A 172,560-nucleotide genomic window follows, 5' to 3' on the forward strand; every position below is an offset into this window, starting at 1 on the left:
CCATGAACTTGCCGACGCGGTAGTACACGTCGCCATTGCCCGGGGCGTAGGCGTAACCCTTGTCGATCAGGGTCTGGATCATCGCGTGCATGCCAGGAATGTGATCCGTGGCGCGCGGCTCCATGTCCGGCTTCTTGATGTTCAGGCGCGCTTCGTCTTCGTGCATCGCCGCGATCATGCGCTCGGTCAACGCTTCGAACGACTCGCCGTTCTCGTTGGCCCGGTTGATGATCTTGTCGTCGATGTCGGTGATGTTGCGCACGTAGGTCAGGTCATAACCGCTGAACCGCAACCAGCGGGTCACCAGGTCGAACGCGACCATGCTGCGGCCGTGGCCCAGGTGGCAGTAGTCGTACACGGTCATCCCGCAGACGTACATGCGCACCTTGTTGCCATCCAGCGGCTTGAAGACTTCTTTGCTCTTGGTGAGCGTGTTGTAGATCGTAAGCACGGTGTTTCCTTAAGACTTGATCACTGGCCCCACGAATCGCGCAGGGTCACGGTACGGTTGAATACCGGCTGGCCTGGTTTCGAGTCCTTGATATCCGCGACGAAGTAGCCTTCGCGCTCGAACTGGAAACGGTCTTCCGGCTGTGCATTGCCCAGCGAAGGCTCGGCACGACAACCGGTCAGCACTTGCAGTGAGTCAGGGTTGATGTTGTCCAGGAAACTCGCGCTGTCTTCGGCCTTCTCCGGGTTCGGAGAACGGAACAGGCGATCGTACAGACGCACTTCGCACTCGATGCTGGCAGCGGCCGGCACCCAGTGGATCACGCCCTTGACCTTGCGGCCTTCAGGGTTCTTGCCCAGGGTGTCCGGATCGTACGAGCAACGCAGCTCGACGATGTTGCCGTCGGCGTCCTTGATCGCTTCGTCGGCACGGATCACGTAGCTGCCGCGCAGACGCACTTCGCCGTTCGGCTCCAGGCGCTTGTAGCCTTTTGGCGGCTCTTCCATGAAGTCATCGCGGTCGATGTAGATTTCACGGGCGAATGGCAACTTGCGCACGCCGAGTTCTTCTTTCTGCGGATGACGCGGCAGTTCGAGGTTGTCGACCTGGTCTTCCGGGTAGTTGGTGATCACGACTTTCAACGGACGCAGCACGCACATGGCGCGCGGGGCGTTCGCGTCGAGGTCCTGACGGATGCTGAATTCGAGCATGCCGAAGTCGACCACGCCGTCGGAACGGTTGGTGCCGATCATGTCGCAGAAGTTGCGGATCGACGCCGGGGTGTAGCCACGGCGGCGGAAGCCCGACAGCGTCGACATGCGCGGATCGTCCCAGCCGTTGACGTGTTTCTCGTCAACCAGTTGCTTGAGCTTGCGCTTGCTGGTGATGGTGTAGTTGAGGTTCAGACGGCTGAACTCGTACTGACGCGGGTGCGCCGGTACTGGCAGTGCGTCGAGGAACCACTCGTACAGCGGACGATGGCTTTCGAACTCCAGGGTGCAGATCGAGTGGGTGATGCCTTCGATGGCGTCCGACTGACCGTGGGTGAAGTCGTAGTTCGGGTAGATGCACCACTTGTCACCGGTCTGATGGTGATGGGCGTGGCGGATGCGGTACATGATCGGGTCGCGCAGGTTCATGTTCGGCGAGGCCATGTCGATCTTGGCGCGCAATACGCGGGCACCGTCCGGGAACTCGCCGGCGCGCATGCGGGCGAACCAGTCCAGGTTCTCTTCCACCGAACGGTCGCGGAACGGGCTGTTCTTGCCAGGCTCGGTCAGGCTGCCACGGTATTCCTTGGCTTGCTCAGGGGTCAGGTCGTCGACGTAGGCCTTGCCGGCCTTGATCAGCTCGACGGCCCAGTCGTGCAACTGGTCGAAATATTGCGAGGCATAGCGCACTTCGCCGGACCATTCGAAGCCCAGCCATTTGACGTCGCTTTCGATCGCGTCGATGTATTCCTGGTCTTCCTTGGCCGGGTTGGTGTCGTCGAAACGCAGGTGAGTGACGCCGCCGAACTCCTGGGCCAGGCCGAAGTTCACACAGATCGACTTGGCGTGGCCGATGTGCAGGTAGCCGTTGGGCTCAGGCGGGAAACGGGTGACGATCTGCGTGTGCTTACCCGAGTCCAGGTCCGCCTGGATGATCGGGCGCAGGAAATTGACCGGCGTAACGGGGCCGGTCTTGGAATTCGAGGTAGGGTCGACAGTGGGCTTGCTCATAGGATCCTTGAACGTACAGTGCGCGGCCGGGACACGGGCCTGACAAAACAAAGCCGCTATCATAGCCGATGCTGTCAAGCCCCTGACAGAGCAGGGCTTAAAAGGAATGCATTTAATCACCGGGTTTTGAAAAACAGCCTCGAAATTCGCGCCTGTCACGCTAAACTGCGCACCTTGGCCCTCACGGGCTGAACCGGCAAGGGGCGAAATGCTCCAATGCCCACGAATTCCTTATAAAGAGTAGCGATCATGACTCAAGTAAAACTGACCACCAACTTCGGTGACATCGTCATCGAACTGAACGCTGAAAAAGCCCCGATCACCGCGGCAAACTTCATCGAATACGTGAAAAAGGGTCACTACGAGAACGTCGTGTTTCACCGCGTCATCAAAGGCTTCATGATCCAGGGCGGCGGTTTCGAGCCAGGCATGAAAGAAAAGAAAGACAAGAGCCCGAGCATCCAGAACGAAGCCGACAACGGCCTGAAGAACGAGAAATACACCCTGGCCATGGCTCGCACCATGGATCCGCATTCGGCCTCGGCTCAGTTCTTCATCAACGCCACCGACAACAGCTTCCTCAACCACACCTCCAAGACCGCTCAGGGCTGGGGTTATGCCGTGTTCGGTAAAGTGGTTTCGGGCACCGACGTTGTCGACAAGATCGAAGGCGTTTCCACCACGTCCAAGGCAGGCCACCAGGACGTACCAGCAGACGACGTGATCATCGAGAAAGCCGAGATCATCGAAGCGTGATACTGCTGATTTCAGACTTGCATCTGGAAGAGGAGCGCCCGGACATCACCCGGGCGTTTCTGGATTTGCTCGCCGGACGCGCCCGCTCGGCGAGTGCGTTGTACATTCTGGGCGACTTTTTCGAGGCGTGGATTGGCGACGACGCCATGACCCCCTTCCAGCGTTCCATCTGCCAGGCCCTGCGCGAACTCAGCGACAGCGGCACGGCCATTTTTCTGATGCACGGCAATCGCGACTTCATGCTCGGCAAGGCCTTCTGCAAGCAGGCCGGCTGCACGCTGTTGAAGGACCCGAGTGTCGTGCAGTTTTACGGCGAACCGGTGCTGCTGATGCATGGCGACAGCCTGTGCACCCGCGACGAAGCCTATATGAAGCTGCGCCGTTACCTGCGCAACCCGATCAGTCTGTTCATCCTGCGCAACCTGCCCTTGCGCACCCGCCACAAACTGGCGCGCAAGTTGCGCAGCGAAAGCCGGGCGCAGACGCGGATGAAGGCCAATGACATCGTCGATGTCACGCCGGAGGAAATTCCGCGGATCATGCAGGAATACGGGGTGAAAACCCTGATTCACGGGCACACCCATCGCCCGGCGATCCACAAGTTGCAGATCGGCGATCAGGCGGCGAAGCGGATTGTGCTGGGGGATTGGGATCGTCAGGGTTGGGCGTTGCAGGTGGATGAGAATGGGTTTGCGCTGGCGCCGTTTGACTTCTTACCACCTCTGGCATTGTCTAACGGCTGAGATCCACCCCTCACCCCAGCCCTCTCCCCAAGGGGGCGAGGGGGAAAGGGAGCCGATCTTCATGCTGTTCAAAACCTGAGTTTGACTCGAGCTCGCAAGCCAGACTCTTCAAGCCCTGAGTTCAACTCGACATCTCAGGTCGATGTACCTCGCACATCCACCTCGGTCAGTCCCCTCTCCCTCCGGGAGAGGGTTAGGGTGAGGGAAAGCTCTTGATCTTAGTGCCCGGAAGCCGCAGGCCCTGCCTTCGCAGCAAACGGCGGTTTCGCCAGCCAAACAATCAGAATCAACCCCATAAACCCCCACCCCAACAACGTGAAGTAATCCACGGTGGAAAGCATATACGCCTGACTGGTCAACACATGATCCAGCTGCGCATACGCCGGATTGCTCGCCCCGCCCAACTGATTCAACGCCTCACGGGTCGCCGGCTCATAAGTGCTGATGCTCTCGCTCATATAGGCATGATGCTGATCCGCCCGGCGAATCCAGATCCACGTAGTCAACGACGCCGCAAAACTGCCGCCCAGTGTCCGCAGGAACGTCGCCAGACCCGCGCCATCGGCAATCTGGCTCGGCGGCAAGTCCGACATCAGAATGCTCAAGGTCGGCATGAAGAACAGCGCCACACCAATCCCCATGAACAACTGCACCAGGGCGATGTGCTGGAAGTCCACCTCGTTGGTGAACTCGGCACGCATGAAGCAGCTCAGGCCGATCGCCAGGAACGCCAGCCCGGCCAGCAGACGCAGGTCAAACTTGTGCGCGTACTTGCCGACAAACGGTGACAGCAGCACCGGCAGAATGCCGATCGGTGCCACCGCCAGACCGGCCCAGGTCGCGGTGTAGCCCATCTGGGTCTGCAACCACTGCGGCAGGATCAGGTTGATGCCGAAGAATCCGGCGTAACCCAACACCAGCACCAGCGTACCGATGCGGAAGTTGCGGTGGGCGAACAGCCGCAGGTTGACCACTGGATGTTGATCGGTCATTTCCCAGATCACGAATACAGCCAGCGCAATCACCGAAATTGCCGCGCCAATGATGATGAAGTTCGACTCGAACCAGTCCAGGTCATTGCCCTTGTCGAGGATCACCTGCAACGCGCCCACGCCGATGATCAGCGTGATCAGCCCGACGTAATCCATCGGCTGATGGCTGGTGACCACCGGGCGCTTGGCCAGCTGCTGGCGCACCACCATTACCGCGAAGATCCCGATCGGCACGTTGATGAAGAAGATCCACGGCCAGCTGTAACTGTCGGTGATCCAGCCGCCGAGGATCGGCCCGGCAATCGGCGCCACCACCGTGACCATCGCCAGCAACGCCAGGGCCATGCCTCGCCTCGCCGGCGGATAGACCGCAATCAACAGCGTCTGGGTCATCGGGTACAACGGCCCGGCCACCAGGCCTTGCAGCACGCGGAAGCCGATCAGTTCCGGCATCGACGTGGAAATACCGCAGAGGAACGAGGCCAGCACGAACAGGATGGTCGCCCACAGAAACAGCTTCACCTCGCCGAAGCGACGGCTCAGCCAGCCGGTGAGCGGCAGCGCAATGGCGTTGCTCACGGCGAACGAGGTGATGACCCAGGTGCCCTGCTCCGAACTCACGCCGAGGTTGCCGGAAATGGTCGGCAGCGCCACGTTGGCGATGGTGGTGTCGAGTACCTGCATGAAGGTCGCCAGCGACAGGCCGATGGTGCTGAGCAACAGGCTGGGCGGCGTAAAAGAGGCGTTATTGCTCATCGCGAATCCTTTGGAACTCGGCGGGTGCCGCGCTTGTTACAGACGCAGTCACCTTTGTGGGAGCGAGCTTGCTCGCGATGGCGGTCTGTCAGATAAATTAATGCTGAATGACACACCGCTTTCGCGAGCAAGCTCGCTCCCACAGAGGAAGGGAATCAGCGTTGCGCGGTCTTGCTGACCGCCGCGCTGTTGTCGTGGATCAACTGGGTGATCATCGCGTCGGCTTCGGCCAGTTGGCGGTCGTAGACGTTGGTGCTGAACGAGGCCTTTTGCGGCGGCTGCTGGGCCAGTACCGGGCCGCTCTGATCGTGCAGATTGACCTCGACATTGGTCGACAGACCGACGCGCAGCGGGTGTTTGGCCAGCTCCTCGGCGTTGACGTGAATCCGTACCGGCACACGTTGCACGATCTTGATCCAGTTACCGGTGGCGTTCTGCGCCGGCAACAGGGCGAACGCGCTGCCGGTGCCCGCGCCGAGGCTGTCGATGGTGCCGCTGAACTTCACGTCGCTGCCGTAGATGTCCGACTCGATCTCCACCGGTTGGCCGATGCGCATGTCACGCAGCTGGGTTTCCTTGAAGTTGGCGTCGATCCACAGCTGATCCAGGGGAATCACCGCCATCAGCGCAGTGCCCGGCTGCACACGCTGGCCAAGTTGCACGGTGCGCTTGGCGACATAACCAGTGACCGGCGCAATCAAGGTGCTGCGAGCGTTGGTCAGGTAGGCCTGACGCAGTTGCGCCGCGGCGGCCATCACGTCCGGGTGCGACGAGACCACGGTGTCATCGACCAGCGCGCTGGTGGTCTTCAGTTGCTGTTTGGCGTTGGCCAGGGCGTTCTGTGCCGAGGTCAGGTCATCGCGGGCGTGGGACAGTTCTTCCTGGGAAATCGCCCCGCCGGCCGCGAGATTTTTCCGGCGGTTGAAGTTGTCCTGGGCTTTCTGCACTTCGGCCTGTTGCGCGTTGACCTGGGCCTTCATGCCGTCAACGTTGCTGTACAAGCCGCGCACCTGACGTACGGTGCGGGCCAGATTGGCCTTGGCACTTTGCAGGCCGACTTCGGCGTCGTTCGGGTCGAAGTTGATCAGCACCTGGCCTTCATGCACCAGATCGCCGTCGTCGGCGCCGATGCTGACCACGGTGCCGGTCACCAGCGGGGTGATTTCCACCACGTTGCCGTTGACGTAGGCGTCGTCGGTGCTTTCGCTCCAGCGCCCGATGAATTCGTGATACGCCCAGACACCGGCACCGGCGAGGGCAACCACAACGGCCAGCACCAGCAGCATCACCTTGCGTTTGCGCGGGTTGCCAGTGTCCTGGGAGTTGTCTTGAGCTTGTGTGTTTTCGGCAGTGGCCATGACAAGTACCTTGAATTAGTTGTGCGGCGTGGCTGGGGTGGCGTTGGCTGCGGTCAGGGTTTGCCCCTGGAAGCCGCCGCCCAGCGCTTGCATCAGTTGAATCGACAGGTCGATCTGCTCGGCATTCAGGTTGGCCAGCTGACGCTGGGCCTGCAGCAATTGCTGCTCGATGCTGAGCACGTCCAGGTAGTTGCCTATGCCGGAACCGTAACGCTGGACGACGGTGTTGTAAGAGTCCTGGGCAATCTCGGTCGCGTGCTGCTGGGCGCCGATCTGCCGGCCGATGTCGCGCAACTGGTTGATCGTGTCGCTGACATCGCCCAGGGCTTTCACCAGGCTTTTGTTGTACTGCGCCACGGCGAGGTCGTAATCGGCGTCGCGGGCATCGAGGTTGGCGCGCAGGCGTCCGCCATCGAAGATCGGCACCGAAATCGTCGGGGCAATGTTGAAGAAGCGACTGGCGGAACCGAACATCGCGTCCCCCAACAAGGATTCGGCACCGGCGGAAGCCGACAGGTTCAAGTTGGGATAGAAGCGGGTCTTGGCCGAGTCGATGTCCTTGCTCGCTGCCTCGACACGCCAGCGCGCGGCGACCAGATCCGGGCGACGGCCCAGCAGTTCCGCCGGCAGCACCGATGGCAATGCCACGGCGCTGGCTTGCAGGACTTTCGGCCGAGCGATTTCGTTGCCGCGATCCGGGCCTTTGCCGAGCAGTACGGCCAGGGCGTTTTTTGCGCTGTTCAGGCGTTTTTCGGCGTCGATCAGGCTGGCTTCGGAGCTGGCTTCCAGGCTTTGGGTCTGCTGGAACTGGTACTGGCTGTCGATCCCCGAGCTCAACCGGCGCTGGCTCAAGTCGAGCATCTGTTTGGTGCGTTTGAGGTCTTCGTTGGCCAGGTCATAAACGATGTGCGCCTGACCCAGATCGCTGTAGGCCCGGGCCACGTCGGCAGCCAGGGTCAGTTGCGCGGCCTGACGGTCGACTTCGGCGGCACGGGCCTGACCGAGTGCGGATTCCCAGGCGTCACGCTGACCGCCCCACAGGTCGAAGTTGTAATTGAAGCCGGCGCTGATGTTGCGCACGGTGGCGTAGGCATCGCCCTGCCCTCGCGGGTCCTGATCCTTGGCCAGACGCGAACGGCTGATACCGGCGCTGGCGTCGAGGGTCGGATAACGCTCGGCATCGGCGGCGTACGCGGCGGCGCTGGCCTGATGGGCGCGGGCGTCGGCGATCTGCATGTCCGGGCTGTCTTTCAGGGCTTCGCGGATCAGACCGTCGAGCTGTGGATCGCCGAGGCTGGTCCACCAGTCGCTCTTCGGCCAGGCGGCCTGGGACAGGGTGACGCCGTTGAGCGATTGCCCGGTCTGCAGGGTTTTCGCGTCGAGGCTGGCGCCCTGGGTATCGAGGCCACTGTAGTTGGCGCAACCGGCGAGGATCATCGCCGACAGCACCAATGTCAGGCTGCTGCGCAAGGTTTTACCGCTCATTGTGTTCACCTAACCGCTGGATGGTGATCGGGTCACCGGCTGCCAGCAAAATTTTCTTGAGGATGTATTCCAGGGTTTTCAACTCGTCCGGGGTCACGGCGCCGGCCAGTTCATTCATGGCATCGGCGCCGATGTGCGGCAGGCGATCGGCCAGTTGCTGGCCCTGCTCGGTGAGCTTGAGTTGCACCTGACGGCGATCGCCTTCGCTGCGTTGGCGAACCAGGAAACCTTTCTGCTCCAGACGGTCGAGCATGCGAGTCATCGAACCGCTGTCCAGCGACAGGTGCCGGCACAGCTCGGCCGGGGTGTCGACGCCGAACTGGGCCATGATGATCAACACCTTGAACTGCGCGGCGGTGATGCCGTGGGGTTCCATGTGGGTGTCGATGATCTTGTCCTTGAGCAAGGCGGCACGGCCGAGCAACAGGCCGAGATGGCAATGCTTGAATTCGTCTGGGGTGAAATGCTTCATGTGCTCACCTAATAACTGCCTAGGCAGTGAATGTATGTCGAGATGTTACTGCCTAGGCAGCGAATGTCAACGTAATAGTTAGGTTGCTTTGTAATTAGTTGACCACTGGACTCGGTTTTTCGGGGACCCAGGCGAATGCCTTCACGAGCAAGCTCGCTCCCACAGGGATCTCATGTCTGCACGAATCAATGTGGGAGCGAGCTTGCTCGCGAAGGCAGCGACTCGGTGTAGAGCCGTTCAGGATTTGTCGGAGGGGTGATTCATCGGTGGCGGTTGAAGGGGATGGACTTCACGCCCACGCAACGCAGTTGCCACATACCCGCAGGCACGCCTGGCTCCCGCGTAAATACCGTGCCAGCCCGGCGGTGCCGGCTCGATGGCGGCATGCAACGCCCGCGCATAATCAAGCACCAGGCCCGGCGTCCAGGCCATGGCCTCAGCGCGCTTGCGCACTTGGGCCGCGACCCAGAATTCAGGACTGATGATGACCCGGGCAAAATCCAGCATGCTCGAATGCCCGCGGTTCATCGCACCCTCAAGGGCAGCTTCCAGGCTGTGCGCAACGGCACTCGAACAATTGCGACTGGTGAGGTTGTAGGTGGTGTTCTGCCGATAATCCGCCCAGAACGCCTGAAGCCGCGCGGCGTCGTAGTGCACGAAACTGACCTGAACCGACGACGGGCACCAGTCGGCAACCTCGCTCGCGTAGTCCAGCAGAAACCGTCCGGCCACATCGTTGTTCGGCGTGGCCCGCAGCAAACGCACGAAATCCCCCGCCGAGCGATCGATATCGTCCAGCGGGTAATGGCTGATGTAAATGTCCGGCCCACATTCCATTGCCGCGTGGCCGGCAGATATGACGCCGTTGATATCGACCGCCGCGATATAACGATTGAGCAACCGATTGCGCACCAGGGTGTCTTCAACGGTACCGCTGGGTGTCCAGACATGGATCACCATTGCGCCGTTGTCGGCAGGCGCATGAACCGGAGGAGGCGTCACCGGCGACGGTCTGTTCTTGAACCGCAATGCCTGCTGCAACAAGGCACAGCCCGAAAGAAAGATGCTCATGCCAATGCAGAACGGCACCGTCCCCTTATAGAGGCTCGGATACGGTTCGAGGATGAACACGCCAAAGCCGATCTCGAACAGCGCCACCAGCAGTGACATTCGCCAACCGACAAAGCGCACCACCACCGCAGCCGCCAGTCGAAAACCGCCATCGAGCAGAAAAGCCGCACCGAACAGCACCGCGAGAATCACACCGGCAGCATGCTGTCGGTCGACGATCAGCAGCCCCAGCAGCAGAAACGCCAGACCGCGAGCCTTGCGCAAAGCCGCCGCCGTGCCGGTTTTCGGGGCCGGCACCAGCAAAATGATCAGGGCTTCGAGCAACAGCAAATAGCCGAACACATGCAGCGGAAAATACAGCACGCCGTCCAGCGCATCGATGAAGATGGCCACACCGGCCGCGCCCCAGACAACGCCGGTCAATGCCAGAGCTGACCAGCGCCGACGGACAAAATCGTGACCGAGCAAGACCATACTCAAACGAACCATAGGCGCCCCCCAGGGCGTTTCGGGCAGCCGCAAACGGCGCCCTTCAAGCTGCGATCAGTCTAATACATCCAGAAAAAGCCGGATCGTGGTGACACGATCCGGCCAGGGGGAACACGGGCTAGAAATCCCGCTTGTAGAAGATGTCCAGCGAACTGGCCACGCCGCTGGCGGCTTCGAGGTAGACCTTTTTGCTCAGCTTGTAACGCAGGGCGATGGTGTTGGCCGGCTCGAACACGCCGACGCCGTAACGCAGGCTGAGTTTCTCGGAGATGTTACCGCTGGCCACCACGCTGGTGGTGTTGCCGCTGCCCTGGGTGTCGAGCTGGAAGTCCTGAATGCCCAAGTCACTGGCCAGACTGCTGGTGACCCCGGAACTGCCCATCAGACCCAGACCGAGCGCCGCTTGCGCGAGCATGTTGTTGTCCTCGCCAGTGGTGCTCAGCGGACGTCCCAGCACCAGATAGGACAGCGCCTGTTCCTGGCTCATCGCCGGTTCCGAGAAGATCTGCGTAGTCGGCTGCTCGGCGCTGCCGCTCAGGCGGATACCAGCGATCACATCATCGGTCTGGCGAATCGCTTCGATGTCCAGATACGGCTGATCGATCGGCCCGGCAAACAGCAGACGCGCGCGACGCACCGTCAGGCGCTGACCGTAGGCGCGGTATTTGCCGTCGTTGAGCCACAGCTCGCCACGGGTGTCCATGTTGTCACCGATGTGCACGTGGCCTTGCAGGTTGGCGGTCAGGCCGAATCCGGCGAAGCTCAGTTTGTCCTCACCGACCACCACGTCGATGTCCATTTTCATCGCCAGCGGCGGTTTGCCCTCTTCGGTCTGCGCGCCGACGATGATCGTGTCATCGGAGACTTTCACCGTCGATGGCGGCAGTTCGCGCACGGTGATTTCGCCTTTCGGTACCAGCACCTTGCCGGCAATCGCCAGCTCATCGCCGGCCATGGAAATCTTCAGGTCCGGCGCCACTTCCAGTTTGGCGTAGGGCTCGACCGTCACCGGCAATTGCGTGCCCTTGAGCGCCAGATCCACCACCAGCGCCTGACCCCAGGCGATGTTGCCGTTCAGACTGCCCTGCCCGCTCTTGCCGCTTTTCCAGCCGCCGTTCAATTGCACGGCTTCACCGGCGATCACCGCTTGCAGTTGCAACGCTTGCAGCTCGATCGGCAACTCCGGCCCGGACACTTCGCCGTCGCTGAGCTGCACGGTGCCGTTGACCAGCGGCGCGAGCAGCCCGCCGGAAATCGTGCCGCTGCCGTTCAGGCGCCCGGTGAGTTTCTCGACCATCGGCACAAACGGCCGCGCCACCGACAGATCCAGCCCGCTGAGGCGGAATGAACCGCTGAGCGGCTTGTTCTTCGGCAGCGGATTGATCTGCGCCTGCACCATCAACTCGCCGAGCTTGCCGCCGACGAAGTTGAGATCAGTGTCGATGCGTTTCGGCGTGAGTTTGCTGGTGAGCTTGAGGGTCTGGTAAGGGAAGTCGACCCACTGATCCTTTTCCTTCATGCGCAGGGTGCCGCCGCTGGCATCGACATTGATCTGGCCGTTCGGGCCGCTGGCCGGAAGGTCCAGTTGCAGGTCGGCGTTGAGCTTGCCCTGCCAGGCGAAATCCTTCGGCAGCCACTGCGCCAGGCTTTCGATCGGGAATTGCTTGAGGTGATAACGCAACTTCGGCTCCGGCATCAGGCGCTGATCTTCACCGCACAGGCTGGCATTGCCGGACATCCAGCAATGGGCGCCAAAGTTGATCTTGCCGTCGGCCAGACGCTCGAGTTTCGCCGGGTTTTGCAGTTTCCAGTCCTGCCCCCCGGCCTGAATGTCACCGCTGGCCAGACGCCCGCGCCAGTTGCCTTTGTCCAGATTGCCGTCCAGGCCCAGCGCCAGTTTCAGCTTCGGCCCGAGCAGGTCGAGATTGAGTTTCTGGTTTTTGATATCGCCCTGGGCGCTGGCGGTCAGGGTGCCCAGCGACGTGTCGCCGGCCTGGATGCCGCTGCCCTTGAGGTCGATTTTCGCCCGTTGCGCGCTGTCGAGGTTGGCATCGAGGTTGAGGCTTTGCAGGCGATTGTCCTGGAACGCCAGTTGCGAACCTTGCAGGCCGAGCTTGCCTTGAGGCGCCTTGAGCGTGCCGGCGACATCGACCCGACCGTTGATCTGCCCGCGCAATTGCGGCCAGAGCTGGGCCAGTCGAGCCAGTTTGATGTCGATCTGCCCGGTGAGCTTCTGTTGCAGACTGCCCTTGCCGTTGATGCTGTTGTCGCCGAGGCGGATTTGCAGGGCATTCAGATTCCACTGCTCGCCCGCGCCGTCAGCCTTGGCTTGCAGCACCGCCGGTTGACCGCGTAGTTTGCCTTTCAGATCGAGGTCGGCATTCAGGCTCAGGCGCTCGTTTTTCATTTCGCCTTTGCTCTTCAACGGACCGGCCAGGGTGCCCGGCAATTCCGCGACCCAATACGCCGGGTTGAGCGCCGACAATTCCAGCGCGGTGTCCCAGGCAATGCCATCGGCGAACTGCACGTTCACATGGCCCTCGGCCTTGCCCTGCCCGGCTTCGAGTTTCACTTGTGGCAGAAAGATCTGCTTGAGATTGCCACTGAACGGACTGCTCAGGGTGAACGCCCCCGCCGGCCCATCTGCGGCGGCGGCGAAGTTACCGAGGTACTGACCGTCGGTGTAGGAGACTTCGCCCGTGAAGGTACGCAACGTGACCTGCGGCTCGTCGATCTCCGGATAGAGCCGGTGCCACGGAAAATCCAGCCAGTTGATGTTGGCCTGGGCGCTGAGGCCTTTGCTCCAGTCGACATTGCCGGTCAGCTTGAGGCTTTGCTTGTCGTTGGCCGTCAGGTCGAGGCTGGCAATCTGCGCACCTTTCGCGTCGACCTTGCCCTTGAGCAACAGCGCCACCGGGCCTTTATCGGCAGGCAACGTGGCGTTGCCGAGGAGTTGGTAACCGTTTTTCAGATCGCCTTCGCCGGTCAATACCAACTGATTGAATTGCAAGGTGTCCGGCAGATCGGCGCTCGGCTTGAAAGCCTCCGAGGTAATCCGCACCTTGGCCGGCAGGTTTTCCACCAGCGGTTGCAGTTCGCCGCTCAACTGGCCGTTGAGGTAACCACGGCTGTCGGCGTGCAGGTTGAGGGTTTTCAGCAGATCGCCGTCGATTTTCAGCGCCAGCGTCCACGGCTCGGGAGCCGGCGACGGCAAGGTCAGATCACCGGTGATGTTCAGCGGCCAGTTGCCAGTCGGTTGCAACAGGCCGGACAGGTTCAGGCTCAACTCGTCACGTTGCAGTTTCACGCTGTCGATCTGCATGCCGTTGGCGGTCCAGTGCGCCGCCAGTTGCAGGCCTTTCAACTCTTCGCTGCCGTTGAACAACAGGCTGCCAACCTGCACGTCGCCCAGCTCGATGGCCACGGGCAATTGCAGATCAGGAAGCTTGATCGGACCGCTTTCAGTGACTTCTTCGCTCGGCGGAAATTGCAGGCTGACGGTATCGGCCTTCAGTTGTTGGATGCACAGGGTCATGCGCGTCAGGCACAGCGGCGACCATTCGAAGATCGGCTTGCTCAGCTCGACGCGGCTGCTGTCCTGCTGCCACAACAGGTGATCGGCGCTCCATTGCCCGCCGAGGCGACCCTGGAAATTGTCGACGCTCAAACCCGGCACCAGACCCAGCACCCAACGGCTGCCGGCCTGCGTTCCGAGCACAGCGGTAATGCTCAATACAATCAGCAGCACCAGCGACAACAACGCCAGCGCCGATATTTTCAAACCACGCTTCACAGCTCAGGCCCCATGGAAAAGTGCAGCCGGATGCCGCCATCGTCGTCCAGCGCGTGGGCCAGGTCGAGGCGAATCGGCCCCACCGGCGAAACCCAGCGCACACCGATACCGACCCCGGTCTTGAGGTTCGGCAGTTCGAGTTTATTGAAGGAGTTGCCCTGATCGACGAAGGTCGCCACGCGCCACTTTTCGGCAATCGAATATTGGTACTCGACGCTGCCGGCCACCATGTAGCGCCCGCCGATGCGGTCGCCCTCGGAGTTCTCCGGGGACAGGCTCTGATAGTCGTAACCGCGCACGCTCTGATCGCCACCGGCGAAGAAGCGCAGCGACGGCGGTACCGATTTGTAGCCGTTGGTGGCGCTGCCGCCGACCTGCACCCGACCGAGCAGACGGTGCTTGTCGAACACGGTGGTCAGGCCTTTGACCAGCGCCGTGCCGTAGACCAGGTTGTTGTCGGAACCGAGACCTTCTTTCGCCACTTTGCTTTCGAAGGTCAGGCGATAGCCATTGTGCGGATCGATGCGGTTGTCACTCTTGAGATAGGAATAGCTGACGCCGGGCATCAGCAAGGTGCTCAGACCGGAGTCGTCGCCGAGCTGGTATTCCTCGCGCTGCCATTTCAGCGAGATCACCCGCTGCCAGCCGCTCGGCAATTTGCTGTGCCATTCCGGGCCGAAGGTCAGCAGCTTGCTCAAGGTGTCGGAACCGTCGATGTCCTCGTATTGATAACCGCCGGCCCAGCGCAGCTTGTCGGTCAGCGGCGGGTCCAGCGGGATGTCGTAGAACAGGCCGACGTTTTGCCGTGGCGCCGACAGTTCGGCCTCCCAGCCATAACTGTCGCCCTGCGGGTTGACCCAGTGGCGGGTCCAGTTGGCCTTGATTCGCGGGCCGACGTCGGTGGAATAACCGAGACCCAGACCCATGGTGCGCGGCTTGCGGGTGTCGAGTTTGACGTCCACCGGGATCACGTCGTTTTTCGCGGCGGTCGGCGCGGCGTCGACTCGCACGCCCTCGAAATAGCCGCTCGATTGCAGGTCGCGGTTGAGTTCGGCGATCAGCTCGGAGTCATAAGGCTCGCCAGCCTTGAACGGCACCATGCGTTGCAGCAGGTCTTCGTCGAACGGTGTGTCGCCTTCAAAGCTGACTTTGCCCAGCGCATAACGCGGGCCGCTTTCGTAGATCAGTTCGACATCGGCGACCCCGGCGCGGGGATCGACCATCAATTTCTGGCTGGTGAAACGGCCGCTGAAGAAGCCATAGCGCGAGGCCTGATTCTGGATCAGCCGCTTGGCGTCTTCGTAACGCCCATGGTTGAGTACCGCGCCGGGCTTGAGCACGTCACTTTTCGGGACTCGAAAGGATTTGAGGGAGGCCGCCGGGCCGTCGATGCGCACGGTCACATTGCGCAGGCGGATCGGCTCGCCGGGATCGATGTTCAGCACCAGACGCGGTTTTTCACCGCCCTTGACGTCACTTTCGATCTGCGGCTGGTAATAACCCAAGGCCTGGGCGGCCTTGCGCGCCTGTTCTTCGGCGCCGCGACTGAAGCGCTGCAAGGCTTCTTCGTCACGATCGCCGAGGCTGCCGATATAGCCTTCTATATTGGCTTTCAGTTCATCGTTGGACGGTTTGATCCGCACATCCAATTCACTTTGCGCCAGCGCCGCGCAGCTGGTTAACAGCATGAGCACGCCACTGGTAAATCTTCCTGGAAACTTCATAGGCGCGGATGCTATCACGGGCTTGGGAGCGTGATAGAACAGGAAATTTCCCAAAAAGTTCGATGGTCATCCCGTTGCTGTTTGTAACACCTGCGGGTTGGCGTGGAAAAACACGTGCTCGCGCACCGGGCCGACGGCCACTTCGCCGATCTCCTCGTAACCCTGACGCTTGTAGAACTCCAGATACCGCGGGTTGCCGGTGTCGAGGATCACGCCTTGGGAGCTTTCGTCCACCGCGCACCAGTTGTGCACCGCTTGCAGCAGTTGTTCGCCGAAATGCTTGCCCTGAAATTGCGGATGCACGCCGAGCAGCGGCAGCATGTGCACCGAGTCGGTCGGCACGCAGGCTTCAACGGCGGCGTGATATTCCAGATAACGCCGGGTGCAGCGGAAACCGGTGCTCAGCACCATGCGCAAACGCCAGGCCCAACTCTCGGTAACGCCCAGACGCCGTTGTGGCGGCGCGATCAGGGCGATGCCGATCAAGCGGTCGTTGACCAACAGGCCGATGGCCGGCAGATCCAGCAAAAAATGCTGTTTGACCAGTTCCCGCACCGTGGCGCGGACCCGCTGCTCGTAACCCGGACGCTCGGCTTCGAACAGGTAGGCGAAGGTCGGCTCGTGGCGGTAAGCCTGATAAAGAAGGGATCGCGCTTCCCGGGAATAGCCGCGGTCGAGCATATGAATGTCGGCGATGGCGGTTTGGGTTTCAGGCATGACGGTTATTCTCCCTGGACGGGACTCAACAGGCCCCGTTCTTGTTATACGAGCCTTGGGCTGAAGGGATCGTTCCCACACCCGAAAGACATTAGCAGCGCATATGGACTACCGCCACGCTGGCCCAGATCCTACATGTCAGCTAGCATCGCCCTTTTGCCAGGACTGCCGACCATGAAGATCGTTTCCTTCAACATCAACGGACTGCGGGCCCGCCCGCATCAGCTGGCGGCGCTGATCGAAAAGCATCAGCCGGACGTCATCGGCCTGCAGGAAACCAAGGTCCACGACGACCAGTTCCCGCTGGAAGAAGTGCGGGCCCTGGGTTATCACGTGTATTTCCACGGCCAGAAAGGCCATTACGGTGTCGCCCTGCTCTCGCGCCAGGAGCCGATTGCCGTGCACAAAGGCTTCGCCACCGATGAAGAAGACGCGCAGCGGCGCTTTATCTGGGGCACTTTCGCCGACGCCAACGGCGTTCCGGTGACGATCATGAACGGCTATTTCCCACAGGGCGAAAGCCGCGACCATCCGACCAAATTCCCGGCCAAGCAGCGTTTCTACAGCGATCTGCAAGCCCTGCTGGAAAGCCAGTTCCACAACGAGCAGCCGCTGGTGGTGATGGGCGACGTCAACATCTCCCCGGAAGACAGCGACATCGGCATCGGCCCGGACAACATGAAGCGCTGGTTGAAAACCGGCAAATGCAGCTTCCTGCCGGAAGAGCGCGAGTGGATGGCCCGCCTGAAAAACTGGGGCCTGACCGACAGCTACCGTCACCTGAACCCGGACGTGACCGACATGTTCAGCTGGTTCGACTACCGCAGCCGTGGGTTTGAAGACGAGCCGAAGCGTGGTCTGCGGATCGACGTGATTCTGGCGTCCCATGGCTTGCTGCCACGGGTGAAAGCCGCCGGTGTCGACTATGAACTGCGCGGGATGGAAAAGCCTTCGGACCATGCGCCGATCTGGCTTGAGTTGAGCTGATACCGCAATCTCCGCAAATCGCTGTGGGAGTTCGCTCCCACAGTTTGAGCACTGTCATCTTTCAGAAACCTCACTGACTTAATCTCCCCGGCAATCCCCTTGGCTGCAATCGGTGCCGGCATGACCCTGCGTGTTCTGTTCGTCTTTCTCCTGAGCGCCTGGCTGCAGGTTGCGGTTGCGGCGTTGCCCATTCCCGAGAACGGCCCGGTATTGCGCATCCAGGGTTCCAACACCATCGGCGCGGCGCTCGGTCCGGCACTAGTGGAAGGCCTGTTGCAAGATCAGGGGCTGTTGAAAGTCCATAGCGAAACCCCGGACACCGCCAATGAACAGCGGGTCGTCGGCCTGACGGCCCAGGGCCAAAGAGTCGTCGTGGAGATCGCCGCCCACGGTTCGAGCACCGGTTTCACTGCACTCAAGAACGCCAGCGCTGATCTGGCCGCCTCCTCGCGCCCGATCAAGGACAGCGAACTGCTGAACCTGCAAGCCCGGGGCGATCTGAAGAGCCCCGACGCCGAGCAAGTCATCGCCATTGATGGCCTGGCGATCATCCTTCACCCCGACAATCCGCTGAATCAATTGAACACCGAACAACTGGCATGCATCTTCAGCGGCGAGGCGAAGACGTGGGAAGAACTCGGTGGCAAGGGTGGGACGATTCATTTGTATGCGCGGGATGATCAGTCCGGCACTTACGACACGTTCAAGGAACTTGTCCTCAGTCGTCGTGGGAAAGCCCTGAACAGTTCGGCGAAACGTTTCGAGTCCAGTGAGCAATTGTCCGATGCCGTGAGCGCCGATCCACAAGGCATTGGCTTTATCGGCCTGCCCTATGTGCGTCAGGCCAAAGCCGTGGCGATTGTCGACGGGCAATCCCAGGCAATGCTGCCGCTCGCCAGCCTGATCGCCACCGAAGACTATCCGTTGTCGCGGCGGCTGTTCTTCTATCTGCCGCCTGACAGCAACAATCCTTGGGCCAAAGCGCTGGTGGAGTTTGCGCAAAGCCGTCGGGGTCAGGCGATTGTCGCGGCCAACGGTTTTATCGCCCAGACCGTGCAGGCCATCGCCGTCACGCCGAATGCACTGATGCCCGAGGGTTATCAATCCCTCAGCCGTCACGCCCAGCGTCTGACGGTGAACTTCCGCTTTGAAGAAGGCAGCGCCAGCCTCGACAACAAGGCCCGCCAGGATCTGGCCCGGGTGTTCGACTATATAAAGCACCACGACAAGACCGACCGCGCGGTAACACTGGTGGGATTCGGCGACGCCAAGGACGACCCGGCCAGGGCGGATTTGCTGTCGAAGCTGCGAGCGATGGCGGTACGCCGGGAGCTGGTGAAGAACGGCGTGGTGTTGCGCGAGGTGCGCGGGTTTGGCGCGCTGATGCCGGTGGCGACCAACAGCGGGGATGAGGGCCGGATCAAGAATCGGCGGGTTGAGGTTTGGGTTTACTGAATCAGGTGTTGATGCGTTGCAGGCACTGATGCCATCGCGGGCAAGCCCGCTCCCACAGGGATCTTCGGTGAACACAAATGGTGTGAACACCAGCAGACTTGTGGGAGCTGGCTTGCCAGCGATGAACGATAACGCGCTTTTGGATCAGCGCTCGCTACGCAGCATTTCCTTCGGCACGTACTTGCCGATCTCGAACTTGCCGATCGCCGCGCGGTGCACTTCGTCCGGGCCGTCGGCCAGGCGCAGGGTGCGTTGCATGGCGTACATGTAGGCCAGCGGGAAATCATTCGAGACCCCTGCCCCGCCATGGATCTGGATCGCCCGGTCGATCACTCGCAACGCAACGTTCGGTGCCACAACCTTGATCTGCGCGATTTCACTCTTGGCGACCTTGTTACCCACGGTGTCCATCATGTACGCCGCTTTCAGGGTCAGCAGGCGCGCCATGTCGATCTCCATCCGCGAGTCGGCAATCTTGTCGACGTTACCGCCCAGGCGCGCCAGCGGTTTGCCGAACGCAGTACGGCTCACTGAGCGTTTGCACATCAGTTCCAGTGCACGCTCGGCCATGCCGATCGAACGCATGCAGTGGTGAATCCGGCCCGGGCCGAGGCGACCTTGAGCGATTTCGAAGCCGCGTCCTTCACCGAGCAGGACGTTTTCGTACGGCACCCGTACGTTGTCGAACAGCACTTCGGCGTGGCCGTGGGGGGCATCGTCGTAACCGAACACCGGCAGCGGACGGACGATCTTCACGCCGGGGGTGTCGACCGGCACCAGAATCATCGAGTGCTGGGCGTGGCGCGGGGCGTCGGGGTTGCTCAGGCCCATGAAGATCAGGATCTTGCAGCGCGGATCGCAGGCGCCGGAGGTCCACCATTTCTTGCCGTTGATGACCCACTCGTCGCCATCGCGCACGGCGCGGGCGGCCATGTTGGTGGCGTCTGAAGAGGCAACGTCCGGCTCGGTCATGGCGAATGCCGAGCGGATCTCGCCACGCAGCAGCGGTTCGAGCCAGCGTTGTTTCTGTTCTTCGTTGGCGTAACGCACCAGCACTTCCATGTTGCCGGTGTCCGGCGCCGAGCAGTTGAACGGCTCGGGGCCGAGCAGCGAACGACCCATGATTTCCGCCAATGGCGCGTATTCGAGGTTGGTCAGGCCGGCGCCGAGCTCCGACTCAGGCAGAAACAAATTCCACAGCCCTTCAGCTTTCGCTTTGGCCTTGAGCTCTTCCATGATTGCGGTCGGCTGCCAGCGGTCGCCCTCGGCAACCTGCCGTTCAAACACGGCTTCGGCCGGGTAAACGTAAGTGTCCATGAACGCGGTCACGCGCTCACGCAGTTCCTGAACCTTGGGCGAATAAGCGAAATCCATGAGCAATTACCTTTTTTCGGCAGGTTGTTTAAGTCATGCAATCGATGCTAGAACAGCGCTGATAATTTACCTAGCCTATTCTCGGCGTGTATAAACATTCATCACCGATATATGATTGGTTGATTTTCCGGGCAGCCCTGACCTGTACCCTCCACCTATAACAAGAGAGCCGCGTAATGAATCTGAGCAAGGTCGACCTCAACCTTTTCATCGTCTTCGACGCGATCTACACCGAAGCCAACCTGACCCGCGCCGGGCAGATTGTCGGCATCACCCAGCCAGCGGTGTCCAACGCCTTGGCGCGGTTGCGCGAAACCTTCAACGACCCGCTCTTCGTACGCACGGCCCAGGGCATGGTGCCGACGCCCATGGCGCAGAACATCATCGGCCCGGTGCGTAACGCGCTGTCGCTGCTGCGGGTGTCGGTTCAGGAAAGCCGGATTTTCAACCCCTCGCAAGCGGTCAAGACCTACCGCATCAGCATGACCGACCTGACCGAAGCGGTGATTTTGCCGCCGCTGTTCCAGCGCCTGCGTCGCCTGGCGCCGACAGTGATCATCGAGAGCTTTCTGTCCAAACGCCGGGAAACCACCAAGGAACTGGCTGCCGGGCGCCTCGACTTTGCCGTGGATGCGCCGCTCAACACCGACCCGCAGGTGCGCCACGTCAAGCTGATGGAAGACCGTTACGTCTGCGCGATGCGCAAGGGCCATCCGCTGGCGACCAAGGAAAAATTCACCCTCGACGATTACCTGTCGCTGACCCACATTCATATTTCCAGCCGTCGCAGTGGCCTGGGCCATGTCGATCTGGCGCTGGGCAAGATGGGCATCCAGCGCAAGATCGCCCTGCGTTCGCAGCACTATCTGATGGCGTCCCAGGTGTTGCAGCAGACCGATATGGTGATGACCGTGCCGGAGCGTTTTGCCCGTCGCCATGACCTGCATGCGTTCAATCTGCCGGTCAACGATGTGCCACCCGTGGAAACCCATTTGTACTGGCACGAAAGCACCGATCAGGACCCGGCCAACCGCTGGATGCGCGAGCAGATGATCGAGTTGTGCCAGCAAGTGACAGCGCACGAGAAGAAGCTCGACAAGCTGCAGGCGCCCGCTACTTGACGTAAACGTCAACCTGCCATTAGCTTAGCGCCAAGACCTTATTTCGAGCGCTTTCATGAGCAGCCAGACCTACAGCATTTCCGACCTCGCCCGCGAGCTGGACATCACCACGCGGGCGATCCGCTTCTATGAAGAACAAGGCCTGCTCAGCCCCGAGCGCCGAGGCCAGGAACGCATCTATTCGCCGCGCGACAAGGTCAGCCTGAAGCTGATCCTGCGGGGCAAGCGCATCGGTTTTTCCCTGGCCGAGTGCCGCGAACTGATCGAGCTCTACGACCCCTCCAGCGGTAACACCAAACAACTCAACAGCATGCTGGCGAAAATCAGCGAGCGCCGGGAACAGCTTGAACAGCAATTGCTGGACATCGAACAGATGAAACTGGAACTCGACACCGCCGAAGAACGTTGCGTGCAGGCGCTGGAGCAGACGCTCAAGAGTCAGCAAGTCGCGCAGTAGCCTCCCGACAATTACAACAGGTCAACGCCATGTCCCTCCCCTCCCAAGTACGCCTGATCGAAGTCGGCCCGCGTGACGGCCTGCAGAACGAAGCCCAGCCCATCAGCGTTGCCGACAAGGTGCAACTGGTCGACGCGTTGAGCGCTGCCGGCCTCGGCTACATAGAAGTCGGCAGTTTCGTTTCGCCCAAGTGGGTGCCACAAATGGCCGGTTCCGCCGACGTGTTCGCGCAGATCCAGCGCAAGCCCGGCGTGACCTATGGCGCACTGGCGCCGAACTTGCGCGGTTTCGAAGATGCGCTGGCGGCCGGGGTCAAGGAAGTCGCGGTGTTTGCCGCTGCGTCCGAAGCGTTTTCGCAACGCAACATCAACTGCTCGATCAGCGAAAGCCTGGCGCGGTTCGCGCCGATCATGGAATCCGCGAAACAGCACGGCGTTACCGTGCGCGGTTACGTGTCCTGCGTGCTCGGCTGCCCTTATGAAGACGAGGTCGCCCCGGAACAAGTCGCCATGGTCGCCCGCGAGTTGTACGCGATGGGCTGCTACGAAGTGTCGCTGGGTGACACCATCGGCACCGGCACCGCGGGCGCTACCCGCCGCCTGTTCGAAGTGGTCTCGAAACAGGTACCGCGAGAAAAACTCGCCGGCCACTTCCACGACACCTACGGCCAGGCCATGGCCAATATCTACGCCAGCCTGCTGGAAGGCATCGCGGTGTTCGACAGCTCGATCGCCGGCCTCGGCGGCTGCCCGTACGCCAAGGGCGCCAGCGGTAACGTCGCCACCGAAGACGTGGTGTACCTGCTCAACGGTCTGGGCATCGAGACCGGCATCGACCTCGACGCCTTGATTGCCGCCGGCCAGCAGATCAGTGCCGTGCTGGGTCGCCCGACCGGTTCGCGCGTGGCCAAGGCTCGTAGCGCACAGTGAGGGGATGGTGTTACCGCCGAGCGCGAAACGTGGGCACAAGCGAGTAACACGGAAACAAATTGTCTGGTTTTGCCTGAAGGAAAAATCCTTCAAAAATCTCAAACCCTTGATTTACAAGGGTTTTTAAAAGTTGGCACGGCTTCTGCTATCTCTATGGCATAACAAGAATAAAAAGCAGCAAACCAATAAAAATAAGACGTACCGACTCTGACATAACAAAAACAACACGGCAGAGACGCAGCTAACAGATTTTTTTGGAGAAGGTGTGCTTTTCAGGGTATTCCTCGGAATGACCCGCAACCGGGCAGAGAACAATAAAACTACCTTCAGGTAGCTCCCGAATCGGTTGGATCGCTAGACGAGAAAGCAGATCAGCGCTCAAAAAAATACGTTTGCTCTTGACCCCGGATGGGGGTCGCCAAAAACAGCGGTAAAGGGCCACGGTTGCCAAAAACAACAACAGACCGACCCTCAATAATAAAAAAGAGCACGCGACGACAAAATTAAAGGGGAGCTTCGGCTCCCCTTTGTGCTGTCTGGCGTTCTGAAATTGTCCGCGACTGATCTCCTCCCCATCTCGATCTTCCTGAAAGCGCTCACTCGGAAAGATCTCAGCGAGGCAATTGATCTTGTGCCTCAACATCCAGCCCCCCACGTACGAGTAATCCCAACAAAAACACGGCGAGCTCTCGGCTTTCGCTGTGTGTAAACATGACGTCGCATGCGCGTTTAAATTACACGAACCGTTACGCCATAAGGGCTACAACACCTTGCGTCGTTGCCTACGCGTACGCCAGAATCCGCCGGCTTACGCGGCTATGGGGTGGGCTATATCGTTTCCCTGTCACTGAAAAACAGTGATCGGGTTTGGTAGCCCGTCTGTAATAGCTGTATGGCAACACCGTATGCAGGCCCTTTTTGGGGCTTTGTTTTATGGTGGTCATGCGTGGGGCTCATTCGTGAGCGCCGGGTTCCTATTGCAGCCGGTCTACCAACCCGCGTATGGCCGCCACCCATCGTTTGGTAGCGTGGGTGATGGCTCCTTGAGTTCTGCGATAGGAGTTACACGTATGTTCAAAGCCACACCCAACCCGCCAGAAACCGATTCAATCCCCTACGACGCCGCACTCGAAGCCGAAAACATAAAAACGGCAACCGAGCGGGCGATCAATCATTACCTCGATCCCGGGGCGCAGAAGACGTCCAAGCCATCGCGCAAGCCCGGAAAGATCTATCTGGTCAATCCAACCATGGATGACGAAACGCTGCTGGTCGAAGCGTGCGAAACGCTGTCGTCGGCCAGTGACATGGCACGGGACATTGGCGACACCGTCGACCCGTCGCAGCGCAAGGCGATGCAGATACTGCAGCAGGTCATCATGCTGAGTGAGCTGCTGGTCAATCGTGTGCTGGATAACCATCACGTCGCGCGGTAGTTGCCGCCTCGGTGAGGGGCTTGTCCCCTCGCTGCCTGGCAGCCGTCTATAACAATCCTCAAGCGACTCTTTTCCGGAGTTCCAGCTGATGTCCAAGACCGTCATTCCACCGTTAGAAGATCCGGTGTCCCCCTACGAATTTCCCGACTCAAGAAAACTCCACGATGCGGCCGAACGCGCCCTCGACTATTACCTGACACCCGCAACCCAGATCATGGCCACGCCCTACACCCCAAACGACATGTTCATGGTCAACCCGCAAACCGACACGGAATCCTTGCTGGCCAACGCCTGCGAATCCCTCGCGTCAGCCACGGTCATGCTCGGTGATTTTGCCGGCCTGCTGGAAGGGCCGAATCGCAAGACTCTTTTGGGCATTGCACAAGTGGTGATGTTGGGTGAGTTGGCGGTGAATCAGGCGTTGGAAAATGTAGAAGTAAAGCAATAAGCGCCGCTTTCGAAGCCAGGGTCCGCGCCCTGGCTTCGAAGGCTCTGATCGATATAGAAAGTTGAAACTGTGGGAGCCAAGCCCCCACAGTTTGATTCTGTCAGCCCTCGTTACCGCGCAACTCCTCGATACTGATCTCGCGCATCCGGAATTTCTGGATCTTGCCGGTCACCGTCATCGGAAACTCCTCGACGAACTTGAAGTAACGCGGCGTCTTGAAGTGGGCGATGCGCTCCTTGCACCACGCTTGCAGTTCTTGTTCGGTGGCGCTGTGGCCGGGATGGAATTTGATCCAGGCGACGATTTCCTCGCCGTAACGCGAGCAGGGAATGCCGATCACCTGCACGTCCGCCACCGCGGGGTGGGTGAAGAAGAACTCTTCCAGTTCACGCGGGTAAATGTTTTCGCCGCCACGAATGATCATGTCCTTGTTACGGCCGGCGATGCACACGTAACCCTCTTCGTTCATGCTCGCCAGGTCGCCGGTGTGCATCCAGCCTGCTGCGTCGATGGCTTCGGCGGTGGCATTGGGGTTGTTCCAGTAGCCGAGCATCACGCTGTAGCCACGGGTGCACAGTTCACCGATGGTGCCGCGTGGCACCGGATTGCCGGCCTCGTCGATGATTTTGCTTTCGAGTTGCGGCTGGGTGCGGCCGACGGTGGTGACGCGCAGTTCCAGTTCGTCGGATGGGCCGGTTTGCAGCGAGACCGGGCTGGTTTCGGTCATGCCGTAGGCGATCTGCACTTCACTCATGTGCATTTCGTTGATGACCCGGCGCATCACTTCGATCGGGCAAGTCGCGCCGGCCATGATCCCGGTGCGCAGGGTCGACAGGTCGAATTCGGCACGTTGTGGCTGATCGAGCATGGCGATGAACATGGTCGGCACGCCGTACAGTGCGGTGGCCTTTTCTTCGGCGACGGTGCTCAGGGTCAGCAGTGGATCGAAGGCATCGTTGGGATAAATCATGGTGCTGCCGTGGGTGATGCAGCCGAGGTTGCCCATGACCATGCCGAAGCAGTGATACAGCGGCACCGGAATCACCAGCCGATCAGCAGCGGTCAGCCCGAGGCTTTCGCCGACCATGTAACCGTTGTTGAGGATGTTGTAGTGACTGAGGGTCGCGCCCTTGGGGAAACCGGTGGTGCCGGAGGTGTACTGGATGTTGACCGGCTGATCGAAGTGCAGGCTGTCGCTGCGTTCACGCAATTGTTCTGGAGAGACACTGGCGGCCAGATCTGCCAGTTGCGACCATGGGAGGAAACCCGAAGGCGGCTGGGGATCAAGGCTGATCAACCCGCGCAACTCCGGCAGGCGCTCGCTGCGCAGTTCGCCGATGGATTGCTCGGCCAGTTCCGGCAGCAAGCCTTGCAGCATGCCGTGATAGTTCGAAGATTTGAAGGCACCGGCGCAGACCAGCCATTGGCAGCCGGATTGCTTGAGTACGTATTCGAGTTCAGAGCTGCGGTAGGCCGGGTTGATGTTGACCAGAATCACACCGATTTTCGCGGTGGCGAACTGAGCGATGCACCACTGCGCGCAGTTCGGCGCCCAGATGCCGAGCCGGTCACCGGCCTGCAAACCCAACGCCAGCAACGCTCTGGCATGCACGTCCACCGCGTCGGCCAGTTGCCGCCAGGTGTAACGCAGCTGCTGATGGCGCACCACCAGCGCCTCGCCGTCCGGGTACTGCGCGACGGTCTCGTCGAACTTCTGCCCGATGGTCATCGCCAGCAAGGCTTTGTCCTGGGAACCACGGGTGTAGCTGCGCTGCGGGTTTGCACTGGGTTGATCCATGACGACCCCTATTGTCTTTATTAGTGGGTGTTGGAACGGAGCTACAGCAGCTCCGACCATTCAGAACTGGCTCTACTCTCGCTCAAGTTGACGTTAACGTAAAGGGTGATTGACAGCCATTCGTCACAGGCTTACGTTAACGTAAAGGTGAGAACTGAAACGCCCTTCTCCCCACCCTACAAAAAAGCCAAAAGGTGACCCATGAGCTACCCATCCCTGAACTTTGCCCTCGGCGAAACCATCGACATGCTGCGCGATCAGGTTCAGTCCTTTGTTGCCAAAGAAGTCGCCCCGCGCGCCGCGCAGATCGACAGCGACAACCTGTTCCCGGCCGATCTGTGGCGCAAGTTCGGTGACATGGGCCTGCTCGGCATCACCGTGCCGGAAGAGTACGGCGGCGCTGGCCTCGGTTACCTGGCGCACGTGGTGGCGATGGAAGAAATCAGCCGTGGCTCGGCTTCTGTGGCGTTGTCCTACGGCGCCCACTCCAATCTCTGCGTCAACCAGATCAACCGCAACGGCAACCACGAACAGAAATCCAAATACCTGCCGAAGCTGATCAGCGGCGAACACGTCGGCGCTCTGGCGATGAGCGAGCCGAACGCCGGCTCCGACGTGGTCTCGATGAAACTGCGCGCCGATAAACGCGGCGACCGTTTCGTCCTCAATGGCAGCAAGACCTGGATCACCAACGGCCCCGACGCCAACACCTACGTGATCTACGCCAAGACCGACCTGGAAAAAGGCCCGCACGGCATCACCGCGTTCATCGTCGAGCGTGACTGGAAAGGCTTTAGCCGCAGCAACAAGTTCGACAAGCTCGGCATGCGCGGCTCCAACACCTGCGAACTGTTCTTCGATGACGTCGAAGTGCCGGAAGAAAACATCCTCGGCGTGCTCAACGGCGGCGTGAAAGTGCTGATGAGTGGCCTCGATTACGAGCGCGTCGTGCTGTCCGGTGGCCCGACCGGGATCATGCAATCGTGCATGGACCTGATCGTTCCGTACATCCATGACCGCAAGCAGTTCGGCCAGAGCATCGGCGAATTCCAGCTGATCCAGGGCAAAGTCGCCGACATGTACACCCAGCTCAACGCCAGCCGCGCCTACCTCTACGCCGTGGCCCAGGCCTGTGAGCGCAACGAAACCACGCGCAAGGACGCCGCCGGCGTGATCCTTTACACCGCAGAACGCGCCACGCAAATGGCCCTGGACGCGATCCAGATTCTCGGCGGCAACGGTTACATCAACGAATTCCCCGCCGGCCGTCTGCTCCGTGACGCCAAGCTGTACGAAATCGGCGCCGGCACCAGTGAGATCCGTCGCATGCTGATCGGTCGCGAACTGTTCAACGAAACCCGCTAAACGGAGCTGTCCATGGCTATCCTGCATACCCAGCTCAACCCCCGTTCAGCGGAGTTCGCCGCCAACAGCGCGGCGATGCTCACACAGGTCGACGCCCTGCACACCCTGCTCGCCCAAGTGGCACAGGGCGGTGGCGCGAAAGCTCAGGAACGTCACACCTCGCGCGGCAAACTGCTGCCGCGTGAGCGGATCAACCGCTTGCTCGATCCGGGCTCGCCGTTTCTGGAAATCAGCCAGTTGGCCGCCCACGCCGTGTATGGCGAAGACGTGCCGGCCGCCGGCGTGATTGCCGGGATCGGTCGCGTGGAAGGCGTCGAGTGCATGATCGTCGCCAACGACGCGACCGTGAAAGGTGGCTCGTACTATCCGCTGACCGTGAAGAAACACCTGCGCGCCCAGACCATCGCCCAGCAAAACCGTCTGCCGTGCATTTATCTGGTGGACTCGGGCGGCGCCAACCTGCCGCGTCAGGACGAAGTGTTCCCGGATCGCGAGCACTTCGGGCGGATCTTCTTCAACCAGGCCAACATGAGCGCCATGGGCATTCCGCAGATTGCCGTGGTCATGGGCTCCTGCACCGCCGGCGGCGCTTATGTGCCGGCGATGGCGGACGAAGCGATCATGGTGCGCAATCAGGCGACGATTTTCCTCGCCGGCCCGCCATTGGTGAAAGCCGCGACCGGTGAAGTGGTCAGCGCCGAAGACCTCGGCGGGGCCGATGTGCACTGCAAGATTTCCGGGGTCGCCGACCATTACGCCGAAAGCGATGAGCACGCCCTCGCCCTCGCCCGCCGCAGCGTCGCCAACCTCAACTGGCGCAAGCTCGGCGAAGTGCAACAGCGCGCGCCGATTGCGCCGCTGTACGCCAGCGACGAGTTGTACGGTGTGGTGTCGGCGGATGCCAAACAGCCGTTCGACGTGCGTGAAGTGATTGCGCGGCTGGTCGACGGTTCGGTGTTCGATGAGTTCAAAGCCTTGTTCGGTACGACGCTGGTGTGCGGTTTCGCCCATCTGCACGGCTACCCGATCGCGATCCTCGCCAACAATGGCATCCTGTTCGCCGAAGCCGCGCAAAAAGGCGCGCACTTCATTGAACTGGCTTGCCAGCGCGGCATTCCGTTGTTGTTCCTGCAGAACATCACAGGCTTCATGGTCGGTCAGAAATACGAGGCCGGCGGCATCGCCAAGCACGGCGCAAAACTGGTGACCGCCGTGGCGTGCGCCAAGGTGCCGAAATTCACCGTGATCATCGGCGGCAGCTTCGGTGCCGGTAACTACGGCATGTGCGGGCGGGCCTACGATCCGCGTTTCCTGTGGATGTGGCCGAACGCGCGAATCGGCGTGATGGGCGCCGAACAAGCGGCCGGCGTACTGGTTCAGGTCAAGCGCGAGCAGGCCGAACGCAGCGGCCAGGCGTTCAGCGCCGAGCAGGAAAGCGAGATCAAGCAACCGATTCTCGACCAGTATGAAGAACAGGGTCACCCCTACTATTCCAGCGCACGGCTGTGGGACGACGGCGTCATCGACCCGGCGCAGACCCGCGATGTGCTGGCCCTGGCCTTGTCCGCGTCGTTGAACGCGCCTATCGAACCGAGCCGCTTCGGCGTGTTCCGGATGTGATCGGGAGAACCTCATGAGCGACTTCAACACCCTCGAATTGCAGAGCGACCCACGGGGTTTCGCGACCCTGTGGCTGAGCCGCGAAGAAAAGAACAACGCGTTCAACGCCGAGATGATCCGCGAACTGATCCTGGCCTTGGACAAGGTCGCCAGCGACGCCACCCTGCGTTTCCTGCTGGTGCGCGGGCGCGGCAAGCACTTCAGCGCCGGCGCGGATCTGGCCTGGATGCAGCAATCGGCCGAACTCGATTACCACACCAACCTCGACGACGCCCGGGAACTGGCGGAGCTGATGTACAACCTCGCCAAACTGAAAATCCCGACCGTGGCCGTGGTGCAAGGCGCGGCGTTCGGTGGCGCGCTGGGTCTGATCAGTTGCTGCGACATGGCGATTGGCGCGGACGACGCGCAGTTCTGTCTGTCGGAAGTACGCATTGGCCTGGCACCGGCGGTGATCAGCCCGTTCGTGGTGCAAGCCATCGGCGAGCGCGCGGCGCGGCGTTATGCGCTGACGGCCGAGCGTTTCGGCGGGCAGCGGGCGCGGGAAATCGGATTGTTGTCCGAGAGCTATCCGGCGACCGAGCTTGAGCAGAAAGTCGAACAATGGATCGACAACCTGCTGCTCAACAGCCCCGCCGCCATGCGCGCCAGCAAGGATCTGCTGCGTGAAGTCGGCAACGGCGCATTGACCCCGGCCCTGCGCCGCTACACCGAAAACGCCATCGCCCGCATCCGTGTCAGCCCGGAAGGCCAGGAAGGTCTGCGGGCCTTTCTGCAGAAACGTCCACCGAGCTGGCAAGCCGCAACCACCACCAAGGAGCCGCGTTGATGAGCGCACCTGTTCTCACCACCCTGCTGGTGGCCAACCGTGGCGAAATCGCTTGTCGGGTCATGCGTACTGCCAAGGCGCTGGGCATGACCACCGTCGCCGTGCACAGCGCCACCGACCGCGAAGCGCGGCACAGCCGCGAAGCGGACATCCGTGTTGATCTGGGCGGCAGCAAAGCGGCCGACAGTTATCTGCAAATCGACAAATTGATCGCAGCGGCCAAGGCCAGCGGCGCTCAGGCGATTCATCCGGGGTATGGCTTTCTTTCGGAGAACGCTGGTTTTGCCCGCGCCATTGAAGCGGCGGGCCTGATTTTCCTCGGCCCGCCCGCCTCGGCCATCGACGCGATGGGCAGCAAATCTGCCGCCAAGGCCCTGATGGAAACTGCCGGCGTGCCACTCGTACCGGGTTATCACGGTGAGGCCCAGGACCTGGACACCTTCCGCGATGCTTGCGAGCGCATCGGTTATCCGGTGCTGCTCAAAGCCACGGCCGGCGGTGGTGGTAAAGGTATGAAAGTTGTCGAGGACGTCAGCCAGTTGGCTGAAGCGTTGGCCTCCGCCCAGCGTGAAGCGCAGTCGTCGTTCGGCGATTCGCGGATGCTGGTGGAGAAATACCTGCTGAAGCCACGTCACGTGGAAATCCAGGTGTTTGCCGATCAACATGGCAATTGCCTGTACCTGAACGAGCGCGACTGCTCGATTCAGCGTCGACACCAGAAGGTCGTTGAAGAGGCACCGGCACCGGGGCTGAGTCCGGAGCTGCGCCGTGCGATGGGCGAAGCCGCTGTGCGTTCGGCGCAGGCCATCGGATATGTCGGTGCCGGCACGGTGGAGTTTTTGCTGGACGCGCGCGGCGAGTTTTTCTTCATGGAGATGAACACGCGGCTGCAGGTCGAGCACCCGGTCACCGAGGCCATTACCGGCCTTGATCTGGTGGCCTGGCAGATTCGCGTCGCCCGGGGGGAAGCGCTGCCGATCACTCAGGATCAGGTGCCGCTGAACGGGCATGCGATTGAGGTTCGGTTGTATGCGGAAGATCCTTCGAATGACTTCCTGCCGGCGACCGGGCGCCTCGATCTGTATCGCGAATCCGCCGCAGGGCCGGGGCGCCGTGTGGACAGCGGCGTTGAGGAAGGCGATGAGATTTCGCCTTTCTATGACCCGATGCTCGGCAAGCTGATTGCCTGGGGCGAGGATCGTGAGCAGGCGCGTTTGCGGTTGCTGAGCATGCTCGATGAGTTTGCGATTGGCGGGTTGAAGACCAACATCAACTTCCTGCGACGGATCATTGGCCATCCGGCGTTTGCGGCGGCGGAGCTGGATACCGGGTTCATTCCGCGCTATCAGGAGCAACTGTTGCCAGCGCCTGCTGCGCTAAGTGAGGAGTTCTGGGAGGCGGCGGCGCAGGCTTTTGCGCAGAGTCTGCCGGGGATCGCTCGGGAAGATGATCCGGCCTCGCCTTGGGCGCTTCACAGCGGTTTGCGTGCCGGGTTGCCTCGTGAAATTACTCTGCATTTGAGTTGCGAGGGGCAGGATCGGGCGTTGACGCTCGGTGCTGGCGGCAATGCAAAACTGTTCGGCGAACAACTGGTGGTCGAGCACGATGGGCTGCGCCGACAGCTGCGGGCGATTCGTCGTGGAGAGGTCCTGTTTCTGCAATGGGACGGCGAGCTGCGACGCGTTGAAACCTACGACCCGATCAGCGCTGTCGAAGCCAGTCACAGCCATCAGGGCGGTCTGACTGCGCCGATGAACGGCAGCATCGTGCGAGTGCTGGTGGAGGCCGGGCAATCGGTTGAGGCCGGCGCGCAATTGGTGGTGCTGGAAGCGATGAAGATGGAGCACAGCATCCGCGCGCCCCACGCCGGCGTGATCAAGGCGCTGTATTGCCAGGAAGGCGAAATGGTCAGCGAAGGCAGTGCACTGGTCGAACTGGAAGAAGCGTGAAAGGTGGATCGATCCTACGCCTGGCGAGGATCGATCTGACTAGTATTTGGCCGATGCCTGAACCACGACACCGATGATTCGGCACTCGTCGGTCAACAAGGCTTTCGGCCAGGTCGGATTGAGCGGCACCAGGTAACGCTGGCCGCCCTCTTCGATCAGTTTGCGGAAAATTGCCTCGTCGCTGTCCGGCCACTGGGCGATCACCAGTTTGCCGGGCTCGGCTTCCAGCGCAGGATCCACCAGGATCATCATCCCTTCGCCGATGCTTTGCCCGGTGGGCGCGGTCATCGCATTCCCCATCACGGTGAGCCAGAACGCAGGGCCACGGGCGTGGTAATCCGTCAGCTCGAAACGCCGCTTGTCCTTGGCACTCGAATACGCAGGCTGGCTCTCGCGGGCCTCGACCGGCACATTCCACTCGCTGACCGGATAGCGAAAGTAAGGGTTGTACTTCTGCGCCAGAGGCATTTCGTCATCCGCATCGATCTGCGGTTCACGAATCACTACCGCGACCTCGAGATACTCCATGCCCAGCGCCTTCAGCACACGGTTCATCTGCGTGATGCCGGGCTCGCGGCGCTTGTTCAGCCAATGGCCGATACCGCCCTGAGACATGCCGACGCGCTCGCCGAGTTCGACTTGAGTGACGTTGAGCTCACTCATTTTGGCCTTGACCAACTCAATCCATTTATCCATGTGCGGCACCATACGTGGACGCCTGCGGCCGGCAAAACACATATTGTAGTATTTAAATTCTGGTCACAAATACTGATAGTACTATGCTTGAGTCACGGATTTGAATCGACCAAGGAGTGACCTTTCACCATGAATATCACCAGTAAAGACTTGCCCGATCTGCAAATGGACACCACCTTCACGTCCCCGCAAGGGTGCGCCGCTGCGCAGCGGGCGTTGGACTATTACTTGAAACCAGCTGTGTCGGAACCGGAAGTGGATGAGCGCTTTTTCGGTGTGAACAGCAATCTGAGTGGCGAAGAATCCCTGGTCCACGCCTCTGATCTGCTGCGATGTGCAGCGGCAACGGCGTTCAAGGCGGCGGACGGCTTGCAGGGCGTGAGTCGGGATCTGGCGTTTTCGGTCGTGCACATGGTGGACATGGCGCGGGCGATGGTTGATCACTCGCTCGATGGCGCGGTTCGCTGAAGACGGGAGTTCGGAGGGACGGGAAAGAATTTTCCAATCGCGCAGATAAAAACATTTGACTTGCAAATGATAATGATTATTATTGCAAGCAGCTGGTCGCGAGATCAGTCGATGGACCAGAGACCTTAGGTCGGTCTTCTGGACTATCTCCTCATCAGGCTAATCACGGTTTTTGACCCGGCTTTTTGCCGGGTCTTTTTTTTGCCAGTTTTCTGGCTTGTGGCTTCAGGCTAATGAAGTCTTTGGGTGCCGCAAATTCGATGGCGCGGATAATATCAAAAGAATATTGCTTGGCAAGCGGACCCCGGCCACATTGGGGCAAAGTAATGCCAATTAGCACTTGAGAATCAATCGCACAGCCACTAAGCTGCATCCGCGTCATGGAGGACGCCCCCCGCCGCAACCCGCAATTCCCCTCGGTTTCACCCCTGTCTTGCGTGTAAAGTAGCCGCCATAAAAATCATATTCAGGAACCGATTATGACCGTGGCCAAATCTTCGTTCGACATCAGCGCCAACTTCGACAGCGGCAACATCCAAGTCATCGACATCAGCAATCCGCTCAGCCCGGTTCTGGCCATTCGGCCAGATACCCGCAGCGCCCATTTCCAGTGGTTCCACTTCAAGGCCAGCGGCCTGCATGTTCATCAGGAACACTGGTTTCGCCTGGTCAACGCCAGCCAGTCCTCCTACAACAAGGCCTGGACCGGTTATCAGGCGGTCGCTTCCTACGACCACGTCAACTGGTTCCGCATTCCGACCCAATTCGAAGGCGACAGCCTGCGCTTCTGCCTCGAGGCCGAGCAGACCCACGCCTGGTTCGCCTATTTCGAACCTTACAGCCGTGGCCGTCATGACTGGCTGATCGAGCAAGCGCTGACCAAGGCCGGCACCGAACTGCTGGCCACCGGCAAAAGCGTCGAAGGCCGCGACATCCAGCTGCTACGCAAAGGCACTGGCGCCGAAGGACGACGCAAGATCTGGATCATCGCCCAGCAGCATCCCGGCGAGCACATGGCCGAATGGTTCATGGAAGGCGTGATCGAGCGCCTGGAACATCATGACGATCCGGTGCTGAATAAACTGCTGGCCAGCGCCGACCTGTACCTGGTGCCGAACATGAACCCGGACGGCGCTTTCCACGGTCACCTGCGCACCAACGCCATGGGCCAGGACCTGAACCGCGCCTGGCAGAACGCCAGTCAGGAAGTCAGCCCGGAAGTACTTTTCGTACAGCAGCAGATGGAAAAGTACGGCGTCGATCTGTTCCTTGACGTACACGGCGACGAAGAAATTCCCCACGTGTTCACCGCCGGTTGCGAAGGCAATCCGGGCTACACCCCGCGACTGGAAAAACTCGAAGAGCAATTCCGCAGCCACCTGAAACACACCACCAAAGACTTCCAGACCAAGTACGGCTACACCCGCGACGAACCGGGTCAGGCCAACATGACCCTGGCCTGCAACAGCGTTGGCCAGAAGTTCGACTGCCTGGCGCTGACCCTGGAAATGCCGTTCAAGGATCACGATGACGCGCCGAACCCGCTCACCGGCTGGTCAGGCAAGCGCTCCAAGCAACTGGGCAAGGACGTGCTGACCACCATCGCGGACATGGTCGACACCCTGCGCTAATCCCCTCGGATTTTCGCTTCACGAAAGATCGCAGCCTGTCTGCGATCTTTTTTTTGCGCAGACTTTTACCCAATCAGGTTGCAAATCAAAACCGGATTACTTACCGTCAATAAAGTTTCAATTTGAAACCTGAAAGGATCCGGGACATGAACCCTGCAACACTCGATAAAGGTGTCGTGCTGCTTTTCGCCATCGCTTGCGGCCTCGCGGTGGGCAACGTGTATTACGCCCAGCCGCTGCTGGATGCGATGGCGGACGCCTTCGGCCTGTCGCCGGGCAGTATCGGGATCGTCATGACGCTGACCCAGGTCGGCTACGGCCTCGGGCTGCTATTGCTCGTGCCCCTCGGCGACTTGCTCAACCGCCGACGGCTGATCGTCACGCAAACTCTACTGTCCGCCGCAGCCTTGCTGATGATCGCCTTGGCCTCGAACAGCGCCTGGCTGCTGATCGGCGTCACCCTGACCGGCCTGCTTGCCGTGGTCACCCAGGTGCTGGTCGCCTACGCCGCTACCCTGGCCGTCCCGGCGCAACGCGGAAAGGTGGTCGGCGTGATCACCAGCGGCATCGTCGTCGGCATTTTGCTCGCGCGCACGGTGGCGGGCGGCATGGCCGATCTGGCCGGCTGGCGCTCGATCTATCTGCTGTCGGCGGGATTGACGCTGGTGATGGCCGCGCTGCTGTTTCGGGTGTTGCCCAAAGATGAAGAAGCACGGCCGACCACACGTTACGTGGCACTGATCGCCTCAGTGTTCAGCCTGTTTCGTGAGGAACCGGTGCTGCGCCAACGAGCAATTCTCGCCCTGCTCACCTTCGCCAGCGCCATGGTGCTGTGGACGCCGATGGTGTTGCCGCTGGCCGCCCCACCGCTGTCGCTTTCCCACAGTGAAATCGGATTGTTCGGACTCGCCGGCGCGGCAGGCGCACTGGCCGCAGCCAGAGCCGGGCATCTGGCGGATCGGGGATTGGGGCAATGGGTCAGCGGCCTGTCTCTGCTGCTGATGCTGGGCTCGTGGCTGCCAATCGCACTCACCCAGTCTTCGTTATGGGCACTGCTGCTTGGCGTCATCACCCTGGATCTGGGCTTGCAGGCCGTGCACGTCACCAGCCAGAGCATGATCTACAGCGTCCGCCCAGAGGCGCAGAGCCGACTGACCGCCGGCTACATGCTGTTTTACTCAATAGGCAGCGCCTTGGGCTCAATCGCCTCAACGGCCATGTACGCCTGGGCGGGATGGCCGGGCGTGTGCTGGCTGGGTGCCGCAATCAACATGGTCGCGTTGCTGTACTGGTGGCGAACGCTGGCCACACCGAAACGTGGCGAGGCTGCTTGCGCCCTCGCCACGTCGGACTGACACAACATCAACCGCGATTGCGTCCCCGCAGCATGCTGTCGAGCACCTCGTCGCGGCGCACCCAGCCATGGAACAGTGCGGCCGCCAGGTGCAGCAGCACCGTCAGGAACAACAGATACGCCAGATACCCATGAGCCTTGCGCAGCAACGCAAACACCTGCGCATCCGCCGGCACGATCGACGGCAATTGCAGCGACGTGCCAAGCATCACCGGATCCCCCGCCGCGCTGATCATTGCCCAACCCAGCAGCGGCAACACCAGCATCAGCGCATACAACAACAGATGAGAGGCCTTGGCCGCCATCACCTGCCAACCCGGCAGATCCGCCGGCAGCGGCGGCTGACGGGTGCCCAGTCGCACCAGAATGCGCACGATCACCAGCAACAGAATCGCGATGCCCAATGGTTTGTGCAGATTGATCAGCCATTCATGCCGCGCCGACACCGAGGTCACCATGCCGGCGCCGATGAACAACATCACGATGATCATCAACGCCATCAGCCAGTGCAGCAAGCGCGCCAGCGGATTGAAATGAGTCGGTTGCGTGCTCATGGGCGAGCCTCCTTTTTGCCGGTTGGCAGTTGGCTGACTTCGCTGGTGCGACGCAGGTAGGAATCGGCGTAACCGGCCGAACGCGCGGCCAGCAACGGATCGTCGGAACCCTGAATGCCGGCCGGCAGCACCAGCGGATCGTAGTTGATGTCACGGCACTCGCCGCTGAGCTGCGGCTGGGTCTTTTCCAGCACCAGGGTGCCGGCGTTCAACATCTTGCGGCCGGCGGGCCAGGTCTTGCTCGCATCGTTCACCGGATCGTCGGCGTTGGCCAAGGTGATGTTCAACTGAAAGCGCAGCGGCCCTTCGGCCAGGCGCTGCACCAGGTCTTTTTCAAGGAAGTCGCTACCTTCAGGCGCGGTAGCACCGGCGGCGTCCTGGGCCAGCGGCGTCATGCTCCAGCGCACCGCCTGCTTCTTGCCGCTGGCATCCACCAGATAGAACGCGTTGACGCTGTTGTAGGTTTCCGTCGCGTAACTCGCCGAAGGTTTAGCGGTTTTTATCCAGGTCAGAAACGGCACGGCCTCCGGGTGTGCGGCAAAAAATGCCGGCACCTTGGTCGGATCCGGTTTACCGGTGGCGGGATCCGGCGATTGCGCCTGCTGCAACTGATAGAACGCCTCGGGTGTGCCGACCGGGAACACCGGCATGCTGTTCATCCCGGTGCGCCATTGCTGGCCGTTGGCCTGAGTGAAACGCAGCGCCAGACTGCGGATCGGTACGGCGCTGTCCGGCGCATACGGACTGCCAGCCGGCAACGCAAAGCGCCCGACCACCGGGGTGCGCGGCTCGTTGAACACTTGCGCGACAGAATACGAGCGAGCCTCGCCGCTGCTCTCGAAATGTCCGATCACGCAAACACCCTTGGCGTGATTTCGGCGAAAGCCGGGATGCACGCCGTTGTTCTTTTCCAGCACATCGACCAACGCTTTCGGCGTCAGGCGTTGTGGGTCAAATGAACCATGAACGTAGGCAAACGCCCCGGCCAGGGCTGCGACCACCACGGCGATTCCGCCAAGACGCAACACCAGGCTCGCGGCACTCAGTGGCGGGCGTTGAGGCCCGCCGGGCGGTGAGCTGCGATCAACCATGAAAGACTCCAGGGCCATCGGCCATAGGGAAAGGTGCTATGAGACGCACGCCTCGTAGGATTATTCCCTCTGAACTGTAGTTTCTTTCATGGAGTGGCGTCGTAGTCCAATCGATACCAGCTAAATCTGATCGAAACGCGGCTCGCGTTTTTCCAGAAACGCCTGCATGCCCTCCTTCTGTCCAGGTGTCGCGAACAGGCCGTGAAACGAGCGTCGTTCAAACAGAATGCCTTCGCGCAATCCTGACTCGGACGCCCGGTCCACCGCTTCCCGGGCAGCCCGTGTCGCCGTGCGGGGAAATCCACCGATACGCTGTGCAATGTCCATGGCCTGCTTCAACAAGTGATCGACGTCTGTCACCCGCGACACCAACCCGGCCTGCTCGGCCTCACGGGCGGACAGTGTGCGACCGGTCAGTATCATGTCCATGGCTTTGGCGCGGCCAATCAACCGGGTCAGGCGTTGCGTACCACCCATGCCCGGCATCACCCCCAGAGTGATTTCCGGCAATGCGAACTTCGCGGACTCGGATGCCACGATCACGTCGCACATCATTGCCAATTCGCATCCCCCTCCGAATGCGAAGCCCGCCACCGCCGCGACTTTCGGCGTGCGCAGAGCGGCAAACGCATCCCAGCCGGCGAAATGGTCTTCCTCGATCATCTCCAGGCAGGACTTTTCGTACATCTCCTTGATGTCGGCTCCGGCAGCGAAATAACCCCGGGTACCGGTGATGAGGAAACATCCGACACCCGGATCACTGTCCAGCGGCTGCAAGGTCTCCAGCATTTCGCGCATCAGTGAACTATCGAGCGCATTTCGTGCGTGCGGGCGGTTGAGGCGGATCAGTACTACGGGGCCGTGTCGTTCAATCAATAGGTTCATCGCAATCTCTTTGAATAGTGGGGTGAGTGGAAAAAAGCCGACGCGCCGTCAGGAATCCCAGATCGCGCCGTAGGCCGGAATACCCCGGGATTCCATTTCCTCGACCACTCGCTCGGTCAGCTTCTGATTGGAAATACAGATCACCGCCTCCGCACCGTGGGTTCGAACGGCGGCATATGCCAGCGCCACCAGATCCGGTTTGCCCAACCGGTCGGTGTCCCAGATATGGGCGTCGGGTTGTGCCTGCAGGATTTCCTCCACCAGCGCATCACCGTAGGTCTCGCGCGGGCTGCGGGTGGACCAGATCAGGTGAATCGGCACTTGCCGCGCCAGCAGATGCGGTAGCACCGGACCAATGCCACTGCCGGTGGCGACGTACACCACCGACTTGAACAGGGTCTCGATATGGGCGACGCCAGCCGTGGTGATGCCCTTGACCCAGACATGGCTCGGCGGCTGCTCGATCAATTCACCGGTCCAGTCGCCGGCCCGGGAAATGATCAGACGGAAACCGTGTTCGTCCGGTGCAGGAATATTGGCAAACGAGTGCCACTCCCACAGCGGATGGCGACTGATTGCGGTGGAAGATCCAGCGAACGGCGTGTGGTGATTGAACCGGGCGATCACCGCATGCGACGACGGTTTGACCAGCGTCACCGGCACCTTGCGCAGGCGCAACCAGGGCAAGGCAATACTGAATGTCAGGATCGGCAGCATCCAGAACGAAACGGACGTCAACAGGACCTGCGCCAGATCTGCCGAAGGATTTCGGTCCCGGGCAAACACCAGCGTCATGGCCCAGAACAGCAGCAGTGCAGCCCAACCGGCGAATCGATGTGTGCGTTCGAAAGCGTTGTGAAACCGTGAGCGAATCCCCGGCAACGCCATGATCGCCATCAGCAGCAACAATCCCAGAAGCGCGGCGCTGATGGCCAGCAGCGTCAGCGAAATCCCGCCTGCCCCCTCAGTTCGTTGCCAGATCATCGAGCCGAGCAGCGCAACGAACCAGACAATCGCGGCCATCGCCCCGCCACTGTGCAAACCGCCGAAGTGATAGACCTTGGCCAGCGAGCGACGAATCGCCAGCGGCCAACACGTGGGAGCACGCGTCGCCAGCCAGAACAACAGATTGATCAGGTATTGCTGACGAATCAGAATCGCCATCGACAGGTTCGCCAACACCAGCTGCGACAACACCTCCAACGCGATTCCCGAAGCCGACCACCACTGCCCGACGGTGATCCCGTAGACCAGCGTCCCGAGGTTCGCCAGTAACACCAGCGCAACCAGGCGGTTGTAATGTGAAAACAGCGGCAGCGTTCCCAGGCGCCGCCAGAGCGGACGTCGAGGTGGCAGGGCAAAAGCGTCGTCGATCTGACTCATTGCACCGCCTCCTGCAGGGTGGCAGCGAGCTGCGCCTGATGCGCCTGTGCCCGCTCAAGCAACAAGCGTTTGTCGACCTTGCCCCTTGAAGTCAGCGGGATGTCATCCACCGGCAGAATCATCGAAGGCACGCAGTAATAGGCCAGACGCTCCTCGCAACGGCGTCGCGCCACATCAGTGTCCGTGGATGCAGGGAAGACAAAAGCCACCAGATGACGGTTATCGAACTTCAAAGTCACCGCGCGCTCGCAGCCCGGTGCGGACTCCAGCGCGGCTGACACCGAGTCCAGCTCAACGCGAAAGCCCCGGACTTTCACCTGATCGTCCACCCGGCCCAGGTGTTCCAGTTCGCCGTCAGCGGTCCAGCGCCCCAGATCACGGGTGCGAAACATCATGCGACCCTGTCCCAGAAACGGATCGAGACGGTAGCGCTCGGCGGTCAGCGCAGGATTGCCCAGATACCCGGCCGTCACACAATCGCCACCGGCCCACATTTCACCCTGCTCCCCCGGCGCGCACAGTTGGCCCGTTTCATCCAGCACATACACGGTGTTGTTGGGCGTTGGCTTGCCGATCGTCAACGGGCCCGTGCCTCGGTAATGCTGCATCGTGTTGACGATGGTGGTTTCTGTGGGGCCGCAAGCATTGTAGAAATCGCAAAACGACGCCCAGCGATCAGCCAGGGGCTGCGGGCAAGGTTCGCCGGCCAGGGCCACCACCTTCACCTGACTGCATCGCGCAGGATCCAGCGTGGCGAGAATCGATGGGGTCGCGATCAGCACGTCACACTGTTCGGCGGTTTCGGCAATGTCCTTGCCCCGGATCAGCAGCGTCGCGCCGTGGGCCAGGCACCCGAGGATTTCCCAGGCGGCCATGTCAAAGGCGATATTGAGGATCTGCCCGACTTTCATGCCCGGCCCCATGCCGAGATTGCCGGGGCCGGTCAGCAGAATGTTGCAGACATTGCGCTGGGTCACCCTGACACCGTTGGGCTGACCGGTCGTGCCGGACGTAAACAACACAAAACACAAGGCATCCGGTAACGAAATGTCCTCCCCCACATTGACGTCATCGGCGGCCGAGCCCGGTGAGTCGATGAACGTATCCAGATGAATGCAATGTTGTCCGGCCGTCAGCGGAATCCCGTGGGCCAGTGTTGAAAGCGTCAACACCACCTGCGTCGAAGCAACCGACATGATGTGGCTCAACTGCGTGGCCGGGGTAATACCGACATGCTGGGGAATATAGGCGGCCCCCACCTTCAGGGTCGCGAGCATGCCCACCAGCATCGGGATCGAACGTTCGACAAACAGCGCCACGTGATCACCCGGCGCTACGCCATGGCTTGACAACAATCTGGCCAACCGGTTGGCCTGACGGTTCAACTCGCCGTACGTGAAGCTCTGCCCCTGAAAGCGTGCGGCCACATGCTGTGGGTGTGTCGCCGCCCGCGCTTCGAACGCACGGTGAATCAACGAAAACTCAGGCTCGGCCACCTGCCCGCAGCCGAATGTCCGCCAGGTGTCATAACTTTCGCTCGGTGTGGCTGGGTTATTCATTACGATTGCATGCATCTCAAACATCCCTTTTGCTCAAACCATCGTTTTTCAGCTGCTTCGGCCACCGATTGCCTGCTGGCGACATCGGTGGCTGCTTGCGCTTGTCGGACGGGTTGAGCCGGGAGATTTGAATCCATTACATGCACTACAGAACGCGGCGAACCTTCCTACGTCGCCAGTAATGAAATCTTTCAACTCCTGGAATGGAATAAGCTGTGTCGAGAGGCGTCTTCCTACCACTACCGCGCTTCTGGCCCAGAGCATGTCCCTGTCATGAATACTCTCGACGAGCAATTACGCGATCTGATTCCCAGATTGCGCCGCTTCGCGCTTTCGCTGACGCGCAACAGCAGCAGCGCCGACGACCTGGTACAGGCCAGCCTCGAGCGGGCACTGTCGGCTTGGGGCGAGAAGCGCGCCGACGGCGATCTGCGCGCCTGGCTGTTTTCGATCCTGTACCGGCAGTTTCTCGATGCGCATCGGCGCTCGCGGCGTTATGCGCGGATGCTCGAATTCTTCACCGGCCGCGACGACGCCGAGCCCTCGGTGGAACGTACCGTGATTGCCCAATCGACCTTGCAGGCCTTCGACCGACTGCCCACCGAACAGCGCGCGCTGCTGCTGATGGTGTCGGTGGAAGGCCTGACTTATAAGGAGGTCGCCGAGATTCTCGACGTCCCCACCGGCACCGTGATGTCGCGCCTGTCCCGCGCTCGCCAGGCCCTGCGCCAGCTCAGCGACGGGGAAATCAGCAGCCCTTCCTTGCGGATACTCAAATGATCAGTCTGCCCCCCAACGAACGTGACCTGCACGCCTACGTCGACCACCAGCTCAGCGAGGCCGACCGGCATGTGCTGGAAACCTGGCTCGCCAGCCATCCGGACGAAGCGGCGCAGGTTCGCGCCTGGCAACAGGACGCCCAGCACCTGCGCGCCGCCCTCGGCGGTGCCTTGCAACAACCGGCCAATCCGGACCTTGATCCGTCGCTGATTCGCCAGCGGCTCAAACGCCAATCACGCCGCCAGTGGGCCAGCGCGGCGGTGCTGCTGATTGCTGTCAGCCTCGGCGGTGTCGGTGGCTGGAAAGCCCGGGACATGACCGTGTTTCATCCCCCGGCACCGATGACCGACGCCTTGCAGGCGTACCGCTTGATCGCCCAGCAAGGGCTTCTGCCGGCGGACTACAAGGTCGATGGCGACGGCGACATCCAGCGCTGGCTCGACCGTTATTTCACTCAGGCCAATCGCCTGCCGGACCTGACGTCGGCCGGGTTTGCACCGGTCAGCGGCCGTCTGCTGAGCACCGATGAAGGCCCGGCGGCGATGGTGATGTATGAAGACCAGAGCGGGCACAAGGTCAGTTTCTACGTGCGTCCACCGGGGCCGAAAAATACCTTCCTGCCCCGGGGCAGCCGCCAGGACGGGGATCTGCAGGCCGAGTACTGGTCCGGCAAGGGCTACAACTATGCGATGGTCAGCCCGACCGATACCCCGGCGGCGAAAATGCTCAAGCAATCCGTGAGTTTCTAGCCGCTTCAGAACCCCACATCCAGCACCACATTGTCCAGGTAGGTTCCAGCGGGCGGTGTGGTCTGGTCGGTGTAGATTTTCGCGTTGTAATTGAAGATCTGACTGCCGGTGCCCAGCCCGTTACCGGGATTGACCTCGGCATCGCTGCTGGCCCGGCGGGCCGCGCCGACGCTGCCCCAACGGGTGGTACCGGCGCTCTTGAAAATGTCGTAGGCCAGGTAGTTGCTGCCGGAAATCATCCGCCGCCGTCCGCCGACGCTCAGCGCATTCTGCCCGTCGTTCAGCCCCACGGTGTAGGCACTGCCTTTGGTGCAGGCGAGGTTGATGGTCTGCCCGGTCACCGGGGTGAACGCACTGACCACCGGCGCGCTACCGAAGGCAATGTTCGGCGCGGTAATAGTGCAGTCGTTGGACACCGTCAGGTTGACCGTCAGTGTCGTGGTGCCGCTGTTGATGTCGCGTCCCAGGCAAAGCCCGCCGACACCGATGCCCGAACAATAATTCCAGTTCCAGAAAATGCTCAGTGTCTCGGTATATACCCCGGCGGCCACATTGCTGCCGATGGTAGTACCGAAATAGAGCGGAACGGTTTTCGGCACAGTACCGCCGAGCAAACCGAGGGCGTCGATGATGCCGTTGCGGGCGAAGTCATAGGCAGTGCCGCGCGTCAGCGGGTAACTGGTGCTGTTGTTGGCGTAGATCGTGTAACCGATCACGTCGCCGGTGGGCCCGAGCAAACCGCTTTGGGTCGAGGTGACGGTGGCCCAGAAATGGTCATTGTTGGTCAACAGCGACAGCAGCGAACCGGTGCAACTCAAGCCTCCGTTCAGGGTGGAACTGGGTTGCGAGGTGGTGCGCACGGCGATCGAACTGATGTTCCCGAACCCGGCCGGCGTGGTGGTGACCACCGAACACAGCGCGTGCGCCAGCCCCGGCAGCAGCAACAGCAACCACAGAACAAGCCGCGCCCGGTTCATTGGCACACCAGCGGGCCGATCAGCGGCACTTCATCCTGCTGCAGATCGACGCTGAATTGCGCCTGGCAGGTCTTGCCGTCCGCGAGAGTCACCCGCAGCGAATTCTGCGCCTGAAGATTTTCCAGATAGACCAGCCCGTCCCAACCGACCACCGTCCGCGTGCCGCTCTGTTCGTGCAGCACGCCACTGCCCAGCGGCAATTCCTTCTGCTGCGCATCCACCAGCACGATGCTCGCGGCGATCACCCGGCTCAGCGGAAACTCCAGCAGATAGCCACTGCCCCGGCGTACGGCGACACGCTGTTCGACATTCGGGCTGCGCACGTTGGCCGGCAGGTTCAGCGGATCGATTTCGTACTTGCCGCGGTAATAGGCGCTGCTCCACGGCACCAGCAGGTGGCCGTTACGGTCGGTCTGGCCGACCTGCTGGTTTTCGTAACGCACCGGAATGTCCGCGTAGCCGTCGGTGCTGACCACCACGAACGCATCGTCGATACGGTTGGCGGCGAACACTTGATCGTCCATCCACACCAGCGACCCGCTGGCATCGGCCCAACGGGTTTCGGCGTCGGACGTACCGTAAACGCCAGCCTGCAATTGCACCGATTGCAGACGCCAGGTCACGTCAGCCTGGCGGTAATCCGCGCCGTCGCCCTTGGCGTAGCCGAGATTGAAGCCCACCCCGCCCTCGGACGGCACGGCGCGACTGTAGTTGACCCGTTGCTGCGTCTGCCCGGTCTTGCTGCGTTCGCTGCTGATGGCCAGGCTGCCGCGCAGGTCGAACGGAATCACCAGTTGCGCCTGCACCGCCCAGTTGCTGTCGCCGATTTCGCGGTTGGCCGACAGGTAGAAACTGCTGTTGCGCCACAGCGGTTTGCTCCAGCTCAGGTTGAGCAACCGTGTGCGGGTTTCGTCTGCCGCGCGAATGTCGAAATACCCGACGCCGAGACTGCCCCAGCGTTCAAGGTTGAGGCTCAGGGTCGCCTGCTCACTGCGCTTGCTGAGTGTGGTGTAAGGGCTGTCGACCACGGTCAGGTCGGCATAGCGATCGCGGCGTTGCAGACGCTGATAGGAAAAGCTGTAGCGCTGGCCGCTGTATTGATAACCGAGGCTCAGTTGCTGACCGCCGTCGCCGTCGAAACGGCTCTGGCTGATCGCGCTGTTGAGCACCCCGAAATTGCCCAGCCGCAAGTTGCCCCCCAGCCCGCCGAGGGTCAGGGAATCCGCCGCTTCGGCATGACTTTCCAGAGTAAAAGTGTCGCTGACGCCATAGCGCAGACTGCCCGAGGTGACGCCCGGCCCATAGCTGAAATCCTTCAGGCCGTAATCCCGGCGTAGCGTACCGGCAGACACCGAAAAATCGCTCAGGCCTTTTTGCAACAGGCTGCTGGTGACATAGAACGGCACAGTGGTCGACACCTGCCGGCCCAGTGCATCGGTGGTCACCACCACCGCCTCACCCGCGCCGTTGATAAACGGAATATTGGTCAGGGTGTAAGGCCCCGGTTGCAGGTCGGTGCTGCTGGACTTGTAGCCGTTGATGAACAGATCCACCGAGGACGGCACCGCCGCTTCCCCGGCGAACTGCGGCAGCGGGTAGGTCACCAGATCCGGACGCACTGCAAAATCCCGCGAGAACTGCACACCGCCCAACCGCACCGAACTGCTCCAGGGCAAGGCGCCGCTGACCACGTCCCCGGCCTCGTAGGTCAGCATCCGCTCGTCATCGGAGTAGCGCCAGGTGGTGTCGTAACGCAGATAGCCGTTGTCCAGCGTGCTGACCGCATCCCCCGACAACGTGCGGCGATATTGCCCGGTGTTCGACAACGTGCCCCAACTGTCGAACACCCGTACCTCGTTCCACGCCGCCAGATAGGTGCCAGCGTCGTCGGTGTCATTGAGGTACAGGTCATAGTTGAACAACGCGCCGAAACTGCTCAGCGCCGGGGTGCGTGGATAGACTTCACGGTTGCCGATGAACTGCTCCGGCAGCCAGTCCGGCGGCACGTCGAGCAGCAAGCGCTGGCTGACGCTGTCGTAATCGCTGTGCAGGCCTGGCAGGCCGTCGAGATCGACTTCGGCACCGGCCTCTTCCGGCAGCTTCATGCCGGTGTCGCGCAATACGCTGGCCGGCAGGAACAGGTGACCGCCGCGCTGCTCCACCGCCACCACCCGACCGGTATTCATCTGGTTGACCACCAGTTCCAGAAACAACTGTGCATCGCTGACGGCCTCCATGCCGCTGGGAGGCGGCGGCAGTTCACCGGCCCCGGATGGATGAATGAACATCAGGCACCACGCGCCGGTCATGAACCACAACGGACGCTGAATACGGCGAGCCCATCCCGGACTCATTAGCGTGTTACGTCCGTCAATGGACTGATTCCTCCTGAAACCGCTGGCGCCGAAACCCGAAAGCTTCGACATGACTCGCTACGGCTATCGCGCCGGCGGAATGCTCTGCACCTTTGCTGCGCCGTTGATCCGCCCAGCCAATTCTCCCGCCACCGGTCCCGGTGCCGGCCAGCGCATCACCGCGCCGGGCAATACGTAGCCGAGCAATCCCTCGGCCAGCGGTTTGCTTTGACCGCCCTGTGTGACGGCCACATCGGTCAGCCGCGCATGCACCGCGCCCTGATTGCGCACCTCCACATACGGACGCCCCTCCACCGCCACCGTGCGCCAGCTCAGTTGCGGCAGGCCGATACCTTTGGGGTCACGCTGACGGGCGCTGTCTTCCTTGCTCCACAAACCCGCGCCATAGGCGAACAACGGCACCGAGTAGCGCATCTGGAAGCGGATCGCCGCAGCGGTCTTGCCGTCTTCGGCAACGGGGGGCTGGGCCGAGGGGATTTCATCGATGATGATCCGGTACGCCAGCTCCTGGCCTGGCGGCACGTCCTTGGTGCGGGTCAGGCGCACCAGTTGCTTCTGACCCGGCTCGATCTTCGCCACCGGCGGGCTGCCGATCACTTCGCGCTGATTGCGGTATTGCTCTTCGAAACCGCTCTGGCTCCAGCCGAACACGCGGATCTGCAGGTTGGCGGTTTCCGTGCCGCGATTTTCCAGCCACAACGCACTGGCCTGCTGATCGGCCTCCAGCACCGGATCGATCGGCCAGATCAGCACCGAACTGGCGGCCTGGGCCTTGAGCGTCCCGAACATGACCAGCGCCAGCACGGCGCAACACACGGACGAATAGCGTGACGTGAAAAACCCCATAAACCTGCTCCTTGTCATTTCACATCACCACGACAGCTGCACCTGCAACACATCGCTGTATGTCCCCCCGGGCTGATTGCCCGGCAATTGCACCTGACCGTAGATCGGCAGACTGATGTTGTTCGCGTCGCTGTAGGCCACTGCCACACTCTGGCCGATGCCCAGGCTCTGGCTGTACGCCGCATCGCGAAACAGCGCATACGCCACCTTCGCGCTGCCTCCGCTGATCTGCATGCGTCGCCCGCCGCTGTTGTACTGGCCGCCATCGACCGTCATGTTCAGCGCCACCCCCGGCGTGCATTGCAGCGTGACGCCGCCGGTCAACGCGACCTGCACCGTGCCGGTGGCCAGCGCCGAACGCGAACCGAAATTCAGCCCGCCATAGTTCGATACGCCCCCCACCACCAGACAACCCGGCGTCACCGTGGCACTGACCTGAAAGCTCTGGCTGGTCACCGCCGCCAGCGGCAGCGGCAAACTGCCCGCACACAGCAGGAGCAACGCCGCACAGCCATGCCGGCCCATGGCACTAGAACGTCAGTTCAACGGAAATCGTGTCGGTGTAAGTGCCCGCCGGCAGTCCGGCCTTGCCCACCGCCTGACCGTAGATGTTCACGGTCTGCGCCACACCGGTACTGGCGGCGAGGTTGATCACCCCGTCGATGGCCAGCAATTGCGAGTGCCCGGCGTCGGTGTACAGGTCATACGGCACGTAGTTGGCCACCCCGTCGTACAGCGCGCGGGTACCGCCCGGCGAGAGACCGTCATGGGCGCCGGCCCGGACCTTGACCGTCGGCGTGGTGCCGGCCGAGCACAGGATCGACAGCGCCCCGCCGCCACCGCCCAGCACCTGCCCGGTGGCCGTGGTGAACAGGCTGTTGGCGGTGCCGAAGTTCAACGCACCGAAGTTCAGCCCGGTAGAGCCGCCGGAACCGTTGACCTGGCAACTGCTGATCAGGATCAGGCTGGAGGTGATCTGGCCGGTGACCGTGGTGGCGGCATTGACGCTGGAAGCGAGCGTCAGGCCGAGCAACGACAAACCTATCCTTGATGCAATCGTACGCATGGTGTCCGTCCTCTACGGGGTTACCAGTCGAGCGTCACCGTCAGGGTGTCGGTATAGACACCAGCCGGTACCGCACGGGTGTTCGCCACCACCGAGCCAAATACCGGGATGGGTATCTGTGCGCCGCTGGTGACAGCGAAATTGTGTTGTTGACCGATGCTGTAGCTCTGGCTGCCGGAGGCATCGAGAAACAGCTGATAAGGGAGCGTCTGGCGCCCGTTGCTCAAGCGCCGTGTGGTGCCGTCGCCATGGGCGCCGCCGTCGATGGTCACGGTGAACCCGGTGACCGAAGGGTTGCAGGCGACATTCAGCTGGCCACTGCCCGCTTCGCTGAGGCTGGCCTTGATCGGTGCGTTCCAGGTCGGGCCCTGCTGGCCGAAATCGAGAGAGCCCAGCCCGTCCACCGGGCTGGCGGGACTGGTTGCGTTAGTCACTTCGCAGCCGGCAATCAGCGTCAGCCGCGCAAGGATCTGCCCACTGACCGCCGCCGACGCGACCTCGGTGAACAACAGCAATGTGGCTGTGGCGATTACCCGCCCGTGTCTGCCCATCATTGAGCCCCTACTCCTTCAGGATCACTCGACCACTGCGTTCGTCATTGAACGCCCTTCCCTGCGCCACCCGGCTCCACCGAATGGCTGAAAAAACTCCGCGATCACCAGGTGACCGTCACCTTCACCAGATCCGAATACCGGCTGACCCGTGGAACTTCGGCCATCCGCTCGATCCGCCCGTATAAAGGCAAGTCCACCGTGCCGCTGTCCGGCACCCGGCCGCTGACCGGTACATCGACCACCAGCGGCACCCGCCGCGCAGCGTCCTGATACAGGCGATAAGGAATCGGCTTGCTGCCGGCCTCCCCCGCCATATAACGCACCTCGCCGACGCCACCGTGCAGGCCGCCATCGACGCGCAACTGGTACGGGGTGTCCGGGTTGCATTCCAGACGCGGCAGGCGCGAATTCGTGAGCGCCGCACCGAGTGGCCCGTCCCGGTCGCCGAGCCGCGCCGTGGTGCCGAAATCGAGCACGCCCAGCTGCTCGATACCGGCCTCGCGTTGCTGGCCGATCAACTGGCAACCGCGCTGCACATCGACCCGCACCTCGACCTGAAGGTCGGCGGCGTGGACCGGTATCGCGAGTCCGCCCAGCAATGCCCAGACCATCCCTGCATTCACCGCCCGTTCCTTGATGTCGACAGCGTCTCTGTCGTTACAGTGTTTCAGGTTAGCAACGGACGCCGATTGCGCCAGTCGATTGGATCCAGTCACCGGACGGGATTTGTTTCGAAAGGTTGGCAACACGTCGATTTAAAGTGTTGAAAAATCCTGTACACGCCGCAGATTGCACTTCGGAAAAACGATAAAGCACAGTGGAAGCAAAACTACCCGTCTGGTTAAACTACCCCGCCGCGCTCGGGGGGAGCCGGCCCGATGATGACGGAGTGATTGCAGTGCCCGCCCGACCGCCCGACCGTTCGCGTCTGACTCAGCGCTGGTCAGCCTTGCGCCATTTCTTCGGCAAACGCTCCGTTACAAACGCGGGCCAGTGCGCCGCCAGCGCGCAATCGGTTCGCGACTATTTCCGGCAAAAGGCCCATGGCCAGGGCTACACCCTCAGCCACAGCCAGCAGCGGGTCATCGACTGCATGGCCCATCAGGCCGGCCTGTTGTTCGGCACCCCTGCGCAAACCCCGCCCAGCCTGTATCTGCACGGTGCGGTCGGGCGCGGCAAGAGCTGGTTGCTGGACGGATTCTTCCAGGCGTTGCCGATCCAGCAAAAGCGCCGCCTGCATTTCCACGGGTTCTTCGCCCAGCTGCATCAGGGCATGTTCGAGCACCGCGACCGCGACGACGCCCTCGCCGTTACTCTCGATGCGCTGCTGATGGACTGTCGGGTGCTGTGTTTCGATGAATTTCACGTGCATGACATCGGCGATGCAATGCTCATCACCCGCCTGTTCAAGGCGTTGTTCAAGCGCGGAATCCTGCTGCTGGTGACCTCCAATTACCCGCCCGAGGGCTTGCTGCCCAACCCGCTGTACCACGCGCGGTTCAAACCGGTGATCGACCTGATCAATGCGCGCATGCAGGTGATGGAAGTCGGCGGCCCGCACGATTACCGCAGCCAGGCGCGCCGGCATGCGCATCAAGTGTTCACTCAGGGCCATTACGTCTGGCCGGCCAGCCCGGCGCAGCGCCTGGCCTTGAACCTGCCGCCCCTCGACGCCGCGCCGTTGCCTCTGACGGTCGGCAGCCGGCATTTGCAGGCGCGGCTGTGCGAAGACCGGCGCGTCGGTTTCACCTTCAGCGACCTCTGCGAACAGCCCACGGCGGTGATGGATTATCTGGAACTGTGCCGGCGCTTCGACCACTGGATCATCGATGAACTACCGGAACTGGGCGAATGTTCGATCGCCGCCCAGCAACGCTTCATCAACCTGATCGACGTGCTCTACGACCAGGACAAACACCTGACCCTGCTCGGCCAACTCCCGTTGCACGAAAGCCTCGGCGGCCAGGCGATCGATCTGGCCCGCACCCGCAGCCGGCTCGGGCAATTGCGCGAAGTGCACGAACCGGGCTGATTTGCCGTTATCATGCGGCCCATTTCCGGCGCCCTGCGCCTTCTCGATAGCGACCCTTTTCATGCACACCCTTGCACAACTGCGCGCCGGCGAACTGTCGGGCATCTCCCGGCTGGATCTGGCCGAAGACCTGACTGAATTTCCGCCGGAGATTTTCAACCTGGCCGACACGCTGGAAGTGCTCAACCTCAGCGGCAATGCCTTGAGCAGCCTGCCGGACGACTTGCACCGTCTGACGCGCCTGCGCGTGCTGTTCTGCTCCGACAATCAGTTCACACAATTGCCGGCATGCCTGGGCGAGTGTCAGGCCCTGACGATGATCGGTTTCAAGGCCAACCGGATCACTGATGTGCCCGGCGCGGCGCTGCCGCCGCAGTTGCGCTGGCTGATCCTGACCGACAACGCCATCGAAACCCTGCCGACGGAACTGGGCGAGCGCCCGTTGCTGCAAAAACTCATGCTCGCCGGCAATCGCCTGCGCACCCTGCCGCCGTCACTGAGCCAGTGCCATCGGCTGGAGCTGATCCGCATCGCCGCCAACCAGTTGGCCGAATTGCCGCAATGGTTGCTGGCCCTGCCGAGCCTGACCTGGCTGGCCTACGCCGGCAATCCGCTGGAAACCGAAGCCGATGCCGCCGCCCTCAACAAAGCGCCCCTGATCGACTGGTCGGCGCTGCAGCTGGAGCAACGGCTGGGCGAAGGTGCCTCCGGGGTCATTTACCGGGCGCAGTGGCAACACGCGAATCAGCCGGCCACGCCAGTGGCGGTCAAGCTGTACAAAGGTGAAATGACCAGCGACGGTTCGCCGCTGCATGAAATGAACGCGTGCATCACCGCCGGTTTGCACCCGAACCTGATCCGCGTCGAAGGCCGCATCGACCAGCATCCCGATGGCCAGCAAGGCCTGGTGATGCAGTTGATCGATCCGAGCTACCGCAACCTGGCCGGGCTGCCGAGTCTGGCGTCCTGTTCACGGGATGTGTATGCCGACGATTGCCGTTTCAGTGCCGACGTTGCCCTGCGCATTGCCCGGGGCATCGCCTCGGTCGCCGGGCATCTGCACCGTCACGGCATCACCCATGGCGATCTCTACGGACACAACATTCTGTTGAACGATCAGGGCGACTGTCTGCTGGGGGATTTTGGTGCGGCGTCGTTCCATGCCATGGCGGACACGCCTGAAACCCGCGCGCTGCAACGCCTCGAAGTGCGGGCGTTCGGGATCTTGCTGGGGGAACTGCTGGCGCGCATCGACTCGGGGTTGAGCGATGAACAGCGTCAGGTGCTGGAAGCCCTGGAACAGCGCTGCTGTCAGCCGGATGTGCTGGCGCGGCCGGGGTTCGGCGAAATCAGTCTGGCGTTGCAACACGCCTGAAAAAAAATCGCAGCCCGAGGGCTGCGATTTTCTGGTGTATCAGCCGGCCAGACCGACGAACATGTCCTGCACGTCGTCATGGTTGTCCAGGCCTTCGAGGAACGCCTCGACTTCAGCCATCTGCTCGTCGCTCAGGCCGCTGACCGGGTTCTTCGGCTGGTAGCCCAGTTTGGCCGACAGCACGGTGAAGCCTTGTTCCGGCAGGGCTTTCTGCACCGAGTCCAGGTCAGTCGGGTCGGTCAGGAACAGGGTCGCGCCCTCTTCGCCCGGCTCGAAATCCTGGGCACCGGCTTCGATCGCGGCCATTTCCGGATCGGCGTCCGGGGTGTCCGGCGACGCTTCGATCATGCCGACATGGTTGAAGTCCCAGGCAACGGAACCGGATGCACCCAGTTGGCCCTTGCGGAACGCCACGCGGATTTCCGCCACGGTGCGGTTGATGTTGTCGGTGACACACTCGACGATCAGCGGCACCTGATGCGGCGCGAAGCCTTCGTAGGTCACGCGATGGTACTGAACGGTTTCGCCCAGCAGGCCAGCACCCTTCTTGATGGCGCGGTCCAGGGTTTCCTTGGGCATCGAGGCTTTCTTGGCCTGTTCGACCACCAGACGCAGGTGTGCGTTGGTGGCGGTATCGGCACCGTTACGCGCAGCAATGGTGATTTCCTTCACCAGTTTGCCGAAGATCTTGCCCTTGGCGTTGGCTGCCGCTTCTTTGTGTTTAACCTTCCACTGTGCGCCCATTACTCACTCTCTTGATCTGTGGCGCCGAGACATCTATTGGCCGACGCATGGCGCCAAGTTTATACGGCCTAAAGTCGGCAATCGACCAAAAATTCCGATGCGCATCGACATCTTCTACGCGCCTTGTAGGGCGATTCTGAAAAACCGGTTTGCCACGTCCATTCAACGTCGCGTTTTCGTACCCTCTGTGGCCCGTATTGCCTGAACAGAGCCCGCCCGAATGCTCAATGACAAGGAAAGTCCGTTTTCGTTGACCCTGGCCGAGGGCGGGATAAGCCTGCCGGTCCTGCGCTTCAGCGGTCATGAAGCGCTGAATCAGCCCTTTCGGTTCGAAATCGAAGTCATGGGCCTGGCGCCCGCCTGGTCACCCGGCACACTGCTGCATCAGGCGGCATTTCTGCACCTGGATGACGACCACGGGATTCACGGCATCATTCAAAGCGCCAGTTGCGAACACCGCGCAACGCACCGGATCGCCTATCAACTGGTGCTGATGCCGCATCTGCACGCGCTGGAGCAACATCCCGTACGCCGGGTCTTCACGCAACTGAACGTGCCGGCCATCCTTGAGCAACTGCTCGGCGAACATCACCTCGCTGCTCATAGCTACCGAATCGAGATGACCGTCGGCCATTACCCTACGCGTCCATTCTGCATTCAGTACGAGGAAACCGACCTGGCCTTTTTGCAACGGCTTTGTGAAGAGGAAGGCATCCACTATCACTTCGAGCATCAGCCGGACAGCCATGTGCTGGTGTTCGCAGATGACAGCCTGAGCCTGCCGCAGCAACCGACGGCGATTGCTTTCAACACGCAGATCGATGCGCCGGCAACCGGCCTCAGCAGCCTGTTCCAGCGCCATGAGGCGGTGCTGCCTCAGATTCCTGCCGGCGTGCGTGAGCGAGGGCAATCGATTACGGGCCAGGAGGCCGCCAATCACACGCTGGGCGGTGCCGTCGCCCCACCGGGATTTCTGCCGACTGCACAACGTCACTCGGCCCAACGCAGTCGTCGCCTGCTGGAACGCCAACGCTGCCGGTCACGCTCGATCCACGGCCGCAGCGATTGCCCGCGACTGCTCAGCGGGCGCCTGTTGCAAGTCATGGAGCACCCGGTGAGCGCCTTCAACGAGCAGTGGCTGCTCACCGACTTGCGTCATCAGGGCCAGCAACCTTCGATACTCGATCCGGTCCCCACGGTTCGCCGCTATCACAACGACTTCACGGCGCTGCCCTGGTCGACCCCGTTTCGCCCGCCGCCGAAACAACCGCGTCCGGGCATTCCGGGGTATCAGCCGGCACAAGTACTCGGCGTGCCGGGGCAACCGGCACAGGTGGACGATCAGGGGCGGATCGCCGTGCGGTTATGGCCAGACCAAATTAGTGCAAACGCAAGCGAAGGACTGTGGTTGCCGGTGGTCATGCCCCACGTCGGCGGTGGCCTGCCTCGGGAAAATCTGCCCTGCGCGGGTAGCGAGGTCTGGGTGAGTTTTCTCGACAGCGATCCCGACCGGCCGATCCTCTGCCTCGACGCCTGCCACCCGCGAACGTCGCAGCCCACAGAAACCGAGCCCGACGACGACCTCCTGCTCGACTGGCTGCTCAACCGCTCCGCCCCACCGCGCTGACGATCAACCTTTGTCGGCCTTGCCCGCCGCTGCCGCGAATTTCGCCAGACGCACGTCAAGGTGCCGGGGCCGCCGACCGTGATCCTCGGCGCGCTCCTTGCGGCGAATGGCGTTGCGCACCATCAGCGAGCCGAGGTAGCGGATCGGCTCCGGCGGAAAGTAACCCAGCGGCCCGTTGACCAGTGGCGAACGCGTCCACGGGTTGTCGAGGCCCTGCACCAGAGAGGCGAGAATCTGCCCGCCCATGTGGCACGGCCCGACGCCGCTGCCGGAATAACCGAAACCGTAGAACACGTTGCCGCTGGCGCTCATCTGGCCGAAGAACGGCAGGCCGGTGACCGAGCGATCCGAGGGGCCGTTCCAGGTTGCATCGACTTTCACATCGGCGAACGCCGGGAAGAAGTCATCGAGGCTGCGCTTGAGCAATCCGGTATAGGGCGATGGCTGGTCGAACACCGGCAGCATCCGCCCGCCGTAAGCGAAGGTGTTGCCGCCCTTGCCGAGCATGATCCGGCCGTCCGGAGTGTTGTGGTAGTAGTGCACGAAAATCCGCGAATCGAGCACGGTGACGCCGCTGGTCAAGCCGATTTCCTGCAACAGATCCGGACGCGGTTCGGTGATCAGCATGTCGCTGGAGACGATTGCCACGCTGCGCTCGAACTGCGGGAACGCGCGGGCCATCCACGCGTTCATCGCCAGCACCACGCGGTCGGCGGTCACACAGCCGTTCGCCGTGTGAAGGCGCGCCGGACGGCCCTCTTCCAGCCCGGTCATCGCCGTGCCTTCATGAATCCGCACGCCCAGCTGCAATGCCACGCGGCGCAAGCCACGCACCAGTTTGCCTGGCTGCACGCTGGCGGCGGCCGGCGAGAACCAGCCCTCCAGGTGTTTTTCCGAACCGGCCATGCGCTGTACATCGGCGACCGGCCGCTGAGTAAACGAGTTGATGCCGTTGCGCTCGAGCGCCGCAATCACCGCGTCGGTGGAGCCGCATTGCGCACGGTTGGTGGCGGTGTAAAGCGTGCCATCGAGCCGGTAATCGGCATCCACGCCGTATTGCTCGCAGAACTCGCCGATGGCGTGGATGCTGCGCTCCGATTCCTTGACCAGTCGCACCGCTTCCTCGACGCCGAACAGCCGCTCCAGGGTGAAATACTTCGCCGACCACGACAGCGCACAGCCGCCGTTGCGCCCACTGGCGCCGGCGCCGCAGATGTCAGCCTCGATCAGCAGCACATCGAGTTCGGAGTTCTGCTGCTTGAGCATGATCGCCGTCCACAACCCGGTGTAACCGCCGCCGACGATGCACACGTCGGTGCGCACATCGCCTTGCAGCGGCGGGCAAGGTTCGGACGTGTCGAGCTGCAAAGCCTGCTCCAGCCAAAACGGTCTCATGAAAATTCTCCAGTCAGTCGGCCACGGCACAGCCTGCCGCGAGTGCCGCAGCAGGCCGCGAGGCAGGGTTTATTCAGTTACGCAGGGGTTTGATGGTCAGGGCGCGATTGGGCACGTAGGCGCGCGGTTCCATGACGCCGACCGGGCGGCTATTCCAGTGCGGAATCAGCACCAGGGCCGAGAACAGCGCGCAACCGGCGAACACGATGAACACGGTCACCGAATCGAAGTAACCCGGCAGCAACCCACCGAGCACCGCACCCACCGAGCCGCAGCCGTTGACGAATCCCGCCGCCGTGGCGCCAGCCTTGGCCTTGCCGAAATCGATCGCGGCCGCGCCGCTGATCATCGAGTCCGGGCCGTACAGGGTCAGGCCCATCACGAACAACAATGCGACTACCAGCATCACGCTGCCGGTGTGCAAGGCGCCCATGAACAGCGCGAGGGTCACGGTCAGCGCCAGCAGACTCAACACGCAGGCCGGCATGCGTCGGGCGCCGAACAGTTTGTCCGAGGCCATACCAATCATGATCGGGCCCAGCAGCCCGGCCAGTTCAAACGCGGTGGGAATGATCGCCGCGCCGACCTTGCCGACCGAGGGCATCTGTTCGAACACGATCACCGGGCCCCACAGCAGAATCGCGTAACGCGCCGGTTTCAGCAGGAAATACGCGAGACCCAACACTAACACCGTACGGTTGCGCAGGATTTCCTTGAGTGGCTCCCAGACGCTGAGTTTGCTGTTGGCTTCGGCCTCTTCGGCGCTGATGACCGGCTCCGGCTCCACGGCGGGCAGGCCAACGTCTTCCGGCTTGTCGCGCTGAAAGATAAAGAACAACACCGCCACCACCGCGACCACCGCCGCGCTGGAAATGAACGCCGCGTGCCACGAGCCGATCAGCGTGTAGGCCCACCAGCCGGCGAACGGCGACGCCACCAGACCGCCGAATGCATAACAGGAACTCCACAACCCGAGCACTCGCCCGCGCTGTTCGGAGGGGAAGAAACTGCCGAGGTTCTTGCAAAGCCCCGACCAGCCGGTGGACTGCGCCAGCCCCTGAATCAGCATGCAGGTGGCGAAGATCGGCAAGGTCGCGAAACTGCCCATCACCAGCGCTGCCGCAGCGGAAATCAGCAAACCGCCAAGTACCACAACCCGTGGGCCGAAGCGGTCGGCGAGCATGCCCCAGGTGAACTGGCCGATGGCGTAAGCCGCCAGGTAAATTGCGTCGAGGTTGGCCATGGCCATTTTGTCGAGGGTGAAACTGGGGTCTTCGGCGATGCCCAGTTTGGCCACCGAAAAGGCTTTGCGGGTGAAATAGAATGCGGCGTAAGCGAGCCAGGTGACAGCGAAGATCTGCATGCGCCAACGCGCAATGGTGCCGATGTGCTTGTTCATTGTGGTTCTGACCTCAGGGTGTGAGTGTGCCGGCAGAATCGATGAGTAAACGCCTGTGTTTTTTATTGTTGAGCACTGCGATATCACCCCGTCCCTTCGGCGATACCGGTCAGATGAGTCCTGGTGTTGCACGCACAGGCTCATGGCCAGCGTCGCTGCCCGACCGGGCAGTCAGCGTTGGCGTGAGCCGATCAAAGCAATTACTGTTTAATAAATAAAATCGATTTATCGTATTTCACACATAAGCTCAGCTTGTTACTGGAGTCAGAACATGTCGGTTTCCCACGCCCAGCTCAAAGCCTTTCACGCCGTGGCCGTGCACGGAAGCTTCACCAAGGCCGCCGAGCGGCTTTATCTGACGCAACCGGCGATTTCCGACCAGGTGCGCAAGCTGGAAGAACGCTTCGGTGTGTTGCTGTTTCATCGCAACAAGCGCTCGGTGCGCCTGACGGATCTCGGCGAGCGCTTGCTGGCAATCACCCAGCGTCTGTTTGTAGTCGAAGCCGAAGCCCAGGAGTTGTTGCAGGAATCCCAGGCCTTGCAGACCGGCAGCCTGATTCTCGCGGTGGACGCGCCGGTGCATGTGCTGCCGCAGATCGCCCGGTTTTGTGAGCGCTATCCGGGGATCAGCGTGAAGATCGAAACCGGTAACACCGATGAATCGCTGTTTCGACTGTTCAACTATCAGGCTGATCTGGCGTTGCTCGGGCGTGATGTCAGTGATGAACGTTTGTTGTGCGTACCGCTGCGCAACGACCCGATGGTGGCGTTTGTCTCGCGTCATCATCCGTGGGCCGAGCGTGAATCGATCTGCCTGGAAGATCTGGACGACACGCCGCTGGTGCTGCGTGAACACGGCTCGGTGACCCGCCAGACTCTTGAAGAGGAAATGGCCCGCGCCGGTTTCCGCATCCGCCCGGCGATTCAGGTCGAAGGCCGGGAAGCGGCGCGGGAGGCAGTGGTGGTGGGGATTGGCGTGGGGGTGGTGTCGGCGGCGGAGTTTGGTGCGGACTCACGGGTTTGCGCGCTGCCGATCACCGATTGCACCCGGCGCTTGACCGAAACGCTGGTGTGCCTGCGCGAGCAGAGCTCGCGGCGGGTGGTGGCGACGTTTCTCGAGATGGTGCGCGAGAGTCTTGTTCAGACCGGCGCCAATCCGAAAAACGCCTGAATCAACCGCAACTCCCGCCGCCGCTCCACGCAGCCGATCATGTGCCGGTTCACCAGCCCTTCTCCCGCAATGGGAATCGCGACGACACGGGGGTCATGACTGACCTCCACCGACGACACCACCCCTACCCCCAGTTCAGCCGCCACCGCCTCCGTCACCGCCTCGCGACTGTCCAGTTCCAGCAAAACCCGTGGGCTGACCGAAGCCTGCGCACAGGCCTGATCAAACGTGCGCCGGGTAATCGAACTCGGCTCGCGCAACACCATGATCACCTGATCCAGCTCCTTGAGCCTGACCTCGCCAGAACGTGTCGCCCAAGGATGCCCCGCCGGCACCAGCGCGCAGATCCGCGATTCACTCAACGCTTGAAGATGCAGCCCTTTGCGCGGCTCCACCTCGGTCAGCACCGCCACGTCAGCATGCTCGGACAACAACGCCGCCAACGTTTCCTGAGCATTGCCCAACCGCAGATTCACCGTGATCCCCGGATAGCGTGCCCGCAGGCTGGCGAGCATCGGCATGACCATGTGCGGACCGTCCGCCGCCACCTCAAGTCGCCCGGTGAGCAGCTGCCGATTGGCTTCGAGCAGCGCCTGGGCCTCTTCCGCCATACCGAACATCGCCCGGGTGATCGCCGCCAGTTTGATGCCCTCTTCCGTCAGCTCGACCCGGCGCGCCGTCCGTCGCAACAGCGTGATCTGGTAATGCTCCTCCAGCGCCTTGATGTGCCCGGTGACCGCCGGCTGGCTGATGAACAAGCGTGCGGCGGCACGGGTGAAGCTGCCTTCCCGGGCCACGGCGTCGAAGGCGCGGAGCTGGAACAGATTCATGAATAACCCTCACTGATGGCTGGCATAACAACAAACAATTTGATTGATGATCCGCCGAATTGCAACGTATGCCCCGTAGCTTCATCCCACAGCGCTATCGCGAGGACACACGAATGAGTACTGCCGCACCCATCCTGCTCACTCCCGGCCCGTTGACCACCTCGGCCCGCACCCGCCAGGCGATGATGGTCGACTGGGGTTCATGGGATGACCGCTTCAACCAATTGACAGCCAGCCTGTGCGAGCAACTGCTGGCGATCCTCAACGGCGCCGACAGCCATCACTGCATACCTTTGCAGGGCAGCGGCACCTTCGCCGTCGAAGCCGCGATCGGCACCCTCGTCCCTCGCGAAGGCAAGGTGCTGGTGCTGATCAACGGCGCCTACGGCAAGCGTCTGGCGAAAATCTGCGAAGTGCTCGGCCGCTCGTTCAGCACCTTTGAAACCGCTGAAGACGAACCGACCACCGCCGCCGACGTCGACCGCCTGCTGCGCGCCGACAGTGACATTACCCACGTCGCGCTGATCCACTGCGAAACCAGCACCGGCATCCTCAACCCGCTGCCGGAAATTGCCCAGATCGTCGAGCAACACGGCAAACGCCTGATCATCGATGCCATGAGTTCCTTCGGCGCCTTGCCAGTGGATGCGCAAAAAGTCCCGTTCGACGCGCTGATCGCCGCCTCCGGCAAATGCCTGGAAGGCGTGCCGGGCATGGGCTTCGTGTTTGCCCGCAAGGAATCCCTGGCCGCAGCCGCCGGCAACTCCCATTCGCTGGCGATGGACCTGTTCGACCAGCACAGCTACATGAAAAAGACCGGCCAGTGGCGCTTCACCCCGCCGACCCACGTAGTCGCGGCGCTGCACGAAGCGCTGCTGCAATACAACGAAGAAGGTGGCCTGCCGGCACGGCATGCGCGCTACGCCGCCAACTGCCAGGCGCTGATGGAAGAGATGGGCAAACTCGGCTTGCGCAGTTTCCTGCCTGCTGCGATTCAGGCGCCGATCATCGCGACCTTCCACGCACCGAAAGATCCGCGCTACCAGTTCAAGGACTTCTACGAACGGGTCAAGGCCAAGGGTTACATCCTCTACCCCGGCAAGCTGACCCAGGTCGAAACCTTCCGCGTCGGCTGCATCGGCCACGTCACCCCGGCGCAGATGCGCGAAGCCGTCGCGGCGGTGGGTGAAGTGCTGCGCGAGATGGAAGTGCTCGACATCTGATTCACCCGGCCCGTTCCCTTATTTGAATTGCATTGCCCACACAGGATTCTGACCAACATGAACTACAACAACCCAACCCAGCTGCAAGCCGCCATCCTCGACTGGGCCGGCACCGTCGTCGACTTCGGTTCTTTCGCGCCGACCCAGATCTTCGTCGAAGCCTTCGCCGAGTTCGACGTCCAGGTTTCCATCGAAGAAGCCCGTGGCCCGATGGGCATGGGCAAGTGGGATCACATCCGCACCCTGTGCGATCAGCCGCAGGTTGCCGAGCGTTATCGCAAGGCGTTCGGCCGCACCCCGACCGACGATGACGTGACCGCGATCTACAACCGTTTCATGCCGCTGCAGATCGAAAAAATCGCCGAGCATTCGGCGCTGATTCCCGGCGCGCTGGAGACCATCGCCAACCTGCGTCAGCAAGGCATCAAGATCGGTTCCTGCTCGGGTTATCCGAAGCAAGTGATGGACAAGGTCGTGGCACTGGCCGCCACCAACGGCTACATCGCCGACCACGTCGTGGCCACCGACGAAGTGCCGAATGGCCGCCCATGGCCTGCCCAGGCTCTGGCCAACGTGATTGCCCTGGGCATCGACGATGTTGCCGCCTGCGTGAAGATCGACGACACCGTACCGGGGATTCTCGAAGGTCGTCGCGCCGGGATGTGGACCGTGGCGCTGATCTGTTCCGGCAACGCGTTGGGCCTGGATTACGAAGGCTTTCTTGCACTGGGCAGCGACGCGCTGGCCAGCGAGCGCAAGCGCATTCACGCGCTGTTCGAAGGTTCGCGCCCGCACTACATGATCGACACCATCAGCGATCTGCCGGAAGTGATCGCCGACATCAACAAGCGCCTGGCCAACGGCGAGATGCCGCAAAGCAGCTGATTGCGTCCATCGCGGCAAACAAAAACGCCAGTGTCTGCCCGACACTGGCGTTTTTTAATGGGTGTTTTCAGCTAAATCGCTGACTCAGCTCAGTGAAAGCTTTTTTAGCCTCGGGCAAACGCGCCAAAGGGGATTACAGTTAAGGCATGCCGTCGCAGAACGGCACGCTTGAGCCCTGAACCGTGAGGAACGCCGTATGCCGTGGACAAATTCCGAATCCCGTTACAGCACCGTGTCGATCCTGTTGCACTGGCTGATGCTGGTGCTGTTGGTGCTGGTGTACGCCAGCATGGAATTGCGCGGTCTGTTTCCCAAGGGCAGTGGCGGTCGCACGCTGATCCGCGAAGTGCATTACATGCTCGGGCTGACCGTGTTCGTGCTGGTCTGGTTTCGCCTGTTCGCCCGCAGCCTGGGCCCGGCGCCGAAAATCTTCCCGGCCTCGCCACAGTGGCAAACCACCCTCGCACGCTTGATGCACTGGGCCTTGTACCTGTTCATGATCAGCATGCCGATCCTCGGTTGGCTGATTACCAGCGCCGAAGGTCATCAGGTGATGTTCTACGGTTTCGACCTGCCGTTGCTGGTGAGTGAAGACAAGGTGTTCGCCAAAGACGTCGAGCACTGGCATGTGCTGATCAGCACCATCGGCTACTGGCTGATCGGCCTGCATGCGCTGGCGGGCATCTATCACCATTACGTGGTGCGCGATAACACGCTGCTGCGGATGATGCCCAAGCGCGGCCAGGGTTAACCGTCGAAGCCGCGCCGGCCCTGCAAGCCGCCGGTGTGGACGAAGATCAAGCGCAAACCCCGGGCAAAGCGGCCCGCCTCGATCTGTTGTTTGAGCGCCAGCAAGGCTTTGCCGGTGTACAGCGGTTCGAGGGGAATGCCGCTGGCCTGTTCGGTTTGCGCGATGAATTCAAGCAACGCCGGATCGACCTTGGCGAAACCGCCACGGCTGGCGTCGATCAGCTCGTAGCGCTCGGCCTCACCGACAATTGCCTCGACATTGGCCGCGACGCCGTGATCGTCGGGCACGGCCATTGCGCCGTACACCGCATGTTGTCCAGCCTCGGCCAACACCAATCCCGCGAGCGTGGTTCCCGTGCCGCAGGCCAGCCACCAACCGTGGTAGTCGTCCCAGCCAAGCTTGCCGAGTTGTTCACTGACCTGATCCTTCAGCGCCGCGCAACCCTGCGCCCCCGGCCAACCACCGCCCCCTTCGGGCACCGGATGCAGCGTCGGATATTGCGCCAGCCACGGCTGCCAGAACCCCGGCTCGTGCCGCGCCCGATAACCGCCAAACCCGAGCCAGTGCAGCTGCATGCCGAAATTCTGCAGATCCCTGACCGTCGGCGTGTCCTGCGGATGCCCGCGCAACAGCCCGACCGTTGCGAATCCCAGGCGTTTGCCCGCAGCCGCCAGCGCATGCAGATGATTGGAGTGCGCACCGCCCAGGCTGATGATGCCTTCGGCGCCCGCACGGTCGGCGGCCTTGAGATGTTCGACGAGTTTGAACCACTTGTTGCCGCTGATCAGCGGATCGATCCGGTCGAGACGCAGGACCGCCACTTCAATTCCGGCGGCAGTGAGCCAGTCCAGATCAAGCGGTTCGAGGGGGGCTGGGGCCAGCCAGTCGGTGGGAGGCAGAAACATGAAGGCCGGCTCTGTGCAAAGAGCCGGCATTCTAGGGTGGATCAGAGCTCGGCGGCCAGACGCGAACCCTGATTGATCGCACGTTTGGCATCCAGCTCCGCCGCCACATCGGCGCCGCCGATCAGGTGCACGTTCTGCCCGGCTTCGACCAGACCGTCGTGCAGCTCGCGCAGCGGATCCTGGCCGGCGCAGATGACGATATTGTCCACCGGCAGCACTTGCGGCTCGCCGGTTTCGCCGATGCGGATGTGCAGGCCTTCGTCGTCGATCTTCAGGTATTCGACGCTGTTGAGCATCTGCACCTGCTTGTTCTTCAGACCGGTGCGGTGAATCCAGCCGGTGGTCTTGCCCAGACCGTCGCCGACCTTGGATTTCTTGCGTTGCAGCAGGAACACGTCACGGGCTGGTGCGTGCGGCGCAGCCTTGATCCCGGCCACGCCACCACGGGCTTCCAGATTCGTGTCGATGCCCCACTCTTTCCAGAACGCGGCGCGATCCTGACTGGTGGCCACGCCTTCATGGACGAGGAATTCCGAGACGTCGAAACCGATACCGCCGGCGCCGATCACCGCCACACGTTTGCCGACCGGTTTGCGCTCGAGCAGCACATCCAGGTAGCTCAGCACTTTGGCGTTCTCGACACCCGGAATCGCCGGAAGACGCGGCGCAATGCCGGTCGCCAGAATGACTTCGTCGTAACCGCCCTCGACCAGTTTTGCCACGTCGACGCGGGTGTTCAGGCACACCTCGACGTTGGTGGTCTGCAACTTGCGTTTGAAGTAGCGCAGGGTTTCGTAGAACTCTTCCTTGCCCGGCACACGTTTGGCGACGTTGAACTGGCCACCGATTTCACTGGCCGAATCGAACAGCGTCACCTGATGCCCGCGCTCGGCGGCCACGGTGGCAGCGGACAGACCGGCAGGACCGGCACCGACCACGGCGATTTTCTTGATCTGCTTGACCGGCAGGTAGTTGAGTTCGGTTTCGTGGCAGGCACGCGGGTTGACCAGGCAACTGGTGAGCTTGCCGCCGAAGGTGTGATCAAGGCAGGCCTGGTTGCAACCGATGCAGGTGTTGATTTCGTCGGCGCGGCCTTCGGCGGCCTTGTTGACGAAGTCCGGGTCGGCGAGGAACGGGCGCGCCATCGAGACCATGTCGGCATCGCCTTCGGCCAGGATCTGCTCGGCGACTTCCGGGGTGTTGATGCGGTTGGTGGTGATCAGCGGAATATTTACCGAACCACGCAGCTTGGCCGTGACCTTGCTGAACGCCGCACGCGGCACTTTGGTGGCGATGGTCGGGATCCGCGCTTCGTGCCAGCCGATGCCGGTGTTGATGATGGTCGCGCCGGCCTGCTCGATGGCTTTGGCCAGGGTGACGATTTCTTCCCAGGTGCTGCCGCCTTCCACCAGATCGAGCATCGACAAGCGGAAGATGATGATGAAGTTCGGGCCGACCGCTTCACGTACGCGGCGAACGATTTCCACCGGCAGGCGCATGCGGTTTTCGTAGCTGCCGCCCCAACGGTCGGTGCGATGGTTGGTGTGAGCCGCGAGGAACTGGTTAATGAAATAACCTTCCGAACCCATGATTTCAACGCCGTCGTACTCGGCAGTCTGGGCCAGTACCGAGCAGGTGACGAAATCGCTGATCTGCTTCTCGATACCTTCCTCGTCCAGCTCTTTGGGCTTGAACGGGTTGATCGGCGCCTGAATGGCGCTCGGCGCGACCTGTTTCGGGCTGTAGGCATAACGGCCGGCGTGGAGGATCTGCATGCAGATCTTGCCGCCCGCATCATGCACGGCGCGCGTCACGATGCGGTGCTTGAGCGCTTCTTCCTCGGTGGTCAGCTTGGCCGCGCCGGAATACACGCCGCCCTCGTCGTTCGGACCGATACCGCCGGTGACCATCAGGCCGACGCCGCCACGGGCACGCTCGGCGAAGTACGCCGCCATGCGTTCGAAACCACCCGGCTTCTCTTCAAGGCCGGTGTGCATCGAGCCCATCAGGGTGCGGTTGCGCAGCGTGGTGAATCCCAGGTCCAGCGGGGCCAACAGGTGCGGGTATTGAGTGGCGGTCATCGTTAACTCCACAGCAGCGATCACGGAAAATGCGGGAGCTCTGCGTCCCCCGTCAGTCATGTTCGACAGATTAGGAGTCGCATCGCTGTCACTCAATGACCGTAACTGACAAGTTATTGATCCAAATGCGCAGCGCCCCTTGGCAAGCCGGGGCTGGCGCCCTACCCTGTCCGCACACCCTGTACCCGGCTGTTGTTGGATTTCATGCGCAAACTTCTGTACCTGACCTTTTCCATGGCGCTCATCGCCGCGCTCACCTTCTACGCCATGTGGGCGGCTGACCGCCCGGCCGGTCATTACCTGTCGGACCTGCGGATCAAACTCGCGGTCGATCAGGGCACGCCCGCCGATCGCGGCAACCTGCTGGGCATCCAGCCCGAGCTGTTCCCCACCGACTACCAAAGCCCCGAACGCCTGCACCGCAAGCTCGCCGCCTATTTGCAGCAGGCGCAGGATCAGGGGCTGTTGAATGATAAAACCGTGGTCATCCTGCCGGAACATGTCGGCACCTGGCTGATGATCAGCGGCGAGAAAGACGAGCTGTACCAGGCCGCCACCCTCGCCGAAGCGATGAACTGGCTGGCGGCGAGCAACCCGGTGCAATTTGCTCGCGCCTGGCTCACCGCCAAGGGCAGCAGCCGTCTGGATGACGCACACCTGCGCATGAAGTCCCGGGACATGGCCAAGGACTATCAGACGCTGTTTGGCGGCCTGGCCAAGGAATTCCACATCACCCTCGTGGCCGGCTCGATCGTGCTGCCTGAACCGAACATCACCGATGGCCGGCTCAAGGTCGGCAGTGGCGCGCTGTACAACAGCACCGTAGTGTTTGGCCGCGATGGCGCCCCGCTCGGCCAGCCGCAGCGGCAGATGCGCCCGATCTTCGATCAGGACGAAGCATCCGGCACCCGCGAAGCTTCCCGGATCAATACGGTCGACACTCCGGCCGGACGCCTCGGCGTGTTGATCGGCAGCGACAGTTGGTATCCGGACAACTACCGCAAACTCGACGAACAAGGCGCACAACTGATCGCGGTGCCTGCGTTTGTCGTCGGTCATGGCGTTTGGGATCAACCGTGGAAGGGTTACAAGGGCTTGAGCGTGCCGGACTCGGTCAGCCTGAAACCGGGAGCCGTCAGTGAAGGCCAGGCCTGGCACCAACTGACCCTGACCGCGCAACCGTCGGCCAGCAAGGCGCTGGCCGGCATGAGTGTGTTCCTGCGCGGGCAGTTCTGGGACAAACCGAGTTCCGGGCAAAGTTTCCTCAGCAGCAACGGCCAGCAATTCGCCGACAGCGAAGCCCGTGGCGCGCGCCTGCTGAACCTCTGGTTGTAACCCATGAAACCGCAGCCGATGCGTCTCGGGGATCTGTCGGTGGGCTTCGTCCACAGCCTGGCCGATGCCATGCGCAGCCATGACGTCGATCCGCTGCCATTGCTCGAACAGTACGGCCTGGATGCCGCACGACTGGCCGAAGCCGGGGCGCGCCTGTCGATCCCGCGCTACATGCGCCTGGGGCATGGTGCGATCCAGCTGACCGGCGATCCGGCACTGGGGTTGCGCATGGGCCGGCTCAGTCGCCTGAGTCAGGCCGGGCTGGCCGGTGTGACCGCCGCGCAGGCGCCGACCGTGCGCGAAGCGGCTCGCTGCCTGACTCGCTTCGAACCCTTGTACGGCTCCAATTATCGCGGCCAGTCGAGTTTCCACGAAGACGCCAGCGGTGCGTGGCTGCGCTTCTACTCGATCAGCCCGTACAACGCCTACAACCGCTTTGTGGTGGATTCGATCATCGCCGGCTGGCTGCATCAGTTGTCCAGCGTCAGCCCCGAACCCTTGCGCGCCGAACGGATCGAGATCGAGTTCGACATCCCGGATTATCGCGACGCTTATGCGGTGCTCGGTGAATGCCCGATCCAGTTCGGCGCCGAACACAATCAACTGCGTCTGAGCCTCACCAGCCTGGCCCAACGCAACCCGGAGCATTGCCCCAGCACCTGGAAACATTTGCTCGGTTTGTGTGAACGGGAACTGGAGCAATTGACCCGCACTCGCAGCCTGCGTGAACGCATCACACAATTGCTCGGGCCGTTGCTCAATGGTGGCCGGGAACCGGACCTGGAAGAAGTGGCGGCACGCCTGAAGCTGCCGACCTGGACGTTACGGCGAAAGCTGGCCGAGGAAGGCACGCAGTTTCGCGCAATCCTCAATGACACTCGCCGTGATCTGGCGATGACCTACATCCGCGACACCGAACTGGCATTCGGTGAAATTGCCTACCTGCTGGGCTTTGCCTCGGCCGAAGCTTTCCAGCGCGCCTTCAAGCGTTGGAACGGCCAGACACCGGGCGAATTTCGCCGCAGTCACCGCAAGACAGGCTGACGCCTCACAGCTCGGTGGCGTCTTCCGCAGGCTCTGGTGAATCCAGCTCAAAGGCCTGGAATTCGAGCAGTTCTTCTTGATAGTCATCCATTGCGTAATCCCCCTGACGCTTGCTTGAAATGGCCTGGAACAAATGACCAGTGCCTTGAGCATAAAGTGCCCGTGTGAAGGAAAAATGAAACGCGTCCTTCATGAAATAAACGTAGCAGGCGGTCAGGAATTTATCGCGGGAAATTTTTCGACGGGGCTTGCAGGAAGAAGCTCAAGGGAGACAACAAAACGCCACGCGTCCGACAGGAGTCGGCGGCGTGGCGTGAAGTTTACTGCCCGGAGGCAGGCATGGCCGGGATCGGCTCGGAGGGCGGCGGGATGTCCGTCGGGTTGGCCGGCGGCGTGATGGTTTCCGTCGCGGGCGCAGGCTCGGCAACCGGTGCCGGGGTGATCGGCGCGGCTTCGGCCGGCGGTGCTACCGGCTCGGAACTGGCCGGGGTCGCTTCTGCAGGCGCTGGTACCGCAGCGGGCTCGGCGGCCGGCGCTGGGGCCGGGGTCGGTTCAGCTGCAGGGGTGGGAGCCAGCGGAGCCGGCGTCGCCTTGGCTTCCGGCACACCCAGATCGGTCTTCGGTTTTTCGGTGATGTGCGCGGCTTTCTTCGCATCGGCCGGCAGGAACAGCTCGACCAGCGTGAAGAAACGCTCGTAGAACTTCTGCGACGACACGGTTTCGCTGGCGACCTTGACCATCGAATCGTCAGACGAGCCAATCGGCATCGACACCGAGCCCAACACGCCAACCCCGAGGCTGGCCGAGTTGTTGGTCTTCTTCAGCGCGTAGCGATCCTGCAGGGCGTTGGCGAATACGGTGGCGTGATGGCCGGCGCTGCCATCATCGGCGCACACCACGTTGAAGCTGATTTCCAGGTGGGTTTCGCCGGTCTGCTGGAAGCTCTTGTGCCCGCTGACCAGTTTCGGGTCATTGCTGGTGATGATGTAGCCCTGGCTGAGCAACGCTCGGCGGGCCGCTTCGCAACTGGCGGTGTCGGTCACCGGATAATTGCGCGAAAAGGTGCCGGAGTCGTCGAAATTCTCATGCTCGTAGATGGGCTTGTCCTTGGAGCAGCCGGCAGCGGCGGTCAGCAACAACGCCAACCCGATGAAACGCACGGGAATAGAATTCAACATTAAACATCCTGAGGGGAAAACGGTCCGGGGCGTATTGTGCAACAGATCGCTGCCCCGCGGCGTATGGATTAGTGTCTTAAAACAGTTACAACTCTACCGGTCATGGGCGACAGGAAAAAGTCGCGCCGATAAATGATCGATGAACACGCGCAATTTGGCGGTTGCGTGCCGGCTTGATGGCCACAAGACCCAGAACTGCCCGACGTGCTCCAGATGCTCATCGAGCAAGCGCTGCAGGCGACCCTGTTGCTGCGCTTCATGGATCATGAAGTCCGGCAGACAGGCGATGCCCATGCCCGCCAGCGCTGCATGCCGCACGGCTTCGATCGACGTACTCACCAGGCGTGTCGGCAAGGTCGGCTCGGGCGCGCCCTCCTCGCGTTTGAGCGGCCAGGACTCCAGTTTGCCGGTGGCGTGAAACGTATGGCGCAGGCAGGCGTGCTCCGCCAGATAGGACGGGGTCAGCGGAACGCCGCGCTCGCGCAAGTAGGCGGGACTGGCCACCAACACCATGTGAAACTCGCCCAACGGTCGTGCCATCAGTCGCGAGTCTCGCGGTTTACCCGTCCGGATCACCGCGTCGAAACCTTCTTCAACCACATCCACCATGCGATCGGTCAGGTCCAGATCCAGTTCGATCTGCGGGTACAGCGCCATGAACTCGTTCATGACCGGCATCACCAGGTCATGCACTTGCGGCAGGCTGACCCGCAACTTGCCGTGAGGCGCCGCTGCGGCATCGCACAGTTCAAATTCCGCCGCTTCGACCTCCGCGAGGATCTTGCGGCAACGTTCAAGAAACAGCGCGCCCTCGCTGGTCAGCGTGATGCTGCGAGTGGTGCGGTGAAACAACCGCACATTGAGCCGTGCCTCCAGGCGGGCGATGCTTTTGCCGACCGCCGACGAAGACACACCCTGCAAGCGGCCGGCCTCGGTAAAACTGCGGGTTTCCGCCACCTGCACGAACACCGAAATACTGCCCAGGCTGTCCATTCATCCCTCCCTGATTCACGACATTCTTGTCCGAGATGTTCGGAACCCTAACCTGTTTTTCCCGAATGTGCAGCGCCCTACCCTATGGCCTTCGTCTCCTTCGGCAAAATGGAAACCCGCCCATGAACGATGCGCCACTCACTTCCCCCACGCTCGCCGGCACCGTCGAACCCGCAGAGCGATTACCGCTGAGCGCACTGCTCGCACTGGCCACCGCCGGATTCATTACCGTGCTGACCGAGGCAATGCCCGCCGGCCTGCTGCCGCAGATGAGCGCGGGGCTTGATGTCTCTCAGGCATTGATCGGGCAACTGGTGACGCTGTACGCGATCGGTTCGATGCTGGCGGCCATTCCGCTCACCATTGCCACCCGAGGCTGGCGTCGACGCCCGCTGCTGCTGGCGGCCATTGGTGGGTTTGCCATTGCCAACAGCATCACTGCGCTGTCGGAGCTGTACTGGCTGACCCTGATTGCACGCTTGATCGCAGGCGTGTTCGCCGGGCTGCTCTGGGCTCTGCTGGCGGGGTACGCGAGCCGGATGGTCGCACCTCATTTGCAGGGCCGGGCCATTACGGTGGCCATGCTTGGGGCGCCCCTTGCGCTGTCGCTGGGCATTCCGGCAGGGACGCTGCTGGGCACGGCAGTCGGCTGGCGCCTGAGCTTCGCGATCATGACAGGGCTGACGTTGCTGCTGGTGATCTGGGTGCGTTGGCAAGTACCGGACTTTGCCGGTGAACGTGCCGGAAAACGCCTGCCACTGCGTCAGGTGTTTACCTTGCCGGGCGTGCGATCCGTGTTGTTTGTGACCTTGTCCTACGTCGTCGCGCACAACCTTCTGTACACCTACATCGCGCCATTTCTGGAGCCATCGGGACTTGGCGCAGAAATCGACCGGGTGTTGCTGGTATTCGGCCTGGCGTCGGTACTGAGCCTGTGGATTGTCGGCAGCCTGATTGATCGCTGGCTGCGTCAGTTGGCGCTGGTCAGTGCCACGCTGTTCCTGCTATCGGCGATTGCTCTCGGCCTGTGGCGCGAATCGCCGGGCGTGGTCTACACCGCCACCGCCGTCTGGGGTCTGGCGTTCGGCGCGATGCCCTCGCTGTTGCAGACGGCCCTGGCGAAAACCGCCAGGGAGGCTGCCGATACCGCGCAATCGATGCTGGTGACCCTGTGGAATGTCGGCATTGCCGGCGGTGGACTTGCAGGAGGCCTGCTGCTGAACAACCTGGGCGTCGGAAGTTATCCGTGGATTGTCGCGGGTCTGTTGTTGCTGACTCTATATGCGACCATCAATGCCCGGAGCCATGGTTTCCCGAACGCCGGATAACGTGCATAAAAAAGCCCCGGATTTTCATCCGGGGCTCGGGTCTTGCGGCTCAGCCAGGCATCAGAAACGCTTAATGTCGGCTTCGGCTTCCAGCTGCTTGCGGTACGCCGCGAAGTCTTGCTGGCCCACACGCGATGCGAGGAAGCGACGATATTGCGCTTTCTCTTCATCGGTTGGAGCCGCCGCTTCGTTCACGCCGTTCAAGCGCACGATGGTCAGGCTGCCGTCCGCCAGCGTCACGCTGGTGAAGGTCGGCTTGTCCTTCGCGGCCGGTTTCGGCATGCGGAACAACGCTTGCAGCACTGCCGGATCAACGCCTTCCTGAGCGCGGTTCGCCGCTTCAGTGACTTTCCAGCTCTGACCGTCCACCGCCTTGTCCAGCGGGGTCTTGCCATCACGCAGGCTGACGATCAGTTGCTCCGCCTTGGTCTTGGCAGCAGCGCTGGCGTGCTCTTTGGTCAACTGGGCGCGAATGGCGGTGGCCACACTTTCCAGCGGCAATTGAGCAGGCTTCAGATGCTCCTTGGCGCGCAGCACGATCACGGTTTCCGGATCCAGCTCGATGGCGGTGCTGTTGGCACCCTCTTCCAGCACTTCGGTGCTGAACGCGGCAGTCACTACAGCACGGTTGGCTGCAACGCCTTCGCCACCTTCACGGCCGAACGGCTTGGAGGTGTGCACGGTCAGTTTCAGATCCTGCGCTGGCTGTGCCAGGTCGGAGGCTTCGAACGAAGAGTCTTCCAGTTGCTTGGTCGCTTCGACGAAACGCTGCTCGACTTGCTGGGTTTTCAGCTCGCGGGTCAGCTTGTCCTTCAGGCTGGCCAGAGTCGGCACTTCAGGTGCCTCGACACCCAGCAGCTTGATCAGGTGGAAACCGAAGTCGGTGCGAACCGGCTCGGACACCTGATCCTTGTTCAGCGAGTACAGGGCTTTCTCGAAGGCTGGATCGTAAACGCCAGGACCGGCATAACCCAGGTCACCACCGTTGTTGGCCGAGCCCGGATCCTGCGAGAACTCCTTGGCCAGCGCTTCGAATTTCTCGCCCTTGGCCAGACGCGCCTGGACTTCTTCGATCTTCGCCTTGGCCTGAGCTTCGGTGGTCTTGTCGTTGACTTCGATCAGAATGTGCGCCGCACGACGCTGTTCCGACAGGTTGGCGATCTCTTTCTGATACGCCGCCTGCAGGTCTTCGTCCTTGACGGCGACCTGATCGAAGAACGAAGCCTTCTTCAACTCCAGGTAATCGATGACCACTTGATCCGGAGTCATGAATTCCTTGGCGTGCTCGTCGTAGTAAGCCTTGACCTCGTCATCGGTCAGCTTCACGGCCGAAGGGTCAGCCTTGATGTTCAGGGTGGCGAAATCGCGGGTCTGTTTTTCCAGACGGGCGAAGGCCAGCACCTGAGCGTCGGTCACGAAACCGCTGCCCGCCACACCGGCGCGCAGTTGGCCGATCAGCATTTCCTGAGCCAGCATCTGGCGGAACTGCATGCGGCTGTAGCCCAGTTGACGGATCACCTGATCGAAACGGTCGGAGCTGAACTTGCCGTCGACCTGGAATTCAGGCGTCTGCAGGATCACTTGGTCCAGGGCCGCTTCGGAGAAAGCGAATTTCGACTGTTCTGCGCCTTGCAGCAGCAGCTTGCGATCGATCAGACCCTTGAGGGCCGATTCGCGCAGCATTTTTTCGTCCAGCAAGGAAGCGTCGAAATCCTTGCCCAGTTGTTGCATCAGCTGACGGCGTTGCATATCCACCGCCTGGCTCAGCTCGTTCTGGCTGATTTCTTCACCGTTGACCTTGGCCGCCTCATTCTTGTGAGTCGTGGCCTGGAAAATGGCGTCGAAACCGGTCAGAGCCATCAGTGCAACGATGACTCCGATAATGGTCTTGGCAATCCAGCCTTGTGAATTGTCCCTGATATTCTGCAGCATGCGTCCCCCAGAAACGGTTGAACTTCAAAATTAGGCAACCGTGGAGCGTGGGTAGAATCCGGATAGAAGAAAGGCGCATCCGAGGATGCGCCTTCTCGTAACTGGCGGAGCGGACAGGGCTCGAACCCTCGATCCCGGTGTGACAGGCAGCTATTCCAACCGCCTGCTCTACCGCTCCGCTGCCAAGTCAGGCATGACCCCGACCCGGATGGGTAAAAACCTGAATCAAACTTAGTTGACGGCTTCTTTCAGGGCTTTACCGGCTTTGAAACCTGGCTTTTTGGCTGCCGCGATTTCCAGAGTCTTGCCGGTCTGTGGGTTACGACCGATACGAGCTGGACGATCAGTTACGGAGAAAGTACCGAAACCAACCAGAACAACGGAGTCGCCAGCCTTGAGAGCGCCAGTGACGGATTCGATTACAGCGTCCAGCGCACGGCCAGCAGCAGCTTTCGGGATATCAGCGGATGCAGCGATAGCATCAATCAGTTCCGACTTGTTCACTCTAAGTCCCCTTATATCTATTTGAGTATGATTCTAAGTTTTTTGGTGAAAGCAAAAACGAGTGCTGAATGGCCTACAGACACTTAAGAGCCGCTTTATAACAAGGGCTCTAAAAAGCTGTCAAGGAAGCCCCCCAGGCAAAAGCGTATTAATGCGTGCTAATTCTTTCCTTAGAGTCAGACTCACGTTTTTCGTCCTTGGCAACTATCTCCGGAGCCACATCCGGCAAGGGCTCCGGCGCGTATTGCAGCGCAATTTGCAGGACCTCGTCAATCCATTTAACCGGTTTGATCTGCAGATCCTGCTTGATATTGTCAGGAATCTCCTTCAGATCGCGCACGTTCTCTTCCGGAATAATCACTGTCTTGATTCCGCCACGGTGAGCGGCCAGCAGTTTTTCCTTCAGACCGCCAATGGCAAGGACTTGACCACGCAGGGTGATCTCGCCGGTCATGGCGACATCGGCACGCACAGGAATACCCGTCAAAGCCGACACCAGCGCAGTACACATGCCTACACCGGCGCTCGGGCCGTCTTTCGGCGTAGCGCCTTCCGGCATGTGGATGTGCGTGTCGCGCTTCTCGTGGAAGTCCAGGGGAATGCCCAGGCTCTTGGCACGGCTGCGCACCACGGTCAGGGCCGCAGTGATCGATTCGACCATTACGTCACCCAGCGAACCGGTCTTGATCAGTTGACCTTTACCCGGCACCACAGCGGCTTCGATGGTCAGCAGTTCGCCGCCCACCTGAGTCCAGGCCAGGCCGGTCACTTGACCGATCTGATCCTGCTGCTCGGCCAGACCGTAGCGGAACTTGCGTACGCCGAGGAAATGCTCCAGCAGATCAGCTGTCACTTTTACCGAGAAGCGTTTTTCCAGCGCGTGCTCTTTGACCGCCTTGCGGCAGACCTTGGCAATCTGCCGCTCGAGGCCACGCACACCGGCTTCGCGAGTGTAGTAACGGATGATGTCGCGGATCGCTTCTTCGTCGAATTCCAGCTCGCCCTTCTTCAGGCCGTTGGCTGCAATCTGCTTCGGCGACAGGTACTTGACCGCGATGTTGATCTTCTCGTCTTCGGTGTAGCCTGGCAGACGAATGACTTCCATCCGGTCCAGCAGCGCCGGCGGAATGTTCATCGAGTTCGAGGTGCACAGGAACATCACGTCCGAGAGGTCGTAATCGACTTCCAGATAGTGGTCGTTGAAGTTGTGGTTCTGCTCAGGATCGAGCACTTCCAGCAACGCCGACGCCGGGTCGCCACGCATGTCGCTGCCCATTTTGTCGATTTCATCGAGCAGGAACAGCGGGTTGCGCACACCCACTTTTGTCATCTTTTGAATCAATCTTCCTGGCATCGAACCGATGTAAGTCCGACGGTGACCACGGATTTCCGCTTCATCACGCACGCCACCGAGGGCCATGCGCACAAATTTGCGGTTGGTGGCATGAGCGATCGACTCGGCCAGCGAGGTTTTACCCACGCCCGGAGGACCGACCAGGCACAACACCGGGCCACGGATTTTTTTTACGCGTTTCTGCACGGCGAGGTATTCAAGGATGCGTTCCTTGACCTCTTCGAGGCCGTAGTGATCGGCGTCGAGAATGTCTTCGGCACGGGCCAGGTCCAGACGCACTTTGCTCTGAGCCTTCCACGGCACCTGAACCAGCCAGTCGATGTACGAGCGCACCACGGTGGCTTCGGCGGACATCGGCGACATCTGTTTGAGCTTGTTCAGCTCGGCAGTGGCCTTGGCCAGGGCATCTTTAGGCAGACCGGCAGCGTCGATACGCTTTTTCAGGTCTTCGATTTCGTTGTGGCCTTCGTCGCTGTCGCCGAGTTCTTTCTGAATGGCCTTCATCTGCTCATTCAGGTAGTACTCGCGCTGACTGCGCTCCATTTGCTTTTTGACGCGGCCACGAATGCGTTTTTCGACTTGCAGCAGGTCGATCTCGGCGTCCAGCAAGGCCAGAACGTGCTCGACCCGGGCCGACAAATCGATAATTTCGAGGATTTCCTGCTTCTGCTCGATCTTCAGCGCCATGTGCGCGGCCATGGTGTCTACCAGGCGGCCAGGCTCGTCGATGCTGTTGAGCGACGACAGGACTTCAGCCGGGACTTTCTTGCCCAGCTGCACATATTGTTCGAACTGCGACAGCAGGCTGCGCACGAACACTTCGGATTCGCGCTCGGCGGCGTCGACTTCGTCGATCAGCGACACTTCGGCACGGCAGTGGCCATCGACTTCGCTGAAGCGCTCGACAGCGCCACGCTGCTCGCCCTCGACCAGAACCTTGACGGTGCCGTCCGGCAGTTTCAGCAGTTGCAGAACAGTGGCGATGGTACCTACGCGATAGAGAGCTTCTTCACCGGGATCATCGTCAGCCGGGTTTCTCTGGGCCAGCAGCAGGATCTGCTTGTCGCCCGTCATCGCGGCCTCGAGGGCTTCGATGGATTTCTCGCGCCCCACGAACAGCGGGATAACCATGTGCGGATACACAACGACATCACGCAATGGCAGGAGAGGCAATTCGATGGTGGTCTTCATGATTTCGCCTCTACGGCGGCCATATGGCCGTAATCAGATGGAATTAAGCTTGAAACCAAGATGGGGGCTGACTTGAAAAAAAACAAGCGCAAAGCGGATGTAAAAAACGACATAAAAAAAAAGAGGCCCGAAGGCCCCTTCTTTGTTCCGGCAGACCGGGCGCTTACGCGTCCGGTGCAGCCTTGGCAGCCGGCTCACTGTTTTCGTAGATATACAGTGGCTTGGACTTGCCTTCGATCACGCTTTCATCGATCACGACTTTGCTCACCTCTGACTGCGAGGGGATTTCGTACATCGTGTCGAGCAGCACACCTTCGAGAATCGAACGCAGGCCACGGGCACCGGTTTTACGTTCCAGGGCACGCTTGGCGACCGATTTCAGCGCGTCGGAACGGAATTCCAGATCCACGCCTTCCATCTCGAACAGCTTGGCATACTGTTTGGTCAGGGCATTTTTCGGCTCGGTGAGAATCTGCATCAGCGCAGCCTCATCCAGCTCGTCCAGCGTCGCAAGAACCGGCAGACGACCGACGAATTCCGGGATCAGACCGAACTTGACCAGATCGTCAGGCTCGACTTCACGCAGGGATTCACCGACTTTCTTGCCTTCTTCCTTGCTGCGCACTTCTGCGTTGAAACCGATGCCACCCTTGGTGGAACGGTTCTGAATGACCTTCTCCAGACCGGAGAATGCGCCACCGCAGATGAACAGGATGTTACGGGTATCAACCTGAAGGAATTCCTGCTGCGGATGCTTGCGACCACCTTGCGGCGGAACGGAAGCGACCGTGCCTTCGATCAGCTTGAGCAAGGCCTGCTGCACGCCTTCACCGGAAACGTCCCGGGTAATCGACGGGTTGTCGGACTTGCGCGAAATCTTGTCGATTTCGTCGATGTAGACAATGCCCATCTGGGCTTTCTCTACGTCGTAATCGCACTTCTGCAGCAGCTTCTGAATGATGTTCTCGACGTCTTCACCCACATAACCCGCCTCGGTGAGGGTGGTTGCGTCGGCGATGGTGAACGGAACGTTCAGCAAGCGGGCCAGGGTTTCGGCCAGCAGGGTTTTACCGGAGCCTGTCGGGCCGATCAGCAGGATGTTGCTCTTGCCGAGTTCGACGTCGTCAGCCTTTTTGTCACGCTGGTTCAGACGCTTGTAGTGGTTGTACACCGCTACTGCCAGAACCTTTTTGGCACGTTCCTGACCAATTACATACTGATCAAGGATGCCGCTGATTTCTTTAGGCGAAGGCAATTTATGCGCGCTGCTTTCGGCCTGTGCTTCCTGCACCTCCTCGCGGATGATGTCATTGCACAGGTCGACGCACTCGTCGCAGATAAAGACCGAGGGGCCGGCAATCAATTTGCGCACTTCATGCTGGCTTTTGCCACAGAAGGAGCAATAGAGCAGCTTGCCGTTGTCCTCGCCGTTGCGGGTGTCAGTCATTCGTTCGATCCAAATCCGATAGGCTTGCAACACAAGATGAAGGCTATTGCGGGCTTTTTCAAGCCCGCCGCTGATCAGACGCGCCGACCAAGCCTATTTTGAGCTGCTTATTTTTAAGCTGGGCGCTGGTTGATCACTTCGTCGATCAGACCGTATTCCTTCGCAGCTTCTGCACTCATGAAGTTGTCGCGGTTGGTGTCGCGCTCGATTTCTTCAAGCGTACGGCCGCTGTGCTTGGCCATCAGCGTGTTCAGACGCTCGCGGATGAAGAGGATTTCCTTGGCATGGATTTCGATGTCCGATGCCTGGCCCTGGAAACCGCCCAGTGGCTGGTGAATCATCACGCGCGAGTTCGGCAGGCAGAAACGCTTGCCAGGTGCACCGGCGGTCAGCAGGAATGCGCCCATGCTGCACGCCTGACCGATACAGGTAGTCGATACGTTTGGCTTGATGAACTGCATGGTGTCGTAGATCGACATGCCCGCTGTCACCGAACCGCCCGGGGAGTTGATGTAAAGATGGATGTCCTTGTCCGGGTTTTCCGCTTCAAGGAACAGCAATTGCGCGCAAATCAGGTTGGCCATGTAGTCCTCTACAGGACCCACCAGAAAAATTACTCGTTCCTTGAGAAGACGCGAGTAGATGTCATAGGCGCGCTCGCCACGAGCAGATTGCTCGACAACCATCGGGACCAGGCCGCCAGCGGCCTGGATATCAGAGTTCTGCTGAATATAGGAATTACGGAACATGCTCTGCAGTCACTCCCAAATAGTCATGTCTTGAATACGCATAAGCCAGCTCGAAGGCTGGCTTATGGTGTGTGCTTCTAACGCAAAAACAATCAGTCGGCTTTTGGAGCTTCTACCGGCTTGACCGCTTCTTCGTAAGAGACCGATTTGTCGGTCACGCTAGCTTTCTGCAGAACAGTATCCACAACTTGTTCTTCCAGCACAACCGAACGAACTTCGTTCAGTTGCTGCTCGTTCTTGTAGTACCAGGACACGACCTGCTCAGGCTCTTGGTAAGCCGAAGCCATTTCCTGAATCATTTCGCGAACGCGGGCTTCGTCTGGCTTCAGGTCGAACTGCTTGACCACTTCAGCCACGATCAGACCCAGTACAACGCGACGCTTGGCTTGTTCTTCGAACAGCTCGGCCGGCAGTTGGTCTGGCTTGATGTTGCCGCCGAACTGCTGAACAGCCTGCACGCGCAGACGGTCAACTTCGTTGGACAGCAGAGCCTTAGGCACTTCGATCGGGTTGGTGGCCAGCAGACCATCCATTACCTGATTCTTGACCTTGGATTTGATCGCCTGACGCAGTTCACGCTCCATGTTCTTGCGAACTTCGGTGCGGAAACCGTCGATGCCGCTTTCCTTGATGCCGAATTGAGCGAAGAACTCTTCGTTCAGCTCAGGCAGTTTTGGCTCGGAAACGGTGTTTACAGTCACGGTGAACTCGGCGGTTTTGCCAGCCAGGTCCAGGTTCTGATAGTCCTCTGGGAAGGTCAGGTTCAGAACGCGCTCTTCGCCGGCTTTAGCGCCGACCAGGCCTTCTTCGAAGCCAGGAATCATGCGGCCGGAACCCAGCACCAGCTGAGTGCCCTTGGCGGAACCGCCAGCGAATACTTCGCCGTCAACCTTGCCAACGAAATCGATGTTCAGCTGGTCTTCGTTCTGGGCAGCGCGATCGGCCACTTCGAAACGGGTGTTCTGCTTGCGCAGGATGTCCAGCATCTTGTCCAGATCGGCGTCAGCCACGTCAGCGCTCAGACGCTCGACGGTGATGCCTTCGAAGCCGGCAACGGTGAACTCAGGGAACACTTCGAATACGGCTACGTATTCCAGGTCTTTGCCAGCTTCGAGCGATTTTGGCTCGATCGATGGCGAACCGGCCGGGTTCAGCTTTTGCTCAACCACAGCTTCGTAGAAGGAGGACTGGATCACGTCGCCGATCGCTTCCTGGCGCGCATCAGCACCGAAACGGCGCTTGATTTCGCTCATCGGCACTTTGCCTGGACGGAAGCCAGCAATCTTGGCCTTTTGGGCAGTCTGCTGCAGACGCTTGTTGACCTGAGTCTCGATGCGCTCAGCCGGCACGGTGATGCTCATGCGGCGCTCAAGAGCAGTAGTATTTTCAACAGAAACTTGCATGGATATTCCTCGTTGCACAGACGTTAGCCGGCCGTTTCCGACCCAAGAATCAAGGGCAAGCATTCTAGTAGGTCAAACTCAAGAAGTCACCCTACTGAAAACGGGTAAAAAAACAGCAGGCCATTTGAAGGCGGGGACAAACGGTTGCGCCTCGCCCTGTTAGCAAATACAGCCAATTCAAGCCAGGGCTCTGCGCCAACCTCTTCTATATATAGAGGCGGTTGAATCATCTCCCTGACAGCCGACCTCGCAAGCAAGGCCGGCGGGCAGCGCAGCATCATCGAGCAACATTGATACGACGAAGCACCCTGCCCTGCGACCCGAAACCTGCAGCCGCCAAAATCCGAAACCGTAAAACAAAAAAGGCGCCAGACTGTTAAATCTGGCGCCTTTCGGAATATGGGGTGGACGATGGGGATCGAACCCACGACAACGGGAGTCACAATCCCGTGCTCTACCAACTGAGCTACGCCCACCATATTGCGTGCCAAAGAAGCCAAACAACTTCTTTGTAGAACTTCACCCGGCCAACGGCATGAATGAAGCTTTGATTGGTGCGGATGAAGAGACTCGAACTCTTACGCCTCGCGGCGCTGGAACCTAAATCCAGTGTGTCTACCAATTCCACCACATCCGCAGATGAAGCTTTTTAAAGCAAAGGCGCCAGACTGTTACATCTGGCGCCTTTCGAAATATGGGGTGGACGATGGGGATCGAACCCACGACAACGGGAGTCACAATCCCGTGCTCTACCAACTGAGCTACGCCCACCATATCGCGTTACTTGTGCCAAAGCTGCCTAATGGCGCACCCGGCAGGACTCGAACCTGCGACCATCCGCTTAGAAGGCGGATGCTCTATCCAGCTGAGCTACGGGCGCCTTGTTAGCTGTACCCTTGGAGGACTACAAACTAAGTGCTTTCCAGTCTCGCAAAACGTTGATTTCGCTCGACCTTCTTAACCAGTGCTAGGCTGTGCCCGACAAGTGCGACGAATAGTATAGAGCGACCTGCAGGTCGTCAAATCCTTTTTAAAAAAAATTCATTTAATTAAAGGGCTTAGGGGAATTTGCTGACCAAGCGCCTTTGCCCTCACCGTCTGACATGCGAGAATGCGTTCTCTTTTTTTCCCCTCTCGATGGTTAATCACGCGCAATGACTGCACAACTAATCGACGGCAAATCAATCGCCGCCAGCCTGCGCCAGCAGATCGCCCAACGGGTAGCCGAACGTCGCGAGCAAGGCTTGCGCACTCCCGGCCTCGCGGTGATCCTGGTCGGCAGCGATCCTGCCTCTCAGGTTTATGTCTCGCACAAGCGTAAAGACTGTGAAGAGGTCGGCTTCCTCTCTCAAGCCTACGACCTGCCTTCCGAAACCACTCAGGAAGCACTGACCGATCTGATCGATCGACTGAACGACGACCCGGCAATCGACGGCGTTCTGCTTCAACTTCCTCTGCCAGAGCACCTGGACGCCTCGAAACTGCTGGAGCGCATCCGCCCGGACAAGGACGTCGACGGTTTCCATCCTTATAACGTCGGCCGTCTGGCCCAGCGCATTCCGCTGCTGCGCCCGTGCACCCCGAAGGGCATCATGACCCTGCTGGAAAGCACTGGTGCCGATCTGTACGGGATGGACGCAGTGGTTGTCGGCGCGTCCAACATCGTCGGTCGCCCGATGGCAATGGAACTGTTGCTGGCCGGTTGCACCGTAACCGTCACCCACCGCTTCACCAAGGATTTGGCCGGCCACGTCGGCCGCGCCGATCTGGTGGTCGTGGCCGCCGGCAAGCCGGGCCTGGTCAAGGGTGAGTGGATCAAGGAAGGCGCGATCGTGATCGACGTCGGCATCAACCGTCAGGACGACGGCAAACTGGTCGGTGACGTTGTGTACGAAACCGCCCTGCCCCGCGCCGGCTGGATCACTCCGGTACCGGGCGGCGTCGGTCCGATGACCCGCGCCTGCCTGCTGGAAAACACCCTCTACGCGGCAGAAACCCTGCACGCCTGAGTCGCGTTTTCCGCACTCCGAGAACCCCGCCTTGTGCGGGGTTTTTCATGCCCTCGAAAAAACCTTTACCGTTCGCCGGAAACCCCTATTTTTACAGGGCTTTTCACGACTTTTTCATGCCCGTCAAACAACCATCGACAGTTCTTCAGCCATACTCCTAAAATGCGTCGTTTTTACGACACAGGCCGTTACAAAATACGGCATTTCCAACCTTCATGAGTTCGCCCGCGTGAATATTCGTCTGTCCATCCTGAGCCTGGTTTTTGCATTTTCAGGCACGCTCCTCACGCCAACGGTCAACGCCGCCGAAACTACCGCTGCCCCTCGAGACGCTTCGCAATTGAAGATCGCGTCCGGCAGCGCCCTGCTGATGGATCTGCAGACCAACAAAGTCATTTATTCCAGCAACCCGGACGTGGTGGTGCCCATCGCTTCCGTGAGCAAATTGATGACCGGTTTGGTAGTGGTCGAAGCGCACCAGAACATGGACGAATGGATTGACGTCGACATCAGCCGCACACCCGAAATGAAAGGCGTGTTTTCACGCGTCAAACTGCGAAGTGAACTGCCTCGCCGAGAGATGCTGCTGATTGCCCTGATGTCCTCGGAAAACCGCGCCGCCGCCAGCCTGGCTCACCACTACCCGGGCGGTTACGCGGCATTCATCGCCGCGATGAACGCCAAGGCCAAGGCGCTGGGCATGACCAGCACGCATTTTGTGGAACCCACCGGCCTGTCGGAGCGCAACGTTTCCACCGCCCGCGACCTGAGCAAGTTGCTGGTGGCCGCGCACAAACAGCCGCTGCTCATCGAGCTGACCACCACCAAGGAAAAGACCGTCTCGTTCCGCAAACCCAATTACACCCTGGGTTTCCGTAACACCGACCATCTGGTCAACAAGGCCGACTGGGATATCCGCATCACCAAGACCGGCTTCACCAACCCGGCCGGCCACTGCCTGGTGCTGGTGACCCGCATGGCCAACCGCCCGGTCGCTCTGGTGATTCTCGACGCGTTCGGTAAATACACTCACTTTGCCGATGCCAGCCGCATCCGCAGCTGGGTGGAAACCGGCAAGAGCGCCAACGTCCCGGCCGTGGCTCAGCAATACAAGGCCGACAAGAACCTCAAGAGTCGCCAAAGCGGCGTGATCGAAGCCTCCAAGTAATCCGTCACCCATGAAAAAGCCCCGAATCGTCGGGGCTTTTTCATTTATGGGCTCAGTCGTTGGGCAACGGCATCTTGTCGTCATCGGGAATGCCGTCACCGGCGCTCGGGTCGCGCGAATGCTCTGGCGTGACCACCGCCGGACGCGCCAGTGGATCGCGCATGGGGCTGTCCGGATCCAGGACCGGATCAACTTCCGGCTCAGGCGTTGTGGGCACACTGTCAGGCTTGTGGTCGTCGAAACTCGAATCGGTACTCATACGCACCTCGCTTCAAGGCTTGAGATCAGCCAAGGGATCGTAAGGCTTGGCCGGACGCTTGGGATCATCGCCCGGACGCACATCCTTCGGCGCCTTCGCCGGGCCGACGGGATCGACTTGTGGATCGTCCAGATCCGGCGAGTCCGGATCGAAACCCAGGTCATCGCCACTGCCATGCTCGGACGAATGCGGCCCGCTGGGTGAAGGTGGAATTGCCATGTTCGCCTCCTGAACCGGCCGGAAAATACCGGACGCTACAGTTCAGAAACGCGCGATCCACGAGGGTGCCCGACAAGCGACGAACGGAACCTCAGTGCGCCGCCAGCGCCTTCCTCGCCTGCGCCGCTTCCCGCTCCTGCCCGGCCTGGGCCAATGCATCGGCAGCCTTGAGCCAGCGCTGTTGATCGACCGCTGCCGGAATTTGCGTCGGTTTCTGGATCAACACTGCCCATCCACCAGACTTTTCCAGGGCCGACTCGAACGAGCTGAAGCTCATCAATTCACGGCGATTCATCCCCGCGCGCAGCAGCACCTTCTGCTTCAAGCGATCGTAGCCGGAAAGGATCGCGTAGCGTGGCTCCGCCCAAAACGCCGAACCTTCGCTGAAACGCACCATCACCGGATACCCCGCCGCCACTTGGGTCAGCAGCGCTGGCAGGTTGCTGTCCAGCGGATACACGACCATCCCATACTCACGCGCAAGGCTCTGCAGATTCTGCTGCAACTTGTCCTCGGCGCCCGGCAAGTGCAGCGGTTTTTCCAGCAAACCCGGGGTGATCACGATGCCCTGCTGCGACAGCAGGCTGGCCAGCACTTGCGGCCCGCTTTGATAGGCCTCACCCCGATAGAAGGTGCCGCTGAGCTCGACCCGCTCCGGCAGGCGCTTGACCTCCGGCGCCACACTGCCCGCACACCCCACCAATGCTGTCACGCAACCGGCCACCAGCAGCGCCGCGCGAATCCGGGAAAATAGCTGCACCATCGTCACTCTCTTGATCAGTTACCGGTCATCGTGTTCCGGCTTGGTCGAGGATCATAGGACGGCGCCACGCTGCGGTATAGCCCAAAGCGGCAGATGCATCGGCTGCATAGAGCGAACTGATTGGTCACCACCGACCTTTGGTCAATAGCCTGAAACACGCCAGCGACTAGACTGTCACTCAGACAAGAGCCAAAGAGCGAGCGCCCGACGCAGGGCAAAGAGGAGGCACAGATGAGCCTGACCATGACCATCGTAATGCTGATTGCCGGCTGGCTGGCCGTTGCCGCCGCCATGCTGTGGGGCGTGTTGCGGATTTCCCGTCGCCATCACCACCCGGTACAACCTGCACCGACCCGGAAGATCGAGAAACACGACGCCCGTCACGCCACCGCGCACTGACTTTCCGTAACCGACACAAACAAAAAGGCCGCCTGGACTCTCGCAAGTTCAGGCGGCCTTTGGTTTTCCAGCGATTACGCTTCGGCAGTCAGTTTCTTCTGCTTGGCGCGGCGCGACATCATGTTCAGCACTTCAATCGAAGCCGAGAACGCCATGGCGGCATACACATAACCTTTCGGTACGTGGGCGCCGAAGCCTTCGGCGATCAGCGTCATGCCGATCATGATCAGGAAGCCCAGAGCCAGCATCACCACCGTCGGGTTGTCGTTGATGAACTTGGCCAGCGGATCAGCCGCAAACAGCATCACCAATACCGAGACAACAACCGCAATCACCATGATCGGCAAGTGTTCGGTCATGCCGACAGCGGTAATGATGCTGTCGATCGAGAACACCATGTCCAGCATCAGGATCTGCCCGATGGCGGCGGCGAAGCCCAGGGTCACCTTAGACGTCGCGGTCTTCGGATCTTCCGGTGCCGGGTCCATGCTGTGATGGATCTCCGTGGTGGCTTTCCACAACAGGAACAGGCCGCCGGCGATCAGGATCATGTCCTTCCAGGAGAACGCGTGGCCGAGGATCTCGATGACCGGCGCGGTCAGCTGAACGATGAACGCGATGGTGCTCAACAGGGCCAGACGCATGATCAGCGCCATGCCGATCCCCAGACGACGGGCCTTCTGCCGGTACTGCTCGGGCAGTTTGTTGGTCAGGATCGAGATAAAGATCAGGTTATCGATGCCAAGCACGATCTCCATCACCACCAGTGTGGCCAAGGCAATCCAGGCGGTCGGGCTGGCGGCGAGTTCTAACAGATATTCCATGGGTCAGTCCTGACTCTGTGTAAGACGGTTTAGATTTCCTGGGAGGACGATTCGGATTTTTCTTCGTCGTCTTTCGGTTCTTTCTTGCTGATCAGATTGCCGGTGGCATCGCTAAGCGCCTCTTCGGCAGCTTTATGCGTGTCGTCGATGGCTTGTTTGGCCGCTTCGGCCGCCTGCCCCATCAGTTGCTGGGCGCTCTTTTCGGCCTGGTCGCAACCGGCCAGTACCAGTAAAGACGCGAACAGCAACGCTGTAGTTTTTAGTTTCATGATGCTTCCCTCGATAGAACAGACAGCGCCGTACAGACCGGCCGTCGATGGCTGGGCATTCTAGGGAGACAAACACTTCAGGAAAATTCGTATTTTTAGCGGCTATACTTCGATTTATACGAACTGTATTTGACGGACCGAACCCCATGCTCAATTACCGACAACTGCATTACTTCTGGGTGGTGGCCAAGACCGGCAGCATCGTGCGCGCCTGCGAGCAACTGAACCTGACGCCGCAAACCATCAGCGGGCAGATTTCCCTGCTCGAACAGACCTACGGCATCGAGTTGTTTCAACGGGTCGGCCGACAATTAGAGCTCACCGAGGCCGGGCGCCAGGCCCTGCCCTACGCCGAGCAAATGTTCCAGCTCGGCGGCGAACTGGAGCTGATGCTGCGCGCCCAGCCCAACGAACAGCAGATCCTGTTCCGGGTCGGCGTGGCGGATGTGGTGCCCAAATCCATCGTCTATCGCCTGATCGCGCCGACCATGGAATTGAGCGAGCCACTGCGCATCACCTGCCGCGAGGACAAACTCGAACGCCTGCTGGCGGATCTGGCGATTCAGCGCCTGGACCTGGTGATCTCCGACAGCCCGATGCCGTCGCACCTGGACATCAAGGGCTACAGCCAGAAACTCGGGGAATGCGGGATCAGCTTCTTTGGCACCGCCGAACTCGCGGCGCAATACGGTCAGGATTTTCCGCGCAGCCTGCACGGTGCGCCGCTGTTGATCCCCGGCGCGGAAACCGTGGTGCGCAGCCGTTTACAGCGCTGGTTCGCCGAGCAGCAGATTCAGCCGAGGATTGTCGGGGAGTTCGATGACAGCGCCTTGATGCAGGCGTTCGGCCAGTCCGGCAGCGGGATTTTCATCGGCCCGAGCGTGATTGCCGATGAGGTGAAGCGCCAGTACGGCGTCGAGTTGATCGGCCAGACCGATGCGGTGAGCGAGTCGTTCTACGCGATCTCGGTGGAGCGCAAGGTCAAGCACCCCGGCATCAAAGCGATTACCGAAGGTGCCCGACGCGAGCTGTTTACAGCGTTTTAAGCCGGCGCGCAGACGTCGCGCGGCTTGAGCACCATCAGCACCATGGCGAGGAAAATCGACAGCAGAATGAACCCGGCAGCGGCAAAGCCCACAAAGCCCAGGCCAGCGCTGTCGATCACTCGACCGCCAATGATTGCGCCCAGACCAATTCCGAGGTTGGCCCCGGCAATGTTCAACGACGCGGCAAAGGCCGGCGCCTCAGGTGCGGCTTTCATCAAGCGCACATGGCTGACCAGAAACAGCGCCGCCTGCGTCACGCCCCAGATACCCATCGCCGCCGCCAGACCCAGCGACGAATTGATGTTCGGCACCAGCGCCACCATCCCCGGGATCATGAACGCGCAGAACATCACCGAGGCCATCAGCGGATGGCGATCCACCGCACGACCGCCCAGCGAGTTACCGATCAGACCAACCGCGCCAAAGCCCATCAGGCACCAGCCGACCACGGTGCCATTGAAGCCCGCCAGACGTTCAAGGATGTCCGCCAGATAGGTGTAGGCGGTGAACATGCCGCTGAACACCAGGATCGACAGCAGCACATGGCCGAGCATCAGCGGACTGCGCAGGATCTTGAACTGCGAAGCGAAACTGACCTGATGCTGGTGCAGGCTGGTTTTCGGCAGATAGACAAACAGCAGCAGCGCCTTGGCGAACGCGATCACCGCCAGAATGGCGAACGCACTGCGCCAGCCGAACGCATCGGAAATCAGCGTGCCGACCGGAATGCCGAACACGGTGGCGCAGACGATGCCGAAGCCGATCTTGGCGATCGCGCGACCGGCGAAGTCCGGGCCGACGATATCCACCGCCGTTTCACTGGCCAGCGCCCAGAACACCGGCAGCCCCAGCGCCGGGATCAACCGGGCAATCGCCATGACCCAGATGTTCGGCGCCAATGCCGCCACGGTATTGGCCAGACCGAACATGATCAGGATGGTGATGAACAGTTTGCGGCGCTCGAAGCGGGCGAAATACGCGGTCAAGAAAGGACCGAACATCGCCACGGTGAAAGCGAATAGAGTCACCAGCAGCCCGGCCTGCGGGATGGTGACGGCCAGGTCGCGGGCAATCGCCGGCAGCAGGCCGACGATGACGAACTCCGTGGTCAGCACCGTGAACCCGGCGGCAGACAACAGAAGGATGGGCAACAGCATGAGGAACTCCAGCAAAACGACGGCACCAGCGCTGACCCGAGGGCCCGCCGGCAGAACTTGAAAATAAGGATGCGCAATATTAACAGAGTGTTTCCCGAGTGACTTGCACAAACCTGTCTAAGTTGCAGAGGGATCCGGTGGCAGATCGTCACAGGTCTGAAGGATCCGGACGACGCTGTGATAAAGTCCGCGCCCTGCAAAACGTACACCCTGTTCAGCCACCCGTTTAACGGTGTGACTGTCGCGTCAGTCCTTTCGGTTCGTGTCTGTGGCCTGCCCCCGATTCATCGCCCGGATCACGCAACCTTGCACCCTATAAAAAAACCAGAGATGCCGTTATGACCGCTTCATCCCCTTCTCTATTGCAACGTCTTAAAAGCCTCAGCCTGGTCACCCAGATCCTGATCGGCCTGATTGCCGGCATCGCCCTCGCGCTGTTCGCGCCGGAAGCGGCCAAAGGCACGGCCTTCATCGGCAAGGTGTTCGTCTCGGCGCTGAAAGCCGTGGCGCCGATCCTGGTGTTCGTGCTGGTCATGGCCTCGATCGCCAACCACAAGCACGGCCAGGAAACCCACATCCGGCCGATCCTGTTCCTTTACCTGCTGGGCACCTTCGCCGCTGCCGTGGTCGCGGTGATTGCCAGCATGATGTTCCCGTCGCATCTGGTGCTGTCCACCGACAACATCGCAGTAAGCGCGCCGGGCGGCATCAGTGAAGTGCTGCAAAGCCTGTTGCTGAGCGTGGTCGACAACCCGGTGAGCGCGCTGATGAACGCCAACTTCATCGGCATTCTGGCCTGGGCCATCGGCATGGGCGTGGCGATCCGGCACGCCGGCGACACCACCCGCGAAGTGGTCAGTGACCTGTCCAACGGCGTGACCCTGATCGTGCGCGTAGTGATCCGCTTCGCCCCACTGGGGATTTTCGGTCTGGTGGCCTCGACCCTGGCCACCTCCGGTTTCGGCGCACTGGTCGGTTATGCGCACCTGCTGGCGGTATTGCTGGGCTGCATGCTGTTCGTGGCGCTGGTGATGAACCCGTTGATCGTGTTCTGGAAGCTGCGCCGCAACCCGTATCCGCTGACGCTGAAATGCCTGCGTGAAAGCGGCATCACCGCGTTCTTCACCCGCAGCTCGGCGGCGAACATTCCGGTCAACCTGGAATTGAGCAAGCGTCTGGGCCTGCATGAAGACACCTACTCGGTATCGATTCCGCTCGGCGCCACCATCAACATGGCCGGCGCGTCGATCACCATCACCGTGCTGACCCTCGCGGCCGTGCACACCCTGGGCATCGCCGTGGACATCCCGACCGCGATCCTGCTCAGCGTCGTCGCCGCGATCTGCGCCTGCGGTGCGTCGGGCGTGGCCGGTGGCTCGCTGCTGCTGATTCCGCTGGCGTGCAGCCTGTTCGGCATCCCGAGCGAAATCGCCATGCAGGTGGTGGCGGTCGGTTTCATCATCGGTGTGTTGCAGGACTCGGCCGAGACGGCGCTGAACTCCTCCACCGACGTGCTGTTCACCGCCGCCGCGTGCCTGGGCGAAGAACAGAAAGCCCAGCGTCCGGCGTAAAAACCCGGCGCAACAAAAAGCCCGCCAAGGCGTAAACCTTGGCGGGCTTTTTGTTGCAGAACGTTTTAGAACGCGCCCATGTAATCGCGCTTGCCCACTTCCACACCGTTGTGACGCAGCAGTGCGTAGGTGGTGGTGACGTGGAAGAAGAACTGCGGCAGACCGTAGCTCAGCAAGTAAGCCTGGCCACTGAAGCGCTTCTCTTTCGGGGTGCCCGGACGAGTCACGATCTCGATGCCTTCCTTGCCATTGATCTGCTCTGGCTTGATCTCGCCGATGAAGGCCAGAACCTTGGCGATCAGCGCTTGCAGCTCGGCGAAGGTGGTTTCGGTGTCGTCATATTTAGGGATTTCGATTTCGGCCAGACGCGAGGAAACGCCTTTGGCGAAGTCCACGGCGATCTGCACCTGACGCACCAGCGGGAACATGTCCGGGTACAGACGCGCTTGCAGGAAGGCGTTCGGGTCGATGTTTTTCTCGGTGGCGTGGGCTTCAGCCTTTTTCAGCACATCACTCACGGCGTTGAGCATTTGTTGGAAAACCGGGACGGATGCAGCGTACAGGGAAATGGTCATGGCAGTCTCACGTGGTGGCTGGGTGAATCGTGGGGGCGATTATAGCCATGCTCGCATGGCGGCGCGGCTTGTCTTTTATCCAGCAAGGATTAGGCTAGGCGCCTTCGACTGCAGAGGGAACGCGCGATGACCACAGAATTTGAAACCAGCTCCGACGAACCACGGCTCAACGCCACGGAAATCCGCATTCTGGGCTCGTTGATCGAGAAACAGGCCACCAGCCCGGAAACCTACCCGTTGACCCTCAACGCACTGGTGCTGGCCTGCAACCAGAAAACCAGCCGTGAACCGGTGATGAACCTGACCCAGGGCCAGGTCGGCCAGAGCCTGCGCGCCCTTGAAAGCCGCGGATTCGCCAAACTGGTGATGGGCAGTCGCGCCGACCGCTGGGAGCACAAGGTCGACAAGGCGCTGGAGCTGGTGCCGGCGCAATTGATCCTGACCGGGTTGATGTTCCTGCGCGGCCCGCAGACCGTCAACGAACTGCTGACCCGCAGCGGTCGCATGCATGAGTTCGAAGACGCCGAGCAAGTGGTGCATCAGCTGGAACGCCTGATCGCCCGCGAGCTGGCGGTGTTGATTCCACGCCAGGCCGGCCAGCGCGAAGATCGTTATACCCACGCGCTGGGCGATCCGGCGGACATCGAGGCGATTATCGCGGCGCGGCAGAACCCGAGTGATCGCGGAGCTGCCAGCGGTGTGTCAGTGGAGCGTATCGAAGAGCTGGAAGCGCGGATTGCAGCGCTGGAAGAGCGTCTGGCCCGCCTCGAAGAATAAACGCACCGGGGCGGCGTTATTCGCCGTCCCAGTAATCCACCCCGTCCGCCTGCCGCGCCACCGCGACAAATCCCGAGGCATTGCCGTCGGCATCGACGTTGAAGTTGTCCATCACCGCGTATTTGTTCGAATCCGGGTACTCGCAGATTTCCGGTTGCTGCTGGGTGCTGACCGCCAGATAGCGCAGCTCTTGAGAGCTGGTGTTGATGATTTGATGCGCCGCCTCAGGGCCGCCCGGCGGGCAGGCGATCACGTCACCGGCGCGGATCGGGAAACGTTCGGCACCGAGGCGCACTTCCCCTTCCCCGGCCACCACGTAGAACATTTCCTCATTGACCCGATGACTGTGAAACGGACTGCCACGCATGCCCGGCGGCAGCGCATACAGGCGATATCCGAGCTTTTGCGCGCCCAGTTGCTGGCCGACCCGGGCGAAGCGTTGCTGATAACGCCCGGCAGTTTCGCCCTCGGGGGCCAATGATTCGGGAAGCGGTTCGAGTTCGACGTCATTCAGGTTGAGAATGGGCGCATGCATGCAAACCTCGGCTTTTGTGATGGGCAAGTCTGTGCTTGCTGATGCGGCAGTATAGGCAACGGCAAATCCGGGCAGATATGCCGTTGCTCAGGCTCCATCAGCTACGGGCAAACGCCACCGCTGCATCGAACTGTTCGACCGTCGGCCGCACGCCGGTGTACAGCACGAACTGCTCCAGCGCCTGGATCGCGATCACTTCCAGCCCGGTGATCACCTTTTTGCCCTCGTCACGACCGCGCACGATCAGCGGGGTTTCCGAGGGGATCGCCACCACATCGAACACAGTGTCGGCAGACTTGATCACATCCACCTCAAACGACAGTTGACCCGCTTCCGGGCCGCCGTCCATGCCCACTGGGGTCACGTTGATCAGCATCTGCGGGCGCTCATCGCCCAGTTCTGCCTGCCAGCGATAACCCAAAGAATCCGCCAGCGCACGCCCGGCGCGCTCATTGCGGGCCACGATCAAACCGTTTTTGTAACCGCCATCGCGCAAGGCACTGGCCACAGCCTTGGCCATGCCGCCGCTGCCGCGCAGGGCGAACGTCGTGTGCTTCGGCACCGCGTGGGTCTCCAGCAACTGGGCGATAGCAATGTAATCGGTGTTGTAGGCCTTGAGATGGCCGTTGGTGTTGACGATGGTGTTGATCGACTGGATCGCCGCCGCCGAAGCATCCAGTTCATCGACGAGTGCAATGCTCGCTTCCTTGAACGGCATCGACACCCCGCAACCGCGAATCCCCAGCGCGCGGATCCCGCCGACCGCACCAGGCAAATCCTGACTGCTGAACGCCTTGTAGTAGAAATTCAGGCCCAGTTGTTCATACAAATGGTTATGAAAACGCAGACCGAAATTCCCGGGACGCCCAGACAGGGACATGCACAATTGGGTGTCTTTGTTGGGGTTCATCTGCATGGGAGGCTCCTTCGAATGCACTTTCGGATGGACGGGATTAGCCAGGCCATCGGGTTCTGAACGATCATAAGGCGGTCTGTTCCGGGCATCACAGCCGATGCCGGAAATCCGGTAAACAAACCGGTACAGACCTTACACAAAATTTACCTAGCGGCCGTGCTGTTTTTCAAAATGTTGCTGTCTTAGAAGTATCCCCGCGCCATCCCGGGCCTGTTGCAGGTTCGGACGCCGGGTCGAAGAACCGAGGAATTATCATGATTCGTAAACTCCCCATCGTGGCCTTGTTGATTGGTGCATTCGCGATCACGGGTCAGGCAGAAGCCCACGGCGGTGGCTGGCAGGGCCCGGCGGTATTTGGTGCGATCGTCGGCTCGGCCATCATCGGCTCGGCGCTCATCAACCAGGATCGGCCGGTGTACGTCCAACAGCCTGTTTACGCTCAACCGGCACCGGTCTACGTGCAGCAACCGCCGCCACCGGTCTACTACCAGCCGGCCCCGGTTTATGTGCAGCAACCGGTCTACGTCCAACCGGCCCCGGTCTATTACGGCCCGCCGCGCGGTTATTACGGCCGACCACACTACTACGGTGGCCCGCGCTGGTAACCGGCAAACAGAGCCCCGCTTGATAGCGGGGCTTTTTATTGCGCGCAGATTATTGCCCGCAGAAAAGCCAACCGTCCGTCGGCGAAGGTCTGAAAAAATCTCGCCAAGGTCGCTGTGGGGACAGTTTGAACCGTTAAAGTCGGCATGATGGACTCGACCGTCGGGGGCAAAACACAAACGGTCATCTATTTGTCATGACGGAACCGCACTCTGAATCCGTCCGCATACAACAGGTTGATAACAACAAGGACGACTTGAATGCCTACACAGAATCCGCACCGCATCGTCGGTTTATGCACCTCGAGCAAGGTCTACAACGCCCTGACCGAACTCAAGCACCTGGAAGGCCACCGCACGGCGAAGTTTCTCTCGCTGCTGGCGGAAAACCTGGTGCGCAAGGGCTTTCTCAATGAACACGAGATCGTGCACATGCTCGATCAAGTGGTGGATTGAGCCAGCCCTCACTGGCGTCAATGACCACTATCGAAAGCATTGATTGTCCCTGAAACGGCCAATTCCCTAAGGTAGCTCCATAGATTGATGGAGGTACTTCTCATGGCTCAGGTTCAAATCATGTCCGTTATCGGTAGCGCCGTTCCCGCATCGCTCAGAGAGCTGGGACTGCTCGCCTGCTGGTATCTGGTGCGCGACGGCGAGCCGGTCAGCGGCCCGCTCACGTCCTTGCCCGCCGCCCAGGCACTGTCGCAACAACTGCTCAATGGCCCGTTCAAGGCTTAAGGCAACTGCACTTTTGGTCTGGTTTCGATGAACAGCGCCCAACTCGACATGAACAATGCAGCGATCAGCGGCCCGATCACGAAACCATTGAGGCCGAACACCGCCATTCCGCCCAAAGTCGAAATCAGGATCATGTAGTCCGGCATCCGGGTGTCCTTGCCCACCAGGATCGGGCGCAGCAGATTATCCACCAGACCGATCACAAATATCCCGAACAGCGCCAGCACCACGCCCTGCCAGATCATCCCGCCGAGCAGGAAGTAAAAGGCCACTGGCGCCCAGACGATCCCCGCACCCACTGCCGGCAACAGCGACAGAAATGCCATCAGCACCGCCCAGAGCAACGCACTGGGAATGTCGAGAAACCAGAATATCGCCCCGCCCAAAGCTCCTTGAGTGATCGCGACTACGAGATTGCCCTTTACCGTCGCGCGCACCACCCGATTGAATTTCAGTTGCAAACGACGTTTGTGATGTTCCTCCAGCGGTATCGCCGTGCGCACCTTGCGCGCCAGTTCAGCACCATCGCGCAGAAAGAAAAACAACAGATACAGCATGATGAAGAAACTCACCACGAACTCGAAAGTGCCCTGGCCGAAACTGAATGCCTGAGTTGCCAGCACCTGACTGCCCTGCATCGAGGCCTTGACGATCTTCTCGCGCAGCGCATTGAGCTCACCCATGCCGAAGCGGTCGAGCAAGTGCTGAAAGTATGGCGGCAGGCTGTGTTTGAACTGCGCCAGATAGGCGCCGATATCGAGCTTGCCACTTTCGATATTGTCGTAAAGCGTCGCCCCTTCCTGCACCAGCAGCACGCTGATGACGATCACCGGCAGGATTGCGATCACCAGACACACGCTCAACGTACACAGTGACGTCAGGTTGCGTTGCCAGCCGAATTTCAATTGCAACTGACGTTGCATCGGCGCGAACAGGATGCCAAGGATCACCGCCCAGAACACCGCGCCGTAGAACGGCAGCAGGATCCAGATAAAGGCGATCGTCACCAGAAACAGCAGCACGGTGAGGGATTTGAATTGCAGACTCTTTTGGTTCATGTCCGGTCCAGGTCAGTCAGGCGCCACCCGCGCCCGTCCCGTTTAGTCAGCCAGCGTCAGCGCGAGTGCCCTGTTTCTTCATGGAGCATAGATCCAGATCAATAAACCCTCGGCGCAACTGCTCTACCCTGCCGCGCTTTTGCGACCGACGCCGCCATGACGACCTCCTTCACCCCCGAACTGCTCGCCCCCGCCGGCACCCTGAAAAACATGCGTTACGCCTTCGCCTACGGGGCCGATGCGGTGTATGCCGGCCAGCCGCGCTACAGCCTGCGGGTGCGCAACAACGAGTTCGATCACGCCACCCTGGCGCTCGGCATTCGGGAAGCCCAGGCCCAGGGCAAGCGCTTCTACGTGGTGGTCAACATCGCGCCGCACAACGCCAAGCTGAAAACCTTCCTCAAGGACCTGGCGCCGGTGATCGACATGGCGCCGGACGCGCTGATCATGTCCGACCCCGGCCTGATCATGCTCGTACGCCGCCACTTCCCACAGATGCCGATCCACCTTTCAGTACAGGCCAACACGGTGAACTGGGCGAGCGTCGAATTCTGGCAACAGCAGGGGCTGAGCCGGATCATCCTGTCCCGTGAATTGTCGCTGGAAGAGATCGGCGAAATCCGCGAGCAGGTGCCGGGCATTGAGCTGGAAGTGTTCGTCCACGGCGCACTGTGCATGGCCTACTCCGGCCGCTGCCTGCTCTCGGGTTACATGAACAAGCGCGATGCCAATCAGGGCACCTGCACCAACGCCTGCCGCTGGAAATACTCGGCGCAGGAAGCGACCGAAAACCAGCTCGGCGAGATCGTGCAGACCTTCGAACCGCAACCGACCCTCGGTATCGGCGCCCCCACCGATCAGGTATTCCTGTTGCAGGAAGCCAATCGTCCCGGCGAACTGATGCCGGCCTTCGAAGACGAACACGGCACCTACATCATGAACGCCAAGGACCTGCGCGCGGTGCAGCACGTCGAACGCCTGACCCGCATGGGCGTGCACTCACTGAAGATCGAAGGCCGGACCAAATCGCACTTCTATTGCGCGCGCACCACCCAGGTCTATCGCCGGGCCATCGACGATGCAGTCGCCGGTCGCGAATTCGACCGCAGCCTGATGACCGATCTGGAATCCCTCGCCCAGCGCGGCTACACCGAAGGCTTCCTCCGTCGCCACGTGCATGACGAATATCAGAACTACCAGAACGGCAGCTCGGTGTCGGAGCGTCAGCAGTTTGTGGGTGAACTGACCGGCGAACGTCGGGATCGACTCGCCGAGGTCAAGGTAAAGAACCGCTTTGCGCTGGGCGATCACCTGGAACTGATGACGCCCAAGGGCAACTTCCATTTTGATCTGCATGAATTGCAGAACTTCAAGGGCGAAGCCATCGACGTGGCGCCGGGGGACGGGCACACGGTTTATCTGCCGATTCCGGATGCGGTGGATTTGCGCTTTGGCTTGTTGATGCGCGACGTGAGCGGAGCCTGATCCGGCTCAGACAAACTCCTCGCGCAACATCGCCACAAACGCCTCACGCGCCGGGTGCACCCCGGCGTTTTCATGCCAGTAGAACAAGTTGTCGATGGCCGTCAGCTCCGGGAATTCGTAACCCGCACACCCCGCGCCTTTCGCGTATTGCTCGAACACGCCCTTGGGCACCAGGGCCACGCCGGCGCCGGCACTCACGCAACCGACAATCGCCCCGTAACTGGCCAGGCTGACAATCGGCAGTGCCAGCCCCTGACGCAACAACCAGTGCTCCAGCGCGGCGCGATACGGACAGCCTTGCGGCCACATGAACACGGTTTTGTCCTGCAAATCGTCGAGGTCGCGCACCGGCCCGAACGAGGTCGATGCGATCAGCAGCAATTCTTCGCGATACATCGGCGTGCGTTTGAGCTGCGAGCGCTCGACGTCCACCGCAACGATGGCGCCGTCCAGACGATGGCTCACCGTATCGTCCAGCAATTGGCCCCAGGTGCCGGTGGTCAGTTCCAGCGCCACGTTCGGATAGCGCTTGTGAAACTTCGCCAGCAGGCGCGGCAGGCGCCCGGTCGCCGAAGATTCAATAGCGCCGATGCGCAGCGGCCCGGACGGTTCGGCGGCAGGATCGACCGCGCGTTTGGCTTCAGCTGTCAGCGCCAGAATCTTCTCCGCGTAAGCCAGAAAGGTCTGCCCCGCCGGACTGATCCGCAGCCCGCGCCCTTCGCGCAGAAACAGCGCCACCCCCAGCTCCGCTTCCAGGGATTTGATCCGCGCCGTGATATTCGACGGCACGCAAAACAGCTTTTCAGCGGCTTTGGCGATGCTGCCGACCTCGGCCACGGTCTTGAACATACGGATCTGCGCCAGCTCCATAATCATCACTCTGAGTGAACGGTTGGTGCAGTATAAGTCAGTTGTGGCGAATGATTGGTCGCCCGGATACTCGGCGCATCAACCCTCCTGGTGCCTCGCTCATGCCGTCCACTTCACCTTTGAAAATCCTGTTGGCAATGGCCTTCGTCGTCGGCTGCTGGGCCTATTCGCCCACCGGTATCCACATCGGCCTGCAAGCCTACGATCCCGGTCATCTGGCGCTGCTGCGGTTTCTGCTGGCTTCGTTGTTCATGGCAGTGATTGCGGGTTTCAAGGGTATTCACCTGCCGCGTCTGCAGGATTTGCCGCTGTTGTTTGCCTTGGGCTTCTTCGCCGTCAGCCTGCATCACGTCGTGCTGAACATCGGTCAGCAAAGCGTCAGTGCCGGCGCGTCGAGTGTGCTGGCGCAATCGACGCCGCTGTTCAGCACGCTGCTGGCGCGGTTTCTGTTTAAGGATCGGGTGAGCGTCTGGCGCTGGGGTTGCGTGCTGACGGGATTCGTCGGCGTGGTGATTGTGGTGAGTGGCGATCGCGGCCTCGGCAGCATCGACGCCCACGGTTTGCTGATCCTGCTGGCGGCGGTGTCGTGGAGCGTTTACTTCGCCCTGCAAAAACACCACGCCCGGCGCTACGACGGGCTGACGCTGGTTTGTTACACGGTGTGGTCCGGCACACTGTTGCTGTTGATCTACTTGCCGGGCCTGGCCGACAGCGTGGCCAGTGCGCCGCTGCGGGTGCAATGGGCGGTGCTGGGTCTGGGCGTGTTTCCCAGCGCCCTCGCCTATCTGGCGTGGGCGTTCGTGCTCAAGCATGTGGACTTGAGCCGGGCGACGATGACGCTGTACCTGATTCCGCCGACCGCAATGGGCATTGCTTCCGTGGGATTGGGCGAACGACCGACGCTGTTGGTGCTGGCGGGTTCGGCGGTGGTGTTGATCAGTGTGCTGGCGTTGAATCTGGAGCGGCCCGCGGCGGTGCGAGCCATTGAGACTTGAGTGGCGACACCGTTATGCGCCGCCCGCCGAAAACCGGTCACGACTGTTGGTCAGGTGCAGCCACATCGCTGCACGCGCGGCATCCGGGTCCTGACGCTTGATCGCGTTGAGGATCGCCTCATGCTCCAGATTCGCCAGTTGCCCGAGCTTGCTCAAATCCACCGCCCCGCGCTCGGCCGCGTTGACCCGGGTGCGCGGGATCATCGCGCTGCCCAGGTGCTGCATGATTTCGGTGAAGCAGACATTGCCGGTGGCTTCGGCAATCAGCAGGTGGAAGCGCCGGTCGGCCTCGACGCAACTGTCGTTGTTGGCCAATAGACGCTGATAGTCGTCCAGCGCCTGACGCATCTGCACCAGTTGTTGCTCGGTTCGGCGCTGCGCCGCCAGTGCCACCGCTTGCGTCTCCAGGCCCATGCGCAATTCGAGAATGCTGCGCACGCCCAGCGCGGTGTCGACATTCAGTCGCAATCCCTGCTCCGGCGCGCGCTCGATCACGAAGGTGCCGATGCCGTGCCGCGTCTCCACCAGCCCCGACGCCTGCAATTTGGAAATCGCCTCACGCACCACGGTGCGACTGACCCCGTGTTCCTGAACGATCGAGTTTTCCGACGGCAGCTTGTCACCGGGCAGCATCTGGCCGAGCAGGATGCTCTGGGTGAGTTTTTCCACCAGGTCATGGGCCAGGTTGTGTGCGCGTTTACGGGCGGGAGCGTCGAGGTCTTCTTGCATGGTCGGTTCCGGTGATCGGGGCAAACCGATCGTAGCACTGGAGGCGATGACTTGTATGAGCTCCTATGAATTCCGGGGCTCAACTTGTATGACAACACTCGATTTTAGCTAGAAAAACTCTCACTGCGCCGAGCAACCACCCCGCGCCCCTTGGCATAAAATGCTCTGCCATATCTGGAGCACCCCTTACCAAAGCCAATAAACACGGGACCAAAAACCTGAAAAAGCATAAAAAACGCTTCCCGTAGACAAATTTGATTGAGCACTCCCGCTTGTAGGACAAAAAAATCTAGTTGTATGATGTCTATCAACAACGCAACACCAGACACACCCCGCATAAAAATAACGAGTGGGAGAAAACCAAGTGAAATCATCCATTGCCGGGATGAACGAGGGCGCCGATTCCGTGCTGTCCTCCGCCATTGCCAAAGTCAAACGCCACGTCCTGCCGCTGTTCGTCATCATGTTCATCGTCAATTACATTGACCGGGTGAACATCGGCTTCGTCCGCACCCACATGGAACACGACCTCGGCATCGGTGCCGCGGCCTACGGTTTCGGTGCCGGGCTGTTCTTCATCGGTTACGCGCTGTTCGAAGTCCCCTCCAACATGTTGCTGCAAAAGGTCGGCGCGCGAATCTGGCTGACCCGCATCATGTTCACCTGGGGCCTAGTGGCCGCCGGCATGGCGTTCATCCAGAACGAAACCCACTTCTACATCCTGCGTTTTCTGCTCGGCGTGGCCGAGGCCGGATTCTTTCCCGGGGTGATCTACTACTTCACCCGCTGGTTGCCGGGGGCCGAGCGCGGCAAGGCGATTGCGATTTTCTTGAGCGGTTCGGCCGTGGCCTCGCTGATTTCCGGCCCGTTGTCCGGCCTGCTGCTGCAGATTGAAGGTCTGGGCCTGCACGGCTGGCAGTGGATGTATTTCATTGAAGGGATGTTCTCGGTCTGCCTGTGCGTATTCGTCTGGTTCTGGCTCGACGCCAAACCCCATGATGCCAAGTGGCTGACCCGCGCCGAGCAGGACGCGCTGGTCAAAGCCATCGACGATGAACAGAAGGCCCGCGAAGCCGCGACCCCGATCCGGCCGTCGCTGGGCAAACTGCTCAAGGATCGCCAGATCATCCTGTTCTGCCTGATCTACTTCTTCATTCAATTGACCATCTACGCGGCGACGTTCTGGCTGCCGAGCATCATCAAGAAGATGGGCGAGATGAGCGACTTCCAGGTCGGCCTGTTCAACTCGATTCCGTGGTTGCTGTCGATTATCGGCATGTACGCATTCGCCTCGTTCTCGGCGAAGTGGAAAAACCAGCAGGCATGGGTCGCCACTGCATTGCTGATCGCCGCCGCGGGGATGTTCATGTCCACCACCGGCGGGCCGATCTTCGCTTTCGTTGCGATCTGCTTTGCCGCACTGGGTTTCAAATCCGCCTCGTCACTGTTCTGGCCGATTCCGCAGGCCTATCTCGACGCACGGATCGCCGCTGCCGTCATCGCGCTGATCAACTCGGTGGGCAACCTCGGCGGCTTCGTCGCCCCGACCACCTTCGGCCTGCTGGAACAACACACCGGTTCGATCCAGGGCGGCCTCTATGGTCTGGCCGCGACCTCGATCATCGCCGCGATCATCGTGTTCGCCGCCCGCATGACACCCAAATCCGCACCTGAAGTCGCCGTGGCCGATGCCGCGCCGAAACACGCCTGAATCTGTTTGAAAGGACAACGCCAAATGACCGCACACGATATTGCCAAAGCCCCGATCATCACCGAGATGCAAGTCATCCCGGTGGCCGGCCACGACGGCATGCTGCTCAACCTGAGCGGCGCCCACGGGCCGTTTTTCACCCGCAACATCGTCATCCTCAAGGACAACGCCGGCCACACCGGCGTCGGTGAAGTGCCCGGCGGCGAACGCATCCGCCAGACGTTGGAGGACGCCCGCAGCCTGGTGGTCGGCAGCCCCATCGGTACTTATCAGAAGATCCTCAACCAGGTCCGCCAGACCTTCGCCGACCGCGATGCCGGTGGCCGTGGCCTGCAAACCTTCGACCTGCGCATCACCATTCACGCGGTCACCGGGCTCGAAGCCGCCCTGCTCGACCTGCTTGGCCAGCACCTCGACGTGCCGGTGGCCGCTTTGCTCGGCGAAGGCCAGCAGCGCGACGAAGTGAAGATGCTCGGTTATCTGTTCTACGTAGGCGATCGCCGGGAAACCGACCTCGCCTATCGCAGCGAACCGGATGCCGACAATGACTGGTTCCGCGTGCGTCACGAGAAAGCCATGACCGCCGACGCCGTGGTGCGTCTGGCCGAGGCTGCCCACGCGCGCTATGGCTTCAAGGACTTCAAGCTCAAGGGCGGCGTACTCAGCGGCGATGCCGAAATCGAAGCGGTGACCGCACTGGCCGAGCGCTTCCCCGATGCGCGAATTACCCTCGATCCGAACGGCGCATGGTCACTGAAAGAAGCGATCCGTTTGTGCCGCGACCAGCATCAGGTGCTGGCTTATGCCGAAGACCCGTGCGGTGCGGAAAATGGCTATTCGGGCCGTGAAGTGATGGCTGAATTCCGTCGCGCCACCGGGCTGAAAACCGCCACCAACATGATCGCCACCGACTGGCGCGAGATGGGCCACGCGATTCAGTTGCAATCGGTGGACATCCCGCTGGCCGACCCGCACTTCTGGACCATGCAGGGTTCGGTGCGCGTGGCGCAGATGTGCCATGAATGGGGCCTGACCTGGGGCTCGCACTCCAACAACCACTTCGACATATCCCTGGCGATGTTCACCCACGTCGCGGCCGCCGCGCCGGGCGACATCACCGCCATCGACACCCACTGGATCTGGCAGGACGGCCAGCGCCTGACCAAGGCGCCGCTACAGATCGTCGACGGCTGCGTGCAGGTGCCGAAGAAACCGGGGCTGGGCGTGGAACTGGATATGGACCAGGTGGCCAAGGCCCACGAACGCTATAAAGGCATGGGGCTCGGCGCGCGGGATGACAGCGTGGCGATGCAGTTTCTGATTCCGGGCTGGACGTTCGATAACAAGAAGCCGTGCCTGGTGCGCTAAGCCTGCGCAGCCTCCAGCAACCAGTGTCTGAACGCCACCATCGCCGACGTCTCAGGCCGTGACTGCAAGCGCGTCAGCCAATAGCTGCCGGTGGTGATTTCGATGGCAAAAGGTTGGCGGATCAGATCCGCCGCCAGTTGCCGGGCAAACATCAACGGCGGCGCCAACGCTACCCCGCCGCCCTGCAACGCCGCCTCCATCATCGCCAGCGACGAGTCGAACACGATGCTCTGGGGCGGCGCGGCATGGGTCGCCAGACCGGCCGCGTGAAACCATTCCGGCCACTCATCGGTGCGATAGGAACGCAGCAAACGCTGCTGCAAAAGATCCCCCGGCGCGTGCAGTTGCCGGGCGATTTCCGGCACGCAAAGCACCGACAGCGGCGCCTCCAGCAAACGGGTCGCCTCGATACCGTGCCACGCTCCGGCGCCAAACCGGATCGCGTAATCCAGCCCTTCGGCGGCCACGTCCACCCGATTGTTGTTGGTCGACAGCCGCAAATCTATGAGCGGATGTTTCGCCTGAAAGTCCGCCAGCCTCGGCAACAACCAGCCCACCGCGAAGGTGCCCACCGCGCCGACCGTGAGCATTTCCCGATATTGCCCGCCCGCCAGACGCTCGAGCATCTGCGCGATATGATCGAACGACGTGGTCAGCACCGGCAGCAGGGTTTCGCCCTCGCCGGTCAGCATCAGCCCACGGGGCAGGCGTTTGAACAGGATCACGCCGAGTTGCGCTTCCAGGCTTTTGACCTGATGGCTGACGGCCGCCTGGGTTACGCACAACTCCACGGCCGCACGGGTGAAGCTCAGGTGGCGCGCAGAAGCTTCAAAGGCGCGTAATGCATTCAAAGGCAATTGAGGTCGAATCATGCCAGGTCCCAAATTTTTCTAATGGCTCGTCCGAGTTTTCATCGTTTGTCGAAAGACGCCGGACTGCCTAGATTTGGCGGCGCCGATCAGCCGGCCCGACGGAAAACGCTCGCAGTGTAGCGGGATAACACCATCAACACTCATGGAGAGTGGTTCACGCATGTCTTCGATCAACCTGAACAAACTCAAGTCCTACAGCGCTTTCGGACTTTTCTTCAGCGCCGCCACCTGCCTGGCCGCCCCGCAAACCGACGATCAGTTGCAGGCGCTGGTCAAGGCCGCCGTGACCCCGGTCATGCAGCAACAGGACATCGCGGGTCTGGCCGTGGCCGTGACCGTCGATGGCAAGGCGCATTACTTTAACTACGGTGTCGCCGACAAAAGCACCGGGCAAGCGGTGAGTGAAGACACCCTGTTCGAAATCGGCTCGGTGAGCAAAACCTACACCGCAACCCTTGCCGCCTACGCCCAGGCCAGCGGCAAACTGGAATTCTCCGACAAGGCCAGCCAGCACTGGCCCGAATTGAAAGGCAGCGCCTTCGACCACATCAGCCTGCTGCAACTGGGCACCTACAGCGCGGGCGGCCTTCCGTTGCAATTCCCCGATGCCGCGGATTCTTCCGACAAGATGCTCGGCTATTACCAACAGTGGAAACCGACGTATCCGGCCGGCAGCCATCGCCTCTACTCCAACCCCAGCATCGGCCTGTTCGGTTACCTGGCCGCAAAAAGCCTCGGTCAGCCGTTCAATCAGGTGATGACCGAAACCCTGCTGCCGAAACTCGGGCTCAAGCACACCTTCCTGTCGGTCCCGGCGTCTGGACAAAAGCTCTACGCCCAGGGCTATGACAAGAACAACAAACCGGTTCGAGCCAGCCCCGGCGCCCTCGACTCCGAAGCCTACGGCGTGAAGACCAGCGCCGCCGACCTGCTGCAATACGTACAGGCGAACCTCGACACCGCCAGACTCGAAGTACCGCTGCAAAAAGCCATCGCCCTCACCCACACCGGCTACTACACCGTCGGCGACATGACCCAGGGCCTGGGCTGGGAACGCTACACCTACCCGATCAGCCTCGACCGCCTACTGGACGGAAACTCGACGCCAATGGCCATGGAACCGCACAAGGTCAAATGGCTGAATCCGCCACAGCCTGAGCCGGCGAACGTGCTGCTGAACAAGACCGGCTCCACAGCAGGCTACGGCGCGTATGTCGCGTTCGTGCCATCGAAGAAAGTCGGGATCGTGATTCTGGCGAACCGCAATTACCCGAATGGAGAACGGGTGAAGATTGCGCATAGGATTCTGGGTGAATTGACCCGGTAATCACGCCATAAAAAACGGGCGACCTGAGAAGGTCGCCCGTTTTTGTTTGGGGGTTTGAAAACTACGCCTGTAGCTTCCAGCCCAGTACATCCATCAGGTCGCAGCTGTCGCGCAGAGGGATTGCCAGCACCCGGGCGAAGTCCTGCAGCAGCAAGGCGTCGTGGCCGATGCCATCGCTCAATGAAAGCGTTTCCAACAACTGCGTCACGCTGCGCAAGCGGTAGGCGGCGGTGCCGTGGAGTACGTCTACCGGGGCTTCGCGGTCGATCAGGAGACAGGGAATCGGGCAATCGATGCCGGTGATGGGGATGTAGCGGGGTTTGGAATTAGCGATTTGTTCGCGGGAATCTGAATTCGTGGGAGTTTCTGGCCTGCTTGGATCTGCTTTTTTCATGTGTGAAGACCTCTGACGTTAAGGGAGAAAACTGCCGAACTCCCTTCCACGAGAGGGTGGCAGCTTTGCGCAGGTGTGGAAGTCCGGGGTCAGAGAAACCCGGTGCACTTGAAAGTGCTCCTGCGCATAGCTGCCATAAACGACGATGTTGGCATAAAAAATACCAACATGTGGTCACAGGCGCACATACGCTCCCTGTTATCCCCGGACTTCCACATCCGACCGCTGATTTTGCAGCGGCCTAATGAGATTATCGGCGTACGACTCAAGCCACCAGTTCATCAACGCCGCCGCGTTTTGAAGGAAATGTCTGGCGGAATTGAAGGGAGTTGCGCAGCTCATTCTGGTGGGAATATACGGCAACTATTTTCATGGGTGACCGGGTGAAGTGGAGTATCTACACTCCAGCGAATCAATCCGTCGCCGGGGGTGACATAATGCGCGCCTTTAAACCGACAGACCCTATAAGGGCGTTGTAATGGAAATCCACAGACTCATGCTAAAAAATGTCGGTCGTTTTTCAGACCTCGACATTCCCATTGCTCCTACAGCCGACCACTTCACAAATGTGACAGTCATCGTAGGAAACAACGGTGCCGGAAAGACTACTCTTTTGAAGTCATTGGCCACGTCGCTGAGTTGGCTAGTCGCAAGGATTCGCACCGAGAAGGGTCTAGGCAGCCCCATTGCGAATGAAGTCATACAGAACAGAGCCCCTGCCGCAGTCATCACAATTGCGATGACAGATATTTCTCATGACGCCCCCCCTGAGGATTTAGGTTTTGTCTGGAGCATCGCCCGTTCGACTCGGGGACGAAAGTCGGGTGTTCATAGCGACTTAGCGGAAGTGAGTTTGCTAGCGGACCATTACCGCTCACGAATGACCTCCGATGAAAAAGCATCTCTACCACTGATTGCCTACTACCCGGTTGAGCGTTCAGTTCTCGAAATTCCGTTAAAAATTCGTACCAGGCACACCTTCGATCAACTCGATGGCTACGACAATGCTCTGAATCGAGGTGTCGACTTCCGTCGTTTCTTCGAGTGGTTTCGCCAGCGCGAAGACAGTGAAAACGAATCAGGTGTGTCAGATAACGCGCTGGCCGAAATCTCAGAAAAATTCGGCCCAGACAGCGACGTTTGGAAAACCCTATCAAACCTGAAAGCTTCCTCCCGCGACCGCCAGCTTACAGCCGTCCGCTCCGCCATCGCCGCGTTCATGCCCGGCTTCACCAACCTGCGTGTGCAACGTAAACCTCGCCTGCACATGGCCATCGACAAGGACGGCGTCACCCTCAACGTCGCCCAACTCTCTCAAGGCGAGAAGTCGATGATGGCGCTCGTCGGTGACATAGCACGCCGCTTGGCAATGATGAACCAGTCCTTGGACAACCCACTCCACGGTGACGGCATTGTGCTGATCGACGAAGTGGATCTGCACCTGCACCCGAAATGGCAACGCAGTCTGATCCGCCAACTGAGCGAAACCTTCCCCAACTGCCAGTTCGTGCTGACCACCCATTCGCCATTGGTCATCAGTGACGCCAAGGATGTGCTGGTTTACGTGCTCAATGACGGCGAACTCCACGAACACAACGGCCTGTACGGTCTCGATGCCAATCAGGTGCTGCTGGAAGTCATGGATACGGACATCCGCAACAGCGACGTACAAAAGCGCCTGAACAGGCTGATGGAGCGTTTGCAGAATGGAGATCTGGAAGCGGCAAAAAAACTTTATGCCGAGCTAACAGACGAGCTTTCAGAAGGACATCTAGAACTGGCGAAGGCTGCGCTATTGCTGCGCAAGTTGGAGTTGCGCCGTGCGTAAGATCATCAAAGGAAATGAGCCGGAACAACTGACCAAGTGGATGCGAGCCAACAACAAACTGCGTTACGGGAGCTTACCGCCAGAAGAGCGACAATCGGTCAGAGCAGCCTGCATAAAAGAACAGTTCGGGCTTTGCGCCTATTGCTGTCAATCCATCTCGCCTAAAGCCGCTCATAACGAGCATGTTGAATCTCAGGACCGAGCCCCTGCTCGCACATTGGATTTCACCAACATCGTTGCCAGTTGCGAGAGTCGGACAAACTGCGGTCATCGTCGGAAAACGAAGCGTCTCGACCTCACACCGTTTATGGATGAGTGTGAAACCGAACTCAAGTTTTACCTTAACGGTCTGGTGGAAGGTACAACAGCCCGAGCTAAAGCATCCATAGAGGCGTTGAATCTCGGTCACAGTGAGGAAAGCAATCGCGGGCTGATCGGCAGACGAAGAGCTATGGTTGAAATCTTGATTTATGACGCGAGACTCAAACCGGATGAGCTAATGCAGATTGAGGACAAGGAACTATTGGAGATGCTTGCCGAGGAGTTGGAGTCGCCCGTTGCAGGAAACCTTCAAGCCTTCTCTCCCGTTTTGGTCAACGTAATTCGACAGCTCCTGCCCTAGCTGCCCTAGCTACTCCAGCTCTCCCAGGCAATAAAAATGGCAAACGGTTAAATCCGTTCGCCATTTTTTGTTCAGATCACCCGAACCACATCATCAATCATCCGGCATTTCCGGCGGCTTGGCCGGTTTGGTCGGCTTCGCCGGTTTTGTCCCTTTCGCGCCCTTGGCCGGCGCCGGTTCTGCAGCAGCCGGAGCGGTGACCACGGTAGAAGTAGTTTCTTTCTCGGCGGCAGGCAGCGCATCAATGGTGTCGAAAATCTTCTTCAAATCGACCGCCGCCGCTTCATCCCCCGAAGCCGTCAGTTTGGTCTCCCCATCCTTGCCCACCAGAAAGACTTTCGGATACGCCCCGGCGCCCAGCTTCAGCGAGCGCAGCAGCGCCATGGTTTGCTGCTGCTCGAGGCTTTTGCCGTCGACCTGACCGCTCATGCTCAGGATGGTGTAGACCTTGATCTTGCGGTCGGCGATGCCTTGTTTGTTGGCCGGGTCGTCCAGCGCTTTTTTCAGGCTGACCCAATAAGAATCGACCGTACTGGAAGCGATCACGATCACCGGGCGGTTGATGCCCTTGTCGACGTCCAGAGGGGAATCGCCGTCGGCGGCGAACAGGGGGCCGGCAATCGCCAGCAAGAGTGTCAGGGTCAGTGACCTGATGAGCATGCGCATCTCCTTTTGATATCCACGCTCTAATGATTGCGCATCGCGGCGATTGTTCCGGGGGCTGCCCGGCAAAAGTGTTTCGCCTTGCCCAAAGCTTAGGTCAGCACCGATTTTGCGCAACCGATTGGGCGCGATCCTCTCGCGCATTTGATTACCTTTTATGACCGCATTAGGGTGGCTGTTCAACCTGTGAAATGGAGTTCAACGCACATGCACATCGACTACCTCTGCCATCACCCGCAACTGATCGAGGAACTGGCCGAACTCAACTTCAAGGAATGGGGACAGTACAAACCCGAAGATACCCTCGCCAGCCGCACCGAACGCATGCGCGCCGCCTGCGGTAAAGGCGCGATCCCTAGCGTGGTGGTGGCGATCGAAGACGGAAAACTGCTCGGCGGTGCGTTGCTGATCGACAGCGACATGGACAGTCGCCCGCAACTGACGCCATGGCTGGCCGGGGTTTACGTGAAAGCCGAACAGCGTGGCCGCGGGATCGCCTCGCAACTGGTCAACCGCATCGTCGAGGAAGCCGCCGCACTGGGCGTGCCGCAGTTGTACCTGTACACCGATGCCGCGCAGTCGCTGTATGCGCGGCTGGGTTGGGAGGTGCTGGAGGAAACGGAGTACGACGGATTGCCGGTGACGGTGATGAAAATAGCGCTTGATCAGAACGCCAGCTTGTAACCGATCAACACCAGCATCGTCGCCAGGCATGGGCGCAGCAGTTCATCGGAGACGCGACCGGTCAGGTGGCTGCCGAGCCAGATGCCCGGCAGCGAGCCGATCAACAGAAAGCCCAGCACGCCCCAGTCCATGTTGCCCATGCTCGCGTGGCCGAGGCCGGCGACCAGGGTCAGCGGAACAGCGTGGGCGATTTCGGTGCCGACCAGGCGGCGGGTCGGCAGCAGCGGGTAGAGGATGAACAGCGCGACGGTGCCGAGGGCGCCAGCGCCGATGGACGTCAGGGCGACCATGGTGCCGAGGATCAGACCGGTGATCACGGTCATGACATTCAGGCGCGCGCCGCTCGGGTTGTAGTTGCCGCCGGCGCGTTTGTGGGCGAATTCCAGCAGGCGCTTCTTGAACAGAATCGCCAGCGCCGTGGCGAACAGCACGAAGCCCAGCGCTTGCTTGATGATGGCGTTCATCGCATCCGGCGCGGTGTGCAGGGTGCTGAGGAACCACAGGGTCATCGCCACCGCCGGGACACTGCCCAGGGTCAGCCAGCCAGTGATGGCCCAGTCGATGTTCTTGTTCTTCCTGTGGACCAGCACGCCGCTGGATTTGGTGATGGCCGCGTACAGCAGATCCGTGCCCACCGCCGTGGCCGGATTGATGCCGAACCACAGCAGGATCGGCGTCATCAACGAACCGCCGCCGACACCGGTCATGCCGACGATGAACCCCACGACCAGCCCGGCAATCACCAGGCCGAAATTTGCCAATTCCATTAAGACGTCCAGACAAACCACAGGAAAAATCCGGCCCGCAGGATAACCAGTTTTCTTATAACGCCCTATATCGATAGGATCTATCGTTATGCCATTTCTTCAGCATCAGTGCTGTCGTCGGCCCGGTTTGAAACTGTGAGTGCTGTTCAGCCAGACCGTCGCCAGCGCGATCAGCGACAGGATCAGCAACGCCCACGGAAACGACATTGCCCCTGCTCGATCCAGTAGCAAACCGCCAAATAGGCCGCCGCCGGCAATCGCCACGTTCCAGGAAGTGGTGAGCATCGCCTGCACCACATCCACATGTTCTCCGGCGGAGTCTGCTGCGGCGGTGAGCAGCAACGTCGCCGAGCCGCCGAACGACAGGCCCCACACCGCCATGCACGCATAAATCAGCCAGGGCGACGGCGCGACCAGTGCCAGCACCAGTGCGGTCACGGCAAACACTGCGAGGCTGATCAGCGCCAGCCCACGCAACCAGCGATCCACCAGCAGACCGATGATCCAGATCCCCAGCAGCGAGCACAGACCGAAGACCAGCAGTACCAGATCAACCCGCTCGCCAAGACCGGCCTGCATCAGAAACGGCGCGATGTAGGTGTAGAGAATGTTGTGCCCAAGCATCCAGGTCAGCACCACGAACAGCACCGGGCGCACCCCGGGCAAGCGCAGCGACTGCATCAACGGCAAACGTTCGGCGCGAGCCTGGCCGGGGCGATCCGGCACGGCAATGACGATCCACGCCGCCAACACCAACGCCAGTGCCGACATGATCCCGAACGAGGCGCGCCAGCCGATCACATTGCCCAGCCAGGTGCCGGCCGGCGTGCCCAGCGACAACGCCACCGGGGTGCCGAGCATGGCAATCGCCAGCGCCCGACCCTGCTGATGCACCGGCACGATCCCGCGCGCGTAACCGGCCATGATCCCCCACGAAAGTCCCGCCGCCATCCCCGCGAGGAAGCGCGACGCCAGGGTTAGTCCGTAATGGCTGGAGAACGTGGTGATAGTGTTGAACAGCAGAAACCCGCCGACCGTCATCAGCAGCACCCGCTTGCGCCCCCAGCCGCGGGTAGCGACCGTCAGCGGAATCGCCGCGACAATCGAGCCCAGCGCATACAGCGTCACCAGTTGCCCGGCCAGCACTTCGCTGACGTTGAGGCCGGCGCCGATCTGCGGCAACAAGCCCGCCGGCAGGGTTTCAGTGAGGATGGCGATGAAGCCGGTCATGGCAAACGCCAGCAACGCGGCGTAAGGCAGTTTGTCGGTGCGGGTGGCATGTTCCAGGCGGGTGAATTCGGCGCTTGCGGGGTCGGTCATGACAGGTGCAGCTCCCTTTGAGTCAAATCGGACGACAGATTGTATACAAACACAGTCGTCCGCCACTCTACCCGACTTGCCTCACTGCACTGGCAAAAAATTCAAAAACAGCAGGCTCTGGGCGTAATTCAGCCCGATGCGCCGGTAGCGCTCGTCGAGCATCTGGGTCAACAGATCCAGACGCGCCACGACTTTGCCGAACTCCGTGGCGAAACTCAGGTTGCTGCCCTCCTCGGAAATTTCGTTGGAAAACAGCAGCGGCTGGCCTTCCTTGTTCTGCCGTTGGGCGAGGATCCACGTGGCTTTCTCGATGTTGCGCGCGGCGTTGTTGACGAAGGTCGGGTTGATCGCATCGGTCATGTAGAACTCGGTGCGGTTGCCGTGGGCGGTGACCAGCATGCTGCCGATCGCATAGATAAATGCGCCGACCCGGTCGCCGAGGAACTCCGGGCTCATGGCATAGCTCAGCGCTGCGAGGTCTTTTTTGCCACCGAGGGTCGGCAGCGGCTGTTGCTGTTCGATGGCCAGCCGCACTTGTTTGACCGCGGTCTTGACGTCGAGGAACCCGGATTTGCGCAGCTCTTCAGGGTTGCGCAAATACAGCTTACCCATCAGCAGATAGAGGCTGTCGAGGTTGTCGCGCATTGCCAGCGTGGCCATACGATCGACGCTGGTCTGGAGAAATTCCTGAGGCCTGCCCTCGCGCATCTGGGTGATGAAATTGTTGCCGTCCTGATGGCTGCAACCGCCGAGCAACAGCGTCGACAAAAAGGCCGGCAGCAGGCACGGGCGATGAATGAATGCAGCGATGGGGTGCAAAACTCTCAGCATGAATTCTTGGACGGACACGTTCCTGTGCGGCGGAAGTCACCGCACCCTGGCCATGGATAGAGCCGGGGATTTCGCAAAAGTGCAGTGCCGGCATGGATTCCCGACCTTCGGCGCTAACTGCTTAAGCAATTAAGTCCGACTTTATTTTTGCATTAATCGTTTCATCCGCTATAAATCTTCACTCAACCATTAATTAGCATGACTATTAAGAGATTTTCAAAACAACAACAAAAAGGAAGGTCAACCCATGCTTCAATCCCGACACTCACTCTGCGGCCTCGGACTGTCCCTGATGATCGCCACCCTCTCCGCCCAGGCCGCCGGCCTGACCAGCGAACACAAAGCCTTCGGCAAAACCAATGACGGCACACCCGTCGAACAATACATCCTGCGCAACAGCCACGGCATGCAGGCCACGGTCATCACCTACGGCGCGACCTTGCAGGCGCTGCAAGTGCCGGACAAACACGGCAAGCTCGACGACATCGTCCTCGGTTTCGACGATGTGCAGGGTTACCAGAAAGGCACCGCATACTTCGGCGCGACCATCGGCCGCTTCGGCAATCGCCTGGCCGATGGTGCATTCGAACTCGACGGCAAGCGCTATCAAGTGCCGCAGAACGACAAGACCAACGCCTTGCATGGCGGCACTCAGGGCTTCGACAAAAAGGTCTGGAAGGCGAAGGAAACCAAGGACAAGGATTCGGTCGGCGTGACCCTGACCTACCTGTCGGCGGATGGTGAAATGGGTTTCCCCGGCAACCTCACCACCGAGGTGACCTACCGCCTCACCGACAGCAACGAGCTGCGCATCGACTACAAGGCCAGCACCGACAAACCCACGGTGCTCAACCTGACCAACCACAGCTACTTCAACCTCGCCGGTGCCGGTAATGGCGACATCCTCAAGCAAGTCGCCACCCTGCACGCCAGTCACTACACCCCGGTCACCTCCAAACTGATCCCGACCGGCGATCTGGCCCCTGTGGCCGGTACGCCGATGGACTTCACCAAACCGACCGCCATCGGCCAGCACATCAAGGCCGACCATCCGCAATTGAAATTCGCCGAAGAAAAACACGGCGGCTTCGATTTCAACTGGGCGCTGGACACCAAAGGTGATGCGAGCAAACTCGCCGCCGAAGTCAGCGACCCGCAATCCGGTCGCCACTTGCAACTGTTCACCAACGAGCCGGGCGTGCAGTTCTACACCAGCAACTTCCTCGACGGCACGGTCAAGGGCAAGGGTGGCAAGGTCTATCCGCACTGGGGCGCGTTCACCCTGGAAACCCAGCACTACCCGAACTCGCCGAACCAGCCGACCTTCCCGAGCACCCGGCTGGATCCGGGACAGACCTACACCCAGAGCGTGGTGTTGAAGTTCTCCGCCAAGTAAGCACCTGACCTCCTTTCTGGAACCGGACGGAACCCGTGGGCTATCCTGCTGCCCACCCAAGGTATCGACTGTTTCAGAAAGGAGGTTTGAATGCGTACCCTCGAATTGGCTGGCGTGCAGGTTCCGGTGATCGGCCAGGGCACCTGGCGCATGGGCGAAGACCGCTCGGCGCACAACCGTGAAGTCGCCGCCCTGCGCAGCGGCATCGAACTGGGCATGACCCTGATCGACACCGCCGAAATGTACGCCGAGGGCGGTGCCGAAAGCGTGGTCGGCGAAGCCATTGCCGGCCTGCGCGATCAAGTGTTCCTGGTGAGCAAGGTCTACCCGCACAACGCCAGCCGCAAAGGCATTCCCCAGGCCTGCGAGCGCAGCCTGCGCCGGCTCGACACCGATTACATCGACCTCTATCTGCTGCATTGGCGCGGCCAGTATCCGCTGGAAGAAACCGTCGAAGCCTTCGAGCGTCTGCGCGAGGACGGCAAGATCGGCCGCTGGGGCGTGTCGAACTTCGACGTCGATGATCTCGAAGAACTGTCTTCATCGGCCTGCGCGACCAATCAGGTGCTGTACAACCTGGAGGAACGGGGCATCGAATTCGACCTGCTGCCGTGGTGCCAGCAACAGCGCATGCCATTGATGGCGTACTGCCCGATCGGCCAGGGCGGCGCGATGCTTGCCGAGCCGGTGCTGAAACAGATTGCCGCTCGTCACGGCGTGACCCCGGCACAGGTTTCGCTGGCGTGGATTCTGCGTCAGGATGGGGTGATTGCGATTCCCAAGGCCGTGCGCCCGGAACACGTGCAGCTCAATGCACAAGCCGCGCAGCTGCAACTTGATGCCGGGGATCTGGCGGCGCTGGACCAGGCGTTTCAAGCGCCACAACGCAAGCAGCGGCTGGCCATGGTCTGAGCCACCGCCGACTGACAGAGGGCTTCGCCATGAGAAGCACTGATCAGGACGATCCATTCAACCTGCAACGCTTCGTGCTCGCCCAGGATCCGGTGTTCGAACGGGTCCAGCGCGAGCTCGGCGAGGGCCACAAGCGTAGCCACTGGATGTGGTTTGTGTTCCCGCAGTTCGCCGGGCTCGGGGGCAGCGAGATGTCGCGGCGCTTCGCAATCAGCTCGGCCGGTGAGGCCAAGGCCTATCTGACCCATGAGTTGCTCGGCGCCCGGCTGCGCACCTGCGCGCAGCTTGTACTGAATGTGCAGCAACGTTCGATTGCCGAGATTTTCGGCCATCCGGACGACCTGAAATTCCACTCATCGATGACCCTGTTCGCCCAGTTCGCTGACGACGAAAGCCTCTGGCATCAGGCGCTGGAGCGTTACTTCCACGGCATTCAGGACGAATGGACCCTGCAACTGCTGGACTCAAAACAGGCCCAACTGCCCCCCGATCAGGGTTGAGAAATCGTCGTCGACAAACGGCAGGATCGCATCCGCCACCGGTTGCAGCTGGCGGGTGATGTAGTGGTCGTAGTCGATGGCCGCGCGGCGCACTTCCAGCGGCTCGGGGCCGGCCAGGGTGATGACGTAGCTGATCCAGCCGCCATTCTGATACTGGCGCGGGCGACCGTGTTGCGCGTTGTAATCGTCTGCCAGCCGTGCGGCGCGCACGTGGGGCGGCACGTTGCGTTCGTAGTCGTCGAGGGTGCGGCGCAGGCGCTTGCGGTAGACCAGGCGCTCGTCGAACTCGCCGGCCAACGTCTTGCGCACGTACTCGCGCACGTAATCCTGATACGGCTTGCGCTGGAAGATCCTCTCGTACAGTTCCTGCTGGAATTGCCGGGCCAGCAGCGACCAGTCGGTGCGTACAGTTTCCAGGCCTTTGTAGACCATTTCTTCGCTGCCGTCGGCGCGGGTCACCAGGCCGGCGTAGCGCTTTTTGCTGCCCTCTTCCGCGCCGCGAATGGTTGGCATCAGGAAGCGTTTGTAGTGGGTTTCGAACTGCAATTCGAGGGCGCTTTCCAGCCCGTATTGCTCACGCACATGTTCGCGCCACCAGTCGTTGACGTGCGCAACCAGCGCCCGGCCGATGGTCGCTGCCTCTTCCTGACCATGCGGACGACGCAGCCAGACGAACGTCGAATCGGTGTCGCCATAGATCACCGCATGCCCCTGAGCCTCGATCAACTGCCGGGTGCGCAACATGATTTCGTGGCCGCGCAGGGTGATCGATGAGGCCAGCCGCGTATCGAAAAACCGGCAACCGCTGGAACCGAGCACGCCGTAGAAGGCGTTCATGATGATCTTCAGCGCCTGGGACAGCGGCGCGTTGTGTTCGCGCTTGGCGGTTTCGCGCCCCTCGGCGACCCGGGCGACGATGGACGGCAGGCAATGCCGGGTGCGAGAGAAACGAGCGCCGCGAAAACCCGGGACCGAATCGCTGTCGTCGGGATGCTGCAAGCCTTCGATCAACCCCACCGGGTCGATCAGGAAGGTGCGGATGATCGACGGATAAAGGCTCTTGTAGTCGAGCACCAGCACCGATTCGTACAGCCCCGGTTGCGAGTCCATGACAAACCCGCCGGGGCTGGCCTGCGGTGGATTGGTGCCAAGGTTCGGCGCCACAAAACCCTGACGGTGCATCAACGGCATGTACAAATGAGTGAACGCCGCCACCGAGCCGCCGCTGCGATCCGCCGGCAGGCCGGTGACGCTGGCGCGCTCCAGCAAAAACTTCAGCAGCTCGGTCTTGGCGAAGATCCGTGTGACCAGTTCGCAGTCCTTGAGGTTGTATTTGGCCAGCGCCGGTTTGTCCTCGGCGAACATCCGGTTGATCTCGTCCATGCGCTGGTACGGGTTGTCGATCGACTTGCCCTCGCCGAGCAAGGTCTGGGCAACGTTTTCCAGGCTGAACGACGGGAAGCTCCAGGTCGCCGAACGCAGGGATTCGATGCCATCGATGATCAGCCTTCCTGCCGCTGCCGCGAAGTAATGAGTGCGGCTGCCGTGTTCGCGCCACTGCATTTCCTCGCCGCCGCGCCCGAGTTTGAGCGGCACGCCGAGGCGCCGGGCGTGTTCGTGAAGAATGCGCAGGTCGAACTGCACGAGGTTCCAGCCGATGATCGCGTCGGGGTCGTGGCGGGCGAACCACTCGTTGAGTTTCTTGAGGATCAGGGTCCGCGATTCGCAGTACTCGAGGTCGAAGTCGACAATGCTGTGATCGCCGTTCGGCGCGCCGAGCATGTACACCTGCCGTTCGCAACAGCCTTCCAGCGCGATGGAATACAGCTCGCCCTGCTCGGTGGTTTCGATGTCCAGCGAGACCAGCCGCAGTTGCGGACGATAGTCGGGCGCAGGCTTGAGGTGGGCGTCGATCAGCATACCCTCGGCATCGGGCGTGCCGCTGAACCACACCGGCGCGGTGATGAAACGCTCCATCAAATAGCGCTCGGGCGGTCGCACATCGGCTTCGAAGACATCGACACTGTGGCGGTTGAGCGCGGTTTCCAGGCGCATCAACTGACCGTGCTGCTGGCAATACAGACCGAGCACCGGGCGATGCTCGAAATCCTGCAAGGCCAGGGGGCGCAGTTCGACGTTCTTTTCGTCCGCCAACACGCGCTCGGCCTGCTCGCGCTGCGCCGCCGGGATGAACGCCACCGACGGCTGATGCGGCAGGCGCACACGGCGCGGCCCGGCGTCGGTCGCCAGCCAGAACTCGACTTCGGTGCCGGCTGGGGTGTCGCGCCAATGCCGGGTCAGGACGAAGCCCTGCTGTAAATCCACCACTGCGACCTCAAGAATTGATTCAGACGGGCATTCTACGCGGCATTGCCGAAACCGGTGACAAAGGCCTCGCCATGAAAAACCCCGTCAAATGACGTTTTTTGCGTGTTATCTGCCGTTTTGCGGCCTTGCTCTGTGCGCCTGCGTCTACGATGCTTGGAGAACAACGACAACACCTGAGTAACCACCATGAAAACCGTCGCCCAGCTGCTCAAGCTCAAAGATCAGAAAAATCAGGAAGTGCACCAGATCAAACCCGATCACATGGTGCTCGAAGCGCTGATGAAAATGGCCGAGAAGAACGTCGGCGCCTTGCTCGTGGTGGAAGACGACAAAGTGGTGGGCATCATCAGCGAGCGCGATTACGCGCGCAAACTGGTGCTGCATGGGCGCTCTTCGGTGGGCACGCCGGTGCGCGACATCATGGTGGCGAACGTGATCACGGTGGACACCCACCAGACCGTCGACACCTGCCTTGGCATCATGTCCGACAAACGCCTGCGTCACTTGCCCGTGGTGGAGGACGGCAAACTGATCGGCCTGCTGTCGATCGGCGACCTGGTCAAGGAAGCGATTGCCGAACAGGCCGAGCTGATCAAACAGCTGGAGCAGTACATTCGCGGGGAGTAATCAGCCGGGCCAATGCCGCGCAAAGACCGGCGCCAGCACCGGGTGTCGGTCGATGCGTTGCAGCCACGCATGGAAACCGGGTCGGGCCTGACGCAGGTGTTCGCGGGCACCGGCCCAGCGCGTGACCACCGCTGCCAGCACATCCAGCGCCCCCGGTGTTTCATCGTCCAGGTACAGCTCCGCGGAGAACTGGTCGGCAAACACCTCCCAGGTCCAGTGCAGTCGTTCCCGCGCACCCGCCATCAGATTCTGCCGCGAGGCCTCGTCCGGCATCACCAGCCAGCGCTCGGGGTAATCGATGACGCCGATGGCCGCGTAGCAATTGCTGACGATGTACACCAGCCCGCGAATCGCCTGATCCCGGTCAGCGCCCTTGGCAGGCAACAGACCGGATTGCGCAAAGCTCAGCCCCAGATGAATCAGGATCGCCGCACTTTCGGTGATTGCACTGCCGTCCGGCAGTTGCAGGGTCGGGATCTGTTTGAGCGGATTGAGCCGCGCCAGCTCCTGCGCCGCCTCCGCGCTGGCCTCGATATCGATGAAGCGGTAAGCCACCTGGCACAGCTCGAGCGCCGCCTCGATGGCCGCCGCCCCTGAATTGCGATGTCCGTAGAGCTGATACATATCCCCTCCTCCACTGCGAAAGGCATCCTGCCTGGCCCTATTTATAGCTGTTGTATCGAATTTGGCACGGATTGCGCATTCATCGGCAGCTTGCGAATCCCTGATCTCGCAAAACAGCGCTGGCGGTGCCCATCCCGCACCAAGAGCAATCAGCGAACGCTATCCGCGTTCTTGTAAGGTGCGATACCGAACCAAAAGTTCGCGTATCCGAGCTGGCAACAAGGAGTTCACCGCGTGAATCTTCACCTGCTGCGCCACACTCTTCTCTCCGTGCCCCTGTACCTGCGCCGTGTTCGTCCTGCGAACAGTCCGTGCATTCCCTTTATTACCTGAACGCCTGCACTATTTATTTTTTAAATAGCACGCAAGAAGTCATTGCGTGCGCACTGCATTAATGAATGCAACAACACATTGTTCGACAATAACTTCCAGACAGCACACCGCTACAACTTTTGCTGTTCGGCGCTATTGTCCGAAGCGCACCAAAACTGCACTTTCAGCCATTACACCGAACAAGCGGAACAACCGACTTTACTTGGACAAGAACAAGGAACAGCGCCTGTGACCCGCTAAAACACTGACCCGCACCAAATCAGTCCGCCACGCACCATCACGCATCCTGGCCGACACGAGAAAAGCCGCTCTATCTCGCTGAACAGCGCGATACCGAGCCAGGGCTGTCTCGCCCTTGAAAAAGCCCTGCAAACAGGGCCGTCGGGAGTTTATGCGCCCATGAAAGCCGGTGTACCTGATGAAACTTATATAAATGCGACATACGTATCATCCGTGAAATAACCGCTACACATTTGTTTACTGTTTGGCACAGCGGTTGCTATTGCATCAACCATGAGGGCAAGAACGATATTCGCCACTCAATTGCGCACTCACTTATAAAAGAACAGCCACGGACCGGATCAATGAACCATCGAAGTCGGCATTACTGAAGCAACAAGCTGCACAAGCCCTGTTCAATAGATAGTTCAACTATCGGCTTCTGCACACCCGTATGAAAGTTGCGACCACTCACTCGAACAACGCTGTGTTGTTCGAACGGCACCTTATTGCCCTTCATCCACCCGAGGGAGCTTTAATGAACGATGCGGTAAAGCACAGAACGCCGCCGGGGCCAGTACCGAACGCAGCGCTTGCGTCGGTGGCGGGTCGGCCCGTCTACAAGGCCAACACTTCTCAGCCCGGCGGCCTGAACAAACAGCAGATGATGTTGCTGGTGGCAGTGTCGGCGCTGATACACGGCGGCGCCTGGTGGTTTTTCCAGCAGGCGCGGGCCGAGCCGCTGCCCACGCCACCGGAAATTCCGGAAATGACCGTCGAGCTGACCAGCCCGACACCGCCGGCCCCGCCGACACCGGAGCCGCCGCCCCCACCACCGCCACCGCCCGAACCGGAACAACCGGTGGAAGACGAGGACGCGGTCAAGCCGCCGCCCAAACCGGTGGAAAAACCCAAGCCGATCGAAAAACCGAAACCGGTCGAGAAACCCAAACCGGTGAAAAAGGCCGAGCCGCCGAAAGCGCCGCCCGCCCCTGCGCAACCAGCCGCGCCTGCCGCCCCGGCCACCCCGAGCGCGCCACCGGCACCGGCGGCGGCACCGGGCCCGGTGAAAGAGTCGGCGGCGATTTCCGGCCTCTCCAGCCTCGGCAACCCGCCGCCGGAATACCCGTCGCTGGCCCTGCGGCGCAACTGGGAAGGCAGCGTGGTGCTGCGGATTCAGGTGCTGGCCAACGGTCGCGCAGGGTCGGTGACGGTGACCAAATCCAGCGGCAAGCCGCAACTGGATGACGCGGCGGTAGCGGCGGTAAAGGCCTGGAAGTTCATTCCGGCCAAACGCGGCGACACACCGATCGACGGCTTCGCCACCCAGACCATCGATTTCAAATTGCCGCAATGACGGCGCGACAACCGAACTCACAACCGATTAACGCAAGCGAGGTGTAGCCATGAACGATTCTTTGTCTTCGATGATTGTCCCCGGCGTGCTCTGGGGGCTGGTGCTGTTTTCCGTGGTCAGTTGGGCGATTCTGCTGGTCAAGTCGGCGCAATACCTGCGCCAGAAAACCCAGAACCGGCAGTTCAGCAAAGCCTTCTGGGGCGCGCCGGACCTGCTCACCGCCGCCGAACACGCCAGCCAGTATCCGGGCTCGCTGGCGCGGATCGCCAGCAGCGGTTTCGAAGCCTTGCTGGTGGAAGATTCCCCGCGCACCACCCAGCAACTGGCGCACACCATCAACCGTTCCGACCGACTGGAGCGCAACCTGCGCCAGCAGATCCAGAAGGAACGCCGCTCGCTGGAAAACGGCCAGGCGATCCTCGCCAGCATCGGCAGCACCGCGCCGTTCATTGGCCTGTTCGGCACCGTGTGGGGAATCATGGAAGCCCTGCAAAGCATCGGCGCCAGCGGTTCGGCCAGCCTGGAAACCGTCGCCGGCCCCATTGGCCACGCGCTGATCGCCACAGGCGTGGGCATTGCCGTCGCGGTGCCGGCGGTGCTGATTTACAACTTCTTCCTGCGACGCCTGAAGCTGGCCTCGGCGGACATGGATGACTTCGCCCACGACTTCGACGCCCTCGCCTCGCGCAGCGCGTTTTCCATCAGCCGCCAGGCCATCGCCAAATCCACGGCCGCCGTGCGGGAGGCCAGCTGATGTCCTTTTCCACTCAAGACAGCGATGAAGTGCTCAGCGAAATGAACGTCACGCCGCTGGTGGACGTGATGCTCGTGCTGCTGGTGGTGTTCATCGTCACCGCGCCGCTGATGACCAACGCGATCAAGGTCAACCTGCCGAAAACCGACGCCGTCGCCCCCGCCGAAAAGAAGGATCCGGTGGTGGTCAGCGTCGATCAGGACGGCAAGTTCTTCCTGGCCAAGACCGAGCTGGCGCCGGAATCACTGGAAGCCAGCCTCAAGGAGGTCAAGGCCAAGGACGCCGAAGTGCGCGTACAGCTGCAGGCCGACTCCGCCGTGAATTACGGCCAGGTCGCCAAAGCCATGGCGTCCATCGAGCGCTCGGGCATCACCAAAATATCGGTGATGACCACCCGCTGACGGCGGTGCCGGGCGCGCAGTGAGGGACGCGCCCGACACCGTTCGTTGAATCCCGTCGCAATCGGCCGACCGAAAAAACGCAGCGCGTCTTCGGAGGGGATCGGCTTGCTTGAAGAAAGTGGTTTTCGCGGCGCGGCACCACCGTGCTCCGTGCAAAGAGGGCTCACAAGGCCATTTCGATAAACGTCTAACAAAGTCGGAAACAACCATGCTGATGAACACTCCACGCTTCACGCTCAAACCCTTGGTGGCAACGATTTCCCGCCATCGTTTCGTTCCGTTGTACCTGGTGGCCATGGGGATGGGCGCCGGAGTTCAGGCTGCCGAGGACGACAACAGCGTCCCGGCCGCCGCTGCGGTGGTCGCGCCCACCACGCAACTGCAACGGGTCGAAGTAACCGGTTCGGCGATCCGTCGGGTCGACGCGGAGACGGCGGTACCGATCACCGTGCTCAAGGCCGAAGAGCTGCGCAAACAGGGCGTGACCACCACCGCCGAACTGGTGCAGCGCATCACCGGCAGCCAGTCGATCAACAACAGCGCAGGCTCGGTCGGCGCGGCCACCGGCGGCGCCTCGTTCGCCGACATGCGCGGCATCGGCGCGAACAAGACGCTGGTGCTGCTCAACGGTCGCCGGCTGGCCAACAACGCCCTGTCGGGCACCAACTCGGCCGGCGGCGCGGTGGATCTGAACATGATCCCGTTTGCCGCGATCGAGCGCGTGGAGGTGCTGCGCGACGGCGCCTCGGCCCTGTACGGCACCGACGCCATCGGCGGCGTGATCAACTTCATCACCAAAAAATCCATGACCGACGGTCAGCTCACCCTCGGCGGCGAAACCCCGACCCACAGTGGCGGCGGTGCGACCAAGGACATGAGCGCCAGTTGGGGCTACGGCGACCTGGAGCAGGACCGTTTCAACGTGCTCGGCGTGTTCAACTACAACAAGCAGCAGAACCTCGACGCCAACGACCGCTCCTTCGCCCGCGACTACGTGCCCGGCCGTGGCCTGGACCAGACTTCCGGCACCGCGTTCCCCGGCAACTACAGCCAGAACGGCAACGCCACCAACCCGCTGGCCAACAGCAACTGCAACGGCCCCAACCTGGTGGCCCGTGACGGTCTCTGCCGCTTCAGCACCCGCGAGTACATCGACCTGGTGCCGCAGACCGAGAAGACGTCGTTCTTCGGCAAGACCACCGGCAAACTGGCCGACGATCACAACGTCAACCTTGAATACTTCTGGTCGCGCAACAACAACGCCACCGCTGTCGGCCCGGCGCCATTGACCGGCCTGAGCCTGGATTCGTCCTCGCCCTACTACCCCGGCAACGGCATCACCCCGGCGCCCACCGGTTTCGCCCTCGACCCGACGCAACCGGTGGACGTCAACTGGCGCGAAACCGCCGCCGGCCCGCGCGAATCGAAAGACCAGAACACCAGCCAGCGCTTTTTGCTGAGCTTCGACGGTCTGGTCGGCGGCTGGGATTACAACGTCGGCGCCTCGTATAACCAGAACAAGATCGTCTCCAGCGTCACCAGCGGCTACGTCAGCGATCAGGCGATGATCGACGGCCTGGCCAGCGGCCTGCTCAACCCGTTCGGGCCGCAGAGCAGCGCCGGTCAGCAGTACATCGATCAGGCGATGTACCACGGCGCCTACTCCACGGCGGTCGGTCGGGTCGCCGGTTTCGACGGACGGATCAGCCGCGAAATCGGTGACTGGTTCGGTGCCGGCCCGTCGGGTCTGGCGCTGGGCGGCGAGTACCGCAAAGAGAAATTCCACCAGGACTTCGAAGCCTTTGCCGGCGACATCCAGAGCCTGGGCATCGACCCGGCCGGCAGCGTCGAGGGCGACCGCAGCGTGAAAGCCGCCTACGCGGAAATCAACGTGCCGGTGCTCGACAGCCTGGAATTGTCCGCCGCCGTGCGTCACGACAAATACAGCGACTTCGGCAGCACCACCAACCCGAAATACTCGTTCCGCTATCAGCCGCTCAAGGAGCTGGTGGTGCGCGGCGCCTACAGCGAAGGCTTCCGCGCGCCGTCGCTGTATGAGTTGTATTCGCCGCGCAGCATCACCTACACCCAGGGCTACTACAACGACCCGGTGCTGTGTACCGGCGGCGTGGTGCAACCGGGCGGCAACGGCGGGCGCGATTGCGGTCAGCAGTTCCTCAACCAGATCGGCGGCAACGAAGACCTGGCCCCGGAGAAGGCGCGCAACGTGACGCTGGGCTTCGTCTATCAGCCAGTCAGCAATCTGTCCGTGGGCCTGGATTTCTGGTGGATTCACATCTCCAACCAGATCCAGCCGTTCCCGGAATCCACCGTGTTCGATCAGGCCGGCAGTTACCCTGACCGCTTCGTGCGCAACGCCGACGGCACGCTCAACTACATCGTCACCGGCAACGCCAACCTCGGCATCGTCGAAACCAACGGCGTCGATGTGTCGCTGGACTATCGCTTCCCGAACACGCCGTACGGTCAATTCGGTCTGGGCCTGCAAGGCACTTATGTCGACGAGTACGACTTCCAGAGCACCATCAAGGGCCCGTTCACCGACAAGGTCGGCGACTTCAAGGGCGACGGGGTGATTGCCCGCTGGAAACACAACCTGACCGGTTCCTGGACCTTCGGCGCCGCCCGCGCGGCGCTGACCAACCGCTTCACCACCGGCTACAACGACTACGACCGCGAGACCAACGCGCGGGTCGCGTCTTACTCGGTGTGGGACCTGTCGGCCGGTTACACCTTCGACAAGGTGCTGGACGTGGATGCCGGGGTGAAGAACCTGTTCGACCGCGATCCGCCGTTCTCCAACCAGGCCTACAACTTCCAGAGCGGTTATGACCCGCGCTACACCGATCCACTGGGCCGCACGCTGTTTGCGCGCATGACGTACCACTTCTGAGTCCCGGTCGGGGCCGCGCAAGACTCCGGCCGGCCCCTTCCCCTTGCGAATTCGCATCCCGCAGCGGCTAGCCGCCGCTTCGGGTTTTTCCGGCTCAGAGGAACGACTTCATGACATTCATGCGCAACATGGCCGGCCTGCTGCTCGGCAGCGCGCTGCTGTGCAACGCGGCAGCTGCGCTGGCCGGCGGCAGCTACGCGATGACGGTGTACGGCGAGGCGCCGAAATACCCTGCCGGTTTCCGGCACTTCGACTTCGTCAATCCCGATGCCCCCAAGGGCGGCTCGCTCAGCCGCGCTTCGATGGAGATCGGTCAGTACAACTACATCACTCCGTATGCCGATCAGGGCATTTCCGTTGTGCAGGTCAACGACTGGGTGTATTCGCCGCTGGCGTTCCGCTCGCTGGACGAGCCCTACACCGTCTACGGTCTGGTGGCGCAATCCATGGAGCGCGATCCCGGCGGCCTGTGGGTGCGTTTCAAGCTGAATCCCGAGGCGCGTTTCGCCGATGGCACACCGATCACCGCCGAAGACGTGCGCTACACCTTCGAGCTGTTGATGACCAAGGGCAGCCTGAGTTATCGCCAGCAATACGCCGACGTGCAGGACGTGCTGATCGAAGGTCCGCGACAGATTCGATTCACCTTCAAGAACAACCTCAACCGCACCCTGGCGCTGGATCTGGCGTCGCTGCGACCGGTGCCCGAGCACTGGTGGAAAACCCGCGACTTCGCCAACGGCGGCGGTTTCGAACCACCATTGGGCAGTGGCCCATACCGTGTCAGCAAGGTCGACGCCGGGCGCAGCATCGGTTTCCAGCGCGATCCGGATTGGTGGGGCAAAGACCTGCCGGTCAGTCGCGGGATGTACAACTTCGACAGCCTGACCGTGAATTTCTACGGCGACACCGACGTCGCCCGGCAACTGCTGCAGGCCGGCGCGTTCGACTACAACCGCGAATTTTCCTCGTCCGGCTACGTGGTCGGCTACGACAGCCCGGCCCTGCGCGACGGTCGCCTGCAACAGGCGATTCTCGCCCCGGACAAACCGACCAGCGCCCAGGGGTTTGTGTTCAACCTGCAGAACCCGTTGTTCAAGGATCGCCGCGTGCGTCAGGCGCTGAGCCTGCTGTGGGATTTCGAGTGGACCAACAAGCAGATGATGCGCGGCTTCTACGTGCGCCAGAACAGCTACTGGCCGAAGAGTGAAATGGCCGCCACCGCCCTGCCCGACGCTGGCGAACTGGCGATCCTCGAACCGCTGCGCGGACAGATTCCGGACGAGGTTTTCAGCCGGGTCTATCAGGCGCCGAAAACCGATGGCAGCGGCTACATCCGCGACAAGCAGTTGCAGGCCCTGAAGCTGTTGGCCGAGGCCGGATGGACGCCGAAAAACAATCGGCTGGTGAACGACGCCGGCGAGCCATTCGAATTCACCTTCCTCGACGGTCAGGGTGGCTTCGACCGCATGCTGCTGCCGTACAAACGCACCCTGGCGCAGATCGGCATCTCCCTGAATCTGCGACGCATCGATTCGGCGCAGTACGTCAACCGGCTCAACGCCCGGGACTACGACATGATCGTCACCAGTTTCCCCCGCAGCGGCGATCCGATCGTCTCGCCGGGCCGCGAGTTGTACAGCCTGTATGCCTCACAGAGCGCCACACAAGTCGGCAGCTCCAATTCGATGGTGCTGGCCGACCCGGCCGTGGACCGGCTGATCGACGGCCTGGTCCAGGCCAATACCCGCGACGCCATGGTGCGTTACGCCCGCGCCCTCGATCGGGTGCTGCAATGGGGTGACTACATGATTCCCAACTACTACTCCAAAGGCACGCCGACGGTGTATCAGAACCGCTTCGGCAGGCCGCCGGTGCAGCCGATTTACAGCGAAGGCCTCGACACCTGGTGGGAGGTCTCGGCCAAGCCGCTGACCAATCAGCAGATGAGTGCCCTGCACCAGCTCGCGGGGGGCCAGTGACATGTGGCGTTATCTGAGTCGACGTCTGTTGCTGATCATCCCGACGCTGCTGTGCATTCTGGTGGTCAACTTCGTCATCGTGCAGGCCGCGCCCGGTGGCCCGGTGGAACAGGCCATCGCCCGCCTGCAAGGCTTCGGCGGGCACAGCATGGGCGGCGCCAGCGAAGTGACTGCGATCGGCGGTGCCGGGCGCAGCAGCCGTGGCCTGGACCCGGCGCTGATCGAAGAGATCAAGCACCACTACGGCTTCGACAAGCCGATGCACGAACGCCTGTGGTTGATGCTCAAGAACTACGCGCAACTGGACTTGGGCAGCAGTTTCTTTCGCGGTGCGAAGGTGACGGATCTGATCGTGCAGAAGCTGCCGGTGTCGCTGTCACTCGGCCTGTGGGCGACCTTGATCACCTACCTGATTTCGATCCCGCTGGGGATTCGCAAGGCGATCAAAAACGGCAGCGCATTCGATGTCTGGAGCAGCACGGCGATCATCGTCGGCTACGCGATGCCGGCGTTTCTGTTCGCGATCCTGTTGATCGTGGTGTTCGCCGGAGGCAGCTACGTCAACTGGTTTCCGGTGCAAGGTCTGGTCTCGGACAACTTCGACAGCCTGAGCCTGTGGGGCAAGGTCGGCGACTACCTCTGGCACCTGGTGTTGCCGGTGACGGCGCTGGTGATCGGCGGTTTTGCGACGCTGACGATCCTGACCAAAAACAGCTTCCTCAACGAGATCAGCCGCCAGTACGTGATCACCGCCCGCGCCAAGGGCCTGACCGAAAGACGCGTGCTCTACGGGCATGTGTTTCGCAACGCGATGCTGCTGGTGGTGGCCGGTGTGCCGTCGGTATTGATCGAAGTGTTTTTCGCCGGCTCCCTGCTGATCGAAACCATCTTCAACCTCGACGGCCTCGGGCGCATGAGCTACGAAGCGGCGGTGTCGCGGGACTATCCGGTGGTGTTCGGCACGCTGTTCCTGTTCACCCTGTTCGGCCTGTTGATCAAGCTGATTGGCGACCTCTGCTACACCCTGCTCGACCCGCGCATCGACTTCTCGGCGAGGACTGCCTGATGTTCACACTCTCCCCTCTGGGCCGGCGGCGCATCGCGCTATTCAAGGCCAACCGTCGCGGGCGCTGGTCGCTGTGGCTGTTCATCGGCCTGTGCCTGATCTGCCTCGGCGGCGAACTGATCGCCAACGACAAGCCGCTGGTGATCCGCTACCACGACGCCTTCTACTTCCCGATCCTCAGCGATTATCAGGAAACCGATTTCGGCGGCGAACTGCCGTTCCAGCCGGATTACGCCAGCAGCTACGTGCACAAACTGATCGAGGATCAGGGCGGCTGGATGCTGTTCCCGCCGATCCCGTTCAGCTACGACACGGTCAATTACGACCTCACCGAACCGGCGCCGAGTCCGCCGTCCTCCAGCAACTGGCTGGGCACCGACGATCAGGCGCGGGACGTGTTGGCGCGGGTGATTTTCGGCACGCGGATTTCGATTCTGTTCGCGCTGATCCTCACCGCCGTCAGTGCGCTGGTCGGCATCGTGGCCGGGGCGTTGCAGGGTTATTACGGCGGCTGGGTCGACTTGCTCGGACAACGGGTGCTGGAGATCTGGTCAGGGCTGCCGGTGCTGTACCTGCTGATCATTTTGTCGGGGTTCGTCTCGCCGAGTTTCTGGTGGCTGCTGGGGATCATGGCGCTGTTTTCCTGGCTGGCACTGGTGGACGTGGTGCGCGCCGAGTTCCTGCGCGGGCGCAGCCTGGAATACGTCAAGGCCGCGCGAGCGCTGGGCCTGACGGACAGCGAACTGATGCGCCGGCACATTCTGCCCAACGCCATGACCTCCACCCTCACCTACCTGCCGTTCATTCTGACCGGCGCCATCGCCACCCTCACCGCGCTGGATTTTCTCGGCTTCGGCATGCCCGCCGGCACCGCGTCGCTGGGTGAACTGATCGGCCAGGCCAAGCGCAATCTGCAAGCGCCATGGCTGGGGCTGACGGCGTTTTTTGCCCTGGCGCTGATTCTGTCCTTGCTGGTGTTCATCGGCGAAGCCTGCCGTGACGCGTTCGATCCGCGATCCTGATCCCCGGAGCTGAAATGACCGACAACCTGATTGAAATCCGCGACCTGCGCGTCGCCTTCGCCGGGCACGAAGTGGTGCACGGCGTGAACCTCGACATCCGCCGTGGCGAGTGCCTGGCACTGGTCGGCGAATCCGGCTCGGGCAAGTCGGTGACGGCGCATTCGATCCTGCGTTTGCTGCCGGCCAAAACCGTCAGCAGCACGGGCAGCATCCGCTACAACGGCGTGGACTTGCTGCACGCCAGCGAACAGCAGCTGCGCGGCTTGCGCGGCAATCGCATCGCGATGATTTTCCAGGAACCGATGACTTCGCTGAACCCGTTGCACACGGTGGAAAAACAAATCAGCGAAGTGCTGGAGATCCACAAGGGACTCAAGGGCCGCGCCGCACGCCAGCGCACGCTGGAGCTGCTGGAACTGGTGGGCATTCGCGAACCGACGCAGCGATTAAAGGCCTATCCGCACCAGCTCTCCGGCGGCCAGCGGCAACGGGTGATGATCGCCATGGCGCTGGCCAACGAACCGGAACTGCTGATTGCCGATGAGCCGACCACGGCGTTGGACGTGACCGTGCAGCAGAAGATTCTCGAGCTGCTGATCGAGTTGCAGCAACGCCTAGGCATGTCGCTGCTGCTGATCAGTCACGACCTCAATCTGGTGCGGCGCATCGCCCAACGGGTGTGCGTGATGCGCCACGGGGAAATCGTCGAACAGGCCGACTGCGAAACGCTGTTCCGCACGCCGCAGCATCCCTACAGCCGCCTGCTGATCGAGGCGGAACCGTCGGGCGCACCGGTGCCGAGCCGCTACGATCACAACCTGCTGGAGGTGGACGATCTGAAAGTCTGGTTCCCGCTGCCCAAGGCGCTGTTCAGCCGCACCCAGGAATACATCAAGGCCGTGGACGGCGTGAGTTTCCGTCTGCAACGTGGCAAGACCCTGGGCATCGTCGGCGAGTCCGGCTCGGGCAAGTCGACGCTGGGCCAGGCGATTCTGCGGCTGGTGGAATCCGAGGGCGACATTCGTTTCGGCAACAAGCAACTGAGTCTGCTCAATCAGCGCTTGATGCGCCCGTTGCGCCGGCAGATTCAGGTGGTGTTCCAGGACCCGTTCGGCAGCCTCAGCCCTCGGATGTCGGTGCAGCAGATCATCGCCGAAGGCCTGCTGACCCACGGCATCGGCACGGCCGAGGAACGCGAAGCGGCGGTGATCCGCGTACTGGAGGAAGTCGGCCTCGATCCGCAGAGCCGCCATCGCTATCCCCATGAGTTCTCCGGCGGCCAGCGCCAGCGCATTTCCATCGCCCGGGCGCTGGTGCTGGAACCGGCGCTGATTCTGCTCGACGAACCGACCTCGGCGCTGGATCGCACGGTGCAGAAACAGGTGGTGGAATTGTTGAGGCAATTGCAGATCCGCCATGGGCTGACGTACCTGTTCATCAGCCATGACCTGGCGGTGGTGCATGCGCTGGCGCACGACTTGATGGTGATCAAGGACGGCAAGGTGGTGGAACAGGGAGCGTCGCGCCAGATTTTTGCGGCGCCGCAGCATGCCTATACCCAGGAACTCCTGAAAGCCTCCGGCCTGGCCTTGGCAAAAACCGGGGGTGAACGGGTTACAGCAATCTGACAATTGCTGAAGAACCCTGTGGGAGCGGGCTTGCCCGCGATGGCGTCGTGTCAGTCGACACTTGCTCGCCTGATACACCGCTATCGCGGGCAAGCCCGCTCCCACAGGGGTTGCGATGTTTTCAAAATTATTTTCCGGCCACTGCATCCAAACGCCTCCGTCACGGGTAGTCCCTGTAACAGCCCTCTTTCGGCTGTCAGCGGTTTACCCTTTTCGGAGAAACACTGATGAACATCACCCAACTGATTGGCCTCACCGGTTTGCTCGCCGTCGCCTCGACGAGTTTTGCCCAAAGCAGTTATCCCGACGCGATCAAGGTGCCGGACGGCCACAAGATCGCGATGGAAACCACCGGGGTCGGCGAGATCACTTACGAATGCCGGGACAAGGCCAACGTCGCCGGCCAGACCGAGTGGGTGTTCGTCGGCCCGAAAGCGGTGCTCAACGATCGCAGCGGCAAACAGGTCGGCACCTACTTCGGCCCGCCCGCCACCTGGCAGGCGCAGGACGGTTCGAAAGTCACCGGCACGCAACTGGCCGTAGCGCCTTCGAGCCCGGGCAACCTGCCCTATCAACTGGTCAAGGCCAACCCCGCCGAGGGCAAAGGCGCCATGAGCGGCGTGAGCTACATCCAGCGTGTCGCGCTCAAGGGCGGCGTGGCGCCGGGCAGCGAATGCACGGCGGCGAACAAGGGTAAACAGGAAGTGGTGAAGTACCAGGCCGACTACATTTTCTGGGCGGCGAACTGAGCCTGACTGGACGTTTGCCGGATGCTTGCTAGATTGCAGGACATGCCATTACCCGAAACCGCGTTCGATTACGAAGCCCGCCTCGCCGCCTGTGCCCGCGGCGAGCGCGGGGCCCTGCGCGAATTGTATGTGCAGGAGAGCCCGCGGCTGCTCGGTGTGGCCCGGCGTCTGGTGCGTGATACGGCGCTGGCCGAAGACATCGTTCACGATGCATTTATCAAGATCTGGGCCGGCGCGGCGGGTTTCGATCCGGCGCGCGGTTCGGCCCGGGGCTGGATGTTCAGCGTGACCCGGCATCTGGCGCTGAATGTGTTGCGCAATCACGACCGGGAAACCCCGCTCAATGACAGCAACGAATCACCCGCGAGTGATGACGGGTTCGATGCGCTGGCGCAATCGACCCGCATCCATCGCTGCCTGCATCAACTGGAACCGCAACGCCGCCGCTGCATCCTTCACGCCTACGTCGACGGTTACAGCCACGCGCAGATCGCCCAACGCCTCGACACGCCGCTGGGCACCGTCAAAGCCTGGATCAAGCGCAGCCTCAATGCGTTGCGGGAGTGCATGGGATGACCACCGAATCGGCGCAGGAACGCGATGAACTGGCCAGTGAATACGTGCTCGGCACCCTCTCGGCCGAAGCGCGCGCCGAAGTGCAGCGGCGCTTGCCCAACGAGCCCGAGCTGCAAGCGGCGGTGGATGTCTGGGAGCGGCGTCTGCTGGAATTGACCGACCTCGCCCCGGCGCATCAGCCTTCGTCGCAGCTGTGGCAACGCATCGAACGCAGTGTCGGGCAACTCACCCATAAGATGGCGCCCGAGATTTCATGGTGGAACCGCCTGTCGCTGTGGCGCGGTTTGAGCGCTGCCGGGCTGGCCGCGACCTTGTTGCTGGGCTCGATCCTGCTAACTCAAACCACACCGAAACCGAGTTTTCTGGTGGTGCTGGTCGCCCCGCAGGACAAGGCGCCGGGCTGGGTGATCCAGGCCAGCAATCCACGGGAGATTCAGTTGATTCCGCTGGGCGTGGTCGAGGTGCCGACCGACAAGGCGCTGGAGTTCTGGACCAAGGCCGACGGCTGGCAGGGGCCGGTGTCGCTGGGGCTGGTCAAACCGGGCCAGGCGCTATCGATCCCGCTGGACAAGCTGCCGCCGCTGCAACCGAACCAGTTGTTCGAGCTGACGCTGGAAGGCGCCAACGGCTCGCCGATCGGCAAACCCACCGGGCCGATCCAGGCAATTGGCCGCGCGGTGAAGGTGTTGTGACAAACCATCATCGGCGTCGATGTTCACCGAAGGTGGTTCGGACCGCCTGATCGGACGTCGCGTTGCCTGAATGAATGGCTTGATCGCAACAACCCAGAAAAAACCCGGCTCCGTCAGCCGGGTTTTTTTATACCTTTTTGATCGTCCTCAGCCCTTGGCCATGCAGCGCCGATAGCGCTCATCGACCCGTTTGGCAAACCACGCCGTGGTCAGTTTGCGGGTGATCTTCGGGCTCTGCAGCACGATGCCCGGCAACACCGCACGGGGCAGTGACTTGCCTTCCGCACGCTCCGCCAGCTCGAAGACCCGTTGATACAGTTTGGTCTCCTCGAAAGCCAGGCTATCGCCCTTCTCCAGTTGATCGCGGATCACCGGATTGCGCATGCCCAGGGATTTGCCGAGGGTGCGCACCGCCAGTTCGGTACTGCCCGGCATGATCGCGCCCGGGCGGATCAAGTCGCCATCCAGCGCCAGCGGAATGCCCGACGCCCGGCTGACCGCGTTCTGAAACGCCGCATTGCGACTGGCGTACCAGCCAGCATTGAAATCAGCAAAGCGGTACAGCGGCTCGCGGTAACTCACCGGATAACCCAGCAAATGGGCGATGCCGAAATACATGCCGCCGCGACGGCTGAACACCTCGCGGCGAATCGTCCCGTCCACCGGGTACGGATAGTCCTTGGCGTGCTGCTCGGCGAATTCGATGCTGACCTGCATCGGCCCGCCGGTGTGCACCGGGTTGAAACCGCTGAACAGCGTGCGGCCCATCGGCACCGAGCCGATGAAGTCGTCGAAAATCGCGCTCAATTCCTTTTCGCTGCGGGCGGCGCTCAAGCGTTCGCTGTAGGTCTTGCCGTTCGGCGAGCGCAACTGCAAGGCACCGCTGACCAACAGGCTCGGGATGTGCACCTTGGCGGCGCGGCGGTCGATTTCGTCACGGGCGATCTTGCCCAGGCCGGGCACCGGCGGATCGACCTGGAAAGTGGATTCCTGCTCGGCGACGGCCAGCACCGAACACAGGTTTTGCGTGGTCGGGCTGATGCCCTGGGCGGCGAACGCGGCGTAGATGTCAGTGGCCCAGCCCTGGCGGTCGGCGGTTTTGGCCGGCAGCAGGCGCACGATCTGCGCCTTGACCTCGGCGGGCGGGCGCGGCGCCGGTTCTTCGCTGCGTTGACCGGCGCAACCGGCCAGCACCAACAGCGCGGCGAGGCTGATGAATAATCGAGGGGTGTGCATAACGCTTCATCCAGTCCGTTGAGCCGGGTTAACCCTACGCTCAATCGCAGGGTGCAGGATAGGACTGCGGGGCGGCGGCGCTGTTCCATCATCCCGTTTGGCAGGCCGACTGGCCGCCCTCACCGTCTGATCCATACTTGCTGCTGCACACTCAGTGGCAAGCCTGGGGTCAGGACACGCGAGGAGGACAGACCATGAACCGCAGTGATGTTCTGATCATCGGCGCAGGCCCCACCGGACTGGTGCTGGCCCTGTGGCTGAGCAAACTGGGCGTGCGCGTGCGCATCATCGACAAGGCTTCCGCGCCGGGCACCACGTCGCGGGCGCTGGCGGTGCAGGCGCGCACCCTTGAGCTTTACCGGCAACTGGATCTGGCCGATGCGGTGGTGCGCAACGGTCACCGGGTGGCGGCGGCGAATTTCTGGGTCAAGGGCAAACCCGTGGCGCAGTTGCCGCTGAACCGCATCGGCGAAGGCCTGACACCCTATGCCTTTCTGGAAATGTACCCGCAGGACGAACACGAGCGGCTGTTGATCGACCGCCTCGAAGACTACGACGTGACCGTCGAGCGCAACACCACGCTGGAGAGTTTCACCGAAAACGGCGACGGCCTCACCGCGCATTTACGCCTGCCGGATGGCGAGCAGGAAATCTGTCAGGCCTGTTATCTGGCCGGGTGCGACGGCGCCCGCTCGGTCGTGCGCAAAACCCTCGACACCGGTTTTCCCGGCGGCACTTATCAGCAGATTTTCTACGTCGCGGATGTGCAGGCCAGCGGCCCGGCGCTCAACGGTGAATTGCATCTGGACCTGGATGAAGCGGACTTTCTCGCGGTGTTCCCGCTGGCCGGCGAAGGCCGTGCGCGGTTGATCGGCACCGTGCGCGATGAGCGTGCGGATCGCGCCGAAACCCTGGAATTCTCGGATGTCAGCAATCGCGCCATCGAACATCTGAACGTGCACATCGAGGACGTCAACTGGTTCTCCACCTACCGCGTGCATCACCGGGTGGCGGATCACTTTCGCAAGGGCCGGGCATTTCTGCTCGGCGATGCGGCGCACGTGCACAGCCCCGCCGGCGGTCAGGGCATGAACACCGGCATCGGCGATGCGATCAATCTGGCATGGAAACTCGCGGCAGTACTCGGCGGCGCTGCCACGCCCAAACTGCTCGACAGCTATGAAACCGAACGCATCGCCTTCGCCCGGCGACTGGTGTCAACCACTGACAAAGTCTTCAGCTTCGTCACCGCCGAAGGCCGCATGGCCGATCTGTTGCGCACGCGGCTGGCGCCGTTCCTGATTCCGAAAATGGCCTCATTCGAGACCAGCCGCGAATTCCTGTTTCGCACCGTCTCGCAAATCACCGTCAACTATCGGGGCATGGCATTAAGTGAAGGCGTGGCCGGGCACGTGCACGGCGGTGACCGCTTGCCGTGGGCCCATGATGGCGAGGGGGACAATTACGAGCCGTTGCGCCATCCGTGCTGGCAGGTGCATGTGTACGGCGACACCAGCGACGAGATGATCGCTTGGTGCAATGAACATCACTTGCCGCTGCACGTGTTCGACTGGCGTCCGGCGTTTGAAACGGCAGGGCTGGGGCGCAATGGCTTTTACCTGCTGCGCCCCGATACTTACGTGGCGATTGCCGACAACAGCGCGGATCCGAAGGTGATCGAGCGGTACTTCCGTGACCACGGGATCCGGCCGTTTTTCAATTGCCCCTGACGGATCAGATCCCGGCCAAGGCCAGGTCCATCGCGAAGTAGGTGAAGATCAGATCCGCGCCCGCGCGTTTGATCGCACCAAGGCTTTCGCGCACCACGCGATCTTCGTCGATGGCCCCGGCCTGGGCGCCGAACTTGATCATCGCGTACTCGCCGCTGACCTGATACGCCGCCAACGGCAGGGTCGAGGCTTCGCGGATGTCGCGGATGATGTCCAGGTACGCGCCGGCCGGTTTGACCATCAGCGCGTCGGCGCCTTCCTGCTCGTCGAGCAAGGATTCGCGCAGGGCTTCGCGGCGGTTCATCGGGTTCATCTGATAGCTTTTGCGGTCGCCTTTCAACGCGCTGCCACCGGCCTCGCGGAACGGGCCGTAAAGCGCCGAGGCGAATTTGGTCGAGTAGGCCATGATCGGAATCTGCGTGAAGCCGGCATCGTCCAGTGCCCGGCGAATAGCCCGCACCTGGCCGTCCATCGCCGCCGACGGCGCGATCACGTCGGCACCGGCACGCGCTGCCGCTACCGCCTGTTTGCCGAGGTTGATCAGGGTCTGGTCGTTGTCGACTTCATGGTTGTGCATCACGCCGCAATGGCCGTGGTCGGTGTACTCGCAGAAGCAGGTGTCGGACATCACGATCATTTCCGGCACAGCGTCCTTGGCGATCCGCGACATGCGCGACACCAGCCCGTTCTCACGCCAGGTGTCGCTGCCGTTGGCATCCAGGTGATGGGACACGCCGAAGGTCATCACCGACTTGATCCCGGCCCGGGCGTAACGCTCGATCTCACCGGCCAGTTTGCGCTCGGGAATACGCATCACGCCGGGCATGCTCTTGATCGGTACGAAGTCGTCGATCTCTTCTTCGACGAAGATCGGCAGCACCAGATCGTTGAGGGAAAACTCGGTTTCCTGGAACAGGCTGCGCAGGCTCGCATTGCGGCGCAGACGGCGTGGACGTGCTTCGGGGAACTGACTGGACATGGGGCCTTTCCTGAAAACAGCGGATGAGACGAAAGTCGTAGGGGGCGAAGCTTATGCCTTGCGGGGGACGGGGTACAAACCTGGATCAATCAACAGTGCATTACCGGGCACGCAATAATCTGCGCACCCGGCTGCCACAGGATCAGGAAGGAATGGTCAGGCCGCGCACAACGGCCGGCCGCGCCAGGAAGCGCTCCAGCACCCGGGTGACGTTCGGGAAGTTGTTGATGCCGACCAGATCGCCCGCCTCGTAGAAGCCGATCAGGTTGCGCACCCACGGGAACGTGGCGATGTCGGCGATGGTGTAGCGCTCGCCCATGATCCAGTCGCGCCCTTCCAGGCGGGTGTTCAGGACGCTGAGCAGGCGGCGGCTTTCGTCGACGTAGCGGTCACGGGGACGCTTGTCTTCGTAGTCCTTGCCGGCGAATTTGTTAAAGAAACCGAGCTGGCCGAACATCGGGCCGATACCGCCCATCTGGAACATCAGCCACTGGATGGTTTCGTAGCGCAGCGCGCCTTCCTGGGCCAGCAACTGGCCGCTCTTGTCGGCGAGGTAGATCAGGATCGCGCCGGATTCGAACAACGGCAGCGGTTTGTCCTCGGGACCGTGGGGGTCGAGGATCGCCGGGATCTTGTTGTTCGGGTTCAACGACAGGAACGCCGGGGACATTTGGTCATTGGTGTCGAAGCCCACGCGGTGCGGCTCGTACGGCAGGCCGATCTCTTCAAGCATGATCGAGACCTTGACGCCGTTGGGGGTCGGCAGGGAATAGAGCTGAATCCAGTCAGGGTACTGCGCCGGCCATTTCTGGGTGATCGGGAACGCGGACAGATCAGTCATGTGTAGCATCCAGTCACAAAATGAAAGGCCTGAGCATAATCCACGATCAGCGCTCTGGCTCGGGTTCTTTACGCCTCCCCCCGCAGGCTTACTTAAATCCGCAACATCCTGTGGTTAACCTTCCCTCCAACCGCACAGGCTGAACGGTAAAGTGCGGCGCACTCAAGCGGATCGAACCAAACGGGCCTCAGGGGGCTCCAAGCAAGCCATTGATGACAGGGAAAACACCCGGCGCGCCTGCACCGGGGCAGAGGTTTGTCAGCCTTAACCGAACAGACTGAAGAATCCTTATCTCATGACGAACTTGATGAAAGTCGCCAAACGCTTCAAGCATCGCGCGTACGTGGCCCTGCCCACCCTGCTGGCGGTCAGTGCGCTGTTCCTGTCGCTGGAATCCAGCGAAAGCCGTGCGCAGCCAGTGGACGGCACCCAGACCCTGGTGTTCCTGCGCCACGCGGAGAAACCGGCCGGCGGTCTCGGCCAGCTCAACTGCCAGGGCCTGAACCGGGCTATCGACCTGTCGACCCTGCTGCCGGAAAAATTCGGCAAGGCCGACTATGTGTTCGCCGCCAACCCGACGCGCAATGTCGAGGAAGGCGAACTGGACAACTCCTACAGCTACATCCGCCCGCTGATGACCATCAGCCCCGCCGCGATCAAGCTCGGCCTGCCGGTGAACATCGAGTTTTCGGCCAATGACACCAGCGATCTGGCCCGGGAGCTGATCGAAGACAAGTACCACAACTCGACCATCTACACCGCGTGGTCCCACGGCTATCTGCCGGAACTGATCAACAAGGTCGCGGGCAAGGCGGTCGGCGAGAAGCAGAAGATCACCGAGGATTGGGAATCAAGCGATTACGACTCGCTGTATGTGCTGACCCTGACCTGGCACAACGGCAAGGCCAGCCTGCAGAGCCACAGCTACAAACAGGGGCTGGATAACGGGCAGGAAAGCTGTCCGACCTGAGTTTGCCCGGGGCCCGCTCGGGCCCCGTCAGGCCTTGGGTTTGTCGCGTTGACGCAAGTACTCGATAACCGCCTGCCGCTCCCCCGCAAACTCGATCCGCCCGCCCTTCTTCTCGCGCTGAAACACATACATCGGGTCGTAATACTCGCGCAGCAAACCCTCGATCCACGCACGGTGCAAATCCACCGCCCCGCTGCGACCCTGCTCCGCCAGCGCTTCCTCCATCAACACCCGCATCCGCCGATAGCGCTCGCCACCCAGACGCTTGTGCACATTGTCGAGGCTATCCAGCAACCGCTCGGAAAACCGCCCGAAACCTTCCTCCCCATGCACCGCCTGAAACTCGGCGGACAAATCCACCACGTAATCGCGCAGGATCCGCTCGACGCGCTGGTCGAAACGATCTTCCAGCCAGACCATCGGGTACTGTTGCATACCCTGATACAGCGACAGCGGCAGCGCGCAGCTGCCCACCACCCGGCTCTCATCCTCCAGCACAAACTGATCGATGCCGGCGGCACGTTTTTTCAGGAAGTCGATGGCCAGCCGGTTCTCGAAATCGATGTTCGACGGCTGACCGGTAGCGCGCTTGCCGAAACTGGAGCCCCGGTGGTTGGCATGGCCTTCCAGATCCACGCTATTGCGCAGTTGCACCAGCACCTCGGTCTTGCCGGTGCCGGTCATGCCGCCCAGCAACACGAAATCACAGTCGGCCTGGGCTGATTCGAGGGTATCAATCAGAAAACCCCGCAGCGCCTTGTAGCCACCGCCGATACGCGGATAGTCAATGCCGGCTTCTGTCTTGAGCCACTGCTGGACGATCTGCGAACGCAGGCCGCCACGAAAGCAATACACAAACCCCTCGGGATGCGCCCGGGCAAACGCCGCCCAGGCCTGGAGCCGTTCGGCCTTCACTGCGCCGGACACCAATTGATGACCCAACTCAAGGGCGGCCTGCTGACCGTGATGCTTGTAGCAAGTACCAACGCGCTGCCGCTCGATGTCGTTCATCAGCGGCAGATTGAGCGCACCGGGAAACGCGCCCTTGTGAAATTCGACCGGCGCACGGGCGTCCATCAGCGGCCGGTCGTTGAGGAAGATATCGCGATAGTCGGTGAAGTCGACGGCCATCAATTCACCTCGACGGCGGTACTCTTTCGCTCCAGCAGTTCGCCGATGGGTTCCAGTGTCAGGCCAAGTTCGGCAGCGACGGCGAGGAATTCGGCATTGCCTTCAGGCGTCACGGCCACCAGCAGCCCGCCGCTGGTCTGCGGGTCGCACAGCACTCGCTTGTGCAATTCCTGCACCCGCCCGACGCGGCTCGAATAACTGTCGAAATTACGCAGGGTGCCGCCCGGCACGCAGCCCTGGTCGAGGTAATACTCGACGCTCGCCAGACGCGGTACCCGGTCGTAAAAAATCCGCGCCGTCAGGTGACTGCCGTCGGCCATCTCCACCAGATGCCCGAGCAGGCCGAACCCGGTGACGTCGGTCATGGCGGTGACCCCGGCCAGTTTGCCGAAACGGCTGCCGGGCTTGTTCAGCGTACACATCCAGTCCCGGGCCACGCCGATGTCGTCGGGGCGCAGCTTGCCCTTCTTCTCGGCGGTGGTGAGGATGCCGATGCCCAACGGTTTGGTCAGGTACAGCAGGCAACCGGCGGTGGCGGTGTCGTTGCGTTTCATGAAGCGTTTTTCCACCAGCCCGGTGACGGCCAGACCGAAGATCGGTTCCGGCGCATCGATCGAATGCCCGCCGGCCAGCGCAATCCCCGCCGCATCGCACACCGCGCGCCCGCCGCGAATCACGTCTCGCGCGACTTCCGGCGCCAGCACATTGACCGGCCAGCCGAGGATCGCAATCGCCATCAACGGATCGCCGCCCATGGCGTAGATGTCGCTGATCGCATTAGTGGCGGCGATCCGGCCGAAGTCGAACGGATCGTCGACGATCGGCATGAAGAAATCCGTGGTCGAGACCACCCCGCGCTCGGCATCGATTTCATACACCGCCGCATCATCGCGCGACGCGTTGCCGACCCACAGTTTCGGATCAAGGTTCTGCGCCCCGCTGCCGGCCAGAATCACTTCCAGCACCTTGGGCGAAATCTTGCAGCCACAACCGGCGCCGTGGCTGTATTGGGTCAGACGGATGGGCTCAGTCATGGGGCAGTCTCCGGGAGGCAGTGGGAGGGATTTTAGCAGAGGGGTCGGCGGGCAAAAAAAAGCCGCCCTTGCGGGCGGCTGAAGTGCTTCGCTCCTGAATCAGAACCCAAGGCTGAAGCTGATGGTCATCGCATGGTCGTTGCTCTCGTTCGACAGCTGCCCCGAATAGCCGATGCCGAGTTTGCCGGTCGGGCTGATCTGGAAGTCCACGCCTGCTTCGACCACCGCGCTGTCCTTGGCAATCGGCACGCCCTGGGTGTTGAACGAGGCGCCGCCGTCGATGAAGGTCAGGTCGGCGTCGGGCTTGGTGTCGCCGAACGCATGCCGCCAGCCGAGGGCCGCGCGCGGGGTGAACTGCCCGCCGTTGGCCAGGGTGATGACCTTGCCGGCGCGCACGCCCAGGGTCGAGAAGGTGATGTCCTGATCGGACTCGGCGCGCAGGCGCCCCACTCCGCCTTTCTCCTTGGCCTTGTCGCTGTCGTAGTTGACGTACGCCAGGCCGGCGAACGGTTCCAGGGCAATCCCGGTCGCTTCGATGGCATAGCCGACTTCACCGAACACCTGCGCGCTGCGCGCGTCGTAATTGGCCTTCAACCGATCGTTGTAGGCACCGACGCTGACGTCGCGCTTGGTCTCGATGTCGTGCCAGCTGTAGGCCGCGCCGAGGCGCACTGCCAAGGCATCGAATTGCGAGTTGAGGTACGCCGCCAGGTGGTAGCTCTCGACCGTGGCATCCGAGCGACGATCGTGAGCATCCAGATCGCTGCGGGTGTAGCCGGCGGCCATGCCGACGCGCCATTGGTCATCGATCTGCTTGTCGGTGCCGAGCATGAAACCGCTCAGGTTGCGATCCAGTTTCGCGCTGTTGCTGTCGCCATCCGACTCGCCCCAGGCGCCAAGTGCGCGGGCCCAGCCGACCATTTCGCCGTGGCAACCGTTGCTGCTCAGCTGGTTGTCGCTCGGGGCCAGGGCGCGGCGTGGATCGTCCGGTGCGCTGCACGATGGCTGACGCATACGGTCGTTGACCGCGTCCCGCACGTAGCGCGAATCCTCGAGGATCGCACTGGCGGTGCTGGCATGGATTTCCCCCGACAGGCTGTCGAAGGCGTTACGTGCGCCCGCCACGCTGAGGTTGATGATTTCAGCCTGCAACGCACTGCCCGCCGCGCCGTTACGCATCAACGCCGAAGCGGTGTTGCGCTGGTTGCGAGTGGCGGCGACGTCGACGAACGAGTTGCCGTTGCGGCTGACCACCAGGTTCACCGCGTTCGGGTCGTACACCAGCGCCGTGTCGAGGAACGCATATTGCGGCAGATCGGCGGCGCTGAAGGTGCCGGTCACTCCGCCACCGGCAGTGATCAGCGAGTACACGGTGTTGCCGGTGAACGGCGCCAGGCTGTTGACCTGCAGGCCACCACTCAAAGTCGCGGTACCACCGACGGCCAGCGGAGTAGCAGTCGGCGAGCTGACGGTCAGGGCCAGCACACCGTCAGCGGCGTTGGTCAGGTTGCCGGCGACACTCAAGGTGCCGTCCTCGCCACCGGAGGCCACCACGCCATGGTTGACCACCGAACCGACGCTGCCATTACCGCTCAGGCCCGCGCCATTGGCCACGGTGACCTGCCCGGCGAGGGAGGCCCGCGCCGCGCGGCTGCCGACTTGCAGCACGCCCTGATCCACCGCCACGGTGCCGCTGAAGGGTTGTTCACCGGTCAGCAGCAAGCGCGCGGCACCGCGTTTGGCCAGAGCGCCGACACCACTGAGGCGTCCGTTGAACTGGCCGTTGGCGTTCTGCTGGAACACCAACGAGGCGTTGTTGAGGATGTTGCCCTGCAGGCTGGTGGTATTACCGATCAGCGTACCGCCGCTGACCGTGGTCCCGCCGCTGTAGGTGTTGGCGCCGCTGAGGACCAGAGTGCCGGAATCCAGTTTCTCGATACCGCCACTGCCCACCAGCGGTGCGGAGACTTCCGCGCTGCCACCGGCATTCACCCGCACTGACGCGAGGCTGCCGCCCGGGCCGTTGACCGGTGTCAGCGTACCGCCAGCGCCTGGAACCAGGCTGTAACCGCTGGAGAGGAACTGCAATCCGGTGAAGTTCTGATTGCCTTGCACGGTGACCGTCCCGCTCTGCCCGCCGAACACGGCGAACTGACCGTTCGACGCCAGCGCCTGAGTACCGCTCGGGTCGGTCCAGTTGGTGCCTGGGCCCCACACGCCACTGCCGCCACCGATGCTGCCATCCGGGTTGGTGGTGCCGCCGTTCCAGAACTGCACTTCACCCGGGGTGTTTTGCACCAGCAGGTTGACCTGATTGGCCAGCGCGGTCTGCAGGGTCAGGTTGGCCGCCGACACCGGCAGGCTGCCGTAGACCAGACCGTTGTCGGTCAGGCTGCCGCCGTAGCTGAACAGTTGATAGACCCCGGTGCCGAAGCCGCCGGCGTTGCTGATGTTCAGCGTGCCGTCGAGGGTCAGGTTGCCGGCGACGTTGACCACGGTTGTGGAACTGGTGGCCGAGCCGAGGGTGAAGTCCAGGTTGGTGCCCGAAGACAACGCCAGCGAACCGACCGACAGCGGCGTTGCAGTGCCGCCGCCCGTCAGCGTCGCACCGTTGGCCAGTTGCACGGCGCCTGCGAACACGCCGCTGCCGCCAATTTTCGCCCCGCTGGCGACGTTGACGTTGGCACTGTTGAGCACACCGTTGACGTTCAGCGAACCGGCCTGCACCGCGGTGTTGCCGGTGAAGGTGTTGTTGCCGGTCAGCAGCAAGGCGCCGGTGCCGGTTTTGTTCAGCGTGCCGGCGCCCGTCAGATTACCGGTGTAGCTGCCGTCGCTGTTCTGCTCGAAGGTCAGCGTCGCGTTGTTGGCGATGGCGCCTTGCAGGCTGCTGGTGTCGCCACGGGTGCTGCCGCCGTTCAGCGTGGTGCCGCCGCTGTAGGTGTTGGCACCGCTGAGGACGAGATCGCCACTGCCGTTTTTCACCAGACTGCCGCTGCCGGTGATTGCACCGATCAGCGTGGTGTTCTGGTTGCCGGCCAGGGTCAATTCCGCACCCAGGTTGATGGCATTGGCCAGTTGCAGCGCAGAGGTACTGTCGAGGGTGCCATTGCCCAGCACGCTGAGGGCGCCGCTGCTGATCGCGCTGTTGTTGCCCAGGATCAGCGAGCCACCCGAGAGCTGGGTACCGCCGCTGTAAGTGTTGCTGCCGTTGAGGGTCAGGCTCGATGCGCCGGTCTTGATCAGACTGCCGCTGCCGCTGACCACACCGCCGAGGGTCAATGCGTTGGAACCGGCGACGGTGAGTCCGCCGTTGAGCACCACGGCGTTGCCCAGGCTGACCGCTGCGTTGCTGTCCAGCGCCGTGCCGTTGGCGGCGGTCAACACGCCGGTGCCGAGGGCCGCGTTGTCGCCGACCACGATCTTGCCGCCGTTGAGCGCGGTGCCGCCGGTGTAGCCGTTGGCGGCGTTGAGCACCAAGGTGCCGGTGTCGTATTTGCCCAGTGTGCCGGCGCCGTTGAGTGCTACGCCCACGGTGGCGGTGACGTTCGGGTCGACCCGCACGGTGGCATTGCCCAGCGACCCGTTGACCAGATTCAACGAACCGGCCGTGCCGTTCTGCAGGCTGTAGCCATCGGTGACGAACTGCATGCCGGTAATGGTTTGCGCGCCGTTGACGGTCACAGTGCCCGCCGTGCCCTGGAATACCGCGAAGCTGTTGGTCCAGGCCTGATTGGTGGTGCCGTTGACGTCGGTCCAGTTGGTGGTGCCGGTGCCCCAGGTGCCGCTGCCGCCATCCACCGAACCGTTGGCGACAAGCTGGTTGCCGTCCCAGAACTGCACGGTGACGCCCGGCGCGGTGACCAGCAGGTTGATCTGGTTGGCCAGCGCGGTTTGCAGGGTCAGGTCGCCCGGGGTGACGCTGCCCGGTACGGTGCCGATCAGCATGCCGTTGTCGGTCAGCCCGCCGGTGTAGTTGATCAAGCGATACACGCCGCTGCCGAAGCCGCCGATGTCGCTGACGTTGAGGGTGCCGTCGAGGGTCAGGTTGCCACCAACGTTGACCAGCGGGTTACCGCCACCGGAGACCGGTGTACCGAGGCCGACATCGAAGTTGGAGTTGGCGTTGAACACCAGCGAGTTCACCGACAGCGTGCTGCCAGTGGCGCCGGCCAGATGACCGCCGTCCGCCACGGTCACCGCCCCGCCGAGCGAGCCGCCGCCGGTCAGGGTGCCACCGCTGTTGACCAGCACACTGGCGCTGTCCAGCGAGCCGCTGACGTTCAAGGTACCGGCGTTGACCGTGGTGTTACCGGTCAGGCTATTGAGGCCGGTCAGGGTCAGCGTGCCGGTGCCGAGTTTGCTCAACTCGCCGGTGCCGGTGAGCACGCCGTCGAAAATGCTGCTGGCGTTGTTGCCGCCGATGCTCAGCGTGTTGCCGCCGCCGATCAGTGCGGTGCCGCTGCCGGTCAGGCTGGCGAGGCTGCCGGAGCCGCCGAGATTGAGGGTCGCCGCAGCGCCGAGATTGACCCCGGCGTTGCTGCCCAGTGCCGAGTTGCCCAGGGTGGTCAGGCTGCCGGACTGCACATCGAAAGTGCCGCTGAAGGTGTTGTTGCCGGACAGCGTCAGGTCGGCCAGACCGTTCTTGGTCAGGGTGCCCGCCCCGGCGATCACGCCGCCGAGCGTCAGGTTGTTGGTGCCGGCCACGCTCAGGTTGGCATTGACGTTGACGTTGTTGGCCAGCACCAGCGGCGCCGTGGTGTCGAGGGTCGACGCGCCCGCCACGGTCACCGCGCCGGAGCCCAGGCCCGCCGAGGTGCCGAGGGTCACGGTGCCGGCGTTCAGCGTGGTGCCGCCGCTGTAGGTGTTGATGCCGTTGAGGGTCAGGTTGGAGGCGCCGTTCTTGATCAGACCGCCGGTGCCGCTGACCACGCCGCTGAGCGCTACGTCGCTGTTGCCGGTGTTGGTCAGATTGGCGTTGAGCACCACGTTGTTGCCCAGCGACACCGAGGTGTTGCTGTCCAGCGCCGAAGCGCCAGCGACGGTCAGGTTGCCCAGACCAAGGGCGCCGTTGCTGCCGGCGGTCAGGGTGCCGGCATTGAGGGTGATGCCGCCGAGGAAGTTGTTGGCACCGCTGAGGATCAGGTTGGCCGCGCCGTTCTTGGTCAGGCTGCCGGCGCCGTTGATGGCGCCGCTGAGTGTGAGATCGTTGCTGCCGACGATGGCGAGGTTGCCCGCGAGGTTGATCGCATTGCCCGCAGCGAAAGCGCCGTTGGTATCGAGGGTGGTGCCGTTCGCGGCATTCAGGGTGGCCGAGCCCAGCGCGCTGTTCGACGCCAGAATCAACCCGCCCGCGTTCAGTGCCACCGGCCCGAGAAAGGCGTTGTTGCCGCCGAGTGTCAGGCTGGCCGAACCGTTCTTGATCAAGCCGCCGGTGCCGGAAATGACACCGTTGAGGGTCAGCGCATTGCTGCCGAGCAGCGTCAGGTTGCCGTTGAGCGTGGCGGCATTGGCCAGGGTCACGGCGGTATTGCTGTCGAGTTGCGTACCGGCATTGGCGATCAACGCGCCAGTACCCAGCGCGGTGTTGCTGCCGACGACCAATGTGCCGCCGTCCAGTTGCGTGCCGCCGGTGTAGCTGTTGGCGCCGTTGAGTACCAGAGTGCCCGCGTCGAGTTTATTGAGGATGCCGCTACCGTCGATGTTCACACCGACCGTGGCGGTCACGCCCGGATCGACCCGCATCGCCGTGGTGCCGCCGGTACCGTTGACGGCGGTCAGCAGACCCGACGTGCCGTTGACCACGTTGTAGCCATCGGTGAGGAACTGCATCCCGGTGAACAGTTGCGTGCCGTTGACCGACACCGTGCCCGCCGTGCCCTGGAACACCGCGAAGTCGCCGGCCCAGGTCTGGTTCAGCGTGCCGTTGGAATTGGTCCAGTTGGTGCCGCCGGCAGTCCATGTGCCCGTGCCGCCATCCACCGTGCCGTTCGGGATGGTCTGGCTGCCGTCCCAGAAACGCAGGTTGGTGTTCGGCGCCGACACGATCAGGTTGACCTGATTACCCAAGGTCTGCACGAGGATGTCGCCGAGGCCATAACCCACCGGCACACCGGCCACGGTCAGGCCGTTGTCGGTCAGCGCGCCGATGTAGTTGAACAGGCGATAGACACCGACACCAAAGCCGCCGGCATCGGTGACGTTGAGGTTGCCGTCGAGGGTCAGGTTGCCGCCAATGTTCATCAGCGAGGAGGTCGATGGCGTGGCGAGGCTCGCGTCGACATTGCTGTTGGCGGTGAGGATCAGCGACGAGGTCGACAAGGTATTGCCCGAGGACAACGCCAGATGACCGCCGCTGTTGACGGTGATGAAGCCAAGCGCCGAACCGGTACCCGTGAGCGTCGCACCGTTGTTGACGTTGAGCTGGGAGCTGGCCAGGGAACCTGTGAGGTTCAGCGTACCGCCGTTGACGTTGGTATTGCCGGTGATACCGTTGATGCCGGTGAGGTTCAGTGTGCCGGTACCGACTTTGGTCAGGGTGCCGCTGCCACCGAGGTCGCCGTCGAAGGTGCTGGTGCTGCTCACGCCGCCCACGGTCAGGGTGTTGCCGCCGGCGACCTGCACGCTGCCGCTGCCGCTCAGCCCGTTGAGGCTGTTGCTGCTGTTGAGAAAGAGATTGGCACCGGCGCTGATATTGGCGCCGGAAGTATTGCCCAGCGCCCCGCTGCTCACGGTGGTGACGCTGCCGGAGGCGATGTTCAGCGCGCCGGTGAAGGTGTTGTTGCCGCTGAGCGTCAGGTCACCAAAGCCGTCCTTGGTCAGGCTGCCGGCGCCATCGATCACGCCGCTGAGGTTCAGGGTGTTATTGCCGGCCAGCGTCAGGCCGGCGTTGAGAGTGATGTTGTTGCCGACGCTCATGCCGGTGCTGGTGTCCAGCGTCGAAGCGCCGCCGACGGTCAGGCCGCCACTGCCCAACGCAGCGGCCGAGCCCAGTGTCAGCGTACCCGCGTTGAGCGTGCTGCCGCCGCTGAAGGTGTTGGTGCCGTTGACGGTCAGGTTGGCCGCGCCGTTCTTGATCAACTGGCCTGCGCCGCTGATCACACCGCCGAGGGTCAGATCCTGGGTACCGCCGACGCTCAGCGCCGCATTCAGCACGACCGCGTTCGCGAGGCTGACCAGCGGTGAACTGCTGTCGAGGGTTGCCGCACCGCCGACGGTCAACGCACCGGTGCCGAGCGCCGAACTGTTGCCGGCGGTCACTGTGCCGGCGTTCAGTGTGGTGCCGCCGGCGTAGGTATTGGTGCCATTGAGGTTCAGGTTGGCCGCGCCGTTTTTCACCAGGCTACCGGCACCGGCGACGGTCCCGGTGAGGGTCAGATCGGAGCTGCCACCGAAGTTCATCGCACCGGCGAGGTTGACCTGATTACCCAGAGTGACGGCGGTGTTGGTGTCCAGCGTGGTGCCCGCCGCTGCGTTCAATGCGCCGCTGCCGATCGCGGTATTGCTGCCGACAATCAGCTTGCCGACGTTCAGCGCGGTGTTGCCGAAGAAGGTGTTGGCACCGTTGAGGATCAGATCGGCCGGGCCGCTTTTGGTCAGGCCACCGACCCCGGAGACCACGCCCGCGAGGGTCAGCGCGTTGCTGCCGCCGATGGTCACGTTGCCGCCGAGGTTGACGTTGTTGGCCAGGCTGGTCGCGGTGCTGGCGTCCAGCGTGGTGTTGTTGCCGGCGTTGAGGATGCCGGTGCCGAGGGCGGTGTTGGAGCCGACGATCAGTGTCCCGGCGTTCAGCGACGTAGAGCCGGTGTAGGTGTTGTTGCCGGTCAGGGTCAGGGTCGACGAGCCGGTCTTGATCAGGTTGCTGCCGCCGCTGATCACGCCGCCGAGGGTCAGCGGATTGGCGCCGCCGGCGGTGAGGTTGGAGTTGAGGGCAATCGCGTTGTTGAGCGTCACGTTGGCGCTGCTGTTGAGCGTCGCGCCCGCCCCGCCCACCGTCAGTGTGCCGGTGCCGAGTGCCGCGCCGTTGCCGACGGTCAGGCTGCCGGCGTTGAGCGCGGTGCCGCCAGTGAAGGTGTTGGCGCCGTTGAGGGTGAGGTTGGCCGTGCCGTTCTTGATCAGTTGACTGGCGCCGCTGAGCACGCCGCCGAGGATCATGCCGTTGCTGCCGCCGATGGACAGGTTGCCGTTGAGCGCGACGTTGTTGTTGAGGATGACCGAGGTGTTGCTGTCGAGGGTCGCGGCGCTGGCGACAGTCAGAGCGCCGCTGCCCAGCGCGGCGGCGTTGCCGACGGTCAGGGTGCCGGCGTTGAGGGTGGTGCCGCCGCTGAAGGTGTTGGCGCCGTTGAGAATCAGGTTGGCCGCGCCGTTCTTGGTCAGCCCGCCGCTGCCGCTGACTACGCCGCCGAGGGTCAGGTTGGCGTTGCCGGCGATGTTCAGGTTGCCGCCGAGGGCAACGGCGTTGCTCAGCGCCACGGTGGTGCTGGCGTCGAGGGTGGTGCCCGCTGCTGTGGTCAGTGCGCCGGTACCGAGCGCGGTGTTGGAGCCGACGATCAGCGTCCCGCTGTTCAGCGCGGTGCCGCCGGAGAAGGTGTTGTTGCCACTGAGGGTCAGGTTCGCGGTGCCGCCCTTGAGCAGGTTGCCGGCGCCGCTGATGACGCCGCTCAGGCCCAGCGCCTGAGTGCCGCCGATGGTCAGCCCGCCTGCCAGCGCCACCGCGTTGGCCAGGGTCACGGCGGTGGTCGCATCCAGCGTGGTGCCGGCCGCTGCGTTCAAGGCGCCCGTGCCGAGGGCGGTGTTGCTGCCGACGAGCAAAGTGCCGCCGTTGAGCGCGGTGGTGCCGCTGTTGGTGTTGTTGCCGGTCAGGGTCAGGCTGGCGCTGCCGCTTTTGGTGATCGCGCCGGTGCCGGACACGATGCCGGCCAGGGTCAGGGCATTGCTGCCGAGCACGTTCAACGCACCGGTGATACCGACGTTGTTGGCCAGCGTCACGTTGCCGGTGCTGTCGAGGCTGGTGCCGTTGCTGGTGTTGAGCACCCCGGTGCCCAAGGCGTTGTTGTTGCCGACGCGCAAGGTGCCGGCGCTGAGGCTGGTGATCCCGGTGTAGGTGTTGATGCCGTTGAGGGTCAGGCTGCCGCTGCCGGTTTTGGTCAGGTTGGCGGCGCCGCTGATCACTCCGCCCAGGGTCAGCGCACCCGTGCCGGTCGCGGTCAGGGTGCTGTTGAGCGTGATCGCGTTGGCCAGCGAAATCGGCGACGTTGCCGAAATGCTCGAAGAGCCGCCAACGGTGATGCCGCCGGTGCTGAACGCCTGGTTGTTGCCCACCAGCACCACACCGCCGTTGAGCACGGTGTTGCCGGTGTAGGTGTTGATGCCGTCCAGATTGATCTGGCCGCTGCCGATCTTTGTCAGACCGCCAGTGCCGGAGATCACGCCGCTCAGGGTCAGGCCGTTGATGCCCTGCAGGGTCAGGCCGCCGGCGCCCAGATTGATCTGGTTGGCCAGCGTCAAACCGGCATTGCTGGCCTGAAGTATCCCGCCATTGGACGTCAGCACGCCGCTGCCGAACGCCGCGTTGTTGTTGAACTGCGCGACACCGCCATTGAGGGTGGTCGCACCGCTGACCAGTGGTCCCTGCACGGTCCAGGTGCCGCTGTTGAGGGTCAGGTTGTTGAAGTTGACGTAGACCAGGCTGGACGCCGTGCCGGTCCCGGTGGTGCCGCCGCCGAGGCCGATCGGGTTTTGCAGGATCAGCGTGTTGGTACCGGCCGCACCGCCATCGATCGTCCCGGTGGGGGCGAAGGTCAGGTTGACGCCGATCAGGCCACCGAGGCCGACGGAGACTTGCGCACCGTCGCCGACGTTAACGCTGGAACCGGTGATCGCGTAGAAGGTGTTGGTGCTGCCCGCCCCCATCGACACGCCGCCCGTGATGTTACCGGCGTTGGTGAAGGTGTTGCCCGCCACCGATGTTTCGAACGCGACCCGGCCGTTGATCGTACCGGTGGCGCTGTTGGTCATGTTGACTTGCGAACCGCCATACACCCCGACCACTGGCGTATCGGCCAGGGTGATCCCGCCGACCGACAGCCCGGTCGAGGTAATCGTGCCGTCGTTGGTGATGGTCGTGGTGCCCGACACCGAGTTGTTCACGGCAATCCCCAGCCCGTCGATGCTGGTCAGGGTGAGGCCGAGCAACATGCCGGTGCCGCGAATGAGCCCGGTGGTGTTGTTGACGATGCTCACGGTGCTGGTCGCGCCGGTGCCGATGAACGCGCCGCCACTGAGGATCGACACCAGCCCGAGCAAGGCCGGGTCAAGGGTGCCGGAGTTGTTCAGGTTGATGTTGGCCCCGGTCAGGTTGATGACCTTGCCACCCAGCGTCGCGTTCATCTGCGCGCCGTTGGTGACGTTGACCGTCAGGCCGCTCGTGGCACTGCTGTAGTCATTGAGAAACAGCGGCAGGGTCGGCACGCCCGAACAGGTAATCGTGGAGCCCGCCGCCGAGCAGGTGGCGAACGCCTGCTCGCTGACGCCACCGAACAGCAGTCCGGCGACACTCAGATGCACAGCAAGGGACAGTGGGGAAAAACGCGAAACGAGGGCGACACCAAACCTTGCTTCCACGGGTTACTCCTTGCGTGGCCAATTTCGTCCTTGAAGGCGTGCAACTGCGGCAACATCCAACACGCTTATCAAGCGTATGACGGTCATCAGATAAACCGTCCCATTCCAGACACACGCTAGTTGATGCCCCGCAATGGGACACCGGTTAAATAGTGTTAATACTTTTGTGCGATAAGGCCCTGCGTCGATACTTCCGGCCGTTCTGAACAGGCTGTTGAGGCCTTTTTCGGGCCCTTTTGAGAGGAGTTGACCGAGTCGCCAGGTAAACCCGCGAATCAATCGATTTTTCAGCCACTTGAGAAACTGGTACGGCTTGTGCAAACGTTTGCTAGTCGCTGTTGACTGCCTTTTCGTTACAAAACCGTACAGGCCCCATGATTCCGGGCCTTGATCCGCAAAAAGGACTTTGAATGCACGTTTCCTCCTGCCACCGTCGTCGCGGTGTGCGCACCTTTGCTGTTTCCCTGCTACTGGCCGGCGTTACCGGAGTTCTCAGTCAGACCACATTGGCGCAGCCTGCCCTGCCCGAAGAGTCCGCCCAGGGCGAAGCCCTCAGTCCCGAAGCCAGCCCGCCGAAAAAAGGCGCGTACCTGTCGGACTGGTACAACCAGGACCTGATGCTGATCGGCAGCAAGGACATCAGCTTCGGCCCGCAACCGGCCGACGACATCTACCTGGAATACGAGTACTTCGGGCGCAAGGGTCCGTTCGAGCTGTACGGCTACATCGACATTCCGAAGATCTTCAACATCGGCAACAGCCATGACAAAGGCGTGTGGGATCACGGCTCGCCGGTGTTCATGGAGCACGAGCCGCGCATCTCCATCGACTACCTCGCCGGGCGCAGCCTGGCCATCGGGCCGTTCAAGGAATGGTACGTGGCGTTCGACTGGATCTACGACCACGGCAGCCGCAAAGAGAACCGCGCCAACACGCTGTACAGCGGTTTCGGCACCGACATCGACACCCATTCGCGGATCAATCTGTCGGCCAACCTGTACGGGCGCTACCAGTGGGAAAACTACGGCGCCAGCAACGAATATTCGTGGGACGGCTACCGCGCGCAGCTCAAGTACATCGTGCCGATCGACAAATTCAGCAACGGTGCCTCGCTGACCTACATCGGCTTCACCAACTTCGATTTCGGCTCGGACATCCACAAGGACAACCCGGCGCGCACCGCCAATGCCACGGTGGCGACCAACGTGTTGCTGTACTCGTTCACCCACTTGCGCTTCACCCTGGTCGGCCGTTATTTCCACAACGGCGGCAACTGGGAGGACGGCAGCGAGCTGAATTTCGGCGACGGTAATTTCCGTGCACGTTCCAATGGCTGGGGGTATTACGCGGGGGTCGGGTATCAGTTCTAAAGCGCAAGGGCTCGCAGCCATAGGTTGCGAGCCCTTGTCGTTTTGCATCAAGGAATCAGGATGACCTTGTCACCGCTGCCCTGATTCACATCGGCATACCGCGCCAGCCCTTCGGCCAACGGCGCTTCCACCAGCCCTTGCGGCAGTGGCAGCAGGTCTTCGTCGAAGAACCGGCCGAACTGTTCCAGCATCGCCGCGCAGGCCTCAACGCCATACAGCAACGAGTTGATGCCGACCACCGAACCGCCCTTGCGATACAGGGCCAGCGCCGGCAACTGCACATGCCCATCGACTGGCGCAGCGATGATCGCGATCCGCCCGAAAGTTGCCAGCGCCGCCACCGAGGCCGGCAGCCAGAAACCGGTGGTGTCGAAAATCACGTCGGCACCGCCGCGATACACCGCGTTGACCTGCGCACCGAGATCCTCGGGTTTATCCAGCTGGATCGTCTGATAACCCTGCGCCTGCAAATCCTTGACCTGCTCCGGCCGCCGCGCCGCCGCCAGCAACTGCGCGCCACGCACCTTGGCCAGCGCCAGTGCCGCCGTCGCCACCGCCCCGCCGCCGATCACCAGCAAACGGGTTTCGGCACTCACCAGACTGCGCTCCAGCGCATCCCACGCTGTGGTGTAAGGCACGCCGAGGCTGGCGGCCTGGGTGAAACTCAAATGCGAAGGTTTATGCGCCACGCCATTGGCCGGCAGTTTGACGAACTGCGCATGGGAGCCATCAGCGAAGAAACCCAGCTCACGCCCGGTGCCCCAGACCTCCTGACCGATCAACGCCTGCGGCCCCTCGACCACGACACCGGCAAAGTCCCGACCGGGAATACGCGGCAGCGTGGTGTAGGGGAAACGCCCGAGCACGTTCTTCACGTCGCTGGGATTGAGGCCCGCAGCCCTGATCTGCACCAACACCTCGTCAGCGCCCGGCACCGGCGTCGGCACCTCGACGAAGCACAGGGACGACAGGTCGCCGGTTTTATCGAATTGCAGTGCTTTCATGAGTTCATCCACCGAATGAAAAAAGGAAATTCAGGACAGCCAGCCACTGACCAGTTGCCGGCCCATCGGCCACAACTGCTCGCCCGCCAGCATGCCCAACAGGCCCACCAGCGCGATGGTCGGCGGCGCCGGAGACCGGACATCCAGCGCGCCATACAGCAGGCCGACACCCAGACCGACGCCCAGTGAAATCAGGTAATTCATGGGATCACTCCGCCACAAAACAGGAATGGGCAAAGTCTAGGGAAAGGCTGCGACCGGCATCGGCCAAGGACTTCTGAATTTCGGCCAAATCAGCCGGCAAGCGGCCCGCCATCGAACTGCGAAGGCGCAACCCCCAGCTCCCGACGGAACATGTCGCTGAAACTGCTCGGCGAATAACCCAGCTCACGGGCAATCGCGCTGACCGGCACGCCCTGGATCAACTCCGCCACCGCCGTCGCCAACTGCACCTGCCGCCGCCACTCGGCAAAGCCCATGCCCAGCCCTTCCTTGAACAACCGCGCGAGCGTTCTCACGCTGGCCCCGGCGTTTTCGGCGTGTTGCTCGAAAGGAATATCCAGCGACGGCGCGGCCATCACCGCCTGACACAGACTCATCAACCGCCGGTCGGCATCGTCCGGCAGCGGGATCTTCAACTGCGAACGCCTTGCACGTTTCAGCTCCAGCAGCGCCAGCCCGACCAGCGCCTCGTAATACTCGGCATCACCGCTGTCGCCCTGCGCCACCAGCCCGACAATCAACTCACGCAGCAGACCACCGACCTCGATCACCTGCACCGTCTGATCCAGCGTCGCCGCCAGCGCCGGGCGCAGGTAGATATTGCGCATCTGCAAATCCGACACCACCCGAATCCCGTGCGGCACCCCCGGCGGCAACCACACCGCCCGCTGCGGCGGCACCACCAGCGCCTCGTGCGGGGTCTCGACCCACATCACCCCGCTCATCGCATACAGCAACTGCCCCCAGACATGCTCGTGCGGCTCGATGAACAACCCACGCGGATAGGTGCGCGCCAGCGGCTGCACCGGCACATCGGTATCACTCAGATCGGGGGGCGCAGCGAGGGCCATGGCGAACATTCATCGGGGTTGGCGAAAGCGCCATGGTAACCAGTCCGACCGGAACCTCGCCATTGATAGATACCGTCGGACAATCCGAGTGAATTTTCCCGGAGCGCAGCGATCCTTCTATTACCACAGGGAGGAAGATGGGCTTTATGAACAACGCAAAACTGTACGTCATCGATTACACCCTTCACGGCGCGCCAAAGTCGTTCATTATCCGCTCGGACAAAATGGACAACACCGAGGCGTGGCACTGGGCAAGCTGCGACGCAGGGGTCGGCCGCATCCCGCGTTTCGGCCGGGAGAAAGTGCAAAAGACCAGCAAGCCGATGGCAGAAAAATTCGGCGTGGAAAACGTCACATGGCGACCGGCCAGCTAAGCTTGCGCGCAGGCGGGGACTATTTCGGGGGGAACAACATGACAACCATCAACAGCCCGGCGCACCTGGACTACGGCCTGGACACCCTCTTGGGCCGCATCACCAAAAGCGTCGACTGCCCGGTTGGCCTGGAACCCGTCGAAAACGACCCCTACCGCTTCGCCCTGCGCGTCCCGGCCCCCTTGCCGGAAGACCTTGAACAGGCCAAAACCATCGTCGTCAACGTCGAAGGCCGCCGCCTGCAAGGCAACGTCCGCCACACCGAACGCCTGGACGACGACAGCCTGAAACTGGAAGTGGAGCCCGACTAGGCTCCACTTTTTCAATACCCGAGATTACTTGGGATGCGCACACTGACACCCCTTGCCCGAACACTCCTCACCACTCTTGTGATGATGCGCACAGGCCTCACAGCAATAATGCTTACCGTGCGCCACATAAGAATGCTCACCCTCCTTGATCGTGCAACGACATCCCGGACAATCGCATTTTCTATCTGCCATGGAACAGACTCCTTCAGTGGTGGTTGTCTGAGGCCGAAAGAACAAGCCGTGCTACCAGTGTAGAAGGTGAAAAGCACCCAACAACCCAGCAACCAAACCACTCAACCCTCACCCTCAACCATCCCCCCCACCACTCACCACAATGAGCGTTAGCTCGAGTAAAGCTTTTGATCTCAAGGCCCGTCGGCAGGCTGAGTGGAGGGATTGATCCGGGGGTGGGAGCGCAGCGACCGTGCGGCGCAGCCGCATGCATCGAGAGGAGGTGCAGCGAAGCAAACCGTAGGCGATGCCCCCGGATCAATCCCGGAGCGAAGGAACCCGAGCCACAGCGAGGGCCGTACGTCAGGGCCCAAGACCTTTGGTTACTTTGGGGCGTTTGCCAAAGTGACTCGCTGTAAAAGCGAAACCGCCAGCGGCCACCCCCGAAGAAACGGATATTCACCCAAAACCCCAAGAGCATGGTCGGCCCGAAGGCCGCCAAGTTCAAACGGCCTGGCGCACGCTGCTGCGATACATGAATACCAGCGCCAGCCCCAAACAAACCATCGCCAGAATCCGCGCCCCGGACAATTCGATTGCGGGGTTGCCCAGCCAGCCAAAATTGTCGATCAGCATCCCCATCCCAAGTTGCCCGACAATCACTGCCACCGTCGCCACGGCCGTACCGACGCGCGGTACCGCGCCAACCATGACCATCATGTAAACCACGCCAAACAAAGCACCGCTGAGCTGCCACTTCGGCACCTCCAGCAAACTCACCGCCTGAGCAGGCTCAAAAAACAAAATCAACAACCCCGTAGAAACAGCGCCGACGACAAACGTCAACAAACTACTGCGCAACACCCCAACGGTCTCCCCCAACCGCCCATTGATCGCCGCCTGCACACTCAACACCGCACCCGCCAACACCACCACCGCCAACAAAATAACCAGACTCATCACTCACCCCCGCGCAATCAAAACCAAAGCCGCCACAATCAACCCCAACGCCAGCCACCGCTCAGCATTGACCTTCTTGCGCGTAGCCCCAAACCACCCGAAATGGTCAATCAACACACTCTTGCCAACCTGCCCCGACAAAATCGCAATCATCGTCATCGCAATCCCGATATGCGGCGTCGCCAGCGTCAACACCACCACATACATCGGTCCCAAAAAACCGCCAATCAACTGCCAGCGCGGCAGATCCGTCAGCGCCGGCCCCTTCTGCGGCCCCGCAAACAGCAACAACAAAAACAGAATCGCCGAGCCCACCCCGAAAATGCTCAAGGTCGCCCACAAATGCCCGACCTGCTCACCCAACGGCCCCAGCAACCCCGCCTCCACCGACAAACCCATCCCGGCCAGAATCACCAACGGCAACAGCAACAAACGCAAACCCGGCCGCGCAACCGGCGCCGGCGCGGCACTCACTTCATCAAACGACTGCATCTGAAAAACCTCTGAAAGAAACGATGGCGCGGATTATCGGCTGGCGCAGCTGTGCGATAAATGGGAGCATCCAGACAACACTTTTGCGCAACTCGCACAGCAGGACACACGATGCACGGGCTCAACGAACTGGGATTCAAAGCGCTAAGGCTGTTTGTGGCGGTGCTCGACCACGGCAGTTTCTCCGAAGTCGCCCGCCGCGAGGGCGTGGCGCCCTCTTCGATATCCCGGCAGATCCAGTTGATGGAGCAAGCGCTGAACCAGCAATTGCTCTACCGCCACACCCGAGCGGTCACGCCGACCGAAGCCGGGCGCATGCTCGGCCACCACGCGCGGCTGGTGCTGGTGCAACTGGAAGAAGCCGAACAGGCGTTGCAGGAACAGCAAAGCGAACCGACCGGTCTGGTGCGAATCAACGCCCCGGTGGTGTTCGGCCAGCGCCACCTGACGCCATGGCTGGGCCGTTTGTGCGAGCGCTATCCGAAGCTGCAACTGGACATCCAGCAAACCGACCACTACATCGATCCGCTGCAGGAAGGCGCCGACCTGCTGTTCCGTATCGGCCCGCTGCACGATTCAAGCATGCAGGCGCGGATCCTCGCGCCGCACCGGTTTCAGGTCGCGGCCAGTCCCGCGTATCTCAAGCGTTTCGGCACGCCACAACATCCCGAAGACCTCGCCCATCACCAGTGCCTGGCCTACAAGGGCGCGACCGGCCAGCAGCGCTGGTTTTTCCGTCAGGATCAGGGCGAGTGGACACCGTATGCAGTCAAGGGCCCGATCACCGGCAACCACGCAGACACATTGACCCAGGCCGCTGTGCAAGGGCTGGGGCTGGTGATGTTTCCGTCATGGCTGATCGGCGAGGCGGTGCGTGAGGGGACGCTGGTGCCGGTGTTGGGGGATTATCAGGTGTCGAACAGTGTGGAGCCGCAGCAGATTTCGGTGCTGTGGCCGGGGAGTCGGCGGTTGTCGGTGAAGGTGCGGACGGTGATTGATTTCTTTGTTGAGTGTTTTGGCGAAGTGCCGTATTGGGATCGCCCCTGAAGATCAAAAGCCGGCCCTCACCCTAGCCCTCTCCCGGAGGGAGAGGGGACCGATCGGGGGATATTGGAGAAGTACGCCGACCTGAAAGATTTGTTTTGAATCCATATTCGATTCGGTCTTTCAGGTCGGCGTTTAGCGCAAGACAACTCGGTCGGTCCCCTCTCCCTCCGGGAGAGGGCTAGGGTGAGGGCCCGCTTGAGGATTCACCCAAATATCAGATACGGAACTGCCCCACCAACTTGCCCAACCGCTGCCCCAACTCCGCCAGACTCCGCGAAGTCTGCGCCCCCAACTGGGTCTCGTCCGCCACGTTATCCACCGCCACCGCAATCTGATGCACGCTGCGGTTGATCTCTTCCGCCACAGCGGTCTGCTCCTCCGCAGCACTGGCAATCTGCGCGTTCATCGAGTTGATCGTCGCAATCAGATCCGCCATCGCATCCAGCGACGCCCCCGCCTGATTGGCCTGGGCCGAGGTGCCGTCACCCGCCTCGCTGGAACGACGCATCGCCTCAACCGCCGACTGCGTCCCCGCCTGCAAGCGGTCGATCATCCCCTGAATTTCCTGAGTGCTGATCTGCGTGCGCGACGCCAGCGCCCGCACCTCGTCCGCCACCACCGCAAACCCGCGCCCGGCCTCGCCCGCCCGTGCTGCTTCAATCGCAGCGTTGAGCGCCAGCAGGTTGGTCTGTTCGGCAATCGAGCGGATCACCCCGAGCACGCCGACAATCGACGACACGTCCTGCTGCAGGCTGTCGAGGGACACACCGCTGCTGCGGATGTCATCCACCAGCGCATGAATCTGCTTGATGCTGCCGGCCACCACGCGCTTGGCGGTCTGGCCTTCTTCGTCGGTCTGCTGCGCGGCGACGGCAGCGTTCTGCGCGCTCTTGGCGACTTCCTGCGCGGCGGCGGACATTTCGTTGATTGCCGTGGCGACCTGATCGGTTTCGTGGCGCTGACGTTCCATGGCCTGATCGGAGCGCTGGGCCTGATCCGACACTTGTGTCACCAGACCGGTCAGTTGCGAGGTCATCTCGGTGATCTGCCGCACCAGGCCGTGGATCTTGTCGACAAAACGGTTGAACGAGCCGGCCAGTTCGCCGAGTTCGTCCTGGCTGGTGATGGTCAGGCGCCGGGTCAGGTCGCCCTCGCCCGCCGCGATGTCATCGAGGTTGGCTTTCATCAGGGTCAACGGTCGCAGAATGGTGTTGGCCAGCAGCATCCCCGCCGCCGCGATCACCAGCAACACCACCACCGCCACGCCGACGATGCTCAGCACCACGCCCTGCATGCGCTCCTGCACCTTGGCCTCGACCACCGCCACTTGCGCTTCGATGCCGTCGAGGTTGACCGACGTACCGACCGCCATGTCCCACTTCGCCAGGTATTCGGTGTAGCCGAGTTTCGGCACCAGCACTTGCGCGTTGCCCGGCAGCGGCGAGCTGTATTGCAGGTAGTGGGTGCCGTCCTTCGCGACTTTCACCAGGTCGCGGTTGACGTAGACGCCGTTCGGGTCGCGGTTGTCCTTGAAGCTTTTGCCCACGCCTTCGGGGTCGTTGGCCTTGAACAGGCGCACGGTCTCGGAGTCGTAGCCGAAGAAGTAGCCGTCCTTGCCGTACTTGATGCTCGACAGCAGCTTGATGACCTGCGCCCGCGCATCGGCGTCACCGGGGGCGGCGGCGTCGTACAACGGTTTGATGGTGGTCATGGCCACGGCGACGTAGCTGGCCAGGGTGGCCTTGGCGTCGCCGAGCAGGCGTTCGCGGGTCTGTTCGACTTCCTTGCGCGCCTGTTCCTGAAGGATGAACAGCGTGGTCAGGCTGATCACCAGCGCAAAGAGCAAGACCGGAAGGACGGCAAGGGACAGGACTTTAGCCTTGAGACTCAGGCGCATGGGGGCTCACTCTTTTGGTTTTATTGGCGTGGATAAAGGCTTTAACGGCACACCGGAACAAAAGTTGAGTGAGCCCCCGCAGGGGCAGTGTTACAGGACCATCGCGGCCACCCAGCCAAACGCCAGCAGCGGCAGGTTGTAGTGCAGGAAGGTCGGGACCACGGTGTCCCAGATATGGTGATGCTGGCCGTCCACGTTCAGGCCGGAGGTCGGGCCGAGGGTCGAATCCGAGGCCGGCGAACCGGTATCGCCCAGCGCCCCGGCCGTGCCGACGATGCAGACGATCGCCATCGGGCTGAAGCCCAGTTGCACGCACAGCGGCACAAAAATCGCCGCGAGGATCGGCACCGTGGAAAACGACGAACCGATACCGATGGTCACCATCAACCCCACCAGCAACATCAGCAGCGCGCCGATGGCCTGGCTGTGATCAATCCACGCCGCCGCGCTTTCAACCAGCGAACGCACTTCGCCGGTGGCCTTGAGCACTTCGGCAAAGCCCGAGGCGGAGATCATGATGAAGCCGATCATCGCCATCATCTTCATGCCTTCGGTGAACAGGTCGTCGGTCTCACGCCACTTGACGATGCCCGACGCCGAGAAGATCAGGAACCCGGCCAGCGCGCCGATAATCATCGAATCCAGCAGCAACTGAATGATGAACGCCGCCGCGATGGCCAGACCGGCGATGCCGATGGTCATCGGGTTGTAGGCGACGCTGACCTGCTCCACCTGCTCGATCTTTTCCAGGTCGTAGACCCGCTTCTTGCGGTAGCTGAAGAACACCGCCAGCAACAGGCCGAAGACCATGCCCGCCGCCGGTATGGCCATGGCATGCATGACATTGATCTGACTGATATCCACGCCAGCCTTGCTGACGTTGGCCAGCAGGATCTGGTTGAGGAAGATGTTGCCGAAACCGACCGGAAACACCATGTACGGCGTGATCAGGCCGAAGGTCATGACGCAGGCGATCAGTCGGCGATCCAGTTGCAGCTTGGTCAGTACATATAAAAGCGGCGGCACCAGCAGCGGAATGAACGCGATGTGGATCGGCAGGATGTTCTGCGACGCGATCGCCACCACCCACAGCAGGCCGATCAGCATCCATTTGACGCTGCCACCACCGGTCGCATGCTGGCGGTCGACCATCGCCAGAGCCTTGTCGGCCAGCGCATGGGCCAGGCCGGACTTGGCAATCGCCACGGCGAAAGCGCCGAGCAACGCGTAGGACAACGCCACTGTCGCCCCGCCCCCCAGGCCACTGTTGAAGGCCTTGAGCGTGGCGTCGATGCCCAGACCACCGGTCAGGCCACCGACCAGCGCACCGACGATCAACGCGATCACCACATGCACCCGGGACAGGCTGAGGATCAGCATGACGCCGACCGCAGCAATCACTGCATTCATTTCACTACCTCAAAAACACGACGGTAAAGCCATTCACCGCCAGACAGGATGAGTCCGGCAGGCAAGCCACGAGGGTCGCCAGCGGATTTGCATAGAGGGTCTTATTAGAAGGGCGCGCACTGTGCCGCAGAGCGGGCGCAGTGTCAAAGCGAGCGGTCGCGCCACTGTGTAACTTTGCATGATCAAAGCGCTGAAGATGGCATATCCGCCACAACATGCGTCAATTCGCCATATTGCATTTGCGCCATAAAGAAAGTCGAAACGCGGCCGTTACAGTGCAAAGTCTCAGATATTTATCGAATAAGGACGTCCTCCATGTCGCTCAGACAACTTTCCATCCAATGGAAAATCACCCTGCTCGCCGGGCTCTGCCTGGCCGGTATCGTGACCCTGTTGGTGGGTCTTTCGCTGTATCGCATGGAGCACAGTTCCGAACTGGTGAAAGCTTCGAGCATGGAAATGCTCACTGAATCGGCCCAGGCCCGCATCGAATCCCAGGGCGAAGTCCAGGCAGCGGGCATTCGCCAGCAGTTCATGGACGCCTATCAATATGGCCACGGTTTCTCGCGTCAGGTGCTGTTCCTGCGTGAACAGGCCGAGAAGCGCTTCCTCGATGCCTTCGACCTGCGCGAAGACATGACCCGTCAGGTGAAATCGGCCCTGCAGGCCAACCCGGATCTGCTCGGCCTGTCGCTGGTGTTCGAAGCCAATGCGCTGGACGGCAAAGACGAACTATTCGCTGGGCAAAATGAATTAGGCAGCAACGACAAGGGCCGCTTCGCCCTGTACTGGTCGCAACCGACGCCAGGCAAAGTGACCTCGATGGCACTGCCGGAAAGCGACATGGCCGACACCAGCACCGGCCCCAGCGGCCAGGCCGCCAACGCCTGGTTCACCTGTCCGCGCACTACGCTCAAGCCGTGCGTGATCGAACCGTACTTCTATGTGATCGACGGGCAAAAGGTGCTGATGACCAGCATCGTGTTCCCGCTGATGGTCAACGGCAAAGTCATCGCCTCGCTGTCGGTGGACATCAACCTCAACAGCCTGCAAGCGATCAGCCAGAGCGCCAGCAAAAAGCTCTATGACGGCCAGACCGCTGTGAGCATCATCAGCCCCGCCGGTCTGCTCGCCGGTTACAGCCCGGACGCCAATAAACTCAGCCAGCGCCTGGATGCCGTGGACACCACCAGCGGCGCCGAACTGCTGCGTCTGCTCGCTTCGAGCCACACCGTCAGCAGCCTGCACAGCAATGCGCAGCTGAAAGTGCTGTCGCCGTTCCAGCCGATTCCCGGCGGCCCGTCGTGGGGCGTGCTGCTCGATGTGCCGGAAAAGGTTCTGGTAAGCCGCGCCGAAGCGCTCAAGCAACAACTGGATGCCAGCAACACTTCCGGCACCCTGATCGAACTGAGCCTGGGCGTAATCGCCGCACTGATCGGCCTGCTGTTGGTGTGGCTGATGGCCCGCAGCGTGACCAAACCGATCCTCGGTGTAGCGCACATGCTGGAAGACATCGCCAGCGGTGAAGGCGACCTGACCCGACGTCTGGCCTACGACAAGAAGGATGAACTCGGTCAACTGGCCGGCTGGTTCAACCGCTTCCTCGACAAGCTGCAACCGATCATCGCCGAGGTGAAACGCTCGGTGCAGGATGCACGCAACACTGCCGACCAGTCTTCCGCGATCGCCACCCAGACCAGCGCCGGCATGGAGCAGCAATACCGTCAGGTCGATCAGGTGGCCACCGCGTCCCACGAAATGAGCGCCACCGCCCAGGACGTGGCCCGCAGCGCCGCGCAAGCCGCCGAAGCTGCTAAGGATGCCGATCGCGCCACCCGTCAGGGCCTGACCGTGATCGACCGCACCACCGCCAGCATCGACACCCTCGCCGCCGACATGAGCGCGGCGATGGTGCAGGTCGAAGGCCTGGCCGCCAACAGCGAGAAGATCGGCACCGTGCTGGAAACCATCCGCGCCATCGCCGAACAGACCAATCTGCTGGCACTCAACGCCGCCATCGAAGCCGCCCGCGCCGGTGAAGCCGGACGCGGATTTGCGGTGGTCGCCGACGAAGTGCGCAACCTCGCCCGCCGCACTCAAGAGTCGGTGGAAGAAACCCGTCAGGTCATCGAACAGTTGCAGAACGGCACCCAGGACGTGGTCGGTTCGATGGGCAACAGCCATCGCCAGGCCCAGGGCAGCGTCGAACAGGTCGGCCAGGCCGTGACCGCGCTGCGCCAGATCGGCGACGCGGTGACGGTGATCAGCGACATGAACCTGCAGATCGCCAGCGCTGCCGAAGAGCAGAGCGCGGTGGCTGAAGAGATCAACAACAACGTGGCGACGATTCGTGATGTGACGGAATCGCTGTCGGGGCAGGCGAATGAATCGGCGCGGGTGAGTCAGTCGCTCAATAGTCTGGCGAATCAGCAGCAGAGTTTGATGGATCAGTTCCGCGTTTGACGGGAGTTTGTCGAAGATCAAAAGCACCCCCTCACCCCAGCCCTCTCCCCCAAGGGGGCGAGGGGAAAGGGAGCAGATCTCCAAGGTGTTCAAAACCTGAGTTCAACTCGATAGATCAGGTCGGCGTAGCTCGAAAAAGCAACTCGGTCAGTCCCCTCTCCCTCCGGGAGAGGGCTAGGGTGAGGGGGCTCTCGAAGATCACCGCCGAGGCAACTGAATCTCCACCTTCAACCCACCCCACTCACTCTCCCCCAACACCAAAACCCCATCCCACGTCTCGACAATATCCCGCACAATCCCCAGCCCCAACCCATGCCCATGGGTCTGCTCATCCAGCCGCGTCCCCCGGCTGAACACCTGAGCCCGCTGCGCCTCGGGAATCCCCGGCCCGTCATCCTCCACGCTCAGCACAAAACCTTCCGCCGTTTCGACCACACTCAGCCGCACCTCGGCATCCGCCCACTTGCAAGCGTTGTCCAGCAGGTTGCCGAGCAGCTCCAGCAGGTCCTCACGATCCCACGGCAATTGCAGGCCTGGCGGGGCCACGTAACTCAGCTCCAGATGCTCGCCATGGATCATGTTCAAAGTCGACAACAACCCCGGCAGTTCTGCGTCGCAATCGAACAGCGCTCCCGGCAACGCATCGCCAGAGAGCCGCGCGCGGTTGAGCTCGCGGTTCAGCCGTTGCTGAACCTGTTCCAGTTGTTCCTTGAGGATCTTGCGCAGTTCCGGGTGCGCGTCGAGCCTTTCACTCGACGCCAGACTGAGCAGCACCGCCAACGGGGTTTTCAGCGCGTGCCCGAGATTGCCCAGGGCATTGCGCGAGCGCTTGAGGCTGTCTTCGGTGTGCGCCAGCAAATGGTTGATCTGCGCCACCAGCGGTTCCAGTTCCGCCGGCACTTGCTCATCGAGTTGTGAACGCTGGCCCTGCTGCAACTGGGCGATCTGTTCGCGAGCTTTTTCCAGCGGTCGCAACGCGCGGCGCACGGTCAGGCGTTGCAACAACAGAATCAGCAGCAACCCGGCCAGCCCCAGGCCGAGGCCGATCTGGCGCATGCGCTGGAAGCTCTCGCGCACCGGCGTGTAATCCTGGGCCACGCTGATGGAAATCGACTGGCCGAGCCGTCGATAGTCCGAACGCAGCACCAGCAGTTGCTGACCGTCCGGCCCCAGTTGCAGGTTGCTGTGCAGGCCGGAGCGTTCGAGCAGCGGCAGATCCTGATCCCACAACGAGCGGGATCGCCAGTGGCTGTCGGCGAAATCGATGCGGAAGTAATGCCCGGAAAACGGTCGCTGGTAAGCCGGCGACAAGTGCCGTTCATCCAGCTGCAAGCCTTGCGGCCCGCGAACCAGTGCCACCAGCAGGCTCTCGCTGTCGTTACGCAAGCCGGCTTCGAGATAGCGCTGCAACCCCACTTCGAACAACCACAGACTGGTTTGCGCCAGCAGCACGCCGACGACCACCAGCACGCTGATCAACCCCAGGCTCAAGCGGCGCTGGATCGATCTCACGAAGCCTGTCCGCCAAACAGATAACCCTGACCGCGACGGGTTTCGATCACGCTTTTGCCGAGCTTGCGCCGCAGGTGATTGACGTGGACTTCAAGCACGTTTGAATCGCGCTCGGTCTCGCCGTCGTAGAGGTGTTCGGCGAGGTGGCTCTTGGAGAGGATCTGTTCCGGGTGCAGCATGAAGTAGCGCAGCAGACGAAATTCGGCAGCGGTCAGCTGAATATCGGCACCGTCGCGCACGACACACTGACGGCCTTCGTCCAGATGCAACCCAGCAGCCTTGAGCGTCGGCTGGTTGGCCTGGCCCTTGGAGCGGCGCAGCAGCGACTGGATGCGCAAATACAGTTCTTCCGGATGGAAGGGCTTGGTCAGGTAATCGTCGGCGCCGGCCTTCAGGCCTTCGATGCGCTCGGCCCAGGAATCGCGGGCGGTGAGGATCAGCACCGGAATCGTCAGACCGCCGGCGCGCCATTGCGCCAGCACCTCAAGCCCCGGCACGCCGGGCAGACCGAGGTCGAGGACGATCAGGTCATAGGGCTCGCTGCTGCCCTGATAGACCGCATCGCGCCCGTCCGCCAGCCAGTCCACCGCATAGCCCTGACGCTGCAGGCCAGCGAGCAGTTCGTCAGCCAGCGGTACGTGGTCTTCCACCAGAAGCAAGCGCATCGGTCAATCTTCCTTGTCTTTCACGAGTTCGCCGGTGTCGGCCCTCAGGTGCAGCTCGCGGGCCACACCTTCGACGGTCAGCAACTCGACTTCATAAATGTAGACGTCGTGTTTTTCTTCCAGCTCGACTTCCAGCAGTTTCGCGCCGGGATAACGGTCCATCGCCTGCTGCAGCACTTGCTCCAGCGGCAGGATCACGCCCTGCTTGCGCAGATTGAGGGCTTCGTCGGGACCCAGGTCGCGGGCCATGGCCGTCGAGCAAAACAGCACCAGCGCCAATGCCGTACGGCGGGTGGCGCGAACATTAACCTTCATTACGTATCCTGATGATCCTTGAGCACTTGCCCGCTCACCGCGTCCAGTTCCAGGTCCCATTCCAGCCCCTGCGGATCACGCAGTTCGATCTGGTAGATGTACTTGCCGTACTGTTCTTCCAGCTCGGTGTCGGTGATCGTCGAACCCGGGTGTTTGGCCAACGCGGTGGCGTTGAGCTTCTCGAAGGAGACGATAGTACCAGCGTCGCGCAGGCGCAGGGCTTCATCCGGGCCGAGATCGCGGGCGTGGACGGTGCTGGCGGTGAGGCCGATGATGGAGGCAATGGTCAGGGCAGTCAGGGTTTTCATGGGGTCTCCGTATTTTTATGTGTCGCTACGGGCGGCACCTTAACGGTGCGAACTTAACTGAAACTGAATTGCCATCATGGGGTCTGCTCCTGCAGCCACGGCAACATGTGCTTATAATCTTTCGCTTGCTAACGATCGAGACCGGTATGACCGCCATTCACATCAAGTTCCCTTCCCTCACCCTCAAGGCCGGCCCCCGGGCCATGGCGCGCATTCGTGCCCAAGGCCTGAACGCCGCCGACGTCGGCACCCTGCCCGGGGCTGCCGGTGGGCCGAAGGCGTTGGGAATTCAGGGGCTGGATCTGGCGTTGTTCGGCGAGTGGCTGCCGGCGGCGCCGCGCGAGCGTTCGCTGATCGGTGCGTCGGTGGGTTCGTGGCGCTTCGCCAGCGCCTGTTTGCCGGACGCCGCCGAAGGCATCCGCCGCCTCGGCCATCTGTACACCGAGCAGAACTTCAACAAAGGCGTGACCATCGGCGACGTCAGCCGCAGTTCGCAGCGCATGCTCGATGACCTGCTCGACGGGCGCGACGCCTTGCTTCTCGACAACGCCCATTACCGCCTGAACATCATGGTGGTCAAAAGCCACGGCGGGCTGGCAGACGACCATCGCGGCCGGCTCGGGCTGGCGCTGGGCTCGGTGATCGCCGACAACCTGCGGGGCCGCGCGCGGCTGTCGCGGCACTTCGAACGGCTGATCATCCACGACCCGCGTCTGGCGCCGCCGGTGCATGCGCTGAATGACTTCCCGTCGCGCTTCGTCGCCCTCGACGCCGGCAACCTGCGCCAGGCGCTGCTGGCCTCGGGCTCGATCCCGATGGTCATGGAAGGCGTGCGCGACCTGCCGGGTGCCGGTGCCGGCACCTTCCGCGACGGCGGTCTGCTCGACTATCACCTCGACCTGCCCTACAGCGGCGACGGCATCGTGCTGTATCCGCACTTCACCGATCGGGTGATTCCGGGCTGGTTCGACAAGACCCTGCCGTGGCGCAAAGCTTCGGTCGAGCGCTTGCAGGACGTGCTGTTGCTCGCGCCATCGAAGGAATACCTGGCGCGCCTGCCCTACGGCAAACTCCCTGACCGTAACGACTTCAAGCGCTTCATGGGCGATGCGCCGAGCCGGCAGAAATACTGGCGCGCGGCGATGGATGAGAGCCGCCGGATGGGCGACGAGTTCCTTGAGCTGACTGCCAATGGTCGCCTCGCGGAGCGCTTGCTGACCCTTTAGTCAGCACAGCCCTGGACAAGCTGGTAAACTCGCCGCCTGCCCGAATTCGCTGCGGCGAACGCCATCTGAACAGAGCTGAAATCACTGTGGAAATCTTCAAGGAATTTACGTTCGAATCCGCCCACCGCCTGCCCCACGTACCGGACGGCCACAAGTGCGGACGCCTGCACGGTCACTCGTTCAAAGTGGCGATTCACCTGAGCGGCGACCTCGATCCGCACACCGGCTGGATCCGTGACTTCTCCGAGATCAAGGCGATTTTCAAGCCGCTGTACGAGCGTCTGGACCACAACTACCTGAATGACATTCCGGGCCTTGAGAACCCGACCAGCGAAGTGCTGGCCAAATTCATCTGGAATGAATTGAAGCCTCTGCTGCCGGAACTCAGTGCGATCCGCATCCACGAGACCTGCACCAGCGGTTGCATTTATCGCGGCGAGTAAATCCCGCGACACAAAAAAACCACCGAGACCGGTGGTTTTTTTACGCCTATGCTTTTTGGCTCGAACCCGCCAAGAGGACAGGCCCATGACGGACTGGCTGCTGGATCAGGTCTTTGATTTCAACGGGCGACAGATTCGCCACGGGGTGCGCGGCGACGGCCCGCCGCTGGTGTTCGTGCACGGCACGCCCTTCTCGTCTTACGTGTGGCACCGCATCGCGCCGCACTTTTTCGCCACGCACCGGGTGCATTACTTCGACCTGCTGGGCTACGGGCGGTCCGAGCAACCGGACGCCGACGTCTCCCTCGGCGTGCAGAACGATTTGCTCGCGCAGTTGCTCGATCACTGGAGTCTGCAACGCCCGGACGTGGTCGCCCACGACTTTGGCGGCGCCACCGTCCTTCGCGCCCATCTGCTCAACGGCAAGGATTACCGCAGCCTGACCCTGATCGACCCGGTGGCGCTGACGCCTTGGGGCTCGCCGTTCGTGCAGCACGTGCGCCAGCATGAAGCGGCGTTTAGCGGCCTGCCCGATTACATCCAGCGCGCCATCGTACCGACCTACATTCGCGGGGCGATTCACCGGGATATTCCCGATGACGAACTGGCGCCCTACGTGCAGCCGTGGCTGGGCGATCCGGGGCAAGCGGCATTCTACCGGCAGATTGCGCAAATGGATCAGCGCTACACGCTGGAAGCGCAGCCGCTGTATCCGACGATTCGCTGCCCGGTGCAGATTCTCTGGGGCGAACAGGATCAGTGGATTCCCATCGAACGCGGACGCGAGTTGCACAAGATGATTCCGGGATCGCAGTTTCATCCGATTCCGAATGCCGGGCATCTGGTGCAGGAGGATGCGCCTGAAGCCATCGTTGCCGCCCTGCTGCGGTTCCTCTGATCCAATCCCGTGACCCTGTGGGAACAGCTGCTCCCACTTGGTTCGGTGCAGCGTCCAATGCACTGCTTTCGCGCCGATCATCCGTGCCTCGTCTATAAATACCCGCAACATCGCGTTTGGCACGACCGCTGCAACCTCTTCGCGTCCTCCCCTTTCCAGCAAGGAACGCCCCCATGACGCAAAACGATCCCGGCAACGATTACCCCCTCAGCGAAGTGCCGATGCACGCGCGCAAAGGCCTGGCCTCCACGGCGATGGTGCTGCTGGGCTTCACCTTCTTCACCGCGACCATGTTTGCCGGCGGCAAGCTCGGCGTGGCGTTCAACTTCGGCGAAATGCTCGCCGTCATCGTCATCGGCAACCTGCTGCTCGGCGTGTACGCCGCAGGCCTGGGTTACATCGCCTTCAAGAGTGGGCTGAACTCGGTGCTGATGGGGCGCTTCTGTTTTGGTGAAGTCGGCAGCAAGCTCAGCGACCTGATTCTCGGGTTCACCCAGATCGGCTGGTATGCCTGGGGCACCGCGACGGCGGCGGTGGTGCTCGGCAAGTATTTCGATCTGAACGAAGCCACGGTGCTGGGGCTGATGGTGCTGTTCGGCCTGGTGTTCTGCGCCACGGCGTATGTCGGTTATCGCGGGCTGGAGATTCTGTCGTACATCGCGGTGCCGGCAATGATGTTGCTGCTGATGCTGTCGATGTGGGTCGCGACCGTGAAAGTCGGCGGCCTCGACGGATTGCTCAGCGTCGTACCCAGTGGTTCGCTGGACTGGTCGACCGCCATCACGCTGGTGTTTGGCACTTTCGTCAGCGGCGCGACCCAGGCCACCAACTGGACGCGATTTTCGCGCTCGGCACGGGTCGCGGTGCTGGCCAGCCTGATCGGTTTTTTCATCGGCAACGGCCTGATGGTGCTGATCGGCGCCTATGGCGCAATCGTCTACCAACAGCCCGACGTGGTCGAAGTGCTGCTGTTGCAGGGCTTCGCCATGGCAGCGATGGCGATGCTGTTGCTGAACATCTGGAGCACCCAGGACAACACCATCTACAACTTCGCCGTTGCCGGCTGCAACCTGTTGCGCACCGGGCGCCGCAAGACCGTGACCCTGATCGGTGCTGTGATCGGCACGGCGCTCGCGCTGCTGGGCATGTACGACATGTTGGTGCCTTACCTGATCCTGCTCGGCACGGTGATTCCGCCGATTGGCGGCGTGATCATGGCGGACTTTTTCTTCCGCTGGCGCGGGCGTTATCCGCGTCTGGCCGACGCACGGTTACCGGCGTTCAACTGGCCGGGGCTCGCGGCTTACGCGGCCGGAACCGTCGCGGCGTTCGGCTCGCCGTGGGTCGCGCCGCTGGTCGGGATCGCCGTTGCCGCGTTAACGTATATCGCAGTGACCGGCCTGCTCGGCGCCCGCAACGCGGCCGCCCCTCTACAAGATCTATAAAAGGATTCGCCCGATGCACATCATCAACGCCCGACTGCGCAACCAGGAAGGTCTGCACGAATTGCACCTCGAAGACGGCCTGATCCGCAGCATCGCGCGCCAGACCGAAGCGCCGACCCTGGGCCCCGACGACCTCGACGCCGGCGGCAACCTGGTGGTGCCGCCCTTCGTCGAGCCGCACATTCACCTCGACGCCACCCTGACCGCCGGCGAGCCGCGCTGGAACATGAGCGGCACGCTGTTCGAAGGCATCGAGTGCTGGGGCGAGCGCAAGGTCACCATCACCCAGGAAGACACCAAGACCCGGGCGAAGAAAACCATTCAGACCCTCGCCGCCCACGGCATCCAGCACGTGCGCACCCACGTTGATGTCACCGACCCGCAACTCACCGCGCTCAAGGCGATGCTCGAAGTGCGCGAAGAAAGCCGTCACCTGATCGACCTGCAAATCGTCGCGTTCCCCCAGGAAGGCATCGAGTCGTTCCGCAATGGCCGCGAGCTGATGGAAGAAGCGATCCGCATGGGCGCGGACGTGGTCGGCGGGATTCCGCATTTCGAGTACACCCGCGATCAGGGCGTCAGCTCGGTGAAATTCCTGATGGACCTGGCCGAACGCACCGGTTGCCTGGTGGACGTGCACTGCGACGAAACCGACGATCCGCATTCGCGCTTCCTCGAAGTGCTGGCCGAAGAGGCCCGCAGCCGCGACATGGGCGCCCTCGTGACTGCCAGCCACACCACCGCAATGGGCTCCTACGACAACGCCTACTGCGCCAAACTGTTCCGCCTGCTCGGGCATTCGGGGATCAGTTTTGTCTCCTGCCCGACCGAAAGCATTCACCTGCAAGGGCGCTTCGACAACTTCCCCAAACGCCGTGGCGTGACCCGCGTGAACGAGTTGCTCGAAGCCGGCATGAACGTCTGCTTCGGTCAGGACTCGATCGTCGATCCGTGGTATCCGCTGGGCAACGGCAACATCCTGCGGGTACTCGAAGCCGGCCTGCACATCTGCCACATGCTCGGTTACCGCAACCTGCAGAGCGCGCTGGACCTGGTCACCGACAACAGCGCCAAGGCCATGCACCTTGGCGAACGCTACGGTCTGGAACAGGGTCGCCCGGCCAACCTGCTGATCCTCTCGGCAGACAGCGATTACGAAGTGATCCGCAGCCAGGGCCTGCCGCTGTATTCGATCCGCAACGGCAAGGTGCTGATGAAGCGGCAGATGCCGGTGGTGGAGTTCGTGGAGGGTTGAGTGGCGGTTATGGTTCGCGCCGGTTTTATCGCAAAACGATAGAGCCAACCTGTCAGATCTGACAGGCGACAACCGCAGCGAACCGGCTCACAGTGAAGCCCAAGGGATCCATCGTTCCCGGGGGGACGATCATGAAAGGGACTTCACTTTTCTGTCGGGTGCGCCGTGCCGAACAGGCGCGCTCGCAGCAGTTCTCCATTGCACTCCTCCAGCAGGATCGGCGCGGTTCCGCCGGGCATCACCACCTGCACCTCTCCCGCTGACACCCAGCCCACCCGCCACGCCGCGCTCGCCACTGCACTGGCGCTGGTGCCGGATGAGGCGGTCGGGCCTTCGCCCCGTTCGAATACCCGCGCCACAATGCGCTGATCGCCGACACGCGTCGCCCATTGCAGGTTGACCCCGGCCGGGCACGGCTGGCCGGCACCGACAGGTGCGGCGAAGGCGATTGCGGTCAGACTGTCCGTCAGCGGCGATTCAAGCATCTGCGCGTTGCTCGGCAATGCGGCTTCATCCTGCACCAGCGTCACGCAATGTGGATTGCCGATGCGCACGAACTGGCTGTGCGCCCAGGCGGGGTCGAGTTGCGCCAACGGTCTGACACGGCTGATTTCCACACCGTTGAAAGGCACCGGTTCAACGCCGAGCGCACTGACGGCTGCCGGGCCGAATCCGGGTTGCCCGAGATCCAGCCAGAAGCCCTGCACGCCCGCCACCTCAGCCGGCTTGACCGAGATCGGCACGGGCGACTGCGCATCCTGTTTGTCGTGATGCACCTGCAACGATGCGCCCTGCTCTGGCATCAGCCCCTGCTCAAGCAGCGCCTGAGAAAAAATCGTCAGACCGTTGCCGCTGCGCTCGGCCAGCGTGCCGTCGGTGTTGACGATCAGCAGATCAAAGGGTGCCGAGGACTGAAAAGGGCCGATCAGCAAGCCATCGCTGCGATGATGTTTGGCACCGGCGGGCCGGATTGCGTCAGGCCATTGGCAGAATGTCGCAATGGCCTGCCCGCTCCAGATGGCTCTGGATGACGCCGCCTCTTGTGCGTTGGCCGGCAGGTCGATGCCCGCCTCACGCACCTGTAGGGGTGAAACCACGCCGTAGATATTGCCGCGCGCATCGTAGAACTTTGCCATCTCGTTTCCTGCGTTCAGGTTGCTGTCTGCGCTCCACTCTATCGCCTGGAGGGATCGACAATCACTTGGAAATATCAGCAAAAGTGATATCACTTCGCCAAGAAACATTTCGTAGCAACTTCGAACAGACCTTATGAACCGTGGCTTTCAGGGCATGTGCGCAACTTTTTGCGCAACTTTAAGCCTTTATGATCCGACTCGGTTCTGGATCAGGCTTTCGCCGAGGTTAGAACTTTCAGGAGATTCCGTTTCACCTCAAGGAGCGTCAAATGTTCAGTCCAGCCAACGAAACGCACTTCAGCCTGACCGTTGAGGACTACGTTTGCGACCTGCAAGTGCTGTCGTTCACCGGCACCGAAGGCATCAGCCAGCCGTTCCGTTTCGACCTGGAACTGGTCAGCGAGAACCCGGATCTGGACCTGGAAAAGCTCCTGCACAAACAGGCATTCCTCGCCCTCGATCCGCAGGGCTCGGGCATCCACGGCCAGATCTACCGCGTTGCCCAGGGCGATGCCGGCAAGCGCCTGACCCGCTACAAAGTCTCGCTGGTGCCGCAACTGCAATACCTGCATCACCGCACCAACCAGCGCATCTACCAGCAGATGTCGGCGCCGAAAATCATCGCGCTGATCCTCGACGAGCATGGCATCAAGGGCAACGCCTACAGCTT

153 protein-coding genes, 4 tRNA genes and 2 pseudogenes (1 of these 159 cut by a window edge) are annotated in these 172,560 nt (G+C 61.6%); 74 read left to right on the top strand and 85 right to left on the bottom strand.

Annotation, left to right across the window (positions count from 1 at the left end; genetic code table 11):
* A protein-coding gene (gene cysS / locus M5G18_RS06115; protein WP_085690018.1) for a cysteine--tRNA ligase crosses the window boundary here: on the bottom strand, positions 1-451 show its 5' end (the start). The gene continues 932 nt to the left of window position 1, outside the view; the window shows 451 of its 1,383 coding nt (coding positions 1-451); it begins with the start codon at positions 449-451; its stop codon lies beyond the left edge, outside the window.
* A gap of 20 nt (positions 452-471) precedes the next feature.
* The gene (locus M5G18_RS06120; RefSeq protein ID WP_262196245.1) at positions 472-2,172 is read right to left on the bottom strand and encodes a glutamine--tRNA ligase/YqeY domain fusion protein; all 1,701 of its coding nucleotides are present in this window, start codon (positions 2,170-2,172) and stop codon (positions 472-474) included.
* Positions 2,173-2,421: 249 nt separating this feature from the next.
* Between M5G18_RS06120 and M5G18_RS06125 the strand changes: the two genes are divergently transcribed.
* Together M5G18_RS06125 and lpxH are read left to right on the top strand one after the other, a co-directional pair.
* Positions 2,422-2,928, top strand: coding sequence for a peptidylprolyl isomerase (locus tag M5G18_RS06125; protein WP_273899038.1), 507 nt, complete (start codon positions 2,422-2,424; stop codon positions 2,926-2,928).
* Entirely contained in the window at positions 2,925-3,671 is a 747-nt protein-coding gene (gene lpxH / locus M5G18_RS06130) for a UDP-2,3-diacylglucosamine diphosphatase (protein ID WP_273899036.1), read from the top strand. Before M5G18_RS06125 ends, lpxH begins: the two co-directional genes overlap by 4 nt.
* A gap of 218 nt (positions 3,672-3,889) precedes the next feature.
* On the opposite strand, the gene M5G18_RS06135 is transcribed toward lpxH, so the two are convergent.
* The 8 genes from M5G18_RS06135 to M5G18_RS06170 all read right to left on the bottom strand — a co-directional run bounded on the left by M5G18_RS06135 (position 3,890) and on the right by M5G18_RS06170 (position 16,528).
* Positions 3,890-5,419, bottom strand: a complete 1,530-nt coding sequence (locus M5G18_RS06135) for a DHA2 family efflux MFS transporter permease subunit (protein WP_192561624.1) — start codon at positions 5,417-5,419, stop codon at positions 3,890-3,892.
* A 155-nt stretch (positions 5,420-5,574) separates the two neighbouring features.
* Entirely contained in the window at positions 5,575-6,777 is a 1,203-nt protein-coding gene (locus M5G18_RS06140; protein WP_273899035.1) for an HlyD/EmrA/EmrK family protein, read from the bottom strand.
* A gap of 15 nt (positions 6,778-6,792) precedes the next feature.
* On the bottom strand, positions 6,793-8,262 hold the full coding sequence (locus tag M5G18_RS06145; protein WP_273899033.1) for an efflux transporter outer membrane subunit: 1,470 nt from the start codon (positions 8,260-8,262) through the stop codon (positions 6,793-6,795).
* The gene (locus M5G18_RS06150) at positions 8,252-8,734 is read right to left on the bottom strand and encodes a MarR family winged helix-turn-helix transcriptional regulator (protein WP_085608360.1); all 483 of its coding nucleotides are present in this window, start codon (positions 8,732-8,734) and stop codon (positions 8,252-8,254) included. The genes M5G18_RS06145 and M5G18_RS06150 overlap by 11 nt, the downstream gene beginning before the upstream one ends.
* A 237-nt stretch (positions 8,735-8,971) precedes the next feature.
* Entirely contained in the window at positions 8,972-10,294 is a 1,323-nt protein-coding gene (locus M5G18_RS06155) for a hypothetical protein (protein ID WP_273899032.1), read from the bottom strand.
* A gap of 118 nt (positions 10,295-10,412) precedes the next feature.
* Positions 10,413-14,087, bottom strand: a complete 3,675-nt coding sequence (locus M5G18_RS06160) for a translocation/assembly module TamB domain-containing protein (protein WP_273899031.1) — start codon at positions 14,085-14,087, stop codon at positions 10,413-10,415.
* On the bottom strand, positions 14,084-15,811 hold the full coding sequence (locus M5G18_RS06165) for an autotransporter assembly complex protein TamA (protein WP_085699065.1): 1,728 nt from the start codon (positions 15,809-15,811) through the stop codon (positions 14,084-14,086). Before M5G18_RS06165 ends, M5G18_RS06160 begins: the two co-directional genes overlap by 4 nt.
* Before the next feature lie 66 nt (positions 15,812-15,877).
* Positions 15,878-16,528: a GNAT family N-acetyltransferase gene (locus M5G18_RS06170; protein ID WP_273899028.1), complete on the bottom strand. Its 651-nt coding sequence runs from the start codon at positions 16,526-16,528 to the stop codon at positions 15,878-15,880.
* 174 nt (positions 16,529-16,702) lie between these two features.
* Here M5G18_RS06170 and xthA point away from each other — a divergent pair, with 174 nt between their 5' ends.
* Positions 16,703-17,515 carry an exodeoxyribonuclease III gene (xthA, locus tag M5G18_RS06175; RefSeq protein ID WP_273899025.1) on the top strand — a complete coding sequence of 271 codons (813 nt, stop codon included), beginning with the start codon at positions 16,703-16,705 and terminating at the stop codon, positions 17,513-17,515.
* Between the two features lie 120 nt (positions 17,516-17,635).
* Positions 17,636-18,970, top strand: coding sequence for a substrate-binding domain-containing protein (locus M5G18_RS06180; RefSeq protein ID WP_273899023.1), 1,335 nt, complete (start codon positions 17,636-17,638; stop codon positions 18,968-18,970).
* A gap of 144 nt (positions 18,971-19,114) precedes the next feature.
* Here the strand turns inward: M5G18_RS06180 and M5G18_RS06185 are convergent, their stop codons facing one another.
* Positions 19,115-20,344 (bottom strand): acyl-CoA dehydrogenase, encoded by a 1,230-nt coding sequence (locus tag M5G18_RS06185; RefSeq protein ID WP_041075051.1) that lies wholly within the window; start codon positions 20,342-20,344, stop codon positions 19,115-19,117.
* 176 nt (positions 20,345-20,520) lie between these two features.
* On the opposite strand from M5G18_RS06185, the gene M5G18_RS06190 reads away from it, so the two are divergent.
* The 5 genes from M5G18_RS06190 (at position 20,521) to M5G18_RS06210 (ending at position 24,735) form a co-directional block, all read left to right on the top strand.
* Positions 20,521-21,465 (top strand): LysR family transcriptional regulator, encoded by a 945-nt coding sequence (locus tag M5G18_RS06190; protein WP_011334997.1) that lies wholly within the window; start codon positions 20,521-20,523, stop codon positions 21,463-21,465.
* Positions 21,466-21,520: 55 nt separating this feature from the next.
* Positions 21,521-21,922, top strand: coding sequence for a MerR family transcriptional regulator (locus tag M5G18_RS06195; protein ID WP_007951507.1), 402 nt, complete (start codon positions 21,521-21,523; stop codon positions 21,920-21,922).
* A 29-nt stretch (positions 21,923-21,951) separates the two neighbouring features.
* A complete protein-coding gene (locus M5G18_RS06200; RefSeq protein ID WP_273899017.1) occupies positions 21,952-22,851 on the top strand; it encodes a hydroxymethylglutaryl-CoA lyase in 900 nt (299 codons plus the stop codon).
* A 1,070-nt stretch (positions 22,852-23,921) separates the two neighbouring features.
* Positions 23,922-24,287: a DUF6124 family protein gene (locus M5G18_RS06205; protein ID WP_273899015.1), complete on the top strand. Its 366-nt coding sequence runs from the start codon at positions 23,922-23,924 to the stop codon at positions 24,285-24,287.
* An 88-nt stretch (positions 24,288-24,375) separates the two neighbouring features.
* Positions 24,376-24,735: a DUF6124 family protein gene (locus M5G18_RS06210; protein WP_273899013.1), complete on the top strand. Its 360-nt coding sequence runs from the start codon at positions 24,376-24,378 to the stop codon at positions 24,733-24,735.
* Positions 24,736-24,835: 100 nt separating this feature from the next.
* Here the strand turns inward: M5G18_RS06210 and M5G18_RS06215 are convergent, their stop codons facing one another.
* Positions 24,836-26,533 carry an AMP-binding protein gene (locus tag M5G18_RS06215; RefSeq protein WP_273899011.1) on the bottom strand — a complete coding sequence of 566 codons (1,698 nt, stop codon included), beginning with the start codon at positions 26,531-26,533 and terminating at the stop codon, positions 24,836-24,838.
* A 201-nt stretch (positions 26,534-26,734) separates the two neighbouring features.
* Between M5G18_RS06215 and M5G18_RS06220 the strand changes: the two genes are divergently transcribed.
* The 4 genes from M5G18_RS06220 to M5G18_RS06235 are packed head-to-tail and all read left to right on the top strand — an operon-like array spanning position 26,735 to position 32,296.
* Complete coding sequence (locus M5G18_RS06220) at positions 26,735-27,898, top strand: isovaleryl-CoA dehydrogenase (protein WP_273899010.1); 1,164 nt, start codon at positions 26,735-26,737, stop codon at positions 27,896-27,898.
* A gap of 12 nt (positions 27,899-27,910) precedes the next feature.
* Positions 27,911-29,518, top strand: coding sequence for a carboxyl transferase domain-containing protein (locus M5G18_RS06225; protein ID WP_096822301.1), 1,608 nt, complete (start codon positions 27,911-27,913; stop codon positions 29,516-29,518).
* A gap of 13 nt (positions 29,519-29,531) precedes the next feature.
* On the top strand, positions 29,532-30,347 hold the full coding sequence (locus M5G18_RS06230) for a gamma-carboxygeranoyl-CoA hydratase (RefSeq protein ID WP_273899007.1): 816 nt from the start codon (positions 29,532-29,534) through the stop codon (positions 30,345-30,347).
* Positions 30,347-32,296: an acetyl/propionyl/methylcrotonyl-CoA carboxylase subunit alpha gene (locus M5G18_RS06235; protein ID WP_273899005.1), complete on the top strand. Its 1,950-nt coding sequence runs from the start codon at positions 30,347-30,349 to the stop codon at positions 32,294-32,296. The genes M5G18_RS06230 and M5G18_RS06235 overlap by 1 nt, the downstream gene beginning before the upstream one ends.
* A gap of 39 nt (positions 32,297-32,335) precedes the next feature.
* Here the strand turns inward: M5G18_RS06235 and M5G18_RS06240 are convergent, their stop codons facing one another.
* Positions 32,336-32,992 carry a LexA family protein gene (locus M5G18_RS06240; RefSeq protein ID WP_273899004.1) on the bottom strand — a complete coding sequence of 219 codons (657 nt, stop codon included), beginning with the start codon at positions 32,990-32,992 and terminating at the stop codon, positions 32,336-32,338.
* Between the two features lie 129 nt (positions 32,993-33,121).
* Between M5G18_RS06240 and M5G18_RS06245 the strand changes: the two genes are divergently transcribed.
* Positions 33,122-33,460, top strand: a complete 339-nt coding sequence (locus M5G18_RS06245) for a DUF6124 family protein (RefSeq protein WP_007951520.1) — start codon at positions 33,122-33,124, stop codon at positions 33,458-33,460.
* A gap of 163 nt (positions 33,461-33,623) precedes the next feature.
* Here the strand turns inward: M5G18_RS06245 and M5G18_RS06250 are convergent, their stop codons facing one another.
* Entirely contained in the window at positions 33,624-33,842 is a 219-nt protein-coding gene (locus M5G18_RS06250; RefSeq protein ID WP_143492966.1) for a hypothetical protein, read from the bottom strand.
* Positions 33,843-33,939: 97 nt separating this feature from the next.
* Between M5G18_RS06250 and M5G18_RS06255 the strand changes: the two genes are divergently transcribed.
* Positions 33,940-35,091, top strand: coding sequence for a M14 family metallopeptidase (locus M5G18_RS06255; RefSeq protein ID WP_273898999.1), 1,152 nt, complete (start codon positions 33,940-33,942; stop codon positions 35,089-35,091).
* A 146-nt stretch (positions 35,092-35,237) separates the two neighbouring features.
* Positions 35,238-36,446, top strand: a complete 1,209-nt coding sequence (locus M5G18_RS06260; RefSeq protein WP_273898998.1) for an MFS transporter — start codon at positions 35,238-35,240, stop codon at positions 36,444-36,446.
* Positions 36,447-36,453: 7 nt separating this feature from the next.
* On the opposite strand, the gene M5G18_RS06265 is transcribed toward M5G18_RS06260, so the two are convergent.
* From M5G18_RS06265 to M5G18_RS06285, 5 genes are all read right to left on the bottom strand, one after another.
* The gene (locus tag M5G18_RS06265) at positions 36,454-36,999 is read right to left on the bottom strand and encodes a cytochrome b (protein ID WP_273898997.1); all 546 of its coding nucleotides are present in this window, start codon (positions 36,997-36,999) and stop codon (positions 36,454-36,456) included.
* Positions 36,996-38,090 carry a catalase family peroxidase gene (locus M5G18_RS06270; protein ID WP_273898995.1) on the bottom strand — a complete coding sequence of 365 codons (1,095 nt, stop codon included), beginning with the start codon at positions 38,088-38,090 and terminating at the stop codon, positions 36,996-36,998. The genes M5G18_RS06265 and M5G18_RS06270 overlap by 4 nt, the downstream gene beginning before the upstream one ends.
* A 120-nt stretch (positions 38,091-38,210) precedes the next feature.
* A complete protein-coding gene (locus tag M5G18_RS06275; protein ID WP_273898994.1) occupies positions 38,211-38,975 on the bottom strand; it encodes an enoyl-CoA hydratase-related protein in 765 nt (254 codons plus the stop codon).
* 48 nt (positions 38,976-39,023) lie between these two features.
* The gene (locus M5G18_RS06280) at positions 39,024-40,358 is read right to left on the bottom strand and encodes a hypothetical protein (protein ID WP_273898992.1); all 1,335 of its coding nucleotides are present in this window, start codon (positions 40,356-40,358) and stop codon (positions 39,024-39,026) included.
* Positions 40,355-41,917: an amino acid adenylation domain-containing protein gene (locus M5G18_RS06285; protein ID WP_273898991.1), complete on the bottom strand. Its 1,563-nt coding sequence runs from the start codon at positions 41,915-41,917 to the stop codon at positions 40,355-40,357. The genes M5G18_RS06280 and M5G18_RS06285 overlap by 4 nt, the downstream gene beginning before the upstream one ends.
* A 273-nt stretch (positions 41,918-42,190) precedes the next feature.
* On the opposite strand from M5G18_RS06285, the gene M5G18_RS06290 reads away from it, so the two are divergent.
* Positions 42,191-42,697 (top strand): RNA polymerase sigma factor, encoded by a 507-nt coding sequence (locus M5G18_RS06290; RefSeq protein ID WP_085745937.1) that lies wholly within the window; start codon positions 42,191-42,193, stop codon positions 42,695-42,697.
* Complete coding sequence (locus tag M5G18_RS06295; RefSeq protein ID WP_102687151.1) at positions 42,694-43,446, top strand: anti-sigma factor family protein; 753 nt, start codon at positions 42,694-42,696, stop codon at positions 43,444-43,446. The genes M5G18_RS06290 and M5G18_RS06295 overlap by 4 nt, the downstream gene beginning before the upstream one ends.
* Before the next feature lie 5 nt (positions 43,447-43,451).
* Here the strand turns inward: M5G18_RS06295 and M5G18_RS06300 are convergent, their stop codons facing one another.
* The 7 genes from M5G18_RS06300 to M5G18_RS06330 all read right to left on the bottom strand — a co-directional run bounded on the left by M5G18_RS06300 (position 43,452) and on the right by M5G18_RS06330 (position 49,875).
* Positions 43,452-44,423 carry a Csu type fimbrial protein gene (locus M5G18_RS06300; protein ID WP_273898990.1) on the bottom strand — a complete coding sequence of 324 codons (972 nt, stop codon included), beginning with the start codon at positions 44,421-44,423 and terminating at the stop codon, positions 43,452-43,454.
* Positions 44,420-46,777, bottom strand: coding sequence for a fimbria/pilus outer membrane usher protein (locus M5G18_RS06305; protein WP_273898989.1), 2,358 nt, complete (start codon positions 46,775-46,777; stop codon positions 44,420-44,422). Before M5G18_RS06305 ends, M5G18_RS06300 begins: the two co-directional genes overlap by 4 nt.
* A gap of 84 nt (positions 46,778-46,861) precedes the next feature.
* Positions 46,862-47,644 (bottom strand): fimbrial biogenesis chaperone, encoded by a 783-nt coding sequence (locus M5G18_RS06310; protein WP_007951531.1) that lies wholly within the window; start codon positions 47,642-47,644, stop codon positions 46,862-46,864.
* 24 nt (positions 47,645-47,668) lie between these two features.
* Entirely contained in the window at positions 47,669-48,169 is a 501-nt protein-coding gene (locus M5G18_RS06315) for a Csu type fimbrial protein (protein ID WP_007951532.1), read from the bottom strand.
* A gap of 4 nt (positions 48,170-48,173) precedes the next feature.
* Complete coding sequence (locus M5G18_RS06320) at positions 48,174-48,710, bottom strand: Csu type fimbrial protein (protein ID WP_007951533.1); 537 nt, start codon at positions 48,708-48,710, stop codon at positions 48,174-48,176.
* 20 nt (positions 48,711-48,730) lie between these two features.
* Positions 48,731-49,264 carry a Csu type fimbrial protein gene (locus M5G18_RS06325; RefSeq protein WP_273898987.1) on the bottom strand — a complete coding sequence of 178 codons (534 nt, stop codon included), beginning with the start codon at positions 49,262-49,264 and terminating at the stop codon, positions 48,731-48,733.
* Between the two features lie 101 nt (positions 49,265-49,365).
* Positions 49,366-49,875 carry a Csu type fimbrial protein gene (locus M5G18_RS06330; RefSeq protein WP_102687148.1) on the bottom strand — a complete coding sequence of 170 codons (510 nt, stop codon included), beginning with the start codon at positions 49,873-49,875 and terminating at the stop codon, positions 49,366-49,368.
* A 287-nt stretch (positions 49,876-50,162) separates the two neighbouring features.
* Here M5G18_RS06330 and zapE point away from each other — a divergent pair, with 287 nt between their 5' ends.
* Positions 50,163-51,296 carry a cell division protein ZapE gene (gene zapE / locus M5G18_RS06335; RefSeq protein WP_273898985.1) on the top strand — a complete coding sequence of 378 codons (1,134 nt, stop codon included), beginning with the start codon at positions 50,163-50,165 and terminating at the stop codon, positions 51,294-51,296.
* 61 nt (positions 51,297-51,357) lie between these two features.
* Positions 51,358-52,671, top strand: a complete 1,314-nt coding sequence (locus M5G18_RS06340) for a leucine-rich repeat-containing protein kinase family protein (protein ID WP_273898983.1) — start codon at positions 51,358-51,360, stop codon at positions 52,669-52,671.
* A gap of 39 nt (positions 52,672-52,710) precedes the next feature.
* Here the strand turns inward: M5G18_RS06340 and M5G18_RS06345 are convergent, their stop codons facing one another.
* Positions 52,711-53,415 (bottom strand): YebC/PmpR family DNA-binding transcriptional regulator, encoded by a 705-nt coding sequence (locus M5G18_RS06345; RefSeq protein ID WP_007951538.1) that lies wholly within the window; start codon positions 53,413-53,415, stop codon positions 52,711-52,713.
* 220 nt (positions 53,416-53,635) lie between these two features.
* On the opposite strand from M5G18_RS06345, the gene M5G18_RS06350 reads away from it, so the two are divergent.
* On the top strand, positions 53,636-55,042 hold the full coding sequence (locus tag M5G18_RS06350; RefSeq protein ID WP_273898981.1) for a type VI secretion system Vgr family protein: 1,407 nt from the start codon (positions 53,636-53,638) through the stop codon (positions 55,040-55,042).
* Positions 55,043-55,045: 3 nt separating this feature from the next.
* On the opposite strand, the gene M5G18_RS06355 is transcribed toward M5G18_RS06350, so the two are convergent.
* Complete coding sequence (locus tag M5G18_RS06355; protein WP_273899077.1) at positions 55,046-56,443, bottom strand: FAD-dependent oxidoreductase; 1,398 nt, start codon at positions 56,441-56,443, stop codon at positions 55,046-55,048.
* A 67-nt stretch (positions 56,444-56,510) separates the two neighbouring features.
* The gene (locus M5G18_RS06360) at positions 56,511-57,836 is read right to left on the bottom strand and encodes an MFS transporter (protein ID WP_273898980.1); all 1,326 of its coding nucleotides are present in this window, start codon (positions 57,834-57,836) and stop codon (positions 56,511-56,513) included.
* Positions 57,837-58,107: 271 nt separating this feature from the next.
* Here M5G18_RS06360 and M5G18_RS06365 point away from each other — a divergent pair, with 271 nt between their 5' ends.
* Entirely contained in the window at positions 58,108-59,007 is a 900-nt protein-coding gene (locus M5G18_RS06365; protein WP_007951543.1) for a LysR family transcriptional regulator, read from the top strand.
* Here M5G18_RS06365 and M5G18_RS06370 read toward each other — a convergent pair.
* A complete protein-coding gene (locus M5G18_RS06370) occupies positions 58,977-59,837 on the bottom strand; it encodes a LysR substrate-binding domain-containing protein (protein WP_265813903.1) in 861 nt (286 codons plus the stop codon). The two genes, M5G18_RS06365 and M5G18_RS06370, sit on opposite strands and share 31 nt — an antisense overlap.
* 113 nt (positions 59,838-59,950) lie before the next feature.
* Between M5G18_RS06370 and M5G18_RS06375 the strand changes: the two genes are divergently transcribed.
* The 3 genes from M5G18_RS06375 (at position 59,951) to M5G18_RS06385 (ending at position 62,696) form a co-directional block, all read left to right on the top strand.
* Positions 59,951-61,060, top strand: coding sequence for a 2-aminoethylphosphonate--pyruvate transaminase (locus tag M5G18_RS06375; RefSeq protein ID WP_273898976.1), 1,110 nt, complete (start codon positions 59,951-59,953; stop codon positions 61,058-61,060).
* Between the two features lie 57 nt (positions 61,061-61,117).
* Entirely contained in the window at positions 61,118-61,945 is an 828-nt protein-coding gene (gene phnX / locus M5G18_RS06380) for a phosphonoacetaldehyde hydrolase (RefSeq protein WP_273898974.1), read from the top strand.
* Between the two features lie 196 nt (positions 61,946-62,141).
* Positions 62,142-62,696 carry a cytochrome b gene (locus M5G18_RS06385; protein WP_179694386.1) on the top strand — a complete coding sequence of 185 codons (555 nt, stop codon included), beginning with the start codon at positions 62,142-62,144 and terminating at the stop codon, positions 62,694-62,696.
* On the opposite strand, the gene M5G18_RS06390 is transcribed toward M5G18_RS06385, so the two are convergent.
* A complete protein-coding gene (locus M5G18_RS06390) occupies positions 62,693-63,601 on the bottom strand; it encodes a 1-aminocyclopropane-1-carboxylate deaminase/D-cysteine desulfhydrase (protein ID WP_273898971.1) in 909 nt (302 codons plus the stop codon). The genes M5G18_RS06385 and M5G18_RS06390 overlap by 4 nt on opposite strands.
* A gap of 41 nt (positions 63,602-63,642) precedes the next feature.
* A complete protein-coding gene (locus M5G18_RS06395; RefSeq protein WP_273898970.1) occupies positions 63,643-65,682 on the bottom strand; it encodes an NADPH-dependent 2,4-dienoyl-CoA reductase in 2,040 nt (679 codons plus the stop codon).
* A gap of 204 nt (positions 65,683-65,886) precedes the next feature.
* Here M5G18_RS06395 and M5G18_RS06400 point away from each other — a divergent pair, with 204 nt between their 5' ends.
* Both M5G18_RS06400 and M5G18_RS06405 read left to right on the top strand, forming a co-directional pair.
* Complete coding sequence (locus M5G18_RS06400; RefSeq protein WP_273898969.1) at positions 65,887-67,017, top strand: carbon-nitrogen hydrolase family protein; 1,131 nt, start codon at positions 65,887-65,889, stop codon at positions 67,015-67,017.
* Positions 67,018-67,020: 3 nt separating this feature from the next.
* Positions 67,021-68,061 carry an AraC family transcriptional regulator gene (locus M5G18_RS06405; RefSeq protein WP_273898968.1) on the top strand — a complete coding sequence of 347 codons (1,041 nt, stop codon included), beginning with the start codon at positions 67,021-67,023 and terminating at the stop codon, positions 68,059-68,061.
* A 4-nt stretch (positions 68,062-68,065) separates the two neighbouring features.
* On the opposite strand, the gene M5G18_RS06410 is transcribed toward M5G18_RS06405, so the two are convergent.
* The 3 genes from M5G18_RS06410 to M5G18_RS06420 all read right to left on the bottom strand — a co-directional run bounded on the left by M5G18_RS06410 (position 68,066) and on the right by M5G18_RS06420 (position 70,232).
* Positions 68,066-68,254: a hypothetical protein gene (locus tag M5G18_RS06410; protein ID WP_273898967.1), complete on the bottom strand. Its 189-nt coding sequence runs from the start codon at positions 68,252-68,254 to the stop codon at positions 68,066-68,068.
* A 127-nt stretch (positions 68,255-68,381) separates the two neighbouring features.
* Positions 68,382-69,239, bottom strand: a complete 858-nt coding sequence (locus M5G18_RS06415) for a DUF2242 domain-containing protein (RefSeq protein WP_273898966.1) — start codon at positions 69,237-69,239, stop codon at positions 68,382-68,384.
* 93 nt (positions 69,240-69,332) lie between these two features.
* On the bottom strand, positions 69,333-70,232 hold the full coding sequence (locus M5G18_RS06420; protein ID WP_273898965.1) for a LysR family transcriptional regulator: 900 nt from the start codon (positions 70,230-70,232) through the stop codon (positions 69,333-69,335).
* 122 nt (positions 70,233-70,354) lie between these two features.
* On the opposite strand from M5G18_RS06420, the gene M5G18_RS06425 reads away from it, so the two are divergent.
* A complete protein-coding gene (locus M5G18_RS06425; protein ID WP_273898964.1) occupies positions 70,355-71,560 on the top strand; it encodes an MFS transporter in 1,206 nt (401 codons plus the stop codon).
* Positions 71,561-71,620: 60 nt separating this feature from the next.
* Here M5G18_RS06425 and M5G18_RS06430 read toward each other — a convergent pair whose 3' ends face one another.
* The 10 genes from M5G18_RS06430 to M5G18_RS06475 all read right to left on the bottom strand — a co-directional run bounded on the left by M5G18_RS06430 (position 71,621) and on the right by M5G18_RS06475 (position 81,020).
* Positions 71,621-73,492 carry a SurA N-terminal domain-containing protein gene (locus tag M5G18_RS06430; protein WP_273898962.1) on the bottom strand — a complete coding sequence of 624 codons (1,872 nt, stop codon included), beginning with the start codon at positions 73,490-73,492 and terminating at the stop codon, positions 71,621-71,623.
* A 231-nt stretch (positions 73,493-73,723) separates the two neighbouring features.
* Positions 73,724-73,996, bottom strand: coding sequence for an HU family DNA-binding protein (locus M5G18_RS06435; protein ID WP_002552737.1), 273 nt, complete (start codon positions 73,994-73,996; stop codon positions 73,724-73,726).
* 148 nt (positions 73,997-74,144) lie between these two features.
* Entirely contained in the window at positions 74,145-76,541 is a 2,397-nt protein-coding gene (lon, locus tag M5G18_RS06440) for an endopeptidase La (RefSeq protein WP_007951557.1), read from the bottom strand.
* Positions 76,542-76,704: 163 nt separating this feature from the next.
* Positions 76,705-77,988: an ATP-dependent Clp protease ATP-binding subunit ClpX gene (gene clpX / locus M5G18_RS06445; protein WP_007951558.1), complete on the bottom strand. Its 1,284-nt coding sequence runs from the start codon at positions 77,986-77,988 to the stop codon at positions 76,705-76,707.
* Between the two features lie 113 nt (positions 77,989-78,101).
* A complete protein-coding gene (gene clpP / locus M5G18_RS06450; RefSeq protein WP_007951559.1) occupies positions 78,102-78,737 on the bottom strand; it encodes an ATP-dependent Clp endopeptidase proteolytic subunit ClpP in 636 nt (211 codons plus the stop codon).
* Positions 78,738-78,829: 92 nt separating this feature from the next.
* Entirely contained in the window at positions 78,830-80,140 is a 1,311-nt protein-coding gene (gene tig / locus M5G18_RS06455) for a trigger factor (protein ID WP_011335037.1), read from the bottom strand.
* 400 nt (positions 80,141-80,540) lie between these two features.
* Positions 80,541-80,616: transfer RNA gene (locus M5G18_RS06460), tRNA-His, on the bottom strand.
* A 76-nt stretch (positions 80,617-80,692) separates the two neighbouring features.
* Positions 80,693-80,777, bottom strand: a tRNA-Leu gene (locus tag M5G18_RS06465).
* Positions 80,778-80,835: 58 nt separating this feature from the next.
* Positions 80,836-80,911 (bottom strand) — tRNA-His (locus M5G18_RS06470).
* Positions 80,912-80,943: 32 nt separating this feature from the next.
* Positions 80,944-81,020 (bottom strand) — tRNA-Arg (locus M5G18_RS06475).
* A gap of 274 nt (positions 81,021-81,294) precedes the next feature.
* On the opposite strand from M5G18_RS06475, the gene folD reads away from it, so the two are divergent.
* Both folD and pbpG read left to right on the top strand, forming a co-directional pair.
* Positions 81,295-82,149 (top strand): bifunctional methylenetetrahydrofolate dehydrogenase/methenyltetrahydrofolate cyclohydrolase FolD, encoded by an 855-nt coding sequence (folD, locus tag M5G18_RS06480; RefSeq protein WP_085608325.1) that lies wholly within the window; start codon positions 81,295-81,297, stop codon positions 82,147-82,149.
* A gap of 229 nt (positions 82,150-82,378) precedes the next feature.
* Positions 82,379-83,317, top strand: coding sequence for a D-alanyl-D-alanine endopeptidase (gene pbpG / locus M5G18_RS06485; RefSeq protein WP_007951562.1), 939 nt, complete (start codon positions 82,379-82,381; stop codon positions 83,315-83,317).
* 52 nt (positions 83,318-83,369) lie between these two features.
* Here the strand turns inward: pbpG and M5G18_RS06490 are convergent, their stop codons facing one another.
* The 3 genes from M5G18_RS06490 to M5G18_RS06500 form a co-directional block, all read right to left on the bottom strand.
* Positions 83,370-83,576 (bottom strand): hypothetical protein, encoded by a 207-nt coding sequence (locus M5G18_RS06490; RefSeq protein ID WP_039767620.1) that lies wholly within the window; start codon positions 83,574-83,576, stop codon positions 83,370-83,372.
* 12 nt (positions 83,577-83,588) lie between these two features.
* Positions 83,589-83,795 (bottom strand): DUF6021 family protein, encoded by a 207-nt coding sequence (locus M5G18_RS06495; protein ID WP_273898857.1) that lies wholly within the window; start codon positions 83,793-83,795, stop codon positions 83,589-83,591.
* Positions 83,796-83,886: 91 nt separating this feature from the next.
* On the bottom strand, positions 83,887-84,558 hold the full coding sequence (locus tag M5G18_RS06500; RefSeq protein WP_039767624.1) for a peptidase C39 family protein: 672 nt from the start codon (positions 84,556-84,558) through the stop codon (positions 83,887-83,889).
* A gap of 231 nt (positions 84,559-84,789) precedes the next feature.
* On the opposite strand from M5G18_RS06500, the gene M5G18_RS06505 reads away from it, so the two are divergent.
* A complete protein-coding gene (locus M5G18_RS06505) occupies positions 84,790-84,957 on the top strand; it encodes a hypothetical protein (RefSeq protein ID WP_007951566.1) in 168 nt (55 codons plus the stop codon).
* Between the two features lie 74 nt (positions 84,958-85,031).
* Here the strand turns inward: M5G18_RS06505 and M5G18_RS06510 are convergent, their stop codons facing one another.
* Both M5G18_RS06510 and M5G18_RS06515 read right to left on the bottom strand, forming a co-directional pair.
* Positions 85,032-85,781: a TerC family protein gene (locus tag M5G18_RS06510; protein ID WP_085608320.1), complete on the bottom strand. Its 750-nt coding sequence runs from the start codon at positions 85,779-85,781 to the stop codon at positions 85,032-85,034.
* A gap of 29 nt (positions 85,782-85,810) precedes the next feature.
* Positions 85,811-86,050: a hypothetical protein gene (locus tag M5G18_RS06515; RefSeq protein WP_085698988.1), complete on the bottom strand. Its 240-nt coding sequence runs from the start codon at positions 86,048-86,050 to the stop codon at positions 85,811-85,813.
* A 146-nt stretch (positions 86,051-86,196) separates the two neighbouring features.
* On the opposite strand from M5G18_RS06515, the gene nhaR reads away from it, so the two are divergent.
* Positions 86,197-87,096 (top strand): transcriptional activator NhaR, encoded by a 900-nt coding sequence (nhaR, locus tag M5G18_RS06520; RefSeq protein WP_273898852.1) that lies wholly within the window; start codon positions 86,197-86,199, stop codon positions 87,094-87,096.
* On the opposite strand, the gene M5G18_RS06525 is transcribed toward nhaR, so the two are convergent.
* The gene (locus M5G18_RS06525) at positions 87,093-88,253 is read right to left on the bottom strand and encodes an MFS transporter (RefSeq protein WP_007951570.1); all 1,161 of its coding nucleotides are present in this window, start codon (positions 88,251-88,253) and stop codon (positions 87,093-87,095) included. The two genes, nhaR and M5G18_RS06525, sit on opposite strands and share 4 nt — an antisense overlap.
* A 338-nt stretch (positions 88,254-88,591) precedes the next feature.
* Between M5G18_RS06525 and sstT the strand changes: the two genes are divergently transcribed.
* On the top strand, positions 88,592-89,824 hold the full coding sequence (gene sstT / locus M5G18_RS06530; protein ID WP_207983340.1) for a serine/threonine transporter SstT: 1,233 nt from the start codon (positions 88,592-88,594) through the stop codon (positions 89,822-89,824).
* A 65-nt stretch (positions 89,825-89,889) separates the two neighbouring features.
* Here the strand turns inward: sstT and M5G18_RS06535 are convergent, their stop codons facing one another.
* Positions 89,890-90,399 carry a DUF1993 domain-containing protein gene (locus M5G18_RS06535; protein WP_007951572.1) on the bottom strand — a complete coding sequence of 170 codons (510 nt, stop codon included), beginning with the start codon at positions 90,397-90,399 and terminating at the stop codon, positions 89,890-89,892.
* Between the two features lie 126 nt (positions 90,400-90,525).
* On the opposite strand from M5G18_RS06535, the gene M5G18_RS06540 reads away from it, so the two are divergent.
* On the top strand, positions 90,526-91,176 hold the full coding sequence (locus M5G18_RS06540; protein WP_007951573.1) for a YceH family protein: 651 nt from the start codon (positions 90,526-90,528) through the stop codon (positions 91,174-91,176).
* A 16-nt stretch (positions 91,177-91,192) separates the two neighbouring features.
* On the opposite strand, the gene M5G18_RS06545 is transcribed toward M5G18_RS06540, so the two are convergent.
* Complete coding sequence (locus M5G18_RS06545) at positions 91,193-91,711, bottom strand: cupin domain-containing protein (protein WP_273898846.1); 519 nt, start codon at positions 91,709-91,711, stop codon at positions 91,193-91,195.
* A gap of 97 nt (positions 91,712-91,808) precedes the next feature.
* Positions 91,809-92,627, bottom strand: a complete 819-nt coding sequence (locus tag M5G18_RS06550) for a shikimate 5-dehydrogenase (protein WP_273898844.1) — start codon at positions 92,625-92,627, stop codon at positions 91,809-91,811.
* Positions 92,628-92,881: 254 nt separating this feature from the next.
* On the opposite strand from M5G18_RS06550, the gene M5G18_RS06555 reads away from it, so the two are divergent.
* From M5G18_RS06555 to M5G18_RS06565, 3 genes are all read left to right on the top strand, one after another.
* Positions 92,882-93,232 (top strand): hypothetical protein, encoded by a 351-nt coding sequence (locus M5G18_RS06555; protein WP_007951578.1) that lies wholly within the window; start codon positions 92,882-92,884, stop codon positions 93,230-93,232.
* Between the two features lie 258 nt (positions 93,233-93,490).
* Positions 93,491-93,685 carry a hypothetical protein gene (locus M5G18_RS06560; protein ID WP_007951579.1) on the top strand — a complete coding sequence of 65 codons (195 nt, stop codon included), beginning with the start codon at positions 93,491-93,493 and terminating at the stop codon, positions 93,683-93,685.
* A 102-nt stretch (positions 93,686-93,787) separates the two neighbouring features.
* A complete protein-coding gene (locus tag M5G18_RS06565) occupies positions 93,788-93,970 on the top strand; it encodes a hypothetical protein (protein WP_064380832.1) in 183 nt (60 codons plus the stop codon).
* Here the strand turns inward: M5G18_RS06565 and M5G18_RS06570 are convergent.
* Positions 93,967-95,028 carry an AI-2E family transporter gene (locus M5G18_RS06570; protein WP_273898840.1) on the bottom strand — a complete coding sequence of 354 codons (1,062 nt, stop codon included), beginning with the start codon at positions 95,026-95,028 and terminating at the stop codon, positions 93,967-93,969. The genes M5G18_RS06565 and M5G18_RS06570 overlap by 4 nt on opposite strands.
* 156 nt (positions 95,029-95,184) lie before the next feature.
* On the opposite strand from M5G18_RS06570, the gene trhP reads away from it, so the two are divergent.
* Positions 95,185-96,513, top strand: coding sequence for a prephenate-dependent tRNA uridine(34) hydroxylase TrhP (trhP, locus tag M5G18_RS06575; protein WP_273898839.1), 1,329 nt, complete (start codon positions 95,185-95,187; stop codon positions 96,511-96,513).
* A 6-nt stretch (positions 96,514-96,519) separates the two neighbouring features.
* Here trhP and M5G18_RS06580 read toward each other — a convergent pair whose 3' ends face one another.
* Entirely contained in the window at positions 96,520-97,383 is an 864-nt protein-coding gene (locus M5G18_RS06580) for a LysR family transcriptional regulator (RefSeq protein ID WP_085608313.1), read from the bottom strand.
* 101 nt (positions 97,384-97,484) lie between these two features.
* Here M5G18_RS06580 and M5G18_RS06585 point away from each other — a divergent pair, with 101 nt between their 5' ends.
* Complete coding sequence (locus M5G18_RS06585; RefSeq protein ID WP_273898837.1) at positions 97,485-98,378, top strand: DMT family transporter; 894 nt, start codon at positions 97,485-97,487, stop codon at positions 98,376-98,378.
* Between the two features lie 12 nt (positions 98,379-98,390).
* Here the strand turns inward: M5G18_RS06585 and M5G18_RS06590 are convergent, their stop codons facing one another.
* A complete protein-coding gene (locus M5G18_RS06590; protein ID WP_221533189.1) occupies positions 98,391-99,107 on the bottom strand; it encodes a FadR/GntR family transcriptional regulator in 717 nt (238 codons plus the stop codon).
* A 364-nt stretch (positions 99,108-99,471) separates the two neighbouring features.
* On the opposite strand from M5G18_RS06590, the gene M5G18_RS06595 reads away from it, so the two are divergent.
* Both M5G18_RS06595 and gudD read left to right on the top strand, forming a co-directional pair.
* Positions 99,472-100,818, top strand: coding sequence for an MFS transporter (locus tag M5G18_RS06595; RefSeq protein WP_273898836.1), 1,347 nt, complete (start codon positions 99,472-99,474; stop codon positions 100,816-100,818).
* Between the two features lie 24 nt (positions 100,819-100,842).
* Positions 100,843-102,186, top strand: coding sequence for a glucarate dehydratase (gudD, locus tag M5G18_RS06600; protein ID WP_273898835.1), 1,344 nt, complete (start codon positions 100,843-100,845; stop codon positions 102,184-102,186).
* Here gudD and M5G18_RS06605 read toward each other — a convergent pair.
* Complete coding sequence (locus tag M5G18_RS06605) at positions 102,183-103,058, bottom strand: LysR family transcriptional regulator (protein WP_273898834.1); 876 nt, start codon at positions 103,056-103,058, stop codon at positions 102,183-102,185. The two genes, gudD and M5G18_RS06605, sit on opposite strands and share 4 nt — an antisense overlap.
* Before the next feature lie 160 nt (positions 103,059-103,218).
* Here M5G18_RS06605 and ampC point away from each other — a divergent pair, with 160 nt between their 5' ends.
* The gene (gene ampC, locus M5G18_RS06610) at positions 103,219-104,385 is read left to right on the top strand and encodes a class C beta-lactamase (RefSeq protein ID WP_273898833.1); all 1,167 of its coding nucleotides are present in this window, start codon (positions 103,219-103,221) and stop codon (positions 104,383-104,385) included.
* Between the two features lie 61 nt (positions 104,386-104,446).
* On the opposite strand, the gene M5G18_RS06615 is transcribed toward ampC, so the two are convergent.
* Entirely contained in the window at positions 104,447-104,779 is a 333-nt protein-coding gene (locus M5G18_RS06615; RefSeq protein WP_273898832.1) for a hypothetical protein, read from the bottom strand.
* A gap of 478 nt (positions 104,780-105,257) precedes the next feature.
* Here M5G18_RS06615 and M5G18_RS06620 point away from each other — a divergent pair, with 478 nt between their 5' ends.
* Both M5G18_RS06620 and M5G18_RS06625 read left to right on the top strand, forming a co-directional pair.
* Positions 105,258-106,607, top strand: a complete 1,350-nt coding sequence (locus tag M5G18_RS06620) for an AAA family ATPase (RefSeq protein ID WP_273898831.1) — start codon at positions 105,258-105,260, stop codon at positions 106,605-106,607.
* Entirely contained in the window at positions 106,600-107,229 is a 630-nt protein-coding gene (locus tag M5G18_RS06625) for an HNH endonuclease family protein (protein ID WP_273898830.1), read from the top strand. The genes M5G18_RS06620 and M5G18_RS06625 overlap by 8 nt, the downstream gene beginning before the upstream one ends.
* Positions 107,230-107,322: 93 nt before the next feature.
* Here M5G18_RS06625 and M5G18_RS06630 read toward each other — a convergent pair whose 3' ends face one another.
* A complete protein-coding gene (locus M5G18_RS06630) occupies positions 107,323-107,889 on the bottom strand; it encodes a DUF4174 domain-containing protein (RefSeq protein WP_007951594.1) in 567 nt (188 codons plus the stop codon).
* A 210-nt stretch (positions 107,890-108,099) separates the two neighbouring features.
* Here M5G18_RS06630 and M5G18_RS06635 point away from each other — a divergent pair, with 210 nt between their 5' ends.
* Positions 108,100-108,576 carry a GNAT family N-acetyltransferase gene (locus M5G18_RS06635; RefSeq protein WP_273898829.1) on the top strand — a complete coding sequence of 159 codons (477 nt, stop codon included), beginning with the start codon at positions 108,100-108,102 and terminating at the stop codon, positions 108,574-108,576.
* Here M5G18_RS06635 and M5G18_RS06640 read toward each other — a convergent pair.
* The 3 genes from M5G18_RS06640 to M5G18_RS06650 all read right to left on the bottom strand — a co-directional run bounded on the left by M5G18_RS06640 (position 108,558) and on the right by M5G18_RS06650 (position 111,494).
* The gene (locus M5G18_RS06640; protein WP_007951595.1) at positions 108,558-109,343 is read right to left on the bottom strand and encodes a sulfite exporter TauE/SafE family protein; all 786 of its coding nucleotides are present in this window, start codon (positions 109,341-109,343) and stop codon (positions 108,558-108,560) included. The genes M5G18_RS06635 and M5G18_RS06640 overlap by 19 nt on opposite strands.
* 105 nt (positions 109,344-109,448) lie before the next feature.
* Complete coding sequence (locus M5G18_RS06645) at positions 109,449-110,663, bottom strand: MFS transporter (protein ID WP_273898828.1); 1,215 nt, start codon at positions 110,661-110,663, stop codon at positions 109,449-109,451.
* 81 nt (positions 110,664-110,744) lie between these two features.
* Entirely contained in the window at positions 110,745-111,494 is a 750-nt protein-coding gene (locus tag M5G18_RS06650) for a hypothetical protein (RefSeq protein ID WP_273898827.1), read from the bottom strand.
* Positions 111,495-111,741: 247 nt separating this feature from the next.
* On the opposite strand from M5G18_RS06650, the gene M5G18_RS06655 reads away from it, so the two are divergent.
* The 3 genes from M5G18_RS06655 to M5G18_RS06665 all read left to right on the top strand — a co-directional run bounded on the left by M5G18_RS06655 (position 111,742) and on the right by M5G18_RS06665 (position 114,302).
* Positions 111,742-112,890, top strand: coding sequence for an aldose epimerase family protein (locus tag M5G18_RS06655; RefSeq protein ID WP_273898826.1), 1,149 nt, complete (start codon positions 111,742-111,744; stop codon positions 112,888-112,890).
* Positions 112,891-112,980: 90 nt separating this feature from the next.
* Positions 112,981-113,802, top strand: coding sequence for an aldo/keto reductase (locus tag M5G18_RS06660; RefSeq protein WP_273898825.1), 822 nt, complete (start codon positions 112,981-112,983; stop codon positions 113,800-113,802).
* 29 nt (positions 113,803-113,831) lie between these two features.
* Entirely contained in the window at positions 113,832-114,302 is a 471-nt protein-coding gene (locus M5G18_RS06665) for a DUF1810 domain-containing protein (protein ID WP_273898824.1), read from the top strand.
* On the opposite strand, the gene M5G18_RS06670 is transcribed toward M5G18_RS06665, so the two are convergent.
* Complete coding sequence (locus tag M5G18_RS06670; protein WP_273898823.1) at positions 114,267-116,627, bottom strand: DNA polymerase II; 2,361 nt, start codon at positions 116,625-116,627, stop codon at positions 114,267-114,269. The genes M5G18_RS06665 and M5G18_RS06670 overlap by 36 nt on opposite strands.
* Positions 116,628-116,816: 189 nt before the next feature.
* Between M5G18_RS06670 and M5G18_RS06675 the strand changes: the two genes are divergently transcribed.
* Positions 116,817-117,257, top strand: coding sequence for a CBS domain-containing protein (locus tag M5G18_RS06675; protein ID WP_007959054.1), 441 nt, complete (start codon positions 116,817-116,819; stop codon positions 117,255-117,257).
* Here the strand turns inward: M5G18_RS06675 and M5G18_RS06680 are convergent, their stop codons facing one another.
* Positions 117,258-117,881 carry a glutathione S-transferase N-terminal domain-containing protein gene (locus M5G18_RS06680; protein WP_007959055.1) on the bottom strand — a complete coding sequence of 208 codons (624 nt, stop codon included), beginning with the start codon at positions 117,879-117,881 and terminating at the stop codon, positions 117,258-117,260. It abuts the gene before it with no gap.
* A 1,090-nt stretch (positions 117,882-118,971) separates the two neighbouring features.
* Between M5G18_RS06680 and M5G18_RS06685 the strand changes: the two genes are divergently transcribed.
* The 11 genes from M5G18_RS06685 to M5G18_RS06735 all read left to right on the top strand — a co-directional run bounded on the left by M5G18_RS06685 (position 118,972) and on the right by M5G18_RS06735 (position 131,574).
* Positions 118,972-119,790 (top strand): TonB family protein, encoded by an 819-nt coding sequence (locus tag M5G18_RS06685; RefSeq protein ID WP_273898822.1) that lies wholly within the window; start codon positions 118,972-118,974, stop codon positions 119,788-119,790.
* 49 nt (positions 119,791-119,839) lie between these two features.
* On the top strand, positions 119,840-120,544 hold the full coding sequence (locus tag M5G18_RS06690) for a MotA/TolQ/ExbB proton channel family protein (protein ID WP_096823059.1): 705 nt from the start codon (positions 119,840-119,842) through the stop codon (positions 120,542-120,544).
* Positions 120,544-120,945: an ExbD/TolR family protein gene (locus M5G18_RS06695; protein ID WP_007959059.1), complete on the top strand. Its 402-nt coding sequence runs from the start codon at positions 120,544-120,546 to the stop codon at positions 120,943-120,945. Before M5G18_RS06690 ends, M5G18_RS06695 begins: the two co-directional genes overlap by 1 nt.
* 208 nt (positions 120,946-121,153) lie before the next feature.
* Entirely contained in the window at positions 121,154-123,859 is a 2,706-nt protein-coding gene (locus M5G18_RS06700) for a TonB-dependent receptor (RefSeq protein ID WP_273898821.1), read from the top strand.
* 110 nt (positions 123,860-123,969) lie between these two features.
* Positions 123,970-125,841, top strand: coding sequence for an extracellular solute-binding protein (locus M5G18_RS06705; RefSeq protein WP_273898820.1), 1,872 nt, complete (start codon positions 123,970-123,972; stop codon positions 125,839-125,841).
* Position 125,842: 1 nt separating this feature from the next.
* Positions 125,843-126,907 (top strand): microcin C ABC transporter permease YejB, encoded by a 1,065-nt coding sequence (locus tag M5G18_RS06710; RefSeq protein ID WP_273898819.1) that lies wholly within the window; start codon positions 125,843-125,845, stop codon positions 126,905-126,907.
* On the top strand, positions 126,907-127,929 hold the full coding sequence (locus M5G18_RS06715) for an ABC transporter permease (protein ID WP_273898818.1): 1,023 nt from the start codon (positions 126,907-126,909) through the stop codon (positions 127,927-127,929). Before M5G18_RS06710 ends, M5G18_RS06715 begins: the two co-directional genes overlap by 1 nt.
* Positions 127,930-127,943: 14 nt before the next feature.
* Positions 127,944-129,557, top strand: coding sequence for an ABC transporter ATP-binding protein (locus M5G18_RS06720; protein WP_273898817.1), 1,614 nt, complete (start codon positions 127,944-127,946; stop codon positions 129,555-129,557).
* A 227-nt stretch (positions 129,558-129,784) separates the two neighbouring features.
* Positions 129,785-130,306, top strand: a complete 522-nt coding sequence (locus M5G18_RS06725; RefSeq protein WP_085686629.1) for a DUF3455 domain-containing protein — start codon at positions 129,785-129,787, stop codon at positions 130,304-130,306.
* Between the two features lie 42 nt (positions 130,307-130,348).
* Positions 130,349-130,882, top strand: coding sequence for a sigma-70 family RNA polymerase sigma factor (locus tag M5G18_RS06730; protein ID WP_273898816.1), 534 nt, complete (start codon positions 130,349-130,351; stop codon positions 130,880-130,882).
* A complete protein-coding gene (locus M5G18_RS06735) occupies positions 130,879-131,574 on the top strand; it encodes an anti-sigma factor (RefSeq protein WP_273898815.1) in 696 nt (231 codons plus the stop codon). The genes M5G18_RS06730 and M5G18_RS06735 overlap by 4 nt, the downstream gene beginning before the upstream one ends.
* A 147-nt stretch (positions 131,575-131,721) precedes the next feature.
* Here M5G18_RS06735 and M5G18_RS06740 read toward each other — a convergent pair whose 3' ends face one another.
* The gene (locus tag M5G18_RS06740; RefSeq protein ID WP_273898814.1) at positions 131,722-132,810 is read right to left on the bottom strand and encodes a DUF1615 domain-containing protein; all 1,089 of its coding nucleotides are present in this window, start codon (positions 132,808-132,810) and stop codon (positions 131,722-131,724) included.
* Positions 132,811-133,004: 194 nt separating this feature from the next.
* Here M5G18_RS06740 and M5G18_RS06745 point away from each other — a divergent pair, with 194 nt between their 5' ends.
* Positions 133,005-134,540: an FAD-dependent oxidoreductase gene (locus M5G18_RS06745; protein ID WP_207983365.1), complete on the top strand. Its 1,536-nt coding sequence runs from the start codon at positions 133,005-133,007 to the stop codon at positions 134,538-134,540.
* A 4-nt stretch (positions 134,541-134,544) separates the two neighbouring features.
* Here M5G18_RS06745 and hemB read toward each other — a convergent pair whose 3' ends face one another.
* Complete coding sequence (hemB, locus tag M5G18_RS06750) at positions 134,545-135,519, bottom strand: porphobilinogen synthase (RefSeq protein WP_007958982.1); 975 nt, start codon at positions 135,517-135,519, stop codon at positions 134,545-134,547.
* A 142-nt stretch (positions 135,520-135,661) separates the two neighbouring features.
* Complete coding sequence (locus tag M5G18_RS06755) at positions 135,662-136,360, bottom strand: glutathione S-transferase family protein (RefSeq protein ID WP_273898813.1); 699 nt, start codon at positions 136,358-136,360, stop codon at positions 135,662-135,664.
* A gap of 295 nt (positions 136,361-136,655) precedes the next feature.
* Here M5G18_RS06755 and M5G18_RS06760 point away from each other — a divergent pair, with 295 nt between their 5' ends.
* Positions 136,656-137,330, top strand: coding sequence for a hypothetical protein (locus tag M5G18_RS06760; RefSeq protein ID WP_007958986.1), 675 nt, complete (start codon positions 136,656-136,658; stop codon positions 137,328-137,330).
* Between the two features lie 27 nt (positions 137,331-137,357).
* On the opposite strand, the gene mnmH is transcribed toward M5G18_RS06760, so the two are convergent.
* From mnmH to M5G18_RS06775, 3 genes are all read right to left on the bottom strand, one after another.
* Positions 137,358-138,461: a tRNA 2-selenouridine(34) synthase MnmH gene (gene mnmH, locus M5G18_RS06765; protein WP_273898812.1), complete on the bottom strand. Its 1,104-nt coding sequence runs from the start codon at positions 138,459-138,461 to the stop codon at positions 137,358-137,360.
* The gene (gene selD / locus M5G18_RS06770) at positions 138,461-139,495 is read right to left on the bottom strand and encodes a selenide, water dikinase SelD (protein ID WP_273898811.1); all 1,035 of its coding nucleotides are present in this window, start codon (positions 139,493-139,495) and stop codon (positions 138,461-138,463) included. Before selD ends, mnmH begins: the two co-directional genes overlap by 1 nt.
* 99 nt (positions 139,496-139,594) lie before the next feature.
* Positions 139,595-150,115 carry an autotransporter-associated beta strand repeat-containing protein gene (locus M5G18_RS06775; RefSeq protein ID WP_273898810.1) on the bottom strand — a complete coding sequence of 3,507 codons (10,521 nt, stop codon included), beginning with the start codon at positions 150,113-150,115 and terminating at the stop codon, positions 139,595-139,597.
* A 410-nt stretch (positions 150,116-150,525) separates the two neighbouring features.
* Between M5G18_RS06775 and M5G18_RS06780 the strand changes: the two genes are divergently transcribed.
* Positions 150,526-151,485 (top strand): nucleoside-specific channel-forming protein Tsx, encoded by a 960-nt coding sequence (locus M5G18_RS06780; protein ID WP_273898809.1) that lies wholly within the window; start codon positions 150,526-150,528, stop codon positions 151,483-151,485.
* Between the two features lie 47 nt (positions 151,486-151,532).
* Here M5G18_RS06780 and M5G18_RS06785 read toward each other — a convergent pair whose 3' ends face one another.
* The 3 genes from M5G18_RS06785 to M5G18_RS06795 form a co-directional block, all read right to left on the bottom strand.
* A complete protein-coding gene (locus M5G18_RS06785; protein WP_273898808.1) occupies positions 151,533-152,489 on the bottom strand; it encodes a quinone oxidoreductase family protein in 957 nt (318 codons plus the stop codon).
* A 30-nt stretch (positions 152,490-152,519) separates the two neighbouring features.
* Positions 152,520-152,693, bottom strand: a complete 174-nt coding sequence (locus tag M5G18_RS06790) for a DUF1427 family protein (protein ID WP_007958996.1) — start codon at positions 152,691-152,693, stop codon at positions 152,520-152,522.
* Positions 152,694-152,782: 89 nt separating this feature from the next.
* The gene (locus M5G18_RS06795) at positions 152,783-153,571 is read right to left on the bottom strand and encodes an AraC family transcriptional regulator (RefSeq protein WP_085608280.1); all 789 of its coding nucleotides are present in this window, start codon (positions 153,569-153,571) and stop codon (positions 152,783-152,785) included.
* A 137-nt stretch (positions 153,572-153,708) separates the two neighbouring features.
* On the opposite strand from M5G18_RS06795, the gene M5G18_RS06800 reads away from it, so the two are divergent.
* Both M5G18_RS06800 and M5G18_RS06805 read left to right on the top strand, forming a co-directional pair.
* Positions 153,709-153,936 carry a DUF6555 family protein gene (locus M5G18_RS06800; RefSeq protein WP_011335095.1) on the top strand — a complete coding sequence of 76 codons (228 nt, stop codon included), beginning with the start codon at positions 153,709-153,711 and terminating at the stop codon, positions 153,934-153,936.
* Positions 153,937-153,974: 38 nt separating this feature from the next.
* Positions 153,975-154,247 (top strand): hypothetical protein, encoded by a 273-nt coding sequence (locus M5G18_RS06805; RefSeq protein ID WP_273898807.1) that lies wholly within the window; start codon positions 153,975-153,977, stop codon positions 154,245-154,247.
* 24 nt (positions 154,248-154,271) lie between these two features.
* Here the strand turns inward: M5G18_RS06805 and M5G18_RS06810 are convergent, their stop codons facing one another.
* The 3 genes from M5G18_RS06810 to M5G18_RS06820 all read right to left on the bottom strand — a co-directional run bounded on the left by M5G18_RS06810 (position 154,272) and on the right by M5G18_RS06820 (position 155,870).
* On the bottom strand, positions 154,272-154,439 hold the full coding sequence (locus M5G18_RS06810; RefSeq protein WP_074689145.1) for a metallothionein: 168 nt from the start codon (positions 154,437-154,439) through the stop codon (positions 154,272-154,274).
* 483 nt (positions 154,440-154,922) lie between these two features.
* Positions 154,923-155,378 (bottom strand): DMT family transporter, encoded by a 456-nt coding sequence (locus M5G18_RS06815; RefSeq protein WP_273898806.1) that lies wholly within the window; start codon positions 155,376-155,378, stop codon positions 154,923-154,925.
* Between the two features lie 3 nt (positions 155,379-155,381).
* Positions 155,382-155,870 (bottom strand): DMT family transporter, encoded by a 489-nt coding sequence (locus M5G18_RS06820; RefSeq protein ID WP_039770247.1) that lies wholly within the window; start codon positions 155,868-155,870, stop codon positions 155,382-155,384.
* A 111-nt stretch (positions 155,871-155,981) separates the two neighbouring features.
* On the opposite strand from M5G18_RS06820, the gene M5G18_RS06825 reads away from it, so the two are divergent.
* Positions 155,982-156,917 (top strand): LysR family transcriptional regulator, encoded by a 936-nt coding sequence (locus tag M5G18_RS06825; RefSeq protein ID WP_273898805.1) that lies wholly within the window; start codon positions 155,982-155,984, stop codon positions 156,915-156,917.
* A gap of 214 nt (positions 156,918-157,131) precedes the next feature.
* Here M5G18_RS06825 and M5G18_RS29000 read toward each other — a convergent pair whose 3' ends face one another.
* From M5G18_RS29000 to M5G18_RS06835, 3 genes and pseudogenes are all read right to left on the bottom strand, one after another.
* Positions 157,132-157,953 (bottom strand): methyl-accepting chemotaxis protein, encoded by an 822-nt coding sequence (locus M5G18_RS29000; protein ID WP_371807413.1) that lies wholly within the window; start codon positions 157,951-157,953, stop codon positions 157,132-157,134.
* Positions 157,954-158,037: 84 nt separating this feature from the next.
* Positions 158,038-158,814 (bottom strand): annotated as a pseudogene (locus M5G18_RS29005) (cache domain-containing protein); the annotation flags it as partial.
* A gap of 90 nt (positions 158,815-158,904) precedes the next feature.
* On the bottom strand, positions 158,905-160,224 hold the full coding sequence (locus tag M5G18_RS06835; RefSeq protein WP_007955962.1) for a Na+/H+ antiporter family protein: 1,320 nt from the start codon (positions 160,222-160,224) through the stop codon (positions 158,905-158,907).
* 1,458 nt (positions 160,225-161,682) lie between these two features.
* On the opposite strand from M5G18_RS06835, the pseudogene M5G18_RS29010 reads away from it, so the two are divergent.
* Together M5G18_RS29010 and M5G18_RS29015 are read left to right on the top strand one after the other, a co-directional pair.
* Positions 161,683-161,829: pseudogene (locus M5G18_RS29010) on the top strand (HAMP domain-containing protein); the annotation flags it as partial.
* Positions 161,830-161,931: 102 nt separating this feature from the next.
* The gene (locus M5G18_RS29015; RefSeq protein WP_371807414.1) at positions 161,932-162,687 is read left to right on the top strand and encodes a methyl-accepting chemotaxis protein; all 756 of its coding nucleotides are present in this window, start codon (positions 161,932-161,934) and stop codon (positions 162,685-162,687) included.
* Positions 162,688-162,885: 198 nt separating this feature from the next.
* On the opposite strand, the gene M5G18_RS06845 is transcribed toward M5G18_RS29015, so the two are convergent.
* Genes M5G18_RS06845 through M5G18_RS06860 form a run of 4 tightly spaced genes read right to left on the bottom strand, consistent with a single transcriptional unit; the run spans position 162,886 to position 165,487 of the window.
* A complete protein-coding gene (locus M5G18_RS06845; RefSeq protein WP_273898803.1) occupies positions 162,886-164,199 on the bottom strand; it encodes a sensor histidine kinase in 1,314 nt (437 codons plus the stop codon).
* Entirely contained in the window at positions 164,196-164,864 is a 669-nt protein-coding gene (locus tag M5G18_RS06850) for a response regulator transcription factor (protein WP_011335105.1), read from the bottom strand. The genes M5G18_RS06845 and M5G18_RS06850 overlap by 4 nt, the downstream gene beginning before the upstream one ends.
* A gap of 3 nt (positions 164,865-164,867) precedes the next feature.
* Positions 164,868-165,179 (bottom strand): PepSY domain-containing protein, encoded by a 312-nt coding sequence (locus M5G18_RS06855; RefSeq protein WP_273898802.1) that lies wholly within the window; start codon positions 165,177-165,179, stop codon positions 164,868-164,870.
* On the bottom strand, positions 165,179-165,487 hold the full coding sequence (locus M5G18_RS06860) for a PepSY domain-containing protein (protein WP_039770261.1): 309 nt from the start codon (positions 165,485-165,487) through the stop codon (positions 165,179-165,181). Before M5G18_RS06860 ends, M5G18_RS06855 begins: the two co-directional genes overlap by 1 nt.
* A gap of 146 nt (positions 165,488-165,633) precedes the next feature.
* Between M5G18_RS06860 and M5G18_RS06865 the strand changes: the two genes are divergently transcribed.
* The 5 genes from M5G18_RS06865 to codA all read left to right on the top strand — a co-directional run bounded on the left by M5G18_RS06865 (position 165,634) and on the right by codA (position 170,754).
* A complete protein-coding gene (locus M5G18_RS06865) occupies positions 165,634-166,713 on the top strand; it encodes a patatin-like phospholipase family protein (protein ID WP_127798929.1) in 1,080 nt (359 codons plus the stop codon).
* 86 nt (positions 166,714-166,799) lie between these two features.
* Positions 166,800-167,156 (top strand): 6-carboxytetrahydropterin synthase QueD, encoded by a 357-nt coding sequence (queD, locus tag M5G18_RS06870; protein ID WP_007955941.1) that lies wholly within the window; start codon positions 166,800-166,802, stop codon positions 167,154-167,156.
* Positions 167,157-167,241: 85 nt separating this feature from the next.
* Positions 167,242-168,054, top strand: coding sequence for an alpha/beta fold hydrolase (locus M5G18_RS06875; protein WP_273898801.1), 813 nt, complete (start codon positions 167,242-167,244; stop codon positions 168,052-168,054).
* Between the two features lie 173 nt (positions 168,055-168,227).
* Entirely contained in the window at positions 168,228-169,499 is a 1,272-nt protein-coding gene (gene codB / locus M5G18_RS06880; RefSeq protein WP_273898800.1) for a cytosine permease, read from the top strand.
* Positions 169,500-169,512: 13 nt separating this feature from the next.
* Positions 169,513-170,754 (top strand): cytosine deaminase, encoded by a 1,242-nt coding sequence (gene codA, locus M5G18_RS06885; protein ID WP_085745866.1) that lies wholly within the window; start codon positions 169,513-169,515, stop codon positions 170,752-170,754.
* 143 nt (positions 170,755-170,897) lie between these two features.
* Here codA and M5G18_RS06890 read toward each other — a convergent pair whose 3' ends face one another.
* The gene (locus M5G18_RS06890; RefSeq protein WP_273898799.1) at positions 170,898-171,890 is read right to left on the bottom strand and encodes a diaminopimelate epimerase; all 993 of its coding nucleotides are present in this window, start codon (positions 171,888-171,890) and stop codon (positions 170,898-170,900) included.
* A gap of 269 nt (positions 171,891-172,159) precedes the next feature.
* Between M5G18_RS06890 and M5G18_RS06895 the strand changes: the two genes are divergently transcribed.
* Positions 172,160-172,560: contractile injection system protein, VgrG/Pvc8 family (locus M5G18_RS06895; protein WP_273926094.1), on the top strand; the 401-nt coding region annotated here is incomplete at its 3' end.

Origin of the sequence: Pseudomonas aphyarum, assembly GCF_028657055.1 — a bacterium.
GTDB classification, from domain to species: domain Bacteria; phylum Pseudomonadota; class Gammaproteobacteria; order Pseudomonadales; family Pseudomonadaceae; genus Aquipseudomonas; species Aquipseudomonas aphyarum.

Excerpts from the sequence above, each read along its gene's own strand:
- M5G18_RS06560 (WP_007951579.1), top strand. The coding sequence starts at position 93,491 with ATGCCTACACAGAATCCGCACCGCATCGTCGGTTTATGCACCTCGAGC.
- M5G18_RS06875 (WP_273898801.1), top strand. The coding sequence starts at position 167,242 with ATGACGGACTGGCTGCTGGATCAGGTCTTTGATTTCAACGGGCGACAG.
- M5G18_RS06545 (WP_273898846.1), bottom strand. The coding sequence starts at position 91,711 with ATGCATGCGCCCATTCTCAACCTGAATGACGTCGAACTCGAACCGCTT.
- M5G18_RS06120 (WP_262196245.1), bottom strand. The coding sequence starts at position 2,172 with ATGAGCAAGCCCACTGTCGACCCTACCTCGAATTCCAAGACCGGCCCC.
- M5G18_RS06190 (WP_011334997.1), top strand. The coding sequence starts at position 20,521 with ATGAATCTGAGCAAGGTCGACCTCAACCTTTTCATCGTCTTCGACGCG.
- M5G18_RS06510 (WP_085608320.1), bottom strand. The coding sequence starts at position 85,781 with ATGGAATATCTGTTAGAACTCGCCGCCAGCCCGACCGCCTGGATTGCC.
- M5G18_RS06815 (WP_273898806.1), bottom strand. The coding sequence starts at position 155,378 with ATGAGTCTGGTTATTTTGTTGGCGGTGGTGGTGTTGGCGGGTGCGGTG.
- M5G18_RS06145 (WP_273899033.1), bottom strand. The coding sequence starts at position 8,262 with ATGAGCGGTAAAACCTTGCGCAGCAGCCTGACATTGGTGCTGTCGGCG.
- M5G18_RS06860 (WP_039770261.1), bottom strand. The coding sequence starts at position 165,487 with ATGAAAACCCTGACTGCCCTGACCATTGCCTCCATCATCGGCCTCACC.
- M5G18_RS06760 (WP_007958986.1), top strand. The coding sequence starts at position 136,656 with ATGACGAACTTGATGAAAGTCGCCAAACGCTTCAAGCATCGCGCGTAC.
- M5G18_RS06515 (WP_085698988.1), bottom strand. The coding sequence starts at position 86,050 with ATGAAACTAAAAACTACAGCGTTGCTGTTCGCGTCTTTACTGGTACTG.
- M5G18_RS06270 (WP_273898995.1), bottom strand. The coding sequence starts at position 38,090 with ATGGTTGATCGCAGCTCACCGCCCGGCGGGCCTCAACGCCCGCCACTG.
- clpP (WP_007951559.1), bottom strand. The coding sequence starts at position 78,737 with ATGTTCCGTAATTCCTATATTCAGCAGAACTCTGATATCCAGGCCGCT.
- M5G18_RS06340 (WP_273898983.1), top strand. The coding sequence starts at position 51,358 with ATGCACACCCTTGCACAACTGCGCGCCGGCGAACTGTCGGGCATCTCC.
- M5G18_RS06195 (WP_007951507.1), top strand. The coding sequence starts at position 21,521 with ATGAGCAGCCAGACCTACAGCATTTCCGACCTCGCCCGCGAGCTGGAC.
- M5G18_RS06200 (WP_273899017.1), top strand. The coding sequence starts at position 21,952 with ATGTCCCTCCCCTCCCAAGTACGCCTGATCGAAGTCGGCCCGCGTGAC.
- M5G18_RS06225 (WP_096822301.1), top strand. The coding sequence starts at position 27,911 with ATGGCTATCCTGCATACCCAGCTCAACCCCCGTTCAGCGGAGTTCGCC.
- ampC (WP_273898833.1), top strand. The coding sequence starts at position 103,219 with ATGTCTTCGATCAACCTGAACAAACTCAAGTCCTACAGCGCTTTCGGA.
- M5G18_RS06135 (WP_192561624.1), bottom strand. The coding sequence starts at position 5,419 with ATGAGCAATAACGCCTCTTTTACGCCGCCCAGCCTGTTGCTCAGCACC.
- M5G18_RS06255 (WP_273898999.1), top strand. The coding sequence starts at position 33,940 with ATGACCGTGGCCAAATCTTCGTTCGACATCAGCGCCAACTTCGACAGC.
- M5G18_RS06635 (WP_273898829.1), top strand. The coding sequence starts at position 108,100 with ATGCACATCGACTACCTCTGCCATCACCCGCAACTGATCGAGGAACTG.
- M5G18_RS06715 (WP_273898818.1), top strand. The coding sequence starts at position 126,907 with ATGTTCACACTCTCCCCTCTGGGCCGGCGGCGCATCGCGCTATTCAAG.
- lon (WP_007951557.1), bottom strand. The coding sequence starts at position 76,541 with ATGAAGACCACCATCGAATTGCCTCTCCTGCCATTGCGTGATGTCGTT.
- M5G18_RS06260 (WP_273898998.1), top strand. The coding sequence starts at position 35,238 with ATGAACCCTGCAACACTCGATAAAGGTGTCGTGCTGCTTTTCGCCATC.
- nhaR (WP_273898852.1), top strand. The coding sequence starts at position 86,197 with ATGCTCAATTACCGACAACTGCATTACTTCTGGGTGGTGGCCAAGACC.
- M5G18_RS06185 (WP_041075051.1), bottom strand. The coding sequence starts at position 20,344 with ATGGATTTCGCTTATTCGCCCAAGGTTCAGGAACTGCGTGAGCGCGTG.
- M5G18_RS06825 (WP_273898805.1), top strand. The coding sequence starts at position 155,982 with ATGCACGGGCTCAACGAACTGGGATTCAAAGCGCTAAGGCTGTTTGTG.
- M5G18_RS06630 (WP_007951594.1), bottom strand. The coding sequence starts at position 107,889 with ATGCTCATCAGGTCACTGACCCTGACACTCTTGCTGGCGATTGCCGGC.
- M5G18_RS06125 (WP_273899038.1), top strand. The coding sequence starts at position 2,422 with ATGACTCAAGTAAAACTGACCACCAACTTCGGTGACATCGTCATCGAA.
- M5G18_RS06850 (WP_011335105.1), bottom strand. The coding sequence starts at position 164,864 with ATGCGCTTGCTTCTGGTGGAAGACCACGTACCGCTGGCTGACGAACTG.
- M5G18_RS06785 (WP_273898808.1), bottom strand. The coding sequence starts at position 152,489 with ATGAAAGCACTGCAATTCGATAAAACCGGCGACCTGTCGTCCCTGTGC.
- M5G18_RS06275 (WP_273898994.1), bottom strand. The coding sequence starts at position 38,975 with ATGAACCTATTGATTGAACGACACGGCCCCGTAGTACTGATCCGCCTC.
- M5G18_RS06220 (WP_273899010.1), top strand. The coding sequence starts at position 26,735 with ATGAGCTACCCATCCCTGAACTTTGCCCTCGGCGAAACCATCGACATG.
- M5G18_RS06700 (WP_273898821.1), top strand. The coding sequence starts at position 121,154 with ATGCTGATGAACACTCCACGCTTCACGCTCAAACCCTTGGTGGCAACG.
- M5G18_RS06565 (WP_064380832.1), top strand. The coding sequence starts at position 93,788 with ATGGCTCAGGTTCAAATCATGTCCGTTATCGGTAGCGCCGTTCCCGCA.
- M5G18_RS06320 (WP_007951533.1), bottom strand. The coding sequence starts at position 48,710 with ATGCGTACGATTGCATCAAGGATAGGTTTGTCGTTGCTCGGCCTGACG.
- M5G18_RS06865 (WP_127798929.1), top strand. The coding sequence starts at position 165,634 with ATGACCGCCATTCACATCAAGTTCCCTTCCCTCACCCTCAAGGCCGGC.
- M5G18_RS06165 (WP_085699065.1), bottom strand. The coding sequence starts at position 15,811 with ATGAAGTTTCCAGGAAGATTTACCAGTGGCGTGCTCATGCTGTTAACC.
- M5G18_RS06430 (WP_273898962.1), bottom strand. The coding sequence starts at position 73,492 with ATGCTGCAGAATATCAGGGACAATTCACAAGGCTGGATTGCCAAGACC.
- phnX (WP_273898974.1), top strand. The coding sequence starts at position 61,118 with ATGAACTACAACAACCCAACCCAGCTGCAAGCCGCCATCCTCGACTGG.
- M5G18_RS06805 (WP_273898807.1), top strand. The coding sequence starts at position 153,975 with ATGACAACCATCAACAGCCCGGCGCACCTGGACTACGGCCTGGACACC.
- M5G18_RS06705 (WP_273898820.1), top strand. The coding sequence starts at position 123,970 with ATGACATTCATGCGCAACATGGCCGGCCTGCTGCTCGGCAGCGCGCTG.
- M5G18_RS06345 (WP_007951538.1), bottom strand. The coding sequence starts at position 53,415 with ATGGGCGCACAGTGGAAGGTTAAACACAAAGAAGCGGCAGCCAACGCC.
- clpX (WP_007951558.1), bottom strand. The coding sequence starts at position 77,988 with ATGACTGACACCCGCAACGGCGAGGACAACGGCAAGCTGCTCTATTGC.
- M5G18_RS06740 (WP_273898814.1), bottom strand. The coding sequence starts at position 132,810 with ATGCACACCCCTCGATTATTCATCAGCCTCGCCGCGCTGTTGGTGCTG.
- xthA (WP_273899025.1), top strand. The coding sequence starts at position 16,703 with ATGAAGATCGTTTCCTTCAACATCAACGGACTGCGGGCCCGCCCGCAT.
- M5G18_RS06615 (WP_273898832.1), bottom strand. The coding sequence starts at position 104,779 with ATGAAAAAAGCAGATCCAAGCAGGCCAGAAACTCCCACGAATTCAGAT.
- M5G18_RS06420 (WP_273898965.1), bottom strand. The coding sequence starts at position 70,232 with ATGGACAGCCTGGGCAGTATTTCGGTGTTCGTGCAGGTGGCGGAAACC.
- M5G18_RS06690 (WP_096823059.1), top strand. The coding sequence starts at position 119,840 with ATGAACGATTCTTTGTCTTCGATGATTGTCCCCGGCGTGCTCTGGGGG.
- M5G18_RS06505 (WP_007951566.1), top strand. The coding sequence starts at position 84,790 with ATGAGCCTGACCATGACCATCGTAATGCTGATTGCCGGCTGGCTGGCC.
- M5G18_RS06250 (WP_143492966.1), bottom strand. The coding sequence starts at position 33,842 with ATGACGCGGATGCAGCTTAGTGGCTGTGCGATTGATTCTCAAGTGCTA.
- M5G18_RS06285 (WP_273898991.1), bottom strand. The coding sequence starts at position 41,917 with ATGAATAACCCAGCCACACCGAGCGAAAGTTATGACACCTGGCGGACA.
- M5G18_RS06655 (WP_273898826.1), top strand. The coding sequence starts at position 111,742 with ATGCTTCAATCCCGACACTCACTCTGCGGCCTCGGACTGTCCCTGATG.
- M5G18_RS06215 (WP_273899011.1), bottom strand. The coding sequence starts at position 26,533 with ATGGATCAACCCAGTGCAAACCCGCAGCGCAGCTACACCCGTGGTTCC.
- M5G18_RS06720 (WP_273898817.1), top strand. The coding sequence starts at position 127,944 with ATGACCGACAACCTGATTGAAATCCGCGACCTGCGCGTCGCCTTCGCC.
- M5G18_RS06795 (WP_085608280.1), bottom strand. The coding sequence starts at position 153,571 with ATGTTCGCCATGGCCCTCGCTGCGCCCCCCGATCTGAGTGATACCGAT.
- M5G18_RS06405 (WP_273898968.1), top strand. The coding sequence starts at position 67,021 with ATGAAACCGCAGCCGATGCGTCTCGGGGATCTGTCGGTGGGCTTCGTC.
- M5G18_RS06645 (WP_273898828.1), bottom strand. The coding sequence starts at position 110,663 with ATGACCGACCCCGCAAGCGCCGAATTCACCCGCCTGGAACATGCCACC.
- M5G18_RS06665 (WP_273898824.1), top strand. The coding sequence starts at position 113,832 with ATGAGAAGCACTGATCAGGACGATCCATTCAACCTGCAACGCTTCGTG.
- M5G18_RS06155 (WP_273899032.1), bottom strand. The coding sequence starts at position 10,294 with ATGGTTCGTTTGAGTATGGTCTTGCTCGGTCACGATTTTGTCCGTCGG.
- M5G18_RS06810 (WP_074689145.1), bottom strand. The coding sequence starts at position 154,439 with ATGGCAGATAGAAAATGCGATTGTCCGGGATGTCGTTGCACGATCAAG.
- M5G18_RS06415 (WP_273898966.1), bottom strand. The coding sequence starts at position 69,239 with ATGTTGAATTCTATTCCCGTGCGTTTCATCGGGTTGGCGTTGTTGCTG.
- M5G18_RS06710 (WP_273898819.1), top strand. The coding sequence starts at position 125,843 with ATGTGGCGTTATCTGAGTCGACGTCTGTTGCTGATCATCCCGACGCTG.
- M5G18_RS06360 (WP_273898980.1), bottom strand. The coding sequence starts at position 57,836 with ATGAACAAGCACATCGGCACCATTGCGCGTTGGCGCATGCAGATCTTC.
- tig (WP_011335037.1), bottom strand. The coding sequence starts at position 80,140 with ATGCAAGTTTCTGTTGAAAATACTACTGCTCTTGAGCGCCGCATGAGC.
- M5G18_RS06525 (WP_007951570.1), bottom strand. The coding sequence starts at position 88,253 with ATGCTGTTGCCCATCCTTCTGTTGTCTGCCGCCGGGTTCACGGTGCTG.
- M5G18_RS06680 (WP_007959055.1), bottom strand. The coding sequence starts at position 117,881 with ATGTATCAGCTCTACGGACATCGCAATTCAGGGGCGGCGGCCATCGAG.
- M5G18_RS06330 (WP_102687148.1), bottom strand. The coding sequence starts at position 49,875 with ATGGTCTGGGCATTGCTGGGCGGACTCGCGATACCGGTCCACGCCGCC.
- M5G18_RS06570 (WP_273898840.1), bottom strand. The coding sequence starts at position 95,028 with ATGAACCAAAAGAGTCTGCAATTCAAATCCCTCACCGTGCTGCTGTTT.
- hemB (WP_007958982.1), bottom strand. The coding sequence starts at position 135,519 with ATGTCCAGTCAGTTCCCCGAAGCACGTCCACGCCGTCTGCGCCGCAAT.
- M5G18_RS06500 (WP_039767624.1), bottom strand. The coding sequence starts at position 84,558 with ATGGTGCAGCTATTTTCCCGGATTCGCGCGGCGCTGCTGGTGGCCGGT.
- codB (WP_273898800.1), top strand. The coding sequence starts at position 168,228 with ATGACGCAAAACGATCCCGGCAACGATTACCCCCTCAGCGAAGTGCCG.
- M5G18_RS06385 (WP_179694386.1), top strand. The coding sequence starts at position 62,142 with ATGCCGTGGACAAATTCCGAATCCCGTTACAGCACCGTGTCGATCCTG.
- M5G18_RS06235 (WP_273899005.1), top strand. The coding sequence starts at position 30,347 with ATGAGCGCACCTGTTCTCACCACCCTGCTGGTGGCCAACCGTGGCGAA.
- M5G18_RS06205 (WP_273899015.1), top strand. The coding sequence starts at position 23,922 with ATGTTCAAAGCCACACCCAACCCGCCAGAAACCGATTCAATCCCCTAC.
- M5G18_RS06725 (WP_085686629.1), top strand. The coding sequence starts at position 129,785 with ATGAACATCACCCAACTGATTGGCCTCACCGGTTTGCTCGCCGTCGCC.
- M5G18_RS06820 (WP_039770247.1), bottom strand. The coding sequence starts at position 155,870 with ATGCAGTCGTTTGATGAAGTGAGTGCCGCGCCGGCGCCGGTTGCGCGG.
- M5G18_RS06535 (WP_007951572.1), bottom strand. The coding sequence starts at position 90,399 with ATGACCATTTCCCTGTACGCTGCATCCGTCCCGGTTTTCCAACAAATG.
- M5G18_RS06280 (WP_273898992.1), bottom strand. The coding sequence starts at position 40,358 with ATGAGTCAGATCGACGACGCTTTTGCCCTGCCACCTCGACGTCCGCTC.
- M5G18_RS06240 (WP_273899004.1), bottom strand. The coding sequence starts at position 32,992 with ATGGATAAATGGATTGAGTTGGTCAAGGCCAAAATGAGTGAGCTCAAC.
- M5G18_RS06245 (WP_007951520.1), top strand. The coding sequence starts at position 33,122 with ATGAATATCACCAGTAAAGACTTGCCCGATCTGCAAATGGACACCACC.
- folD (WP_085608325.1), top strand. The coding sequence starts at position 81,295 with ATGACTGCACAACTAATCGACGGCAAATCAATCGCCGCCAGCCTGCGC.
- mnmH (WP_273898812.1), bottom strand. The coding sequence starts at position 138,461 with ATGGCCGTCGACTTCACCGACTATCGCGATATCTTCCTCAACGACCGG.
- M5G18_RS29015 (WP_371807414.1), top strand. The coding sequence starts at position 161,932 with ATGGAGCAGCAATACCGTCAGGTCGATCAGGTGGCCACCGCGTCCCAC.
- M5G18_RS06210 (WP_273899013.1), top strand. The coding sequence starts at position 24,376 with ATGTCCAAGACCGTCATTCCACCGTTAGAAGATCCGGTGTCCCCCTAC.
- M5G18_RS06780 (WP_273898809.1), top strand. The coding sequence starts at position 150,526 with ATGCACGTTTCCTCCTGCCACCGTCGTCGCGGTGTGCGCACCTTTGCT.
- M5G18_RS06555 (WP_007951578.1), top strand. The coding sequence starts at position 92,882 with ATGATTCGTAAACTCCCCATCGTGGCCTTGTTGATTGGTGCATTCGCG.
- M5G18_RS06400 (WP_273898969.1), top strand. The coding sequence starts at position 65,887 with ATGCGCAAACTTCTGTACCTGACCTTTTCCATGGCGCTCATCGCCGCG.
- M5G18_RS06550 (WP_273898844.1), bottom strand. The coding sequence starts at position 92,627 with ATGCAGATGAACCCCAACAAAGACACCCAATTGTGCATGTCCCTGTCT.
- M5G18_RS06745 (WP_207983365.1), top strand. The coding sequence starts at position 133,005 with ATGAACCGCAGTGATGTTCTGATCATCGGCGCAGGCCCCACCGGACTG.
- M5G18_RS06585 (WP_273898837.1), top strand. The coding sequence starts at position 97,485 with ATGCCGTCCACTTCACCTTTGAAAATCCTGTTGGCAATGGCCTTCGTC.
- M5G18_RS06170 (WP_273899028.1), bottom strand. The coding sequence starts at position 16,528 with ATGCCTGAAACCCAAACCGCCATCGCCGACATTCATATGCTCGACCGC.
- M5G18_RS06495 (WP_273898857.1), bottom strand. The coding sequence starts at position 83,795 with ATGGCAATTCCACCTTCACCCAGCGGGCCGCATTCGTCCGAGCATGGC.
- sstT (WP_207983340.1), top strand. The coding sequence starts at position 88,592 with ATGACCGCTTCATCCCCTTCTCTATTGCAACGTCTTAAAAGCCTCAGC.
- M5G18_RS06540 (WP_007951573.1), top strand. The coding sequence starts at position 90,526 with ATGACCACAGAATTTGAAACCAGCTCCGACGAACCACGGCTCAACGCC.
- M5G18_RS06305 (WP_273898989.1), bottom strand. The coding sequence starts at position 46,777 with ATGAGTCCGGGATGGGCTCGCCGTATTCAGCGTCCGTTGTGGTTCATG.
- M5G18_RS06180 (WP_273899023.1), top strand. The coding sequence starts at position 17,636 with ATGACCCTGCGTGTTCTGTTCGTCTTTCTCCTGAGCGCCTGGCTGCAG.
- M5G18_RS06365 (WP_007951543.1), top strand. The coding sequence starts at position 58,108 with ATGTCGGTTTCCCACGCCCAGCTCAAAGCCTTTCACGCCGTGGCCGTG.
- M5G18_RS06265 (WP_273898997.1), bottom strand. The coding sequence starts at position 36,999 with ATGAGCACGCAACCGACTCATTTCAATCCGCTGGCGCGCTTGCTGCAC.
- M5G18_RS06295 (WP_102687151.1), top strand. The coding sequence starts at position 42,694 with ATGATCAGTCTGCCCCCCAACGAACGTGACCTGCACGCCTACGTCGAC.
- M5G18_RS06425 (WP_273898964.1), top strand. The coding sequence starts at position 70,355 with ATGAACGATGCGCCACTCACTTCCCCCACGCTCGCCGGCACCGTCGAA.
- gudD (WP_273898835.1), top strand. The coding sequence starts at position 100,843 with ATGACCGCACACGATATTGCCAAAGCCCCGATCATCACCGAGATGCAA.
- M5G18_RS06605 (WP_273898834.1), bottom strand. The coding sequence starts at position 103,058 with ATGATTCGACCTCAATTGCCTTTGAATGCATTACGCGCCTTTGAAGCT.
- M5G18_RS06590 (WP_221533189.1), bottom strand. The coding sequence starts at position 99,107 with ATGCAAGAAGACCTCGACGCTCCCGCCCGTAAACGCGCACACAACCTG.
- M5G18_RS06490 (WP_039767620.1), bottom strand. The coding sequence starts at position 83,576 with ATGAGTACCGATTCGAGTTTCGACGACCACAAGCCTGACAGTGTGCCC.
- M5G18_RS06290 (WP_085745937.1), top strand. The coding sequence starts at position 42,191 with ATGAATACTCTCGACGAGCAATTACGCGATCTGATTCCCAGATTGCGC.
- M5G18_RS06800 (WP_011335095.1), top strand. The coding sequence starts at position 153,709 with ATGAACAACGCAAAACTGTACGTCATCGATTACACCCTTCACGGCGCG.
- M5G18_RS06350 (WP_273898981.1), top strand. The coding sequence starts at position 53,636 with ATGCTCAATGACAAGGAAAGTCCGTTTTCGTTGACCCTGGCCGAGGGC.
- M5G18_RS06390 (WP_273898971.1), bottom strand. The coding sequence starts at position 63,601 with ATGTTTCTGCCTCCCACCGACTGGCTGGCCCCAGCCCCCCTCGAACCG.
- M5G18_RS06730 (WP_273898816.1), top strand. The coding sequence starts at position 130,349 with ATGCCATTACCCGAAACCGCGTTCGATTACGAAGCCCGCCTCGCCGCC.
- M5G18_RS06580 (WP_085608313.1), bottom strand. The coding sequence starts at position 97,383 with ATGGAGCTGGCGCAGATCCGTATGTTCAAGACCGTGGCCGAGGTCGGC.
- M5G18_RS06640 (WP_007951595.1), bottom strand. The coding sequence starts at position 109,343 with ATGGAATTGGCAAATTTCGGCCTGGTGATTGCCGGGCTGGTCGTGGGG.
- M5G18_RS06300 (WP_273898990.1), bottom strand. The coding sequence starts at position 44,423 with ATGAACCGGGCGCGGCTTGTTCTGTGGTTGCTGTTGCTGCTGCCGGGG.
- codA (WP_085745866.1), top strand. The coding sequence starts at position 169,513 with ATGCACATCATCAACGCCCGACTGCGCAACCAGGAAGGTCTGCACGAA.
- M5G18_RS06675 (WP_007959054.1), top strand. The coding sequence starts at position 116,817 with ATGAAAACCGTCGCCCAGCTGCTCAAGCTCAAAGATCAGAAAAATCAG.
- M5G18_RS06310 (WP_007951531.1), bottom strand. The coding sequence starts at position 47,644 with ATGGGGTTTTTCACGTCACGCTATTCGTCCGTGTGTTGCGCCGTGCTG.
- M5G18_RS06890 (WP_273898799.1), bottom strand. The coding sequence starts at position 171,890 with ATGGCAAAGTTCTACGATGCGCGCGGCAATATCTACGGCGTGGTTTCA.
- M5G18_RS06140 (WP_273899035.1), bottom strand. The coding sequence starts at position 6,777 with ATGGCCACTGCCGAAAACACACAAGCTCAAGACAACTCCCAGGACACT.
- M5G18_RS06660 (WP_273898825.1), top strand. The coding sequence starts at position 112,981 with ATGCGTACCCTCGAATTGGCTGGCGTGCAGGTTCCGGTGATCGGCCAG.
- M5G18_RS06325 (WP_273898987.1), bottom strand. The coding sequence starts at position 49,264 with ATGATGGGCAGACACGGGCGGGTAATCGCCACAGCCACATTGCTGTTG.
- M5G18_RS06855 (WP_273898802.1), bottom strand. The coding sequence starts at position 165,179 with ATGAAGGTTAATGTTCGCGCCACCCGCCGTACGGCATTGGCGCTGGTG.
- M5G18_RS06620 (WP_273898831.1), top strand. The coding sequence starts at position 105,258 with ATGGAAATCCACAGACTCATGCTAAAAAATGTCGGTCGTTTTTCAGAC.
- M5G18_RS06230 (WP_273899007.1), top strand. The coding sequence starts at position 29,532 with ATGAGCGACTTCAACACCCTCGAATTGCAGAGCGACCCACGGGGTTTC.
- M5G18_RS29000 (WP_371807413.1), bottom strand. The coding sequence starts at position 157,953 with ATGACCTCGCAACTGACCGGTCTGGTGACACAAGTGTCGGATCAGGCC.
- M5G18_RS06370 (WP_265813903.1), bottom strand. The coding sequence starts at position 59,837 with ATGAATCTGTTCCAGCTCCGCGCCTTCGACGCCGTGGCCCGGGAAGGC.
- M5G18_RS06695 (WP_007959059.1), top strand. The coding sequence starts at position 120,544 with ATGTCCTTTTCCACTCAAGACAGCGATGAAGTGCTCAGCGAAATGAAC.
- M5G18_RS06790 (WP_007958996.1), bottom strand. The coding sequence starts at position 152,693 with ATGAATTACCTGATTTCACTGGGCGTCGGTCTGGGTGTCGGCCTGCTG.
- M5G18_RS06755 (WP_273898813.1), bottom strand. The coding sequence starts at position 136,360 with ATGACTGATCTGTCCGCGTTCCCGATCACCCAGAAATGGCCGGCGCAG.
- M5G18_RS06735 (WP_273898815.1), top strand. The coding sequence starts at position 130,879 with ATGACCACCGAATCGGCGCAGGAACGCGATGAACTGGCCAGTGAATAC.
- M5G18_RS06315 (WP_007951532.1), bottom strand. The coding sequence starts at position 48,169 with ATGGGCCGGCATGGCTGTGCGGCGTTGCTCCTGCTGTGTGCGGGCAGT.
- M5G18_RS06650 (WP_273898827.1), bottom strand. The coding sequence starts at position 111,494 with ATGCTGAGAGTTTTGCACCCCATCGCTGCATTCATTCATCGCCCGTGC.
- M5G18_RS06685 (WP_273898822.1), top strand. The coding sequence starts at position 118,972 with ATGAACGATGCGGTAAAGCACAGAACGCCGCCGGGGCCAGTACCGAAC.
- M5G18_RS06395 (WP_273898970.1), bottom strand. The coding sequence starts at position 65,682 with ATGACCGCCACTCAATACCCGCACCTGTTGGCCCCGCTGGACCTGGGA.
- M5G18_RS06410 (WP_273898967.1), bottom strand. The coding sequence starts at position 68,254 with ATGAAGGACGCGTTTCATTTTTCCTTCACACGGGCACTTTATGCTCAA.
- selD (WP_273898811.1), bottom strand. The coding sequence starts at position 139,495 with ATGACTGAGCCCATCCGTCTGACCCAATACAGCCACGGCGCCGGTTGT.
- M5G18_RS06375 (WP_273898976.1), top strand. The coding sequence starts at position 59,951 with ATGAGTACTGCCGCACCCATCCTGCTCACTCCCGGCCCGTTGACCACC.
- trhP (WP_273898839.1), top strand. The coding sequence starts at position 95,185 with ATGACGACCTCCTTCACCCCCGAACTGCTCGCCCCCGCCGGCACCCTG.
- M5G18_RS06835 (WP_007955962.1), bottom strand. The coding sequence starts at position 160,224 with ATGAATGCAGTGATTGCTGCGGTCGGCGTCATGCTGATCCTCAGCCTG.
- M5G18_RS06150 (WP_085608360.1), bottom strand. The coding sequence starts at position 8,734 with ATGAAGCATTTCACCCCAGACGAATTCAAGCATTGCCATCTCGGCCTG.